Annotated in this window: 206 protein-coding genes, 1 tRNA gene, 1 other RNA gene and 4 pseudogenes (2 of these 212 cut by a window edge); 98 read left to right on the top strand and 114 right to left on the bottom strand. The window is 65.7% G+C overall.

Annotated elements, in window-relative coordinates; all coding sequences use genetic code 11:
* Positions 1-837, top strand: the 3' portion of a protein-coding gene (gene waaA / locus B0G62_RS01345) for a lipid IV(A) 3-deoxy-D-manno-octulosonic acid transferase (protein ID WP_103701778.1). It extends 489 nt beyond the left edge of the window; 837 of the gene's 1,326 nt are visible here — the last part of the coding sequence; its start codon lies beyond the left edge, outside the window; the stop codon is at positions 835-837.
* A gap of 13 nt (positions 838-850) precedes the next feature.
* Here waaA and ureG read toward each other — a convergent pair whose 3' ends face one another.
* From ureG to urtA, 14 genes are all read right to left on the bottom strand, one after another.
* Positions 851-1,480, bottom strand: a complete 630-nt coding sequence (ureG, locus tag B0G62_RS01340; RefSeq protein WP_103701776.1) for an urease accessory protein UreG — start codon at positions 1,478-1,480, stop codon at positions 851-853.
* Positions 1,481-1,511: 31 nt separating this feature from the next.
* Complete coding sequence (locus B0G62_RS01335; RefSeq protein ID WP_103701774.1) at positions 1,512-2,201, bottom strand: urease accessory protein UreF; 690 nt, start codon at positions 2,199-2,201, stop codon at positions 1,512-1,514.
* On the bottom strand, positions 2,188-2,841 hold the full coding sequence (gene ureE / locus B0G62_RS01330; RefSeq protein WP_103701772.1) for an urease accessory protein UreE: 654 nt from the start codon (positions 2,839-2,841) through the stop codon (positions 2,188-2,190). Before ureE ends, B0G62_RS01335 begins: the two co-directional genes overlap by 14 nt.
* 15 nt (positions 2,842-2,856) lie before the next feature.
* A complete protein-coding gene (gene ureC / locus B0G62_RS01325; RefSeq protein ID WP_103701770.1) occupies positions 2,857-4,563 on the bottom strand; it encodes an urease subunit alpha in 1,707 nt (568 codons plus the stop codon).
* Positions 4,564-4,606: 43 nt separating this feature from the next.
* The gene (locus tag B0G62_RS01320; protein ID WP_103701768.1) at positions 4,607-4,912 is read right to left on the bottom strand and encodes an urease subunit beta; all 306 of its coding nucleotides are present in this window, start codon (positions 4,910-4,912) and stop codon (positions 4,607-4,609) included.
* 17 nt (positions 4,913-4,929) lie between these two features.
* Positions 4,930-5,232 (bottom strand): urease subunit gamma, encoded by a 303-nt coding sequence (ureA, locus tag B0G62_RS01315; protein WP_065057295.1) that lies wholly within the window; start codon positions 5,230-5,232, stop codon positions 4,930-4,932.
* A gap of 301 nt (positions 5,233-5,533) precedes the next feature.
* Positions 5,534-6,451 (bottom strand): urease accessory protein UreD, encoded by a 918-nt coding sequence (locus B0G62_RS01310; protein WP_103701766.1) that lies wholly within the window; start codon positions 6,449-6,451, stop codon positions 5,534-5,536.
* A 73-nt stretch (positions 6,452-6,524) separates the two neighbouring features.
* Positions 6,525-6,866: a type II toxin-antitoxin system RelE/ParE family toxin gene (locus B0G62_RS01305; RefSeq protein ID WP_103701764.1), complete on the bottom strand. Its 342-nt coding sequence runs from the start codon at positions 6,864-6,866 to the stop codon at positions 6,525-6,527.
* Positions 6,866-7,141 carry a type II toxin-antitoxin system Phd/YefM family antitoxin gene (locus B0G62_RS01300; protein WP_103701762.1) on the bottom strand — a complete coding sequence of 92 codons (276 nt, stop codon included), beginning with the start codon at positions 7,139-7,141 and terminating at the stop codon, positions 6,866-6,868. The genes B0G62_RS01305 and B0G62_RS01300 overlap by 1 nt, the downstream gene beginning before the upstream one ends.
* A 124-nt stretch (positions 7,142-7,265) precedes the next feature.
* A complete protein-coding gene (gene urtE / locus B0G62_RS01295) occupies positions 7,266-7,961 on the bottom strand; it encodes an urea ABC transporter ATP-binding subunit UrtE (protein WP_103701760.1) in 696 nt (231 codons plus the stop codon).
* Positions 7,962-7,974: 13 nt separating this feature from the next.
* Entirely contained in the window at positions 7,975-8,760 is a 786-nt protein-coding gene (gene urtD, locus B0G62_RS01290; RefSeq protein WP_227473069.1) for an urea ABC transporter ATP-binding protein UrtD, read from the bottom strand.
* An 83-nt stretch (positions 8,761-8,843) separates the two neighbouring features.
* Complete coding sequence (gene urtC, locus B0G62_RS01285; RefSeq protein WP_103701756.1) at positions 8,844-10,022, bottom strand: urea ABC transporter permease subunit UrtC; 1,179 nt, start codon at positions 10,020-10,022, stop codon at positions 8,844-8,846.
* Positions 10,023-10,027: 5 nt separating this feature from the next.
* Complete coding sequence (gene urtB, locus B0G62_RS01280; RefSeq protein WP_103702869.1) at positions 10,028-11,665, bottom strand: urea ABC transporter permease subunit UrtB; 1,638 nt, start codon at positions 11,663-11,665, stop codon at positions 10,028-10,030.
* Between the two features lie 162 nt (positions 11,666-11,827).
* The gene (gene urtA / locus B0G62_RS01275) at positions 11,828-13,132 is read right to left on the bottom strand and encodes an urea ABC transporter substrate-binding protein (protein WP_103701754.1); all 1,305 of its coding nucleotides are present in this window, start codon (positions 13,130-13,132) and stop codon (positions 11,828-11,830) included.
* Positions 13,133-13,694: 562 nt separating this feature from the next.
* Here urtA and B0G62_RS01270 point away from each other — a divergent pair.
* Positions 13,695-14,024, top strand: a pseudogene (locus tag B0G62_RS01270) (aminotransferase class III-fold pyridoxal phosphate-dependent enzyme); the annotation flags it as partial.
* A gap of 70 nt (positions 14,025-14,094) precedes the next feature.
* Here B0G62_RS01270 and B0G62_RS01265 read toward each other — a convergent pair.
* The gene (locus tag B0G62_RS01265; RefSeq protein WP_103701752.1) at positions 14,095-14,418 is read right to left on the bottom strand and encodes a rhodanese-like domain-containing protein; all 324 of its coding nucleotides are present in this window, start codon (positions 14,416-14,418) and stop codon (positions 14,095-14,097) included.
* Positions 14,419-14,484: 66 nt separating this feature from the next.
* Complete coding sequence (locus B0G62_RS01260; RefSeq protein ID WP_103701750.1) at positions 14,485-15,138, bottom strand: protein-L-isoaspartate O-methyltransferase family protein; 654 nt, start codon at positions 15,136-15,138, stop codon at positions 14,485-14,487.
* A gap of 289 nt (positions 15,139-15,427) precedes the next feature.
* On the opposite strand from B0G62_RS01260, the gene B0G62_RS01255 reads away from it, so the two are divergent.
* Positions 15,428-15,769 carry a type II toxin-antitoxin system RelB/DinJ family antitoxin gene (locus tag B0G62_RS01255; RefSeq protein ID WP_103701748.1) on the top strand — a complete coding sequence of 114 codons (342 nt, stop codon included), beginning with the start codon at positions 15,428-15,430 and terminating at the stop codon, positions 15,767-15,769.
* Positions 15,770-15,797: 28 nt separating this feature from the next.
* Here the strand turns inward: B0G62_RS01255 and B0G62_RS01250 are convergent, their stop codons facing one another.
* On the bottom strand, positions 15,798-16,982 hold the full coding sequence (locus B0G62_RS01250) for an ABC transporter substrate-binding protein (RefSeq protein WP_103701746.1): 1,185 nt from the start codon (positions 16,980-16,982) through the stop codon (positions 15,798-15,800).
* Positions 16,983-17,066: 84 nt separating this feature from the next.
* Positions 17,067-18,008 carry a CysB family HTH-type transcriptional regulator gene (locus B0G62_RS01245; protein WP_103701744.1) on the bottom strand — a complete coding sequence of 314 codons (942 nt, stop codon included), beginning with the start codon at positions 18,006-18,008 and terminating at the stop codon, positions 17,067-17,069.
* A 225-nt stretch (positions 18,009-18,233) separates the two neighbouring features.
* On the opposite strand from B0G62_RS01245, the gene B0G62_RS01240 reads away from it, so the two are divergent.
* From B0G62_RS01240 to cobA, 6 genes are all read left to right on the top strand, one after another.
* Positions 18,234-19,913, top strand: coding sequence for a nitrite/sulfite reductase (locus B0G62_RS01240; RefSeq protein ID WP_103701742.1), 1,680 nt, complete (start codon positions 18,234-18,236; stop codon positions 19,911-19,913).
* A 32-nt stretch (positions 19,914-19,945) separates the two neighbouring features.
* Entirely contained in the window at positions 19,946-20,482 is a 537-nt protein-coding gene (locus B0G62_RS01235) for a DUF934 domain-containing protein (protein ID WP_103701740.1), read from the top strand.
* Entirely contained in the window at positions 20,479-21,279 is an 801-nt protein-coding gene (locus B0G62_RS01230) for a phosphoadenylyl-sulfate reductase (RefSeq protein WP_103701738.1), read from the top strand. The genes B0G62_RS01235 and B0G62_RS01230 overlap by 4 nt, the downstream gene beginning before the upstream one ends.
* A gap of 108 nt (positions 21,280-21,387) precedes the next feature.
* Positions 21,388-22,350 (top strand): sulfate adenylyltransferase subunit CysD, encoded by a 963-nt coding sequence (gene cysD / locus B0G62_RS01225; RefSeq protein WP_103701736.1) that lies wholly within the window; start codon positions 21,388-21,390, stop codon positions 22,348-22,350.
* A gap of 24 nt (positions 22,351-22,374) precedes the next feature.
* Entirely contained in the window at positions 22,375-23,691 is a 1,317-nt protein-coding gene (locus tag B0G62_RS01220; RefSeq protein WP_103701734.1) for a sulfate adenylyltransferase subunit 1, read from the top strand.
* A 49-nt stretch (positions 23,692-23,740) separates the two neighbouring features.
* On the top strand, positions 23,741-24,496 hold the full coding sequence (cobA, locus tag B0G62_RS01215) for a uroporphyrinogen-III C-methyltransferase (RefSeq protein ID WP_103701732.1): 756 nt from the start codon (positions 23,741-23,743) through the stop codon (positions 24,494-24,496).
* A 92-nt stretch (positions 24,497-24,588) separates the two neighbouring features.
* Here the strand turns inward: cobA and B0G62_RS01210 are convergent, their stop codons facing one another.
* From B0G62_RS01210 to lptF, 3 genes are read right to left on the bottom strand one after another with little or no spacing between them, the layout of a single operon-like run.
* Positions 24,589-24,972, bottom strand: coding sequence for a sirohydrochlorin chelatase (locus B0G62_RS01210; RefSeq protein ID WP_103701730.1), 384 nt, complete (start codon positions 24,970-24,972; stop codon positions 24,589-24,591).
* 35 nt (positions 24,973-25,007) lie between these two features.
* Positions 25,008-26,156: an LPS export ABC transporter permease LptG gene (lptG, locus tag B0G62_RS01205; RefSeq protein WP_103701728.1), complete on the bottom strand. Its 1,149-nt coding sequence runs from the start codon at positions 26,154-26,156 to the stop codon at positions 25,008-25,010.
* 3 nt (positions 26,157-26,159) lie between these two features.
* Complete coding sequence (gene lptF / locus B0G62_RS01200) at positions 26,160-27,260, bottom strand: LPS export ABC transporter permease LptF (RefSeq protein ID WP_103701726.1); 1,101 nt, start codon at positions 27,258-27,260, stop codon at positions 26,160-26,162.
* A gap of 134 nt (positions 27,261-27,394) precedes the next feature.
* Here lptF and B0G62_RS01195 point away from each other — a divergent pair, with 134 nt between their 5' ends.
* From B0G62_RS01195 to B0G62_RS01185, 3 genes are all read left to right on the top strand, one after another.
* Positions 27,395-28,921, top strand: coding sequence for a leucyl aminopeptidase (locus tag B0G62_RS01195; RefSeq protein WP_103701724.1), 1,527 nt, complete (start codon positions 27,395-27,397; stop codon positions 28,919-28,921).
* A gap of 31 nt (positions 28,922-28,952) precedes the next feature.
* Positions 28,953-29,369: a DNA polymerase III subunit chi gene (locus B0G62_RS01190; protein WP_103701722.1), complete on the top strand. Its 417-nt coding sequence runs from the start codon at positions 28,953-28,955 to the stop codon at positions 29,367-29,369.
* A 74-nt stretch (positions 29,370-29,443) separates the two neighbouring features.
* Positions 29,444-29,959: a DUF2486 family protein gene (locus B0G62_RS01185; RefSeq protein ID WP_244193070.1), complete on the top strand. Its 516-nt coding sequence runs from the start codon at positions 29,444-29,446 to the stop codon at positions 29,957-29,959.
* Positions 29,960-30,035: 76 nt separating this feature from the next.
* Here B0G62_RS01185 and B0G62_RS01180 read toward each other — a convergent pair whose 3' ends face one another.
* Both B0G62_RS01180 and ilvD read right to left on the bottom strand, forming a co-directional pair.
* On the bottom strand, positions 30,036-30,422 hold the full coding sequence (locus tag B0G62_RS01180; RefSeq protein ID WP_103701720.1) for a c-type cytochrome: 387 nt from the start codon (positions 30,420-30,422) through the stop codon (positions 30,036-30,038).
* 156 nt (positions 30,423-30,578) lie between these two features.
* Positions 30,579-32,252: a dihydroxy-acid dehydratase gene (gene ilvD, locus B0G62_RS01175; RefSeq protein ID WP_103701718.1), complete on the bottom strand. Its 1,674-nt coding sequence runs from the start codon at positions 32,250-32,252 to the stop codon at positions 30,579-30,581.
* A 150-nt stretch (positions 32,253-32,402) separates the two neighbouring features.
* Here ilvD and B0G62_RS01170 point away from each other — a divergent pair, with 150 nt between their 5' ends.
* Together B0G62_RS01170 and lgt are read left to right on the top strand one after the other, a co-directional pair.
* Positions 32,403-33,386, top strand: coding sequence for a LysR family transcriptional regulator (locus B0G62_RS01170; protein WP_103701716.1), 984 nt, complete (start codon positions 32,403-32,405; stop codon positions 33,384-33,386).
* 138 nt (positions 33,387-33,524) lie between these two features.
* The gene (gene lgt / locus B0G62_RS01165; RefSeq protein WP_103701714.1) at positions 33,525-34,439 is read left to right on the top strand and encodes a prolipoprotein diacylglyceryl transferase; all 915 of its coding nucleotides are present in this window, start codon (positions 33,525-33,527) and stop codon (positions 34,437-34,439) included.
* A 107-nt stretch (positions 34,440-34,546) separates the two neighbouring features.
* Here the strand turns inward: lgt and B0G62_RS01160 are convergent, their stop codons facing one another.
* From B0G62_RS01160 to B0G62_RS01140, 5 genes are all read right to left on the bottom strand, one after another.
* Positions 34,547-35,275 carry an SIMPL domain-containing protein gene (locus B0G62_RS01160; RefSeq protein ID WP_103701712.1) on the bottom strand — a complete coding sequence of 243 codons (729 nt, stop codon included), beginning with the start codon at positions 35,273-35,275 and terminating at the stop codon, positions 34,547-34,549.
* 232 nt (positions 35,276-35,507) lie between these two features.
* Positions 35,508-35,966, bottom strand: coding sequence for an EVE domain-containing protein (locus B0G62_RS01155; RefSeq protein WP_103701710.1), 459 nt, complete (start codon positions 35,964-35,966; stop codon positions 35,508-35,510).
* Between the two features lie 134 nt (positions 35,967-36,100).
* Positions 36,101-36,281, bottom strand: a non-coding RNA gene (ssrS, locus tag B0G62_RS01150) — 6S RNA.
* A gap of 128 nt (positions 36,282-36,409) precedes the next feature.
* A complete protein-coding gene (locus tag B0G62_RS01145; RefSeq protein ID WP_103701708.1) occupies positions 36,410-36,721 on the bottom strand; it encodes a cell division protein ZapA in 312 nt (103 codons plus the stop codon).
* Positions 36,718-37,071, bottom strand: coding sequence for an ATPase (locus B0G62_RS01140; protein ID WP_103701706.1), 354 nt, complete (start codon positions 37,069-37,071; stop codon positions 36,718-36,720). The genes B0G62_RS01145 and B0G62_RS01140 overlap by 4 nt, the downstream gene beginning before the upstream one ends.
* A 498-nt stretch (positions 37,072-37,569) precedes the next feature.
* Here B0G62_RS01140 and B0G62_RS01135 point away from each other — a divergent pair, with 498 nt between their 5' ends.
* From B0G62_RS01135 to cobC, 5 genes are read left to right on the top strand one after another with little or no spacing between them, the layout of a single operon-like run.
* The gene (locus B0G62_RS01135) at positions 37,570-38,583 is read left to right on the top strand and encodes a FecCD family ABC transporter permease (RefSeq protein ID WP_103701704.1); all 1,014 of its coding nucleotides are present in this window, start codon (positions 37,570-37,572) and stop codon (positions 38,581-38,583) included.
* Positions 38,580-39,428 carry an ABC transporter ATP-binding protein gene (locus B0G62_RS01130; RefSeq protein WP_244193069.1) on the top strand — a complete coding sequence of 283 codons (849 nt, stop codon included), beginning with the start codon at positions 38,580-38,582 and terminating at the stop codon, positions 39,426-39,428. Before B0G62_RS01135 ends, B0G62_RS01130 begins: the two co-directional genes overlap by 4 nt.
* A 13-nt stretch (positions 39,429-39,441) precedes the next feature.
* Positions 39,442-40,512: a nicotinate-nucleotide--dimethylbenzimidazole phosphoribosyltransferase gene (gene cobT / locus B0G62_RS01125; RefSeq protein ID WP_103701702.1), complete on the top strand. Its 1,071-nt coding sequence runs from the start codon at positions 39,442-39,444 to the stop codon at positions 40,510-40,512.
* A gap of 38 nt (positions 40,513-40,550) precedes the next feature.
* A complete protein-coding gene (locus B0G62_RS01120; RefSeq protein ID WP_103702864.1) occupies positions 40,551-41,318 on the top strand; it encodes an adenosylcobinamide-GDP ribazoletransferase in 768 nt (255 codons plus the stop codon).
* Positions 41,303-41,902, top strand: coding sequence for an alpha-ribazole phosphatase (cobC, locus tag B0G62_RS01115; protein WP_103701700.1), 600 nt, complete (start codon positions 41,303-41,305; stop codon positions 41,900-41,902). Before B0G62_RS01120 ends, cobC begins: the two co-directional genes overlap by 16 nt.
* Positions 41,903-41,932: 30 nt before the next feature.
* On the opposite strand, the gene B0G62_RS01110 is transcribed toward cobC, so the two are convergent.
* Genes B0G62_RS01110 through cobU form a run of 4 tightly spaced genes read right to left on the bottom strand, consistent with a single transcriptional unit; the run spans position 41,933 to position 45,378 of the window.
* Complete coding sequence (locus B0G62_RS01110) at positions 41,933-42,835, bottom strand: cobalamin-binding protein (protein WP_103701698.1); 903 nt, start codon at positions 42,833-42,835, stop codon at positions 41,933-41,935.
* The gene (gene cobD, locus B0G62_RS01105) at positions 42,835-43,887 is read right to left on the bottom strand and encodes a threonine-phosphate decarboxylase CobD (RefSeq protein ID WP_103701696.1); all 1,053 of its coding nucleotides are present in this window, start codon (positions 43,885-43,887) and stop codon (positions 42,835-42,837) included. The genes B0G62_RS01110 and cobD overlap by 1 nt, the downstream gene beginning before the upstream one ends.
* Positions 43,880-44,821: a CobD/CbiB family cobalamin biosynthesis protein gene (locus B0G62_RS01100; RefSeq protein WP_103701694.1), complete on the bottom strand. Its 942-nt coding sequence runs from the start codon at positions 44,819-44,821 to the stop codon at positions 43,880-43,882. Before B0G62_RS01100 ends, cobD begins: the two co-directional genes overlap by 8 nt.
* Complete coding sequence (gene cobU, locus B0G62_RS01095; RefSeq protein ID WP_103701692.1) at positions 44,818-45,378, bottom strand: bifunctional adenosylcobinamide kinase/adenosylcobinamide-phosphate guanylyltransferase; 561 nt, start codon at positions 45,376-45,378, stop codon at positions 44,818-44,820. Before cobU ends, B0G62_RS01100 begins: the two co-directional genes overlap by 4 nt.
* A gap of 132 nt (positions 45,379-45,510) precedes the next feature.
* Between cobU and B0G62_RS01090 the strand changes: the two genes are divergently transcribed.
* Positions 45,511-47,049, top strand: coding sequence for a cobyric acid synthase (locus B0G62_RS01090; protein ID WP_103701690.1), 1,539 nt, complete (start codon positions 45,511-45,513; stop codon positions 47,047-47,049).
* A gap of 22 nt (positions 47,050-47,071) precedes the next feature.
* On the opposite strand, the gene B0G62_RS01085 is transcribed toward B0G62_RS01090, so the two are convergent.
* Positions 47,072-47,491 carry a PaaI family thioesterase gene (locus tag B0G62_RS01085; protein ID WP_103701688.1) on the bottom strand — a complete coding sequence of 140 codons (420 nt, stop codon included), beginning with the start codon at positions 47,489-47,491 and terminating at the stop codon, positions 47,072-47,074.
* Between the two features lie 251 nt (positions 47,492-47,742).
* On the opposite strand from B0G62_RS01085, the gene B0G62_RS01080 reads away from it, so the two are divergent.
* A complete protein-coding gene (locus tag B0G62_RS01080; RefSeq protein WP_103701686.1) occupies positions 47,743-48,369 on the top strand; it encodes a ParA family protein in 627 nt (208 codons plus the stop codon).
* 57 nt (positions 48,370-48,426) lie between these two features.
* On the opposite strand, the gene panD is transcribed toward B0G62_RS01080, so the two are convergent.
* From panD to B0G62_RS01060, 4 genes are all read right to left on the bottom strand, one after another.
* Positions 48,427-48,813, bottom strand: coding sequence for an aspartate 1-decarboxylase (gene panD, locus B0G62_RS01075; RefSeq protein ID WP_103701684.1), 387 nt, complete (start codon positions 48,811-48,813; stop codon positions 48,427-48,429).
* 109 nt (positions 48,814-48,922) lie between these two features.
* Positions 48,923-49,765 (bottom strand): pantoate--beta-alanine ligase, encoded by an 843-nt coding sequence (panC, locus tag B0G62_RS01070; RefSeq protein WP_103701682.1) that lies wholly within the window; start codon positions 49,763-49,765, stop codon positions 48,923-48,925.
* 290 nt (positions 49,766-50,055) lie between these two features.
* A complete protein-coding gene (locus tag B0G62_RS01065) occupies positions 50,056-51,000 on the bottom strand; it encodes a segregation and condensation protein A (RefSeq protein WP_244193068.1) in 945 nt (314 codons plus the stop codon).
* A complete protein-coding gene (locus B0G62_RS01060; protein WP_027816618.1) occupies positions 51,000-51,185 on the bottom strand; it encodes a DUF3460 family protein in 186 nt (61 codons plus the stop codon). Before B0G62_RS01060 ends, B0G62_RS01065 begins: the two co-directional genes overlap by 1 nt.
* A gap of 510 nt (positions 51,186-51,695) precedes the next feature.
* On the opposite strand from B0G62_RS01060, the gene B0G62_RS01055 reads away from it, so the two are divergent.
* Entirely contained in the window at positions 51,696-53,525 is a 1,830-nt protein-coding gene (locus B0G62_RS01055; RefSeq protein ID WP_407671106.1) for an autotransporter assembly complex protein TamA, read from the top strand.
* On the top strand, positions 53,525-58,012 hold the full coding sequence (locus B0G62_RS01050; RefSeq protein WP_103701678.1) for a translocation/assembly module TamB domain-containing protein: 4,488 nt from the start codon (positions 53,525-53,527) through the stop codon (positions 58,010-58,012). The genes B0G62_RS01055 and B0G62_RS01050 overlap by 1 nt, the downstream gene beginning before the upstream one ends.
* An 84-nt stretch (positions 58,013-58,096) precedes the next feature.
* Here the strand turns inward: B0G62_RS01050 and metG are convergent, their stop codons facing one another.
* Positions 58,097-60,259, bottom strand: a complete 2,163-nt coding sequence (gene metG, locus B0G62_RS01045; protein WP_103701676.1) for a methionine--tRNA ligase — start codon at positions 60,257-60,259, stop codon at positions 58,097-58,099.
* Between the two features lie 363 nt (positions 60,260-60,622).
* Entirely contained in the window at positions 60,623-61,273 is a 651-nt protein-coding gene (locus B0G62_RS01040; RefSeq protein WP_103701675.1) for a YiaD family glycine zipper/OmpA-like lipoprotein, read from the bottom strand.
* A gap of 281 nt (positions 61,274-61,554) precedes the next feature.
* Between B0G62_RS01040 and apbC the strand changes: the two genes are divergently transcribed.
* The 5 genes from apbC (at position 61,555) to B0G62_RS01015 (ending at position 67,281) form a co-directional block, all read left to right on the top strand.
* Complete coding sequence (gene apbC / locus B0G62_RS01035) at positions 61,555-62,643, top strand: iron-sulfur cluster carrier protein ApbC (protein WP_103701673.1); 1,089 nt, start codon at positions 61,555-61,557, stop codon at positions 62,641-62,643.
* A gap of 206 nt (positions 62,644-62,849) precedes the next feature.
* On the top strand, positions 62,850-63,386 hold the full coding sequence (locus B0G62_RS01030; protein WP_103701671.1) for a superoxide dismutase family protein: 537 nt from the start codon (positions 62,850-62,852) through the stop codon (positions 63,384-63,386).
* Between the two features lie 231 nt (positions 63,387-63,617).
* On the top strand, positions 63,618-64,187 hold the full coding sequence (dcd, locus tag B0G62_RS01025; protein ID WP_103701669.1) for a dCTP deaminase: 570 nt from the start codon (positions 63,618-63,620) through the stop codon (positions 64,185-64,187).
* Positions 64,188-64,276: 89 nt separating this feature from the next.
* On the top strand, positions 64,277-66,559 hold the full coding sequence (locus tag B0G62_RS01020) for an arginine/lysine/ornithine decarboxylase (RefSeq protein ID WP_103701667.1): 2,283 nt from the start codon (positions 64,277-64,279) through the stop codon (positions 66,557-66,559).
* Positions 66,560-66,576: 17 nt separating this feature from the next.
* Positions 66,577-67,281 (top strand): lysozyme inhibitor LprI family protein, encoded by a 705-nt coding sequence (locus B0G62_RS01015; RefSeq protein WP_103702860.1) that lies wholly within the window; start codon positions 66,577-66,579, stop codon positions 67,279-67,281.
* A 79-nt stretch (positions 67,282-67,360) separates the two neighbouring features.
* Here B0G62_RS01015 and B0G62_RS01010 read toward each other — a convergent pair whose 3' ends face one another.
* The 3 genes from B0G62_RS01010 to B0G62_RS01000 form a co-directional block, all read right to left on the bottom strand.
* Positions 67,361-68,281, bottom strand: coding sequence for a bestrophin family protein (locus B0G62_RS01010; RefSeq protein ID WP_103701665.1), 921 nt, complete (start codon positions 68,279-68,281; stop codon positions 67,361-67,363).
* Between the two features lie 223 nt (positions 68,282-68,504).
* A complete protein-coding gene (argH, locus tag B0G62_RS01005) occupies positions 68,505-69,911 on the bottom strand; it encodes an argininosuccinate lyase (protein ID WP_103701663.1) in 1,407 nt (468 codons plus the stop codon).
* 157 nt (positions 69,912-70,068) lie between these two features.
* Positions 70,069-70,899, bottom strand: coding sequence for a helix-turn-helix transcriptional regulator (locus B0G62_RS01000; protein ID WP_103701661.1), 831 nt, complete (start codon positions 70,897-70,899; stop codon positions 70,069-70,071).
* A gap of 160 nt (positions 70,900-71,059) precedes the next feature.
* On the opposite strand from B0G62_RS01000, the gene B0G62_RS00995 reads away from it, so the two are divergent.
* The gene (locus tag B0G62_RS00995) at positions 71,060-71,824 is read left to right on the top strand and encodes a class I SAM-dependent methyltransferase (RefSeq protein WP_103701659.1); all 765 of its coding nucleotides are present in this window, start codon (positions 71,060-71,062) and stop codon (positions 71,822-71,824) included.
* A gap of 19 nt (positions 71,825-71,843) precedes the next feature.
* On the opposite strand, the gene B0G62_RS00990 is transcribed toward B0G62_RS00995, so the two are convergent.
* The 3 genes from B0G62_RS00990 to ppc form a co-directional block, all read right to left on the bottom strand.
* The gene (locus B0G62_RS00990) at positions 71,844-72,224 is read right to left on the bottom strand and encodes a type II toxin-antitoxin system VapC family toxin (protein WP_103701657.1); all 381 of its coding nucleotides are present in this window, start codon (positions 72,222-72,224) and stop codon (positions 71,844-71,846) included.
* Positions 72,221-72,427 carry a type II toxin-antitoxin system VapB family antitoxin gene (locus tag B0G62_RS00985; protein ID WP_103702858.1) on the bottom strand — a complete coding sequence of 69 codons (207 nt, stop codon included), beginning with the start codon at positions 72,425-72,427 and terminating at the stop codon, positions 72,221-72,223. Before B0G62_RS00985 ends, B0G62_RS00990 begins: the two co-directional genes overlap by 4 nt.
* Before the next feature lie 126 nt (positions 72,428-72,553).
* Positions 72,554-75,559, bottom strand: coding sequence for a phosphoenolpyruvate carboxylase (gene ppc, locus B0G62_RS00980; RefSeq protein ID WP_407671105.1), 3,006 nt, complete (start codon positions 75,557-75,559; stop codon positions 72,554-72,556).
* A 686-nt stretch (positions 75,560-76,245) separates the two neighbouring features.
* Here ppc and hemC point away from each other — a divergent pair.
* From hemC to ppa, 4 genes are all read left to right on the top strand, one after another.
* A complete protein-coding gene (gene hemC, locus B0G62_RS00975; RefSeq protein WP_103701655.1) occupies positions 76,246-77,313 on the top strand; it encodes a hydroxymethylbilane synthase in 1,068 nt (355 codons plus the stop codon).
* Entirely contained in the window at positions 77,310-79,541 is a 2,232-nt protein-coding gene (gene hemDX / locus B0G62_RS00970) for a fused uroporphyrinogen-III synthase HemD/membrane protein HemX (RefSeq protein WP_103701653.1), read from the top strand. Before hemC ends, hemDX begins: the two co-directional genes overlap by 4 nt.
* A gap of 2 nt (positions 79,542-79,543) precedes the next feature.
* Positions 79,544-80,743 (top strand): heme biosynthesis protein HemY, encoded by a 1,200-nt coding sequence (locus tag B0G62_RS00965; RefSeq protein ID WP_103701651.1) that lies wholly within the window; start codon positions 79,544-79,546, stop codon positions 80,741-80,743.
* A 306-nt stretch (positions 80,744-81,049) separates the two neighbouring features.
* Positions 81,050-81,577 (top strand): inorganic diphosphatase, encoded by a 528-nt coding sequence (gene ppa, locus B0G62_RS00960; protein ID WP_103701649.1) that lies wholly within the window; start codon positions 81,050-81,052, stop codon positions 81,575-81,577.
* Between the two features lie 76 nt (positions 81,578-81,653).
* Here ppa and B0G62_RS00955 read toward each other — a convergent pair whose 3' ends face one another.
* Both B0G62_RS00955 and B0G62_RS00950 read right to left on the bottom strand, forming a co-directional pair.
* Positions 81,654-81,971: a GIY-YIG nuclease family protein gene (locus tag B0G62_RS00955; protein WP_103702854.1), complete on the bottom strand. Its 318-nt coding sequence runs from the start codon at positions 81,969-81,971 to the stop codon at positions 81,654-81,656.
* A 31-nt stretch (positions 81,972-82,002) separates the two neighbouring features.
* A complete protein-coding gene (locus tag B0G62_RS00950; protein WP_103701647.1) occupies positions 82,003-83,184 on the bottom strand; it encodes a GNAT family N-acetyltransferase in 1,182 nt (393 codons plus the stop codon).
* A 216-nt stretch (positions 83,185-83,400) separates the two neighbouring features.
* Between B0G62_RS00950 and B0G62_RS00945 the strand changes: the two genes are divergently transcribed.
* Entirely contained in the window at positions 83,401-85,494 is a 2,094-nt protein-coding gene (locus B0G62_RS00945) for an NAD(+) synthase (RefSeq protein ID WP_103701646.1), read from the top strand.
* Between the two features lie 117 nt (positions 85,495-85,611).
* Complete coding sequence (locus tag B0G62_RS00940; protein ID WP_027816588.1) at positions 85,612-85,950, top strand: P-II family nitrogen regulator; 339 nt, start codon at positions 85,612-85,614, stop codon at positions 85,948-85,950.
* A gap of 190 nt (positions 85,951-86,140) precedes the next feature.
* On the opposite strand, the gene B0G62_RS00935 is transcribed toward B0G62_RS00940, so the two are convergent.
* The 5 genes from B0G62_RS00935 to B0G62_RS00915 form a co-directional block, all read right to left on the bottom strand.
* Positions 86,141-87,292: a porin gene (locus B0G62_RS00935; protein WP_103701644.1), complete on the bottom strand. Its 1,152-nt coding sequence runs from the start codon at positions 87,290-87,292 to the stop codon at positions 86,141-86,143.
* Between the two features lie 604 nt (positions 87,293-87,896).
* Positions 87,897-88,679 carry an ABC transporter ATP-binding protein gene (locus B0G62_RS00930; protein ID WP_103701642.1) on the bottom strand — a complete coding sequence of 261 codons (783 nt, stop codon included), beginning with the start codon at positions 88,677-88,679 and terminating at the stop codon, positions 87,897-87,899.
* A 16-nt stretch (positions 88,680-88,695) separates the two neighbouring features.
* The gene (locus B0G62_RS00925; RefSeq protein WP_103702852.1) at positions 88,696-89,409 is read right to left on the bottom strand and encodes an ABC transporter permease; all 714 of its coding nucleotides are present in this window, start codon (positions 89,407-89,409) and stop codon (positions 88,696-88,698) included.
* 41 nt (positions 89,410-89,450) lie between these two features.
* Complete coding sequence (locus tag B0G62_RS00920; RefSeq protein ID WP_103701640.1) at positions 89,451-90,140, bottom strand: ABC transporter permease; 690 nt, start codon at positions 90,138-90,140, stop codon at positions 89,451-89,453.
* A gap of 290 nt (positions 90,141-90,430) precedes the next feature.
* Positions 90,431-91,207, bottom strand: a complete 777-nt coding sequence (locus B0G62_RS00915; protein ID WP_103701638.1) for an ABC transporter substrate-binding protein — start codon at positions 91,205-91,207, stop codon at positions 90,431-90,433.
* A 497-nt stretch (positions 91,208-91,704) separates the two neighbouring features.
* Between B0G62_RS00915 and B0G62_RS00910 the strand changes: the two genes are divergently transcribed.
* Positions 91,705-92,403: a pirin family protein gene (locus B0G62_RS00910; protein ID WP_103701636.1), complete on the top strand. Its 699-nt coding sequence runs from the start codon at positions 91,705-91,707 to the stop codon at positions 92,401-92,403.
* 142 nt (positions 92,404-92,545) lie between these two features.
* Here B0G62_RS00910 and B0G62_RS00905 read toward each other — a convergent pair whose 3' ends face one another.
* A complete protein-coding gene (locus B0G62_RS00905) occupies positions 92,546-93,100 on the bottom strand; it encodes a Spy/CpxP family protein refolding chaperone (RefSeq protein WP_103701634.1) in 555 nt (184 codons plus the stop codon).
* Between the two features lie 235 nt (positions 93,101-93,335).
* On the opposite strand from B0G62_RS00905, the gene B0G62_RS00900 reads away from it, so the two are divergent.
* Both B0G62_RS00900 and B0G62_RS00895 read left to right on the top strand, forming a co-directional pair.
* Positions 93,336-94,043 (top strand): response regulator, encoded by a 708-nt coding sequence (locus B0G62_RS00900; RefSeq protein WP_103701633.1) that lies wholly within the window; start codon positions 93,336-93,338, stop codon positions 94,041-94,043.
* Positions 94,044-94,050: 7 nt separating this feature from the next.
* Positions 94,051-95,364 (top strand): ATP-binding protein, encoded by a 1,314-nt coding sequence (locus tag B0G62_RS00895; protein WP_103701632.1) that lies wholly within the window; start codon positions 94,051-94,053, stop codon positions 95,362-95,364.
* A gap of 131 nt (positions 95,365-95,495) precedes the next feature.
* On the opposite strand, the gene B0G62_RS00890 is transcribed toward B0G62_RS00895, so the two are convergent.
* Positions 95,496-95,762, bottom strand: coding sequence for a double-stranded DNA-specific endonuclease (locus B0G62_RS00890; protein WP_027816578.1), 267 nt, complete (start codon positions 95,760-95,762; stop codon positions 95,496-95,498).
* Between the two features lie 203 nt (positions 95,763-95,965).
* The gene (locus B0G62_RS00885; protein WP_103701631.1) at positions 95,966-97,645 is read right to left on the bottom strand and encodes a GGDEF domain-containing protein; all 1,680 of its coding nucleotides are present in this window, start codon (positions 97,643-97,645) and stop codon (positions 95,966-95,968) included.
* A 580-nt stretch (positions 97,646-98,225) separates the two neighbouring features.
* Here B0G62_RS00885 and B0G62_RS00880 point away from each other — a divergent pair.
* Positions 98,226-100,001 carry an ABC transporter permease gene (locus B0G62_RS00880; RefSeq protein WP_103701629.1) on the top strand — a complete coding sequence of 592 codons (1,776 nt, stop codon included), beginning with the start codon at positions 98,226-98,228 and terminating at the stop codon, positions 99,999-100,001.
* Between the two features lie 32 nt (positions 100,002-100,033).
* A complete protein-coding gene (locus B0G62_RS00875; protein ID WP_103702848.1) occupies positions 100,034-101,383 on the top strand; it encodes an ABC transporter ATP-binding protein in 1,350 nt (449 codons plus the stop codon).
* A gap of 75 nt (positions 101,384-101,458) precedes the next feature.
* Here B0G62_RS00875 and B0G62_RS00870 read toward each other — a convergent pair whose 3' ends face one another.
* The 3 genes from B0G62_RS00870 to B0G62_RS00860 all read right to left on the bottom strand — a co-directional run bounded on the left by B0G62_RS00870 (position 101,459) and on the right by B0G62_RS00860 (position 104,120).
* Complete coding sequence (locus B0G62_RS00870; protein ID WP_103701627.1) at positions 101,459-102,007, bottom strand: hypothetical protein; 549 nt, start codon at positions 102,005-102,007, stop codon at positions 101,459-101,461.
* Entirely contained in the window at positions 102,004-102,642 is a 639-nt protein-coding gene (locus tag B0G62_RS00865; protein WP_407671089.1) for a hypothetical protein, read from the bottom strand. Before B0G62_RS00865 ends, B0G62_RS00870 begins: the two co-directional genes overlap by 4 nt.
* 281 nt (positions 102,643-102,923) lie before the next feature.
* The gene (locus B0G62_RS00860) at positions 102,924-104,120 is read right to left on the bottom strand and encodes a sigma-54 interaction domain-containing protein (RefSeq protein ID WP_244193067.1); all 1,197 of its coding nucleotides are present in this window, start codon (positions 104,118-104,120) and stop codon (positions 102,924-102,926) included.
* A gap of 508 nt (positions 104,121-104,628) precedes the next feature.
* Between B0G62_RS00860 and B0G62_RS00855 the strand changes: the two genes are divergently transcribed.
* From B0G62_RS00855 to otsA, 5 genes and pseudogenes are all read left to right on the top strand, one after another.
* Positions 104,629-104,925, top strand: a complete 297-nt coding sequence (locus B0G62_RS00855) for a hypothetical protein (protein WP_103701625.1) — start codon at positions 104,629-104,631, stop codon at positions 104,923-104,925.
* A 377-nt stretch (positions 104,926-105,302) separates the two neighbouring features.
* Entirely contained in the window at positions 105,303-106,700 is a 1,398-nt protein-coding gene (locus B0G62_RS00850; RefSeq protein WP_103701623.1) for a sigma-54-dependent transcriptional regulator, read from the top strand.
* Positions 106,701-106,917: 217 nt separating this feature from the next.
* A complete protein-coding gene (locus B0G62_RS00845; RefSeq protein ID WP_103701621.1) occupies positions 106,918-107,124 on the top strand; it encodes a hypothetical protein in 207 nt (68 codons plus the stop codon).
* Positions 107,125-107,248: 124 nt separating this feature from the next.
* Positions 107,249-107,524, top strand: coding sequence for a hypothetical protein (locus tag B0G62_RS00840; protein WP_103701619.1), 276 nt, complete (start codon positions 107,249-107,251; stop codon positions 107,522-107,524).
* 236 nt (positions 107,525-107,760) lie between these two features.
* Positions 107,761-109,155: pseudogene (gene otsA, locus B0G62_RS00835) on the top strand (alpha,alpha-trehalose-phosphate synthase (UDP-forming)); the annotation flags it as partial.
* 199 nt (positions 109,156-109,354) lie between these two features.
* Here otsA and B0G62_RS00830 read toward each other — a convergent pair.
* From B0G62_RS00830 to B0G62_RS00790, 10 genes are all read right to left on the bottom strand, one after another.
* Positions 109,355-109,912: a hypothetical protein gene (locus B0G62_RS00830; protein WP_103701615.1), complete on the bottom strand. Its 558-nt coding sequence runs from the start codon at positions 109,910-109,912 to the stop codon at positions 109,355-109,357.
* Between the two features lie 172 nt (positions 109,913-110,084).
* Positions 110,085-111,518 (bottom strand): MFS transporter, encoded by a 1,434-nt coding sequence (locus tag B0G62_RS00825; RefSeq protein ID WP_103701613.1) that lies wholly within the window; start codon positions 111,516-111,518, stop codon positions 110,085-110,087.
* A gap of 105 nt (positions 111,519-111,623) precedes the next feature.
* On the bottom strand, positions 111,624-112,127 hold the full coding sequence (locus B0G62_RS00820) for a YbhB/YbcL family Raf kinase inhibitor-like protein (protein WP_103701611.1): 504 nt from the start codon (positions 112,125-112,127) through the stop codon (positions 111,624-111,626).
* Between the two features lie 115 nt (positions 112,128-112,242).
* Positions 112,243-112,710 (bottom strand): very short patch repair endonuclease, encoded by a 468-nt coding sequence (locus tag B0G62_RS00815; RefSeq protein ID WP_103701610.1) that lies wholly within the window; start codon positions 112,708-112,710, stop codon positions 112,243-112,245.
* A 6-nt stretch (positions 112,711-112,716) separates the two neighbouring features.
* A complete protein-coding gene (gene dcm, locus B0G62_RS00810) occupies positions 112,717-114,123 on the bottom strand; it encodes a DNA (cytosine-5-)-methyltransferase (protein ID WP_103701608.1) in 1,407 nt (468 codons plus the stop codon).
* A gap of 133 nt (positions 114,124-114,256) precedes the next feature.
* Positions 114,257-114,556, bottom strand: a complete 300-nt coding sequence (locus B0G62_RS00805; RefSeq protein ID WP_227473325.1) for a hypothetical protein — start codon at positions 114,554-114,556, stop codon at positions 114,257-114,259.
* A 119-nt stretch (positions 114,557-114,675) separates the two neighbouring features.
* A complete protein-coding gene (locus B0G62_RS31040) occupies positions 114,676-114,855 on the bottom strand; it encodes a hypothetical protein (RefSeq protein WP_146055187.1) in 180 nt (59 codons plus the stop codon).
* 63 nt (positions 114,856-114,918) lie between these two features.
* On the bottom strand, positions 114,919-115,194 hold the full coding sequence (locus B0G62_RS00800) for a hypothetical protein (protein ID WP_103701604.1): 276 nt from the start codon (positions 115,192-115,194) through the stop codon (positions 114,919-114,921).
* Between the two features lie 204 nt (positions 115,195-115,398).
* Positions 115,399-115,473: transfer RNA gene (locus tag B0G62_RS00795), tRNA-Arg, on the bottom strand.
* Positions 115,474-115,657: 184 nt separating this feature from the next.
* Positions 115,658-115,840 carry a rubredoxin gene (locus B0G62_RS00790; RefSeq protein ID WP_103701603.1) on the bottom strand — a complete coding sequence of 61 codons (183 nt, stop codon included), beginning with the start codon at positions 115,838-115,840 and terminating at the stop codon, positions 115,658-115,660.
* A gap of 281 nt (positions 115,841-116,121) precedes the next feature.
* On the opposite strand from B0G62_RS00790, the gene B0G62_RS00785 reads away from it, so the two are divergent.
* Both B0G62_RS00785 and B0G62_RS00780 read left to right on the top strand, forming a co-directional pair.
* Entirely contained in the window at positions 116,122-116,535 is a 414-nt protein-coding gene (locus tag B0G62_RS00785; RefSeq protein WP_103701601.1) for a DUF4399 domain-containing protein, read from the top strand.
* Between the two features lie 145 nt (positions 116,536-116,680).
* Entirely contained in the window at positions 116,681-118,609 is a 1,929-nt protein-coding gene (locus B0G62_RS00780) for an ATP-binding cassette domain-containing protein (protein ID WP_103701599.1), read from the top strand.
* Between the two features lie 39 nt (positions 118,610-118,648).
* Here B0G62_RS00780 and B0G62_RS00775 read toward each other — a convergent pair whose 3' ends face one another.
* Positions 118,649-119,002, bottom strand: coding sequence for a HepT-like ribonuclease domain-containing protein (locus B0G62_RS00775; RefSeq protein ID WP_103701597.1), 354 nt, complete (start codon positions 119,000-119,002; stop codon positions 118,649-118,651).
* Positions 118,999-119,289 (bottom strand): nucleotidyltransferase family protein, encoded by a 291-nt coding sequence (locus B0G62_RS00770; RefSeq protein WP_103701595.1) that lies wholly within the window; start codon positions 119,287-119,289, stop codon positions 118,999-119,001. Before B0G62_RS00770 ends, B0G62_RS00775 begins: the two co-directional genes overlap by 4 nt.
* Before the next feature lie 368 nt (positions 119,290-119,657).
* On the opposite strand from B0G62_RS00770, the gene B0G62_RS00765 reads away from it, so the two are divergent.
* The 3 genes from B0G62_RS00765 (at position 119,658) to B0G62_RS00755 (ending at position 124,722) form a co-directional block, all read left to right on the top strand.
* A complete protein-coding gene (locus tag B0G62_RS00765) occupies positions 119,658-121,649 on the top strand; it encodes a DNA topoisomerase IV subunit B (RefSeq protein ID WP_103702844.1) in 1,992 nt (663 codons plus the stop codon).
* A gap of 51 nt (positions 121,650-121,700) precedes the next feature.
* On the top strand, positions 121,701-124,019 hold the full coding sequence (gene parC, locus B0G62_RS00760) for a DNA topoisomerase IV subunit A (RefSeq protein WP_103701593.1): 2,319 nt from the start codon (positions 121,701-121,703) through the stop codon (positions 124,017-124,019).
* A 244-nt stretch (positions 124,020-124,263) separates the two neighbouring features.
* Positions 124,264-124,722, top strand: coding sequence for a CopD family protein (locus B0G62_RS00755; protein ID WP_103701591.1), 459 nt, complete (start codon positions 124,264-124,266; stop codon positions 124,720-124,722).
* A 90-nt stretch (positions 124,723-124,812) separates the two neighbouring features.
* Here B0G62_RS00755 and B0G62_RS00750 read toward each other — a convergent pair whose 3' ends face one another.
* Positions 124,813-125,763 (bottom strand): LysR family transcriptional regulator, encoded by a 951-nt coding sequence (locus B0G62_RS00750; RefSeq protein ID WP_103701589.1) that lies wholly within the window; start codon positions 125,761-125,763, stop codon positions 124,813-124,815.
* Positions 125,764-125,953: 190 nt separating this feature from the next.
* Between B0G62_RS00750 and B0G62_RS00745 the strand changes: the two genes are divergently transcribed.
* From B0G62_RS00745 to B0G62_RS00735, 3 genes are all read left to right on the top strand, one after another.
* Entirely contained in the window at positions 125,954-127,285 is a 1,332-nt protein-coding gene (locus B0G62_RS00745) for an MFS transporter (protein WP_103701587.1), read from the top strand.
* A gap of 69 nt (positions 127,286-127,354) precedes the next feature.
* The gene (locus B0G62_RS00740; RefSeq protein WP_103701585.1) at positions 127,355-128,614 is read left to right on the top strand and encodes a Zn-dependent hydrolase; all 1,260 of its coding nucleotides are present in this window, start codon (positions 127,355-127,357) and stop codon (positions 128,612-128,614) included.
* Positions 128,615-128,634: 20 nt separating this feature from the next.
* Positions 128,635-129,663: a histone deacetylase family protein gene (locus B0G62_RS00735; protein WP_103701583.1), complete on the top strand. Its 1,029-nt coding sequence runs from the start codon at positions 128,635-128,637 to the stop codon at positions 129,661-129,663.
* Between the two features lie 67 nt (positions 129,664-129,730).
* On the opposite strand, the gene B0G62_RS00730 is transcribed toward B0G62_RS00735, so the two are convergent.
* The 6 genes from B0G62_RS00730 to B0G62_RS00705 form a co-directional block, all read right to left on the bottom strand.
* Positions 129,731-132,091, bottom strand: coding sequence for a bifunctional diguanylate cyclase/phosphodiesterase (locus B0G62_RS00730; protein ID WP_103701581.1), 2,361 nt, complete (start codon positions 132,089-132,091; stop codon positions 129,731-129,733).
* A gap of 415 nt (positions 132,092-132,506) precedes the next feature.
* Complete coding sequence (locus B0G62_RS00725; protein WP_103701579.1) at positions 132,507-133,403, bottom strand: PhzF family phenazine biosynthesis protein; 897 nt, start codon at positions 133,401-133,403, stop codon at positions 132,507-132,509.
* A 129-nt stretch (positions 133,404-133,532) separates the two neighbouring features.
* Positions 133,533-133,997 (bottom strand): RidA family protein, encoded by a 465-nt coding sequence (locus tag B0G62_RS00720; protein ID WP_103701577.1) that lies wholly within the window; start codon positions 133,995-133,997, stop codon positions 133,533-133,535.
* Between the two features lie 79 nt (positions 133,998-134,076).
* Positions 134,077-135,276 (bottom strand): aminotransferase-like domain-containing protein, encoded by a 1,200-nt coding sequence (locus tag B0G62_RS00715; protein ID WP_103701575.1) that lies wholly within the window; start codon positions 135,274-135,276, stop codon positions 134,077-134,079.
* A 98-nt stretch (positions 135,277-135,374) separates the two neighbouring features.
* Entirely contained in the window at positions 135,375-136,283 is a 909-nt protein-coding gene (locus tag B0G62_RS00710; protein ID WP_103701573.1) for a DMT family transporter, read from the bottom strand.
* Positions 136,284-136,308: 25 nt separating this feature from the next.
* Positions 136,309-137,016: a VOC family protein gene (locus B0G62_RS00705; RefSeq protein ID WP_103701571.1), complete on the bottom strand. Its 708-nt coding sequence runs from the start codon at positions 137,014-137,016 to the stop codon at positions 136,309-136,311.
* 127 nt (positions 137,017-137,143) lie between these two features.
* Here B0G62_RS00705 and B0G62_RS00700 point away from each other — a divergent pair, with 127 nt between their 5' ends.
* Both B0G62_RS00700 and htpG read left to right on the top strand, forming a co-directional pair.
* On the top strand, positions 137,144-138,616 hold the full coding sequence (locus B0G62_RS00700) for an aminotransferase-like domain-containing protein (protein ID WP_103701569.1): 1,473 nt from the start codon (positions 137,144-137,146) through the stop codon (positions 138,614-138,616).
* A gap of 174 nt (positions 138,617-138,790) precedes the next feature.
* A complete protein-coding gene (gene htpG, locus B0G62_RS00695; protein ID WP_103701567.1) occupies positions 138,791-140,698 on the top strand; it encodes a molecular chaperone HtpG in 1,908 nt (635 codons plus the stop codon).
* 56 nt (positions 140,699-140,754) lie between these two features.
* Here htpG and B0G62_RS00690 read toward each other — a convergent pair whose 3' ends face one another.
* Complete coding sequence (locus B0G62_RS00690; RefSeq protein WP_103701565.1) at positions 140,755-141,012, bottom strand: hypothetical protein; 258 nt, start codon at positions 141,010-141,012, stop codon at positions 140,755-140,757.
* Between the two features lie 98 nt (positions 141,013-141,110).
* On the opposite strand from B0G62_RS00690, the gene B0G62_RS00685 reads away from it, so the two are divergent.
* Entirely contained in the window at positions 141,111-141,761 is a 651-nt protein-coding gene (locus tag B0G62_RS00685) for a chorismate--pyruvate lyase family protein (protein WP_103701563.1), read from the top strand.
* A gap of 15 nt (positions 141,762-141,776) precedes the next feature.
* Positions 141,777-142,265: a DNA-deoxyinosine glycosylase gene (locus B0G62_RS00680; RefSeq protein WP_103701561.1), complete on the top strand. Its 489-nt coding sequence runs from the start codon at positions 141,777-141,779 to the stop codon at positions 142,263-142,265.
* A 57-nt stretch (positions 142,266-142,322) separates the two neighbouring features.
* Here the strand turns inward: B0G62_RS00680 and B0G62_RS00675 are convergent, their stop codons facing one another.
* Entirely contained in the window at positions 142,323-142,637 is a 315-nt protein-coding gene (locus B0G62_RS00675) for a CcdB family protein (RefSeq protein ID WP_103701559.1), read from the bottom strand.
* Positions 142,637-142,882 carry a type II toxin-antitoxin system CcdA family antitoxin gene (locus tag B0G62_RS00670; RefSeq protein WP_103701557.1) on the bottom strand — a complete coding sequence of 82 codons (246 nt, stop codon included), beginning with the start codon at positions 142,880-142,882 and terminating at the stop codon, positions 142,637-142,639. The genes B0G62_RS00675 and B0G62_RS00670 overlap by 1 nt, the downstream gene beginning before the upstream one ends.
* Before the next feature lie 247 nt (positions 142,883-143,129).
* On the opposite strand from B0G62_RS00670, the gene B0G62_RS00665 reads away from it, so the two are divergent.
* The 7 genes and pseudogenes from B0G62_RS00665 to B0G62_RS00635 all read left to right on the top strand — a co-directional run bounded on the left by B0G62_RS00665 (position 143,130) and on the right by B0G62_RS00635 (position 149,919).
* A complete protein-coding gene (locus B0G62_RS00665; RefSeq protein ID WP_167401164.1) occupies positions 143,130-144,044 on the top strand; it encodes a helix-turn-helix transcriptional regulator in 915 nt (304 codons plus the stop codon).
* 18 nt (positions 144,045-144,062) lie between these two features.
* Positions 144,063-144,365 (top strand): annotated as a pseudogene (locus tag B0G62_RS32020) (DNA-deoxyinosine glycosylase); the annotation flags it as partial.
* Positions 144,366-144,470: 105 nt separating this feature from the next.
* Positions 144,471-145,064, top strand: coding sequence for an energy transducer TonB (locus B0G62_RS00660; RefSeq protein WP_103701553.1), 594 nt, complete (start codon positions 144,471-144,473; stop codon positions 145,062-145,064).
* A gap of 699 nt (positions 145,065-145,763) precedes the next feature.
* Positions 145,764-146,603, top strand: a complete 840-nt coding sequence (locus tag B0G62_RS00650) for a class I SAM-dependent methyltransferase (protein WP_407671104.1) — start codon at positions 145,764-145,766, stop codon at positions 146,601-146,603.
* Between the two features lie 272 nt (positions 146,604-146,875).
* Positions 146,876-147,115, top strand: a complete 240-nt coding sequence (locus tag B0G62_RS00645) for a DUF3311 domain-containing protein (protein ID WP_103701551.1) — start codon at positions 146,876-146,878, stop codon at positions 147,113-147,115.
* The gene (gene mctP / locus B0G62_RS00640; RefSeq protein WP_103701550.1) at positions 147,112-148,662 is read left to right on the top strand and encodes a monocarboxylate uptake permease MctP; all 1,551 of its coding nucleotides are present in this window, start codon (positions 147,112-147,114) and stop codon (positions 148,660-148,662) included. The genes B0G62_RS00645 and mctP overlap by 4 nt, the downstream gene beginning before the upstream one ends.
* Before the next feature lie 105 nt (positions 148,663-148,767).
* Positions 148,768-149,919 (top strand): FUSC family protein, encoded by a 1,152-nt coding sequence (locus B0G62_RS00635; protein ID WP_103701548.1) that lies wholly within the window; start codon positions 148,768-148,770, stop codon positions 149,917-149,919.
* A gap of 24 nt (positions 149,920-149,943) precedes the next feature.
* Here B0G62_RS00635 and B0G62_RS00630 read toward each other — a convergent pair whose 3' ends face one another.
* From B0G62_RS00630 to B0G62_RS00610, 5 genes are all read right to left on the bottom strand, one after another.
* Positions 149,944-150,381, bottom strand: a complete 438-nt coding sequence (locus B0G62_RS00630) for a VOC family protein (protein WP_425270993.1) — start codon at positions 150,379-150,381, stop codon at positions 149,944-149,946.
* A gap of 327 nt (positions 150,382-150,708) precedes the next feature.
* Complete coding sequence (gene tal, locus B0G62_RS00625; protein ID WP_103701546.1) at positions 150,709-151,668, bottom strand: transaldolase; 960 nt, start codon at positions 151,666-151,668, stop codon at positions 150,709-150,711.
* A 290-nt stretch (positions 151,669-151,958) separates the two neighbouring features.
* Entirely contained in the window at positions 151,959-153,176 is a 1,218-nt protein-coding gene (locus B0G62_RS00620) for a benzoate/H(+) symporter BenE family transporter (protein WP_103701544.1), read from the bottom strand.
* A gap of 86 nt (positions 153,177-153,262) precedes the next feature.
* On the bottom strand, positions 153,263-154,435 hold the full coding sequence (locus B0G62_RS00615) for a vWA domain-containing protein (RefSeq protein ID WP_103701542.1): 1,173 nt from the start codon (positions 154,433-154,435) through the stop codon (positions 153,263-153,265).
* A 36-nt stretch (positions 154,436-154,471) separates the two neighbouring features.
* Positions 154,472-155,323 (bottom strand): AAA family ATPase, encoded by an 852-nt coding sequence (locus tag B0G62_RS00610; protein ID WP_103701540.1) that lies wholly within the window; start codon positions 155,321-155,323, stop codon positions 154,472-154,474.
* 471 nt (positions 155,324-155,794) lie between these two features.
* On the opposite strand from B0G62_RS00610, the gene B0G62_RS00605 reads away from it, so the two are divergent.
* Together B0G62_RS00605 and B0G62_RS00600 are read left to right on the top strand one after the other, a co-directional pair.
* On the top strand, positions 155,795-156,160 hold the full coding sequence (locus B0G62_RS00605; protein WP_103701538.1) for a c-type cytochrome: 366 nt from the start codon (positions 155,795-155,797) through the stop codon (positions 156,158-156,160).
* Positions 156,161-156,182: 22 nt separating this feature from the next.
* On the top strand, positions 156,183-156,611 hold the full coding sequence (locus B0G62_RS00600) for a c-type cytochrome (protein ID WP_103701536.1): 429 nt from the start codon (positions 156,183-156,185) through the stop codon (positions 156,609-156,611).
* A gap of 118 nt (positions 156,612-156,729) precedes the next feature.
* On the opposite strand, the gene B0G62_RS00595 is transcribed toward B0G62_RS00600, so the two are convergent.
* The 3 genes from B0G62_RS00595 to rsxB form a co-directional block, all read right to left on the bottom strand.
* Positions 156,730-157,164, bottom strand: a complete 435-nt coding sequence (locus B0G62_RS00595; protein WP_103701534.1) for a DUF1841 family protein — start codon at positions 157,162-157,164, stop codon at positions 156,730-156,732.
* Between the two features lie 104 nt (positions 157,165-157,268).
* On the bottom strand, positions 157,269-157,913 hold the full coding sequence (nth, locus tag B0G62_RS00590; protein WP_103701532.1) for an endonuclease III: 645 nt from the start codon (positions 157,911-157,913) through the stop codon (positions 157,269-157,271).
* Between the two features lie 34 nt (positions 157,914-157,947).
* The gene (gene rsxB, locus B0G62_RS00585) at positions 157,948-158,808 is read right to left on the bottom strand and encodes an electron transport complex subunit RsxB (RefSeq protein ID WP_167401163.1); all 861 of its coding nucleotides are present in this window, start codon (positions 158,806-158,808) and stop codon (positions 157,948-157,950) included.
* Positions 158,809-159,305: 497 nt separating this feature from the next.
* On the opposite strand from rsxB, the gene B0G62_RS00580 reads away from it, so the two are divergent.
* Complete coding sequence (locus tag B0G62_RS00580; protein ID WP_103701528.1) at positions 159,306-159,938, top strand: TetR/AcrR family transcriptional regulator; 633 nt, start codon at positions 159,306-159,308, stop codon at positions 159,936-159,938.
* Between the two features lie 108 nt (positions 159,939-160,046).
* Here B0G62_RS00580 and B0G62_RS00575 read toward each other — a convergent pair whose 3' ends face one another.
* The 3 genes from B0G62_RS00575 to B0G62_RS00565 all read right to left on the bottom strand — a co-directional run bounded on the left by B0G62_RS00575 (position 160,047) and on the right by B0G62_RS00565 (position 163,930).
* The gene (locus tag B0G62_RS00575) at positions 160,047-161,327 is read right to left on the bottom strand and encodes a polyhydroxyalkanoate depolymerase (protein WP_103701526.1); all 1,281 of its coding nucleotides are present in this window, start codon (positions 161,325-161,327) and stop codon (positions 160,047-160,049) included.
* 354 nt (positions 161,328-161,681) lie between these two features.
* Positions 161,682-163,544, bottom strand: coding sequence for a glycoside hydrolase family 15 protein (locus B0G62_RS00570; RefSeq protein ID WP_103701524.1), 1,863 nt, complete (start codon positions 163,542-163,544; stop codon positions 161,682-161,684).
* A gap of 236 nt (positions 163,545-163,780) precedes the next feature.
* Positions 163,781-163,930, bottom strand: coding sequence for a DUF3096 domain-containing protein (locus tag B0G62_RS00565; protein WP_103701522.1), 150 nt, complete (start codon positions 163,928-163,930; stop codon positions 163,781-163,783).
* A 226-nt stretch (positions 163,931-164,156) separates the two neighbouring features.
* Between B0G62_RS00565 and B0G62_RS00560 the strand changes: the two genes are divergently transcribed.
* Positions 164,157-165,443 carry a lactonase family protein gene (locus B0G62_RS00560; protein ID WP_103701520.1) on the top strand — a complete coding sequence of 429 codons (1,287 nt, stop codon included), beginning with the start codon at positions 164,157-164,159 and terminating at the stop codon, positions 165,441-165,443.
* An 83-nt stretch (positions 165,444-165,526) separates the two neighbouring features.
* Here the strand turns inward: B0G62_RS00560 and B0G62_RS00555 are convergent, their stop codons facing one another.
* Both B0G62_RS00555 and B0G62_RS00550 read right to left on the bottom strand, forming a co-directional pair.
* Entirely contained in the window at positions 165,527-170,527 is a 5,001-nt protein-coding gene (locus B0G62_RS00555) for an FtsK/SpoIIIE family DNA translocase (RefSeq protein WP_103701518.1), read from the bottom strand.
* A 220-nt stretch (positions 170,528-170,747) separates the two neighbouring features.
* Positions 170,748-171,365, bottom strand: a complete 618-nt coding sequence (locus B0G62_RS00550) for an META domain-containing protein (RefSeq protein ID WP_103701516.1) — start codon at positions 171,363-171,365, stop codon at positions 170,748-170,750.
* Between the two features lie 290 nt (positions 171,366-171,655).
* Between B0G62_RS00550 and purT the strand changes: the two genes are divergently transcribed.
* The 6 genes from purT (at position 171,656) to B0G62_RS00515 (ending at position 179,174) form a co-directional block, all read left to right on the top strand.
* Positions 171,656-172,885, top strand: coding sequence for a formate-dependent phosphoribosylglycinamide formyltransferase (purT, locus tag B0G62_RS00540; RefSeq protein WP_103701512.1), 1,230 nt, complete (start codon positions 171,656-171,658; stop codon positions 172,883-172,885).
* A 167-nt stretch (positions 172,886-173,052) separates the two neighbouring features.
* The gene (locus B0G62_RS00535; protein WP_103701510.1) at positions 173,053-173,253 is read left to right on the top strand and encodes a DUF6726 family protein; all 201 of its coding nucleotides are present in this window, start codon (positions 173,053-173,055) and stop codon (positions 173,251-173,253) included.
* A 65-nt stretch (positions 173,254-173,318) separates the two neighbouring features.
* Positions 173,319-173,741 (top strand): MliC family protein, encoded by a 423-nt coding sequence (locus B0G62_RS00530; protein WP_103701508.1) that lies wholly within the window; start codon positions 173,319-173,321, stop codon positions 173,739-173,741.
* A gap of 160 nt (positions 173,742-173,901) precedes the next feature.
* Positions 173,902-175,548 carry an acetolactate synthase large subunit gene (locus tag B0G62_RS00525; RefSeq protein ID WP_103701506.1) on the top strand — a complete coding sequence of 549 codons (1,647 nt, stop codon included), beginning with the start codon at positions 173,902-173,904 and terminating at the stop codon, positions 175,546-175,548.
* Between the two features lie 134 nt (positions 175,549-175,682).
* Entirely contained in the window at positions 175,683-177,119 is a 1,437-nt protein-coding gene (locus B0G62_RS00520) for an aldehyde dehydrogenase family protein (RefSeq protein ID WP_103702838.1), read from the top strand.
* Between the two features lie 531 nt (positions 177,120-177,650).
* On the top strand, positions 177,651-179,174 hold the full coding sequence (locus B0G62_RS00515; protein ID WP_103701504.1) for a DEAD/DEAH box helicase: 1,524 nt from the start codon (positions 177,651-177,653) through the stop codon (positions 179,172-179,174).
* Between the two features lie 78 nt (positions 179,175-179,252).
* Here B0G62_RS00515 and gluQRS read toward each other — a convergent pair whose 3' ends face one another.
* Both gluQRS and B0G62_RS00505 read right to left on the bottom strand, forming a co-directional pair.
* Positions 179,253-180,173, bottom strand: coding sequence for a tRNA glutamyl-Q(34) synthetase GluQRS (gene gluQRS, locus B0G62_RS00510; protein ID WP_103701502.1), 921 nt, complete (start codon positions 180,171-180,173; stop codon positions 179,253-179,255).
* An 18-nt stretch (positions 180,174-180,191) separates the two neighbouring features.
* Positions 180,192-181,076, bottom strand: coding sequence for a sulfurtransferase (locus B0G62_RS00505; protein WP_103701500.1), 885 nt, complete (start codon positions 181,074-181,076; stop codon positions 180,192-180,194).
* 250 nt (positions 181,077-181,326) lie between these two features.
* On the opposite strand from B0G62_RS00505, the gene dnaE reads away from it, so the two are divergent.
* Positions 181,327-184,908 (top strand): DNA polymerase III subunit alpha, encoded by a 3,582-nt coding sequence (gene dnaE, locus B0G62_RS00500; RefSeq protein WP_103701498.1) that lies wholly within the window; start codon positions 181,327-181,329, stop codon positions 184,906-184,908.
* A gap of 70 nt (positions 184,909-184,978) precedes the next feature.
* On the opposite strand, the gene B0G62_RS00495 is transcribed toward dnaE, so the two are convergent.
* Entirely contained in the window at positions 184,979-185,803 is an 825-nt protein-coding gene (locus B0G62_RS00495; RefSeq protein WP_103701496.1) for a glycosyltransferase family 2 protein, read from the bottom strand.
* 302 nt (positions 185,804-186,105) lie between these two features.
* Here B0G62_RS00495 and msbA point away from each other — a divergent pair, with 302 nt between their 5' ends.
* Positions 186,106-187,899 (top strand): lipid A export permease/ATP-binding protein MsbA, encoded by a 1,794-nt coding sequence (gene msbA / locus B0G62_RS00490; RefSeq protein ID WP_181315530.1) that lies wholly within the window; start codon positions 186,106-186,108, stop codon positions 187,897-187,899.
* Positions 187,900-187,995: 96 nt separating this feature from the next.
* Here the strand turns inward: msbA and B0G62_RS00485 are convergent, their stop codons facing one another.
* Complete coding sequence (locus B0G62_RS00485) at positions 187,996-189,261, bottom strand: O-antigen ligase family protein (protein WP_103701492.1); 1,266 nt, start codon at positions 189,259-189,261, stop codon at positions 187,996-187,998.
* Positions 189,262-189,527: 266 nt separating this feature from the next.
* On the opposite strand from B0G62_RS00485, the gene B0G62_RS00480 reads away from it, so the two are divergent.
* A complete protein-coding gene (locus tag B0G62_RS00480) occupies positions 189,528-190,604 on the top strand; it encodes a glycosyltransferase (RefSeq protein ID WP_103701490.1) in 1,077 nt (358 codons plus the stop codon).
* Positions 190,605-190,815: 211 nt separating this feature from the next.
* Positions 190,816-191,121, top strand: a complete 306-nt coding sequence (locus B0G62_RS00475) for a DUF4148 domain-containing protein (protein ID WP_103701488.1) — start codon at positions 190,816-190,818, stop codon at positions 191,119-191,121.
* A gap of 242 nt (positions 191,122-191,363) precedes the next feature.
* Here the strand turns inward: B0G62_RS00475 and mnmH are convergent, their stop codons facing one another.
* Entirely contained in the window at positions 191,364-192,440 is a 1,077-nt protein-coding gene (gene mnmH, locus B0G62_RS00470) for a tRNA 2-selenouridine(34) synthase MnmH (RefSeq protein WP_103701486.1), read from the bottom strand.
* 668 nt (positions 192,441-193,108) lie between these two features.
* Here mnmH and B0G62_RS32015 point away from each other — a divergent pair.
* Genes B0G62_RS32015 through B0G62_RS00455 form a run of 3 tightly spaced genes read left to right on the top strand, consistent with a single transcriptional unit; the run spans position 193,109 to position 194,812 of the window.
* Positions 193,109-194,128: a hypothetical protein gene (locus B0G62_RS32015; RefSeq protein ID WP_244193066.1), complete on the top strand. Its 1,020-nt coding sequence runs from the start codon at positions 193,109-193,111 to the stop codon at positions 194,126-194,128.
* A 1-nt stretch (position 194,129) separates the two neighbouring features.
* Positions 194,130-194,615 carry a hypothetical protein gene (locus B0G62_RS00460; RefSeq protein WP_103701484.1) on the top strand — a complete coding sequence of 162 codons (486 nt, stop codon included), beginning with the start codon at positions 194,130-194,132 and terminating at the stop codon, positions 194,613-194,615.
* On the top strand, positions 194,612-194,812 hold the full coding sequence (locus B0G62_RS00455) for a hypothetical protein (protein ID WP_103702836.1): 201 nt from the start codon (positions 194,612-194,614) through the stop codon (positions 194,810-194,812). The genes B0G62_RS00460 and B0G62_RS00455 overlap by 4 nt, the downstream gene beginning before the upstream one ends.
* A gap of 804 nt (positions 194,813-195,616) precedes the next feature.
* Here B0G62_RS00455 and B0G62_RS00450 read toward each other — a convergent pair.
* From B0G62_RS00450 to upp, 11 genes and pseudogenes are all read right to left on the bottom strand, one after another.
* A pseudogene (locus tag B0G62_RS00450) lies at positions 195,617-195,766 on the bottom strand (transposase); the annotation flags it as partial.
* Between the two features lie 66 nt (positions 195,767-195,832).
* Complete coding sequence (locus B0G62_RS00445) at positions 195,833-196,201, bottom strand: Arm DNA-binding domain-containing protein (RefSeq protein ID WP_103702835.1); 369 nt, start codon at positions 196,199-196,201, stop codon at positions 195,833-195,835.
* A gap of 158 nt (positions 196,202-196,359) precedes the next feature.
* Positions 196,360-197,829 carry a ribonuclease G gene (gene rng / locus B0G62_RS00440; RefSeq protein WP_103701482.1) on the bottom strand — a complete coding sequence of 490 codons (1,470 nt, stop codon included), beginning with the start codon at positions 197,827-197,829 and terminating at the stop codon, positions 196,360-196,362.
* Positions 197,830-197,837: 8 nt separating this feature from the next.
* Positions 197,838-198,461 carry a Maf family protein gene (locus B0G62_RS00435; RefSeq protein WP_103701480.1) on the bottom strand — a complete coding sequence of 208 codons (624 nt, stop codon included), beginning with the start codon at positions 198,459-198,461 and terminating at the stop codon, positions 197,838-197,840.
* Positions 198,462-198,647: 186 nt separating this feature from the next.
* On the bottom strand, positions 198,648-199,118 hold the full coding sequence (gene rlmH / locus B0G62_RS00430) for a 23S rRNA (pseudouridine(1915)-N(3))-methyltransferase RlmH (protein ID WP_103701478.1): 471 nt from the start codon (positions 199,116-199,118) through the stop codon (positions 198,648-198,650).
* A 30-nt stretch (positions 199,119-199,148) separates the two neighbouring features.
* Positions 199,149-199,619, bottom strand: a complete 471-nt coding sequence (gene rsfS / locus B0G62_RS00425) for a ribosome silencing factor (protein WP_103701476.1) — start codon at positions 199,617-199,619, stop codon at positions 199,149-199,151.
* A gap of 2 nt (positions 199,620-199,621) precedes the next feature.
* Positions 199,622-200,347 carry a nicotinate-nucleotide adenylyltransferase gene (locus B0G62_RS00420; RefSeq protein ID WP_103701474.1) on the bottom strand — a complete coding sequence of 242 codons (726 nt, stop codon included), beginning with the start codon at positions 200,345-200,347 and terminating at the stop codon, positions 199,622-199,624.
* A gap of 22 nt (positions 200,348-200,369) precedes the next feature.
* A complete protein-coding gene (gene hemF, locus B0G62_RS00415; protein WP_103701472.1) occupies positions 200,370-201,323 on the bottom strand; it encodes an oxygen-dependent coproporphyrinogen oxidase in 954 nt (317 codons plus the stop codon).
* A gap of 395 nt (positions 201,324-201,718) precedes the next feature.
* Positions 201,719-202,993 (bottom strand): phosphoribosylamine--glycine ligase, encoded by a 1,275-nt coding sequence (gene purD / locus B0G62_RS00410; protein WP_103701470.1) that lies wholly within the window; start codon positions 202,991-202,993, stop codon positions 201,719-201,721.
* Positions 202,994-203,110: 117 nt separating this feature from the next.
* The gene (locus B0G62_RS00405; RefSeq protein WP_103701468.1) at positions 203,111-203,839 is read right to left on the bottom strand and encodes a YebC/PmpR family DNA-binding transcriptional regulator; all 729 of its coding nucleotides are present in this window, start codon (positions 203,837-203,839) and stop codon (positions 203,111-203,113) included.
* Between the two features lie 469 nt (positions 203,840-204,308).
* Positions 204,309-204,959 (bottom strand): uracil phosphoribosyltransferase, encoded by a 651-nt coding sequence (upp, locus tag B0G62_RS00400; RefSeq protein WP_103701466.1) that lies wholly within the window; start codon positions 204,957-204,959, stop codon positions 204,309-204,311.
* Between the two features lie 320 nt (positions 204,960-205,279).
* Here upp and B0G62_RS00395 point away from each other — a divergent pair, with 320 nt between their 5' ends.
* From B0G62_RS00395 to B0G62_RS00315, 17 genes are all read left to right on the top strand, one after another.
* On the top strand, positions 205,280-206,059 hold the full coding sequence (locus B0G62_RS00395) for an SDR family oxidoreductase (RefSeq protein WP_103701464.1): 780 nt from the start codon (positions 205,280-205,282) through the stop codon (positions 206,057-206,059).
* A gap of 63 nt (positions 206,060-206,122) precedes the next feature.
* A complete protein-coding gene (locus tag B0G62_RS00390; protein ID WP_103701462.1) occupies positions 206,123-206,512 on the top strand; it encodes a methylglyoxal synthase in 390 nt (129 codons plus the stop codon).
* A gap of 71 nt (positions 206,513-206,583) precedes the next feature.
* On the top strand, positions 206,584-207,558 hold the full coding sequence (locus tag B0G62_RS00385; protein ID WP_103701460.1) for a quinone oxidoreductase family protein: 975 nt from the start codon (positions 206,584-206,586) through the stop codon (positions 207,556-207,558).
* Between the two features lie 457 nt (positions 207,559-208,015).
* Entirely contained in the window at positions 208,016-208,885 is an 870-nt protein-coding gene (locus tag B0G62_RS00380; protein WP_167401162.1) for a phosphotransferase family protein, read from the top strand.
* 138 nt (positions 208,886-209,023) lie between these two features.
* Entirely contained in the window at positions 209,024-209,149 is a 126-nt protein-coding gene (locus B0G62_RS00375) for a potassium ABC transporter ATPase (protein ID WP_103701455.1), read from the top strand.
* Complete coding sequence (gene kdpF / locus B0G62_RS00370) at positions 209,146-209,238, top strand: K(+)-transporting ATPase subunit F (RefSeq protein ID WP_027819619.1); 93 nt, start codon at positions 209,146-209,148, stop codon at positions 209,236-209,238. The genes B0G62_RS00375 and kdpF overlap by 4 nt, the downstream gene beginning before the upstream one ends.
* The gene (gene kdpA, locus B0G62_RS00365) at positions 209,235-211,040 is read left to right on the top strand and encodes a potassium-transporting ATPase subunit KdpA (RefSeq protein ID WP_103701453.1); all 1,806 of its coding nucleotides are present in this window, start codon (positions 209,235-209,237) and stop codon (positions 211,038-211,040) included. Before kdpF ends, kdpA begins: the two co-directional genes overlap by 4 nt.
* A gap of 16 nt (positions 211,041-211,056) precedes the next feature.
* Entirely contained in the window at positions 211,057-213,153 is a 2,097-nt protein-coding gene (gene kdpB / locus B0G62_RS00360; RefSeq protein WP_103701451.1) for a potassium-transporting ATPase subunit KdpB, read from the top strand.
* Between the two features lie 40 nt (positions 213,154-213,193).
* A complete protein-coding gene (gene kdpC / locus B0G62_RS00355; RefSeq protein ID WP_103701449.1) occupies positions 213,194-213,772 on the top strand; it encodes a potassium-transporting ATPase subunit KdpC in 579 nt (192 codons plus the stop codon).
* 153 nt (positions 213,773-213,925) lie between these two features.
* Positions 213,926-216,826 (top strand): sensor histidine kinase, encoded by a 2,901-nt coding sequence (locus B0G62_RS00350; protein ID WP_103701447.1) that lies wholly within the window; start codon positions 213,926-213,928, stop codon positions 216,824-216,826.
* Positions 216,819-217,517: a two-component system response regulator KdpE gene (kdpE, locus tag B0G62_RS00345; protein WP_103702833.1), complete on the top strand. Its 699-nt coding sequence runs from the start codon at positions 216,819-216,821 to the stop codon at positions 217,515-217,517. The genes B0G62_RS00350 and kdpE overlap by 8 nt, the downstream gene beginning before the upstream one ends.
* 113 nt (positions 217,518-217,630) lie before the next feature.
* Positions 217,631-217,951, top strand: coding sequence for a quaternary ammonium compound efflux SMR transporter SugE (gene sugE, locus B0G62_RS00340; protein WP_103701445.1), 321 nt, complete (start codon positions 217,631-217,633; stop codon positions 217,949-217,951).
* Between the two features lie 332 nt (positions 217,952-218,283).
* Positions 218,284-218,898, top strand: coding sequence for a DUF4126 domain-containing protein (locus B0G62_RS00335; RefSeq protein WP_103701443.1), 615 nt, complete (start codon positions 218,284-218,286; stop codon positions 218,896-218,898).
* Positions 218,899-219,014: 116 nt separating this feature from the next.
* Positions 219,015-221,528: an ABC transporter permease gene (locus B0G62_RS00330; RefSeq protein ID WP_103701441.1), complete on the top strand. Its 2,514-nt coding sequence runs from the start codon at positions 219,015-219,017 to the stop codon at positions 221,526-221,528.
* A 119-nt stretch (positions 221,529-221,647) separates the two neighbouring features.
* Positions 221,648-222,058, top strand: coding sequence for a group II truncated hemoglobin (locus B0G62_RS00325; RefSeq protein ID WP_103701439.1), 411 nt, complete (start codon positions 221,648-221,650; stop codon positions 222,056-222,058).
* 149 nt (positions 222,059-222,207) lie between these two features.
* Positions 222,208-222,960, top strand: coding sequence for an alanyl-tRNA editing protein (locus B0G62_RS00320; protein ID WP_103701437.1), 753 nt, complete (start codon positions 222,208-222,210; stop codon positions 222,958-222,960).
* On the top strand, positions 222,957-223,544 hold the full coding sequence (locus B0G62_RS00315) for a DUF924 family protein (protein WP_103701435.1): 588 nt from the start codon (positions 222,957-222,959) through the stop codon (positions 223,542-223,544). The genes B0G62_RS00320 and B0G62_RS00315 overlap by 4 nt, the downstream gene beginning before the upstream one ends.
* A gap of 7 nt (positions 223,545-223,551) precedes the next feature.
* Here the strand turns inward: B0G62_RS00315 and B0G62_RS00310 are convergent, their stop codons facing one another.
* The 5 genes from B0G62_RS00310 to B0G62_RS00290 all read right to left on the bottom strand — a co-directional run.
* The gene (locus tag B0G62_RS00310; RefSeq protein ID WP_103701433.1) at positions 223,552-224,298 is read right to left on the bottom strand and encodes an SDR family oxidoreductase; all 747 of its coding nucleotides are present in this window, start codon (positions 224,296-224,298) and stop codon (positions 223,552-223,554) included.
* A 34-nt stretch (positions 224,299-224,332) separates the two neighbouring features.
* Positions 224,333-224,917 (bottom strand): LOG family protein, encoded by a 585-nt coding sequence (locus B0G62_RS00305; protein WP_103701431.1) that lies wholly within the window; start codon positions 224,915-224,917, stop codon positions 224,333-224,335.
* On the bottom strand, positions 224,914-225,639 hold the full coding sequence (locus B0G62_RS00300; protein WP_103701430.1) for a TetR/AcrR family transcriptional regulator: 726 nt from the start codon (positions 225,637-225,639) through the stop codon (positions 224,914-224,916). The genes B0G62_RS00305 and B0G62_RS00300 overlap by 4 nt, the downstream gene beginning before the upstream one ends.
* A gap of 223 nt (positions 225,640-225,862) precedes the next feature.
* Entirely contained in the window at positions 225,863-226,501 is a 639-nt protein-coding gene (locus B0G62_RS32010; protein WP_103702831.1) for a diacylglycerol kinase, read from the bottom strand.
* A gap of 225 nt (positions 226,502-226,726) precedes the next feature.
* Positions 226,727-226,860, bottom strand: the 3' end of a protein-coding gene (locus tag B0G62_RS00290) for a glycosyltransferase family 4 protein (RefSeq protein ID WP_103701428.1). It continues 898 nt past the right edge of the window; 134 of the gene's 1,032 nt are visible here — the last part of the coding sequence; the start codon falls outside the window, past its right edge — the gene reads right to left on this strand; it ends in the stop codon at positions 226,727-226,729.

Raw genomic sequence — 226,860 nt, 5'->3', positions numbered from 1 at the left:
AAGCGTGCGGCGAAGTTCGGCGCGCGCGCGCGCGAGGTGTTCGGCGGCTTCACACGCGTGCTGGCGCAAAGTCCGGCCGATGCGCAGCGTCTGGCTGCGCTCGGCGCGCGCAACGTGGCGGTGCTGGGCAATCTCAAGTTCGATATGGCGAGCCCGCCTGGACTCGTCGCGCGCGGGCGCGACTGGCGCCGTGCGATCGGCGCGCGGCCCGTGTGGGTCGCGGCGAGCACGCGCGAAGGCGAGGAGGAACTCGTGCTGGACGCGTTCGCCGCGCTGAAGGTGCCCGACGCGCTGCTGATTCTCGTGCCGCGTCATCCGCAGCGTTTCGACGAAGTCGCCGCGCTGGTTGCGCGCAGGAACTTCAAGCTCGAACGGCGCTCGCAATGGGCGCCGGCTGCGAATGCGGTGGACGTGCAGACGAACGTGCGCGCCTTGCCCCAGGACGTGAATGTGCTGCTCGGCGATTCGATGGGCGAGATGGGTGCGTACTATGCGGCCGCCGATCTCGCGTTTATCGGCGGGAGTTTGTTGCCGCTGGGCGGCCAGAATCTGATCGAAGCCTGCGCCGTGGGCACGCCGGTGCTGATCGGGCCGCACGTATTCAACTTCACGCAGGCGACTGCCGATGCAGTGGCAGCGGGCGCGGCGCTGCAGGTCCAGGATCCCGCGGGCCTCGCCGTCGCCTTGCGCGAACTCTTCGAAGACAAGCCGCGCCGCGTGACGATGGGCGCGGCGGCCTCCGCCTTCGCGGCACGCCACCGTGGCGCGACCGAGCGCACCGTGGATGTGCTCACCACGCTGCTGCCCGAGCAGGCCTCGGCGTCGCTCGATCTTTAAGCTGCCGAAGTCATCAGCCGACCAGCAGTCCCTTCTTTTCGATGAAGGCAATCACCTGATCGAGGCCGTCGAGCGCCTTGAGATTGCACATCACGAAGGGGCGCTCGCCGCGCATCTTCTTCGCATCCGACGCCATCACATCGAGATTCGCGCCCACGAACGGCGCGAGATCGGTCTTGTTGATGACGAGCAGGTCCGACTTCGTGATGCCGGGGCCGCCCTTGCGCGGAATCTTCTCGCCGCCCGCCACGTCGATCACGTAAATCGTCAGGTCCGAAAGTTCGGGGCTGAAGGTGGCCGCGAGATTGTCGCCGCCCGATTCGATAAAGACGATATCGGCATCCGGAAAGCGCGTGAGCATCTGATCGACGGCTTCGAGGTTGATCGAGGCGTCCTCGCGGATCGCGGTGTGCGGGCAGCCGCCCGTTTCCACGCCCATGATGCGCTCGGCGGGCAGGGCGCCCGCGACGGTCAGCAGGCGCTGGTCTTCCTTCGTGTAGATGTCGTTCGTGATGGCGACGAGGTCGTAGCGCTCGCGCATGGCCTTGCAGAGCATTTCGAGCAGCGTGGTTTTGCCGGAGCCGACCGGGCCGCCGACGCCGACGCGCAGCGGCGGCAGTTTCTTCGTGCGTTTGAGGTTCATGAGTCTTGCGATGCGGATGAGGTCAGGAGCGTCAGGAGCGGAATAGCCGCGAGTATTGTGATTCGTGCCGCGCGGACAGAATGCCGAGCTGCGGCGCGAAGGTGTTGAGCGCGTCGGGCGGCGTGGCGAGCGCGCGCGCAACCGCGTCTTCGATTCTGGGCCGCAGCGCCACCACGATGCGCTGGCCCGCGAGCTGGCCGAGCGGCACGGCCTTGAGCGCGGCCGCCGTCTGGTTCTCGACCCAACTGAATGCGTAGGCCGCGAGCGTCGCTTGCGTTGACGCATCGTGCGCCCACGCCGCGAAAGCGAAGGCCGTGGGCTGCGCAATCGGCGTCATGCGTTCGAGCGTGGTGCGCCGTTCGGCATCGCCCCATTCAAGTTGCGCGCACAACTGACGCAGCGACCAGCCCATCTGCGCGGTTTCGCGGCGCAACTCGGCTGATTCGCGGCTGGCGATGAATTCGGCGTTGGCGTCGAGCAGTGCTTGTGTGGACTGCGTATCGTGAGCGCGCCAGCGTTCGAGTTGATGCGCGATGAACGGCAGTTCGCCAGGCGCGAGCACGTTGGCGAGGCCATTGGCGATCCAGTGCGCGGCATCGTCGGCGCCGGCGATCAGGCCGACATCGATGGCCGCTTCGAGTCCCTGCGAATAGCTGAACGCGCCGATCGGCAGCGCGGGCGATGCGAGATGCAGCAGCGCCGTGAGTTCAGCGATGTTCATGGCTGTGATCGTGAGCGTGGCCGTCGCAATGCGCGTGATCGTGGCCGCAGTCGGGGCCGTGGTCGTGATCGTGCGAATGATCGTGACCATGCGCGTGATCGTGTGCATGACCGTGATCGTGCGCGTGGCCGTGATGCTCGTCGAACACGCGTTGCGCGAGCGCGTAGTCCTCCGCGAAAGTCTCGTCGTGACCATGCCGATGACCGCCGCCGTACGCGCCGGATTCGGGCTGGAACGGCAGTTCCGCGCGCTCGACCTGCGCGCCCAGGCGCTTGAGCATGTCTTCGAGCACCGGATCGGCTTCGAGCTTCAGTTCGTCGATGCCCACTTCCACGGGCGTGTGGCGGTTGCCCAGATGGTACGCCGCGCGCGTGAGCGTGAGCCGGTCGGGCGCGCGCACGCGCAGCACGCTTTGCGCCGCCGCGATCACGCGCACGAGGCCGCCATCGTCGGCGACCAGCATGTCGCCCTCGCGCAGGATGGTGCCGCGCGGCAGCACCACGCCCACTTCCTCGCCGCTATCGAGCGTGGCCGCGAAGCGGCTCTTGCAGCGCATGTCGTACGGCAGCGTGAGCGTGGGCGCGCGCTTCACCAGCACGCTCGCGAGCTTCGCGGTGAGTCGTTTGTCGATCGTACGCATATCAGTGCATCAAACTTAGAACAGGAAATAGCGCTGCGCCATCGGCAGGACCGTGGCGGGTTCGCAGGTCAGCAATTGTCCATCGGCGACGACCTGATAGGTCTCCGGATCGACGCTGATCGACGGCTGCCACGCGTTGTGGATCATGTCCGCCTTCGTGACGTTGCGGCAGTTGCGTACGGCCACGATACGCTTTTGCAGGCCGTAGCGCTCGGGCATGCCAAGGTCGAGCGAAAGCTGCGAAACAAAGGTCAACGAGGTCTGCGTGAGCGCGCGCCCGCGCGTGCCGAACATCTCGCGATAGTGCACGGGTTGCGGCGTGGGAATCGAGGCGTTCGGGTCGCCCATCTGCGCGAGCGCGATCATGCCGCCCTTGAGAATCAGCGACGGCTTGACGCCGAAGAAGGCCGGGTCCCAGAACACGAGATCGGCCCATTTGCCCGGCTCGATCGAGCCGACTTCGTGCGCGATGCCATGCGTGAGCGCTGGGTTGATCGTGTACTTGGCCACATAGCGCTTGACGCGGAAGTTGTCGTTGCGTGACGTGTCCTCGGGCAGCGCGCCGCGTTGCACCTTCATCTTGTGCGCGCTCTGCCAGGTGCGGATGATGACTTCGCCTACGCGACCCATCGCCTGGGAATCCGAAGAAAGCATCGACAGGGCGCCGAGGTCGTGCAGGATATCTTCGGCGGCGATGGTTTCGCGGCGAATGCGCGACTCCGCGAAAGCGATGTCCTCGGCAATCGACGGATCGAGGTGATGGCAAACCATCAGCATGTCGAGGTGTTCGTCGAGCGTGTTGACGGTATAGGGGCGCGTCGGGTTGGTCGAGGAGGGCAGGACGTTGGCTTCGCCGCACACCTTGATGATGTCGGGTGCGTGGCCGCCGCCCGCGCCTTCCGTGTGATACGTGTGGATCGTGCGGCCCTTGAAGGCGCCCACGGTCGCTTCCAGGAAGCCCGATTCGTTGAGCGTGTCGGTGTGGATCGCGACCTGCGTATCGGTTGCGTCCGCAACAGTCAAGCAGTTGTCGATGGCGGCGGGCGTCGAGCCCCAGTCCTCGTGCAGCTTGAGGCCGATGGCGCCCGCAGCGATCTGCTCTTCGGCGGGCTGGGGCAGGCTCACGTTGCCTTTGCCGAGAAAGCCGAGGTTGATCGGCCAGCCGTCGGCTGCCTGCAACATGCGCTCCATATGCCACGGACCCGGGGTGCAGGTGGTGGCGTTGGTGCCGGTCGCCGGCCCCGTGCCGCCGCCGAGCATCGTGGTCACGCCCGAGGCCAGCGCCTCGTCGATCTGCTGCGGGCTGATGAAGTGGATGTGCGTGTCGATGCCGCCCGCCGTGACGATCTGGCCTTCGCCCGCGATCACTTCCGTCGACGCGCCGATCGGAATCGTCACGCCCGGCTGCACGTCCGGATTGCCCGCCTTGCCGATCTTCCAGATGCGCCCGTCCTTGATGCCGATGTCGGCTTTCACGATGCCCCAGTGATCGAGAATCACGGCGTTGGTCACGACCGTGTCGGCCACTTCGGCGTGCAGGCGCTGCGACTGGCCCATGCCGTCGCGAATCACCTTGCCGCCGCCGAATTTCACCTCGTCGCCATAGACGGTGTAGTCGCGCTCGATTTCGATGAGCAGTTCGGTGTCGGCAAGACGCACGCGGTCGCCGGTCGTGGGGCCGAACATCTCCGCATAGGCGCGGCGGCCGATCTTCAAAGTCATATCGGAATCCTGATGAATTCGAAACGTGAGGTGGGCGTGCCGCTCAGAGCGGGCCCATCACCTTGCCGCTGAAGCCGTAGACGGCGCGCTCGCCTGCGAGCGCGACCAGTTCGACGGTGCGCTCCTGGCCGGGCTCGAAACGCACGGCGGTGCCCGCCGCGATGTTCAGGCGAAAGCCGCGCGCGGCCTCACGGTCGAACGCCAGCGCGTCGTTGACTTCGTAAAAGTGAAAGTGCGAGCCGATCTGCACGGGACGATCGCCCGTGTTCGCAACCGTCACGGTTACGGTTTCGCGGCCCGCGTTGAGTTCGATTTCGCCTTCGTCGATGAGCATTTCGCCGGGGATCATGAGTGGCTCCTCCCGACTCAAGGAATCGGATGATGGACGGTGACGAGCTTGGTGCCGTCGGGGAAGGTGGCTTCGACCTGGATGTCGGGGATCATCTCGGGCACGCCGTCCATCACGTCGTCGCGCGTGAGCAGCGTGGTGCCGTAGTGCATGACCTCGGCGACGGTCTTGCCGTCACGGGCGGCTTCCATCAGCGCCGCGCTGATGAAGGCGACCGCCTCCGGGTAGTTGAGCTTGAGGCCGCGGGCGCGGCGCCTTTCGGCGAGCAGCGCGGCGGTGAAGATCAGGAGCTTGTCTTTCTCGCGTGGCGTGAGCTTCATCGTTCTGGGTCTTGGGCGGGGTGCTGGGTGATTTTCCGGCGCGCGGGCCGGCGAGGCCGATGCGAAGCGAATGCACGCCCTCGGAGTTTGCGCCAGTTCAGCTTACGGGAGCCAGGTTACGGCCAGCTTGCAGCCTCGCACGCTGCGCGCGCGAATCCGTGCAAGCTGACAGCAAGGGTTGTGCCAATGAAGGGGGCAGCGTGAATGCACCAAACGCGGGGCTAATTTGCACCTCATTGGCGTTTTGTTGACGTGATGTTGTGCGTCGGCGCATGAGAGCGCGCCGGGATGGTGCGTAGGCTTACGTAGTCCACAGACGCAGCGGTGCGCCCGGCACGCCGTGCACGAATGGCCGCAGTTGTGACCAGCATTGCGCGAGCGTGTTCTGCAGCGGCTCCATCGAGCGCGCGACCACGCGCACGAGCAGCACGCCCGGCGCCACGCAGCTTGCGCCCGAACGCAGCGCATCGTCGAAGGGCAGCGTCGCGGCCAGGTCCTGTGCGAGCGCGTCGTTGCACGCAGGCCCGATCGCCCACAGCACGCCGAACGCGGGAAAGCCCGCGAGTCCTTGCGGCGCGTCGCGCAGCGGGTCGGCGGCGTCGATCAGCGCACGTTCGAACCAGAGCAGTTGCTCATTCGTATCGAGCGTGGCGGCATCGGGCGCGGCGGCACGAATCACGCGCGTGAGCGAGCGCACCATGCCCGCCGACCAGCGCTCGCCTGCGGCCTGACGGCCCAGTTGCATCGCCTCCCAGCCGATGGCCGTCGCGCCTTGCGCGAGCGTGAGCGCAAAGTCCAGTTCCGCATGTGCGTGATCGAAGACGAGATTGTTCTGCGGCAGCCAGTCGAACTTCGCGCCTGCGCCTACGCGCACATGGATGCGCTGGCGCGCGACGCGCCCGTTCGACTTGTACCACTTGGTCGCGCCGGGCGTGGTGAGCACCGCATGCGCGCCGTCGCCCACCTTCACGTCGATGTCGAGCCGGTCGCCGCCCGCGATGCCCGCCGGCGGATGCACGATCACCGCGTGGCAGATCGCGTCGCCTTCGGGGTAGAGCGGTCGTTGCACGCGCAACGGACCGGCGTGCAGCCGATGCGTGAGCGCCGTGCGCGTCTTCTGAAGCTCAAAGCCAAGTTCGAGCTTCGCGGCCCATTCGGGCGGCGCGGTATTGCGCAGCGTGTTGTTAGCGAGCGCGGCGTGATCTTCGTGGAGCGACATGCTGAAAACGTGGGCGTGTGCGAATGGTGGCGAGGATAGCACGCGGGCTGGCGCGCGCCTGTCCAGGCAAAAATCAGGCGCCTAGCAGTCTGAGTGATAGCAGCGATTGCATGTCGCGCCGACCATCGGCGATCACGTAGATGACAATCTGCGTGTCGATGACGCGATAGATTACGCGGTAAGGCTTGAACATCGCCTGCCGATATTCCTTGATTCCGAGGGCGATCAGTTCCTTCGGATGGCTCCCTCTTTCGGGAAAGCAGGCCAGGTTTTCCAGCACGCTATTCAACTGATCCAATACGTAGTCCGCGTTGGCCGGACAGTCGAATTCGGCGATGTAGTCGTAGATGGACTCCAGGTCATGCTCCGCGCCCTCAGTCATGAGAACGTCGAAGCGCACGCTTGCACCCTGCATCAGCCGGCGTTCCGCTTGGCTCGCAGGCGCGCGACGACATTGGCGGCCGGCTTCACCTTGCCTGCTGCGACGTCCTGATTCCCGAGTGCCAAAAGCTTCAGCAATGCCAGCGTTTCCTGGGTTTGCTCAAATGAGGCAACGTCTTGCAGGACGGCTTTGGCTTCACCGTTCTGGGTGATGACCAGCGGCTCGCGTTGCTCGGCCAGTTGTGCGAGCACTTCTGCTGCGTTTGCCTTGAGATAGCTGATCGGTTTGACCTGCGACGAATAGCGCATGCGCGGCTCCCTGATTGACGTGACCGGTCCGAATATAGACTTTTTATGGTCGTGACGCAAGAAACCACGGCCGGTTCCTTGCGTCTCGTCGGTCCCCATTTGTCGCCCGTCGCTCAAACCATTGTCACACCGCAATCAACTCCCGCACGCCATCCGCATCCATCTGCGCGCCCGCGCCGCCCGCGACGATCTCGCCGCGGCTCATCACCCAATAGCGATCCGCGATAGCCTTGGCGAAGTCGTAATACTGCTCGACCAGCAGCACCGTGAGATTCATCTCCTCGACGAGTCTGCGCAGCGTGCGTCCGATATCCTGAATGATCGATGGCTGAATGCCTTCGGTCGGCTCATCGAGAATCAGCAGTTGCGGATCGCTCATCAGCGCGCGCCCAATCGCCAGTTGCTGTTGCTGGCCGCCGGAAAGATCGCCGCCGCGCCGCGCCTTCATGTCCTTGAGCACGGGAAAGAGCGTGTAGATATGGTCGGGCACGCCCTTGGGCATGCGCTTTTTGCTCGCCGCGCCCACCAGCAGATTTTCTTCCACCGTGAGACGTGGAAAGATATCGCGCCCTTGTGGCACATAAGCCAGCCCCTGCGCCACGCGTGCGTGCGTGGGCAGCTTCGTGAGCGCGTGATCGCCCCAGGCGATCGTGCCGCTTTTGGTAGGCACCACGCCCATCAGGCAGCGCAGCAGCGTGGTCTTGCCCACGCCGTTGCGCCCGAGCAGGACCGTCAATTCGCCTTGCGGCACCGTCATCGAGACGTTGCGCAGGATGTGGCTGCCACCGTAATACTGGTTCAGCGATTCAATGTTCAGCATGGCTAATGATCTTTTAGCGTCCCAGATACGATTCGATCACGGTTTCGTCGCGCTTCACGTCGTCGAGCGTGCCGTGCGCGAGCACGCGGCCCTCGGCCATCACGGTAACGCGGCCGGTCTCGCCCGCGAGCGCCGCGACGAACTCCATGTCGTGCTCGACCACCATCATCGAGCAACTGCCGCGCAGGCGGTTGAGCAGGGCGGCCAGTTCCATCGTTTCGTCGTCGGTCATGCCCGCGGCGGGTTCGTCCAGCAGCAGCAACTGCGGCTTTTGCATCAGCAGCATGCCGATTTCCAGCCGCTGCTTCTGCCCGTGCGAAAGCTCGCCCGCAAGACGCCGCGCATCGCTTTCGAGGCGAATGATTTCGAGCGTCTGCTCGATCTTCGCCTGCGCGTCGCGATCGAGCCGCGCGCGCAGCGTCGCGAACCAGCCCTTGTCGGCCTTCATGGCGAGTTCGAGGTTCTCCCACACGGGATGCTGCTCGAACACCGTGGGCTTCTGGAACTTGCGACCGATCCCCGCGCGCGCGATCGATGGTTCGTTCATGCGCGTGAGGTCGAGCGTCTGGCCGAGAAACACCTTGCCCGAATCGGGCGATGTCTTGCCGGTGATGACGTCCATCATCGTGGTCTTGCCCGCGCCGTTCGGGCCGATCACGCAGCGCAGCTCGCCCGCGTCGATGGCAAGCGACAGTTTGTTGAGCGCGCGAAAGCCGTCGAAGCTCACGGTCACGTCTTCCAGATAGAGGATCGTGCCGTGCGAGATATCGATTGCGCCTGGCTCGACCACGTGTCCCATGCTGGCGACGCCGGAGACCGCGAGCGTGTCCGCGTCGTCGAACGGGTTGTGGTTGAGCGGGTCGTTGAGCAGGATATGTCCGTTCATGCGCGCTTGCCTCCGAGGCGTTTCGCCGCGAGTTCGATCAGGCCCATGATGCCGTTGGGCAGCAGTAGCGGCACCAGCACGAAGATGAGGCCGAGGAAGAACAGCCAGTATTCGGCGAAATAGGCAGTGAAAAAGCTCTTCGCGCCATTGACCGCGAACGCGCCGATGATCGGGCCGATCAGCGTCCCGCGTCCGCCCACGGCCACCCAGATCGCCATTTCGATCGAGTTGCCCGGCGACATCTCGCTCGGGTTGATGATGCCGACCTGCGGCACGTAGAGCGCGCCCGCGATGCCGCACAGCACGGCCGAGAGCGTCCAGATGAACAGCTTGTAGCCGAGCGGGCTGTAGCCGAGGAACATCAGGCGCGTTTCGCCGTCGCGCACGGCGGTCACGACGCGGCCGAGCTTCGAGGTGACGATCGCGCGCGCCGCCAGAAACGCCAGCACGAGCGTGGCGAAGGTCAGCAGAAACAGCACCGTGCGCGTGCCCGGATGCGTGATCGGCATACCTGCGATGCGCTTGAAATCCGTGAAGCCGTTATTGCCGCCGAAGCCCGTTTCGTTGCGATAGAACAGCAGCATCGCGGCGAAGGTCATGGCCTGCGTGATGATCGACAGATACACGCCCTTCACGCGCGAGCGGAACGTGAAGAAGCCGAACACCCACGCGACCACGGCGGGCACCAGCACGACCAGCAGCAGCGCCACGCCCAGATGCTGCGTGCCCTGCCAGTACCACGGCAGCGAATGCCAGTCGAGGAACACCATGAAGTCGGGCAGATCGCTGCCGTATTTGCCGTCGTGGCCGATCTCGCGCATCAGATACATGCCGATGGCGTAGCCGCCCAGCGCGAAGAACAAGCCGTGGCCCAGGCTCAGAATGCCGCAATAGCCCCACACGAGATCGAGCGCGAGCGCGGCGATCGCGTAGCACATGAGCTTGCCCGCGAGCGTCATCGTGTAGGCGGACAGATGCAGCGCGCTCGATTGCGGCAGCACCAGCGCGCACAGCGGCACGCCCACGCCGATGGCGATGATGAGCGCGATCAGCGCAAGCCAGGCACGGCGCGAAAGCAGGGCGGGGCGCGCGGGCAGGCCGAGCGCGAAGGTTTCGGCAGCGCTCTCTTGCGCGCCGAGCGTATGACGCGGCGAAGTGGAAGTGGCGACGGTCATGTGGTTCAAGCCTCCGCGCTACGGCCCTTGAGGGCGAACAGCCCCTGCGGACGCTTCTGGATGAAGAGCACGATCAGCACGAGCACGGCGATCTTCGCGAGCACCGCGCCCCAGAACGGCTCGATGGCCTTGGAAACCAGGCCAAGGCCAAAGCCACCGATCACCGTGCCTGCGATCTGGCCCACGCCGCCCAGCACCACGGCCATGAACGAGTCGATGATGTAGCTCTGGCCAAGATCCGGACCGACGTTGCCGATCTGCGAGAGCGCGCAGCCGCCCAGACCCGCGATGCCCGCGCCGAACGCGAACGCCCACGCATCGACGCGCGCGGTGCGCACGCCCACGCAGGCGGCCATGCGGCGGTTCTGCGTGACGGCGCGCACGAACAGGCCCAGACGCGTTTTGTTGAGCACGGTCCACGCGATGCCCACCACGATCAGCGAGAACGCGAGGATCGCCAGGCGGTTGTACGGCAGGATGAGGTTCTGCATCACCGTCACGCCGCCGCTCATCCACGCGGGGTTTTCGACCTGCACGTTCTGCGCGCCGAACAGCATGCGCGTGGCCTGAATCAGGATCAGGCTGATGCCGAAGGTGGTCAGCAGCGTTTCCAGCGGACGGCCATAGAGATGGCGGATCACCAGCCGCTCGATTCCCGCGCCGATCAGCGCGGCGACGATGAACGAAGCGGGAATCGCCAGCAGCGGATACCAGTCGAACGCGCCGGGCGCGTAGCGCTGAAAGAGCGTCTGCACCACATAGGTTGCGTACGCACCGATCATGAGGAATTCGCCGTGCGCCATGTTGATGACGCCGATGAGGCCATACGTGATCGCGAGGCCCAACGCCGCGAGCAGCAGCACGCTGCCCAGCGACAGACCGGCGAACAGCGTGCCGAGGATCTGGCTGCGGCGCTGGATCGAATCGAGCGCGTCGATGCCTTGCTGGGCGGCCGCGCGCACGTTGGCATCGGGTTCGCTCCAGCCGCCGCTCGTGTTCTTCGCAACGAGCGGGCGCAGCAGTTCGTACATGTCGAGATCGTGGCGCGCCGCGACCAGCTTCGTGGCTTCCAGACGCGTCGCCGCGTCCGGATCGCGCAGTGCGCTCATCGCCCATAGCGTGTCGAGACGGCGCTTGAGCGCAGGATCGGCTTCCTTCGCGCGGGCGGCGTCGATCATCGGCTTCATCGACGGGTCGGGGTTCTTCAGCAGTTCGGCGATGGCGGCGCGGCGCGTTTCGACGTCAGGCGAGGCGAGCTGCAGGCCCGAGAGCGCGCCCGCCACTTTAGAGCGCAACTGGTTGTTGAGCGTGATGGATTGGGCGCTGGACGCGACGTTTGCCGCCACGGGCTTGCCGGTGGCGGCGTCGCGTGCATTGTCGCCGTCCTGGATCAGCACTTCGCCGGAATCGGTCGCGCTCACGTTGTCTTCTGACAAAGCCTTCAGGAGTGCTAGTGAAGCGGCGTCGTGCGTGGCGATGAGCTTGTCGATGGCGGCGGATTTCGCGTCGAAGTCGTCGGCGCCAAGCGGCGCGACATCGGCGGTTTCGAGCGCGTGAGCGCTTGCGCCGAGCACGGCAAAGAGCGCGGCGGCCAGTAACTGACGCAGCCCCGCGCGGGCAAACCTCGAGAATGAGAGAGCCATGATGTCTTCTTCTTGATGCGGGGTGCGCCCCAAAGCATAAGGCCGCTGCAGTGCGCCCCGTTCGGGCAGATCGTGCGCGCTACGCGAGACGTGTCGCGTGGCGCGCCTGGTATTACCTGGTGTTGCTGGCCGACTCAAGCTGGCCGACTCAGCGAGCCATCATCAAGCCGTGCGCGAGCGGTGCAGGAACTCCGGCAGCACGTCTTGCGTCACGACATCCGGCTTGCCTTCGTTGCCGGCGATGAACGGACTCCACGGCTGAGCGCGAATCGCCGTCTTCGTCTTCCACACGACGTTGAACTGGCCGTCGCCGCGAATCTCGCCGATCATCACGGGCTTGTGCAGATGGTGGTTGCCGTCCATCGACAGCGTGAAGCCCGAAGGCGCGGCCACGCTCTGGCCGATCATCGCCACGCGCACCTTGTCCACGTCGGTGCTCTTCGCTTTTTCGACGGCCTGCTTCCACATATGGATGCCGACATACGTGGCCTCCATCGGATCATTGGTGACGCGTTTGCTGCCGCCCGGCAGGTTGTTGGTGGCGACCCACGACTCGAACTGTTCCTTGAACTTCGTGTTGTTCGGGCCTTTCACCGACATGAAGTAATTCCACGCCGCGAGATGGCCGACGAGCGGTTTCGTATCGATGCCGCGCAGTTCCTCTTCGCCCACCGAGAAAGCGACCACCGGTACATCGGTTGCCTTGATGCCCTGGTTGCCGAGTTCCTTGTAGAAGGGCACGTTCGAATCGCCGTTGATGGTCGAGACCACCGTGGTCTTGCCGCCCTGCGAGAAGGTCTTGATGTTGGCGACGATCGTTTGATAGTCGCTGTGACCGAACGGCGTGTAGACCTCCTGAATATCGCTGTCCTTCACACCCTTCGAATGCAGGAACGCGCGCAGGATCTTGTTGGTCGTGCGCGGATACACATAGTCGGTGCCGAGCAGGAAGAAGCGCTTCGCGCCGCCGCCTTCCGGACTCATCAGATATTCGACGGCGGGAAGCGCCTGCTGATTGGGCGCGGCGCCCGTGTAGAACACGTTGCGCGACATTTCCTCCCCTTCGTATTGCACCGGGTAGTAGAGCAGGCCGTTGAGTTCCTCGAACACCGGCAGTACCGACTTGCGCGACACCGACGTCCAGCAGCCGAACACGCACGCGACCTTGTCCTGGGTGAGCAACTGGCGCGCCTTTTCGGCGAACAGCGGCCAGTTCGAGGCCGGGTCCACCACCACGGGCTCGATCTGCCGGCCCATCACGCCGCCGTTCTTGTTGATGTCGGAGATCGTCATCAGCGCCGTGTCTTTGAGCGAGGTCTCCGAAATCGCCATCGTGCCCGACAGCGAGTGAAGAATGCCGACCTTGATGGGGCCGCTGCCCGTGTCGGCGTGCGCGAACGGCACGCGTCCTGCGAGTGCGAGCGCGCCCGACATCGTCCCGAATTTCAACAGACTGCGACGTTTCATTGCATTGCCCCTTTGGGTGAAGTCATGGTCGTGGCGCATGTGGTTTTGCGCCGGCTGTTCGAGTCAGTCTTGCCGGACCATTACTGCAAGGGATATGCCAGTGCGTGAAATATGCGCCATGTGTGCAGCAGCAAGGCGCAGGCGGTGCGCATGGGGCGCAGCGCGGCGCAAGGGGTACACGAATGTGGTGCACTGCGACGCATGTTCGGGCGTGCTGCATCGTTGCAGTGCGAAAAACAAGGGCGACGCGGTGCACGACGAGGCGCGAGATCGTCGCGAACAGGTGCTCAAGTGCAGGCGCGCTACATCGTTGTGCATGTCATGCGCACGCGCTGCCCGCTGCCTACACTGATTTTCACAAGCCCGCTGTTTTCTTCGATCGACTTCGATGCCCTCAATCTTCGAAAGGGAGATGCAGATGAATGCCAGCCTGCCCGATCTGTCCGCGTTCTGGATGCCCTTCATGTCGCACGACGGTCGGCAGATTCTCGATGGCACCGCGGGGCTGTGGTGCGTGAATGCGGGGCATTGCCGCGCCGATGGGCGCCGTGGCCGCAAGCGCGCGACCATCGACCTGTACGAGCGCGAGGGTTTGTTTGGCCGCGCCGCGCAGATGGCGCCGATCTTCGAGCGCGAGATTCACAAGCTGCGCGGCGAGCCGCATGTGATCGACGTGCGCAATCTCGGGCTGGTGGGCGGCGTGGAGCTTGAGCCGCGCGAAGGCGCGCCCGGTGCGCGCGCGTACGAGACGTTCGTGCGCTGTTACCAGAAGGGCGTGCTCATACGCTACACGGGCGACATTCTGGCGTTCTCGCCGCCGCTGATCGTCGACGAGAAGCAGATCGAGGAGATCTTCTCGACCGTGGCGCTGGTTTTGCGCGAAGTCGATTAACGGCGTTGTGGCAATGAAAAAGGGCGCAGCCCTGTGAGGCTGCGCCCTTTGTACGCATGGGTTCCGCGGATCAGTACGTGGGCACCTTCGGATCGACCTGGCGCGACCATGCGTCGATGCCGCCTTGCAGGTTGAACACGTTCGTGAAGCCGCGCGACTCCAGGAACATCGCAACCTGGGCGCTGCGCGCGCCGTGATGGCAGATGCAGACGACTTGCGCTTCGTCGTCCAGTTCCTCGCTGCGCGCGGGGATCTGCGCCATCGGAATCGAGACGATGCCGTCGATCTTCGCCGTTTCGATTTCCCACGGCTCGCGCACGTCGAGCAGCACGGGAGCGGGGCGCGACGAATCGGCGAGCCATTCGGCGAGGGCGGGGGCGGTCAGGATCTGCATGAAAGACTCAATCTTGAGAAAGAACCAACCGGGCGCGCGGCCCGGTTACGGTGGTAAAGCTCGATTTTAGAACTTGAAGCGCGGCGGCTGCACGGCGTTTTCAAGCGCTTCGACCCAGGTTTCGAAGACACTGGCGACGCGGTACTGCTTGTCGTCCATGCGCGTGATGATCTGGGCTTCCATGACCGGCGCGCCGCCGACGAATGCGGCAAGGCGTCCGCCTACCTTCAGTTGTTCGAGCAGTTCCTGCGGCACCACGGGCAGGCCGCCCGAAACGCAGATCACGTCGTAGGGCGCATTCGCGGCCCAGCCGCGCGAGGCGTCGCCCTGCACGACTTCGGCGTTCAGCACGCCGTTCTTGACGAAGTTCGCGCGGGCGAATTCGGCGAGTTCCGTGTCGATTTCGACCGTCACGACTTTCTGCGCACGGTGCGCGAGCAACGCCGCCATGTAACCCGAACCCGCCCCGATCTCCAGCACGCTTTCGTGCTTCTTCACCGCAAGCTCCTGCAGCACGCGCGCTTCGACGCGCGGATGCATCATGTGCTGGCCGTTGGGCAGCGGCAACTGGAGGTCGGCGAACGCGAGATCCGCGTAGGCGGCGGGGACGAAATGCTCACGCTTGACGATCGAGAGCAGATTCAGCACGTCCTGGTCGAGCACCTCCCAGGGGCGGATTTGCTGTTCGATCATGTTGAAACGCGCTTGTTCGATGTTCATGGTGACTCGGCGTTGTGGTTTTTTCGGATTCTGGGCAGGGCGCCGGGCGTTGAAAACGGTGCCAGGCAACCGCGAGATTGTACCAAAGGGCTTTCGCGGCGCGCCTTGCCGCCGACAGGGGAAAACGCGCAGGGAGGTGGCGCAGGACTAGCCATTCGGATGAGTTCCGCGGATCGCGCCGGGCAGGGAAACTTCAAGCGTGTTTAACCTGCTTCAAGGAACCAGCATGTCCAATGTAATACAGATGAATTACGATGCGGCTTCGACCATCACGCGTAGGAGTTGGGGAATGAGCGCGAGCGCATTGGTACAGGTCCGCATCGATCCCGCGTTGAAGCAGCGCGCATCGACGGTGCTCGACAAGATGGGGCTCACCGTGTCGGACGCGGTGCGTATCCTGCTCACGCGTATCGCGAACGAAGGCGCGCTGCCGTTCGATTTCGCGGTCGATCCGGCCACGCACGACGCCTGGTTTCGCGCGAAGGTGCGCGAGGCGCTCGATGAACCGCGTCCCGCCGTCGCGCCTGAAGACGTGGAGGCGCATTTCGCGAAGCGGCGAGCGGCGGCCAGTTCGTTCGAAGACGACGAAGCCGGAACGCTGGATACCGGCTCACGAAAGCGCAAGCGTTGAGGGTCGAATGGTCGCCGCTCGCGCCCGCCTACTGCCCCAGATACACGAACTTTCCGCCGCGTATCGTGCCCATCACGCTTGCGCGCTGGTCTAGACCCACGTGGTCTGTTTCGCTCGTGTTGACCATGCCGTTGGGCACGATTACTTCGTGCGCGTGCTCAAGCTCGCTGCGCAGCGCGACGCGGAACGCCTCGGTGCCCGGTTGCGCGGTCTTGAGCGCGCGGGCCACGGCGTCCTGCAGGCGCGGATACACGCCCGCCGCGTCGCCCGCGAACTGCGTGACCGTGCCCGGTCCGTACTTCGCCTCGTAAGCGTCCACGAAGGCCAGTGCGGCTTTTTGCGCCGGTTGATCGGCGGGCAGCGTGCGCGCGACCACGACAGGCTGGGTCGGGAACAGCGTGCCCTCGACCTCCTTGCCGCCCAGCTTGATGAACTCCGGCGTGGCGATGCCATGCGTCTGATAGATCGCGCCCTTGTAGCCGCGCTCGGCCAGCGTGCGCTGCGGCAGGACCGTGGGCGTGCCCGCGCCCGCGATCAGCACGGCGTCCGGTTTCGCGGCGATCAGCTTGAGGATCTGGCCCGTCACGCTGGCGTCGGTGCGGTTAAAGCGCTCGGTGGCCACGATCTGGATGTTGCGTTCGCGGGCGTTCTTCGTGAACTCGTTGAGCCAGCTATCGCCGTAGCTATCCGCGAAGCCGATGAAGCCCACCGTCTTCACGCCGTGCGCGGCCATGTAGCGCGTCATCACATCGGCCATCGCCGCGTCGGTCTGCGCCATCTTGAACGCCCAGACGCGTGTGCCTTGCTGCGGCTCGACCACGGACGCCGAGCCCACCAGCGTAATCATCGGCGTCCTGCTTTGCGCCACGGGATCGAGCGCCGCGAGCGCGGCGGGCGTGATGTTCGGACCGACGATCACATCCACCTGATCTTCGTTGATGAGCTTGCGGATGTTGCGCACGGCCGCGCCCGGGTCGGAGCCGTCGTCGAGCACGATGTACTCCGCCTTCTGTCCCGCGATGATCGGGGGCCACATCAGCATCGCGTTCTTGCTCGTGATGCCGATGGCGGCGGCGGGGCCGGTGCTCGATAGGTCGATGCCCACTTTCAGATCGGCGTGGGCGGCGGGGGCAATGGCGCCCAGCGCGAGGGCGGCGGCCAGGGCGAACGGGCGCAGCGAAGGACTCAGACGCAGATACGGCTTCGACTTCATGCAGCGGTCTCCAGGAAGGAAAAAGCGAGAAGCGTTCTGGTTATCTGGCGGCGTACCCAGGCCAGGAGCGGCGCGCTCGCGCCTTTACAGCTCGTAAGTCTCGTGTTCGCCCTTGAGTGCCTGTTCGATGAGCTTGCGGTTCAGGCTCGGCGAGAGCAGTTCGACCAGCGTATACACATAGCTGCGCAGATACGCGCCCTGCTTGAGCGCCACGCGCGTCACATTGCTGCCGAACAGATGGCCGACCGGCAACGCGCGCAGATGGCGGTCGCGTTCGGCGTTGAAGGCGATGTCGGCCATGATCCCCACACCCAGGCCCAGTTCCACATAGGTCTTGATCACGTCGGCGTCGATGGCTTCGAGCACGATGTCGGGCTGCAGGCCGCGCAGACGGAACGCCTCGTTGATCTTGGTGCGGCCCGCGAACGCGTTGTCATAGGTGATCAGCGGAAACTGGGCCAGATCATCGAGCGAGAGCGGCTTGCGCTCCAGCAGCGGATGATCGGGCAGCATCACGGCGACGTGGTGCCAGGTGAAGCAGGGCAGCGAAACCAGTTCCTTGTAGTTGGAGATGGCCTCGGTGGCGATCGCCAGATCGGCCTGATCGTGCAGCACCATCTCGGCCACCTGCGTGGGGCTGCCTTGCAGGATCGACAGATGCACCTTCGGAAAGCGCCGCTTGAACTCGGCGATGGCCGCCGGCAGCGAGTAGCGCGCCTGGGTGTGCGTGGCGGCGATCACCAGGTTGCCTTGATCCTGCGCGGCATAGTCCTTACCGACGCGCTTGAGGCTCTCCACTTCCTGGAGAATGCGTTCGACCGACGCAAGGATGATGCGGCCCGGCTCCGTGAGCGAGCGCACGCGCTTGCCGTGTCGGGTGAAGATTTCGACCCCTAATTCATCCTCCAGCTCGATGATCGCCTTCGAGACGCCCGGCTGGCTTGTATACAGTGCCTTGGCCGCTTCCGTGAGGTTGAAGTTCTGACGCACGGCCTCGCGGACGAAGCGGAACTGATGCAGGTTCATATATAACCCCTTGGCATATCAACCTGATTTTTAGATCGTTTGAAATATAAGGCGAGTTTATTACCATTTCCCCAACTTTTCCAATATGGATATCTGTTTTGGTCATTAGCAAATGACCGGCGATTTGAAGGCGCCGTGTCGGGCAGGACCAGAACTGGCCAAGTCGAAGTCGGAGAACGCGGCGTAACCGGAACGCCGCGATTGATACAACCCTGGGGTCCCCGAATGTACCAATACGATCAGTACGACCAGACCATCGTCGACGAGCGCGTCGCGCAATACAGCGACCAGGTTCGCCGCCGCCTGTCGGGCGAATTGAGCGAAGAAGAGTTCCGCCCGCTGCGTCTGCAGAACGGCCTGTACTATCAGCGCCATGCCTACATGCTTCGCGTCGCGATTCCTTACGGCAATCTGCGTAGCGATCAACTGCGCATGCTCGGCCAGATCGCGCGCGAGCACGACCGCGAGTACGGCCACTTCTCGACGCGCTCGAACATCCAGTACAACTGGATCAAGCTCGAAGAAACGCCCGAAATCCTCGCCAAGCTCGCGTCCGTCCAGATGCACGGCATCCAGACGTCGGGCAACTGCATCCGCAACATCACCGCCGACCAGTTCGCGGGCGTGACGCCCGACGAAGTCGTCGATCCGCGCCCGTGGGCCGAGATCATGCGTCAATGGTCGACGTTCCACCCCGAATTCGCGTGGCTGCCGCGCAAGTTCAAGATCGCCGTGTCGGGTTCGAAGCAGGACCGCGCCGCCGTGCAGATCCACGATCTGGGCGTGTATCTCGACCGTAACGAGCAGGGCGAAATCGTCGCGTCGATCCTCGCGGGCGGCGGTCTTGGCCGCACGCCGATCATCGGCGCGATCATCAAGCGCAACCTGCCGTGGCAGCATCTGCTGACCTACTGCGAAGCCGTGCTGCGCGTGTACAACCGCTACGGCCGCCGCGACAACCTCTACAAGGCGCGCATCAAGATTCTCGTGAAGGCGCTCTCGCCCGAGAAGTTCGCGCAGCAAGTGGAAGAAGAGTGGCAGCACCTGAAGGACGGCCCTTCGACGCTCACGCAGGCGGAAGTCGAGCGCGTCTCGCAGTATTTCGTGCCGCCGGCTTACGAAAAGCTCGCCGATACCGACACGTCCTACGAGAAGCATCTGCTGGAAAACCGCGCCTTCGCGCGCTGGGTCGAGCGCAATGCGCGCCCGCATCGCGTGCCGGGCTATGTGTCGGTCACGATCTCGCTCAAGCCGCGCGACATCGCGCCGGGCGACGCCACCGACAAGCAGATGGAAGCCCTGGCCGACTGGGCGGACGAATACTCGTTCGGCCAGATCCGCGTCTCGCACGAGCAGAACCTGATCCTCGCCGACGTCAAGAAGCGCGATCTGTTCGCGCTGTGGGAAAAGGCGAAGGAGCAAGGCTTTGCGACCGCGAACATCGGCCTGTTGACCGACATCATCGCGTGCCCGGGCGGCGACTTCTGCTCGCTCGCGAATGCGAAGTCGATCCCCATCGCGCTGGCGATCCAGGAGCGTTTCGACAACCTCGATTTCGTCTACGACCTCGGCGACCTGTCGTTCAACATCTCGGGCTGCATGAACTCGTGCGGTCACCATCACGTCGGCAACATCGGCGTGCTGGGCGTGGATAAGGACGGCTCGGAGTGGTATCAGGTGTCGCTCGGCGGCGAACAGGGCAACGGCGCCAACGGCGCGCGCCTTGGCCGCGTGATCGGCCCGTCGTTCTCGGCGGAAGAGATGCCCGACGTGGTGCAGAAGGTGATCGACACGTTCGTCGAAAACCGCATCGACGGCGAGCGTTTCATCGACACGTACGACCGCATCGGCATGGCGCCGTTCAAGGAGCGCGTGTACGCGCAGCGCCAACCGGCCCACGCCTGATCGGCAACGAAACGAGATACGAGACTTAAGCAATGGCATTGATCATCAAGAATCGCGAGATCGTTGAAGACTCCTGGCAGGTCGTGCGCGCAGCCGAAGACGGCGTGCTGCCCGACGTGGCCGCGCTGCCCGCGGGCAAGGTGCTGGTGCCTTTCGCGTACTGGCAGGCCAATCGCGAGGCGCTGGTCGCCGCGCGCGGCAAGGACGAACTGGGCGTGTGGCTCGCGCCGGACAGCGAACCGGCGGACGTGGTCGCCGACTTCGACAAGATCGCGCTGATCGGCGTCGATTTCCCGGTGTTCCGCGATGGCCGTGGCTATTCGATCGCGCGTCTGCTGCGCGAGCGTTATGGCTACAAGGGCGAAATCCGCGCGATCGGCGACGTGCTGCGCGACCAGTTGCGCTTTTACGAGCGTTGCGGTTTCGACGCCTACGCACTGCGCGCCGACAAGGACATCAACGACGCGCTCAAGGCGTTCACCGAGTTCACGGTGCAATACCAGGGCGCGTTCGACGAGCCGTCACCGCTGTTCCGCCGCAAGGAAGGGCAACGAGGCGTCGCAGCATGACCGTCGCTTCTTCCACGCCAGCCAGCGAAATCACGGCTGAAGTGTCGACGCAACTGCAAGCGAAGATCGAGCGCCTGGATGCACTGCTCGATTCGATCGCCGCGCGTCACGCCGACGTGAAGCTAGCCAGCAGCCTCGCCGCCGAAGACATGCTGCTCACCCACGCGATCCTGTCGCGTGGCGTGAAGATCGGCATCTTCTCGCTGAACACGGGCCGCCTGCACGCGGAAACCGTGGGCATGATCGATACGGTGCGCGCGCGCTACGGCTACGAGATCGAGCAGTTTCATCCGCAGCAGGATGCGATCGACGAATACGTCACGCAGCACGGCCTGAACGCGTTCTACGAGAGCGTCGATCTGCGCAAGCGCTGCTGCGAGATCCGCAAGGTCGAGCCGCTCAATCGCGCGCTGTCGGGCGTGTCGGCGTGGGTCACGGGCCAGCGCCGCGAGCAGTCGGTCACGCGCGCGGAGCTGCACGAGGAAGAACGCGACGAAGCCCGCAACATCGACAAGTTCAATCCGCTCGCGGACTGGACCGAGGCCGATGTGTGGACCTATCTGCGCGCCTTCGACGTGCCGGTGAACCCGCTGCATGCGCGCGGCTACCCGAGCATCGGTTGCGAGCCCTGCACGCGAGCGATCCGTCCCGGCGAAGACAGCCGCGCGGGCCGCTGGTGGTGGGAGTCGCGCGACACGAAGGAATGCGGGTTGCACATCACGTCGGTGTCCGCGATTCCGGTGGCCGTAGAGGCTTCCCCAGCGGTTTCGCCGATCGGACGTGCAAGCCAGAATTGAAGTTTTCGCGCCGTTTTCAGTGTTATAGCGAGCGGCGGCGAAAGTCGAATACAGAGTAACGCGTCCCGAATCTTCGGAACGGGACGCGATCAGACGAAGGATCCGAACATGAGCACGACGCTCGACTCCGCAGTGAATGCGCCGCTTCAGGTCACGGCGAACCGCATGGACCATCTCGACTGGCTCGAAGCCGAGTCGATCCACATCCTGCGCGAACTCGTTGCCGAGTGCAGCAAGCCCGCGCTGCTGTTCTCGGGCGGCAAGGATTCGGTGGTCGTGCTCGCCCTCGCGTTGAAGGCGTTTGGTCTGGGCGCGAACCGCAAGACCTCGCTGCCGTTCCCGCTCGTGCACATCGACACGGGTCACAACTACGAGGAAGTGATCGACTTCCGCGATCGTCGCGCAGCCGAAATCGGCGCGGAACTCGTGGTCGGTCATGTCGAAGATTCGATCAGGAAAGGCACGGTGCGCCTGCGCCGCGAAACCGATTCGCGTAATGCCGCGCAGGCGGTCACGCTGCTCGAAACCATCGAGCAATACGGCTATACGGCGATGATCGGCGGCGCGCGCCGCGACGAAGAAAAAGCCCGCGCGAAGGAGCGCATCTTCTCGTTCCGCGACGAGTTCGGCCAGTGGGACCCGAAGGCGCAACGCCCGGAACTCTGGAGCCTTTACAACGCGCGCCTGCACAATGGCGAGCACCTGCGCGTGTTCCCGATCTCGAACTGGACCGAACTGGACGTGTGGCAATACATCGAGCGCGAAAAGCTCGAACTGCCGTCGATCTACTACGCGCACCAGCGCGAGATCGTGCGCCGCAACGGCCTGCTCGTGCCGGTCACGCCGCTCACGCCGATGAAGGAAGGCGAAGTCAGCGAAATGGCGCAGGTGCGATTCCGTACCGTGGGCGACATCAGCTGCACCTGCCCGGTGGCGAGCGATGCCGACAACATCGAGAAGATCATCGCCGAAACCGCCGTGACCGAAATCACGGAACGCGGCGCCACGCGCATGGACGACCAGGCGTCGGAAGCCGCGATGGAACAGCGCAAGAAGCAAGGTTATTTCTAAAAGCACGCAGAGGAAGAATTGAACATGGTTACGACGCATCAACCTGAAGACCTCGGCGTGCTGCGCTTCATCACGGCAGGCAGCGTGGACGACGGCAAGAGCACGCTGATCGGCCGCCTGCTGTACGACAGCAAGGCAGTCCTTTCGGATCAACTCTCGGCGCTCTCGCGCGCGAAGAACAAGCGCACCGTCGGCGACGAAATCGACCTGTCGCTGCTCACGGACGGCCTCGAAGCCGAGCGCGAGCAGGGCATCACGATCGACGTGGCGTACCGCTATTTCGCCACGGCCAAGCGCAAGTTCATCATCGCGGATACCCCGGGCCACGAGCAGTACACGCGCAACATGGTCACGGGCGCGTCCACCGCGCACGCCGCGATCATCCTGATCGACCCCACGCGCGTGACGGTCGAGAACGGCGTGACGCAACTGCTGCCGCAAACCAAGCGCCATAGCGCCATCGTCAAGCTGCTCGGCCTGCAACACGTGATCGTTGCGATCAACAAGATGGATCTGGTCGATTACAGCGAAGCGACCTTCAACCTGATCCGCGAAGCCTACGTCGCGCTCGCGCGCCAGCTTGGCCTCGCCAATGTGCGCTTCGTGCCGGTGTCGGCGCTCAAGGGCGACAACATCGTGACGCTGAGCGAGCGCATGCCGTGGTACGCGGGCGAGCCGCTGCTCGATCTGCTCGAAGCCCTGCCGGTCGCGCAGCCGACGGGCGAGGCGCTGCGCTTCCCCGTGCAATGGGTCGCGCGCCAGGACGGTTCGAGCGCCGACGATTTCCGCGGCTACATGGGCCGTATCGAAGCGGGCGAAGTGAAGCTCGGCGACGCCATCACGGTGCTGCCGGCAGGCCGCGCCGCAACCGTCGCGGAAATCATCGCGCCGGTGCCGGGCGGCACGGCGCAGGTCGATCGCGCTTTCGCGGGCCAGACCGTGACGATCCGCCTGGCGGAAGATGTCGACGTTTCGCGCGGCGACACCTTCGTGCCCGCCGGCGACGACACGCAACCGGCCAAGAAGCTCGAAGCGGACCTCTGCTGGTTCGACGAAGAGCCGCTTTCGACGGCGCGCAAGTACCTGCTCAAGCAGACCACCAGCACGGTGTTCGCGAAGATCGGCGCGATCAAGGAAGTGCTCGACGTGCATACGCTGTCGCACGCGGTGGACCGCCAGGACCTCGCCATGAACGACATCGGCCGCGTGGCGCTCACGCTGCAAAAGCCTTTGGTTGCGGACCTGTATGATGCACATCCCGGCACCGGCGCGTTCGTTCTCATCGACGAGGCAACGCATCATACGGTGGCTGCGGGCATGATCCGCGCGCTTACGGCTTAAGTCACTTGAAGCGCGCACGCTCGCTCCGGTCGATACAGGGTTGGAAAATATGGGCAAGGTTTATCTGATCGGCGCCGGACCGGGCGCCGCGGATCTCATCACCGTACGCGGCGCGCGCCTGCTGGGCCAGGCGCAGGTCGTGCTGCACGACGCGCTCGTCGAGCCGGCGATGCTCGACTATGCGCCTCAAGGCGCGAAGTTCATCGCGGTCGGCAAGCGCTGTGGCCAGCGCTCGACGGCGCAGCAGTTCATCAACAAGCAGTTGGTGGATGCGGCGCGCGAGCATGACATCGTCGTGCGTCTGAAGGGCGGCGATCCGATGCTGTTCGGTCGCGCCGACGAGGAAATGCGCGCGCTCGAAGCCGCAGGCATCGAATTCGAAGTCGTGCCGGGCATCACGGCGGCGCTCGCCAGCGCCGCCACGCTGCAACGCTCGCTGACGCTGCGCGGCGTCTCGCGCAGCGTGGCGCTCGCGACCTATTCGCGCGCGGCAGGCAGCGAGGAGATCCGCGAGCATGTGAATGCCGATTCGCTGGTGTTCTATATGGGCCGCGACAGCGCGCCCGATATCGCGCAGCAGTTGATCGACGCGGGCCGGGCGGGCACGACACCGGTGGCGATCGTCGAAGCGTGCAGCACGGCGCGCGAGCGCATGCTCACGTTGACGCTGGCTGGGCTGGCGGCGGGCGAGGCACAGGACTGGCTCGACGCGGCGCAGCCGAGCCTGCTCATGATCGGCGAGGCATTTGCCGAAAGGGCAGGGCAGCAGGCGGATCAGACTGATGAGCGTCTGGCCGCCGCTTGAGAATCAAGACGGGGGCTGTGCCACCAGAAAGCAGAAGGGCCGCTGAAAAGCGGCCCTTCTTGCGTTTACGTCCATGCTTTCAAGTGTCGTGACTAGGTTTCGTAAGTGAGGCAGTACTGCACGATTGCGTCGAGCACGCCGTCATCCTCGCCCACGGCCGTCGCGCAGTCGATCCGCAGATCCGGATGCGCGGCCTGGCACTGCGCGATGAGTGCCGGCAGATCGCGGCGGATATGACCGCCCTGACCGAAGAATACCGGCACCACGGTGATGGCCGTGCAGCCCTGCGCGGCCTGCGCGTCGATGGCTTCGGGCAGGCCCGGCGTCATGAGTTCGAGAAACGCGAGATCGACGGGACCCGCCGCGCCGCGCGAGGCGGCCAGCTTGCCCGCCAGTCGCGTGAATGGCTCTTTCCAGCGCGCATCGCGCGCGCCGTGGCCAAACAGGATCATGCCGTGCTTGTTGAGGGTAACCATCGTCGCGACTCCAGAGAACGATGCCTGACCGAACGTCAGTGCCGGTCCACCCACTTCAGGCCCAGCAACCCTAGCGCCAGATAAATCAACGCGGGTGTCGCCGCCGTGAGCGGCGCGGGCCAGGTATTCAGATTGCCGATGTGCGAGAACAGCGTGTTGACGAGCTGGAAGCTCATGCCGAGCATGATCCCGCCGAACACCTTCACGCCCACCACGCCCGCACGCGTATGCAGATACGCGAACGGCAGCGACAGCACCAGCATCACGAACACCGCGAACGGATAAAGCAGCTTGCGCCAGAACGCGATTTCATAGCGCTGCGTGTCCTGATGGTTTTCCTGCAAATGCTGGATGTAGCGGAACAGGTTGAACATCGACATGCGGTCAGGCGACACCAGCAGCACCGAAAGAATCTGCGGCGTGAGTTCCGAGCGCAACGAATATTCGGGCGTCGAAGTCTGCGTCGCGCGATAGATCGGCGCGAGCGCGTCGGCTGGCTGGTTCGGCGGCGGGGGCACGCTGATCAGTTCGGTGTCCGTCACGTCCTTGAGCAGCCAGTGGCCCGGCGGCTGGAACTTGCCGCTTTGCGCCACGCGCACGTTCGAGAGACGGAACTGCGAATCGAATTCGTAGATCCGCACATTCGTGATGGTCGCGTCCGGCTGCAGTTCTCCCACGTTGACGAAGCGCGTGGCCTGCTCGCCGTCGGCGCGCCTGGTGAGCGTGTCCTTCACCCAGACGCCCGACTTGAAGTCCGTCGACACCGCCGAGCCGAGCGCTTCCAGACGCACCTTCTCGGAAAGCTGATCCGTGTACGGACCGACGACTTCGCCGATCAGATAGGTGAGCAGCACGAGCGGAATGCCGATCTTGAGCAACGAGCGCAGCGCCTGCCCGGTCGCGAGACCCGAGACGCGGAAGATCGTGAATTCCGAGCTTGCCGCCATCTGCGCGAACACATAGATGGCGGCGATGAGTGCGGCGACCGGAATGATTTCATAGAGCCGCGACGGCGACTGCAGCGCCACGCGCAGCACCGCGTAGATGAACTTGTAGTTGCCGTGGCCGACCGAATTCAGCTCGTTGATCAGGTCGAAGAAGAAGAACAGACCGGAGAAGGCGAACAGAATGAAGATGAACGTCAGATAGACCTGACGCGCAAAGTATTTCTCGTAGATGCGCATCGGTCAGTTCCCCTGCGACGCGCGGCTGAAGGTCGCGCGGGTAAAGAGCGGCCGGTTGCGCACACGCAGCCAGAAAATAAAGGCGACGAGCGCGAGCACCACGATATGCAGGATCACGAGGCCGAAGCCGAACGACATCTTGCCTTGCTCGATCTGCGATTGCACGACGTTGAGCAGGTTCGAATAGGTGAGGTAGATCAGCACGGCCATCACGAGGTTGATCGTGCGGCTGCGGCGCGGATTCTGGTACGCGAGCGGGATCGCCAGCAGCATCAGATTGATCGCGATCAGCGGCAGGCCCATGCGCCAGGCGAATTCGCCCAGATTGTCGTTGGTCGGATTGCGCAGCAGATCCGGCGTCGAAGTCGTGCTCGCCGTGGGCGTATTGACCACGGGCTGGCTCTGGATCTTCACGCCGTAGCGCTGGAATTCGGAGATGCGGAAGTCGGGGTGTCCCGGTTCGCCGTCGTAGCGGCGGCCGTTCTCCAGCACGATGAAGCGGTCGCCGTTTGGGGTGGTTTCGGTGTGGCCGGTCTTGGACACGATCACGTTGACCTTGCCGTTTTCCGTGCTCGTGACGAACACATTCTCCACGCGCGCCTGGTCGGGGCTCATGCTTTCGATGAAGAAGACGCGATGCGTGGTGGGCGATTCGCGGAACTGGCCGGGCGCGAGCAGCGACACTTCATCGCGCTGCTGGAAGCGCGCGCGGATCAGCTTGCTCTGCGCGTTCGACCACGGCCAGCCGATGAAGGCGAAGAACACGATCAAGAGGATGATCGGCGTGGAGAACACGGCGATCGGCTTGATGAGGCGCGTGAGGCTCACCCCGGAGGCGAGCCAGACGACCATTTCGGAATCCTTGTACCAGCGCGTGAGCACGAACAGGATCGACACGAAAAGCGTGACGATGAGCATCACGGCGAGATAGCCGATCACGGTCAGGCCGATCAGGACCAGCACGTCGCGCGGGTCGATCTGGCCCGATGCCGCGAAGCCGACGATGCGGATCATCATCGTCGTCAGCATGATCGTGAGCAGAACCATGAACACGGCGCCGGCCGTGTACGCGAGTTCGCGCTGCAGGGAACGTTCGAAGATCATTCTAGATGGGCAGGGCGGGCGGCCTGCGCCGGGCGCCGCGCAGCTTGCGCTACCACCCAGGAGCCGCCGCGGGAAAAATAGCGGATAATTGCGGCTTTCATCCTAAGCCCTGATTTTATCCGAGGACAAGCGCGATGGACTTTAGCATAAAAGCCTGTGATTGGAGCAAAGGCGGGGAAGGCCCCTTCCTGACCGGCAAGTCGGATTGCGTCGTGGTCGGTGTCTTCGAAGCACAGACTCTCTCCGGCCCGGCATTCGTGATCGATAGCGCCCTCGGCGGCACGATTGCCCGCGTCGTCAAGGCTGGCGACATGGACGGCAAGCCCGGTTCGACCTTGTTCCTGCCGGAAGTGACCGGTATCGGCGCCTCGCGGGTGCTGCTGGTCGGACTCGGCAAGCAGGACGCATTCGGCCAGAAGGCCTATGGCGAAGCCGTCAGGGCCGCCTGGCGCGCGATTCTCGCGACCCGCATCGCCCAGGTGACCTTCTCGCTCGCGCAGCTGCCCATCAAGGAGCGCACCGGCGAATGGGGCGTGCGCGCCGCGATCCTCGCGCTGCGCAACGAGACCTACCGCTTCACGCAGATGAAGAGCAAGCCCGACGTGGCCCAGCGCGCGCTCAAGCGCGTCGTCTTCAGCGTGGACGCAGCCGAAGAAAAGGCGGCCAAGGTCGCCGCCAGGCAGGCCGTGGCGCTGGCCAACGGCATGGACCTCACGCGCGACCTCGGCAACCTGCCGGGCAACGTCTGCACGCCTACGTATCTGGCGGCCACGGCCAAGAAGCTCGCACGCGACTGGAAGCTCAAGGCCGAAGTGCTGGGCGAGCGGCAGATCGAAGCGCTCAAGATGGGCTCGTTTCTTTCTGTAACAAAAGGTTCGGTCGAGCCGCCGCAGTTCATCGTCCTGCACTACCAGGGCGCCAGCGCCAAGGCCGCGCCCATCGTGCTGGTCGGCAAGGGCATCACGTTCGACACGGGCGGCATCTCGCTCAAGCCCGGCGAGGGCATGGACGAGATGAAGTACGACATGTGCGGCGCGGGCTCGGTGCTGGGCACGATGCGTGCGGTCGCGGAAATGGGCCTGAAGCTCAACGTGATCGGCGTCATTCCGACCTGCGAGAACATGCCTGCCGGCAACGCCACGAAGCCCGGCGACATCGTCACGACGATGGCGGGTCTCACCGTCGAAGTCCTCAACACGGACGCCGAAGGCCGCCTGATCCTGTGCGACGCGCTCACTTATGTCGAGCGCTTCAAGCCGGCTGCCGTGATCGATATCGCCACCCTGACGGGCGCCTGCGTGATCGCGCTGGGCCATCACAACAGCGGCCTGTTCTCGAAGGACGATGCGCTCGCGGGTGAATTGCTCGACGCGTCGCGTGAAGCCAGCGATCCGGCGTGGCGTCTGCCGCTCGACGACGAGTATCAGGACCAGCTCAAGTCGAACTTCGCGGACATCGCCAACATCGGCGGGCGTCCGGGCGGCGCGGTGACGGCGGCGTGCTTCCTGTCGCGCTTCACCGAAGCGTATCCGTGGGCGCACCTCGACATCGCGGGCACCGCATGGAAGGGCGGCGCGGCCAAGGGCGCCACGGGCCGTCCGGTGCCGCTGCTCGCGCAGTTCCTCATCGATCGGGCCGCGGACGGTCGCTCGGCACAATGACGTCGATAGTCGTGAATGCAGGGAACGCCGCATGACGCGCATCGACTTCCACACCAACGTGGGCGATGCGCTGCTGTACGCTTGCCGACTCGTGCGCAAGGCGTATCTGGCCGACCAGCAGGTTGTCGTGCTGGCCGAGCCCGCGCGCCTGCGCACGTTCGACGAGTTGCTGTGGACGTACTCGCCGCTCGAGTTCGTGCCGCACTGCATGGCCGACAGCGCGCTCGCCGCGCAGACGCCCATCGTGCTGGCCGCCGATCTCGAGCGTGCGCCGCATCATCGCGTGCTGCTCAACCTGGGCGCTGCGGTGCCGCAGCAGTTCGCGCGCTTCGAGCGTCTACTGGAAGTCGTCGGCGACGCGCCCGAAGAGCTGGCGTCGGGCCGCGAGCGCTATCGCTTCTATCGCGACCGCGGCTATACGCTGAACAACTACAAGCAGGGCGGTTGAGCGCTTTCAGCGTCATCAGCGTCGCGCGCCGCCCGGTTTGATGATTTGCGTGATCGATTCCGAAGGAGGTGATCGTGTCCGACCTGCATGAGATCGAAGAGGCGCCGATCCCGCTTTTGAACGACGTCCTCGTGGCGGGCAATCTGCTGCGTGCGCGCTCGCCGTTCGCTCGCGCGCCCGCGCCGGAAGCGGCGAGCGTGCCCGAAGGCGCGCCTGAGCCGGTGGCCACGCCCGCGTCGCCCGAGACGATGGCCGCCGCCCATGCCGTGCCCGAACCCACGTTGGCGCACGAACCCGAGCCGGTCCAGGCGCCCACGCCTGGAGACACCTACGCCCTTTACGCCCATGACGCCGATGCCCTGGTCGAGCGTCTGCGCGGACGCGCCCTGAGCTGGCTGACCGGCGAGGGACGCGGCGTGATCGAGCAGCGCTGCAGCGCCGCGATGCAGGAGCATGCGCATTGGATCGTGGGGCAAGTGTCGCGCGAGATTGGCCTTGCGCTCGAAACCGAACTCAAAGGCTGGGTCAAGTCCGCCGTGCGTGAGGAACTGGCCGCGCGCGCGACGCACGGCACGACGCCCGGCGCGTGAGTTTCCGATTCAGGGTTCCCTGATCATCTGAACCGTCGATCGCGTCGCCTGCCCTCGGCGGGATCGACGCGTCTTATCACTTCAGCGTGAGAATCCAGCTTGCGAGCGTGGCCGCTTGTCCTGGGCTCAATTGCGTGTTGGCGGGCATGGGCACCGTGCCCCACACGCCGGCGCTGCCTTCCGTGATCTTGTGCGAGAGATAGGCCTGCGCCTCGGGTTTGGCCGCGTATTTCGCCGCGACATCGCGCAGCGCCGGGCCCATGAAGGTGCGCGTCACCGAATGGCAGCTCATGCAGTTCTGCTGTTGCGCGAGCGCAAGGCCGCTCGGGGCGCTGCCCGGACCTGCCTGGGCGCGGGCGCTGGGGGCAGCCAGTGTGCAGATCAATGCGATAGCCGCAATGGTCAATGCCAGCGGGGCGGCCGGCGTCGCTGTCTTGTTCTTCGCTTGCGACTTCAGTTTCATGCTGGTCTCCGCCAGCGTGGTCGCCGGCTGTGTCGTCGCATTATAGGAGCAAAGGGCGCGCGGTCTGACAGCGCGCCGCTTTGCCTCGCCTATGTCTGCCGACGAGACCGCCTGCAAGCCCTCATCCCTCATCCCTCATCCCTCATCCCTCATCCCTCATCCCGTCACCGCGCCCTGGTTCGCGGGCCGCGCGAGCGCCGCGAACTTCGCCATCACGCCGCGCGTGTAACGCGGCGCGGGTTGCTTCCACGCGGCGCGGCGTCGCGCGAGTTCGGCGTCGTCCACGTTCAGTTGCAGCAACAACTGATGTGCGTCGATGGTGATCGAGTCGCCTTCCTGCACGAGCGCGATCGTGCCGCCTTCGAACGCTTCGGGCGCTACATGCCCGACCACCATGCCCCACGTGCCGCCCGAGAAGCGCCCGTCGGTGATGAGGCCGACCGATTCGCCCAGCCCTTTGCCGATGATCGCCGAGGTAGGCGCGAGCATCTCCGGCATACCAGGGCCGCCCTTGGGGCCGAGATAGCGCAGCACGACGATGTCGCCGGCCTTGATCTTGTCGGCGAGGATCGCTTCCATCGCGCTCTGCTCGTCGTCGAACACGCGCGCCGGGCCGGTGATGACGGGGTTCTTCAGGCCGGTGATCTTGGCGACCGCGCCGTCCGTCGCGAGATTGCCCTTGAGGATCGCGAGATGCCCTTCCTTGTAGAGCGCCTGGTCGATCGGATAGATCACCTTCTGGTCGGCGCGCGGCTTCGAGGGCACGTCCTTGAGTTCCTCGGCGATCGTGCGGCCGGTGATGGTCATGCAATCGCCGTGCAGCAGACCCGCGTCGAGCAGCAGCTTGAGCACTTGCGGAATGCCGCCCGCCGCGTGCAGGTCGGTGGCCACGTACTGCCCCGACGGCTTGAGATCGCAGATCACGGGCACTTTCTTGCGCATGCGCTCGAAGTCGTCGATGCTCCAGTCGATTTCGGCGGCGTGCGCGATCGCAAGATAGTGCAGCACGGCATTGGTCGAGCCGCCCGTCGCCATGATGAGCGCCACGGCGTTCTCGATCGACTTCTTCGTGATGATGTCGCGCGGCTTGAGGTCCTTCTTGACCGCCTCGACCAGCACGCGCGCCGATTCAGCCGCCGAATCGACCTTCTCCTGATCGGGGTTGGCCATCGTCGAGGAGTAGAGCAGCGACATGCCCAGCGCCTCGAAGGACGAACTCATCGTGTTGGCCGTGTACATGCCGCCGCATGAGCCCGTCGACGGACAGGCGTTTTTCTCGACCCCTTCGAAATCCTCTTCGCTCATGCGCCCGGCGGTGAATTCGCCCACCGCCTCGAACGCCGACACGATGGTCAAATCCTGTCCCTTCCAGTGCCCGGGGCGGATCGTGCCGCCGTACACGTAGATGCCCGGCACGTTGATGCGCGCGAGCGCGATCATGCCGCCCGGCATGTTCTTGTCGCAGCCGCCGATCACGACCACGCCGTCCATCCATTGCCCCTGCACGCAGGTCTCGATGCAGTCGGCGATCACTTCGCGCGAGACGAGCGAGTACTTCATGCCCTCGGTGCCCATCGACATGCCGTCGGAGATCGTCGGCGTGCCGAAGGTCTGCGGATTGGCGTCGGCGCCCTTGACGGCGGCCACGGCCGCATCGGTCAGACGCTGCAGGCCCGCGTTGCATGGCGTGATCGTCGAGTGGCCGTTGGCGACGCCGATCATCGGCTTGTCGAAGTCGGCCTTCTCGTAGCCGAGCGCGTAATACATCGAGCGGTTCGGCGAGCGCGCAACGCCTTGCGTGATGTGCTTCGAACGACGGTTGTAGGACATGGGGACGCTCCGTTGGGCTGAGTCTTGCGAGCCGGCAGGGAGTGGTTATCGACGGTGCGCCGGCACGTCGAAACAGAATGGTATTTCGCGAGCACAATGTCCAATATATTATTCGTGGCTTATTGAGTCGAAAAAAGTATCAATGCGAACATGAGCAACACGATTCCCGACCTGCGCCAGTTGCGCTACTTCGTGGCCGTGGCCGAGGAGCAGCACTTTGGCCGCGCCGCCGCACGCCTGTCGATGACGCAGCCGCCGCTTTCGCAGGCGATCCGCGCGCTGGAGGACACGCTGGGCGTCGAACTGTTCGCGCGCACGCGCCGCTCGGTCGAGCTGACCGCCGTGGGCGCCGATCTGCTGCCCGAGGTGCGGCGTCTGCTGGCGGCCGCCGAGGCGTTGCGCCCGCACGCGCAGAGCCTCGCGCGCGGCGAGGCCGGTGTGCTGGCGTTGGCCTTCGTTTCGACCGCCGATTACGGTTTGCTGCCGGCGTTGCTGCGCGAATTCGGCGCGCGTTATCCGCGCGTGCGCCTGCAACTGACCGAGGCGACCAGCGACGTGCAGGTCGAGGAACTCGTGGCGGGCCGCATCGACGCGGGCCTCGTGATTGCGCCCGTGCCGCCGCGTCACGCGGCGCAACTGGCGTATTTGAGCGTCGCACGCGAGCCGCTGGTGATCGCCATGCCCACGGCGCTCGCCGCGCGCACGGGCAGCCCAAGGGCGGATGAACCGGACGACGCGAACGCCGCGGACGATGCGGACGGCTGGTGCGAGACGCCCGTGAGCCTGCGCGAGATCGCCGAGGCGCCGCTCGTGGTGTTCCCGCGTCATCTGGCCCCGGGGTTCTACGACACGATCATGGACTGCTACGGCGCGGCGGGTCTCGCGCCGCGCGTGGGGCAGGAAGCGATCCAGATGCAGACGATCGTAAGCCTCGTTTCGGCGGGAATGGGTGTGGCGCTCGTGCCGCAATCGCTGCGCCATCTGCGGCGCACGGGCGTGGTGTACCGGCCGCTCGCGCAAGCCGCGCCGACCATCGAAACGGGTCTCGTCTGGCGCGCGGCGGAGGTCAGCCCGGTGCTGGCGGCGTTCATCGAAATCGTGCGCTCGCACGCTGCTTTCCTCTCCGGCTCCTGAAGTCGGCGCGCGCCGGAAATGCGCAAAATGGCTCGCGCCCGCTCGCGTCGGCGATAATGTCACGCTTCGGCGTCGCCAACCGCGGCGCATCCTGCAATCCGCTTTCACAGCTCACCGCCGACAAGAACGCTTTCCACGATGCTCATCCACCCGAATTTCGACCCGGTCGCCATCCATCTGGGGCCGCTCGCCGTGCGCTGGTACGGCCTCATGTATCTCGTCGGCTTCATTCTCGCGATCGTGATCGGCCGCCTGCGCCTGCGCCTGCCGTTCGTGGCCGCGCAGGGCTGGACCGCGAAGGACATCGACGACATGCTGTTCTACGGCGTGCTCGGCACCATTCTGGGCGGAAGGCTGGGTTACGTGCTGTTTTACAAGGCAAGCTGGTACTTCGCGCATCCGCTCGACATCTTCAAGGTCTGGGAAGGCGGCATGTCGTTCCACGGCGGCTTTCTCGGCGTGACTTTCGCGATGGTGCTGTTCGCGTGGCAACGCGGGCGCACGTGGCTGCAGGTGACGGACTTCGTCGCGCCGATGGTGCCGACGGGACTGGCCGCCGGACGTCTGGGCAACTTCATCAACGGTGAACTCTGGGGCCGCGTGACCTCGCCCGATTCGCCGTGGGCGATGATGTTCCCGGGCGCGGCGAACGACGACGCCGCCTGGCTGCAATCGCATCCGGCGCTGGCGGCGAAGTGGCATCTGAACGAAGTGTTCGCGCAGTACCACCTGCTGCCGCGTCACCCGTCCGAGCTTTACGAAATCGCGCTCGAAGGCCTCGCGCTGTTCATCGTGCTGATCCTGTTCTCGCGCAAGCCGCGTCCGGTTGGCGCGATTTCGGCGATGTTCCTGATCGGCTATGGTCTCGCGCGTTTCACCGTGGAGTTCGCACGCGAACCCGACGACTTCCTCGGCCTGCTTGCGCTGGGTCTGTCGATGGGGCAGTGGCTCTCGCTGCCGATGATCATCGCGGGCGTGCTGATGATGATCTGGGCGTATCGCCGCGCGAAGCGCAACCCCGCCTCGCAGCAGACGGTTGGCGTGAAGAGCTGACCGGCGTTCAACGCATGGCGCGTCGCTCACGTGACGCGCGCGAAAAAAAGCCACGGTTTTCCGTGGCTTTTTTCATGCTGCGGCGACCGGGTTCGCTTTACTTCGCTTTACTTCATCTGCACCGAGCCCGACACGTTGACGCTCACCGTCGACGTGCCGCCTTCGAGCGGCATGGGCGCCATCTTCGCGTCGGCGCTCGCGGCGCGTGCGCTCATCATCATCATCGGACGCGGCATCACGCCGTTATGGCCCACGTTCACGTCGCGAATCGAATAGCTGCTGTAGCCAAAGGCTCGCGCGGCAGCGGATGCCTGTTCGCGGAACGAGGCGATCGCTTCGCCGGAAAGTTTCTGTTCGGCGGCACGCTGCGCTTCGGGCGACAGCGAGAACTGCACGTTGCCCACCTGCATCACCGACGAGATATCGCCCGCGAGTTTCGATGCCGCCGCGAAGTCATGCGATTCGAGCACGACCTCCGTGCGACCGCGCCATGCGGAGATACGGCCGTCGCGATCGGTCGACGGATAAATCGAGAACTGGCCCGAGCGCGCGGTCACGCCCGCGACGCCCTTGGCTTTTTGCAGCGCCACGTCGGCGCGTTGATTGAGCGTGTTGGTCAGCGTCGCGGGATCGCCCGCTTCCTGCTCGTAGAACAGCGTGATCGTGACGACGTCCTGCGGCACCTCGGCGCTTGCCTGCGAGGACAGCGAGAGCACGCCCGAGGGTTGATAGCGCGCTTCGCTCTGCGCGAACGCGGCGCGCGGCGCAATCGTCATGGCCAGCGGGACAGCGGCGGCAAAAGCGGCGGCGAGCGTGACAGCGGTTGTTCTCTTCATTTTGGCTCCTTGCAGAACGGATTTCGCAAGCGGCCGGCACACGAACATGAGCATCTGCCCACGCACGAGCGCGTGCCGCGCGAGCGCATGATTGTGCGCAAGTTAGGGCACGCGTGTCGGCTGTGTGTGCAGAGGTGAAGCTGCTGGAGGTGAAACGTGTGCGGCCGTGCGTGTTCTTTGAGCGATACACCACGCGCGCGGTTCCCGCCGCCCTCGATGAAGGCGAGCCGCGTTACATCAGCCGCTTCGTGATGAAATCCCACTCGGCCTTCGTGACCGGCGTGATGGAAAGGCGATTGCCTTTGGCGAGCACACGCATCTGCGCGAGTTCGTCATGTTCGCGCAACGCGGCCAGCGGGATCAACGCGGACTTCTTCTCGAACACGACATCGACGAGCATCCAGCGCGGGTTTTCCTGCGTGGATTTGGCGTCGTAGTAGGGGCTTTTCGGATCGAACTGCGTGGGGTCCGGATAAGGCGTCGACGACACCTGCGCGAGACCCGCGATGCCAGGTTCGGGGCAGCTCGAATGATAGAAGAGCACACCATCGCCGATCTGCATCGTGTCGCGCATGAAATTGCGCGCCTGGTAGTTGCGCACGCCGGTCCACGGCAACGTGCGCTGCGGGGCATTCGCGAGATCGTCGATGCTTGCTTCGTCGGGTTCGGACTTCATTAGCCAGTAGCGCATGAGTCGAAGAAGAACGTCGGAAGTGGAGGAGAGCGAGGCTAACGCGTATCGAGCAGCGTAGAGCGCGCCACACGCATGAAAAACGCGGGCCCCAATGGAAAACGGCATCGGACTCATGTCCGATGCCGTTCGAATAGGTCCCCGCCTTAGCCGCTAGGCCGGCATCCTGAACCGAGGGTTCAGAATTGGTCGCAGTTAGCAGCACTTCGGGTACATCAGACTAGTGACGCGCACACCCGTGCTACAAATTTCCGCAACCGTGCACATGGCATTGGTTCAAGGAATATATGACCTTGGCGAACCAGGCAGGGAAGCTGACTAAACCTGTTTCGAAACGTACTGTGTACGCTTCGATGAACATCATTCTAACGCATTACGTGGCGGCTTTTATAGCGCTGTGTGTCGAATTCTGTATTTCGAACACTGCGCTTGTCGTGTGCTTATCACACACCGTACTGCTGTATCACTGCGCCAAGCTGTTCATTCATTTGGCGCATTGTACGACGGATTTCTTCGGCTGGGAATGCTTCGCCGTGACGCACGCTGGTCTGCAGACGCAGCAGTTCCGAGGCGAGCGAAAGCGCCGCCATCACGGCAATACGGTCCTGACCGCGCACGTTGCTGTGGTTGCGGATATTCGACATTTCCGAATCCACGCGCGCAACCGCTTCGAGCAGCGCGGCTTCGGTTTCCGGCGAACAGGCGAGGCGATAGGTCTGGCCGAGAATCGTCGCTTCGATCTGTCTGGTCGTCATGCATTTTCTCCGTGGCGAGCGGCGTTGTCGGCGGCGGCATCCTGCGACGACGGGTCGAGCAGATCGAGCTGGTTCTCGCGCTCCGCGCTCGCGCGTACGCGAGGCAGCTTTTCGAGGATCGCGTTCAGGCGGACCTGCGCGTCGTCGATCTTGGCGGAGAGACCATCGCGCTCGGCTTGCAGCGTGTTGCGCTCTTCGCGCACCTGCTCGAGTTCGGCGCGCGTCGCTTCGCATTGCGCGGTCAATTGCGCGAGTTGCTCTTCGAGCGCCACGCGTGCTTCATGATGGCGCTGATTGATCTCGATCAGCCGCCCGATGTTTTGTGAGAGTGTTTCGAGTTCGTTGAGCATGTGCTGCGTCCTCTAAAGACAGGCATTCTAGCGCGGATTGTCGCGTATTCCGACATCCATGACGTTTCCAGACGTAACAACCCTGCTTCTTGCCCGCATCTTGCAGTTCCCGGCCCAAAGCGTGGCCCGCATCGACGCACGGGAACGCCTTTTGCCGGGCCGCGAAAAGCGTGTCGATCGTGTGTGCGGCGCAATAATGACGCTTTGTTGACGCGCGATAGATGGGCGCTTCTAAACGCGTGTGCCAGTTAAAACCGGGGTCAAGACGTTGTCGCGGCATGACGTGTGCATCTGCGCGTGTTTTTAACGCCTGTTTTTGCGGGCTTTTTGCGGGCTGGTTCCTCCCGGCAGGCAAAAAAACGGACAATAGCGCAGCACGCCTCGCGTGCCTCCCGAATCCGACTACTACCGCCCACGATGCGAACCGCAAGCACCGACCAACCGCGCCACCCTCACGCGCCGCCGATCACGCGTGCGCCTGGCGCCGCTCGTCCCGCGATGCACGCGCGTCGCGCCGTGACGATCTGGTGCGTGCTCGCGGCGGCATCGTGCGCGGTGTTCCTCGCCTCGCTCGTGACAGGCAGCGTGCCGGTGACGTTCGCGCAGGCGCTGCATGCGATTTTGCCCGCGTTTTCACCCACGCCTGGAACGCACGATCTCGCAGGCGACATCGTGCATACGCTGCGTCTGCCGCGCGCGCTCGGCGGCTTCGCCTGTGGCGCGTTGCTCGCGCTCGCGGGGGCGTTGCTGCAGGTGCTGCTGCGCAATCCGCTCGCGGAGCCCTATGTGCTGGGCGTATCGGGTGGCGCGGCCGCGTTTGCTCTCGTCGCGATGATCGCGGGCTTCGCGTGGTGGGCCGTGCAGGCGAGCGCCTGCGCGGGCGCGTTCGCATCGATCCTGCTCGTGCTCGGCCTCGCGCGCCGCGACCTCTGGCGCGGCGAACCGCAGGACAGCTCGCCGCGCCTGCTGCTCACGGGCGCCGTGACGGCGGCCGGGTGGGGCGCGCTCATCACCTTGTTGCTCACGCTTGCGCCCGATACGCGTCTGCGCGGCATGCTGTTCTGGCTCACGGGCGATCTCGACGGCGTTGGCACGGCATGGCCCGCGTGGATCGCGCTGGCCCTTGTGCTGATCTTCGGTGTGAGCGCCGCGCCGCGTTTGAACGTGCTGCTGCGCGGCGACGCCGCCGCGCAGGCGCTTGGCGTGCCTGTGCTGCGTCTGCTCCTGGGCGTCTATCTCGCGGCCTCGCTCGCGGCGGCGGCGGCCGTGACGACGGGCGGCACCATCGGCTTCGTCGGTCTTGTCGTGCCGCATCTGTTGAGGCTCGCATTCGGCAACGACCAGCGCATGCTCGTGCCCGCTTCGGCGCTCGCGGGCGGCCTCGCGGTGATGGCCGCCGATCTCGCGGCGCGCACGCTTGCCGCGCCCACGCAATTGCCGGTGGGCGTCGTGACCGCGCTCGCGGGCGTGCCCGTGTTCCTGTGGATGTTGCTACGCAGGAGCACGTCATGAGCACGGCGATGAACGCAGCAACGGGCGCAGCGAAGCCGGCACTTGCAACGCACGCGCTGAGCTTGCGCGCAGGCGCACGCACGCTCATCGAAAACCTCACGCAACGCTTCGGCGCAGGCGAAATCTGGTGCGTGGCGGGCGCGAACGGCGCGGGCAAAACCACCTTGATCGCCACGCTCGCGGGCTTGCGTCCTGCGGCAGCGGGCCACGTCGAAATCGACGGCATCGCGCTGCGCGACTGGAAGCCCGCGCGTCTCGCGCAACGCCGCGCGCTGATGCCGCAAGACGTGCGCGATGCCTTCAGCGCCAGCGTGCTCGACATCGTGCTGCTCAACCGTTATCCGCATCTCGCGGGCTGGGGCTGGGAGAGCGAAGAGGACCGCGCCGCCGCGCACGCCGCACTCGCGCAACTCGGTCTCGAAGCGTTCGCCGCGCGCGATGTGCTCTCGCTTTCGGGCGGCGAGCGTCAGCGCGTCGCGCTCGCGGCGGTGCTGTGCCAGGATGCGCCGCTGCTGTTGCTCGACGAACCGCTCGCGCATCTCGATCTGCATCATCAGATCGCCTGTCTCGAAGCGCTGGGGCAATGGGTGCGTGCCGCGTCGCGCACCGTGGTGTTGTCCTGCCACGATCTCAACCTCGCGCGCCGCTATGCGACGCACGCCTTGCTGCTCGATGGACGCGGTGGCTGCTGGGCCGGTCCCGTGCGCGACGTGCTCACGGCCGAGCGCGCGAGCGAGGCGTTCGGCCATCCGCTCGCGCTGATCCGCGACGGCCCGCACGAGGCGCTCGTGCCCGCGCTTGGGCACGCCCCGTACACTGAACAAACGCAAGAACACCACGCTTGAGAACCGGATCCCTATGACCCCCACGCTTTCCGATCTGCGCGCCGTCGAGCCGCTCGACACCTCGCTGCGCGACACGCTGCAGCATCTCATCGACACCCGGACGAAGCCGCCGGGCAGCCTTGGCCGCCTCGAAACGCTCGCGCGTCAGCTCGGCATGATCCAGCGCACGACGCAGCCGCGCGTCGTGCGTCCCGCGATGATCGTGTTCGCGGGCGATCACGGCATCGCGCACGAAGGCGTGAGCCCGTATCCGCAGGCCGTCACCGCGCAGATGGTCGCGAACTTTCTGGTGGGCGGCGCGGCCATCAACGCGTTCAGCGGCGTGGCCGGGCTCGAACTGGAGATCGTCGATGCGGGCGTCGCCACGCCGCTGCCGGATGTCGATACCTCGAAGCTGATTTCCCTGCCGATCGCACAAGGCACGCGCAACTTCGCCCACGACGCGGCGATGACGCGCGAGCAGGCCGTCGCCGCGCTCGCGGCGGGCGCGGCGCGCGTGCGTCATCACGCGGCGCTCGGCACCAACGTGATCGGCTTTGGCGAAATGGGCATCGCGAACACCTCGTCGGCGGCCTGCCTGATGAGCCGTCTGTGCGGCGTGCCGATCGACGAATGCGTCGGGCGCGGCACGGGCCTCGACAACGCGGGCCTCGCGAAAAAGCGCAACGTGCTCGCGGCGGCGCTCGCGCGCCACGCCAACGCGCGCGAGCCGATCGATGTGCTCGCAACCTTCGGCGGCTTCGAAATCGCGATGATGGCGGGCGCGTACCTCGAAGCGGCGCGTCAGCGCATGGCGATTCTCGTGGACGGCTTTATCGCCACCTCCGCGCTCGTGGTCGCCGATGCCTTGTCGCCGAACGTGCGCGACTACTGCGTGTTCGCTCATGCGTCGAATGAGGCGGGACATCGGCGGATGCTCGATCATTTCGGCGCGCGCGAACTGCTCACGCTCGATCTGCGTCTGGGCGAAGGCACGGGCGCGGCGCTCGCGGTGCCGCTGCTGCGTGCGGCCACGGCCTTCCTCAACGAGATGGCGAGCTTCGAATCGGCGGGCGTCGATGACCGCGACGGGCGGGCGCATTGAGCGAGGCGGATAAAAGCGCCGCCGAAGGGCATACCGCCATGAGTCCGCTCATGGAAGTGCGCTACTTCTTCACGGCGCTCGGCTATTTCACGCGCGTGCCGGTGCCGCGCTGGGTCGGCTTCGAGCCGCAGTGGCTCAACGCGGCGGCGCGCTATTTTCCGCTCGTCGGCGTGTTGATCGGCGGGTTGGCGGCGCTCGTCTATCTGGCCGCGCTGCACCTGTTTCCCGCCGGTGTGGCCGTGCTGCTTTCGATGGCCGCGACCCTGCTGGTGACGGGCGCGTTTCACGAGGACGGTCTGGCCGATTGCCTCGACGCTTTCGGCGGCGCGTACAGGAAAGAGGACGTGCTGCGCATCATGCACGACTCGCGCATCGGCGCATTCGGCGCGATCGGCCTGGTCGTGGCGCTCGCGCTGAAGTGGCAGACGCTCGCGTCGCTGCCGCCGTTGCGCGCGGCCACGTTGATGATCGCGGGCCATGCGGCGAGCCGCGTGTTCGCGATCAGCTATCTCGCGTCGCTCGACTACGTGCGTCCCGAAGGCAAGGCGAAGCCGGTTGCGCAGCGTTTGAGCGCGCTCGCGCTGGTCGTGGCGGCCGTGTCCGGTTTGCCATGGCTTTTCTGGCCCGCGTGGCCGGACTGGCGCGCGGGTGTCGCGACGCTCGCCGTGCTCGGTGCGCTGCGCTTCGCGCTTGGGCGCTACTTCGTGCGGCGCATCGGCGGCTATACGGGCGATTGTCTCGGCTTCGCGCAGCAGATTTTCGAACTCTCGATCTACCTCATGGGGCTCGCATGGATCTCGTCCTGATCCGCCATCCGGCCGTGGCGGTCGAGGCCGGCATCTGCTATGGCCGCTCCGATGTCGCGCTGGCAGCCGACGCCGGGGCGGGCGCGGCGTCGATCGTGGCGCGGCTGAAGGCGCTTGACGTGCGTGCGCCCGCGCGCATCGAAACGAGTCCGCTCACGCGTTGCGCGAGCGTGGCGCGCGTGCTTGCGCGCGAACACGGTTCGCTTGTGCCGCACGAAGACGCGCGTCTCGCGGAAATGGATTTCGGTGCGTGGGAGATGCAGCGCTGGGCGGGCATCGAGCGCACGCAGATCGATGCGTGGGCCGCCAATTTCCTGCACGCGCGCGATCACGGCGGCGAAAGCGTCGCGCAATTCGATGCGCGCGTGACGGCATGGTTCGAATCGCTCGACGCGAATCAAGCCGATGTGCGCGCAACGATCTGGGCCGTGGCTCATGCGGGCGTGATCCGCACGGTGGCGGCGCGCGCGCTGGGCGTGCCGCTCGAACGCTGCGTGCGCTGGCCGCTGGAGATGGCGGCGATCGTCGTGCTGCGCCGCGAATCGTCCAGCGGCGAATGGCTGCTTTCGCGCTGGAATGCGTGATTCACGCCAAATAATTATTCGGATTCCGGATCAATTCGTGCGCGCACGCTGCAGATCTTCGCAGAGCCGTTGTGCGCCTTGAGCGATGCGCGGCCCCGCGCGCGTGAGCAGATCGCCGTCGATGGCGTAGAGGTTGCCGTGCGCCACCGCCTTTAACTGCGGCCATGCGCGCCAACGCTCCAGTGCGGGAAGCGGGCGATCCGGTGCCGTTGCGCCCGGCGAGGCGGTCACGATCGCATCGGGATCGGCGGCGAGCACGGCTTCGGTCGAGAGCGTCGGCACCAGCGGGCGCAGCGCCGCGAACACATTGCGTCCGCCGCATAACGTGATCGCATCGGAAATCATCGACTCGCCGTTGACGGTCATCAGCGGTTGATCCCAGACCTCGTAGAACACCCTCACGGGCGCGCGCTGCGCGTAGGTCGCGCGCAGTTGCGCGATCTGGCCGCGATATGCGTTCGCCGCGTCCTGCGCGGTTTTCTGCGTGCCGAGCAGCGTGCCCAGACGCGTGAGCGACGTCGCCACATCGTCGAGATGATGCGGCTCGCTGAAGAACAGCGGAATGTGCAGTTCGCGCAGGCGGTCGAGTTGTTGCTGCGCATTGCCGTGACGCCAGACGACGATCAGATCGGGCTTGAGCGCTGCGATGCGTTCGAGGTCGAGCGCGCGGTTGTCGCCCACGCGCGACACGCTTTGCGCCTGCGGCGGGTAGTCGCTGTAGCTCACCGCGCCCACCAGCTTCGCGCCGCCGCCCGCTGCGTAGAGCAATTCCGTGACGTGCGGCGCGAGGCTCACGACGCGCTGCGCGGGCGCGGCGAGCGTGACGGTGTCGCCGTTATCGTCGATGGCGCTCACGGGCGCGGCGTGCGCCATGCCGATGGAGAGCGCGGCGGCCAATGCGAGCGCGAGTGCGAGACGCGGCAGTGCGAGCATCAGCCGGTCGCCTGCATGGCTTGCATCGCTTGCGCGAGCGCCGACGCAAAGCGCTGCCATTCGTCTTCCGAGGCGGGCAGGCCGAAGCGCAGGCTCGCGGGCGCATCGAAGCGGCGCGTCCAGACCGCACGCGCGGCGAGCGCGTCCTGCAACTGCGCGGCGCGCGCATCGGCGATCCAGGCGTAGAGCGGTGTCGCATGCGGCGTGAAACCGTGCGACGCGAGCAACGCCGCAAGCCGCTCGCCTTCCGTTGCGAGCCGCGCGCGCATCGCCGCTTGCCACGCGTTGTCTTCGAACGCGTGGGTGACGGCATGGCGCGCCGGGCCGCTCACGGTCCAGGCGCCCAGCCGCGCCCGCAAAGCGGCGAGCAACGCAGGCTGCGCAAGCGCGAAGCCGCAGCGCGCGCCCGCGAGGCCGAAGAACTTGCCCGGCGAGCGCAGCACGACCAGACCGTCGCGATCGACGGCGTCGGCGAGCGTTGCCGCGCGCGTGGCAGCGAAGGCATCGACGAAGGCTTCATCGACGATCAGCGTGCCGCTGCGCGCCGCCAGTTGCGTGTGCCAGCGCAGCAGCGTGTCGCGTGCGACGAGCGTGGCCGTCGGATTGTTCGGGTTGACGACGACGGCGTGCGTGACGTCGTCGGGCAACGTATCGGCGGCGATGTCGAGCGGCACGACCGTGTGACCCGCCTGCGTGAACGCGGGCGCGTACTCGCCATAGGTGAGCGGCGCGATTGCCACGCGCGCGGGCGGCAGCAGTGCGGGCAGGGCGCGGATCGCCGCCTGGCTGCCCGCCACGGGCAGGACGTGTTGCGCGTGCGGCGCGCCGTAGTAGCGCGCGGCGCAGGCCGCGAAGCCGTCGCCGTCGTCGGGCAGGCGTCGCCATGCCGAAGGCGGCACGGGCGGCACCGGGTAGCCGTGCGGGTTGATGCCGGTCGAGAGGTCGATCCACTCGTCCAGGCCGATGCCGTAGCGCTGCGCGGCCTCGTGCAGATTGCCGCCGTGCGCGACCATGCGCGGCGCGGCTTCCAAGTCGCGTGAGGTGTCAGCCATGCGTCGCCACGCTCACGAAAGCCAGTGCGATCAGCACGGCGAGCCACAGGATCGTCGTGCGCTCGACGAGGCGCAGCGCGGCTTCCACGTCCTGCGCGCGCGGCGGCAGGCCCGCGCCGAGCGCAGGGCGTTGCTCGATCGCGCCGTGATAGACCGCCGCGCCGCCCAGCAGCACGTTCAGGCTGCCCGCGCCCGCGGCCATTACCGGCCCCGCGTTCGGGCTTTCCCAGCGGCGTGCCTGCTCGCGCCAGCAGCGCAGCGCCACGCGCGTATCGCCGAGCAGCGCGTAGCTCGTCGCCGTGAGGCGCGCGGGAATCCAGTTGAGCACGTCGTCGATGCGCGCCGCCGCCCAGCCGAAGCGCAGAAAGCGCGGCGTGCGGTAGCCCCACATCGCGTCGAGCGTGTTGGCGAGGCGAAACGCCAGCGCACCCGGCCCGCCAGCGATGGCGAACCAGAACAGCGCGCCGAAAATCGCGTCGTTGCCGTTTTCGAGCGCCGATTCGCAGGCCGCGCGCGAGAGCGCGGTGGCGTCGGCGTGGGCGGTGTCGCGCGAGACGATACGCGCCGTGAGCGTGCGCGCCGCCGCGAGATCGCGTTCGGCCAGCGCCTGGGCGATCGGCGCGATGTGCTCTTCGAGGCTGCGCGCGCCGAGCGCGAACCACAGCAGCGCGACGTGCAGCGCCCAGCCGAATGGCCAGGGCAGCGCCGCGCACAGGATGGCCGCGATCGCGACGGGCGGCGCGACCGCCAGCAGCCAGGCGAGCAGCCCGAGCGGGCGGCCGCGCCGCCCCGTGTTCAGACGCTTTTCGATGCGGCCGGCGAGCGTGCCGAAGGCGACGAGCGGATGCGCGCGGCGCGGCTCGCCGAACCAGCGGTCAACGGCGACGCCGGCCACGGCGAGCGCGGCGGTGACGGGCAGACTCAGCATCGTCATGATTGAGGCGCCTTCAGGACCAGCGGCAGGCCGGCGGCCACGAGCGTCGCGCGGTCGGCGAGCGCGGCGATGCGCTGGTTCAGGCGGCCGAGTTCGTCGACGTAGAGGCGCGTGGCCGCGCCCATCGGCACGACGCCCATGCCGATCTCGTTGCTGACCACCAGCACCGTCCCGCGTGCGCGCTCGCAGGCGGCCGCGAAGGCGTCGATGCGCTCGCGCCAGTCGGGGCGCGGGCTTTCGGAGTCGGGCGGGCAGAGCAGGGTGGCGAGCCAGAGCGTGAGGCAGTCGATCAGCACGCAGCGGCCGGGCGCGGCCGCGGCATCGAGCGCGCCGGCGAGATCGAGCGACGCTTCGACCAACCCCCAGTGCGCGGGCCGCCGCGCGCGGTGATGGCCGATGCGCTCGTTGAATTCGCTATCGGCATACGCGCCGACGGGCACGGCGGCGGTGGCGATATAGGTGACCGGCAGGCCGCTGTCGGCGGCGAGGCGTTCGGCGTAGGCGCTCTTGCCCGAGCGCGCGCCGCCGACGATAAAGGTGAGATCGCGTGAAATCATCGCGTGATTGTAGCGGCTGCGTCGGGGTGGCCAGGCGGCGCAGATCGCGCGGCGGCGAGCGTCAGGGCGATGGGATAATGCGCGTTCGCCCGAGATTGCCGCCGCTTTATCGCCGCCAGGAAGCCACACGCCATGTCCGCACCTTCTCCCGCCGTGCCCGCCGTACCACTCGGCACGCTCATGATCCAGGGCACCACGTCCGATGCCGGCAAGAGCACGCTGGTGGCCGGTCTGTGCCGCCTCGCGCGGCGCGCGGGCGTGCGGGTGGCGCCGTTCAAGCCGCAGAACATGGCGCTCAACAGCGCCGTCACCGCCGACGGCGGCGAGATCGGCCGCGCCCAGGCGCTTCAGGCGATTGCCGCGGGCATCGCGCCGCATACCGACCTCAACCCCGTGCTGCTCAAGCCCAATAGCGACATGGGCTCGCAGGTCATCATCCACGGCAAGGCCCGCATGAACCTCAATGCGCGCGCGTACCAGAGCTACAAGCCGATCGCGCGCGAGGCCGTGCTGGCGTCGTACGGGCGGCTGCGCGCGGGCTACGACACGGTGTTCGTCGAAGGCGCGGGCAGTCCCGCCGAAATCAACCTGCGCGCCAACGACATCGCCAACATGGGCTTTGCCGAAGCCGTCGATTGCCCCGTTGTGCTGGTCGCGGATATCGACCGTGGCGGCGTGTTCGCGCATCTGATCGGCACGCTCGCGTGTCTATCGGACAGCGAGCGCGCGCGCGTGAAGGGCTTCGTCATCAACCGGTTTCGCGGCGATCCGTCGCTGCTCAAACCGGGCCTCGACTGGCTGGAGGCGCAGACCGGCAAGCCCGTGCTGGGCGTGGTGCCGTACCTGCACGGCCTCACGCTCGACGCCGAGGACATGTTGCCAGGTGCGGCGCACACCCACGCCCAGGCGGGCGGCGAGGCGCTGCGCGTGGTGGTGCCGGCGCTGCCGCACATCAGCAATCACACCGATTTCGACGCGCTGCGCGTGCATCCGCAGGTCGAATTCAGCTATGTGCGCACGGGCAACGCGCCGCCGCCCGCCGATCTGGTGATCCTGCCCGGTTCGAAGAACGTGCGCGACGATCTGGCGTGGCTGCGCGCGCAGGGCTGGGACAAGGCGCTGGAACGGCATCTGCGCTATGGCGGGCGCGTGATCGGCATTTGCGGCGGCATGCAGATGCTCGGGCGCGCGATCGCCGATCCGCATGGCGTCGAAGGGGCGCCTGGCACGACGGCGGGCTTCGGCTGGCTCGACTACGAGACGGAACTCACGCGCGAGAAGGCGCTGCGCAACGTGACGGGGCGGCTCGTGCTGGGGGAGGGCCTGGAGGGCGCGCCGGTGCGCGGCTACGAGATCCACATGGGCGTGACGCGCGGCGCGGCGCTGGCTTCGCCCGCGCTGCGTATCGATACGATCGAGGGCGAAGCCGACGACACGCGCGGCACGGTGCGCGTGGACGGCGCACAGTCGGCGGATGGCCAGATTTTCGCGACCTATCTGCACGGCCTGTTCGACACGCCGCAGGCATGCGCCGCGCTGCTGCGCTGGGCGGGGCTGGCGGCGGCCCGGCAGGTGGACTATCCGGCGCTGCGCGAGGCTTCGCTCGAACGTCTCGCCGATACGCTCGCGGCGAGCCTCGATTTACCGCGTCTTTACGCCGCCATGGGTTGATCGGGCCGATTAGCCTGGAGTGTCAGTACAGCACCATCTGCGTGCAGCGGAACAGGGCGGTGGTCTTGCCGTCCGGGCCGGTCACGGTGGCGTCCCAGATCTGCGTGCTGCGCCCGAGGTGCACGCCCGTCGCCACGACGCTCAGACGGCCCTCGCGCGCGGTGCCGAGGAAGTTGCTCTTGAGTTCGATGGTCGTGAAGTTCTTCGCGCCGGTCGGCAGATGGGCGAAGCAGCCGTAGCCGCAGGCCGTATCGGCGAGACAGACGACGGTGGCCGCGTGCAGAAAGCCGTTGGGCGCGAGCAGTTCGCTGCGGATGTCGAGTTCCGCGCGCAGGGTGCCCGGTTCGAGCGCGACGGCGCGAAAGCCGATCAGATCGGGCAGGCGGCCGCGCTGGCGCTCGTGCAGGGCGTCGATAGTGATGTCGGTGCGCAGCGTGCTCATGGGGCGAAGATCTCCGTGCGAGTCGAGGGAATCGGGTTTCGAGGTGAGGGCGAGTGCGGGTTCGAGGGTTCGGGGCTTCGACCCCGCAGCATTTGCCGATATTATCGGACGGTTGCGCAATCGGCTGAATCCGAAACCGCAGTGAAAATACGCAGCAAAGCGCGCAAAACGTACATCGAGGCGCGCGGGAAGGATTGGCAGAATCGGCAAACCGGCTGGCCCAGGCGCCAGCCATCCTGACGGGAGCATTCATGACGGTGATCGTGGTGGCGAACCCCAAGGGCGGCGTTGGCAAAAGCACGCTGTCCACCAATCTGGCCGGCTATTTCGCGGCGCAAGGCGAGTGGGTCGCGCTCGCCGACCTGGACCGGCAGCAGTCGGCGCACGCGTGGCTCGACCTGCGGCCCGCGGCGCTGCCGGCCATCGAGAGCTGGCAGGTCGATCTGGATCATCCGGCCAGGCCCCCCAAGGGCCTTGAGCACGCCGTCATCGACACGCCGGCGGGCCTGCACGGCAACCGCCTGAACACGATCGTCGAGCTGGCGGACAAGGTGATCGTGCCGCTGCAGCCGTCGCTGTTCGACATCCTCGCGACCAAGGACTTTCTCGACCGGCTCGCGAAGGAAAAGGCCGTGCGCAAGGGCGCGATCAAGGTCGGCGTGGTCGGTATGCGGGTGGACGCGCGCACGCGCTCGGCCGAACAGCTACAGCGTTTCGTGGAAGGGCTGGATCTGCCCGTGCTGGGCTATCTGCGCGACACGCAGAACTACGTGCAGCTGGCGGCGCACGGGCTCACGATCTGGGACGTCGCGAAGAGCCGCGTGGAGAAGGACATCGACCAGTGGCAGTCGATTCTGGCCTGGGTGAACCAGAAATAGAGCGGCCGGAGCGGTGCCTGGGCGGGCCGCTCCGGTTTTCAGGACCGAGGCCTGGCCTCAGGTCCAGTTTTGCGTCGGCACGTGGTCGCGGCTGCCCTTGATGCGGTTGTTCTCGTCGACGAACACGAGGTCGGGCTTCCAGCCGGCCTTGAGTTCTGCTTCGTCGACGTTCGCGAAGGCGGCGATGATCACGAGGTCGCCCAGTTGCGCGCGCCGCGCCGCCGACCCGTTCAGCGAAATCATGCCGCTGCCGCGCTCGCCCTTGATCGCGTAGGTCGAGAAGCGCTCGCCATTGTTGATGTTCCAGATGTCGATGCGCTCGTTTTCGACGATGTTCGCCGCTTCGAGCAGGTTTTCGTCGATCGCGCACGAGCCTTCGTAGTGCAGCTCGCAGTGCGTGACCGCGACGCGGTGGATCTTCGACTTGAGCATGTTGCGTTGCATGGAATGTCTCCTCAGGCGGTCGGGCGCGCGGCCCGCCGCAGCAGATTCAGTAAAAGCGTGATCGGGCGGGCGGCTGGGACGCGTCGCAGCGTGCCAGCCGCGTGGCGCCTTAGATTTCGAGGTTGTCGATGAGGCGCGTGGGGCCGAGCTTCGCGGCGGCCAGCACGACGAGCGGCGCTTCGGCGTCGGCGGCGACGCCCGCTACCGGCGGCAAGAGGTTCGAGCGCTTGCGGATCGCGATGTAATCGGGCTTCCAGCCGCGCGCGGCGAGCTTCGCCATGGCGTCGAGTTCGAGCTGCTGGAAGTCGCGGCGGCCCGACAGCACCGATTCGCGGATCGCCTGCAGCGCGGCCGCCAGTTGCGGCGCTTCGGCGCGCTCGGCGTCCGAGAGGTAGCGGTTGCGCGAGCTGAGCGCGAGGCCGTCCTGATCGCGCACGGTCTCGGCGGCGATCACTTCGGTCGGCAGCGCGAACTGCTGGCACATCGCGCGCACGATCATCAACTGCTGGTAATCCTTCTTGCCGAACACGGCCACGCGCGGCTGCACGCACGACATCAGCTTCATGACGACCGTGCAGACGCCTTCGAAAAAGCCCGGACGGAACTCGCCTTCGAGGATGTCGCCCAGATCGTGCGGCGGGCGCACGCGGTATTCCTGCGGCTGCGGGTAGAGGTCGCGTTCCGTCGGCGCGAACAGCACGTAGACGTTTTCCTTTTGCAGCTTCTCGATATCGGCTTCGAGCGTGCGCGGGTATTTGTCGAAATCCTCGTTCGGGCCGAACTGCAGGCGGTTGACGAAAATACTCGCGACGACCGGGTCGCCGTGCTGGCGCGCGAGGCGCATCAGCGAGAGATGGCCCTCGTGCAGATTGCCCATGGTCGGGACGAACGCGGTGCGGTTTTGGCCGCGCAACTGGTCGCGCAGTTCCTGAATCGAGCTGATGACTTTCATGATCGGATGCGTTATGCCTCGCGCGGGGCAAGACGGGGTTGCAGCACACGGCAGGCCCGAAAGGGCGTCCGGCCGGATGGCGTGCCCGGCCCCCAAGGGCAGGCGCGGGCGATTGTAGAGGATTTGTGCGTGCTGCGCAGCCGTCCCGGATCGGGGATTATCCTGGACTGTGGTGAAGGGGGCGGATGGGGCGCGGTGGCTGCTTCAGCATTAAAAACGGGGCCATGGCAGGCGGGGCGGGCGTGTGCGGGCGCTAAAGCCTGCTCAGGCAGTTAAACCAGGCAGCCAAATCAGGCTGGCAAATACGCGAGGCGCACGTAGATCGGCGCGAAGGGTTCGGCCTGGGTGATTTCGAGCAGCGACTCGCGCGCCAGTTCGAGCATGGCGATGAAGTTCACGACGACCACGGGCACGCCGCGCGTCGTGTCGAACAGCTCCGAGAACTCCATGAACCGCGCGCCCTGCAGCTTGCGCAGGATCACGCTCATGTGCTCGCGCACGGACAGTTCCTCGCGCGAGATCTTGTGGTGCTGCACCAGCTTCGCGCGCTTGATGACGTCGGCCCAGGCGGCGCGCAGGTCGTTGCTGTCCACGTCGGGAAAACGCGGCGTGATGCTTTGCTCGATATAGACCTCGGCGCGCAGGAAGTCGCGGCCGAGTTGCGGCAGCTTGTCCAGACGCTGCGCGGCGAGCTTCATCTGCTCGTATTCGAGCAGGCGGCGCACGAGTTCGGCGCGCGGATCTTCGGCTTCTTCGCCGGTGTCGGCCTTCTTGACCGGCAGCAGCATGCGCGACTTGATCTCGATGAGCATCGCCGCCATCAGCAGATATTCGGCCGCGAGTTCGAGATTGGTCTTGCGCAATTGTTCGACGTAGCCGAGATACTGCGTGGTGACGTCCGCCATCGGGATGTCGAGCACGTTGAAGTTCTGCTTGCGGATCAGGTACAGCAACAGATCGAGCGGACCTTCGAACGTTTCGAGGAATACCTCGAGCGCGTCGGGCGGAATGTAGAGGTCTTGCGGGAGCTTGAACAGCGGCTCGCCGTACAGGCGCGCGAAGGCGACGCCATCGACCGTGTCGGGCGTCGAATCCGTGGCGGGGGCGGCCAGCGCGTCGGCACTGGCGGGAGCGGGCGGGTGCGGCTGCACGCCCTTGTCTCCCGTGCTTCCCGTGCCTCCATCAACTGGCCCCACGGCCAACTCGGGCCGTTCGGCGCCGTCGGCTTCGGCCATCAGAAGTTCTGGTAGTAGACGTAGGGCGTCTGCTTGACGCGCGAAGCCTGCTGGCGCTCGCGTTCGTCGAGGTCGATCGGCTGCTTGTCCCACAGCAGCGAGCGGCCCTTGCGCTGCTGCTCTTCGAGTTGCGGCTTTTGTTCTTTGAGCTGGTTCAGGAACTGGGTGATGTCCGACTGATACATGGCTGACGTCCGTCGAGTGGGGGCGGCCTGCGCCTTTTCGTCCAGTTGAGTGGTGAATGCTGGCGGCCGCTGGGGAATCCGGTGTTTCTTGTCGGCCGCAATTTTACCGCATGCGCCGCGTGCGGAACATCCAGAAGGGCGGTGCGTCGAAGCCGCTTGCTGTGCGGGCGCGGGGCCATATCGATGGGGCGCTTTGCGTGCCTTGAACCGGCGCGTGGCGCATGGGGTTGCAATCTATTGCGTACGTTTGCGCCGCCTCCAGGGGTTTTCACCCGCTGATGTGGTGAAATAACGCGTTTGCGCCCACCCACCCAGGAAGCGGCGAAGCAGTGGGGCGGCGCGAGCCGGATACAGCAAAACGCGACGAAGACGCAACGAAGGCGCAACGAAAACTGGAGGTCCTGTTTGGCGGGAAGGCTGATTGAAGCAGCACGCGTATGGCCGTGTTTCCGGTATTCCCGGCGTACCGGTCTGTCCGCACGGGCGCAGGGGGCGGGTCACGCCCCGTGCCTGCTCGCGGGTTTATCCAGCGCTTCCCGCTCTTCGGCACCGTTGTCCTTGCGCCTCGCCTGGTGGCTGCTCGCAGGTCTTGCCTTCAGCTTCCTCGGCGCCGCGCCGGCTTGCGCCGCGCTTACCGACCTGCTGCCCTGGTCGCACGCCAGGACCTATTACGACGTCGATATCCAGGCCTCGCCGCGCGAACTGCGCAAGCTGCTCGAAGCCCACCTCGATATCGCGCGCTTCGCCAAACGCGCAGACGTGAGCGGCGACCAGTTCGACTTCCTCGTCACGGCCACGCCGCAGCAGGTGCGCGATCTGGCCTCGACAGCCGGCTATTTCACCCCGGTCGTGCGCACGGATGTGCACACCGACGAAAACGGCCGCCGCGTCGTGCACGTGATGGTCGATGCCGGCCCGCGCACGAAGATCTCGGCGGTGACGCTCACTTTCACCGGCCCCGTGCTGACCGAAGACCACGCGCAGGAGAACGCCACGCGCTTCGCGTTTTCGCTGCACGAGGGCGACGCCTTCACGCAGTCCGACTGGGACAGCGCCAAGAGCGCCGCGCTGCGCGCGCTGCAATCGCGCCGCTATCTGGGCGCGAAGATCGCGCATTCCGAGGCGCGCGTCGATCCGCTCAAGCATGACGCGAAGCTTTCCGTGACCTTCGACAGCGGCCCGACCTTTACGATGGGGCCGCTCGACGTATCGGGCACGCGCCGCTATCCGGAGCGGATCGTCGGTAACGTGAATCCGCTTTCGCCGGCCGAGATCTACGACGTCAATCGCGTGACCGAACTGCAACGCCAGTTGCAGAACACGCCGTACTACGCGAGCGTGGCGATCGACGTCGACGACAACACCCAGAAGCCGCTGCAATCGCCGGTGCACGTGAAGGTGAGCGAGTACCCGTACAACAACTTCCGCGGCGGCGTGGGCTATTCGACCGACACGGGCGCGCACGTGCAGGGCGCTTATACCTACCTCGACACATTCGGCAAGGCATGGCCGCTGCAACTGCAGGGCCGCCTCGACCAGATCCAGAAGTACGGCCAGATCCAGCTTTCGATGCCGCCGGGCGAGCGCGCGTGGACCAACAGCGTGCTCGCCTCGTACACGACCACGGACGTCTCTGACACCAACATCTACAGCGCGCGCGTGGGCGTGCAGCGCACGCGCACCTCGCAGAACATCGACTACGCGTACGCGCTGATGTTCTACGACGACCGCCTCACGCAGAACGTCGGCGAGGCCACCCACGCCTATGCGCTCATGCCGTCGTGGTCGTGGACGCGCCGCGACGTCGACGATCCGCTCTTTCCGCGTACGGGCAACGTGATCCGCATGGAGGCCGGCTTCGCGGTCAAGGGCGCGGGCTCGGACCAGAGCTTCGCGCGCGCCTATGCGCGTGGCCAGCAGTATCTGCCGATCGGCCGTAGCGATATCGTGCTGCTGCGCGCGGAACTGGGCGGGGTGTTCACGAGCGGCTCGTCGTCGGATATACCGGCGTCGCTGCTGTTCCGCGCGGGCGGCTCGAACTCGGTGCGCGGCTATGGCTTCGAGAGTATCGGCAACAACGTCGCGGGCTCGATCCTGCCGACCAAGTATCTCGTCACAGGATCGGCGGAATATCAGCACTGGTTCAGCCACGACTGGGGCGGTGCGGCGTTCTTCGATGTGGGCACCGCCACCGACACCTGGGGCGAAAAGGTTTTCGATCCGGGCGCCGGTATTGGCGCGCGCTGGCGCAGCCCGGTCGGCCCCGTCAACGTCGATATTGCCTATGGCTTTCGCACCCATAACGTGCGGCCTTATCTGACTCTCGGGATCGCTTTCTGATGCTCACGCGCGCTTTGTTCCGCTTCGCCTTGCCGTTCTCGTGGGCGCGCGCCTGCGCCGTGCCGCCCGGAGGGGGCGCGGCTTCGAGCGATGCATCAGGCGACGCGCCGGGCGATCGTGGCGATGGTGCCAATCGTGCCGATGGCGGCGAAGGCAAAGCGCCGCCCCCACGCCGCCGTCACCGCACGCTCAAGGCGCTGGCGTGGGTGATCGCCGCGATCGTGCTGCTTGTCGCGCTGCTTGCGGGGGCGCTTTACGGCGCGCTCACCACCGAGCGCGGCACCGCCTGGGCGTGGCGCGCGGCTGTCGCGCTGCTCGACGGGAAGCTGGCGGGCACGCTCGAAGGCGGCACGCTCGCGCGCGGCGTGCGCCTGTCCAACGTCGGCTGGTACGGCCCGGACGGCACCACGGTCAAGGTTGACCGGGTCGACGGCCAGTGGGCGGTGCAGGGCTTTGGCCGCGCGCCGTGGCGTTTTGTCGTCGATTATCTGCATGTGGGCGATATCGACGCGCGCGTGGTGCCGTCCAGCGAGCCTTCCCAGCCGATGACGCTGCCGCGGAATCTGCAACTGCCGCTCGGGCTTGAGGTCCGCGATCTGCAGGTGGACAAGCTCACGCTGCATCAAGGCGCCTCGACCACGGAATTCTCGCGCCTCCTGTTCCATGGCCGCAGCGACGGGCGGCATCACGAGGCGGCCGTCGAGCGCCTGGACACGCCGTTCGGCGCGGTGAGCGCGCACGCGCAACTCGACGGCGTGCGGCCGTTCGTGCTGGCGGGCGACGTGGGCTACGCGGGCAAGGTCAATGGTGAGGATGTGCAGGTCAACGGCACGCTGGGTGGCTCGCTCGAAGCGCTCACAGCCGATATCGCCGCGAGCGGCATGAAGCTCACGGGCCGCGCGCACGTGGAGGCGACGCCGTTCGCCGCCGTGCCGTTGCAGCGCGCGACCCTCGCGTTCGATCACGTCAATCCGCAGGCATTCGCGCCGGGTGCGCCTTTCGCCGATCTGGCCGTGCGCGCGCAACTGCAGCCGGTGCCGGGCGGCGCGGCGGGCGTGCCGGCGGCGCTTGCGGCGGCGGCTTCGGGCAACTCGGCGGCGTTGGCCGAACCGGCGCAGGCGCTCGGGCCGGCGGCTTCGGCTTCGGCTGCGCTCGCGGCTTCGCCTGCTTCGGCATCGTCGGCAACCGTGGCCACCGGGCACAGCGACGCGGCGGGTTTCACGGTCGCGGGCGACGTCTCGATCGTCAACGCGAAGCCGGGCACGATCGGCGACCAGCTGCTGCCGCTCATCGACGCGCACGCCTCCGTTGTGCTCGACGCCAGAACGCAGCGCATTCCGAAGCTCGCCGTGCGCCTCGTCAAGACCGCGACGATCACCGGCGGCGGGGCGATCAGCGGGCGCGACGGCCGCTTCGACCTGCATGTGGCCGGCCTCGACCTGAGCACGATCCAGTCGAGCGTGCGCGCGACGAGCTTCGCGGGGCCGCTCGATGTGCGTCTCGCGGGCGACGTGCAAAGCGTGACGCTCGATCTCGCCGATCCGAAGGCGGCGCTGCGCGTGCAGGGCAAGATCACGCAGGACCCGGCGCGGCTGTCGTTCAACGACGTGCGCGTCACTTCGGGCGCGGGCCGCATCGACCTGTCGGGCGCGCTCAAGCACGACGCCAATGCTTCGTATCAGCTCAAAGCGGTGCTGACGAACTTCGACCCGCTGTCGCTGACGTCGCAACTCGTGTCGAAAACGCCGCCTGCGGGCGCTAAATCCTCACCGAAGCCCGCGCGTCAGGCGAGCGCAAAGTCGACATCGACAACCGCATCCGATGCGCTCAATCCCAAGCGCAATCTCGCGCTCAATCCGTCCTTGAACCCGTCGCTCAATCCGGCGCAGACGGGCGAGCAGGCGCAGGCACAAAAGCACGTCGAGAACGCGAGGCAGACCGAAGCGCCAGGCGCGTCGGCCCAATCGCGCCCGACCTCAACCCCACCCAAAGCCGCTCCCGCACGCCGCATCGAGGCCCGCGTGAACGGCACCCTCAGCGCGAGCGGCATGCTCGCGCCCACGCTCACGACCCGGGCTGAGTTCAAGCTCGGGCCGAGCGTCTACGACGATCTGCCGCTCACCGGCCAGGGGCTGATCCAGCTCGCGGGAACGCGTATTCTGCCGAGCCGCGCGAATCTGTCGGTGGCGGGCAATGTCGTCGATCTGCAAGGCAGTTTTGGCGCACCCGGCGACCGGCTGCGCTTTCGCGTCGATGCGCCGCAGCTCGACCGGCTCGGCTTTGGCGTCGCGGGCCAGGTCGCGGCGAACGGCGATCTGACCGGCAGCTTCGCGCATCCGAACGTCGCGCTCGACTACAAGGCGGATCACGTCGCGTTCGGCGAAAACCGCGTCGATCATGCGCAAGGACGAGCCGAAGCGCGTGACGGCGCGAACGGCGCATTGGCTTTCAGCGCGGACGCGACGGGAATCGCCGCCGCAGGCGTCGATATTTCCACGCTCAGTGCGCGGCTGACGGGCACGCGCGCGCGGCACACGCTCACCGCGAACGCAAAAGGCAAGGTGCAAGGCGCGTCGATCGATTTCGCCGTGGCCGCGAATGGCGGTCTGACCGACACGCGCGAAGGCTCGCGCTGGGACGGCACCGTCACGCAACTGGAAAACCGCGGCACGCCGGGCGTGAAGCTCGAAGCGCCGCTCAAGGTGAGCGCGGGCGCGGGCAAGGTCACGCTCGGCGCGACGCGTCTGGTCGCCGAAGGGGCGGCGCTCGATCTGAAGTCCTTCGATCTCGATCACGGCCGCGTGCAGTCCGCCGGTGCGCTCACCAACGTCTCGGTCGCGCGCCTCATGCTGTTGCGTCAGCAGCTCACGGGCGAGCCGGCCACGCTGCGCACCGACCTCGTCTTCGACGGCGACTGGAACTTCTCGATCGGCCAGAGCGCGAGCGGCTACGTGCAGCTCAAGCGCCGCTCGGGCGATATCACGGCAGAAATCGCCCGTGGCATTGCCTCGTTCGGCATAGGCGACGTCAATGCGCGCGCGGCCTTCAGCGGCGGCAATCGCCTGACGCTCACGGCACATGCCCAGGCGAGCCGCGTGGGCGTGCTCGACGTCGATGCGAACACCACGCTCGTGGCGCGCAACGGCATGCTCACGGTCGCGGACGAGTCGCCGATCGGCGGCACGATCAAGGCCAACGTGCCGTCGCTGCGCACGACGGGCGGGCTGCTTGGGCCGAACTATCTGCTCGACGGCCATCTCGCGCTCGATCTCGGGCTGGGCGGCACGGTCGCGAAGCCGAACCTCACGGGCCTGCTGTCCGGCGACGGGATTTCGGCGACCGTCGTCGATCAGGGCGTGGAACTCAAGGATGGCGTGATCCGCATCGCGCTTTCGCGCAATCTCGTCGACTTCCAGCAACTGGAGTTTCACGGCGCGACGAGCGGCACGCTGCGCGCGACCGGGCGCGTCGCGCTCGACAATGCCGAGCCGGACCTCACGGCCAGCATCGTCGCGGACAAGCTCGAACTGTTCGCCTCGCCCGACCGCAAGCTCTCGCTCTCGGGCAGCGCCAGCATCGCCAATGGCGGGCATCTGGGCGGCATGATGATCAACGGCAAGTTCACCGTCGATCACGCGCTGTTCGACCTGCCGGAATCGGCGGCCCCGTCGCTGGGCGACGATGTCGTGATCGTGCGCCCCGACGGCACGACCGTGGGCGGCAAGCCGCCGATCGAGCAAACCGCCTCGACCAAACCGGCGCCGCGTTTCGCGCCGCGCGCGAACATCGACATCAATCTGGGCAGCGATTTCCGCTTCCGCGGCCAGGGCGCGGATCTGGGCCTCGCTGGTACGATCACGGCGACCAGCGAGCCGGACGTGCCGCTGCGCGCGGTCGGCAATGTGCGCGTGACGGAAGGCTCGTCGTACACGGCGTTCGGCACCAAGCTCGGCATCGAGAACGGCTTCTTCACGTTCAACGGGCCGGTGGGCAATCCGGGCATCAACATCCTCGCCATGCGGCGCAACCAGCAGGTCGAGGCGGGCGTGCAGGTCACGGGCACGGTGCAGGCGCCGGTGGCGAAGCTGGTGTCGGAGCCCAACGTACCCGACAACGAAAAGCTCTCGTGGCTGCTGTTCGGCCACGGCACCGATCAGGGCAACAACGTCGGCCAGCAGAGCGCGATGACGACGGCGCTCGCGCTGCTCGGCAGTGCCAGCGGCAAGCGCATCGCGCAGAGCATCGGCCTCGACGAATTCTCGATCGGGCGCAGCGAAGTGGGCCTGACCGATCCCGAGGTCGTGATGATCGCCAAGGCGATCAACCAGCGGCTCGTGATCGGCTACGAGCAGGGTTTGCAGTCGGCGTCGAATGCGGTCAAGGCGACCATCAATCTCTCGCGCTACTGGTCGGTGGTGACGTACGGCGGCACGTTCTATGGCGCCGACATTCTCTATACGCGGCGTTTCGACCGGATTCGCTGGTAAATCCGCCGCGTCGCCGTCCTGTTTCGGGCGAAAAAAAGCACACCCGAGGGTGTGCTTTTTTACTGACGTGACGGCAAGGGTGGCTTAGCGCACCCGCATGCCCGGTTTCGCGCCACTGTGCGGTTCGAGGATGTAGAGGCCAGGTTCGGCCTTTTCGTCCGCCGAGGAAGCCGCGAGCACCATGCCTTCCGACAGGCCGAACTTCATCTTGCGCGGCGCCAGGTTCGCGACCATCACCGTGAGCTTGCCCTTGAGGTCTTCCGGCTTGTAGGCCGAACGGATACCCGAGAACACGTTGCGCGTCTTTTCCTCGCCCACGTCGAGCGTGAGTTGCAGCAGCTTGTCCGAGCCTTCGACGATGTTGCAGTCGACGATCAGCGCCACGCGCAGGTCGATCTTCGCGAAGTCGTCGATCGAGATCGTTTCCGGCGTTTCGTCGGCAGCCGGCTTCTTGGCTTCCTTCGACCCCTTCGACTTCTTGTTCGCGTCGGCCGCATTGGCCGCATTGGCCGTGGCGGCCGGCGCGTCGGTGGCTTGCAGCGAATCGCGGTTGGCGGCCAGCAGCGCTTCGATCTGCTTCGGATCGACGCGCGTCATCAGGTGCTTGTACGCGTTGATCGGCTGTTGCGACGACAGCGCGCGGCCCGCATCCGCCCACGTGAGCGGCGCGATCGCGAGGAACTGCTCGACGCCTTCAGCCAGTTGCGGCAGCACGGGCTTGAGCGCGAGCGACAGCAGACGGAACGCTTCGAGGCTCACGCTGCACGTTTCATGCAGCGCGACGGCGTTGGCCGCGTCCTTGGCCTGCTCCCACGGCTTGGCCGTATCGACGTAAGCGTTGACCGCATCGGCGAGTTCCATCGTCTGACGCAGCGCGCGGCTGTACTCGCGCGCCTCGTAGTGCGCGGCGATCTGCGGAATCGCGGCGCGCATCTGCTCGATGAGCGGATGGTTCATCGCGCTGTCCTGCACGCGGCCCTCGAAACGCTTGATGAGGAAGCCCGCCGCGCGGCTCGCGATGTTGATGTACTTGCCGACGAGGTCGCTGTTCACGCGCGCCTGGAAGTCCTCTAGATTCAGGTCGAGGTCTTCCATCGTGCTGTTGAGCTTGGCGGCGAAGTAGTAGCGCAGCCACTCGGGGTTGAGGCCCGTGCTCACATAGCTTTCCGCCGTGATGAAGGTGCCGCGCGACTTCGACATCTTCGCGCCGTCCACCGTCAGGAAGCCGTGCGCGAACACGTTGGTCGGCGTGCGATGGCCCGAGAATTCGAGCATCGCCGGCCAGAACAGCGTGTGGAAGTACAGGATGTCCTTGCCGATGAAGTGGTACTGCTCCGTTTTCGAGCCGGGTTTGACCCAGTCGTCGAAGTTCAGGCCGCGCTGCTCGCACAGGTTCTTGAAGCTCGCGTAGTAGCCCACCGGCGCGTCGAGCCACACGTAGAAGTACTTGCCGGGCGCGCCCGGAATTTCAAAGCCGAAGTAGGGCGCATCGCGCGAGATGTCCCAGTCGGCGAGCTTCGACTCGCCCGCGTCGCCCAGCCACTCGCGCATCTTGTTGGTCGCTTCGGGTTGCGCGAGGCCTGCTACCCAGCTGCGCAGGAAGGTTTCGCAGCGCGGGTCCGAGAGGCGGAAGAAGTAGTGCGTCGAGGTCTTGCGGATGGGCGTCGCGCCCGAGACCACCGAGTACGGATTCTTCAGGTCGGTCGGCGCATAGGTCGAGCCGCACACTTCGCAACTGTCGCCGTACTGGTCTTTCGCGCCGCACTTGGGGCACTCGCCCTTGATGAAGCGGTCCGGCAGGAACATGTTCTTGACCGGATCGTAGGCCTGCTCGATGTCGCGCGTTTCGATGAAACCCGCTTCCTTGAGCGCCAGATACACCGATTCCGAGAGCACGCGGTTCTCGTCCGAATCGGTGGAGTAGTAGTTGTCGAACGACACGCCGAAGCTGTCGAAATCGCGCTTGTGTTCTTGCCAGACGCGCGCGATCAACTGCTGCGGCGTGAGGCCTTCTTTTTCGGCGCGCAGCATGACGGGCGTGCCGTGGGTGTCGTCGGCACCGACGTAGTAGACCTCGTGGCCATGCATTCGCAGCGCACGAACCCAGATGTCCGTCTGGATGTACTCGACCAGATGGCCGATGTGGATCTGGCCGTTCGCATACGGCAGAGCAGACGTGACGAGAATCTGGCGGCCGCTCTGGACGCTGGAGGCGCCGGCGGCGAGGTCGGTGGCGGGTGCTGACATAAGTGGTTGGACGTCCGATGTTGCGGGGGAAACCGCGATTTTAGCAGGGCGGGGGCGCGACGCGTTTGGGCTACGGCGGGGCGTGCCACGGAAAACGCGGGCAAAAAAAACCGGGGCAGGATGGCCCCGGAGCAACAACGACAAGAGGAGAATGGTGACGCGGCGGCATGACCGCACACGTACCGTAAAGACAGACAGCGCTATTTCACGAGAGTTCGAAAATTTTTTCGATTCGCTGCAAGGGCGCTCCGGCGCGGTTTTGCGGGCGTGATCGGGTGCATTCGCGTGCTTGCGGCCCGCTCCAATGCAAACGGGACGGCTTCGCAGCCGTCCCGTTCGTCGTGTCGCTGTTTTAGCCGACGCTTACTGCTGGTGCTGTGCCGTCGCGCGCAGATAGATTTCGACGCGGCGGTTGGCGGCGCGGCCCGCTTCCGTGCTGTTGTCGGCGATCGGCTGCGTGTCGCCACGGCCATCGGCCGACATGCGCTGCATCTGGATGCCGCGCGACGCCAGGTAGTTCACCACGCTTTGCGCGCGGTTGACCGACAGCGTCTGGTTGTACGCCGGCTGGCCGGTGTTATCCGTATGACCCACCACCTGGGCGACGACTTCCGGGTTCTGCTGCAGCGTCTGCGCGACCTGGTCGAGCACCGGCGCGAACGACGGCTTGATCGCATAGCTGTTGGTGTCGAAGGTCACGTTGCTCGGGATGTTGAGCTTGAGCGAGCCGTCCGGCTGCTCGGTGATCTGCGTGCCGGTGCCCTTGGTGGCGCCCGACAGCTTGTTGTGGATCGCCTGCCAGTTGTAGCCGGTGATGCCGCCGACCAGCGCGCCTGCGCCCGCGCCGATCGCCGCGCCCTTGCCGCCGCCGAAGATCGCGCCGATCGCGGCGCCGGTGCCCGCACCAACGCCGGTGCCGACGGCCGTATTCGTGCCCTGCTGGGTCGCGCAGCCCGCTACGAGCGCGCCGGCGATGGCGAAGACGGAAAGGCGGGTCAAGATTCTTGTGTTCATTTTCAATCCTCTCTTGAGTGAAACGGGAAGGCTGCACGGTGCCGCCCGGCGGCCCCGACTGGGTTCAGGGTCATAGGACGGCAGGCGGCGGCAGCTACTACAATGACGGCTTGAGCGCTCGTAAGAGCGCCGGCCTGGCGCGAAAAGACGGCTGCCGCGAAGCGTGCCCTGCCGCGGGAATTTGCGCAATCCAGCTTAACAATTTCTTTCGATTTACGGCGTCAATGCGGCACCCCACGGGCCGATCGGGGCGCCGGGTCGTTCATCCCCACGGAGTTTCAATGAGCATTGATCGGGCATTGGTGGACGCCGCGCTGGCGGCCCTCGCGGATCCGGACACGGGCCGTCCCTACACGACGGCCAAAGGCGTGCGCAACGTCGCGATCGACGGTGAAACGGTTGACGTCGAGATCGTCCTCGGCTATCCGGCGAAAAGCCGGTACGAGGCGATCCGCGCCCAGGTCCAGGCCGCGCTGGCCGCCGTGCCCGGCGTGAAGGCGAGCCGCGTGGCGGTGCGTCACGAAGTCGCCGCGCATACGGTGCAGCGCGGCGTCAAGCTGCTGCCGAACGTGAAGAACATCGTGGCCGTGGCTTCGGGCAAGGGCGGCGTCGGCAAGAGCACGACGGCCGTGAACCTCGCGCTCGCGCTGGCCGCCGAAGGCGCGTCGGTCGGCATCCTCGACGCCGATATCTACGGCCCGTCGCTGCCGATGATGCTGGGTATCGTCGGGCGCCCCGAGTCGCCCGACGGCCAGTCGATGAACCCGCTCGAAGGCCATGGCGTGCAGGCCAATTCGATCGGCTTCCTGGTCGATCAGGACAACCCGATGGTCTGGCGCGGCCCGATGGCCACGTCCGCGCTCGAACAGCTGCTGCGGCAGACGAACTGGCGCGAACTCGACTATCTCGTGGTCGACATGCCGCCGGGCACGGGCGACATCCAGCTCACGCTCTCGCAGCGCGTGCCGGTCACGGGCGCCGTGATCGTGACGACGCCGCAGGACATCGCGCTGCTCGACGCCAAGAAGGGGCTCAAGATGTTCGAGAAGGTGGGTATTCCGATTCTCGGCATCGTCGAGAACATGGCCGTGCACGTCTGCTCGAACTGCGGTCATGCCGAACACATCTTCGGCGCGGGCGGCGGCGAGCGCATGGCGAAGGAGTACGGCGTCGAGGTGCTGGGCAGCCTGCCGCTCGATATCTCGATCCGCGAGCAGGCCGATTCGGGTGCGCCGACGGTCGCGGCGGCGCCCGACAGCGCCGTTGCCGCCACCTACAAGGCGATCGCGCGCCGGGTGGCGATCCAGATCGCCGAGCGCTCGCGCGACATGAGCTCGAAATTCCCGACCATCGTCGTGCAGAACACCTGAGTTTCCTCAGCCCCGCTGAGCGTTTTCAAAGGCACGCCGCGTGCGCCTGGCATGACGAGGCCCGCGGCGTGCGCGTTTGCGCGCATTTCAGGGCAAAACGGGGGCCACACAGGCCCCGCGACGGCGCGCGTGCGGGGTATCATGTGGGATTCATGGGTCCGGATCGACAGCCGCACGGGGCGGCCGCGCGCCGGCAAGAGGAATACATGGGTAAAGGAAACGACAGGCAGGCGGGAAACGCAGTCCTGGTGGCCGTGATGACGTGCACGCTGCTGGGCGGCTGCACGAGCTTCATGGGCCAGCAGGACAAGCGCGCGGGCACGCAGCTGCTGCCCACCGTCGGCAACCAGGTGCGCGGCACCGTGTCGTTCGTCGAACACTCGGACGGCGTACAGGTGAGCTATAACCTCGCCGGTCTGCCGCCCGATTCCGACCATGCCTTGCAGGTCCATGAGCGCGGCGACTGCAACGCCACCGACGCCTCCAGCGCCGGCCCGGTCTTCGCGCCCGCTGCCGAGCGTTTGAAGCCCGGCGCGCGCGTCGCGGGCGACCTCGGCAATATTCATGCGGATTCCAACGGCGTGGCCACCGGCTTCATCGTCGCCACGGACGTGTCGCTCGACGGCGTGCGCTCCGTCCTGCAGCGCGCGGTGATCGTGCATCACGACGCGATCGATCCGTATGCCTACCCGCAGCGCGGCACGGGTGCGGCGCTCGCCTGCGGTGTCATCAAGCAGCAGTAAGGCGCCTGCAACATGATCTGAACGTTGGCGAAAGCCACGTTAAAGCATCGTCGAAGGGCAACTGAAGCGCCACCGAAGCGCACTTCCAGGCACAGCGACTCACATCGCGTAAAATGGTCGCCTTTCGCAAGGCGCCGCCACGGCCACACGGCCCCGGGATGGCCTTCGCGAGCATTTTTCCGGCTTTTTCTTTTTCGTTCCCCGTTTTTTTACTGGACCGCAGCGAGCAACATGGCAATCAAATCCGACAAGTGGATCCGGCGCATGGCCGAAGAGCAGAACATGATCGAGCCGTTCGCGCGCGACCAGATCCGCACGTCGGAAGACGGCCGCAAGATCGTGAGCTACGGCACCTCCAGCTACGGCTACGACATCCGCTGCGCCGACGAATTCAAGATCTTCACGAACATCAACTCGACCATCGTCGACCCGAAGAATTTCGACGAAAAGTCGTTCGTGGACTTCAAGGGCGACGTCTGCATCATTCCGCCGAATTCGTTCGCGCTGGCGCGCACGGTCGAGTACTTCCGCATTCCGCGCAGCGTCCTGACGGTGTGTCTGGGCAAGTCCACCTATGCGCGCTGCGGCATCATCGTGAACGTCACGCCGTTCGAACCCGAGTGGGAAGGGTACGTCACGCTCGAATTCTCAAATACGACACCTTTGCCTGCGAAAATCTACGCGAACGAAGGCGTAGCCCAGGTGCTCTTTTTCGAGAGCGACGAGGTCTGCGAAGTGTCTTACGCGGATCGCGGAGGCAAGTATCAAGGTCAGCACGGCGTCACGCTGCCAAAGACCTGAGTTCAGAGCGCACTCAACCCACCGGACTTACGACATACGGGGACCGCTGCGCGTTACATGCAGCGGTCGTTTCATTTGGAGAATCGCCCATGAAGTTTCGTTTTCCCGTCGTCATCATCGACGAAGACTTTCGCTCCGAGAACATCTCGGGTTCCGGCATCCGGGCACTGGCCGAAGCCATCGAGAAAGAGGGCGCGGAAGTCCTCGGGCTGACGAGCTACGGCGACCTCACGTCGTTCGCGCAGCAGTCGAGCCGCGCCGCGTGCTTCATCCTGTCGATCGACGACGACGAGCTGATGCCCTACGTGGAAAGCAACGGCGATGGCGAAGCGCCCGAGCACGCGCCCGCCATCATCGCGCTGCGCGCGTTCATGGAAGCGGTGCGCAAGCGCAACGCCGACATCCCCATCTTCCTGTACGGCGAAACGCGCACCTCGCGCCATCTGCCCAACGACATCCTGCGTGAGCTGCACGGCTTCATTCACATGTTCGAGGACACGCCGGAGTTCGTCGCGCGCCACGTGATCCGCGAAGCGAAGGTGTATCTAGACGCGCTGTCGCCGCCGTTCTTCAAGGAACTCGTCAAGTACGCCGACGAAGGTTCGTACTCGTGGCATTGCCCCGGTCACTCGGGCGGCGTGGCGTTCCTGAAGAACCCGCTCGGCCAGATGTTCCACCAGTTCTTCGGCGAGAACATGCTGCGCGCCGATGTCTGCAACGCGGTCGAGGAACTCGGCCAACTGCTCGATCACACCGGCCCGGTCGCGGCTTCGGAGCGCAACGCGGCGCGCATTTTCAGCGCCGACCACGTGTTCTTCGTGACCAACGGCACGTCCACGTCCAACAAGATCGTCTGGCATGCCACGGTCGCGCCGGGCGACATCGTGCTGGTCGACCGTAACTGCCACAAGTCGATCCTGCACGCGATCACGATGACGGGCGCGATTCCCGTGTTCCTGACGCCCACGCGCAACAACTTCGGCATCATCGGCCCGATCCCGCGCGACGAGTTCAAGCCGGAAAACATCCGCAAGAAGATCGAGGCGAATCCGTTCGCCCGCGAAGTGCTGGCGAAGAACCCGAACGTCAAGCCGCGCATTCTCACGATCACGCAGAGCACGTACGACGGCGTGGTCTACAACGTCGAGATGATCAAGGATCTGCTCGGCGACATGCTCGACACGCTGCACTTCGACGAAGCCTGGCTGCCGCACGCCGAATTCCACGAGTTCTACCAGGACATGCACGCGATCGGCGCGGGCCGTCCGCGCACCAAGGCGCTCGTGTTCGCGACGCACTCGACGCACAAGCTGCTGGCCGGCATCTCGCAGGCTTCGCAGATCGTCGTGCAGGATTCGGAAGACAGCGCGTTCGACCGCCACCGCTTCAACGAAGCCTATCTGATGCACACCTCCACCAGCCCGCAGTACGCGATCATCGCGTCGTGCGACGTGGCCGCCGCGATGATGGAAGCGCCGGGCGGCCCGGCGCTGGTGGAAGAGTCGATCGCCGAAGCGCTCGACTTCCGCCGCGCCATGCGCAAGGTGGACGCCGAATACGGCGACGACTGGTTCTTCCAGGTCTGGGGCCCGGACGAGCTGGCCGAAGAAGGCATCGGCTCGCGCGAAGACTGGATGCTGCGCCCGAACGACCACTGGCACGGCTTCGGCAACCTCGCCGAAAACTTCAACATGCTCGACCCGATCAAGGCGACCATCGTTACGCCGGGTCTGGACGTGGACGGCGAGTTCGGCGAGACCGGCATCCCGGCCGCGATCGTGACGAAGTACCTGGCCGAGCACGGCATCATCGTCGAGAAGACCGGTCTGTACTCGTTCTTCATCATGTTCACGATCGGCATCACGAAGGGCCGCTGGAACTCGATGGTCACGGAACTCCAGCAGTTCAAGGACGACTACGACAACAACCAGCCGCTGTGGCGCGTGCTGCCCGAGTTCGTCGCGCAACACCCGATGTACGAGCGCGTGGGCCTGCGCGATCTGTGCCAGCAGATCCACGGCGTCTATCGCGCCAACGACATCGCGCGCCTGACGACCGAGATGTACCTGTCGACGATGGAGCCGGCGATGAAGCCGTCCGACGCGTTCGCCAAGCTCGCGCACCGCGAGATCGACCGCGTGGCCATCGACGAACTGGAAGGCCGTGTCACGTCGATCCTGCTCACGCCTTACCCGCCGGGTATTCCGCTCCTGATTCCAGGCGAGCGCTTCAACAAGACGATCGTGAACTACCTCAAGTTCGCGCGCGAATTCAACGAGCGCTTCCCTGGCTTCCACACCGACATCCACGGACTCGTGGGCGAGACCATCAACGGCCGCATCGAGTACTTCGTGGATTGCGTGCGCGCCTGAAGACGGGGACACGCGGCATGACGGTGCGGTTTTTGGGTGCGTTTTTGCGTGCTTTCGCGACGGCCTGGACGCTGGCGGCGCTGCTCATCGCAGCGCCGGCGGCGCACGCCGAAGTCTCGGCGGCCGATCCGATCGACGCGGGCATGCGCGCGTGTCTCGCGCGCGCGGATCGCTCGTCGACGGCGGGGCAGATCCAGTGCATGGACGATGCGCGCACGGCCTGGCGCCGCGCCGCCGATGCCGCGCTCGCGCAGTTGTTGTCGAAGGTGCCGGGCGCGCAGCAGCGGCGTTGGCGCGTGAGCCAGCAGAAGTGGGTCGCGTGGCGCGACGCCGAGGACACGATGCTCGGCGCTGCCTTCGCCACCACGAGCGGGTCGTCGTATCAGCTTTACGAGGCCGACATGCGCCTGCAGCCCGTGCGCGATCGTGCGCTCGCGCTGCGCGGCGAAGTCGCGAACGCCACGGGCAAGCCGGCGCGCGCGCGCGCCTGTAGCGCCGACGCGCGCTGCGAGCACGTGAGCTACGACCTGAACCGCTACTACCGTCAGTTGTATGCACGTATGCCGAAGCACGCGCGGCCCGCGGTGGCGCGCGCGCAGAGCGCGTGGCGCGAGTACCGCGACGCGACCACGCCGCTCATCGACGAACATGCGCGACTCGATCTGCTGGGCGCGCGGCTGGCGACGCTCAAGCGTTTGTCGGAGACGGTCAATAACCGTTGAGCCGCTGTAAAGCTCGATGAAGCTCGATGAAAACAGGCGTGAATCCTTGCGATTCACGCCTGTTTTGTTTTCGGCCCGATTAATCGAGGACGCACTGATCCGGCGCCGGTTCGGGCAGCGTGGTCGGGTCGCCGAGCAGATCGTGCAGCGCGGCCTCGATGCCGATCGACATCGTATTGAGCGCGAGATCGTTGTCCTCGGTGCCGAACGGGTCTTCGATCTGCGAGGCGATCGCCTCGTGCGCCATGAACGCGTAGGCCACGAACACGGCGAAGACCGGCGTGAGCGCGCCGATGCTGTCCACCAGACCAAAGGGCAGCAGCGCGCAGAAGAAGTACACCGTGCGGTGGATCATCACCGTGTAGGCGAAGGGCAGTGGCGTCGAAACGATGCGCTCGCAACCGCCGATCACATCGGACAGACCATTGAGATTGTGCTCGAAGGCCAGCACGGCATAGCTGTCGACGCGGCCCGCGCGCACCTCGCCGCGCAGCCATTCGGAGGCGCACAGCACGAGCGTCATGGGCCGATAACGCGAGGCCATGACGCGTTCGACCACCTCGCGCGGCAGACGCGTTTCCAGGTCCGCGCGCGGATCGGTGTGGCGCAGCTGATGGCGCAACGCATGTGGGAGGGCGCACAACAGCTCGACGAAGGGGCGGACATGCGCGGGACCGTCTTCGCCTTGCGCGAGCCCGAGCGACTGGCGCACGAGCGAGCGCGTCTCGTTGAGCATTTGCCCCCAGAGCTTGCGGCCTTCCCAGTAGCGGTCGTAGCTCGCGTTATTGCGAAAGCCGAGAAAGACGGCCAGCGCGATGCCGATCAGCGAGAACGGCACAGTGCTCATGTTCACTGTCACGCGCAGGATGTGGTCGTGCGCGGCGACGGCCACGAACGACAGGCACAGCACGATGGACAGACGCGGGATCAGTTGCGGCAGCACGGAACCGCGCCACGCGAGCAGCATGCGGAACCAGTTGAGGTGAGGACGGACGATCATGAGTGCGGGCAGGTCTTGGCAGGACGGACAACCCTGCAAAGATACGATGCCAGGGGTTGCTTCTGCGAAAAATGATAGCCGCGGGCGGACCCGCAGCGGGCGCACACTTCACGCAATTCGGGGCGGGTACAGCGCGCGCTTGTGTGTGGACGAAAAAACGGGGCGCGTGACGGTCATCGTCGCGCGCCCCGTTTCAGGGTTCAGCGGGGTGTGCCGGCGGCGCTTATTTGAGCGCCGCGCGTGCCGCGACGATGGCCGCACGCACCTGTTCCGGCGCGGTGCCGCCCGGGTGATTGCGCGCCGAGACCGAGCCTTCGAGCGTCAGCACTTCGAACACGTCTTCGGCGAGCAGATGCGCCACCGCCGGCAGTTCGCTGCGCATTTCGTCGAGCGTGAGATCGGCCAGATCGCAGTCGCGGTCCACGCAGATACGCACGGCGTGCGCGACGGCTTCGTGCGCGTCACGGAACGGCAGACCCTTCTTCACGAGGTAGTCGGCCAGATCGGTGGCGGTCGAGAAGCCTTGCAGCGCGGCGGCGCGCATGGCCTCGGCCTTGACCGTGATGCCCGCGACCATTTCCGCGAAGATGCGCAGCGTGTCCGCGACCGTATCGACGGTATCGAACAGCGGCTCCTTGTCTTCCTGGTTGTCCTTGTTGTACGCGAGCGGCTGGCCCTTCATCAGCGTGAGCAGGCCCATCAGATGGCCATTCACGCGGCCGGTCTTGCCGCGCGCGAGTTCCGGCACGTCCGGGTTCTTCTTCTGCGGCATGATCGACGAGCCGGTGCAGAAGCGGTCGGCGATATCGATGAAACCGACGCGCGGGCTCATCCACAGCACGAGTTCTTCCGAGAAACGCGAAACGTGCGTCATGACGAGCGCGGCGGCCGCCGTGAATTCGATCGCGAAATCGCGGTCCGAGACGGCGTCGAGCGAGTTCGCGCAGATGCCGTCGAAGCCCAGCGTCTTCGCCACGGCATGACGGTCGATCGGATAGCTCGTGCCCGCGAGCGCCGCCGCGCCCAGCGGCAGACGGTTCACGCGCTTGCGGCAATCGACCATGCGCTCGGCGTCGCGCGTGAACATTTCCACGTAGGCGAGCAGGTGATGGCCGAAGGTGACCGGCTGCGCCACTTGCAGGTGGGTGAAGCCCGGCATGATCGTGCCCGAGTGCTGCTCGGCCAGATCGAGCAGCGCGCCGCGCAGGTCGCCCAGCAGGCCGCCGATACGGTCGATTTCGCCGCGCAGCCACAGACGGATGTCGGTCGCGACCTGGTCGTTGCGCGAGCGGCCCGTGTGCAGGCGCTTGCCGGCGTCGCCGATCAGGGCCGTGAGGCGCGCTTCGATGTTCAGATGCACGTCTTCGAGGTCGAGCTTCCACTCGAATTCGCCGCGCTCGATTTCACCCTTGATCTGCGCCATGCCCTTCTCAATCGCGGCGAGGTCGTCGGCGGAGATGATCTTCTGCGCGGCCAGCATCGACGCGTGCGCGAGCGAGCCCTCGATATCGACGAGGCCAAGACGCTTGTCGAAGAAAACCGACGACGTATAGCGTTTGACCAGCTCCGACATGGGCTCGGAGAAGCGAGCCGACCAGGCTTCGCCTTTTTTGTGCAGTTGGGACGTCATGGTGATGGGGCGTGATGAAACGTGAGCGAGCGGTGAGAAAGCGTGCCGCGCGGCAGGGCGCATCAGGCGTCGCGCGCAGCGGGAAGCTGATGATTTTACCATCGGCGCGCGCCGCGCCTCCGGGCGGCTGGCGCGGCGGTTTTCGATCGGTACGCGCTCAGAGCCGCACCAGCACGACCAGCTTGAGGTCTTCGCGGTGCGCGGGCTTGAGGGTGATCTGGTCGTAGGCGATGCGGCCGTGGCGGGGATGGTTGAACTCGCGCCGTCCGCCTTCGCGCTCGAATACGTCCTGCGAGCCCCAGTAGCGCGCGAATTCGTCGCTCGTCGCCAGCAGCGAATCGATCAGCGCGCGGGTGGGCGCGTCGTTCAGATGGCGGATCGAATCGGCGCGGAATTCGGCGGCGAGGCGTCGCGCGCGCGTCTCCCAATCGACGATCAACTCGCGCCCGAGCGGCTGCGTGAAGGTGAAGCGCAGCAGATTGCGGTCGTTCTCGCCGTCGAGCCAGCCCGTGAAAAGGTCGGCCGCGTGGGCGTTCCACGCGAGCGCCGTCCACTGGCGGTCGAGCACATAGGCGGGCGCGTCCACCAGTTGCACGGTCTGCAGCAGGGTTTCGGGCGCGGCGCCGGCTCCGGGGGCGTCGGGCTCGGCCGGGTCGCGCTGCGCGGCCAGTTCGAACAGATAGGCGCGTTCGGCGCGCGACAGTCGCAGCGCCACGGCAATGCGCGCGAGCGCGTCCGCCGATGCCGACACCGGGCGGCCCTGCTCGATCCACGTGTACCAGGTGGGACTCACGCCGCACAACTGGGCGACTTCCTCGCGGCGCAGGCCGGGCGTGCGGCGGCGCGGGCCGGGCGGCAGGCCGACTTCCTCGGGCGAAAGCCGCTCGCGATGGGCGCGGATGAATTCGCCGAGCGCGCGCGCGGGCGTGGCGTCGAGCGTCCTGGCGGAACCGGCGTCGTGCGACGGTGCGGGGGTATCGGTGCTCATGGTGCTGGGGCGGGTGCTGTTGATACCAGAATAAATGCTTAACTTGTACTGGTACAGATGGGGCTCTATTGTAGCGGCAGACGCGGTGCACGAGCGCCGCGCCTCACGAAGACACGACACGCCGCGCGCTACGCGCGCCCCCCGCAAACAGGAGCATGCGATGAAGCATCACGATCAGGTCGCCGACGCCTTCGGCTCGACCGCCGCCGCCTACCTCACGAGCCAGGTCCACGCGAGCGGCGCGGATCTGGACAACCTCGCCGCCACGTTCGCGGCCACCAACGGCCACGCGACGGTGCTGGACATGGGCTGCGGCGCGGGCCACGCGAGCTTCGCCGTGGCGCCCCACGTGCGCGAAGTGGTGGCCTACGACATTGCGCCGCAGATGCTCGCGACGGTCGAAGCCGCCGCAAAAGCGCGCGGCTTGACCCGCATCCGCACGCAGCAGGGCGCCGCCGAAACGCTGCCGTTCGAAGACGGCAGCTTCGACTGGGCGATCAGCCGCATGAGCGCGCACCACTGGCGCGACGTGCCGCGCGCGCTCGCCGACGTGCATCGCGTGCTCAAGCCGGGCGGCCGGCTCAAGTTCATCGATATCGCCGGCATCGACGATCCGCTGTACGACACGCATATCCAGGCGGTGGAAGTGCTGCGCGACGCCTCGCACATCCGCGACTATCGCGCCGACGAGTGGCTGGCGATGCTCGATCGCGCGGGCTTCGACGCGACGGTGAGCGAGCGCTGGCGCATCGACATCGACTTCGATACGTGGGTGGCGCGCATGCGCACGCCGCCCGAGCGGGTGACGGCGATCCGCTCGATGTGGGCGAGCGCGCCCGACGAGGTGAAGCAGTACTTCGACGTGCAGGCCGATGGGTCGTTCAAGCTCGACGCGTTGATGATCGAAGGGACGCGGCGGGGGTGAGGCGAGGGCAGCGTGGCGGTCAGTGCATGGGCGACGAATACGCCACGCCGAAGCGTTCCGCGAGCGCCAGGAGCCGCTTGTCGAGCGTCCACAGTTGCGAGCCGGGTGTGATCAACACAGAGCCGAGCAGCATCATGTCGACGAGACCGCAACCGAATCCGTAGAGCTTTTCTCGCTCGATGAAGGCGACCACCTCCTGCAGGCTAATCTGCCTGGTCGCTTGCAGGAGGCCGATGTCGCCGAGCGTGCGTTCGCGCGGTGAGGGGGGCGTGCCGCACGCCAGTTCCGCAACGACAAGCGGGTGGCTCAGCGCCTGGTCCCACACCATGAGCTCAATCAGCTTCGTGTTGCGGCGTCGGAAGTGATCGACCCATACCGACGAATCCACCAGCACGTTCATAGCGTGTCCGTGTCGGCGCGGCGCCGTGGAACATCGGCCATGTCGGGCATGCTGCCGCCCAACGCGGCGAGCCGCTTGGCGGCTTGAACCCGTACAAAGGTCTTGATGGCTTCGCGAAAGAGATCGGACTTGTCCATATCGGGGTCAGCCATTTCGAGTGCCTTCTCGTAAAGCGCGTCGTCCAAAGTCACTGTAGTTCGCACGATGTTCTCCGTGATTCTCCATTTGATGCGATTTTGCATCAAACCAGGTCATCTTGTTATCGCCCCCAAAAGAAAAAAGCCTCGCAGATCAACAATCTGCGAGGCTTTTCCACCTATCCCTGACGCTCAACCCGTATTACGCAAGCCCGCCGCAATCCCGTTGATCGTCAGGTGAATCCCGCGCCGCACGCGCGGGCTCGGGTCGCCGGCGCGGTAGCGCTTGATCAGCTCGACCTGCAAGTGGTTGAGCGGATCGAGGTACGGGAAGCGGTTCTTGATCGAGCGCGCGAGCAGCGGGTTATCGGCCAGACGCCCGTTCGAACCCGTGATCTCGTCGAGCACCCGGGTCGTGCGCTCCCATTCGGCGACGATGCGCTCGAACACGTGCTTGCGCAGCTTCTTGTCGGCGACGAGCTGCGCATAGCGCGACGCCACCGCGAGATCCGTCTTTGCGAGCGTCATGTCCATGTTCGAGAGCAGGTTCGAGAAGAACGGCCAGCTCTTGTACATCTTCTTGAACATCGCCAGACGCCGCGTGCGTTCGGCGTCGCTGCCCGCCTCGTCGAGATACGCCGACACCGCGCTGCCGAAGCCGTACCAGCCCGTCAGCAGCAGGCGGCATTGGCCCCACGAGAAGCCCCACGGAATCGCGCGCAGATCGTCGATCTTGCGGTTCTTCGGGTCCTGCAGCTTGCGCGAGGCCGGGCGGCTGCCGATGTTGAGTTCGGCGATTTCCGTGATCGGCGTCGAGGCGAAGAAGTAGTCGGTGAAGCCCGGCGTCTCGTAGACGAGCGAGCGGTACGCGGCCATCGCATCGTCGGAGAGCTTTTGCATCGTCTCTTCGAAGTCGGACAGTTGATCGGGCGCGCCCGCGTTCTTGCCCATCGGCAGCAGCGTGGCTTCGAGCGTCGCGGCGATGACCGTTTCCAGGTTGCGGCGGCCGATCTCCGGATTGCCGAACTTCGACGCGATGACTTCGCCCTGCTCGGTCAGGCGGATCTGGCCTTCGACCGTGCCCGGCGGCTGCGAGAGGATGGCGTTATAGGTCGGGCCGCCTCCGCGTCCGACCGTGCCCCCACGGCCGTGGAACAGGCGCAGCGTGATGCCGCGTTCCTTGTAGAGCGCGACGAGCGCCAGCTCCGACCGGTACAGCTCCCAGTTCGAGGTGAGGAAGCCGCCGTCCTTGTTGCTGTCCGAGTAGCCGAGCATGATTTCCTGCTCGTTGCCCCAATGCTCGACGATGCCGTCGATGCCCGGCAGCGCGAGCAGGTCGCGCATGATGCCCGAGGCGTGGCGCAAGTCGGGGATCGTCTCGAAGAGCGGAATCACCATCAGCGCGGCCTTCGCGGGGTCGTCCGCGTGACCGAGGCGCCCGGTCGTGAGGCCGGTTTCCTTCTGCAGCAGCATCACTTCCAGCAGGTCGGACACCGTTTCGGTGTGCGAGATGATGTAGTTGCGCACCGCGCGCGCGCCGAACTTCTCGCGCGTCACGCGCGCCATTTCCAGCACGCCCAGCTCGCTCTTCACGAGATCGGAATAGTCGAGATACGGAGAGCGCAGCGTGCGCGGATCGGCCAGTTGGGCGATCAGCAGGATCTGCTTGTCGTCTTCGGAGAGCGCCGCGTAATCGGCCTCGATACCCGCGCGCGCGAGCAGTTCGGCGATCACGGCTTCGTGGATGTCCGAGCTTTGGCGCAGGTCGATCGAGGCCAGGTGAAAGCCGAACACTTCGACCGCGCGCAGGAGCGGCGCGAGACGCGGCGTCGCGAGCGAGGCGCCGTGATGCTCGGCGAGCGAATCCGTCAGCACGCGCAGATCGCGCGAGAATTCGGCGGCATCGGCGTAAGGCTGCGCACGCACGGGCGCGGCGTTGCGGCCCGCGCTGCGCACGGCCACCACGCCTTCGCCCAGACGCACGCGCGCGCTTGCCGCGAGGCGCGTGTACACGCCGATCAGCGCGCGGCGATACGGCTCGTCGACGCGATGCGGCGACTGGTCGGGCGAGGCCTCGGCCAGCGCCTTGAGTTCGTCGCTCGCGCCCGCGAGCAGATTCGACACCGACAGCTCCGCCCCCAGCTTGTGCACTTCGTCGAGGTAGTGCTGCAGGATCACCTGCGCCTGGCGCTCGCTCGCTTCTTCGAGCGTGGCCGCCGTGACATTCGGATTGCCGTCGCGATCGCCGCCGATCCAGCTGCCCATCTGCAGGAACGCGGGCAGGCGCGCGGCCAGGCCGTGTTCCTTGAGCTGCGTTTCGATCTCGCCGTACAGCGCGGGAATTTCGCTCAGGAAGGTCGTGTGGTAGTACGACAGGGCATTTTCGATTTCGTCGCCGACCGTCAGGCGCGATTCGCGCAGCATGCGCGTCTGCCACAGCGAGGTGACGCGCGCGCGCAGCAGCGCTTCGTTCTGTTCGCGTTCGCGATGCGTGAGCGGCTGATCGCGCTCGGCGAGCAGGCGCGCGATGTCGTGCTGCGAATCGAGCGTGCTCTTGCGCTGCACTTCCGTGGGGTGCGCGGTGAGCACGGGCACGATCAGCGCGTCGTTGAAGAACTGCTGCAGCACGGGCGTGGCGGCCGCGCCGGCTTGCGCGAGACGTTCGAGCGAATGCGCGATCGTGCCGGCCTGCGGGGCCGATCCCTGCAGATCGTGGATGCGGCGGCGGCGGTTGCGATGGCGGTCTTCGGCGATGTTCGCGAGATGCGAGAAATAGCTGAAGGCGCGCACGACGCTCACGGTCTGCTCGGGCGAGAGCGAGCGAAGCTGCTTTTCGAGCGCGAGCGCGGCGGTGTTGTCGTCCTCGCGACGAAAGCGCACGGCGGTCTGGCGGATCGTTTCCACCACATCGAATACGGCGTCGCCTTCCTGTTCGCGCAGCACCTCGCCGAGCAGGCGGCCGAGATAGCGGATGTCTTCGAAGAGCGGCTGGTCCTTGTCGTCGCGTGCGCGGCCGTTGCGGGCGGGGCTGGCGGGCTTCGCGGGCTTTGCGGCCTTCGCGGGCTTTGCGGCCTTCGGTTGCTGGACGGCCCTGGCCGCCTTCGTGGCCTTTTCGGCCTTGACTGCCTTCGACGCCTTCGCAGCCTTGGGCGCGCTGGCGGACTCGGCCGCACTGCGCGTGGCGGCCTGCGTGGCGATCCCGGTCGTGGCTTTCGCTGTCTTCGTGGTCTTCGTGCCTGTGGATTTTTCCGCCTGTACCTCGGCTGCGGAAGTTGCGTTCTGCGATGCGTTGTTGCGGCGCTCTGCGCGCGCCGATCCGGAAGACTTCACGATGTTTTCCTCAAGACTAGCCAGCAATTGCCCTGCATGAGCCCCGTTCGGGCGCACATGTCCCGATCAGACCCACAGGGGATGAACAGATTTTCGATTGGGGACTGCCAACTGCATGGCCGCGGCCGGGACCGCGACTCAGGTACTTCGGTGCAACCTGGAGCGCAACATGCGCGTGGCGAATCTAAAGACGAAACAGCAAACCAAACATCCGACGAATCGGGAGCCGGCATGGCTCGCAGGCGTCGCCGCGCATGAGGGTGCGCACGCACGCCTGGCCTGCGCACGGAAAGGAAGAGAATGGGGCAACGCGCGCTTCATGGCAATGCCATGCGGGCGTCGTGCACGCGCGCGGCTCCAATGAGCCGTGCTGGTGCACGTGGCGCTTTGTCGAGCGCGGGTCTCTTCCTTGCCGCCGCACGCCCCGGCTTTACCGCCTGGAGGGGCTTTTCGCCGCCTCCGGTCGCCCAGCGGGCAAGCGGAAAAAGGGGCGCGTGCTAACATTGCCTGTTATCCGATTCTGTTTTTCGAACCCGTCATTCGATGTGCTTGCCATGAATTCCGAGACGTTATCCGCACCCATGTCGGCCACACCGCGCACGCTGGTCATCGCTTCGCGGGAGAGCCGCCTTGCGATGTGGCAGGCCGAACATGTTCAAGCTGCGCTGCACAAATTATATCCATCCTGCGACGTGAAAATCGTCGGAATGACCACCCGTGGCGATCAAATTCTCGATCGCACGCTTTCGAAAGTCGGCGGTAAGGGGTTGTTCGTCAAGGAACTGGAGCAGGCGCTAGCCGATGGCCACGCCGATCTCGCCGTGCACTCGCTCAAGGACGTGCCGATGGAGCTGCCCGAGGGCTTCGCGCTCACGGCCATCATGGAGCGCGAAGATCCGCGCGACGCCTTCGTGTCGAACGACTATGACTCGCTGGCGGCGCTGCCGCCGGGCGCCGTGGTCGGCACCTCCAGCCTGCGCCGCGAGTCGATGATCCGCGCGCGCTATCCGCATCTGGACGTGAAGCCGCTGCGCGGCAACCTCGACACGCGTCTGTCCAAGCTCGATCGCGGCGATTACGCGGCCATCATCCTCGCGGCCGCGGGCCTCAAGCGCCTGGGCTTAAGCACGCGCATCCGCGCGCTGCTCGCCCCCGAGGACAGCCTGCCGGCAGCGGGGCAGGGCGCGCTCGGCATTGAAATCCGCGCCGATCGCGCCGATGTCGCCGCGTGGCTCGCGCCGCTGCACGACGACGCCACCGCCAAGGCCGTCGAGGCCGAACGCATGGTGTCGCGCGCGCTGGGCGGTAGTTGCTCGGTGCCGCTCGCGGCCTACGCGCAGTGGCAGGACGGCAAGCTGGCGCTGCGCGGCACCCTCTCCACGCCCGACGCGAGCCGCGTGCTGGCCGCCGAAGAAGCCGCCGCACCCGCGACTGTCGAAGAAGCCGTCGCGCTCGGCCGCAAGGTCGCCGACGATCTGATCGCCCAAGGCGCGCTGGACATCGTGCGCGCGCTCGCCGAGGCCGGTCCTGAAGAGCAGCGCGTGCCGAATTCGCCACCTTCGCCCCCTTCAGTAACGCGGCCCGGCTCGGACGATCCCACCCGCGGCGCGGACGGACGATGACGAGCCCCTGGCAGCCGCGCCGTGACGGCACGCCCGCTTCGGCCCAGCCCGACGAATGGGTCGGCCCGGTCGATAGTGCGCATCCTGCGCCGTCAGCGGGCCACGCCGTCGAGCCGTTCACGGTCGTGATCACCCGTCCGGCCGGTCAGTCGGATACGCTCGCCACGCTGCTGCGCGCTCGCGCTCTCGCGCCGCTCGATTTCCCGCTCATCGCCATCGCACCCGTGCGCGATGGCGCGCCGCTGCGCGAGGCGCTCGGCGCGCTCGACCGCTACGCGCTCGTGGTGTTCGTCTCGCCCAACGCCATCGACCGCGCGTTCGACTGCTACAGCGCGATTTCGTCGATCTGGCCGCACGCGCTGCCCATCGGCGTGGTGGGTCCGGCCAGCGTCGCCGCGCTTGCGCGCCATGGCGTAACCGCGCCCGATCATCGCGTCATCAGCCCGGCCGGGACCGCCGACGAGGAACCGGCGCGCTTCGACTCCGAATCGCTGTACGCGGCGCTCGAAAAGACGCTCGGCGAGAATGCCTTCGCGGGCAAGCGCGTGCTGATCGTGCGCGGCGACGGCGGGCGCGAATGGCTCGCCGACCGCCTGCGCGAAGCGGGCGCCGAAGTCGAAACCGTCGCCGCCTACCGCCGCATCGTGCCGGAGCCGCCCATCGGCGCGTGGACGGCGGTGCACAGGCTGCTCGAAGGCGCGCCGCACGCCTGGCTCGTGACCAGTTCCGAAGGCGTGCGCAATCTCGACGAACTCGCGCGCGAACACCTCACGGCGGGCGAAATCGTCGAACTGCGCCACGCGCATCTGGTCGCGCCGCACCCAAGGATCGCCGAGACGGCGCGCTCATTGGGTTTTGATAGGATTACGGTGTCCGGCGCGGGCGACGAGCGCATCGTCGACACGCTGCTCGGGCTTGCATTGCCCCGGTCATCGTCCCAGCCGGCAGCCTCGGTTTCCCCAGATGGTTCTTCAGCCGCGCAGTCCGCGGCTCAACCGGTTCAGAACACCCCGGCCTCGCCGCCGGCACAATCACGCATGACTGATCAGAACGATTCCAGCCACGTTCCCAACTCAGGCGCAACGCCCGCTTCCGCAGTGACGCAAAGCGCTGCGGCTTCTTCGTCCACCTCGTCTGCGTCTGCGTCCGCGCGGCCCGCATCGTCGTATGCCTCCGCGCCGCCGCCGACGCCGTCCGGCTCCAGTGCGCGCCGCAGCGGCGCGGGCTCCGCGATTCTCTGGCTCGTGGTGGTGCTGATCGCTGCCGGCGCGGGCGCGGGCGGCTACGCGCTCAACCGCAAGCTCGACCGCATGGACGCAGCGCTCGCGCAGCGCCAGCAGGCCGCCGACCAGCAGACCGCCGCGCTGCGCGCACGCGCCGATCAGGCCGTCACCAGCGCCCAGCAGATCGACAAGCAGATGTCGCAGCTCGAAGGCAAGATCGCCGACGCACAGACCTCGCAGCAGGCGCTCGCCCAGCAATACGCCGATCTCGCCAAAAACCGCGACGACTGGACCCTCGCCGAAGTCGGCCAGATGCTCTCCAGCGCCAGCGAGCAACTGCAATTGACCGGCAACACGCAACTCGCGCTCTTCGCGCTGCAAAGCGCGGACACGCGCCTCGCCGCCTCGGACAGCCCGCAGGCGCTCGCGGTGCGCAAGGCCATCGCGCAGGACACCGACAAGCTCAAGGCCGCGCCGTCCACCGATCTCGCGGGTCTGGCGATCAAGCTCGACACGGCGCTTGCCGCCATCGACACGCTGCCGCTCGCGGGCGAGGCGCTCGTCGCGCATACCAAGCCCGAGGCCGCCACGCCCGCGGACGTCGCAAAGACCGCCGCCGCGACCGGCCAGCCGCGCTGGAAGGCTTGGCTCGACACGTTCGCGAGCGGGATCGGCCAGCAGATCGCGAGCCTCGTGCAGGTGCGCCGCATCGACAACGCCGACGCCATGCTCGCCTCGCCCGACCAGGGCTATTTCGTGCGTGAGAACGTGAAGCTGCGTCTGCTGTCGGCGCGCCTCTCGCTGCTCTCGCGCAACGAAACCACGCTCAAGTCCGACCTCGCCGCCGCCGACGCCGCGCTCGCGCGTTACTTCGACAGCGCCTCGAAAGAGACGCAGAACGTGCGCGATCTGCTCAAGCAGGTGGATGCCGGATCGGCTGCGGTCGCGCTGCCCACGCTCGACGAGAGCCTGAAGGCGATCCAGCAATACAAGAGCCGGGGGTAAGCATGGCGATCCGTGGACTTCTCTGGCTCGCGCTCCTCTTCGCGGTGGCCGTTGCGCTCGCAACCGTGGGGCGCTTCGACGCGGGGCAGGTGCTGCTCGTCTATCCGCCGTATCGCGTCGATGTTTCGCTGAACCTGTTCGTGGTCGGCGTCGTCGTGGCGTTTCTGCTGCTCTACGCGATCCTGCGCTTCGTGCGCAATATCGTGACGATGCCGCGCCGCGTGGCCGCGTATCGTGCGCGCGCCCGCAAGGAAAAGGCGAATTCGGCGCTGCGCGACGCGGTCGGCAATCTCTATGCGGGCCGTTTCTCGCGCGCTGAAAAAGCCGCGCGCGACTCGCTCGCCGACGAGAACAACAAGGGCGCGGCCGGCCTGATCGCCGCGAACGCCGCGCACCGTCTGCACGAGTACGCGCGCCGCGACGAATGGCTCGCCAAGGTCGAAGACCCCGAACTCCAGGAAGCGCGCCTGATGGCCACCGCCGACATGCGCGCCGATGGCCGCGACGCGGACGGCGCGCTCGCCGCGCTCACCGAAATGCGCACCCAGGGCGGGCGCCGCATTCACGCGCAGCAGATCGCGCTGCGCGCGCAGCAGCAGCTCAAGAACTGGAGCGAAGTGCTCAAGCTCGTGAAGACGCTGGAAAAGCGCGAGGCGCTGCATCCGGCCGTGGCGGTGCGCCTGCGCCAGCTGGCGGCGGAAAACCTGCTGCGCGATCGCCGTCACAACGCCGACGCGCTGCTCGAACTCTGGCACGCGCTCACGCCCGTCGAGCGTCATTCGCCGCGCCTGGCCGACTGCGCCGCCGAACTGCTGATCGCGCTGGAGCGTCAGAACGACGCGCGCAAGATCGTCGAGGAAGCGCTCGCGCAGAACTGGGACGCGCGTTTGCTGCGCCGTTACCCGGACACGGCGGGTAACGATGCGCTGCCGCTGATCCAGAAAGCCGAAGCGTGGCGCAAGGAGCGTCCCGAGGACGGCGACCTGCTGTTCGCGCTGGGCCGCCTGTGCCTGAAGCAGCAACTCTGGGGCAAGGCGCAGTCGTTCCTCGAAGCGGCGCTCAAGTCGGCCAACGCGGTCCACAACGAGCCGCTCAAGATCCGCTCGCACCGCGCGCTCGCGCGCCTGCACGAGGAACTGGGCGATGCCGGCAAGGCGGCGACGCACTATCGCGAAAGCGCGCTGGCGATGAACGTCGTTTGATGCAGGCGCTCGTTGCGCAATGAGAAAGATGGCCGCTGATAAGCGGCCATTTTCTTTTGGGGCAGGCCGGTCACGATCATGCACGCCGCGAGCAGATCCGGAAACGCTGAATCCACGCCTCGCGTATTCTCCGGCCCCTCTACGGCCCCTCTACGGCCCCACTAGGGATCGCCCTGGCCGATTGGCTATAATGGCCGACAATCTCCAACGTCCGGTTTCGCGCCGGCGCGCCGTGCGTGGCCTGCCTCGCGCGCGCCGCTGTGCCGTGCAACCGTCGCTTTTTTCCCTTTTCAACAGAGAGCGCTCATGAGCTTCGCAAACGTGCCCGCCGGCAAGGATCTGCCGCAAGACTTCAACGTCATCATCGAGATTCCGGCGCAAAGCGACCCGGTCAAGTACGAAGCCGACAAGGAAATGGGCGTGCTCGTCGTCGACCGTTTCGTCGGCACCGGCATGCGCTACCCGGTCAACTACGGTTTCATTCCGCACACGCTGTCGGGCGACGGCGACCCCGTCGACGTGCTCGTGATCACGCCGTTCCCGCTGCTGGCAGGCTCGGTCGTGCGTTCGCGCGCGCTCGGCATGCTGCAGATGACCGACGAGTCGGGCGTTGACGCCAAGCTGATCGCCGTGCCGCACGACAAGGTCTGCCCGATGACGGCCAACATCAAGTCGCTGGACGACGTGCCCGAGTACCTGAAGGACCAGATCAAGCACTTCTTCGAGCAATACAAGGCGCTCGAAAAGGGCAAGTGGGTCAAGGTCGAAGGCTGGGCCGGCATCGAAGCCGCTCACAAGGAAATCACGGAAGGCGTCGCGAACGCGAAGAAGTAAGCCTTCGCCGCGAGTTTGCGCTGACAAAAAACCGCACGCGCCGCGAGGCCGTGCGGTTTTTTCATGCGCGTACGGTTCAGGCTTCGGGGGCCGCGCTTTCTTCTGGCCCGCTGGATTCAGGCGGCGCGGGCAGCACCGATTCCAGCGCAAACACGCCCGCCGCGAGCGCGCGTTTTTCAGCCGGGCGCAGGCGCTTGACCCAGTATTCGGCCCGCGAGGCGCTCGCGCGATCGGCGAGTTCGAATTGCGCCAGCACCTGCACCGGCTTGCGCGCGCGCGTGTAGCGCGCGCCCGTGCCGCTCGCGTGCTGCGCGAAGCGCGCCTCTACGTCGATGGCGATGCCCGTGTACACGCTGCCGTCGGCGCATTCGAGCAGATAGAGGAACCACGGCACGCGCGCTTTGATTTCCGCTTTAGCCACCGCTTCAACCCTGCTCGCCACGGAAGGGATTGTGCTCGTTGAGTTCGTGCACATACGCGTGGATCTGGTTGGTCTCGCTCTCCAGAAAGCGCGCGACCGCGTCCGAGAAGGCCGGATGCGCGAGCCAGTGCGCCGAGCGCGTAACCGTCGGCATGAAGCCGCGCGCCATCTTGTGTTCGCCCTGCGCGCCGCCTTCGAACACGGCGAGTTTTTCCTCGATGCAGAATTCCAGCGGCTGATAGTACGCGGTCTCGAAGTGCAGGCAGGGCACGTGTTCGAGCGCGCCCCAGTAGCGGCCGTAGAGCGTGCCGCCGGTTCCATCGGCGTCGCGTTGATAGACCACGAGCGAGCTGGCGATTGGCTTGCCGTCGTATTCGGCGATCACGAGCAGCAGGTTCTCCGGCATGCTCGCGCCGATCATGCGGAAGAAGTCGAGATTCAGATACGGCGACGAAAAGTGTTCGCGGTAAGTCTGCCGATAGCAGCGGCTAAAAAAGCGCCAGTCTTCGTCGCGGATATCCTCGCCGCGAATGCGCTTGAGCGTCACGCCGGCGTCGCGCACCTTGCGGCGCTCGGCGCGGATGTTCTTGCGCTTCTTTTGTTCTAGTGTGGACAGGAAGTCCTCGAAGTCGCGGTAGCCGTCGTTGAGCCAGTGAAACTGCACGCCCTCGCGCTGCATCATGCCCAGATCGGTGAGCGCCGACGCGTCTTCCTCAGTCGGAAACAGCACGTGCAGCGAGGACACATCGGTCTGCTCCGCGAACGCGAGCAGCGTGGCGGCCAGATGGCGGCGCGCGGTTTGATCGGCGGCGATCAGGCGCGTGCCCTGGACCGGCGTGAACGGCACCGCGCACAGCAGCTTCGGGTAGTACTCCAGGCCGTTGCGCTTGTAGGCATCGGCCCAGGCCCAGTCGAACACGTATTCGCCGTACGAGTGGCCCTTGAGATAGACCGGCGCGGCGGCCGCGAGGCGCCCTGTGCGCGAATCCGTGAGCGTCACGAACTGCGGCGCCCAGCCCGCGTCGGGCGTGGCGCACCGCGTGGCGTCGAGCGCCGCGAGGAATTCGTGGCGCAGAAACGGCGTCGGCTGCGCCTGGCGCGCGAGCAGGGCGTTCCATTCGGCGGCGTCGAGCCCGGACGGTGAGCCGATAATGCCCGTGCGATAATCGAAATGTTCCTTGTCCAACTGGTGTGCCCGTGCTTGCCTGATTTGGCCCGAGGTGGCCTGGTCTTGCGGATCGCGCGCCGCGCGTGGTTTGAAGCGGCATCACACGTCGCGGCGCTGCGGCAAGCGGTCATGGTAAAGCAAACGACCCAAACGGGTGAAGGCGGGGTGAAGGCGGGGTGAGGCCCGCGCCATCGTGCCGCCACGTCCTCTGGCTATCGCTTATCGGTTATCGAAATGAAAGAGCGTTTCTTCAATCTCTATTCGCACGGTTTCGCGCGCGTGGCCGTGGGCGTGCCGCGCTGCCGCGTGGCCGATCCGGCCTTCAACGCCGCACAGACGCTCGCGCTCGCGCGCGAAGCCGCGGCCAACGGCGCGGCGCTGGTCGCGTTCCCGGAACTCGGTCTGTCCGCCTATAGCTGCGACGATCTCTTTCATCAGCAGGCGCTGCTCGATGCCTGCGAAGAGGCGCTCGCGCAGATCGTCGAGGCTTCGGCGCAATTGCCGCTCGTGATGATCGTGGGTCTGCCGGTTCGCGTGGGGCATGCGCTCTTCAACTGCGCGGCGGTGGTCTCGGGCGGCCGCGTCGCGGGCATCGTGCCGAAGAGCTTCCTGCCGAATTACGGCGAGTTCTACGAGCCGCGCCAGTTCAGCGCCGCCGACAGCGTGAGCACGGACACCGTGCGCATCGCGGGCGCGGAGGTGCCGTTCGGCGCGTCGCTGCTGTTCGACGCGGCGCAGATTCCGGGGCTGCGCTTTCACGTCGAGATCTGCGAGGACGTCTGGGTGCCGATTCCGCCGTCGTCGTTCGCGGCGCTCGCGGGCGCTTCGGTGCTGGTGAATCTCTCGGCGTCGAACGTGGTGGTCGGCAAGGCGGGGTATCGGCAGCAACTGGTGTCGCAACAGTCGGCGCGCTGTCTGGCGGCGTATCTCTACACGTCGGCGGGTCAGGGCGAATCGACCACCGACATGGCCTGGGACGGTCAGGCGCTGGTCTGCGAGAACGGCGAAGTGCTTGCGCAGTCCGAACGCTTCCTTGACGACTCGCATCTGATCTTCGCCGACGTCGATCTCGAACGGCTGCAGCAGGAACGCATCCGCCAGACCACGTTCGGCGATTCGATCCGCCGCTTTGCCGACGAAGTCGCGAAGTTCCGCGTGATCCGCTGCGAGCTGGCGGCGCAGGGGCAAGACCCGGGCGCATGGACGCGCGAGACGCTTGCGCTCGCGCGCCGCGTCGAACGCTTCCCGTATGTGCCGGCGGACCCGAAGCGCCGCGACGAGCGCTGCAACGAGGTCTACAACATTCAGGTGCAGGCGCTCGTGCAGCGTCTGTCGCAGGCGAGCATCAAGAAGGTGGTGATCGGCGTGTCGGGCGGGCTCGATTCGACGCACGCGCTGCTGGTTTGCGCGAAGGCGATGGACCGGCTCGGCCTGCCGCGCGCCAACATCCTCGCTTACACGATGCCGGGCTTCGCGACCAGCGAACGCACGCTGCGCCAGGCGCGTGAGCTGATGAACCTGGTCGGCTGCACGGCGCGCGAAATCGATATCCGCCAGAGCTGCATGCAGATGCTCGAAGATCTCGGCCATCCGTATTCCGAGGGCAAGGAAAGCTACGACATCACCTTCGAAAACGTGCAGGCCGGCGAGCGCACGAATCACCTGTTCCGCCTCGCCAACTTCAATCATGCGATCGTGATCGGCACGGGCGATCTGTCCGAACTCGCGCTCGGCTGGTGCACTTACGGCGTGGGCGATCACATGTCGCACTACAACGTGAACGCCAGCGTGCCGAAGACGCTCATCACGCACCTCGTACGCTGGGTCGCGGAAACCGGTCAGATCGGCCAGAACGGCGAGAGCGGGGCGGACGTGCTCGAAGCGATTCTCGCCACCGACATCAGCCCGGAACTGATTCCCGGCAAGACCGACGGCGTGCCCGAGCAGAAGACCGAGAGCACGATCGGGCCGTACGAGCTGCAGGACTTCAACCTTTACTACACGCTGCGCTTCGGTTTTGCGCCCACCAAGGTCGCCTTCCTGGCGCGCCATGCGTGGGGCGATCGGGAAACGGGCGCGTGGCCCGAGAACGCCAGGGTCGCGCGCAACGCGTACGACCTCGCGGCCATCAAGCGCAATCTGCGTATTTTCCTGGACCGTTTTTTCCGTACCAGCCAGTTCAAGCGCACCTGCATTCCCAATGCGCCGAAGGTCGGCTCGGGCGGCTCGCTTTCGCCGCGCGGCGACTGGCGCGCGCCGAGCGATTCAGAGAGCGCGGTGTGGCTCGCGGATCTCGATCGCGTGCCGACGCACGAGCCCAAGGCTTGAGCGGCGGGCGCGCAGCGTAGAATCGCAAGACAGATTTGCACGACAGATGCCGCTGTAACGATCTAACCGATTGACCCAGCGATTAACCCAGATAACACGATCCAGACGAGGCTCGCCATGAAACGCATTACCGCCGTCATCAAACCGTTCAAGCTCGACGAAGTGCGCGAGGCGCTCGCCGAAGTGGGCCTCACGGGCCTGACCGTCACCGAAGTCAAGGGCTTCGGCCGCCAGAAGGGCCACACGGAGCTGTACCGTGGCGCCGAATACGTGGTGGATTTCCTGCCGAAGGTGAAGATCGAAGTGGTGGTCGCCAACGACCAGAGCGACCAGGTGATCGATGCGATCATCGGCGCGGCGCGCACGGGCAAGATCGGCGACGGCAAGATTTTCGTCACCGACGTCGAACGCGTGATCCGCATCCGTACCGGCGAAGAAAACGAAGCCGCGGTCTAAGCCGCGCGTCGTTCCGGACCATAGAAGAAAGAAGGGGACGGCGCCGCTCGCGCGGCCCGTCCCCACAATAAAAAACGGTGCGATACCCTTTCGGACACCGCACCGATACGCGCCTCTCGCAGCAGCGTGAAAACTTCGATGTAGCTGTTCTGTCTACACTCGTTTTTAAGCGTTGAAGTCTCTCAAACGCTTAGAACGAGTGCTGGATGCCTGCGTACACGCCGGTCTGGCTGTGGCCGATCAGCGGGTTGCCGGTAGCTGCCGACGTGCCGTAGTTGTTGGCGTTCAGACCGAAGTTGGCCGACTTGCTGTTCTGCACCGTGGCTGCCTGGATGTCGAGCAGCGTGCGCTTGGACAGGTTGTACGAACCGCCGACCGTGTACATCGTGGCGTTGCCGCCGCCGTTGTTCGCGTTGACGTGGTAGACCGCTGCGATCAGCGCGGCTGCCGGCGTGGCTTGCCACGTCACACCGCCCCATTCGTGATCGAGCGTGGTCGGCTGGCCGACCAGTTGACCCGTCATGCCTGCCGAGCGGACGGCTTCATAACCACCCTGGACCTTGAACGGGCCGAGGAACACGTTGACCATCGCCATGTATTCACGCGAGAAGGCGAACACGCCTTGTCCCGTGTTGGCCGAGTTCACGCCGGTCGGATCGTAGGCGCCGCCGAGCGTACCGTTGCCCGAGTTGCGGATTTCGTCGTACAGGCCGCGAACCTGGAACAGCGAGTTCGTGTAGGTCAGTTGCAGACCGTCTTCACGGCCTTGCGTGGTCGAGCCGTTACCGTTCCAGCTCGTTGCATTCGAGAACGAGTACTGGCCGTACACGTCAAAGCCGTTCCACTTCGGCGACTGGTACGAAATGTTGTTGCTCGACTGCGGCCAGTTGCGGCCACGCACGAGCGACGCCGACGACCAGTTCGATTGACCGAACGGGTCAAAGTCCCAAATGCCGTTCGAGATGAACAGTTCGCGGCCCAGCAGCAGGGTACCGAACTGGTCGTTCGACATACCGACCGTTGCCCAACGATTGAAGAGCGAGCCAGGCGCGCCGAGCGAACCCGTTGCGGTGCTGAAGCTGCCTTCCAACTGGAAGAGTGCCTTGTTGCCGCCGCCGAGGTCTTCAACGCCCTTCATACCCCAGAGGCTCGTGCCCCAGTAGCCGCTTTCGAGCTGAACCTGGCTCTTGCCGCTGGTGGCGGCGCCCGTGCCGCCGCCAGTGCCAACGCCGTTCATGTACGCGATACCCGCGTCAAGGCGGCCGTAGAGCGTCACGCTGCTTTGTGCATGCGCGAGGACGCCAGCAGACATCAGTGCTGCGGCGAGCAATGCTTTCTTCATCTTCTCCTCCATACCCTGTCAAAGAGTCAACCTTAGTACTGCGAAAGACGTCCGCGCGCCTTCGGGGTGCTGCGGACAGAAATAGTCGCGTAAAGGGAGTGTGACCCGAGGAATCGGCATTACGGAACGATGCGAGCAGGACAACCTGTTCGAGTCGTCTTGCAGATCCCCTGGTTGACTGGCATCTCCCGTTCTTATTTGAAGTGAAACTACTTTTAATGAACTTTGTTTTGCTACTTTGGTTACTAATTTAGCAAAAAAGGTCGGCGCTGGCGAACGAAATCGCGCTCGGTTGGCGGGGTGTCGTCAAATTGCAATATGCGCTTCCTGGATGGTGGTCAAGACGATCTGAAAAGTATGCCTAAATCCTTGTAGGACAAGGCACACATGGATTTCGCCGGGACTTCTTCAGGATTGCCACTATTGACGGACGAAACCGGCAGGAGTAATGCAAAAAGTGCGATTTTTACCCAAAAACCGGCCGTGCGAACGACGATTTGAATGGAAAAAGAAAAGGCGCTGAAAGCGCCTTGAAATACTACTTTTACTACATTGCAAGTGGGCGGATGTAGTCGACTACATCGTGTAGTCGTTCATCGGTCAATCACTTGAGACTGCCTGAAAGGAACTGGCGCAGACGCTCGCTGCTGGGGTTGGCGAACACCTCGGCGGGCACGCCTTCCTCTTCCACGCGGCCCTGATGCAGGAACATCACGTGGTTCGACACGTTGCGCGCGAAACCCATTTCGTGGGTGACGACGATCATCGTGCGGCCTTCCTCGGCGAGCTTCTGCATGACCTTGAGCACTTCGCCCACGAGTTCGGGGTCGAGCGCGGAAGTCGGCTCGTCGAACAGCATCACGTCGGGGTTCATGGTGAGCGCGCGGGCGATCGCCACGCGCTGCTGCTGGCCGCCCGACAGGTGCGAGGGATACTGCTTCTCCACGCGCGGCGCGAGACCGACCTTCTCCAGATAGACGCGGGCGCGGTCCTCGGCTTCCTTGCGCGACAGGCCAAGCACGTGCACCGGCGCTTCGATCACGTTTTCGAGCACCGTCATGTGCGACCACAGGTTGAAGTGCTGGAATACCATCGCGAGCTTGGTGCGCACGCGCTGCAACTGCTTGACGTCGGCCACCTGCAGCGCGCCCGTGCGCTTGTCGGCCTTGGTGCGCACTTCCTCGCCGTCGACGAAGATGCGGCCGGAATTCGGCTGCTCAAGGAAGTTAATGCAGCGCAGCATCGTGCTCTTGCCCGAACCCGACGAGCCAATCACGCTGATCACATCGCCGGCGTTCGCCTTGAGCGAGACGCCCTTGAGGACTTCATGGTCGCCGTACTGCTTATGGATGGAGTCGACGAAAAGTTTTTGCTTCTGGGAATTCATCTAGGACCTCGATGGCTCACTTGCCTTGCGGTCGCAGGTATGCGAGCCAGCGGCGCTCGGCCTGGCGGAACAGCCACACGAGCGTGAAAGAAATGATCAGGTACAGCACGGCGGCAATGCCGAAGGCGCCAAACGACTGATAGGTGGCCGAATTGACGTCGCGTGCGATCTTCAGGATGTCGGGCACGGTCGCCGTGAACGCCACGGTGGTCGCGTGCAGCATCAGGATGACTTCGTTGCTGTAGTAGGGCAGCGCGCGGCGCAGCGCCGACGGCAGGATCACCCGGCGATACAGCGTGAACGGCGACATGCCGTAGGCGCGCGCCGCTTCGATCTCGCCATAGGGCGTGGCCTTGATGGCGCCCGCGAAGATCTCGGTCGTGTACGCGCAGGTGTTGAGCGTGAAGGCGAGCAGCGTGCAGTTCATGCCGCTGCGGAAGAACGCGCTCGTCAGCTCGTGATTGCGGATGATGTCGAGGCTGTAGAGGCCCGTGTAGCAGAGCAGCAACTGCACGTAGAGCGGCGTGCCGCGGAAGATGTACGTGTAGAGCCACACGAGGCCCGACAGCCACTTCTTCTTCGAGACGCGCGCCACGGCGAGCGGCACCGACAGGCAGAAGCCCAGGCCGATCGAAATCACCAGCAGCCACGCCGTGATGGCGACGCCGGTGAAGTGATAGCCGTCGGTGTAGAGATAGTTGCGCCAGTATTGCTGGATCAGCTGGATCAGGTCTTGCATTGTCGTTGGCCTTGTCCTGTGCCTGAGTCGCTTCAGAGATCCGCTTTGCGCACGCCGGTGGAGTAGCGCTTGTCGAGATACATGAGCACGAAGTTCGAAACGGTCGTGATGACGAGATAGATCGCGCCCGCGAGCAACGTGAAGAAGAAGAACCGCAGCGTGCCCTTGCCGGCGTCCTGGCTGGCCTTCACGACATCGGCCAGACCGATGATCGAGACGAGGGCCGTCGATTTCACCAGCACCTGCCAGTTGTTGCCGATGCCGGGCAGCGCGAAGCGCATCATCTGCGGGAACATCACGCGCGTGAAGACCTGCCAGTTCGTCATGCCGTAGGCGTGGCCCGCCTCAAGCTGGCCGCGCGGCACCGACAGGAACGCGCCGCGAAAGGTCTCGGTGAAGTACGCGCCGTAGATGAAGCCCAGCACGATCACGCCGGCGAGGAACGGGTCGATGTCGATCTGGTCCATGCCGAAGTGGTCGGTGACCATGTTCAGCCAGATCTGCAGGCTGTAGAACAGCAGCAGCATCAGCACGAGATCGGGCACGCCGCGAATGATCGTGGTGTACGCCGTGCCCGCGCCGCTGACGACGCGGTTTTTCGACAGCTTCGCCGCCGCGCCCAGCAGGCCCAGCACGAAGGACAGCACGAGCGAGAGGACGGCTAGCTTGACGGTCTGCCAGGTGCCGGCGAAGATCAGCGGGCCGTAGCCTTGAAGAAACATAGGTGAGTCCCTGACGGGGCGCCCTCGACTAGCGTGGGGCGTGTCCCGCGAAAGGCGCGGCAGTCGCTGCCGCGGTTCAATTGCCGTTCATGCGCGGCCGGGCTGGCTGGCCGCGTTCCCGTTGGTGCGTTGTTCTGTCCGGGACCCCGAGGCCGCGAGACCCCCTGGCCGGCACTGCATGGTTGCCACTGCATGGTTGTCACTGCGAGGCTGCCACTGCGAGGCTGCCACTGTATACGAAGGCTCCGCGCGGTCTATCGGGGCAGGCCCCGGGCGCGCGGGCCGCCGGATTATTTACCTTTGTAGATATCGAAGTCGAAGTACTGCTTCGCGATCTTGTCGAAGGTGCCGTCCTTGTGCAGCGACGCGAGCGCCACGTTGAACTTCGCCTTCAGGTCGGCGTCGTCCTTGCGCAGGCCGATGGCGGTGCCGTCACCGATCGTCGCAAGGTCTTCGACTTCCGGGCCGGCCCAGCCGAAACCCTTGCCGCGCGGCGTCTTCAGGAAACCGTAGTCCGCCTGCACTTCATCCTGCAGCGTGGCGTCCAGACGCCCCGACATCAGATCCTGATAGACCTGGTCCTGGTTCGCATACGAGACCACGTTCACGCCCTTCGACGCCCAATGGACCTTGGCGTAGGCTTCCTGGGTCGAGCCCTGCTCGACGCCTACGTTCTTGCCCTTGAGCGACGCGGGCGTCGGCAGCAGCGGCGAGCCGGTGCGCGCGATCATGCGCGCGGGCGCGTCGAACATCTTGTCGGAGTAGTCGATCTGCTGGCGGCGCTGCGGCGTGATCGTCAGCGACGAAATGATCGCGTCGAACTTGCGCGCCTTGAGCGCCGGAATGATACCGTCGAGGTCGTTCTCGACCCAGACGCACTTCACGTCCATGCGCGCGCAGAGCGCCTTGGTCAGATCGACGTCGAAACCGACGATCTGGCCGTTGGCGGCCTTGGACTCGAACGGCGGATAGCTCGCATCGACGCCGATACGCACGGTTTTCCAATCCTTGGCCGCGGCGCTTCCTGCAACGAGGGCGAGCGCGACGCACACTGCGAACTTCTTCATCTTTCTCCTGATACACGGGCGCGGCGATTCGCGGGGTGTCGCGAAGGTGCCGACTATCGACGCAAAGGCCGAGGTAAAGGCCGATGCAAGCGCCGACGCCGGCGTGGACGCCAGCGCGGCGCGGGCCGCTCGCCTGCGGGCCGGCTCATGACCGGGCGCCGCCATTCTAGGCGATCAAAAATGCGGGTCGGACGCGTGGCGCGCAGGTGCTCCCTTGGGAGCGCCTTTTTACCGCCTCGAAGTCCGGCCGTGCGAAGGCGCGGACGGTGGCGCCGGCCGAAAAGGGCGGTATTTTACCCGAAGCGCACGCCCGCGCGGCCCGTTGCAGCTTGCCTGTGGCTTGGGTCTGACAGAGAGAGACTCAAAACGCAGCTAATCGCGCCACGGCGGCGCCCATTGATGTTGCTGGCGAAACGATCCGGTGCGCCGCTGCGGATTGTGCTGGCCGCCCTTCGCCCCTATCTTCAGACATCGACACGACTGACCGGAGAAAACCCATGCTTGCCATCCGACGCTCCGACGAACGCGGCCACGCCAACCACGGCTGGCTCGACTCGTTTCACAGCTTCTCGTTCGCGGACTATTTCGACGATCAACACGTCCACTATGGCGCGCTGCGCGTGCTCAACGACGACCGCATCGCGGGCGGCAAGGGCTTCGGCGCGCACGGCCACCGCGATATGGAGATCGTCACCTACGTGCTCTCCGGTGCGCTCGCGCATCGCGACAGCATGGGCAACGGCTCGACCATTCGCCCCGGCGACGTGCAGCGCATGAGCGCGGGTACGGGCGTGATGCACAGCGAATTCAACGCCTCGCCGGACGAAGAAGCGCATCTGCTGCAGATCTGGCTGCTGCCGTCCGCGCGCGGCGGGGCGCCGGGCTACGAGGAAAAGCGCTTCGACGACGCCGACAAGCGCGGCCGCCTGCGCCTGATTGCATCGCCGGACGGGCGCGACGGTTCGGTGACGGTGCAGGCCGATGCATCGATCCACGCGGCGCTGATCGACGGCGACGAGCGCGCGGATTATGCGCTGGCGACGGGGCGTCGCGCCTATGTGCACGTCGCGCGCGGTGCGCTGGAAGTGAACGGCCAGCGCCTGAATGCGGGCGACGCGGCGATGATCGAGGCCGAGGCGGCGGTCACGCTCGCGCACGGCGATCAGGCCGAGGTGCTGCTCTTTGATGTGGCATAGGCGGTGACATAAGCGGTGGCATAAGCCGTCGCGCACACAAAAAACGCCGCGGGATTCGCATCCCGCGGCGTTTTTTCTTCAGGCGGGCGAGACACCCGCCAATCAGGCGCTAGAAGGCGCTAAAAGGCGCTAAATCAAACGTTTATTGCCCAGCCGGAGCCGACGCCGCGCCCTTGCGGTGCTGTTCCCAGCGCTGGCGCATCTTCTCGTGGCGCTGTTCCATCTTCGCGAAGTGCTCCTTGAGCGCCGTGCTCACGGTGGTCTTCTGCTGATCGTTCAGGCCGTTGTAGAACGCGAGCCACGCCTGCGCGGTCTGCTCGCGCAGTTGCGCGTCCTGCTGGTCGATCTGCTGATGCGTGTTGTGCATCGCGTTCAGATCGAGAATCGGCTGGTTCTTCTGCGCATCGAACTGCTGCTTGAGCTGTTCGTGGTTCTTGCGCATGGCCTGGCCGTTCTGCTTCATGGTGTCGACGGCGGCTTGCCACTGCTTTTCCTGCGCGGCGTTCAGATTCAGCTTGTCGTGCAGCTTTTTGATGCCCATCATGAAGTCGCCGTGCATGTGCGGGCCGCCGTGCGGGCCATGCATCATGCCGGGGCCGCCCGGGGGCGGCGTCTGGGCCTGGACGGCAGTAGCGCCGAAAGTGAGCGCGAGCGAGGCCGCGGCGATTGCGAGAAGGCGCGAAGGGGTCTTGTACATGGTGATGCTCCTGACAAATCCTTGAAGGTTTGGTCCGGTATGGCACGGCGCTTCACAAAAGATGCGGGCGTCCGCAACCGGTGCCCCTAGCGTATAGACCGATCGTGCCCCGCGTGTTACGGCTTGGGCCGCTGTCATTACGCGACATTACGACGGCCTTTCGCGGTAACTTCTCGTAACCCAAAGCGGGTCCGTGTAAGCAAACGGCCCTCATGCGCGCGTTAAACTTCGCCCCATGGCTACTCAAATTCTGGTCGTCGATGACGACGTCGAACTGCGCGATCTGTTGCGCGACTATCTGGCGCGGCAAGGCATGGAAGTGTCGGTGCTGCACGACGCGGGCTCGCTCGAGCGCCGCCTCGAGCGCGAGCGCCCCGATCTGATCGTGCTCGATCTGATGATGCCGGGTGTAGACGGCCTCACGGCGCTGCGCAAGCTGCGCGCGTCGGGCGACGATATCCCCGTCATCATGCTGACCGCGCGCGCGGACGACGTGGACCGCATCGTCGGCCTCGAACTCGGCGCCGACGACTATCTCGGCAAGCCCTTCAATCCGCGCGAGCTGCTCGCCCGCGTGCAGGCCGTGCTGCGCCGGCGCCGTACGGTGCCGTCGGCGGCCGCGCCCGAGCAGCGCGAGCCGTTCTCGTTCGGCCGCTTCACCCTCGATTTCCAGTCGCGCACGCTCCAGCAGGAAGGCAAGCCCATCATGCTGTCGGGCAGCGAATTCGCGCTCCTGAAGATTTTCGTCAACCACCCCATGCGCACGCTCACGCGCGAGCGCCTGCTCGAACTGCTGCACGGTCCCGAATACGACGGCACCGACCGCGGCATCGACGTTCAGGTGTGGCGCCTGCGCCGCATTCTCGAATCCGATCCGTCCACGCCGCGCTTCATCCAGACGGTGCGCGGCCGCGGCTATGTGTTCGTGCCGGACGGTGAGTAGGGTAGCCATGCGCCGGCCGGCTGATTCGCTGTTCGGGCGGCTTGCGCTGCTCTTCGTCGGCGTTCTGCTGTTTTCGCACGTCGCCTGGTTTGCGCTCATGCGTCTTGAGCGTGACCAGTTGCAGACGCGCTACGCCGTCGAAGAGGCCATGTTCCTTGTCGACGCCGTGCGCCAGCACGTCGAGCGCGAGCCGGACCAGCCGCTGCCTTCGCGTGTGCGCGTGATCGCGCCCGACAGTCCCGAAGTGCCCGCGCTGCGCAACGACTATCCCGAGCCGCTGCGCCGCTTTATCGACGACATGCGCGAGCGCATGCCGCCGGGCACCGAGGTGCGCGCGGGCCAGCCGGGCCGGCCGCCCACGCTCTGGGTGAAAGGGCCGACCGACGCGCAATGGATCGTCGTGCCGGGTCAGCCGCTGCGTATCATGCGGCCGATCGATCGCGCGCCGTGGTTCGTCATCATTTTTTCGGCGGCGCTGGTGGCCGCGCTGGTGGCGGCATGGATGGTGCAAAAGCCGCTGCGCGCGCTCGCCCACGCGGTCGCGCGCTTTGGCCGCGGTCAACCGGTGCCGCCGCTCGACGAGCGCGGGCCGCGCGAATTGCGCCAGCTCACGCGCGGCTTCAACCAGATGGTCAAGGAAGTCGAGCAAACCGATAAAGACCGCGCCGTGATGCTCGCGGGCGTCGCGCACGATCTCAAGACGCCGCTTGCGCGCCTGCGCCTGCGCGCCGAAATGATGGACGAGCAGAAGATGCGTGACGGCGTGGTGCGCGATGTCGATTCGATGGCGCATATCGTCGATCAATTCCTGGTGTTCGCGCACGACGGCGCGGACCGCAGCGAGCCGCTCGAAGTGGACGACCAGTGCGAGCGCATCGCGCGCAATTACCGCACGGTGGGCGGCGAGTCGCTGATGATCGAGCGGCGCTTCAAGGCGGGGCCGGATTTCCGCCTGCCCGCGGCGACGCTTGACCGCGTGGTGTCGAATCTGCTCGACAACGCACATGCCTACGGTGCGCCGCCCGTGGTGATCGAAACTTCGCGCGACTCGGACGGCTTCACGCTATGCGTGAGCGATCACGGCAAGGGCATCGCCGACCAGGACCTCACGCAGGCCAGCCGGCCATTCGTGCGGCTCGATCCGGCGCGCGGAGGCAACGGCCATAGCGGGCTGGGACTGGCGATCGTGGAGCGTCTGGTGCGGCGTGCGGGTGGCGAAATCGCCATCGGCAACGGCGAAAGCGGCGGCCTCGCGGTGCGTATGACGTTCCCGTTCGAAGTGGTCGAGCGCACGGTCGCCGAGGCGGCGCAGATCTGGTGAGCGCCCTGCGGCGCTGACGGGAAAGATCGTGGGGAGTGGGGTTCGGAGGGCGCGCCCGCATCGGACGGGCGCAGAATCAAGTCAGAATCAAGCCGGGTTCAAGCTGGCCTCAGGCCGGAATCGGCTGGAAATCAAACGGAAAACAGCGTGTCGAGCGCAGCGGCGGCTTCGTTGTCGACGGTGTTGTAGGTCACGCTGCCCGCCTCGAAGATGTAATGCGTCGTGTACTTGCCGAGGCGGGCAAGAATCTCTTCCTGCACCAGCTCAGGCGCGGCCTCGAGCTTCAGGTACCACGCGGTCGATGACAGGCGCGTTTGAAACGCTCCGTATTCGACCATCAACTGGTCGAACGCGAGAGCATCCTGATCGCGACAGACGATGACCAGATTTCCCTTCATGCATGCCTCCTCAATGTGCTGTGACTACGGTGCGTAGCGGGCGCGCGCCGCATCTGGCGCCGCGCGCGTTTTCACTTTCCACGCACCCGTTTAACCGATGATACCGCGTTGGAGGCCAAAGCCCTGGTCGAGCCTTGCAGTGCACCATGCGCGCGGCTTTCCCGTTCCTGTCCGTTCGTCCGTTTGTCCGCTCATTACGGTCGTCACCACGTTTCGGCGGCGGTGCGCGGCGGCACGGCGCCGTCGGCGGTCATCGCTTCGCAGCGGTCGCGCCCGCCCGCCTTGGCCATGTAGAGCGCGAGATCGGCGCGGCTCATCAGGCGCTCGGGCTGATCCTGGGAGGGCGCCAGTTCGGTGATGCCGATGCTCACGCTGAGGCTCGCCTCTTCGGGCAGTCCCGCGCAATGACTCGCCTTCACTTCGCGGCGCAGCCGTTCGATTACATCGTGCCCGGTCGGCAGCGCGGTGCCGGGCAGCAGGATGCCGAATTCCTCGCCGCCCAGCCGCCCGACGGCGTCGTCCGAGCGTAGTTCGGCGCGGCAGGTTTCGACGAAATGCTGCAAGGCGCGATCGCCCGCCGGGTGGCCGAAGCGGTCGTTGATCTGCTTGAAGTGATCCAGATCCGCGATCGCCATGCACAGCGGTTTGCCGCTCGCATAGGCCGCGTCGATCTCATGGCGCAGCAGGTCGAGGAAGTAGCGCCGCGAGAGCGAGCCGGTGAGCGCGTCGTGGCGCGCCTCGGCGGCCAGCAGCGCGTTGGCGGCCTGCAACTGGCCAGTCAGATCGCGGCTCGCGCGGTGCAGGCGGCGTTCGCGCACCCACGAAATCGAAATCACGGCCGCAAGCGCCGCCGAGCCGGCGAGCGTCAGAAAAATCAGCAGCCGGTCGCGCCGATGATTGCCGAGCAGTTCGGGCCACGCGGAAAGCGGATCGACCAGATGCGCCGACAGCCCCGAATTGAGGCCGCCGCGCTCCTCGTAGAGCGCGGGCGTGTTTCGGCCCGGCAGATCGACGAGCGCGCGCGCATCGGCCTCGGGCATCCAGGGCGCCTGCGAACTCGCGGCGCGCGCGGCGCTTTGCAGGGAGATCTCGCTGAAACGCTCGCGCAGATAGGTGTTCACGCGATCGACGGCGTTCATTTCCTCGACGTGCGAGCCCGGCATCGCCAGGCCTTCGAGGCTGCTGTCGTGCGCCATCACAATGACGCCGTTGCTGTCGGAGACGAAGGTGCCCGGGTGCGTGACCCAGTGCCGCAGCCGCGCGATGCTGACCTTGGCGACCACGGCCCCCACCAGCAGCCCGTTGTCATAGGCGGGCGCGGCCACGAAGATGCCGGGCTCGCCGCTGGAGGTGCCCACGCCATAGGTTTCGGAAAACGCGCCGAGCAGGGTGTCGGCGAGGTAGGCGCGCGGGCGCATATCCACGCCCACGTAGGAGATCTTGTCCATCGCGTTGCTCGACGCGATGCAGACGCCGTTGGCGTTCACGAGCCAGATGGCGTCGAGCCCGGAGAAGCCCTGGGCGTCGTGCAGGAAGCGGTTGACGCCCACGAGTTCGGGGACGTGCTGCAGCTCCTCGCGCCGCGACAGTTCCGTCGAGGCGTGCGAGGCGGCATAATGCGCGGCCGTACTCAGCGCCTGCTGAACGATCTGGGTTTCGGCCATGGTCGCGGGAATGGCGCGCGACATCGACAGATCACTGGCGATGACCTCGGCCATGTTGTCCACGACCGAGCGCGTCATCTGGCGCTGCGAGGCCAACGCGGCGTCGAGTTCCTGGCGCACCATGCGGTCGGCGAGCCAGCCGGCGCCCAGCCAGCAGACGAGCGCGACCACCACGACCCCGATGGGTCCGACAGCCTGACGCAAGAGTCTCCTGTTCATCGGCCTTCTGGTTCGTGAGTGCGAGGTTGGGGCGCGCGGGTAACCCGGCGTCGTGGTGCGGCATCCTGGTGGGACTGTCGGCAAGCCCTGCCGTGACGGGATTTTAACTCTCGAATGACAGGGGAGAAGGCGCAAAAGGTGTGCATACGTCCGTAATACCCACACAAAACATGCGCGAGCGGTGTGCGGCACGCCGCGCTCCTGCCGTGCGCATCCCGGCGAGACTCGAAAACACCCGGCAACGCCATCACGGCGACAGGCGCTGGAAGGTCGCCGGAATGCGTTCGAAAGCAGCCCGAAGGCAACCCGAAAGCGCCGCCGGGCGGGCCCTCGCGGTGATTCGCGGATATCGGCCGCAAGGTTGAATGTGTCACGAATGTTGGTGTAGTGTCGTGCCGTTCCTGAGCAAGGCCGACCCGCGCCGCCAGGCGCAAATCCACGCCAACGAAATACTGAGTCCATGCGTCCAGCCGTTTTCGATAGCCGTTTCCCGCTACACCTCGCGCGCCGTGCCGCTCGCTGCGCCGCTCGCCGTGCCGCTTGTTGTGTTCATCTCCCGCCATGCGGGGAGGGCGCCTGAATGGACTTCAGCTTCAACCTGAATCGCACGGCCAACGTTTCGGCGTGGCGTGTGCTGCCCAATCGCTGGGACTTCGTCGCGTTTCCGCTCATCATCTGCCTGATCGCGATGGCGGCCGTCGGTTTCCACGAAACGATGGCGCCCATCTCGACGCTCAAGACCCAGGCGATCTCGCTCGACCCCACGAATCTGCCCGAATACGCCCTGCGCACCACGCTGCGGATGCTGGCAGCGATGGTGGCCTCGCTGATCTTCACACTGGTCTACGGCACGCTCGCGGCCAAGAGCCGCCGCGCGGCCCAGGTGCTGGTGCCGATCCTCGACATTCTTCAGTCGGTGCCGGTGCTGGGCTACATCTCCTTTACGGTCACGTTCTTCCTCGCGCTGTTCCCTTCGCGCGTGCTGGGCGCCGAACTCGCGGCGATCTTCGCGATCTTCACGAGCCAGGCCTGGAACATGACCTTCAGCTTCTACCAGTCGCTGCGCACCGTGCCGCGCGATCTGGACGAAGTCTCGAAGGGCTTTCACCTGACCAACTGGCAGCGCTTCTGGAAGCTCGAAGTGCCGTTCTCGATGCCGGGCCTCATCTGGAACATGATGATGTCGATGTCGGGTGGCTGGTTCTTCGTGGTGGCCTCCGAAGCCATTACGGTGGGTAACAACACGATCACGCTGCCGGGCATCGGCGCGTATCTGGCGCAGGCCATCACTGAGAAAAACCTGCACGCGGTCGGCTGGGTGATTCTGGCGATGATCGTCGTGATCCTGGCCTACGACCAGTTGCTGTTCCGCCCGCTCGTCGCCTGGGCCGACAAGTTCCGCATGGAAAACACCAGCTCCGGCGACGCGCCCGAATCGTGGCTGCTCGATCTGGTTCGCCGCACGCACCTGATCCATCAATTGCTGGTGCCGCTCGGCTGGTTCTTCGCGAAGGCGGCGCGTGTGCCGTTCCGTCTGCCGTTCGCCATGCCCTCGTTCCCGGTGGTGCAGCGCGCCGCGCCCGCCAAAGCCGGCCGCGGCGGTCTGCGCGCGAAGCTCGGCGATGCGATCTGGGCCGTGTTCGTCATCGCGCTGACGCTCTATGTGGTGTGGCGCGTGGTCGCGTATGTTCGCACGGGCGTGACGCTCGACGAGGTCGGCCATGTGCTCGTGCTCGGCCTGATCACGCTGCTGCGCGTGACCTTGCTGATCGCGATCGCGTCGGTGATCTGGGTGCCGCTAGGCGTGCTGATCGGCCTGCGTCCGGCGCTCGCCGAAAAAATCCAGCCGCTCGCGCAGTTTCTCGCCGCGTTCCCCGCGAACCTGCTGTTTCCGGTGTTCGTGATCGTGATCGTGCGCTTTCACCTCAATCCTGACATCTGGCTGTCGCCGCTGATCGTGCTCGGGACGCAGTGGTATATCCTGTTCAACGTAATCGCGGGCGCGAGCGCCTACCCGAACGACTACCGCGAGGCGGCGAAGAATTTCCATATCCGCGGCTCGCAGTGGTGGCGTCAGGCGATATTGCCGGGCATCTTCCCGTACTACATCACGGGCGCGATCACGGCCTCGGGCGGCGCGTGGAACGCGAGCATCGTCGCCGAGTTCGTGCAGTGGGGCGACACCAAGGTCGCGGCGCACGGTCTGGGCGCGTACATCGCGCAGACGACCGCCGCCGGCGACTATCCTAAGATCATCCTCGGCATCGCCGTGATGTCGTTGTTCGTCACACTGTTCAACCGCGTGCTCTGGCGACCGCTCTATACGTACGCCGAGTCGCGGCTGCGGCTGGACTGATCGGAACTGCTCAATAATTCGAAGGCATGGCGATGCAAAACCCGAAAACCCTCAGCACCCCGCACGGCGACGTGCAGACGGCTCCGAATCCGCCGCGCGTCGGCGAAGAACTCCTGCGCGTGCAGAACGTGTGCCGGGGCTTCAACAAGAACCAGGGCGAACTGCTCGTCCTCGACGACGCCAACCTGTCGCTGCGCGAAGGCGAGATCGTGGGCCTGCTGGGCCGTTCAGGCTCCGGCAAGTCCACGCTGCTGCGCATCATCGCCGGGCTGATCGAGCCGACGGCGGGCGAAGTGACGTGGCGCGGCAAGCCGCTCGACGGCCCGGCCGAAGGCGTGGCGATGGTGTTCCAGACCTTCGCGCTGTTCCCGTGGCTCACCGTGCTGCAGAACGTGGAAGCGGGTCTCGAAGCGCAAGGCGTGGGTGCGCGCGCGCGCCGCGAGCGGGCGCTGGCCGCGATCGACCTGATCGGTCTGGACGGCTTCGAAAACGCGTATCCGCGCGAACTCTCGGGCGGCATGCGCCAGCGCGTGGGCTTTGCGCGCGCGCTCGTGGTCGATCCGAACCTGATGCTGATGGACGAGCCGTTCTCGGCGCTCGACGTGCTGACGGCCGAAACGCTGCGTACCGACCTGCTCGATCTCTGGACGCAAGGGCGCCTGCCGATCAAATCGATTCTGATCGTCACGCACAACATCGAGGAAGCGGTGTTCATGTGCGACCGCATCCTGGTGCTGTCGTCCAATCCTGGCCGTGTGGTCGCCGAAATCAAGGTGCCGTTCAAGCACCCGCGCAATCGCCTGGACCCGGCGTTCCGCAAGCTGGTGGACGACATCTACGCCAAGATGACCGCGCGTCAGACCGACGAATCGACGAAGAAGGGGCTGGAGCTGGGCAGCTGGTTGCCGCGCGTGTCGACCAACCTGATGGCGGGTCTGATCGAAACGCTGGCGGCCGCGCCGTATCACGGCCGCGCCGACATGCCGGAAATCGCGCGCTCGCTGCATCTGGAAGTGGACGATCTGTTCCCGATCGCGGAAGTGCTGCAATACCTCGGTTTCGCGGACGTGCGCGAAGGCGATGTGCTGCTCACGCCGCCCGCGCGCGTGTTCGCGGAGTTCGGCACCCAGGAGCGCAAGATGATGTTCGCGGAACATCTGCTGCGCCATGTGCCGCTCGCGGCGCGCATCAAGAAGGTGCTCAACGAGCGTCCGGGCCATCGCGCGCCGCGCGTGCGCTTCGAGCAGGAACTCGAAGACTTCCTCTCGGACGGCGCCGCCGAAGAGACGCTCGACACCGTGATCGACTGGGGCCGTTACGGCGAAATCTTTTCCTATAACGACCAGTCGGAAATCTTCAGTCTGGAAGACGTGGAATCCTGAGCTTCGTCGCTGGAACAAAAAAACGGTCGCTGCGGCGACCGTTTTTTTTGCTGCGGAAACAAGCTGAAAAGCCGCTTATTGCAGCGTGCCCCAGCGCTCGACGGCGGGTTCGGCGGTGGCCCATTTCCAGCCGCTGTCGTCGCGGCAGGCGCTGGCCGTGAACCACTGCTCGGGCGAATTGGGCGCGTCGCCGTCCTGAACCGAGAACGCGAAATCCTTGCACAGCGCGAGCGCCGACGAGAACGCGCGCGTCACGCGCACCTCGCCGTGACCGTTCTCGACCGGCAGCTTGTGCTTGATGCGCCAGATGTCCATGCCGCCCACGGGCAGGCGCCCGGCGGTCTCGGCGATCATTTCCTGCTGGTCCGCGTGCATGCTCTTCATGAAGCGGTTGACGGCTTCGTCGGTGGCCGCCTGCACGGCGATGCCCACGCCCACGCCGATGGCGGGATTGGCCGTGACGATGCCGGTCGCGGCCGCCGCCGCCGCACCGCTGGCCGCGCCGATCGACGAACAACCGCTCACGCCGAGCGCGACGCCCGCGCACAATGCCGCGAGCGTGAGCAGGCGCGCGCCGGGCACGGCGAGGGTGGCCCGCTTGTGTGTGCGCTGCGCGCCGCTCATTGCAGCGCGCCCCAGCGGTCGGTGGCGGGTTCGGCGGACGCCCACTTCCAGGTTTCGCCGTCGCGGCACACCGAGGCCACGTAGAACGCGCTCGTCGCGGCCTTGTCTTTGGTCGCGTCCTGATCGACGGAGAACACGATCTCCTTGCAGTCGAGCGCGCCCGTGCTGATCGCGCGGCTCACGGTCACGCGGCCATGCGCGTCTTCTTCGATCGGAAACGAATGGACGATCGACCATGGCGCCACGCCGCCCACGTCGAGCGGGCCGGCGACCCTGGCGATGCTGTCCTGGGTGTTGCGATGGACGACGCGCTCGGAGTACTGCACGCCGGCTTTCGCGGCGGCCACGGCGCCCAGGCCGATGCCGGTCGCGACCGAGGCATTGTTGGTGATCTTCGAGGCGATCGCCGCGCCGCCGATGCCGGCGCCCGTCGTCGCGCCTTCGGAGTAAAGCGAGCCGCACGCGGAGCAGGCGAGGCTGGCGGCCGCCGCGAGCAGTACCAGCGACGCGCTGCGTCGCCAGCCGGCGGTGGCCGTAGCGAGGTTTCGGGGCCGCGCGGCGCCAATGGCTGGCGCGCTGCGCGGTGCCGTCGATGGCGCGTTGCACGCCGAGGCACGTCGTTCTTGCATGTTCATTCCCTGCCGCTGGCGGCTGGACATCGCCCATCGCGACGGTCCAGCACGTATTGATGCACCTTTGAATGAGAACAGGGTGCTATTTCGTGTTTATTACTTGCCTGGTGCTTATTGCGTGCTGCGGATTGTGCAGGATGACAATTGCAAACGGGATAGGGAAAATGCAAGAAATTGAAAAAGGTCGTGCGCCGCTTGATATCACATGGTTGCGGGCACGACCTTTTTGTGCGTTCAAGCGCGGTTTTCTCCCGCGCTTTTCGGTGACGTGTAGCGGCTTTCGTCTAGCCTGCGTCGCGCGCCTCGCCGATGTCTTCGCCATCGTCGCCGAGCGGTGCTTCGCCGTCTTCCGCGCCGTAGCTGCCGAGCCGGTTATAGAGCGTCTTCAGGCTCACGCCCAGCGTGCGCGCCGCGAGGCGCTTGTCGCCGCCGCAGTATTTGAGCGTGCCGAGAATGATCTGCTTCTGTGCATCGGCGAGCGGCGTGCCGATCCACACGCTCATCGCATCGCCCTGCGTGACCGGCTTTTTCACCTTCGGCACGAGTTGCGGATGGGCGATCTCGACCTGCTTTTCCGCGAGGATGAACGCGCGGTACACGGCGTTCTTCAACTCGCGCACGTTGCCGGGCCACGACCAGTTGCGCACGGTTTCGAGCGCGCGCTTGCTGAACACTTTTTGCGTGCCGCTTTCGTCGTTGAGTTCGGTGAGAAAGAGCTGGGCGAGCAGTTCGCGGTCGCGCTCGCGCTCGCGCAGCGGTGGCGCGCGCAGCGGAAACACCGCGAGGCGGTACATCAGGTCTTCGCGCAGCGCGTTGTCCTTCACAGCCGCCACGGGGTCGCGATTGGTCGCCGCGATGATGCGCACGTCGCCGCGGATCGTCTCGTTGCTGCCGACCGGGCGATACTCGCCGGTCTCGAGCGCGCGCAGCAGCTTCACCTGATGCAGCAGCGACATCTCGGTGACTTCGTCGAGGAACAGCGTGCCGCCGCGCGCGTGCTCGAAGTGGCCGTCGCGCGCCTGCACGGCGCCGGTGAAGCTGCCTTTCTCGTGACCGAAAAGTTCGGCTTCGATCAGCTCGTCGGGGATCGCGCCGCAGTTCACGGCGATGAAGGGACCGTCGCGGCGTTCGCTGCGATCGTGGATCGTGCGCGCCACCAGCTCCTTGCCGGTGCCCGATTCGCCGACGATCAGCGCGGTGGCTTCGGTGACCGACACGCGCTCGATCTGCGCATAGAGGTCCTGCATGATCGTCGACGAACCGTATAGCAGACCGTACGACTGCAGACCGGGGACGCGCGGCTGCGCGCCTTGTCCTTGTGCTTGATGGCCGAGGTCGCCGCCTGCTTCATGACCCGCTTCGGGGTCCAATCCATGGGCTGGCTTGCGGCCTTTTTCGTTGCGGCGCGCTTCGCGTACGTCACGCGTGGCGCGCGGTTCATCTCGTTCGGCGGCGGGCGAGCCCGGCTCGATTGACGCCATAGGGAATTCGTCCTGCAAAGTGGGTAAGTGGCCCGAGGCCAGGATGCATTCGCACAACTTGCAGTATGGGCGCAGACGCCCGGCGTCAGTGCGCGCACGAGCCTTTACGCGGATTCACGCGGATTCGCGTTCGGGCCGGGACGCTGGCTTCGGACGGGCGGCGACCGGCCAGGACCGGCGCGAACGAAGTCGCGCCGCCGGTCGCGGGATTTCCATCTCATAAACATTTAACCACTGCGACGCCTCGCAGGGCAATGGACGTGCCCGGATCGGGCGCATCATTGGCCCTTGCGGGCGATTGTCTGGCACTTATCCGGCACTTATCCGGCGCTTATCGGTCCACTGTCCAGTGGCCGTGACGCGATGTTTTTTCGCTTTTCCGTCTTCTGCCGGTTTTTACGGGATCTGGCACGTCTCGTGCTGCGCCACTCCCACGGCACGCACGCGTCCATGTCAAGGAGCGGGCGTTGCAAAGAGGTTGTCTGGCGGAGCTATCGGGAGAGTCGCTATGTCGAAGAATAAGCCTAGACTGTTCGGAACCCTGTTTGCCGTGGGCGCGCTCGGCGCGACGGCAGGCGTGCTGGCCCTGCGCTGGTCGCAGCGTCACCGTATGCGCCAGCATCTGCATGGCGATTTGAGCCGATGGGAGGAGGAGGGCGGATCGCTGTCCGAGACCGCCAATGGTGTGCTCAACGCTACAGCCGCCGCGTCGCCGACGACGCGCGAGCGCGGCGCGCCGAAGGACGATGTCGGTGCGGCCTGGCCGTTTCCGACCGGCGGCGCGGATTCCGCCACGCGGCATTGACCTCGCGGGTTGAGATGCGCTTTGTTCGTTCCGGCTGCGCGGGCCGCTCGCCGCGCTGAATCCCGACGCTTGCGCCCGAGCGCCGGGAAACCCGCGCCGGGCTATCTCGAATCTGTCTATAATAGTGATATCCACAACAATCGAGGTTCGGGTTGCGCTCTGTTCGCGGTATTGTTGCGCTTTGACACTACAGTGCAGCTAAAACCGCGCGCTTGCCGTCTTGAACGCGCCCGACCGTTTCGCACTCCACTGCAGCGCAACGTACGCACCGCCACGCTGGCGGCGCCGGAAAAAATCGTCCGGCGGGTCCGCGATGCCCGCGGCGTGGTACGTATCGCGCATGGGAGCCATTCACCTTTCAGGGCTGACGAGACGCGATGCCACATGTATTGATTGTCGATGACGACGCCCAAACCCGCGAAGCGCTAGCCGCCGTGGTGGGCGAAGACGGGCTCACCACCGCCCAGGCGGGCGATCTGCGCGAGGCGCGCATCCAGTTGATCCGGCAGATGCCGGATGTCGTTTTCACCGACCTGAAGCTGCCCGACGGCAGCGGCACCGATCTGTTCCAGGACCTCGATCCGCGCTCGGGCGTGGAACTCGTCGTCATCACCGGCCACGCGAGCGTCGAAACGGCTGTCGATGCGCTCAAGAGCGGCGCGATCGACTATCTCGTGAAGCCGATCAACCTGCAGCGCGTGAAGGCGATCCTGAACCGCCTGCCGCGCGCGGGCGACCTCAAGGCCGAAATCGGCACGCTGCGCGGCGAGCTGCGCCGCATGGGCCGCTTCGGCCTGATGCTCGGCAATTCGCCGGCCATGCAGGACGTGTACGACCAGATCAGCCGCGTCGCGGTCACGCCGGCGTCGGTGATGCTGGTGGGCGAATCGGGCACCGGCAAGGAAGTGGCCGCGCAGACGATTCACCAGCTGAGCCTGCGCCGCAAGCACGAATTCCTCGCCGTGAACTGCGGCGCGATTTCGCCGAACCTGATCGAATCGGAAATGTTCGGCCACGAGCGCGGCTCGTTCACCGGCGCCGATCGCCAGCACAAGGGCTACTTCGAGCGCGCGAACGGCGGCACGCTGTTCCTCGACGAAATCACCGAAATGCCGATCGAGTTGCAGGTGAAACTGCTGCGCGTGCTCGAAACCGGCATGTTCATGCGCGTGGGCACGACCAGGGAAATCGAGACCGACGTGCGCCTGATCGCGGCGACCAACCGCGACCCGGAGCAGGCCGTCGCCGAAGGCAAACTGCGTCTGGACCTGTATCACCGCCTGAACGTGTTCCCGATCAACCTGCCGCCGCTGCGCGAGCGCGGCAAGGATGTGGAGCTGCTGGCCCAGGCGTTCCTCGACGAGTTGAACGAGCGCCACGGCACGAAGAAGCAGTTCCCGGCCGCCGTCCGCGAGATGCTGGCCACCTATCCGTGGCCGGGCAACGTGCGCGAGCTGAAGAACTACGTGCAGCGCGCGCACATCATGGCGGGCAACGAGGGCGATCTCACGGCCGCCGTGCCGTTGCAGATTTCGCTGTCGAAGCCCGTGGCGGGCACGGCGGTGACGATTCCGTTCGGCACCTCGCTGGCCGACGCCGATCGACAACTGATCCTCGCGACGCTCGACCAATGCGGCGGCGTGAAGACGCGTGCAGCCGAAATCCTCGGCATCAGTCTGAAGACGCTGTACAACCGGCTCGTCGAGTATGGCAACGAGACGGGCGGCGGCGCCGGCGGCGGCAAAAACGAAGCGTCCGCGCGCGCGGCGACCTGACCCTTCGTCAATCCTTCTGTCCTCCTGAGCAGGCTGCGCCCATGTTGCGGCGCTTGCCTGCAAGCGATGTAAATCGCACCACTCTGCAGTCTGCGCGCCGACGTTTCCCGGCACGCCTTGCGCCTCGTGCATACGGCGGCGCATGGCGTTGCAGGCCACGGCGCGCGCTGGTACGTGGCTTGCAATCCGCTCGTTAAACCCCTTCGAGGAGCGAGCGATGCCCAGCTGCAAGCAATCCGATCCGTTCCGCGTGAAGCCCTGGCTCGCGCACACTCCGCAGCCCGACGATCCCCCGCCTGACCAGCCCGGCACGCCCGACGCGCCGCCGGTCGGCGATCCGCCGCCGCAGCCTGGCGAGGTGCCGCGCTCGATCGATCCGCGCTTTTATCCGGCGATGCGGGGCGGCTGCCTGTCTCGCGCCTGATGAACAGGCCTTTTATGTACTAGTTACAAACGCGTGGCCATATTTACCGGCAATTTCACACGGCGATTCCTAGACTATAAAAACGCCCTCGCCGTGTGACGGCCTGAATGCAGGAGGCATCGACATGAGACATCCCGCTTTGCGCCGGTCCGCGCGTCACTCGGGCAAGCGTGGCCCGCGCGACGCAGAACAGAAGGTCGGCAATCCTGCCGATTCCGGTGGTTACGGCGGTGCCGCTTCCGCTGTTTCTGCCGCTCCGTCGAACGGCGTCCCTCCCGATCCCGCGAACCAGAATCGCCCAGCGCCCGGCGTGCCGCCCGATGGCGAGCACAACCAGGGCGGCGCGCGCGCCGAAGGGATCGACTATCAGCGCGATCTCGGCTCCGAGCAGGACGCGTGATTTCATCACTGCGCTGTGGCCCGTGCAGCGCATCGAAGCCTGCCGTTATTTGCGACGCGATCGAACCGGTTTTCGCCGGCTCTCGCGAGGTTTTGCTTGCGCGATCACTGTGTCAAAACCGGCGCACAAGGTCCATCAGGCCAATCAGGCTCCGGATCGAGGCGGCGAGGCACGCATCTTGCGTGATAGTGCAGAGCACCGTCCCCGGACCCAACGAAACAGGAGGTATAGCCGCAATGGGCAGACTGATCGTGGTATCGAATCGCGTTGCACCGACCCAGGAAGGGCGTCCCGCCGCTGGCGGCCTCGCGGTCGGCGTGCTGGATGCGCTCAAGGAAACCGGTGGCGTATGGTTTGGATGGAGCGGCGAGACCGTCGCGGAACCCGCCGGGCCGACCATCGAACAGCAGGGCAGCGTCACCTACGCGACGGTCGGTCTGACCCGCCGTGATTACGACCAGTACTACAAAGGCTTCTCGAATACGACGCTCTGGCCGACGTTCCACTACCGCAACGACCTCGCGCGCTACGAGCGCCAGGAATACGGCGGTTATCTGCGCGTGAACGTCACGCTCGCGCGCCAGCTAAAGCCGCTGATCCAGCCCGACGACATCATCTGGGTCCACGACTATCACCTGATTCCGTTCGCGCGCTGCCTGCGCGATCTCGGCGTGAAAAATCCGATTGGCTTTTTCCTGCACATTCCGCTGCCGGTGCCGGAAGTCCTGCGCTCCGTGCCGCCGCACGAAGAGCTGATGAAGTTCATGTGCAACTACGACGTGGTCGGTTTCCAGACCGATGCCGATCGCCAGGCGTTCCTCGATTACGTCGAGCGCGGCGGTCACGGCACGTCGAGCGACGACGGCATGGTGCACGCGTGGGATCGCTTCCTGAAAGTGGGGGCGTACCCGATCGGCATCTATCCCGATGCGATCGAGAAGGCCGCGACGCAATTCACCGACCGCAAGCCCGTGCGCAGCCTGCGCGACGCGATGCGCGGTCGCAAGCTCATCATGAGCGTGGACCGTCTCGACTATTCGAAGGGTCTCGCCGAGCGTTTCCAGGCCTTCGAGCGCATGTTGCAGAACGGACCGGGCTGGCATGGGCGCGTCTCGCTGCTGCAGATCGCGCCGCCGACGCGCTCCGACGTGCAAACGTATCAGACGATTCGCCGCAATCTCGAAGGCGAGGCCGGGCGCATCAACGGGCGCTTCGCCCAGCTCGACTGGACGCCGATCCAGTATCTGAATCGCAAGTACGAGCGCAATCTGCTGATGGCGCTGTTCCGCCAGGCGCAGGTCGGTTATGTGGCGCCGCTGCGTGACGGCATGAATCTGGTTGCGAAGGAATACGTGGCTTCGCAGAATCCCGAAGATCCGGGCGTACTGGTGCTCTCGCAATTCGCGGGCGCCGCCGATGATTTGCCGGGCGCACTGGTTGTGAATCCTTACGATCTGAACCAGACCGCCGAAGCGCTGGAACGCGCGCTGTCGATGCCGCATGCGGAGCGTCAGTCGCGCTACGAAGACATGATGGCTTCGCTGCGCGAGAACAATCTTTCGGTGTGGCGCGATACCTTCCTGGCCGATCTGCGCAGTGTGGCCACGGCGGCTTCGGTGACGGAAAGGGCGCGCAGCGCCGCGCCCGCCGCGAAGGCGCAGCCTCCTCAGTCGCAGCCACAACCGCAATCGCAACCCGATCAGGCGGCGAGCACGGCCAGCAAGGCGAGTTGAGCGCCGGTTGACCGGGCGCCTGTCGCGCACACGATTCACCCCACGGCGACTTTCGGGTCGCCGTTTTTATTGCGGTTGCCGCCAACCCGGCGCTGCGTCAGGCTCGTTGCACGCCGGCGTCGGCGTACGGGTGCGGCGGCTGCGTCGGATCGAAATCCGCCCAGTGGCCCCAATGCCATTGGCCCGTGGCGCGCTCGACCTCGTCGGCGCCCGCTTCGCGCAGCACCTCGGCGGCCAGCGCCTGATTTTCCGCGCTCACATGCACCGTGAGGAGGACGCCCGACTGACGCATTTCGTGATGCACGCGCGCCTCGTGTTCGGCGGCCCGTTGCCAGCCGCCGCCAATGCGTGCGCCGATCCACGCGCCCACACCTGCGGCGATCAGGACCGAAGGCAAGGACGCGGACAGCAGTGCACCGAACAGCGCGACGCCTACGACCGCGCCTGCCACCGCGCCTGCGGTAAGGTTGCGCGTGCGATGCGACGGCGCGGCGGCGAGCGCAACGGGATGGGGCGTATGACGCGCGTGCTGTCCGCGCGGATTGACGAAAAAGAGGTTGACGTCTTCTTCGACGAAGCCGCGCGAGAACAGCTTTTCGGCGACGGATTCGGCGGCGGGAAAGGTCGTGAACCGGCCAGCGACGATCAGAGACATGGGAATCCCCCTCCACGAAGGTTGACTCGCCAGAAGAACAGGACTGCGGCGCGTGGTGCGCCGTAAGTCCATGGTAGTGCGTGCGAAGCGTAAAAACGAGGCGGCCCGCATCAGCCGATGGGGTGGCTGACGGGGTGGCCGACGGGGTGGCTGATGGAGCGGCCGACGGAAATTACCCGCGCGCCTGCGCAGCGCGGCCGGGCACGAGCCGCATCATGCTCACGACGGCCGCAGCGGCCGCGAACGCCGTCGCCACTGCGAGCGCGACGGTCGGCCCGCGCTGCGGCGCAACGCCGAAGATCAGCGCGACGATGGCCGCGCCGAGCGTCTGTCCCGTGAGCCGCGCGGTACCCAACATGCCGCTCGCGCCGCCGCTGCGCTCGCGCGGCGCGGACGACAGAATCTGCCGGTTGTTCGGCGACTGGAAGATGCCAAAGCCCACCCCGCACAGCGCCATGCGCCAGGCGATCTGCATGTCGGTGGGGTGCGCGTGCAGCATCGCGAGCGACAGCAGGCCGAGCGCGAACAGCGCCAGCCCGACGCCGCCCAGGATGCCTGCCGGATAGCGGTCGGAGAGCCAGCCCGAGACCGGCGCGGCGACGATGATGACGAGCGGCCACGGCGTCATCAGCAGACCGGTTTCGACCTGCGAGAAGCCGTAGACGTCCTGGAGCATGAACGGCAGCGCGACGAAGGCCAGCATTTGCGCGCAGAACGAGCAGACCGAGGTGCTGATCGACAGCGCGAAGAGCGGATTCGCCAGCAGATCGACGGGCAAGAGCGGCGCGGGCTGGTTGAGCTGGCGGCGCACGAAGAACCAGCCGATGACGATCGCGCCCGCGAATTCGAGGCCGATCAAGGCGTGGTTTTCACCGTGGCCGAGGCCATCGACGGCGAAGATCAGCAGTCCGAACACCAGTGCGTTGAAGAGCGCGCTCAGATAATCGTAGGGCGCCGGATGCCGCTCGTTGGTGGGCAGTGCGCGCAGGCCCAGCGTGAACGCGGCGACGCCGATCGGCACGTTGATCGCAAAGAGCCACGGCCACGACGCGACCGACAGCACGCCCGACGCGAGCGTCGGCCCGATCGCCGAGGCGATGGCCACCACCATCGCGTTGATGGCGACGCCGCGCCCGAGCTTCGCGCGCGGATAGATCATGCGCACGAGCGCGGTGTTCACGCTCATGACGCCCGCGCCGCCGAGGCCCTGCACCATGCGCGCGATAGCCAGCGCCGGCAGCGAGGTCGCGAGCGCGCAGCCCAGCGACGCCACCGTGAAGAGCGCGAGGCCCCACAGATAGACGCGCCGGTAGCCGATGCGGTCGCCGAGCGACGAGAGCGGCAGCAGTGCGATCGTGACGGAGAGCTGATACGCGTTGACGATCCAGATCGAGTTCGCGGCGCTCGCGTGCAGATGGCGCGCGATGGTCGGCAGGGCGACGTTGGCGATCGCGCTGTCGAGCACGGCGAGCGTGATGCCGAGGGCGACGACGAGAATCGCGTAATAGCGTTGCGGGAAGGGCAGACCGCTTTCGGGATCGTTCGGATCGCCGGATAACGCGGCGGTAGTGGATTCAGGAGCGGTGTATGACGTGCGTGTGGGCATTGATGGGGGCGGCAGCGCGCGTCTCCTTGCTCGCTGCCCTATGGGCCGGTTCAAAAGGTTGTTGTGACGCGCGGCGCCAGGGTGCCGCGCGAGCAGCGTCGGGACTTATTTGAGTTCGTAAAGCCCGACGTAAGTGGTCGAATCCAGCTCGTTCAGATGGGTCATGAAGCGCGCGACCGCGTTGGTGGTCTCGGGCGTGACGGGCAGTTGCGGCGCCTTGAGCGCGTGAATGCGGAAGATATAGCGATGCGGCTTGTCACCGCGCGGCGGCGCGGCGCCGCCGAAGCCCACCGTGCCGTAGTCGTTGCGCACCTGCAGGGCGCCGGGCGGCAGCAAACTGCCGTCGGCCTTGTCCGCATTGCGCGCAAGCGCCCGCACATCAGCGCCGATATTCACGACCACCCAATGCCAGAAACCGCTGCCGGTGGGCGCGTCCGGATCGTAGACGGTCAGGGCGAAACTTTGCGTGTCGGCAGGCGGCGCGTCCCATTGAAGCGCTGGCGAGAGATTGTCGCCTTCGACGCCGAAGGCCCGATCGTCGAATTCCTGTGCCTTCGGCATGAAGCCGTTACTCGGAAAATCGTCGGACCAGAGTCGGAAATCAGCCATCGCTTGCCTCCTTTCTCGTGAGTTCTGACAGGAATAAGCCGTGCGCCGGTCAAGCGTCTGGCGCGGGTTATCCAATCGAGTTTAGCACCGCGTTAAGTCGTGTCTGGACCGGCGATCACGGCGTTTCCTGCTGTGCCGCGCGCGCCTCGAACCAGCTCTGCGTATCGTCCTGAAGCCAGGCGGCGAGCCGATCGACGACGGCTTGCGGGTCCTGCGAAGCACCGCGCAGCGCGCATTCCCAGATCACGGCGACACGCCAGCCCAGCGCCGCGAGTGCGGCAAGCGCGCGGGCGTCGTTCGTGCGGTTGCGGCCGATCTTGGCGCGCCAGAACTCGGGCCGCGTGGCCGGCCACTTGAAGAGCGCACAGTTGTGGCCGTGCCAGAAGCAGCCGTGCACCAGCACCACGGCGCGGTAGCGCGGCAACACGATATCGGGGCGCCCGGGCAGTTCGCGCACGTCGAGCCGGAAGCGAAAGCCGCGGCGATGCAGCAGGCTGCGGATCAGCACTTCGGGCTTCGTGTTGCGCCCGCGTATGCCGGACATCATCCGGCTGCGGGTCGCGCTGTCGACGACGTCGACCATGAGCCGTCAGGCGGCCAGTGCCGCTTCGTCCGTGGACGTCTGGGCTGCTTTGGCTGCGCTCGCGCGGCGGCGCCGCTGGGTCATCGCCGCCCCGGTCTTCGCTTTCGCGGCGGCCGGCTCGCGCGCGAGCGCGGCGTCCAGGTGCGGCATCATCGCGCGCGCCACTTCGCGCATCACCGGCATCACCACGCTGTTGCCGAACTGACGGTACGCCTGGGTATCGCTCACGGTAATGCGGAAGGTGTCGGGAAAGCCCATCAGACGCGCGCACTCGCGCGGCGTGAGGCGGCGCGGGCGCAGCCCTTCGCCCTGATGGACGAGGATTTCGCTGCCGTCCTTGTGATAACGCGCCGACAGCGTGCGCGTGACGCTATGCGGGAACGCGAGGCCATAGCCGAAGCCATTGCCCGCCGCCCGATGCTTCTCGGCGTATTGCTGAAGGTAAGCCCAGAGCTTGGGCGTGAGCGTGTATTTCGGCTGCACGCGGCGCGCGGAGTGGTCGAAGAACCGTTCGCCGTCCCACGGCAGGAGCGGCTCGCTGCCGTCGGTGCGATGCAGGACCGAGGCGAGACGCGGGCCTTCCTCGGGCAGACTGAGCGCGTCCCAGGTGAACGGCGTCGGCTCGCGAAAGCCGACGATGATGATGCGCTCACGATGCTGGGGCGTGAAATGACGCCCGTCGATCACGCGGTAGTGCACGTCGTAGCCCAGTTCGTCGCGCAAAACCTGCAGGATCACGTCGAAGGTGCGGCCGTGATCGTGCGAGAGCAGGTTCTTGACGTTCTCCAGCAGGAAGGCGGCGGGCCGCTTTTCGGCGATGATGCGCGCGACGTCGAAGAACAGCGTGCCTTGCGTGGTGCATTCGAAACCATGCGGCCGGCCAAGCGCGTTCTTCTTGGAGACGCCCGCGATCGAGAAAGGCTGGCACGGGAAGCCCGCGAGCAGTACGTCGTGGTCGGGCACCCCGGCGGCGGGGAATTCGACGATATCGCCCACGTAGGCGTGGCCCTCGCCATCCTTCGGGCCGTAGTTTTCCAGATAGGTTTTCTTCGAGAACGCGTTCCACTCGCTCGTCATCACGCAGGCGCCGCCGTGCGCCTCGAAGCCCATGCGGATGCCGCCGATGCCGGCGAACAGATCGACGAAGCGAAAGCGCGCGGGCGCAGCCGGGCCGGACGTCGTGGCGCTAGCGGGCTCGGTGCTGCGCAGCAGTTCGCGCAGCGCGGCGTCGAGCATGGCGGGGCATGGCGTTTCGCCTTTTTCCCAACGGCGCACGGTCTTGACGTCCTTGCCGACGTGGGTGGCGATCTGCTGCTGCGTGAAGCGCTGACGTGCCTGCGCAAGCAGGTCTCGCGCAAGATCTCGCGAATGGGCCGGGTGCACGAAGTCCTCTCTGGGTATTTTGGCGGACATTATGACCGATGCCTGACCCGCGACACCAGGAATTCCGGGCGTGATCGTGCAGAACGGGCATAAGCGCAGCCCGCGCGGGCGAACCAGAGCGAGGGACTAACGTGAAACCTGGACGTGAAACGCGGACGTGAAACTAGTGGTTCGCGACCTGAGCGGCGGCCTGCTTCGCCACGCGCGCGGCCATCGAGGCGGTGCTCAGCTCGTGCAGGTCGATCTGCACCAGCAGGCTGTCGATGTCGGCAAGCTGGCCTTTATTGATGTGGCCAGTGTCGAGCAGCCGGTGCAGGCGCGCGCGCCAGTAATTCGCGGAGAGGATCGGCCCGCCGAGATCGCCCGCGAGGGAGAGCGGCATGACGCGACGGATGTGGGCAATGTCCTGATCGATCAGATTCGACATCAGGTAGCCGGGCGGGAGGGGACGGGGCGTGTCCATGTATGGAGATTACGACAGCTCCGACCCTAACTTTAATGGAATTGCGCCCCACGTTTACCCTGGGCCGTCAACCGGGCCGATAGAGCCATGTGATTCAACGCAGAGTTTGCCGCCTGGGTTCAGCCCAGCAACAGCATCGTCAGCGACGAATAGACGACGGCGGCGAGCGCGGCGATAAGCGCAAAAACGTAGGGCGAGGTCATGGCGTGGGTCTCCGACGGTCTCCGGCGATGTTTCGCCGGGGTCCCGGCTTGCTGGAAACCAGCGTAGGCGATGCGCGTGCGCGTGAAGGTTAACAATTGACAAACCTTGGCGGGCTGGCGGCCGCAACCGCCGCGCGCAGTTGCCCACGCCCCGCTGGCTTACTCCGCCGGCGTGGCGGGTGCGGGCGCCGGGCCTTGCGCGGCGCCTTCCAGAAAGCGGCGGGTCGCCTCGAACGACTGCAGCATCTGCTCGGGCCAGGGCGTTTGCAGCATCACGGCCTGATGGTTTTCGAACGCCGAGGACAGCAGCTTGATCAGTTCCGGCGAGCTCAGATGGCGCAGCAGCACGCTCACGGCGATCGCGGTGGCCTGGCTCGCGCCGGCCGTTTGCAGTTCGGAATGGGTGAGGGCGGCGACTTGCTTGTTGATGTCCATGGTGGATCTGCCTGGAAAGAGGGCGCTGCGGCGCGCGTGGGTTCAGGCGCAACTCGAACTCGAACGGCAGTTCAGGCGCCAAACGCGTGCCGCGCAGCACTGAAAAAGGGAAAGTGGAAACTGGAATGGCCGCGCCAGGTGCATCGTGGGCGACGGCTGAAACGAGCGGGGAAAGATGGGCGCGGACGCAAAAGCCGGCGCATCTGGTCCCCCTGGCAGGAATCGAACCTGCATCTAGCGCTTAGGAGGCACTTGTTCTATCCATTGAACTACAGGGAGCGCTCAGTACGCCGCGGGGCGCGCAAGCCCCGACTCCGTCCAGCTGCCATGTTTCCCAAGTCACCCGTCATGGCGCGGAGTCTACGCGAGGACGTTGCCCGCGCAGGCGCAAGAGTATAGCAAAGCCGATGCGGCTGGAAAATGGCGCGTGGCTCTTCGCGCTCGCGACAGGCTGTCCGGAGTCCTAGAACTCGACCACGGCGAATTCGGCCTTGCCCACGTCGCACAGCGGGCAGCGCCAGTCTTGCGGAATGTCCGCGAAGCGCGTGCCTGCCGCGATGCCTTCGTCCGGCAACCCTTCTTCTTCGTTATAGATCCAGCCGCAGATCAGACAAACCCAGCTCTTGTACTCGATAACTTCGCTCACAACACACCTTTGTTTATTGCAATTCGCGGCGAAGGGCCGCGGAAAACCCCTTATATGGCCCCGATTAGCCGGGGCGCGGGCGAGCCGCGATGTTACCGGAAAACGGCGAGCACACCTTTCGCCGGACGTTTCCATGCGGTTTTCATACCGCTTGAATCGGTATGCCAGGCGTGCGGCGTCACGTCATCGCCGCGGTGTATGCTTGGCCGCGAGCGCGATGGCAAAGACATCGGCAAACCCATCGGCAACCCTCCGCAACCCTCCATTCACAGGAGCGAACAATGATGAAAAACACCTGGCTGGCCGGTATGACCTTCGCGGTGTGCCTTGCCGCAAACGGCTTCGCGAGCACTGTCGCACATGCCGAGGGCGTGTACTTCATCGAGCCGAAGGACGGCGCGACCGTGAGCAATCCGGTGCACGTGAAATTCGGCGTCGATGGCATGACGGTCGCGCCCGCCGGCACCGTCACGCCCAACACGGGGCACCATCATCTGCTGATCGACGGGCAGCCGCTGTCGCAAGGCCAGGTCGTGCCGGTCAACGACAAATCGATTCACTACGGCAAAGGCCAGACCGAAGCCGATATCACGTTGCCGCCGGGCGATCACACGCTCACGGCGCAGTTCGCGAACGGCGCGCACCAGTCCTACGGCCCCGATTGGAGCCAGACGATCACGGTGCACGTGAAGTAACCAGGTGAAGTAACGCGTCCGCTTCGCCCGTCACGCGGCGTTACGCGCAGGCCCGGCTCCCGAGCGAGCCGGGCCTGCCGCATCCAGGTCCGGCACGCCCGGTACAATACGCGCTTGCTCTCCAACGCAGGCCACGGTCCCATCCATGTCGCTTTACTCCATCACCGGCGCGCAACTCGCGTTCGGCCACGTCGCGCTGCTCGATCACGCTGACTTTTCGCTCGAAGCCGGCGAGCGCGTCGGGCTGATCGGCCGTAACGGCGCGGGCAAGTCGTCGCTGCTCACGATCGTCGCGGATCTCGCCCGGCCCGACGACGGCCTCGTCACCCGCCAGCAGGACCTCACGACCGTCTATGTGCCGCAGGAGCCGGATTTCGACACCGACGCCAGCGTGTTCGACACGGTCGCCTCGGGTCTCGCGCAAGTGCGCGCGCTGTTCGACGAGTACGACTCGGTCGCGCACCAACTCGCGGAAACGCCCGAAGGCGCCGAACACGACGCGCTGCTCGCGCGCATGAACACGCTGCAATCGTCGCTCGATCATGCCGACGGCTGGAACTGGCGCACGCGCGTCGCCACGACGCTCGCGCAGATCGGTCTGGAAGGCGAGGCGCGCGTGGGCGCGCTCTCGGGCGGCATGCAAAAGCGCGTGGCGCTGGCGCGCGCGCTCGTCCTGCAGCCCGACGTGCTGCTGCTCGACGAGCCGACCAACCACCTCGACTTCGACGGCATCCGCTGGCTTGAAGAGCTGCTGGTCTCGCAGCGTTCGAGCCTGCTTTTCATCACCCACGATCGGGCGTTTCTCGATCGCGTGGCTACGCGCATCGTCGAACTCGATCGCGGCAAGCTGCTCTCGTATCCGGGCAACTTCTCGCAGTACCAGGAGCGCAAGGCGCAGCAGCTCGAAGTCGAGCGCGTGGAAAACGAGAAGTTCGACAAACTGCTCGCGCAGGAAGAAGTGTGGATCCGCAAGGGCGTGGAAGCGCGCCGCACGCGCAGCGTCGGGCGCATCGCGCGCCTCGTGCAGATGCGCAACGACCGCGCCGAGCGCCGCAACGTGCAGGGCAACGTGAAGCTCGACGTCGCGCAGGGCGAGAAGTCGGGCAAGATCGTCGCGGAACTCACGGACGTCGTGAAGCGCTACGGCGGCCGCACGATCGTCGACCGCTTCACGGGCACGGTCATGCGCGGCGACAAGATCGGCTTTGTCGGGCCGAACGGCGCGGGCAAGACCACGCTGCTCAAGCTGATCCTGGGCGAATTGAAGCCCGATGAAGGCTCGGTGCGCGTGGGCACCAATCTGCAGGTCGCGTACTTCGACCAGATGCGCGCGCAGCTCGACCTCGAAAAGACCCTCGCCGATACCATCAGCCCTGGCAGCGACTGGGTCGAGATCAACGGCGCGAAGAAGCACGTCATGAGCTATCTGGGCGACTTCCTGTTCGCGCCCGAGCGCGCGCGCTCGCCCGTGAAGTCGCTCTCGGGCGGCGAGCGCAACCGTCTGCTGCTCGCGCGCCTGTTCGCGCGCCCGGCGAACGTGCTGGTGCTCGACGAGCCGACCAACGACCTCGACATCCCGACGCTCGAACTGCTCGAAGAACTGCTCGCCGACTACGACGGCACCGTGTTGCTGGTGTCGCACGATCGCGCGTTCCTCGACAACGTGGTGACGTCGGTGATCGCGTCCGAGGGCGAGGGGCGCTGGCGCGAATACGTCGGCGGTTTTACCGACTGGCAGACGCAGAGCACGCGCTCGCAGGAAATCGCCGATGCGCGTGCGCCGAAGGACGCCGTACCGGCTGCTACCGCGCCGAAGGACAGCGCGGCGGGCCGCAACGCGCAGCGCAGCGTGAAGCTGTCGTTCAAGGAGCAGCGCGAGCTGGAGGAACTGCCCAAACGGATCGAGGCGCTGGAGACGGAGCAGAAGACCATCGGTGCGCAGATCGAGGACGGCTCGATCTTCGCGAAAGACGGGAAGGAAGCCACGCGGCTGACCGAACGCTATGGGCAGATCGACGAGGAATTGCTCGTCGCGCTGGAGCGCTGGGAAGAGCTTGAGGCGAAGCGCAAGTGATGTGAAGCAAGCGAAAGCGGCCTGACGAAGGCCGCTTTTTTATTTAGACGTCAACGGCAAGAGCTTGCGCACCAGATCGGGAACCCAGGTCTGTGCGGTGCTCCAGACAATGCTTGTGTCGACGGAAAAATACGCGTGCGAGATGCGATTGCGCATGCCATACATCGCTTCCCAAGGTATTTCCGGGTGCGTGGAGGTGAACGCTGGATCGCCGCGCATGATATTGCGCGCCGCTTCGCCGATGATTTCGAGGTTCCGTGCGACGGCGTCGATAGCCATCGGTGTTGCCTCAAAGCTTTCCTGCGAAAGCGGTGCGAGGTAACTACGGATGCGCTCGGCAGCGTCGAGCATATGTTGCAGATAATCCGGCGTGCGCAGATCTTCCTTTCTCATACTGGCACCGAGTCCGCGACGACACGAGCGCGGAACTTTTCCGGTAGCGCTTTCGGTGTCAGCACATCGACCGGCACGCCCAGCAGCGCTTCCAGCTGCAACTGGATTTGCGCGAGATCGATAAATGTCGTTTCCGGCGTCGGATCAACCAGCAGATCGAGATCGCTATCCTCATCGTCCTCGTCCCGCGCCGACGAGCCGAACACGCGTACATTCGTCGCGTGATGGCTCGCGACGATTTCACGAATTTCCGCGCGATGCGCGCGCAAAGCTTCGGATGGTTTCACGACGGCTCCAGGCTTTCCCAGTATTCCCGCAAACGTTGCAACGAACAGGCCGTTAAATTAACCGATAAAGACACCACGGCAATCCGCTGCAAACCCCCTGCCACAAGCGGCCCATTCTACGCGAGTCGCGTCTTGCGCCGCCCCTCGGCCGAACGGCCGACCCTCATGCAAATTGCCGCGCGGTCCCAAATCAGTACAATACCTCGCGAATACGGCTGACCGGGCTGGCGCGCCGCGCCTGGCGCTTTGGCGAGCAGCCCGCCCACGCCATTGTTTCGTCACGGTTTTTTTGAACACTCAACGCGTTTTCCCCGCAGATGTCCACAGCCTCTGTGGACAAGCGCGCGGACAACTCCCTGCGGATCACCATGTCAACGAAGAAGTCAAACGCTGCAAACGCTGGATATAGCGAAGCGTCGATCAAGGTGCTCAAGGGCCTTGAGCCCGTCCGGCAACGGCCGGGCATGTACACGCGCACCGAGAATCCGCTGCACATCATCCAGGAAGTCATCGACAACGCTTCGGACGAAGCGCTCGGCGGCTTCGGCAAACGCATCACCGTCACGTTGCACGCGGACCAGTCGGTGTCCGTCGAGGACGACGGCCGCGGCATCCCGTTCGGCCTGCATCCCGAAGAAAAGGTGCCGGTCGTCGAAATCGTTTACACGCGCCTGCACGCGGGCGGCAAGTTCGACAAGGCCGCCGGCGGCGCCTATACGTTCTCGGGCGGCCTGCACGGCGTGGGCGTTTCGGTCACCAACGCGCTCTCGAAGCGTCTCGACGTGACCGTCTGGCGCGACGGCAAGGTCGCCGAACTCGGCTTCTCGCATGGCGACGTCGTCAAGCCGCTTACCGTGCGCAACGCCGCGCGCGACGAAAAGAAAACCGGCACGCGCGTGACCGCCTGGGCCGATCCGAAGTATTTCGACTCGCCCAATCTGCCGCTGGGCGAGCTGCAACGCCTGCTGCGCTCGAAGGCGGTACTGTTGCCTGGGGTCGAAGTCGAACTCATCAACGAAAAAACCGGCGAGCGCCTGAGCTGGAAGTATGAAGACGGTCTGCGCGGCTACCTGCTCGAAGGCATGGGCGGCGCGGATCTCCTGATTCCGCTGTTCGAAGGCGAGCGTTACGCCGATGGCCGTACCAACGACGACACTTTCGCCGAAGGCGAGGGCGCCGCGTGGGTCGTGGCGTGGTGCGAGGAAGGCACGCTCACGCGCGAATCCTACGTCAACCTGATCCCGACGCCCGCGGGCGGCACGCACGAAAGCGGTCTGCGCGACGGCCTGTTCCAGGCGGTGAAGAGCTTCGTCGAGCTGCACAATCTTCAGCCGAAAGGCGTGAAGCTGCTGCCCGAAGACGTGTTCGCGCGTGTTTCGTTCGTGCTGTCGGCCAAGGTGCTCGACCCGCAGTTCCAGGGGCAGATCAAGGAGCGCCTGAACAGCCGCGACGCCGTCAAGCTGGTGTCGTCGTTCACGCGCCCGGCGCTCGAACTGTGGCTCAATCAGCACGTCGAGCACGGCAAGAAGCTCGCCGATCTTGTCATCAAGCAGGCCCAGGCGCGCACGCGTGCGGGCCAGAAGGTCGAAAAGCGCAAGAGCTCGGGCGTGGCCGTGCTGCCCGGCAAGCTCACCGACTGCGAGGCGACCGATATCGCGCGCAACGAACTCTTCCTCGTGGAGGGCGATTCGGCGGGCGGCTCGGCCAAGATGGGCCGCGACAAGGAGTATCAGGCGATCCTGCCGCTGCGCGGCAAGGTGCTGAACACATGGGAAACCGAGCGCGACCGCCTGTTCGCCAACAACGAAGTGCATGATATTTCGGTGGCGATCGGCGTCGATCCGCATAGCCCGGACGACACCGTCGATCTCTCGAACCTGCGCTACGGCAAGATCTGCATTCTCTCGGACGCGGACGTCGACGGTTCGCACATCCAGGTATTGCTGCTCACGCTGTTCTTCAAGCATTTCCCGCAGCTGATCGAGCGCGGCCATGTGTTCGTGGCGCGTCCGCCGCTGTTTCGCGTCGATGCGCCCGCGCGCGGCAAGAAGCCCGCGCAGAAGCTCTACGCGCTGGACGACGGCGAGCTCGAAGCGATTCTCGACAAGCTGCGCAAGGACGGCGTGCGCGACACGCAATGGTCCATCAGCCGCTTCAAGGGTCTAGGCGAAATGAGCGCCGAACAGCTCTGGGACACGACGATGAATCCCGACACGCGCCGCCTGTCGCCCATCGTGCTCGGCGACCTCGATTACGAGGCCACTGTCGCGCGCATGACGATGCTGATGGGCAAGGGCGAAGCGGCCTCGCGCCGTTCGTGGCTCGAAGAGAAGGGCAATGAAGTCGAGGCGGATATCTGATCCGCGCCTTCACGTACCCCCGCCCACACCAGACTACGGATTAATTGAAACATGGACGATCTTTTTGTTGAAGCGAATGGCGCGGCCGGCGGCGGCGACACGCTCACGCTCGGCCACTACGCGGAGCGCGCCTACCTCGACTACGCCGTGAGCGTGGTGAAGGGCCGCGCGCTGCCCGACGTCTGCGACGGCCAGAAGCCGGTGCAGCGCCGCATCCTGTTCGCGATGAACGAAATGGGTCTCGGCGACAACGCCAAGCCCGTGAAGTCGGCGCGCGTGGTCGGCGACGTGCTCGGCAAGTACCACCCGCACGGCGACCAGTCCGCCTACGACGCGCTCGTGCGTCTGGCCCAGGACTTCTCGATGCGCTATCCGCTCATCGACGGTCAGGGCAACTTCGGCTCGCGCGATGGCGACGGCGCGGCGGCGATGCGTTACACGGAAGCGCGCCTCACGCCTATCGCCAAGCTCCTGCTCGACGAAATCGATATGGGCACCGTCGATTTCATGCCGAACTACGACGGCTCGTTCCAGGAGCCGAAAACGCTGCCCGCGCGCCTGCCGATGCTGCTGCTCAACGGTGCATCGGGCATCGCCGTGGGGCTGGCCACCGAAATCCCCTCGCACAATCTGCGCGAGGTGGCGACGGCGGCCGTGGCGATGATCAAGAATCCGAAGCTTTCGCACGCGGAGATCATGGAGCGTCTGCCGGGGCCGGATTTCCCCGGCGGCGGCCAGATCATTTCGAGCGAAGCGGAAATCGCGGCGGCTTATGAAACGGGGCGCGGCAGCCTGAAGGTGCGCGCGCGCTGGAAGATCGAGGATCTCGCGCGCGGCCAGTGGCAACTCGTCGTTACCGAATTGCCGCCGAATACCTCGGGCCAGAAGGTGCTCGAAGAGATCGAGGAACTGACCAACCCGAAGCTCAAGCTCGGCAAGAAGACGCTCACGCCCGAGCAGTTGCAGAACAAGCAGACCATGCTGGGGCTGCTGGACGCCGTGCGCGACGAGTCGGGCAAGGACGCGCCCGTGCGTCTCGTGTTCGAGCCGAAGACCAGCAAGATCGATCAGGCCGAGTTCGTCAATTCGCTGCTCGCCAACACGAGCCTCGAATCGAACGCGTCGCTGAACCTCGTGATGGTCGGCGCCGATGGGCGTCCGCGCCAGAAGGGCATCAGCGAGATTCTGGGCGAGTGGATCGGTTTCCGTTTCGCGACGGTCACGCGCCGCACGCAGCATCGCCTGGCGAAGGTGGACGACCGCATCCACATCCTCGAAGGGCGGATGATCGTCTTCCTCAATATCGACGAAGTCATCCGCATCATCCGCGAGTCGGACGAGCCGAAGGCGGCGCTGATGAAGGCGTTTGGTCTGTCCGAGCGTCAGGCCGAGGACATCCTCGAAATCCGTCTGCGTCAGTTGGCGCGGCTGGAAAAGATCAAGATCGAGAAGGAACTCGCGGAACTGCGCGAGGAGAAGGCGAAGCTGGAAGAACTGCTCGCCAACGAAGCGTCGATGAAGCGCCTCATCATCAAGGAAATCGAAGCCGACGCGAAGCAGTACGGCGACGATCGCCGCACGCTGATCCAGCAGGAAAAGCGCGCGACGTTCGAGACGCGCGTGGTGGACGAGCCGGTCACGGTGGTCGTGTCGCAGAAGGGCTGGGTGCGTGCGCTCAAGGGCCACGGCCTCGACCAGCAGGGCTTCACGTTCAAGGCCGGCGACGGTCTCTATGCGGCGTTCCAGTGCCGCACGCCGGATACGCTGATCGCGTGGGGCAGCAAGGGACGCGTTTATTCGGTGTCGGTGGCGCAACTGCCGGGCGGGCGCGGTGACGGCGTGCCGGTCACGTCGCTGATCGAACTCGAAGCGGGCACGCATCTGCTGCACTACTATGCGGCGGGCGCGGAGCAGCCGCTGCTGCTGGCGTCGAGCAATGGCTTCGGCTTCATCGCGAAGATCGGCGACATGGTGAGCCGCGTGAAGGCGGGCAAGGCTTTCATGACGATCGACGAGGGCAGCGTGCCGCTCAGGCCGATGCCTATGGTGCCGGACGCGATCCAGGTGGCGTGTCTGTCGTCGGGCGGGCGTCTCCTGGTGTTCGGCCTCGACGAGATGAAGACGCTGTCGGGCGGCGGCCGTGGCGTCACGCTGATGCAGCTCGAAGACAAGGAAACCTTGGTGCAGGCGCTGGCGATCAACGCGTCGGGCGTCGTGCTTGAAGGCACGGGCCGCGCGCAAAAGCCGGGCGAAGACCTGATGGCCGGTCCCGTGCTCGCGCCGCAGATCGGCAAGCGCGCACGCAAGGGCCGCGCGCCGGACTCGAAGCTCAAGGTCATCACGGGCATGCGTCCGGTGCTGCCGCGTTAAGCGGCATATCTGCGAGACGCAGCCCGCCAGACCGGCCTCTGTTCTTTCCCTGTGAAGCAGGGCCGGTCGCTTTGCCAGCCAACGCACGCCCATTGCGGCGTGCACACATCCGGCACGCAGCATCCAGCGGCATGAAATAATGCCGCGCGCCTCATGGGGTCATCGTATGGAAATGTCCATGCGATTCAAACATCGGCGCATGGGCGCTCGCGCCGGATACTTTTACGTACGAGGAATTACCAGCATGGGTCACGCGATCGAAATCGCGCTGTTTGTACATCTGCTGAGCGTCGCCGTGTGGGTCGGCGGCATGGTCTTCGCGCATTTCTGCCTGCGCCCCGCGATCGAGGATCTTTCGCCGCAACTGCGGCTGCCGCTCATCGAGTCGGTGTTCGGCCGCTTCTTCAACTGGGTGGGCATCGCCATCATCGCGATTCTGCTGAGCGGCGGCTTTCTGCTGATGCAGTTCGGCGGCGGTCATGCTACGTGGCAGTTGCACGCGATGGCGGGCCTGGGCGTGATCATGATGCTGACGTTCGGCCATATCCGCTTCGCGCTTTTTCCGCGCATCCGCCGCGCGGTGCAGGCGCAGAAGTGGCCCGATGGCGCGCGCGCCGTGGGCACGATGCGCCGCCTCGTGGTCGTCAACCTCGTGCTGGGCGTCGTGACGATTGGCGTTGCGGTGCTGGCGCGCGGGTACTAACGCGGTAACAAGCGCAGGTAACAGGCGCGGGCACCAGGCGCGCTTACCGTTCTGCTTATCGTTGCATGAGCAACGTTCGCGCGGCGTCCTTCACAGGCGCTGCGCGAGCGCATAGCGCTGCATGCAGCGCTCCATCGCGTCGAAGAACGCTTCTTCGGCCGCATTCATCTTGCGTTCCCGATGCCACAGCAGGTGGATATCGACGTCCGCGAGACCTTCCTCCGGCGGCAACCGCCATAGGCGCTGCCGCGCCAGATCGTCCTTCACGATATGTTCGGGCAGGCAGCCGATGCCATAGCCCGCGAAGATCAACCGCCGCACTTCGTCCAGACTGGGCGACGACGCCACGATGCGTCCCGTGAAGCCGCGCTGGTCGCGAAACACCGTGAGCGGCGAGAGGCTGTCGCCGATCTGGTCGCTTGTAAACGACACGAAATTCTCCGCGAGCAGATCTTCCATCGTGAGTTGCGAGAGGCCGAACAGCCGGTGATGGCGGCCGCAATAAATCGCGTAACGCTGGCGCAGAAAGCCGCGCATCTCCAGCTTGTCGACGGGCGTGCGGCACAGGCCCAGGCCCGCCGTCGCGGTCTTTTGCAGCAGCGATGAAATGATGTCGGTCGAGCGCATGACTTCGATCTGCAGATCGATGCGCGGATAGGCGACGTGGAATTCCGCGAGGAACTCGTCGTAGACGGGCGACTCGATGCGGCTCACCGTGAGCAGGCGGATCGAGCCGGTGATGTCGGCGGTGCGTTCGTCGAGTTCCGTTTCCAGCCGCGAGATATTGCCGTAGATGTCGTTGGCGATCCGATAGACCTCTTCGCCGGCCTGGGTCGGCACGAAATGCGGACCGCGCCGCTCGATCAGCTTGCGCCCGAGCGTCTCCTCCAGACGCTTGAGCGCCTGGCTCACCGCTGGCTGCGTCACGTAGAGGCGCGCGGCGGCGCGGCTCAGGCTGCGCTCCTGCATGATCGCCAGATAGGTGCGCAGCAGATTCCAGTCGAGCCGGTCGTTGAGAAAGCGGGTGGTGTCGGCGCGCATGAGCGGTCTCCGGACGGGTTCTGGGCGGGGCTGTGTTAAAGGTATTAGCCAAATTTATGCGGAGAATAATAACTCGAAATTTGACTAATATTTTATGGATGGCGATAAAGGATGCATGGCGAATGCGCTGTCAGAGCGCGTTGATCACGCCTGAAACCAATACCGCACGCGCCCCGAAGGAGACTCACTCATGCCCACCCCGCAAACTCCCGCCGCCCCTGCTGCCCGGCAGCCGGTGCGCGCCGCCGCCGCGGCGTTCATCGGCACCATGATCGAGTGGTACGACTTCTATATCTACGCCACGGCCGCCGCCCTCGTGTTCGGCGAACTGTATTTCCCGTCCGAGGACCGCTTCGTCAGCACCATGGCCTCGTTCGCGACCTTCGCGGTGGGCTTTTTCGCCCGCCCGCTGGGCGGCGTGATCTTCGGCCACCTGGGCGACCGTATCGGCCGCAAGAAGGCGCTCATGACCACGCTCATGATGATGGGCGCGGCGACCGTGTGCGTCGGGCTGCTGCCCTCGTATGCGAAGGTCGGGGCGCTGGCGCCCGTGCTGCTCGTGCTGCTGCGCGTGGTGCAGGGCATCGCCGTGGGCGGCGAGTGGGGCGGCGCGGTGCTGATGGCGGGGGAACACGCGCCCGAAGGCCGCCGCACGTTCTTCGCCTCGTTCGCGCAACTGGGTTCGCCCGCGGGCCTGATTCTGTCTCTGCTGGCGTTTCGCTCGGTCACTTCGCTCGACAAGGCGGATTTCCTCGCGTGGGGCTGGCGTCTGCCGTTCCTGATCTCCGCCTTGCTGCTGGTGGTGGGCATCATGATTCGCCTGGGCGTGAACGAATCGCCCGAGTTCGAGAAGCTCAAGGACCAGCGCCGCACCGCCAAGCTGCCGATCGCCGAAGTGTTCAGCTCGGCGTGGGGTCTCGTGCTGCTGTGCATCGGCGCGAACACCATCGGCATCGCGGGCGTGTACTTCACCAACACCTTCATGATCGCGTACACGACGCAGTACGTCGGCATCACGCGTTCGATGATTCTCGACTGCCTGTTCATCGTCGCCTTCATCCAGTTCTTCTCGCAGCCGCTCGCGGCCTGGCTCGCCGAGCGCATGGGCGGCGCGCGTTTTCTCAAGATCGCGGCCATCGGCGCGATGCTCTCGCCGTATCCGATGTTCGTGCTGGTGCAAAGCGGGCGCGTCGTGCCGATGGTGATCGGCATCGCCATCGCCGTGGTGTGCATGGCGAGCTATTACTCGGTGATCGCGGGCTTTGTGTCGGGCGTGTTCCCCACGCGTGTGCGCTATTCGGCGATTTCGCTGGCCTACCAGGTGTGCGGCGCGATCGCGGGCGGCCTGACGCCGCTCATCGGTACCTGGCTCGCGCATCGCTACGCGGGGCAGTGGTGGCCGCTCGCGGTGTTCTACACGGGCCTCGCGGGGATCTCGCTGCTGTGCATCGTCGCGCTCGACGCGCGCCGCAGCCAGCACGCATACGACGAAGCCGCGTCGCGGGCGCTCAGTTCGCACTGAGTTCTGCCTCGACGAATTGAAACCGACTACTCCGACTACTCCGACTATCCGACCGAAACGGAAGAACCGATGAAAGACCTTTTGCAAATCGACGGCCCGCGTCTGTGGGCGAGCCTCACGGAAATGGCGCGCGTCGGCGCGACGGCGGGCGGCGGCGTGCGGCGCCTCGCGCTCACCGAGGAAGACCGCCAGGGCCGCGAGCTGTTCGCGCGCTGGTGCGTCGAGGCAGGCATGACGGTGTGGACCGACGAAGTGGGCAACCTGTTCGCGCGCCGCGCGGGCACCGACGTCAACGCCGCGCCCGTGCTGATGGGAAGCCACCTCGACACGCAGCCGGAAGGCGGGCGCTTCGACGGCGTCTATGGCGTGCTGGCGGCGCTCGAAGTCGTGCGCGCGCTCAACGACGTCAACGCGACGACGGAAAAGCCCATCGAAATCTGCTCGTGGACCAACGAGGAGGGCGCGCGCTTCACGCCCGCGATGCTCGGCTCGGCGGTGTTCGCGGGCGCGATGACGCTCGACGACGCCCTCGCGCGTGAAGATGCCGATGGCGTGACGCTCGGCGCGGCGCTCGACGCCTGCGGGGCGCGCGGCGCGCGGCCCGTGCAGGGCGTGGCCATGGACAGCTATTTCGAGGCGCATATCGAACAAGGCCCGATTCTGGAGGCGAGCGGCACGACCATCGGCGTGGTCACGGGCGGCCAGGCGATCCGCTGGTTCGACGTCAACGTGACGGGCGTGGCCGCGCACGCGGGCACCACGCCGATGCGCTATCGCAAGGACGCGTTCTTCGGCGCGGCGCAGATGGCGCTGGAAATCGAGCGCGTGATGGCGCGTTACGCGCCGCTGGGTCTGGTGACGATCGGCCAGATGCAGATCGCGAATTCGTCGCGCAACACCATCGCCGCGAATCTGACCTTCACGGTCGATCTGCGTCATCCCGACGACGCCCAGCTCGACGCGATGGAGCGCGATTTACGCGCGGCGTGCGCGGCAGTGGGCGACACGCGCGGCCTGGGGGTGAACATCGCGCATTGCTGGACCAGCCCGGCCACGCCGTTCGATCCGGCCTGCGTCGCGCTGGTGGCCGATGCGGTCGAACGCCTGGGCTACTCGAACGAACGCATCGTGAGCGGCGCGGGGCACGATGCGATCCACCTCGCGCGCTATTGCCCGACGGCGATGGTGTTCATTCCCTGTGTGGACGGTCTTTCGCACAACGAGGCCGAAGACGCGCTGCCCGAGGACGTGACGGCGGGCACGAACGTGCTGCTCAACGCGGTGGCCGCGCGCGCGGGCGTGCGTGTGCCGCAGGCCGCGGCCGCCTGAAACAGCAAGGAGAACAGACTATGAAGACGTGGTTTCACCCCGAGCAATTGCTGCATCATCCGCGTACCTATCTCTCGCGCGGTCAAATGCGCGAGCCTCAGGAAGTGCCCGAACGCGCCACGCGTCTGGTCGCGGCGGCGCGCTCGCTCGACTTCGACGTGCGCGAGCCCGCCGACTTCGGCACCGCGCCGCTGGCGGCGGTGCATGACATGAACTATCTGCGCTTTCTCGAAGAGGCGCACGCCGACTGGAAGCGCATGCCCGACGACTGGGGCGACGAAGTGATGTCGAACATTTTCGTGCGCGAGCCGAACCCGCTGCGCGGCGTGCTGGGCCAGGCGGCGCGCTATCTCGCCGACGGCAGTTGCCCGGTGGGCGCGAATACGTGGCGCGCGGCTTACTGGTCGGCGCAGAGCGCGCTGGCGGCGGCCGCCTGCGTGAACGACGGCGCGCGCGAAAGCTACGCGATCAGCCGGCCGCCCGGCCACCACGCACGCGCGGACGCGGCGGGCGGCTTCTGCTACCTGAACAATGCGGCCGTTGCGGCGCAGTCGTTGCGCAGCCGCTTCAAGCGCGTGGCGATCCTCGACACTGACATGCATCACGGCCAGGGCGTGCAGGAAATCTTCTACGGCCGCGACGACGTGCTCTATATCTCGATCCACGGCGATCCGACCAACTTCTATCCTGTCGTGGCGGGCTACGAGGAAGAGCGCGGCGCGGGCGAGGGCGAGGGCTACAACGTCAATCTGCCGATGCCGCACGGCGCGAGCGAAGCGCAGTTCTTCGAGCAGGTGGACGCGGCGCTGCGCGTGCTCAGGCGCTTCGAGCCCGATGCACTGGTGCTCGCGCTGGGCTTCGACATCTACAAGGACGATCCGCAGTCGAAGGTGGCTGTGAGCACCGAAGGTTTCGGCAAGCTCGGTCAGGCGATCGGCGCACTCGATCTGCCTTCGGTGATCGTGCAGGAAGGCGGCTATCACCTCGAAAGCCTCGAAGACAACGCGCGCGCGTTCTTCGGCGGTTTTATGGGGGCGAGGACGCGTTAAGCGCTCAAGGGCAGCGGAGGCAGTGCGGCACGCCGCGCTGCCTCGCGGAATCGGATCAGGAGCGGTGTTAGCGCGACTGCTGCGCGTCGCTCAGGCGTTCGTTGCGCTGCTCGCCGACATCGTCAGGCGTGGCCCCGCACACGCCGAAGCGCTCGATCAGCGCCGGCACGCCTTCCACCGGCACCGGGCGCGAGAACAGGAAGCCTTGCGCCTCGATCGGCCCGAGCGCCGCGAGCCAGGCGATCTGCTCCTCGGTCTCGGTGCCTTCCACCACGACCGTCAGGCCCAGCGAGCGCGCCAGATTGACGATCGCCGAGACCATCACGCAGACGCTGCGGTCGCCCGGAATCGCCTGCACGAACGAGCGATCCACCTTGAGCGTGTCCACCGCGAAGCGATTCAGATAGGACAACGACGAATACCCCGTGCCGAAGTCGTCGAGCGCGATGCGCACGCCCAGGCGCTTGAGCGCGAAGATCTTTTCGGAGACGAGTTCCGGGTACTCCATCATCGCCGTCTCGGTGATTTCGAGTTCGAGTTTGTGCGCGGCGATGCCGGTTTCTTCGATCGCGTGCGAGATGGTCTCGTAGAGGTCGCCGCGCCAGAACTGCACCGCCGAAATATTGATCGCCAGCGACAGCGTCTCGAAGCCTTGCTGCTGCCACAGCGCAAGCTGCGCGCAGGCCGTGCTGATCACGAAGTCGCCCACCGGCACGATGAGGCCGGTCGATTCGGCCACCGGAATGAATTCGCTGGCCGGAATCAGCCCGTATTGCGGGTGGTTCCAGCGCACCAGCGCCTCGAAGCCCGTGATGCAGCGGCGGCGCAGATCGATCTTCGGCTGATAGGCGAGAAACAGTTGCCCCTCGGCCAGCGCCACGCGTAGCTGCTGCTCCCACTTCATCAGATGATCGGCGCGATGGGCGAGCTGCGGCGAGTAGAAGCGGAAGCAGTTGCGGCCCGCTTCCTTGGCCGCGTACATCGCCAGATCGGCCTTCTTGAGCAGGTCGATTTCACTTTCGTGCGCCACGGCGAACAGGGCGATGCCCGTGCTCGCATGCAGCACGAAGGCGCTGCCGCGCACGTCGAACGGATGCGTGAAGGCGGCGTTGGTGGTTTCCGCGAGCGTGCTCGCGCGCTTCTCGATTTCGTCGCCCTTGACGATCACCACGAACTCGTCGCCGCCGATGCGCGCAAGCGTCCCCGCGCCGCCCACGGCGTCCGCCAGACGCGCGGCGCTCATCTGCAGCACGATGTCGCCCGCGTTGTGGCCGAGCGTGTCGTTGACGGTCTTGAAGTTGTCGAGGTCGATGAAGAGAATCGCCAGTCGCCCGAGATTGCCCGGCTGCGCGACTTCGTGGCGCAACCGCTGCAGCGTGGCGTAGCGGTTGGGGAGACCGGTGAGCAGGTCGTACTGCACGAGTTGCGACATCTCGCGCTCGCGCCCGAGCAACTTGCCGATCAGGCCGGTCGCCACCGCGAAGAACGACAGCATGGCGAGCGAGATGAACGTCGCCATCATCAGATAGACGTCGCGCGTGTGGTTGTAGTCGGCGAATTCTTCGGCCTGCGAAAGACCGACCAGCACCGCGAGCGGATAGCCGTCGATATGGCGGTACGAGACGATGCGCGTCACATGATCGATCGGATCGACGTAGGTGCCCGACGCATGTTCCGAAATCGGATAGACGCCGCTGGCGGAGAACGTGCCCGGCGCGCGGTCGGCGTTGCCGGTGCGGCGCGCGAGCACGGCGCCGGTGTCCGAGATCACGGCGATCACGCCGTCACGGCCGATGGCCGCGTTGTTGTAGAAGTCGCTCGTGAAGTAGCCGGGGTCTTCCGAGACCACCACCACGCCCGCGAAGGAGCCGTCCTGATGATTGAGGCGGCGCGTCATCTGCAAGGTCCAATGGCCCGAGACGCGGCCCAGCACCGGCTTGCTGATGAAGAGCTGATCGTCGTTCTCGTGCTCGTGCACCTTGAAGTGCTCGCGGTCCGAGAGGTCGATGGGCTTGGGATTGGGGTCGGCGGTATTGGCGACCAGCCGGCCGTGCTCGTCGATGATCGACACCTGCACGAGCGAGTCGCTTTGCACCACGCCTTTCTCGACCGTGGTGGCGAGATTGAAATGATCGGGCGTCTTCTCGAACTCGTACTTCACGAAGCGCGTGATCTGGTCGACCTGGTGGATCGCCTTGACGGTGTGCTGCTCCAGCGCCGCCGAAAGAATTGCCGCCGAGGCCGTTGCCTCGCGCAGCGTCGCCTCCTTTTCGACCGAGAGGCGCGTGAAGATCACGGCCCACAACAGCACCAGCACCAGCACGCCCAGCAGGGGAATCGCGAGCAGGGTGCGCGGGCGCGTGTAGGCGGGGCGGGATGCGCCGCGCAGGCTCGCGTCGCGCGAGAAGGGGCGCCAGTTCGCGCTCATCTGGGGCGCCGCGCATGCGGGTTGCCGCGCCGCAGATGCGGCGGCCGGGACGACAAGAAGGCGCTCGGTTGGATCGGCGGCATCGGATGCGAAACGGCGACGGAAGGAGCGCGGGAGGCGCGGGAAAAAGTCAGGTCGGACGCGTCTTTTGCGTCCGATGTTTCGATCTTAATGGTTGGGGAATGATTAAGGAAGCGCTCCCCCCTCGGGTATACGCGAGTCGGGGAAACAAGTGCGCCGGCGCTTGATGTGCCGCGCATAGAGGCGCAGACGGGCAGGGCGGCGCGGCTGTGCAGGGGAACGAGCGCGTCGCGGGCGGCGGCGCCCGGCGCAGCGGCCGTGCCCGTCCGCGCCGAGGCCGTGCGTCAGCTTGGGTACCGATCACCTCTGGATGAAGCGTTCGCTGCGTGTGCGCTCATGCGAGCCGGATCGAACCATCGACGACGGTGAGCGCCGCGCCGCCGATCCAGATCTTGCCCGCCGCGTCGTCGTAGCTCACCGATACCCGTCCATCGCGCCCCAACGCCGTGCCCTGGCGCACGGTGTAGCGCTCACCGGGACGTCGGTTCTGCTGTGCGAGCAGCAGAGCGATAGCGGCGTTGGCGCTGCCGGTCACCGGATCTTCGCCCTTGCCGAGTCCCGTCATGAGGCAGCGCACCTCGAAGGTGGCGGGGCCGTGAGCTTCGTGCGGGCCGTAAGCGGCGAGACCTTGTCCGCCCACGCTCGCCGCCACGGCGGCCAGCGCGTCGTAGTCGATGTCGAGCGCAAGCACGTCCCGCGCCGAGGCGAGCCGCACGACGATCCACGGCGCGCCGTTGTCGACGCCGCACGGCTGCGCCTCGAAGTCGATCGCGTCCGAGCGCAGCGCGGCGCGCAGGGCGTCGTACTGCGTGGCGGGCAGCGGCGTCACCGTGGCGGGGGGCGCGGCAAACGCCCATTGCGCGGGCCCATCCGCGCTGCCTTCGACCTGCTGCGCCAGTTCGACGAGACCCGCGCCGCATTCCTGCACGAGCCGGCCGGGCGTCTTCGGCGTGCGGCCGCTGTCGAGAAACGCGTGCGCCGAGCCGATGGTCGGATGGCCCGCGAACGGCAGCTCGCCCTGCGTCGTGAAGATGCGCACGCGATAGTCGGCGCGTTCGTCGGAGGGCGCGAGCAGGAAGGCGGTCTCGGACAGATTGGTCCAGCGCGCGATGGCCTGCATCTGCGCGGTGTCGAGCGCGTCGGCGTCGAAAATCACGGCGAGCGGATTGCCCTTGAAGGGCTGCGACGTGAAGACGTCGACCTGTTTGAAGCGAACGCTGCGAAGAGTCATGATCGGCGATATCAAGACGAAAAACGAGGACGAAAAAAAGCCGCACCTTGCGGCGCGGCCCGGGATCACCACGAACTGAGCGAACTGAGCGAACTGAGCGAACTGAGCGAACTGAAGCGAATCGAGTGCTTATTCGACTTCGGCGATCAGTTCGATCTCGACGCACGCGCCAAGCGGAATCTGCGCGACGCCGAACGCCGAGCGCGCATGTTTGCCCTTCTCGCCGAACACGTCGGCGATGAACTCCGATGCGCCGTTGGTGACGATGTGCTGTTCCGTGAAGTCGAGCGTCGAATTCACGAGGCTCATCAGCTTCACGATGCGCTTGACCTTGTTCAGGTCGCCCGTGTGGGCGTGCAGCGTGGCGATCAGGTCGATGGCGATCGAGCGCGCGGCGGCCTTGCCTTCCTCGGTCGAGAGCGTATCGCCGAGCTTGCCGGCCCACACCTTGCCATCCTTCTTCGCGATGTGACCCGACAGGTACACCGTGTTGCCGCTCTGTGCGCTCATCACGTAGGCGGCGGCGGGCGCGCCCGCCTGGGGCAGTTCGATGCCGAGCTGTTCGAGACGGTCGTAGATGTTGATGTCAGCCATGTTCAGGAGTCCTTTTACAGGTTGGTCGCAGGTTGGTCGTCAATTCAGGTGCTCTGGAAGTACGCAAAAAGCGCAGGCCTCACATGCGCGCGCGGATCAGTTTGGCGAGCTTCGCCACGCCTTCCTCGATCTTCGCCGGCGGCACCGTGACGAACGAGAGGCGCAGCTTGTTCATTTGCGGCTCGCGCGCGAAGAACGGCGCGCCCGGCACGAAGGCCACGTTCTGCGCGACGGCTTCTTCCAGCAACTTCATACTGTCGATCTGTTGCGGCAGCGTGACCCACACGAACATGCCGCCTTCGGGGCGGTTCCAGCTCACGCCTTCGGGCATGTTGCGCGCGAGCGAGTCGAGCATCGCCTCGCACTGGTCGCGATAGAGCGCGCGCACCTTCGGGATATGCGTGTCGAGGAAGCCGTTCTTCACGACTTCGTGGACGATGCGCTGCGTGAAGCTCGGCGTGTGCAGGTCGGTGGCCTGCTTGGCCTGCACGAGCTTGAAGTGCAGATCCTCGGGCGCGATGATGTAGCCCACGCGCAGGCCCGGCGCCAGGATCTTCGAGAACGAACCCAGATGCACGATATGCTCCGGCGCCAGCGAGTGCATCGTCGGCAGCGGCTCGCCCGCGTAGAGCAGCGCGCCGTAGGGATCGTCTTCGATCACCGGGAACGGCGACGTTTGCGCGAAGGCCGCGAGCGCCTGGCGGCGTTCGAGCGGCAGACGGCGGCCGGTCGGATTCTGGAAATTGGGGATCGCGTAGAGCAGACGCGCGCCTGCGGTCAGCTCGGGCGTGAGACCTTCGGGGACAAGACCCTTGTCGTCGGTCGGCACCTGCACGTAGTTCGGCTCGTAGAGCGAGAACGATTGCAGCGCGCCCAGGTACGTGGGCGTTTCCACCAGCACGGGGCTGTCCGGCGAGACCAGCACCTTGCCGATCAAATCGAGCGCCTGTTGCGAGCCCGTGGTGATCAGCACCTGCGACGGGCGAACCTTCGCGCCGCCGACCGAGTGGCGCGCGGCGACCCATTCGCGCAGCGGCATATAGCCTTCGGTCGCGCTGTATTGCAACGCGCCCGACGGATCGTCGCGCAGGATGCGGTCGGCGGCGGCGCGCATTTCCTCGGCCGGGAAGCTGGCCGGGGCGGGCAGACCGCCGGCGAAGGAGATGACTTCGGGCCGTTCGGTGACCTTCAGGATTTCGCGAATCGCCGAGCTGGTCAGCTTGATTGCACGCTCGGACAGTTGCCACGCGGGCGCGGCCTTGAGATCGCTCTGGTCCATGGGGTCTCCTTTTTAGGGTCGGGCGAGTGAGTCTGGCAGCGGTGCGGGGCGCGAGGCCTTGCACCGCCGAAAACCTTCGATTATGACGCGAAAACTGCTCAAGCGGCGCGCGCGGGCACGGGGGCGGTGCGGATCGCGGCGCGGCGCCCCAGCACGACGGTGGCGATCACGGCGGCGGCGTAGAGCCACGCCGAGGGCGCGACCTGTTCGCCGAACACGAGCGCCGAGAACGCCATCGTGAAGAAAATCTGCAGCAGTTGCACCTGGCCGACGCGTGCCGTGCCGCCCATGGCAAGCCCCGCGTACCAGGCGAAGAAGCCGAGGAACTGCGAGAACAGCGTGACGTAGCCGAAGGCCAGCCAGGTCTTGAGCGCGACCGGCCCCGGATGCGCGACGTGATGCGCCCACGCGAGCCAGCCGACCGGCAGCACGAGGAACGGCGCAGACAGCACCAGCGCCCAGCAGATCACCTGCCAGCCGCCCAGTTGCCGCGCGAGGCGCGCGCCTTCGGCATAACCGAGCGCGCCGATGCCGACGGCCACCAGCATCCACGCGTCGCCGGCATGCAGCGCGCCGCCGCCCGCCTGAAGCGCGAACGCCACGACCAGCGCGCTGCCGATCAGCGCGCTGATCCAGAACGCCTTCGACGGGCGCTCGTGCGAGAGCCATGCGGCATAGATCGCCACGGCAAGCGGCTGCAGGCCGTTGACGATCGCGCCGTGCGAGGCGGGCACGCTCTTCATCGCCCACGCGGAAAACACCGGATAGGCGACGATCACGCCCAGCGAAACGACGGCGAGGCTCTTGACCTGCGGCCAGGTGGGGCGCTTTTCGCGCCGCACGTAAAGCAGGATGGCGGCGGGCACGGCGGCGGCGAGCGCGCGCCCGAGACCGTTGAGCAGCGGATGGAATTCGAGGACGACGATGCGCGTCATCGGCAGGGTCAGGCTGAAGATCATGACGCCGACGAGGCCGAGCAGCATGCCCTGGGTTTCACGTGCTTTCATGTTGGTGAATGTTGATGCGCGCTCGTCAGACCAGCGTGCGGGGCGCGCCGAGCGATCGCGTTCCCGACGGGGTTTCGAACTGCGCGGCAAGCGCAGGACTTAAAGCTTCTTCTACGGTAATCAGATGGGCCGCGCCAAGCCACTCCAGTTGCTCGCGCAGGGCTTGCGCTTGCGGGTGATACGCGGTGAGCGAGCGCAGCACGATGCCGGTGTCGGCGAGCGTTTGCGACGGATGGCGCGGCGTGTCCCACTGGATCAGCGAGGGCAGCACGCCGTCGCCCGCGCCTTGCCAGCACGGGAACGAACCGTCGAGCGGCACGCTCAGTTGCCAACTGAGGTCGCCACGCGTCATCGGCACGAGTTCGGGGATGCGCTGCGGGTACTGCGCGCGCCAGCGGGCGAGATCCTTGGGCGGCTCGACGCGCGCGACCCAGTGCGAAAGATAGGGCCCTTTTTCTAGTCGCGCCTGCACCTCCGGATCGTCGAGGGCGAACAGGCGCGCGCGGCCGGGTGTTGGGGATGCCGCCGCGCTGCGCGCGCCGGGATCGATGGCGATCACTTCCAGATACACGCCGCCCCACAGGCCGAGCAGCCGGTTGTGGGTGCGCATGAGCGGATGCGCGCCGCCGCCGGTGGGCGTCGCGCCGAGTTTGTCGGCGACATACTGGACGCCTTCCTCCAGCGTGCGGGCGCAGACGACGAGATGATCGAGACGAAGCGGCGTGGCGGTCATGGGGCAGGAGCGGGAAAGTCGGTGGACCGGAAAGCATACCGGTACGCGTGCAATCAAATGTACCGGTATGGTCGCGGACAGTAACGGTACAATCGGCCCGATAGTGTTCGGTACAGTTGGAGCCGCCATGTCGTCCGTCCCCCTCGACCAGATTCCCGCCCCGCATGACGCGGCCACCGTCACGCTCGTCGACCAGCTCGTGCAGTGGGGCCGCCGCCGCATCGAGGAGCGCGTGTTCCGCCCCGGTATGCGCATGCCGTCGATCCGCAAGCTCGCGCTGGATAAAGGCGTGTCGCGTTTTACCGTGGTCGAGGCTTACGAACGGCTCGTCGCTCAGGGCTATCTGGATTCGCGGCGCGGCTCGGGTTTCTTCGTGCGCGAGCGGCTTGCCGCCGTGGCCTCGGTCACGCCGATCGAGCGGCGCGCGGACGGCGCGGCATCGGCACAGTCGCACGAGCCGCCGACCATCGACGTGGTCTGGCTGCTGCGCAACATGCTCCACCAGTCGACGCATCCGGAAAAAGGGCCGGGGCTGGGCTATCTGCCCGCGCGCTGGCTCGACGGCGAACTCCTCGCGGGCGCGATGCGCTCGCTCGGCCGCCAGAGCGGCACGCAACTGCTGGGCTTCGGCTCGCCGCAGGGTTTCCTGCCGCTGCGCCAGCAGTTGCAGACGCGCATGGCCGAACTGGAGATCGGCGCGACGCCCGAGCAGATCGTGCTGGTGTCGGGCATCACCCAGGCGATTGACCTGCTCGCGCGCCTCTACGTGCAGCCTGGCGACACGGTGATCGTCGGCGATCCGGCGTGGTTCCAGATGTTCGGGCGTTTCGCCTCGCAAGGCGCGCGCCTCGTGGGCGTGCCGTACACGCCGGACGGCCCGGACCTCGACGCGCTGGAAGCGCTGGTCGAGACCTGGCGGCCGAAGATGCTCGTCATCAACTCGGTGCTGCAGAACCCCACCGGCACCTCGCTCACGGCGGCGCAGGCGTTCCGCATCCTGCGGCTTGCGGAGCAGTACGACTTCATCGTCGTCGAGGACGATATCTACGGCGATCTATGCCCGTCGGGTTATCCGGCCACGCGCCTCGCGAGCCTCGACCAGTTGCGCCGCGTGATTTATCTGGGCAGTTTTTCCAAGACGCTCGCGCCCAATCTGCGCGTGGGCTACATCGCCTGCGCGCCGGACGTCGCGCAGGCCGTGGCCGACCAGAAAATGCTGGTTGGCATGACGAGCCCCGAACTCAACGAGCGCGTGCTGTTTCGCGTGCTCACCGAGGGCCACTACCGGCGTCACGTCGAGCGGCTGCGCGCGCGGCTGGACGCCGTGCGCGACAAGGCCGCGCGTATGCTGGAGCGCTCGGGCTGCAGGCTTTTCGCCGCGCCCGGCGCGGGCATGTTCCTGTGGGCCGACACCGGCGTGGACGCCGACGCGCTCACGGCGGCCGGCCACGAAGCGGGCTTCCTGTTGACGCCGGGCAGTCTGTTCTCGCCGCACCAGTCGCCCACGACCTGGATGCGCTTTAACATCGCGAACTGCGCCGATCCGGCGCTGCCGGGCTTTCTCGCCGGTTATCTGGACGGCGTGGCACGGCGCGGCTGACGGCGGGCCGGATTCCCGTGCGTCACCCCCCACTTGAAAAGACATGCCCCGCCCCAACATGGGCGGGCAACGCGGCGCGAACGGCAAGGGAATGGCAAGGACGACCCTGCTTGCCGCGCGCGACGCGAATCGACTGATCTGCACTGCAACTGCAACGAAAGAGGACTAACGGGCATGGCACAAGAAACCAGGAGCTTTCAGGCCGAAGTGAAACAGCTTCTGCACCTGATGATCCATTCGCTGTACAGCAACAAGGAAATTTTCCTGCGCGAACTCGTCTCGAACGCCTCGGACGCGGCCGACAAGCTGCGCTTCGAAGCGCTCGAAAACAACGCGCTCTATGAAAACGATCCGAACGTGCGCATTCGCGTGAGCTTCGACAAAGCCGCCCGCACGGTCACGATCGAGGACAACGGCATCGGCATGAGCCACGATGAAGCCGTCGCGAACCTCGGCACGATCGCGCGCTCGGGCACGAAGGAATTCTTCGGCAAGCTCTCGGGCGACCAGCAGAAGGACGCCGCGCTGATCGGCCAGTTCGGCGTGGGCTTCTACTCGGGCTTCATCGTCGCGGACAGGATCACGGTCGAAAGCCGCCGCGCCGGTCTGCCCACGAGCGAAGGCGTGCGCTGGGAAAGCGCGGGCGAAGGCGAGTTCTCGGTCGAGACGATCGAGCGCGCGCAACGCGGCACCACGATCACGCTGCATCTGCGCGAAGGCGAAGACGAACTGCTCTCGTCGTACAAGCTCAAGTCGATCATCCAGAAGTACTCGGATCACGTCGGCCTGCCCATCGAAATGAAGGCCGAGGAGTGGGACGCCGAAAAGAGCGAGATGGTCACGAAGGACGAATTCGAGACCATCAACCAGGCCAGCGCCCTGTGGACGCGCTCGAAGAACGAGATCAGCGACGAGCAGTACCAGCAGTTCTATCAGCACCTCGCGCACGATCACCAGAACCCGCTCGCCTGGACGCATAACCGCGTCGAAGGCCGCAGCGAATACACGCAACTGCTCTACGTGCCCGCGCGCGCGCCGTTCGACATGTGGAACCGCGACCACAAGAGCGGCCTGAAGCTCTACGTGAAGCGCGTGTTCATCATGGACGACGCCGAGCAACTGCTGCCGAACTACCTGCGCTTCGTGAAGGGCGTGGTCGATTCGGCCGATCTGCCGCTCAACGTCTCGCGCGAAATCCTGCAGGAAAGCCGCGACGTCAAGGCGATCCGCGACGGCGTGACCAAGCGCGCACTGTCGATGCTGGAAGAACTGGCCTCGGCGCAAACCGACGCCGAAGCGAAGGACGAAGACAAGGCAAAGTTCGCCACCTTCTGGGGCGAGTTCGGCCAGGTGCTCAAGGAAGGCATCGGCGAAGATCACGCGAACAAGGAACGCATCGCGAAGCTGCTGCGTTTCGCTTCGACGCACAACGACACGGCCGAGCAGAGCGTTTCGCTCGCGGACTACGTCGCGCGCATGAAGCCCGAGCAGTCGAAGATCTACTACGTGACCGCCGACACCTGGCAGGCCGCCACCCACAGCCCGCATCTGGAAGTGTTCCGCAAGAAGGGCGTGGAAGTGCTGCTGCTGACGGATCGCGTCGACGAATGGATGCTGTCCTTCCTCAACGAATTCGACGGCAAGCCGCTTGCGAGCGTGGCGCGCGGCGACCTGGATCTGGGTGCGCTCGACGACGCGGAAAAAGAGCAGCAGGAGAAGGTGAGCGAAGAGCTCAAGCCGCTCGTCGAGCAGATGAAGGAAGCGCTCAAGGGCAAGGCCAAGGACGTGCGCCTGACGTTCCGCCTGACCGATTCGCCGTCGTGCCTCGTGGCCGACGAAGGCGACATGAGCGGCTATCTGCAGCGCATGCTCAAGGCCGCGGGCCAGCAGGCGCCCGACATGCAGCCGATTCTGGAAGTGAATCCGGAGCATCCGCTCGTCAAGGCGTTGCACACGGATAGCGCGAACTTCGGCGACTGGTGCCATCTGCTGTTCGATCAGGCGCTGCTCGCCGAAGGCGGCGCGCTGGAAGATCCGGCAAGCTTCGTGAAGCGCACGAATGCGTTGTTGCTGGCTCGTTAATCCGGGCCGTTGATGTCGCGATAAAACGCGCCGCCGGGAAACCCGCGGCGCGTTTTTCATTTGGCCTTGCGATCCTTGTTGGACTGCGCGAGAACCGAGGCGGCGAGGGTTTTGGTCTCGTCAGAATACTTGTTGCTGTGCAGGACTACGCTGGCCTTATGTTCCATCGCGGCGCCGGTCTGCTTCGAGGTATGCGTTTGTGCTAAAGCGGAGGCGGCCAGGCTCTTCTTGATGGCTGATGCCTTGTTGTCATGCAAGGTTTCTGCTGCGAGATGGGCGACTTTTTGCGAGGTCCGCTTTTTGTTTTCTGCCATTCGAATCTCCTGTTGAGTTGAACGGGCAGTGTTTCCCGCCAGGCGCGGCAACACCATAAGAATCGTCCGAACCGGGCGCACCTTCTATAATCCCGGCCATGCCCATCCGATTCGATGCCGCCGACGCGCACTGGCGTGTCGCGCCCCTCGCGGCCTTCAGCGCCGATCAAAAAGACTGGCTCACGCGCGGCGGTTCGCTGACCGCGCATCTGCGTGCGCTGGGCGCAGTTGTTGTGCGCGTGACGCGCGAAGCCGTCGCCATGCCCTGGTCCGACGAGTGCGCCGCGCTCGGCCTCGCGCCGCGCGAGCGCGCGTGGGTGCGCGAGATCGTGCTGGCCGTCGATGGCGTGCCGTACGTCGCCGCCCATAGCGCGACGCCGCTCGCCGCGAGTCACGGCGTCTGGCAGGCCATGCGCCGTTTGCGCACGCGCCCGCTGGCGGAACTGCTTTATACCGATAGCGGTGTGTCGCGCTCGGCGCTCGTGAGCCGGCGTGTGAGCGCGCTGCATCCGCTACATGCGCTCGCCACGCGCGAGACGGCAGGCGCGGTGCCGCACGCCTTCGTGGCGCGCCGCTCCGTGTTCGAGCGGCACGGCGCGCCGCTGCTGGTGACCGAATGCATGCTGCCCGCGTTGTGGGCGCATCTCGCGCGCGATGCTCAACCGGTGTTGCACGCGCATTCCGCACGCGAGCGCGGGCCGCTGGGCCATACGGCGTCGCGGGCATCGTCCCATCAGATCGCGCGTTGAGAGGCCCGTTTCGCCATGAGTTTCAAGCGCTGCTTTGCCCCCGTCGTCGATGCGCGCACGCGCGTGCTCATTCTCGGCAGTCTGCCGGGCGAGGCGTCGCTCGCGCATCAGCAGTACTACGCGCATAAGCAGAATAAATTCTGGAAACTTGTTGGAGATGTGATCGAACGGGATCTGGTCGGCATGGACTATCCACTTCGTCTCGAAACACTACTCGAAAACTACATTGGGTTATGGGACGTCGTCGCAAAAGCTCGACGCGTTGGAAGCCTCGATAGTCGCATACGTGACCATGCCAAGAACGATCTGGTCGCACTGGTCGATACGTTGCCGAATCTGGCTACCATCGCCTTTAACGGGGGGACCTCAGCCAGGATTGGAACGAATGCGCTTGGCAATCGGGTCGAGCAATATCGACTTCTTCGCTTGCCATCAAGCAGTCCCGCCTATGCCTCACTCACATACGCAGAAAAGTGGGCCGTTTGGAGAACACTGCGGCAATAGAATTGACGCGTCCGGCCGTGGTTGAACGTCAGTGAGAGTGCCAGCGTGTTTGAACGCTTACCAACTGCCAAACAATCGGTCTAGCGCTGAAATGATCTCGTCCTGCCGATGAAGCAGCGATGTAACGGATTGGGTTAATTCATTTCGCGGAATCGCGCTAAGTGTTGGTGTATCCAGCATGCACTCAATGCCTTCGATCGTGAAAACAGGTATCAGGTCAGGCGGAAGAGGAACTGGGGCGAAGCTGTCCAATCGTCGCAGCGGGATAACCACGCGTGTCGCCAGACCGGATAAGTGGTTGCCTTGGACATCGACAACATAAGGCACGGCTGGACGTTGGCTCGGATTGGGAAATACGTCAAAACGGGCCATCAGAACGCCCGGTATTGAGCGAGCGGCAAGCCATCGCGCTCAACCATCTCGTTATAGGCCTCGATAAAACCGGCGTACTTAATGGCCCACTGGCGATCCTTTTCCACTTGAACGGCTTGGCGAAGTGCCCGCTCGCAGGTCTGCGAGAAATTGATACCGAGTTCCTTGGCATCCTTGTAGATGTCTTCGGGCAGGCTAATGTTTGTAGCCCGACGGGGAGTCGCATCGGCGGCTGGGTGACGCATGGTGTTGCTCCTTGTGTGGGTAAATTATGCGCATTATAGCCCACATGAAAACGGTGGGTATTGACTCGTGAGCGACGATTTGGATGCTCTGGTCGAAATGCGGCCGAGTCTGGTCGCTATACCGTCCAACGGCGGAACTGCGGGAGAGCCCAAGGATTGAAGAGGCCCTTCGTCTAGCTTCCGCGATTTTGACGTTGATGAAAAACCGTTTTTCAAGTATTTTACTCAAAAAATGAGTGAGACCGGTATGGACCTAAAGAAGGCTCGGAGTGAACTGCGGCTGACGCAACAGGCGCTCGCCGAACATATAGGTGTATCGCAGCAAACGATAGCCCGTTGGGAATCTGGCAAGGGTGAAGTCCCGGCCAAATACCTCAAGGATCTAGCGATATTGTTCGGATGTTCTGTGAGTGACTTGCTCGACAAGGGACGCAAGACGTTGCGGTCAGAAAACGATTCTGACCTGCCGTTCGGTACGCTGCATATCCGATTCCAGAGACTGGCCACTCAGCCTGCTCGGCAACAGATGGTCGATGACGACGAAACGATAGTCGATGTCTCCAGGCCGGACCGCTATTTCCCCATCACAGACGGCGAACGGGATCGGTTGGCGGCGCTTCTGGATAGGGGGGGGATAAGTTCGGAGCCCATTGGCTGGTTCTCGTTTGTCAGCCTTGACAATCGATGTGTATTCGTCAACACAAGAGAAGTTGAACGAATTGCGATGGTTAGCGATGACGCTGAGGCGATGCCCTCGTACGAACATGTAGAGGTTTACAAGTTGGCGCGTGAGATGGCTTTTGAAAACGAGCCATCCGAGGAGGAACTGAACGACGAATCCTCGCCATACTCCAAGTCGCTTGCGCAAAAGGCCAGGCGTGTAGTCGATGAATTGGGTGATAGGGCGATGCTTTGGCTCGACGGACTTGTGGTCGACTCAATTCATGGAGAGCGGGAGTTTTTCTGTCTTGATGACGAAACGCTTGCAGATCTACACGGTCTTGAACTCGAGGGCGAGCATGCCGGCCAGGATACTTTCGTGAATTTATACGCAGAGGGCTACCATCGGAGTACTTTGTTTCGCCTTGGATCACTCAGGTCGATTGAAGTGCCGTTGGATCGCTATTCCGACTGGCTCAACAGCGAACTCGAGAGCATGTAGAGGCACGTCATTGACTGTAAGGCGCGTCGCGAGGGCAGTCTCGACGGCAATATCCGCGATCACGCGGGCAACGATCTGGTCGCGCTGATCGACGGCCTGCCCGCGCTGGAAGCGATCGCGTTCAACGGCGGCACCGCCGCCCGCATCGGCGAGCGCATTCTCGGCGTGCATGCGCGGCGTTTTCGCCTGCTGCTTCTGCCGTCCAGTAGTCCTGCCTATGCGTCGATGAACTTCGCCGCGAAGCTCGCGGCGTGGCGCGCGCTGGGCGACGTGGTGGGCGAGCCTTCCGATGCGCGCGCATCGAAGCGCGGCAAGCCGTAAGCACACTGCAAACTTGCCGCGCTAGCATGGTCTCGCGCACGCCCAGGTGCGCGCCCTGCATCGACGTTACGACAGATCGATGCATCGACGGGACACGAGACCACAATGAAAAAGAACCACCGGCTCCTGATCGTTTTTCCCTTTCTGTTTGCCTTGATGTTTACGCTGGGCGGCTGCGCGTCCGACGACCCGACATCCGCCGGGCCGCACGTTCGTCCGACACCCGAGCAGGTCATGAGCCGCTGTCTGAACGCGGTCGCGACGCCGGGTTTCGCGCCGCCCACCGAATCGACGCTGAGTTCTTGGCAGTGGCGGCGTTACGTCAACTGCAAGTTGGGCGGCAATATGCTGTCGAATCCGAAGAAGGTGCCGCTCGACACCGAGGCCGTGGTGTCGATCCGTTTCGCCAGTGACGGCTCGGTCGTCTCCGTGAAGCTGCTGCATTCGAGCGGCAACGATGAATACGACGAGGACGTCCAGCGCGCAATCGATGCGGCTTCGCCATTGCCTCCCGCGCCGCTCGCCTTGCATCTCACGCGTATCGACATGCGTTTCCATCCGGTGCGCGTGAATCCGCTCATCTTGCAAGGCGGTATGCCGGCAATCGGCGGCACGAATGCCGGCGCGGGCCTCAGCGACGAAACGCATTGGCGCGTGAAGAACTGCAACACCGCGCACGGCGTAAGCGAGTGCGATTGAATGCAAACGAGTGCGTTTGTGAGTGCTTGGGTGCGTGCGTTTGTGTCTTGAAAAACGAGGTCGATGCGCGACGAATGCTATGCTCTCGTTCGCCCGCGCAGATGCGTTCCGATCGCATGGGTTTCCCGCGGCTGAACAACACCGTAAAACGCAGCGCGAATCGAGTGCAAAACGCGCATCTGCACCTGCTCCTCACAAGCAAGACATCTTCACATGACGACTCTCATCAAGCGCGCTTCGGCCGAGGCGCGCGCATTCAACAAGACGCCTGCCACGACGACCGCCGAGGCCGCCGCGCCCGAACAGGCGGTCCCGGCTGCCCAGGTCGAAGCGATCGCGCCGGTTGCCGCACAAGCCGAAGCGCAAGCCGACGCACCGGCAGCGGCGCCCGTGGTCAAGGCCGCAGTCAAGTCGACAGCCCAGCGCGCGAGCAAGGCTGCAGCGAAGCCCGCTGCAAAACCGGCGGCGAAGAAGGTTGCAAAGCCGGCAGCAGCGGAAGTCGTGAAAGAAGCCGCTAAGGACGTGACTAATGACGTGGCTAAGGAAGCCGCTCCGGCCACGCCAGCACGCGCAAAGCGCGTGAGCGCGAAGACCGCGAAGACCGCGAAGACCGCGAAGACCGCGAAGACCGCGAAGACCGCGAAGGCTGTGAAGGCTGTGAAGGCAGCCCAGGCCGAGTCGGCGCCGAAGGTCGAAAAGATGACGAAGCGCAGCCGCCGCGCCGCCGCTGACGACGATCTCGACAATGCACCCGTCATCGACGCGCCGCGCAAGCCGCGTTTCGCGCCGGTCACGTTCTCGGAAGAGGGCGGCGTGCGTTACCTGCATTTCGGTACCGAATGGGTGCAGGGTGCGATGCGTCTTTCTAAGCCGCAACACATCGAACTCGAATACGCGCAGCAGATGATGGCCTGGCTGCTGTTCCTCGCCACGCCCGCGCGCATCGTGCAACTGGGTCTGGGCGCCGCGGCGCTGACCAAGTTCGCGCACCGCTATCTGCGTCCGGCGAAGGTCGAGGCGATCGAACTGAACCCGGCCGTTGTAGTCGCCGCACGCACGATGTTCGAACTGCCGCACGATGACGCGCGTCTGAGCGTTCGCGAACTCGACGCGTGGGATTTCGTGCAGGACCGCGCGAACCACGGCACGATCGGTGCGCTGCAGATCGACGTCTACGATGCGACCGCACGCGGTCCGGTGCTCGACAGCGTCGCGTTCTACCGCGCCGTGCGCGCGTGTCTCACGGATGCGGGCGTGGCGACCATCAACCTGTTCGGCGATCACCCGAGCTACGTGCGCAACATGAAGCGCCTGAAGGAAGCTTTCGACGGCCGCGTGATCGCGCTGCCCGAAGTGCACGACGGCAACCGCATCGCGCTGGCGTTCTCGGGCCCGGCGCTCGACGTGAGCTGGACGGCGCTCGACAAGCGCGCGCGTCTGCTCGAAACCCGGCTCGGCCTGCCCGCGAACCAGTGGGTCAAGGCGCTGCGCGCAGCGTGCAAGGAAATCGGCAAGGAAGGCGCGACGTTCGCCATCTGACGCTCATTTAGCGCTCCGCAAGCTGTGCAAAACCGGCCCCGCTCACACGGGGCCGGTTTTTTTTCGTCATGTTGCACAGCCGTGCTTTGGGAGAGCTGACAGTTTCTGATCCGAAACGTTGAAACCCGGTTGGGGTCGGCCCCGGTTGACCCGCCGTCACGGCGTCGGTAGGCTTTTCAGCGCTTTCGGGGAGCTTGCGAGGCACGCGCTCGCGGGCCTGCACCGGCCCTAATGAGGCCGCATAACAACATAAGTCGCGAGGAGGAGACGTCATGGCTCACGACGCCGACGCCGCAAAGGCCAGCAAGCACTGGCTCTGGCTGTTGCTCTTGCCCTGGATCGCCATGATCTGGGTGCCGTCGTACAACAAGGTCGAACCCACGTTGTGGGACTTTCCGTACTTCTACTGGTATCAGCTCCTTTGGGTGCTGATCAGCGCCCTCATCACCGCGCTCGTCTACTTCAAGACCAAGGACCGCTCCAAGGGCGGCAAGACGGGAGGCGCGCGATGAATGCCACCGCAACCTTCGTCTTTATCCTGTTCTTCGTCGGCGTGACGATCGTCGGCTTTCTGGCTGCGCACTGGCGTAAGGGCGATCTCGGCCATCTGGAAGAGTGGGGCCTGGGCGGCCGGCGCTTCGGCACCATCGTCACCTGGTTCCTGCTGGGCGGCGACCTCTATACCGCGTACACCTTCGTGGCGGTGCCGGCGCTGGTGTTCGGCGCGGGCGCGACGGGCTTTTTCGCGCTGCCGTACACGATCCTGATCTATCCGTTCGCCTTCGTGGTGTTCCCCAAGCTCTGGGCCATCGCCAAGCGTCATCAGTACGTGACCTCCGCCGACTTCGTGAGCGCACGCTACGGCAGCCGCATGCTCGCGCTGGCGATCGCGGTGACGGGCATCGTCGCGACCATGCCTTACATCGCGCTGCAACTGGTGGGGATCGAAGTGGTGATCGGCGCGCTGGGTTTCGATACGACCGGCTTCGTCGGCGATCTGCCGCTCATCATCGCGTTCGCGATTCTCGCGGCCTACACCTACACTTCGGGCCTGCGCGCGCCGGCCATGATCGCGGTGGTGAAGGACGTGCTGATCTACGTCACGATCGCCGTGGCCATCATCGTGATTCCGGCGCAGATGGGCGGCTTCGGGCATATCTTCGCCTCCGTGCCGCCGGCCAAGCTGCTGCTCAAGGCACCCGATGCGTCGAGCCTGAACGGCTATAGCGCTTACGCGACGCTCGCGGTGGGGTCGGCGCTCGCGCTGTTCCTCTATCCGCACTCGGTCACGGCGATTCTGTCGTCGTCGTCGGGCAACACCATCCGCCGCAATATGGCGATGCTGCCCGCGTACTCGCTCTTGCTGGGCCTGCTGGCGCTGCTCGGTTACATGGCGCTCGCCTCGGGCGTGAAGGACATGCCGCAGTACGCGCCGTACTTCAAAGCCTTCGGTCCGAGTTTCGCGGTGCCGGCGCTGTTCCTGCACTTCTTCCCGTCGTGGTTCGTGGGCGTGGCGTTCGCGGCCATCGGCATCGGCGCGCTGGTGCCCGCGGCGATCATGTCGATCGCGGCGGCCAATCTCTACACGCGCAACATCCACAAGGAGTTCGTCAACCGCAACATGACGCACGAGCAGGAGACCAATATCGCCAAGATGGTTTCGCTGATCGTGAAGGTGGGGGCGGTGGCGTTCATCCTGGGCCTGCCGCTGACCTACGCGATCCAGTTGCAGCTGCTCGGCGGCATCTGGATCATCCAGACGCTGCCCGCCATCGTGCTCGGCCTGTACACGCGTATGCTCGACTGGCGCGGCCTGCTGATCGGCTGGGCGGTGGGCATCGCCACGGGGACGTGGATGGCGATTTCGCTGCACCTGAAGGGTTCGATCTTCGTCGTGCATCTGTTCGGCATGGATGTGCCGGGCTATGCTGCGGTGTGGTCGCTGATCGTGAACCTGGTGGTGTCGGTGGTGATCTCCGCGCTGGTCCATCTGTTCGGTATGCAGAAGGGGCACGATCGCACGCGTCCCGAGGATTATCTGGACGTGCTCGAAAGCTGATACGGCTGCTCGCGGTCCACGCAGCGAAAGCCCGCAACGTCACGGTTGCGGGCTTTTGTTTTTCTGGTGCACGATGTTCGGCGTAACGGACACTTTCTTTGCGCCATGGCCTTATCCGAATCCGGTTTCCAGCCTCGTCCCGTGCGTCGACGCTCGCGGGCGGCGCGCGTCTGGCGTGCGCTCACCTCGCCGTTCTATCGCTATCGCAACGCCGCCGTCATCCATGCCGTGCGCGTGGGCCTGGCGATGCTCGTGTCGATTCTTGCCACCACGGGCATCGACATTCCGCACGGCATCTGGTCGTCGGTCACGTTGCTCGTGGTGATCGGCGGCCTTCAGCATCACGGCAACATCCGCAAGAAGGCGACCGAGCGGGCGCTGGGCACGCTGCTCGGCGCATTGATCGGGCTGACGCTGATCGTCGTGCAGGCCGTGACGGGTTCGACATGGCTCACGTATTCGCTGATGTCGGTGGTCGCGGCGGTGTGCAGCTATTACGCGATCGGCAAGCCGGGTTATGTGGCGCTGCTCACGGCCATTACGATGTGCATCGTCGCCGGTCACGGCGACAACCTCATTGATACGGGTCTGTGGCGCACGCTCAATGTGATGATCGGCATTGTGATCGCGCTGGCGTTCTCGTTCGCGTTGCCGCTGCATGCCACGTATTCGTGGCGTTATCGCCTCGCCGACAATCTGCGCGAATGCGCGCGCGTGTATGCACAGATCGTCGGTGGCGCGCACGTCGATGCCGAAATCCAGGTCGAGCAGTTTCGCCGCCTCAACACACGCCTCGTGCAGTTGCGCGCGCTGATGCCTTCGGTGGCGAAGGAGATCGACGTGCCGGTGGCGCGGCTCGAACAGGTGCAGCGGCTGCATCGCTCGCTACTCAGTTCGCTGGAGATGATGTCGACGGGACTCGGCCACTACGAGCAGCAACTCGTGCGGATGGCTTTTGCGCAGCGCAGCGCGAGCGTGCGCGAGGCGCTGCTGGCGACGGCGCGCTCGCTGCGTTTTGGCGGCGGGCGTCATCCGGAGGCGGCGGCGCGGGCGTTGCGCTCGGGCCCGCTCGACTCGCGCGGCGCCGCGGACGACGAGCGCGCGCCTACGACCGCCGCACCGCTCGCACCGGAAATGCAGGGACCGTACTGGCTCGAACAGCGTTTCGAGGAGCAGGTGGGGCAACTGCGTGCCTTGCTCCTCGAAACCGAACCGAGATGGAACATCGAGCGCGCGCATCTGCACCGCATGGTGTGACGCGCGCGAACGGCGCCTTAGCCCTTAAGGCGAGGGGTTTTCGAGCGGCGGCGCGGTGACCATCCACGGCACGCCGAACTTGTCGGTCAACATGCCGAAGCCGGGCGACCAGAAGGTCTTCTGGAACGGCATGCCGATTTGCGCGCCGCTGGAGAGCGCATCGAAGTAGCGCTGCGCCGTGGCGGCGTCGGGCGCCGTGAGCGAGACGCTGAAGCCTGTGAACGTGTCGTGATGCGTCATGCACCCGCCGTCGGACATCATCAGTTGCGCGTCGCCGACCTGGATCGTCGCGTGCATGATCTTGTCGGCCAGTTCGGGCGGCAGCGGGCGCTGCGGATCGGGCGGACCTTCCTTGAAGCGCATCTTGAACAGCTCCGTGGCGCCGAGCGCTTCGCGATAGAACGCGATCGCTTCCTCGCAGGTGCCGTTGTAGAACAGATAGGGCTGGATTTGCATCGTCATCTTCCTTGCCGACTGCAGGGTAGGCCGCTGCCTTGAGCCGCGTTCGTGTGCGCGGCGCGTCGGTGCGCGTCTGTGGGGTAACGGCGCCCGACATCGGGGAGCGGATTCGCGCGGCTCGCTGGGCCGCTGCCCTGATTCTAGGCGTGCGCGTACACGCTTCAGGGGCGCGTGTCGCCAGGGTTTGCGAGAGCGCAGACTGGAATGGAGATTGCCGACGCCCGCGCCCCCGAAGAGCGATGCAAAAAGGGCCGCCCATGTCGAATGGAACGGCCCTTTGCCTGTCGCTAGCCCACTAACCTGGGCTTAACGGAGAATTTAACTGAGCGCTTACTTCGCGCGCAGTTCCTCGACGATCTTGTCGAGCTTGACCGCGTCGGCGGCGAAAGCGCGGATGCCTTCGGCGAGCTTTTCGGTCGCCATCGCGTCTTCGTTGAGCTGGAAGCGGAACGAGGCCTCGTCCACGGCCACGCGCTCGATCTGCGCGTTCTTGAACGCTTCGGCCGACAGCTTGCGCTCGATCTTTTCGCTGCTGTCATGCAGCTTTTGCAGCAGATCCGGGCTGATCGTGAGCAGGTCGCAGCCCGCGAGTTCGACGATCTGGCTCGTGTTGCGGAAGCTCGCGCCCATCACCTCGGTCTTGTAGCCGAACTTCTTGTAGTACGCGTAGATCTTGCGCACCGACTGCACGCCCGGATCGTTGGCGCCGCCGTCCTTCGCGTCGTCCCAGTCCGCGCCCTTGGCCTTCTTGTACCAGTCGTAGATGCGGCCGACGAACGGCGAGATCAGTTGCGCGCCCGCTTCGGCGCACGCCGCGGCCTGCGCGAGCGAGAACAGCAGCGTCATGTTGCAGTGGATGCCTTCCTTCTGCAGCACTTCGGCGGCGCGGATGCCTTCCCACGTCGAGGCGAGCTTGATGAGCACGCGCTCCTTGCCAATGCCGGCCTGCTTGTAGAGATCGATGATGTGATGGGCCTTGTCGATCGACTTCTTCGTGTCGAACGACAGACGCGCATCGACTTCGGTCGACACGCGGCCCGGGATGATCTTGAGGATTTCGGTGCCGAAAGCGATCAGCAGATGGTCGATGATCGCTTCGACCGATTCGCTCGCGTGATCGCGCACGGTTTTTTCGAGCAGCGGACGATATTCCGCCTTCTGCACGGCCTTGAGGATCAGCGACGGGTTGGTGGTCGCGTCCTGCGGCTTGTACTGGACGAATTGCTGGAAGTCGCCCGTATCGGCGACGACGGTGGTGTACTGCTTGAGCTGATCGAGTGCGGTAGTCATGTCTGGCCTTGTGGGCGCATTCGCGCCGGCGTCGGGGAAAGTTGAACGGCCTGCGTGCCCGAACGGCTGGCTCGGGCGGCGCAGGGCGAAACGCTAAAACGCGATGTGCTGGTACGCGCGCCTGTACGCGAAAGGGCGATGCCGCGCCGATGCAGCAGGTTCGGCGGACCGTCGCGGTTCACTACGTCATTTTATGGCGGATCGGCAGGCGGTGCGATGACGCGGGCGTTCCGAACGGAATTCGGCGCAAATTGGGTGCCATGGCTTGCCATTTGCCGTCGATGCGGCCTTCACGCACGCCGCGCGTTGAGCACGAACTGCGTGAGCACGCCCGCGACCAGCCCCCAGAACGCCGCGCCGATCGACAGCAGCGTGAGGCCCGAGGCCGTCACCATGAAGGTCACGAGCGCCGCCTCGCGCTCCTTGGGGTTCTGCATCGCGTTAGTGAGGCCGCTCATGATCGAGCCGAACAGCGCCAGCGCCGCGATCGACACCACCAGCGCCTGCGGGAACGCCGCGAACAGCGCCGCGATGGTCGCGCCGAAGATGCCTGCGATCAGATAGAAGATGCCGCACCAGACCGCCGCCATATAGCGCTTGCTGCGGTCCTCGTGTGCGTGCGGGCCGGTGCAGATCGCCGCCGTGATCGCGGCGAGGTTGATGCCGTGCGAGCCGAACGGCGCGAGCACGAGCGAGGCGAGGCCCGTGGTGGCGATCAGCGGCGAGGAGGGCGTGTCGTAGCCGTCGGCGCGGATCACGGCGATACCGGGCACGTTCTGCGAGGCCATCGCCACGACAAACAGCGGAATGCCGATGCTCACGATCGCCTGAACCGAGAACGCGGGCATCGTGAAAACGGGTCTCGCCACGGCCACGCGGAAGTGGCTGAAGTCGAGCAGGCCAAGCGCCGCCGCCGCCGCGATGCCCACGATCAGCGTGCCGACGATCGCATAGCGCGGCACGAAACGCTTCATCAGCAGGTAGGCGAAGAACATGGTGAGCACGAGTGGCGTCTGCACCTGGGCGGCGTGAAAGATCTCGATGCCGATCTCGAACAGGATGCCCGCGAGCAGCGCCGCCGCGATGCCGGCGGGAATGCGCTTCATGAGCGTGTCGAACCAGCCCGTGAGGCCCACGGCGGTGAGCAGCAGGGCGCAGACGATATAAGCGCCGATGGCCTCGGCATAGGGCACGTGCGGCAGCGAGCTGATGAGCAGCGCCGCGCCGGGCGTGGACCACGCCACCACGGTGGGCGCGCGGAACCACAGCGACAGGCCGATGGTGGTCACCGCCATGCCGATCGACAGCGCCCAGATCCACGAGGAAATCTGCGCGTCGGTGAGATGCGCGGCCTGGCCGGCCTGAAACATCAGCACCAGCGAACTGGTGTAGCCCGTCATCATCGCGACGAAACCGGCCACGATCGTGGCGACCGACGTATCGGCGAAAGGCCGCAGCGGTCCCGCCCGGAAGTTCGCCGGCAGATCGGGGGATGAAGGCGCGGTCATGCTGAAACTCCTGATTGTCGTTGTGCGCGCAACCGTATGGTCGAACGGTCTGGTAGCTTGATGCGGCGTGAAGGGGCTTGAAGGGTTTATTTGCTCAGCACGCGCATGGCCGTTTCCAGCCCGGCGACGGTGAGCGGATACATGCGGTGCCCGAGGATTTCGCGAATCACCGACACCGACTGGCGGTATTCCCATAGCCGTTCGGGCTCGGGATTGAGCCACGCGAAATGCGGGAACTGATCGGCCAGACGCCGCAGCCAGACGGCGCCCGCTTCCGGATTGTTGTACTCGACCGAGCCGCCCGGCTGCAGCACTTCGTAGGGACTCATGGTCGCGTCGCCCACGAAGATGAGCTTGTAGTCGGGCGTGAACTTGTGCAGCAGATCCCACGTGGGCGTGCGCTCCGCGTGGCGGCGGCGGTTGTTCTTCCACAGGTAGTCGTAGACGCAGTTGTGGAAGTAGTAGAACTCCAGATGCTTGAACTCGGCCTTGGCCGCCGAAAACAGTTCTTCCGTGCGCCGGATGTGATCGTCCATCGAGCCGCCCACGTCGAGCAGCATCAGCACTTTCACGTTGTTGTGGCGCTCCGGCACCATCTTGAGATCGAGCCAGCCCGCGTTCGCGGCGGTGCTGCGGATCGTGTCGTTGAGATCGAGTTCTTCGGCGGCGCCTTCGCGCGCGAAGCGGCGCAGGCGGCGCAACGCCACCTTGATGTTGCGCGTGCCGATTTCCAGTTGATCGTCGTAGTCGCGATAGGCGCGCGCGTCCCAGACCTTCACGGCGCTGCGCTGGCCGCCTTCGCCGCCGATGCGGATGCCTTCCGGGTTATAGCCGCCGTTGCCGAACGGCGAGGTGCCGCCCGTGCCGATCCACTTGCTGCCGCCCTCGTGGCGCTCCTTTTGCTCCTCGAACAGTTCCTTCAGGCGCTCCATGAGCTTGTCGAGACCGCCCATCGCCTCGATCTGCGCGCGTTGCTCGGGGGTGAAATCGCGTTCGAGCTTTTTCTTGAGCCAGTCCTCGGGAATTTCGAAGGCCTGCGCGGACTTCGCCTCGATGCCGCGAAAATACGCGCCGAAGGCCTGATCGAAGCGGTCGAAATACTGTTCGTCCTTCACGAGCGTCATGCGCGCGAGGTAGTAGAAGTCGTCCAGCGACGGCGCGATCACGCGCTCCTTGAGCGCTTCCACGAGCGTGAGGTACTCCTTCACGGAGACCGGCAGCTTCGCGTCGCGCAGCGTGTAGAAGAAGTCGATCAGCATGCGGGTTCTCCGGGCGTCGTGCCTGCTTTGCGCGGCTTAGCGGTTGTGACGGTTCATGTAGATGAGCCGCTCGAACAGTGTCATGTCCTGTTCGTTCTTCAGCAGCGCACCCGCGAGCGGCGGCATCGACTTCGAACCGTCCACGGCGCGCAGCGCCTCGGGCGGAATGTCTTCGGCGAGCAGCAGCTTGAGCCAGTCGAGCAGTTCGGACGTCGAAGGTTTTTTCTTCAGGCCCGCGACGTTACGCAGTTCGAAGAAGCTTTCCATCGCCGCGTTGAGCAGCTCTTTTCGAATGCCCGGATAGTGGACTTCGACGATGCGCTGCATCGTGGCCGGATCGGGAAAGCTGATGTAGTGGAAGAAGCAGCGGCGCAGGAAGGCGTCAGGCAGTTCCTTCTCGTTGTTCGAGGTGATGATGACGAGCGGGCGCTGCTTCGCCTTGATGATCTCGCGCGTCTCGTAGACGTAGAACTCCATGCGGTCGAGTTCGCGCAGCAGGTCGTTGGGGAATTCGATGTCGGCCTTGTCGATCTCGTCGATCAGCAGCACGCTTTGCTGCTCCGATTCGAAGGCCTGCCACAACACGCCCTTGACGATGTAGTTGCGGATGTCCTTCACGCGCTCGTCGCCGAGCTGCGAGTCGCGCAGGCGCGAGACCGCGTCGTATTCGTAGAGACCTTGCTGCGCCTTGGTGGTGGACTTGATGTGCCATTGCATCAACGGCATGTCCAGCGCGGCGGCCACTTCCTCGGCCAGCATGGTCTTGCCGGTGCCGGGCTCGCCCTTGATGAGGAGCGGGCGCTTGAGGGTAATGGCGGCGTTGACCGCGAGCTTGAGATCGTCGGTGGCGACGTACTGCGAAGAGCCTTCGAAACGCGTGGCGCGCATGATGAACCGCTCGCTGAAAAAAATCCCAGTATAAGTCAGATGGGGTGTTGCATCAGGAGGCGCTCGCGTATCGTTGGCTGCGCCCGATGCGGTACTCATTGGCTACCCCGTGAGCACCGCGTCACCAGTGTTTCCGGACCGAACCGCCAGGATTTTGTCGCCCGCGCATCGATTTCGTATCGATAGTCGAGCGAGCGTTGCGCCTTGCGCGCCTGTCGCGTGCAGCGCATCAGGGATGACCCGCACGACCTGCCGCAAAGGCCGCCCGCATAACGCTCAAGCCCCGTCTGGCGGGCCTGAGCGGGCGCGCGGCGTGCGGCAGCCCCGTGGACGGGCGGCGCGGCGTCGCGGTATACTCAGACCGATTTTTTTCGGCCTGCACGGCGACCCAAAAGTAAAACAGCAGTAATGCGGCGCAGGTCGTGGCCTGCGGTTCGGGCGTTCGAATCCCCTCAAGCCAGGTTGGATGCTATGAAAAAAATTGTCGGCAGGCACGTCATGCTCGGCGCTGTAACCGTGCTGGCGGGCTTCGCGGCCACGGCACACGCGGATGTCGTGGGCGACGCGAAAGCAGGTCAAGGCAAGGTTGCGATGTGTATCGGCTGTCATGGTATTCCCGACTACCGCACCGCCTATCCCGAGGTCTACCACGTGCCCATCCTGGGCGGCCAGAACGCGCAGTACATCCAGAACGCGCTGCACGGCTACAAGAAGGGCGATCGCCACTTCGAAACGATGCACGCCATCGCGACCACGCTGACCGAGCAGGATATCGCCGATATCGCGGCTTATTACGCGTCGCAGACGGCCACGTCCAAAAACAACCCCGAGAAGTAACCGGCACGGGAGACGAGAATCCATGAACAAGCCCTCCTATACGGCCCCGGCCGTGCGTGCCGGTGCGCGCGCCTACACCCGTGACTCGCTGTTCAAGGCCGCCGTGCTGGCGTCAGGCGCCGCCGCGCTGGCCGCGACGCTCGCGCTGCAGCCCGCGCACGCCGCCGATGCATCCAACGGCAAGGTGCTCGCCGACAGCCACAACTGCGCGGCCTGCCACGGCGTGAACCTGAACAAGCCGGTCAGCCCGGAGTATCCGAAGCTCGCCGGCCAACATGCCGACTACATCTACTGGGCGCTGCGCCAGTACCAGATGGGCAACGGCAACCCGCATCTCGGCCGCAGCAATCCGATCATGCAGGCGCAGGTCCAGAGCCTGTCGCAAAGCGACATGAAGGATCTCGCCGCGTATATCGAATCGCTCAAGGGCGATCTGATCGACAAGAAGTGAGTTTGATGCGCGCCGCATGAGGCGCGGATACGAAAACACCCCGCGTGAGGCGCGCTTTCGGGCGCCGCAGGCGGGGTGTTTTTATGGTGCCGCGCGCGTGCGCTGCGCCCGGTGGCGCTCAGTCGCGTGTGGCGCGGCGCTCGATGCGCTGCAGATAGGCATCAGTGTCGGGTGGCGTGTTGGTGCGCTGCGCTTCCCAGATCGTTTCGCCCAGGCACTCCATGATCGCGTGCTGCGCGTCGTGCGTGGAACCCATGCGCGACGCGAGCCGGTCATGCGCCGCGCGGATGCCCGGCGGCTGGTCGATCGACAACTGTTCGCTGATCGCCAGATGCATCGACAGATGCAGGAAAGGGTTGCTCTGGCCGCGCTCGGGCGAGTAGTCCTGCACGGCGGCCTGATCGGCGTCGGCGAGTTCCGCGTGGTACTCGGGATGCTCGACGATCCAGTCGGCGGCGATCGCTTCCAGGGGCGTGAGGATTTCGCCTGCGCGCTGCTTGCGCCAGGTCTCGGTGAAAAAGCGGCGGACTTCGTCGCGGCTGGGATTGAACATCGTGAATCGTGGGGTGATGGGATCTGTACTGGGGGCCAGAAACCGCTCGAAAGGGCGTCGGCGCTCGGAAGGCCCATTCTACGTCGCCGGGCGCGAGTGCGCTGTCAGAGTTCGGGAGGCGGCGTTTTCGGCTTGAATTCGCAGAGCGGCTCGATCACGCAATGCCAGCATTCCGGGCGGCGCGCCTTGCAGACGTAGCGCCCATGCAGGATCAGCCAGTGGTGTGCGTCCTGCAGGAACTCCTTCGGCGTGAATTTTTCCAGCGCGATTTCGACGGCCTTCACGTCCTTGCCCGGCGCGAGTCCCGTACGGTTGGCAACGCGGAAAATGTGCGTATCGACGGCGATGGTCGGATGACCGAAGGCCGTGTTGAGCACCACGTTCGCCGTCTTGCGGCCCACGCCCGGCAAGCCTTCGAGCGCCTCGCGCGTCTGCGGGACTTCGCTGCCGTACTGCTCGACCAGGATCTTGCAGGTGGCGATCACGTTCTTCGCCTTGGTGCGGTACAGGCCGATCGTCTTGATGTAATCGGCCACGCCTTCCTCGCCCAGCGCGAGCACCGTTTCCGGCGTGTTCGCGACCGGAAACATCTTGCGCATGGCCTTGTTCACCGATACGTCGGTGGCCTGCGCGGACAGCAGCACGGCGATCAGGAGTTCGAACGGCGTCGAAAACTCCAGCTCGGTCGTGGGATGCGGATTGAGGCTTTGCAGCGTTTCGTAGATGGCGCGGCGCTTGGTGGCGTTCATGGCTCTTGCGGTGGGGGCGGGGGCCGTGGGTTTTTTATGCGGGCTTGTCGTCGTTTTTCGGGGCGTCCGGGGCTGCCTCGTCCGTATCGGATTTCGCGGCCATGCCGAGACGTTTGCGGCGCGCTTCGGCGGCATCGATCTGCGCCTGCACGTCGGCGCTCACGTGATCGGTGTTGCGAGGGCCTTCGCCGCGCGCGGCCAGCTCTGCCTTCTTCTGGCGCGCGCGTTCCAGCGCGGCCTGGATGATGGCTTTCTTCTTCGCCTGGGCGTCGTCGACGGGGGCTGCGGCAGGGGCGCCTACGTCCGGCGTTGCGGCCGCGGGCGGCGTGGCCGCAGGCGCAGCGGCGGCTGCGCGACGGGCGGCGGCGCGGGCTTCGGCGGCGTCGCGCTCGGCGGCCAGGCGGGCCTGGTGGCGGTCGTGGCGCAGACGCGCCTCGTCGGCCTGCTGCTGCGTCCAGGCGTCCCAGCCGGTTGCCGCGCCGGTCACGGGGATCATCGCGATGCAGTCCACCGGGCAGGGCGCCACGCACAGGTCGCAGCCCGTGCAGAGGTCCGTGACGATGGTGTGCATCTGCTTGGGCGCGCCGACGATCGCATCGACCGGACAGGCCTGCATGCACAACGTACAGCCGATGCACACCTGCTCGTCGATGAACGCGACGGGGCGGGCGCGCTCGACGCCGTTATCCGGATTGATCGGAATGACGGGCTTGCCGAGCAGATGCGCGAGGCGCGCGACGCCTTCGGCGCCGCCGGGCGGGCACTGGTTGTAGTTCGCGGCGCCGGCGGCGACGGCTTCGGCGTAGGGCCGGCAGCCGTCGTAGCCGCACTTGGTGCATTGGGTCTGGGGCAGCAGATCTTCGATGCGATCTGCGAGTGTCTTGGAATCGTTCACGGTCGCAATTTCTACGCTGGCCCGGTGGAGTTCAGGCGGGCACAAACGGGTACAAGCAGGTACAAGCAGGTACAAGCGGGCACAAACAGGTACGGGCAGGCAAGCGGGGGCGGTCGGGCAGGCGCTGCGCGCGTGCGGCGCCAAAGCCGGCATTATCGCCGATTTCCCGCATTGCCATCGCACGGGCATGTGCCATAATCAAAGCGCTTAATTCGAATGTTCAACCCGTCCGAATGTCCGGCCCACGCGGCACGGCTTCGCGCGCAGGGCAAGCGGATCGGGCATTGCAGGACGGCGTCAGACACGCAGCGCTGCACGAGGGCTCCGGGCGGCCTGCGAATAAAGAAACGAACGAAAACAAACGAAGATCGAAAAACGAAGGGTGTCAGTCCATTAACCTGGCGCGCCCCGTGAAACGCTGCCGCTACATGGGTTTTTTGGAGAGACCCGGCAGTGCCCAGCGGGAACCCGCGCGCCTATCGAGCGATCCTGCCACCATGAATCAGCCGAAAATCAAAAGAGATCCTGAAGGCACACGCCGTCGCATCCTGCTCGCAGCGGCCGAAGAGTTCGCAGGCGGCGGCCTGTTCGGTGCCCGCGTCGATCAGATCGCGCGACGCGCCGAGACCAACGAGCGCATGCTCTATTACTACTTCGGCAGCAAGGAGCAATTGTTCACCGCGGTGCTGGAGCATGCCTTCGGCGCACTCAACGAGGCCGAGCGCGCGCTCGATCTCGCGGGTCTCGCGCCCGTCGAGGCCATCACGCGGCTCGCGCACTTCGTCTGGGATTACTACCGCGACCATCCCGAACTGTTGCGGCTCGTGAACAACGAGAACCTGCACGAAGCGCGCTACATGCTCAAGTCCACGCGCATCCACGAGATGGTGTCGCCGATCGTCGCCACGCTCGGCAGCATCCTGTCGCGCGGCGAAGCGGCGGGGCTGTTCCGCTCGAACATCGATCCGTTGCGCCTGTACGTGACGCTGTCGGGCATGGGCTATTACATCGTGTCGAACCGCTACACGCTCAACGCCACGCTGGGCCGCGACTTCAGCACGACCACGGAGCGCGCCGAAATCATCCAGCTCAACACCGACATGCTGCTTGCGTTCCTGATGCGCAAATAAGCCGCGCCCGGGCATTCTCGAAGGCACATTGCCAAAGAAAAACGCCGCACCCTCATTGGCATGAGGCGCGGCGTTTGCACAGGGTCGCGCGGGACGATCCCGCCAGGCTCAGACGACAGCGCTTTCCTTGGCCGGCTGTTTCGCCTGCGGCTGATGCTGGCGGATGAAGTCGCGCAACTGCGGATAGATGATGGTGCGCCAGCGGCGGCCCGAGAAAATACCGTAGTGGCCGCACTTTTCCGCGGTCAGATGGTGCTTGTCCTTTTCGGGGATGCTCGCGCACAGGTCGTGCGCGGCGCGCGTCTGTCCGGAGCCCGAAATATCGTCGAGTTCGCCTTCGATCGTGAAGAGCGCCGTGTCGCGGATGTCCTGCGGCCGCACCCGCTCGCCCGCGACGTCCCAGGTGCCTTCGGCGAGGCTGAAGTCCTGGAACACCGTGCGGATCGTTTCCAGGTAATACTCGGCGGCCATGTCGAGCACCGCGTTGTATTCGTCGTAGAACTGACGATGTGCTTCGGCGTCCTCTTCGTCGCCGCGCAGCAGGCTCTTGTAGAAGTCCCAGTGCGCCGTGGTGTGACGGCCCGGATTCATCGCGACAAAACCCGCGTGCTGCAGGAAGCCCGGATAGACCTCGCGGCCTTCGCCCGGATAGTTGGCCGGCACCGGATGGATCACGTTGTTCGCAAACCATTCGAGCGAGTGCTCGGTCGCCAGCGAGTTCACGGCCGTGGGGCTGCGGCGCGCATCGATCGGGCCGCCCATCATCGTCATGGTGAGCGGGGTGGGCTCGCCGCGGCTCGCCATCAGCGAAATGGCCGCGAGCACCGGCACCGTCGGCTGGCAGACCGACAGCACATGGAGATTCTTCGCACCGATGTGGCGGATGAATTCCTGGATGTACGCAACGTAGTCGTCCAGATGAAACGCGCCTTCTTCGAGCGGCACCATGCGCGCGTCGATCCAGTCGGTGATATAGACCTTGTGGTCCTGCAGCAGCGTGCGCACGGTGTCGCGCAGCAGCGTCGAATGGTGACCGGACAGCGGCGCGCACACCAGCACCGAGGGCTCGTCCTTGAGCGCGGCGACGGCGGCGGTATCGTCGGCGTAGCGCTTGAAGCGCAGCAGACGGCAGAACGGCTTTTCGACGATCGTCTGTTCGACGATCGGGATGTGGTGGCCATCCTTTTCGATCTGCTTGATGTTGAACTCGGGCTTTTCGTAGTCCTTGCCAAGCCGGTAGAGCAGTTCGTAGCCGGCGGCCAGACGCGAGGCGCCCGGCACGAGCGAGAACGGGCTCGACGGATTGGTGAACGACTTGGAAGCAGCCTGGGCCCACGCGGTAAGTGGGCTAAGCAATGCGCGCTGGTATTCGCGAATTTGGTAGAGCATGGATGCTCCAGCATCAGGGGCCGGATCGAATCCTGGTCGCGCCGGAAAGACGCAGCGAGGAGTCGGCCCGCATGTTGATCGGTCAGGCCTTGAATCAGGCTTCAGTCATACTGTCAGACAGGCTATATATCGGCTGCGCATAGCGCCGCTTGAGCGAAAAATCAACGGTGCGCCGCGGTCGTGCCGGACTGGGGCCGTGGCAAGCCACATGACAGGCCGCACGACCTGCGGACCATCCTATCGGACCCCAGAACGTTGTGCAACGCAACATGCCAAGTTTATCGCACCTCTTACAAACGTGTCGGCGTATTCGTACGTTGACTCCTTCGCGATCCTGACTTCGCGCCATCCTGACTATGACGCCGCAGCCGCGATATCGGCTTCCATCGGCGGGACGCCCTCGGGATGGCCGGTTTCGCTGGCCATTTCCTGCTCGTGGCGCATCAGGTTCAAACCCGTATGAACGAGTGCGACGTGCGAGAAGGCCTGTGGGAAATTTCCCACAAGACGGCCTTCGATCGGGTCGTATTCCTCGGCCAGCAAACCGACGTCGTTGGCGAGCGCGAGCAGGCGTTCGTACATTTTGCGCGCATCGTCCATGCGGCCCTGGAGCGCGAGGTTATCGACCATCCAGAAGCTGCAGGCGAGGAACGTGCCTTCGCCGGGCGGCAGGCCGTCGTTGAAGTCGGTGGTGCGGTAGCGCATCACAAAACCTTCACACATCAGATCGCGCTCGATGGCCGCGACCGTGCCCGCGATGCGCGGGTCGTCGGCGGGCAGAAAGCCCACCAGCGGCATGAGCAGCAGGCTCGCGTCGAGATCGGTGCCGCCGTAGATCTGCGTGAAAGAATTCAACTCCTGGTTGAAGCTGCGCTCGCAGATCTGCGCGTGGATGGTGTCGCGCAGTTCGCGCCAGTGTTCGAGCGGGCCGGGCAGATCGAATTTTTCGGCCGAGCGCACGCAGCGGTCGAACGCGACCCACGCCATCACCTTCGAAAACGTGAAGTGCTGGCGCCCGCCGCGCGTTTCCCAGATGCCTTCGTCCGGCTCGGTCCAGATCGTTTCGAGGTGTTCGAGCATCGCGCACTGGATCGACCATGCGGTGTCGTCGGCCTGCAGGCCGCCCACGCGCGCGAGGTGCAGCGCGTTCATCACTTCGCCATAAACGTCGAGCTGCAATTGCCCGACCGCGTTGTTGCCCACGCGCACGGGTCTGGAGTTTTCATAGCCCGGCAGCCAGTCGAGTTCGATCTCGGGCAGGCGCCGTTCGCCCGCGATGCCATACATGATCTGCAATTGCGAGGGCGAGCCCGCCATCACGCGGCCAAGCCAGGCGCGCCATGCGCGCGCTTCGTCGTAGTAGCCGCCGCGCATCATGGCGAGCAGGGTGATGGTGGCGTCGCGCAGCCAGCAGTAGCGGTAGTCCCAGTTGCGCGTGCCGCCCAGTTGCTCGGGGAGCGAAGTGGTGGGCGCGGCGACGATGCCGCCGGTCGGCTCGTAGGCCAGCGCCTTGAGCGTGATGAGCGAGCGGCGGATCGGCGCGGCCCAGCGGCCCTCGACGGTGCCGCGCGCGGCCCATTCTTCCCAGAAGTTCTCGGTGCGCGCGAGCGCCGTGAACGGATCGCGCGGCGGCGGCAGACGCAGATGCGAGGGCGCGTAGGCCATCGAAAAGGGCACGCGCTCGCCTTCCTTGACGTCGAATTCGGCGACGGTGCGCATGTTCTCGCCCTGGAGATCGACGGGCGTGCGCAACACGATGGTGTCCGGGCCGACCGTGGCCTTGATGCCGCTCTCATAGGTCAGACGGCTCACCCACGGCACGGAAAATCCATAGTCGAAGCGCAGCACGAACTCGCATTGCATGCGCACCGTGCCGCGACGGCCCACCACGAGGCGCACGAGTTCGGTCCAGCCATTGCCGGGCGGCATGAAGTCGATCAGCGTGACGGCGCCCTCGGGCGTTTCGAAATCGGTTTCGAGGATCAGCGTTTCGCCGCGATAGCGGCGCGTGGATTTGATCTGAGCGGGCGTGCCGTCGGCGGCGGGCGCGGGGGCGATTTGCCAGTGGCCGTTTTTCTCGGTGCCGAGCAGCGCCGCGAAGCAGGCGCCGGAGTCGAAACGCGGCCAGCAGAGCCAGTCGATGGAACCTTCGCGGGACACGAGCGCGGCGGTGTGGCCGTCGCCGATCAATGCATAGTCTTCGATGAGTGCGGGCATGGTAAGCGGATTGACGGCTTGCGTGGTGCGGTTGGTACGTTGGGGTACTGCGACTGCGCTTCGGACAAGAGTAGTGGCTGTGAGGTCGAATGCGCAACGAGTTTTGCGGCGTACCGCTCGCGGGCACACGCAAAAGAGGGCTGCGGCAGCGGGCGCGGCGCGCCGCTCAGGGCGCGCTCAAGATGAACGATGGACGGGCATCAACGGATGGCGGCGCGTGAACCGCGCTCAGAAATTCAGAAATGCCCGCCCGTACCGAACAGGCCGATGATCCCGATGATGATGAGATAGAGCGCAACGATGTAGTTGAGCAGGCGCGGCACGACGAGAATCAGAATGCCGGCGATGAGCGCGACAAGCGGGCCGATGGCGACATGGATGTTCATCTTCACTCCTTGTTAGGCGAGGTCGTTCGCGAGTGGCTTGCTGCAGCGCTTGCTGCGCGCTGGCAGCGCGATGGCGGGCAACCTCTCGTATACTGCGCTTCCAACCCTCATAAGATTGGTGCTCGCGCAATCGGCGTCGTCCGGCTTTCGTGTTTCGTCAGCCCTGAGACGCGATATTGCGCGCCGCCGATCAACTCCAGGCTCGACAAGAAGAAAGGAGGTCGACATGTTTCAAGGCCATGCAGCCGCAATCGCCGTGCCCATTCAGACGCGCAAGCCACGCGCGCCGCGCATCCCGAAGCGCGGAATCATCCATCAGATCATCAAGGGTATTGCCGTCATGGCTTCAGTCGCCGCGTCCGTTGCCGCTCCCCAGGCGTTCGCGCAAACCGGTGCGAACGCCGATGTCGCGGGCAACGGTGTCTACGACCTGATCGTCGGCACCTACACGGGCGGCAAGAGCGAAGGCCTCTACGTCTACCGCTTCGACTCGAAGACGGGCGACGCGCAACAGGTGAGCGTCGCGAAGACGGTGAATCCGTCGTATCTGGTGGTGAGCCGCGACAAGCGTTTCGTCTATGCCGTGAACGAACTGCCCGGCGACAACGGCCCGGCCAGCGTGCGCGGCGACGTGAGCGCCTTCGGCTTCGACGCCGCGAGCGGCCAGCTCACCTTCCTCGACAAGGTGTCGGCCCAGGGCAACGATCCGTGCTATCTGAGCCTGTCGCCGGACGGCAAATATCTGCTCGTCGCCAACTATTCGGTCGCGGCGGACCCGGGCGGCAGCTTCGCCGTGCTGCCCATCGAGCAGGACGGCAAGCTCGGCCAGTCCGTGCTGACCGTGCATCACGAAGGCGGCGGGCCGGTCAAGGGACGCCAGGACAACGCGCACGTCCACTCGACGGTGTTCTCGCCCGATGGCCGCTATCTCTTCACGCAGGATCTGGGCACCGACAAGCTCTGGACCTACCGCTACACGCCGGACGGCACGCGCGGCCTCGTGAGCCCGGCCGAATGGCGCTACACCGACGTGAAGTCCGGCACCGGCCCGCGTCATCTCGTGTTCGGCAACGATGGCCGTCACGCGTACCTCACGAGCGAACTGGCGGCCACCGTCAGCGTGTTCGGCTATGACGACGGCCGCCTGAAGCTGGAGCAGGTCGAAAAGCTCGCCGAGCCGGACTTCAAGGGCGCGGTGGGCGGGTCGGCGCTGCACTTCTCGCCGGACGGCAAGTTCCTCTACGTGTCCAATCGCGGCGACGCTAACGACATTTCGATCTTCGCGGTCGATCAGACGAGCGGCAAGCTCAAGCGCGTGGGCCGTCAGGCGAGCCTCGGCAAGTCGCCGCGCGAGTTCGCGATCGACCCGAGCGGCCAATGGCTGATCGTCGGCAACCAGAACAGCGATACGGCATATGTGTTCCGCCGCGATCAGGAAACGGGTCTGCTCGAAGCGAATCCGAAGAAGATCGACATCGGCTCGCCGGTCGATTTCAAGTTCGTGGCGCCTTAAGCCTTAAGGTCGGTGGCATAAAAAAACGCCGCGCGGATCAATTCCGCGCGGCGTTTTTCGTTTGAGACAACGTGACTTGATGCTTACTCGGGCTGACCCGGCACGAGCACTTCGCGGCTGCCGTTGATGCCCATCGGCGAGACGAGGCCGGCCGCCTCCATCTGTTCGACCAGACGCGCGGCGCGGTTGTAGCCGATGCGCAACTGACGCTGCACCGACGAAATCGACGCCCGCCGCGTGCGCACGACGAAGGCCACGGCCTCGTCGTAGAGCGGATCGGCTTCCGCCTCGGGCGACTCGCCGAACAGATCCTGCGGCGCGCCTTCGGAAGCCGGGCCGTCGAGGATGCCTTCGACGTATTCCGGCTCGCCGAACTGCTTCAGATACTCCACTACGGCATGCACTTCCTCGTCGGCGACGAACGCGCCGTGCACGCGCTGCGGGTAGCCCGTTCCCGGCGGCAGGAACAGCATATCGCCCTGGCCGAGCAGCGATTCGGCGCCCATCTGGTCCAGAATCGTGCGCGAGTCGATCTTCGACGACACCTGGAACGCCACGCGTGTGGGGATGTTCGCCTTGATGAGACCCGTGATGACGTCCACCGAAGGCCGCTGCGTCGCGAGAATCAGGTGGATGCCCGCCGCGCGCGCCTTTTGCGCGAGACGCGCGATCAGCTCTTCGATCTTCTTGCCCGCGACCATCATCAGGTCGGCCAGTTCGTCGATCACCACGACGATCATCGGCAGCGCCGAAAGCGGCTCGGGCGCCTCGGGCGTGAGCGAGAACGGGTTGCCGATCTTGCGCTCGTTCGCTTCGGCGTCGCGGATCTTCTGGTTGAAGCCCGCGAGATTGCGCACGCCCACGGCCGACATCAGCCGGTAACGCTTCTCCATTTCTCCGACGCACCAGTTGAGCGCGTTGGCCGCGAGCTTCATGTCGGTGACCACCGGCGCGAGCAGATGCGGAATGCCTTCGTAGACGGAAAGCTCCAGCATCTTCGGGTCGATCATGATGAGGCGCACGTCCTCGGGCGTCGCCTTGTAGAGCAGCGAGAGGATCATCGCGTTGATCGCCACCGACTTGCCCGAACCGGTCGTGCCCGCAACGAGCATGTGCGGCGCCTTGGCGAGGTCCGTGACGATCGGATGCCCGACGATGTCCTTGCCGAGCGCGATCGTGAGCTTCGATTGCGAGCGCTGATACGGCGTCGATTCGAGGATCTCGGACAGGCGGATCATCTGGCGTTTGGCGTTCGGCAATTCGAGACCCATGCAGGTTTTGCCGGGAATCGTCTCGACCACGCGGATCGACGTGAGGCCGAGGCCGCGCGAGAGATCCTTCATCAAGCCGACGATCTGGCTGCCGCGCACGCCGAGCGCAGGCTCGACTTCGAAGCGCGTGATGACCGGCCCCGCCGAGGCGCCGACCACCGTGACCGGCACCTTGAATTCCTGCAGGCGCTGCTCGATCAACTGGCTGGTTTCGGCGAGCTTTTCTTCGGAGACGTATTCGATTTCGGCCGAGGACGGCTCAAGCAGATCGAAGCCGGGAAGCTCGACCGCCGAGGCGCTGAGCGGCTGGAATTCGAACGACGTCGGCGCGTGACCGCGCACGGGCGGGCGCGCGGGTTCGGGTGCCGGCGCAGGCGCAGGGGATAGGGCCGGTGTTGCTGCCTCGATTGGCGCGGCGCTCGCGAAGGCCGTGGGCGCGATGGCGGGCGTCGGTGCCTGCGTTTGCTCCCACGGCGGCGTGAGGGTTGCGGCTGGCGCGGGCGCGGCGATGGGGGCAATCGGCGCGAAGCTGGCCCCTGCGATCGGCTCTGCCGGAAGGTGCCATGCAGGCGCTGCCGGAACGGGCGCGAGCGGGGCCGCCTCGATCGGCGCGGCGGGCACGAAGGGCGCCGACGCCGGTGTGAGAGCTGGCTCCCACGGCGGCGCGACCGGCACGACCGGCAGATTCGGCACGGGTGCGGGTGCGGCAGGCAACTGCACGATGGGCATGTGCCACGCCGGCATCGCCGGTTCGACTTCAACGGCTTCGCTCGTGCTCGCGGCGGCGGGCGCAGGCGTCATCGCGCCGGTTGCGGCTGCAACGGTTTGTGCCGCGTCCATGGCCGGTGCAATCGTGCCGATTGCCTCACTGGCGACGGTCGGCGTCACCATCGCGGCGATGTCGAATGGCGCCGTTGCGGGTTGCGATTCGGCCGGTGCGGCAACAGGCACGTTCTCGACCGGAGCCGACGCCGCGTGCGCGGTCTCGACGACAGGGGGATGCTCAGGCTCGGGTTCTACCGGTGCCGCTTCGATCGCGGGCGTTTCCTCGTGCTGCGTCGGCGCGGCTGTCGCGACGACGCTTTCCAGCCGGACTTCGTCGCGGATTGCCTCGGCGATTGCCGGGGTTTCAGCAGGCGTTTCAGCAGGCACGAGCGCTTCGTCGGCGGCTTTCGCTTCCTCCTCGGCGGCGGCCCTGGCGATGAATGTCGGCAGCGCCGCGCTGAACGCGGCGGTGAATTCGTCGACGGCAGGGACGTGCGTTTCGGCAGCTTCGGGCTGCGGCGTCACGAAGCGCGTGTCCGGTTCGTGCGCGTCTTGCGGCTCGGCTACCGGGGGTTCGATTTCCTCTTCGGGCTGCGCGACAGGCACGGGTGCCGACGCGAGGCGCGGGAAACGTACGATGTTGCTGGTGCTTTCGATGGCCTGTGCCTGCGGCGTGACTTCGTGCGCCGGCGCTTGTGCTACCCCATCTGCGTGCGTCGAATCGAGCTGCGCGGGTGAGGCGATGGCGGTTTCGTCGGCCACGGCCTCGACGGGCTCGTCATCGAGCAGAACCCACGGCATCCCTTTGTCGAAGCTCGGCCAGGTGATCGACGCTTCCACGGGCGCGGCGGGCTGCGTCGGTTCCGTTGACGCGGGCGCGTTCTCGTCTGCGCCGATAAGGAAATCGGGCAGCGTGTTGTCCGCGCGTGGCGTCGTTTCGACAGGCGGCTCTACGGCTTCTAACGGCGTAACCGCAGCGGGTCCGGATTCGGCCTGAATGGCTTCGGGTACGGCCACCGTTGCGTCCTGCGTCTCCGGCACGGGCCGATGAACTGCGGCGCTTGACGTGTCCAGGAGTGCCTGGGCAGGCGTTTCGGGTTCTTCAGACGCAACGGCTTCGCTGTGTTCCAGCGTTTCGACCGATTTAACCGATTCAATCGAGTCAACCGGCAAGGCAATCCGCGGCGCGGCCAGCGGAAATTGCGCGTGTCCGGCAGGTGTCGATGCATCGGCTTCCGCTTCGGGCGATTCGTGCAAGACAGACGAAACAGGCTGGGTGAAAGGCGCGAGGGCATCGGCTTCAGCCGGCGCCTCGGTTGGCGCGGCAGTGTCTTCGACACCACTGCGGCGCGCGAGGCTCGCCCCGGCCAGCGACGTCCAGCGCGCGGCGTTTTCCTCGATCGAGCGCAGCGTTTCGAGCACGCTGGAGGACAGCGGCGCTTGCGGGGCGGCGGCTGCGGGCGTCGCCGGGCGCGAGTAGGCGGGCGCGACCGGGCTGACTTCGGCAATCGGCGTACCCATCGGAGCACTCAGCGGCGCGCTGATCGGCGCACTGAGCGGCGGGCTGATGGTGGCCGGCGTGCGCAGCGCGGTGCTCGGCGTCGTTTTGGTCGGCCACACGAAAGGCCGCGCGGGCTTCGCCTGGAGGCGCGGCTGCGGCGCTGCGGCTGCCGCCGCGCGTGCGGCCGTGCTGCCCGCGACCGGCGGCGGCGCACTACGGCGCGCAGGGGCCGGACTGGAGTAGGGCGAAACGATTGGATCGACCGCGTTCGGGACATGCGGCGCGTTCGGCACGGGGCTGCGCGGCATCATGGACGCCATCGAAGCCATCGGCGCGGCTTGTGCCGCGACCGGCGCGGGCGGCCGCATCGAGGGCGCGCGGATTGGCGCGCTGCCCTGCGAATGGATCGGCGAAAGTCCGGGCGTCGCTGCGCCTGAAGCGGGACGCCCAGGCGCGAGGCGCCACGACGGCGCACCGCCCGCAGCCGCGCCAGTGCCGGCGAGCGCCGCGCCCTGCGCGCCCGCGCCAGCAGCGGCGACCGCGACACCGCCGAGGCCCGTCATCGCCTGGCGTTGCACATCGGCGGCGAAAGGGGAGGCCGACGCCATGCCATTCGGGCCGCCGACGCTCGCGCGCCGCGCCTCGCCAGCCATCGCGCCCGTTTGCGGCGCGGACGGCATCGGCGCGCGCGCGGCGGGTTGACCTTCGCGCAGCCAGCCGAGCGGCGCGGTCGGTTCACTGCGCGCCCATGCTGCGGCGGGGCTTGGCGGCGGCGAAGCGAAATCCGGCTCGCTGCGCCACGGGGAATTATCCATCGGCGCGACACCTGTACCGCGCGCGGCGTCGGCGCCCGGCGCTGCGTTGGCGGCGGCTGCACCCGCTGCCGTGGCCGCACCCGCAGCCGCGCGTTTGCCCGGCATCTGCGGACGCCAGACGGTCGGACGCTTGCGGCGCGTGTCGTCGTGCGGCACGGGGGTGCCGGCGCCGGAGCCGATATTCGGGCCGTCGCCCGCCGCGAGGCCGCCGCCCAGTCCCAGCGCGCTGCCGAGGCTGCCCAGTCCGGCGAGGCCCGCACTGATTCCCGACGAGGCGCCCGAGGCCTTCGCGCCATCCTGCGCCGCGCGGCGGCTGCGGCGCGAGACGCGCTCGCCGTCATCGTCGTCGTCGCGGGAGGGGCGAATATTCAGGCCCAGGCCGAGCGACACGTCGGCCCAGACGAAAAAGTCGCGCCAGCGGAAGTCGATGAGCCAGGGCAGGCTCACGAAGAACAGCGCCGCGACGGCAAGCGGCGCGGCGACGTGGCCGATCAGCTTGCCGAGGCCGTCCGCGATTGCGTGGCCGAGGGCGTCGAAACCGCCGATGTGGAGGAGGGAGGCCTCAAGCGCGCAACTCGACAGCAGCACGCAGAAAAAGCCGAGCCACAGCCGGATCGTGCCGGGCCCGCGCAAGCCCGCGCCGCCGGGCAGCACCGACTTCACGAGACGCCAGATCAGAGGGATGAACCAGACGGCCGATAAGCCGAACCAGCCAGGAACTACCGTGTGCATGCCAGAGATCTACGATGAAAGTTTGGGCAGGATGTCGAGTGTAACCGCTCGACCCTGGTGCGCCGCCATGCGCGTTGTCGCGGCGCCGCAGTGGCGGGGGCGCTGTCAGGGAAGCAGCGGAGAATCGGCCAGAAAGCGTACGCAAAAAGAGCAGCAGCGGAGCAACAGCAAAAAAACAGCCGCGCGAGGTGAGCGCGCGGCTACGTGGCGGTACGCCGCGTCACTGGCCCTGCGTCGCGGATGCGGCCGCCGGGACGCTGGCACCTGTCTGCGCGAAGCTCAGATGATCGCCGTTTTCGAGGATCAGCAGCAGCGCCTGCGGCGAGCGCATCTGCACGCCGGTGCGGGCGATATGCGCGAGCGCGTCGAGGTACGGACCTTCGATCTCCCCGCCCGCGCCGATGCACGCCATGCGCGTGCCCGCGAGCTGATCGAACGACAGCAGGCCGCTCTTGAGCGTATAGCGGCCCATGTAGCGATTGCAGCCCGAGAAGCCGCTGGCGCGGCGCTGGCCGTTAGCCGCGGACAGGTCGAGCGTGACCGGGCGGGTTCCCGGCGTGGCCGCCGCGCCCGCATCGGCGTTCGCTGCTGGAATGGCGCGCAGCGTTCCGTCGGCGCGTTTCCATTCGACGAGTTGCCATTGCGTGTTGTCGAGCAATTGCGTGGCGGCGGGATTGAACGGATCGGGTGCCGGTGCGGACGCGTCCTGGTGAACCGGCAGCTTGCACGCGGCAAGCATCAGTGCTGCGCCGATGGCGGCCGCGAGCGGCGCCGCGCGCGACGCGAGCAGGCGCGTCGTCGTGTGCCTGGCGGGGCGTGTGCTCAAGCGGTGGGACATCGCATTTCCTCGTAACTGGCGAAGGCGTAAGCGTAACGCACCATGAGACGCCATGCGAGCGCAAACGTTCGCCAGAGGGTGACTTCTTCACGCGATTGCGGGGCGCGCGCGGCTTGCGTACCGGTCATGCATTGGCCGTGCATTGGCCGTGCATTGGGCACGCGTTGGCCATTCGGCCAGGCAAAACGCATGGGTGCGCGTGTTAACATCAGCGCTTCTTCGCATTCGTGCGTCACCCATGAAGCGCGTGCGCTTCGTCGTCATTCTTTACCGTGATTTCTGGAGACATCATGCAGACCGGCCCCCGCATCGGCACGCCGCTTTCCGCTTCCGCCACCCGTGTCATGCTGCTCGGCGCTGGCGAGCTGGGCAAGGAAGTGATCATCGCGTTGCAGCGCCTCGGCGTCGAGGTGATCGCCGTCGATCGTTACGAGAACGCGCCCGGCCACCAGGTCGCGCACCGCGCGCACGTGATCGACATGGCGGATCCCAAGGCGCTGCGCGCGCTGATCGATGCCGAGCGCCCGCACCTCGTCGTGCCGGAAATCGAGGCCATCGCCACGGACGCGCTGGCGGCGGTCGAATCCGAAGGCGTCGCCGAAGTCATCCCCACCGCGCGCGCCGCCCAGCTCACGATGAACCGCGAAGGCATCCGCCGTCTCGCGGCCGAAGAACTGGGGCTGCCCACTTCGCCCTATGCCTTCGCCGATTCGCTCGACGAGCTGAAGGCCGGCATCGCGAAGGTGGGCTATCCGTGCGTGGTGAAGCCGGTGATGTCGTCGTCGGGCAAGGGGCAGTCGGTGCTGCGCAGCGACGCCGATGTCGAGCACGCCTGGCAATACGCGCTCGCGGGCGGTCGCGTCAATCATGGCCGCGTGATCGTCGAGGGTTTCATCGACTTCGAATACGAGATCACGCAACTGACCGTGCGCGCGACGGACCCGGGCAGCGGCCAGGTCGAAACGTATTACTGCGACCCGATCGGCCACAAGCAGGTGGACGGCGATTACGTCGAATCGTGGCAGCCGCAGCCGATGAGCGCGAAGGCGCTCGAACGCTCGCGCGAAATCGCGCACAAGGTCACGGAAGCACTCGGCGGGCGCGGCCTGTTCGGCGTCGAGCTGTTCGTGCGCGGCGACGAAGTGTGGTTCTCGGAAGTCAGTCCGCGTCCGCACGACACGGGGCTCGTGACGCTTGCTTCGCAGCGTTTTTCGGAGTTCGAGCTTCATGCGCGCGCGATTCTCGGCCTGCCCGTCGATACGACGGCGCGCGGTCCGGGTGCGTCGGCGGTGATCTACGGCGGCATGGACGCGCGCGGCATCGCCTTCGAAGGCGTCGCCGATGCGCTGGCCGTGCCGGGCGCGGACCTGCGCCTGTTCGGCAAGCCGGAAAGCTTCGTGAAGCGCCGCATGGGCGTGGCGCTCGCGACGGGCGCGGATCTCGAAGAAGCGCGTGCGCGCGCACGCGCCGCTGCGGCGGCGGTGCGCCCGGTGCCGGGCGATGCGTCGAACCACGACTGAGGCGGCGCGGTAGGGCTTCGTCGTGGTACCCAACGCGCGCGCGGCTTGATCTTGCTTAAGCTGCGCGCGTGATGGGCAGCCAATAATCGCGCGCTCGTCTGAGCGCATCTACGACACGCGGCTGGCGTATCGCGGGTTATCGTGTCGGCAGGGGCAGGGAGGCAGGTATGGGTGGATTGTGTGTGTTTCGTCTGGTGCGCTGGATTGGCGCCGTGTCGCTCGTTTGTGCGATGTCGGGTGCGATGTCGGGCTGCGGGCTGGCGGCGGCGCCTTGCCGTGTGGCGTCGGCGGGGCTGAAGATCGTGCCGCTCGTCGGTCACGTGGCGGCCGCGCCCACCGATGCCTGTGCCGATGTGATCGATCCGTGATCTTGCGGGGCCATCGGCGGATTCTGCTGTCCCTGCTAACAGGCATGTCACGCCAGGAGAACGCCATGATCGACGCCCGCGCCAGGGTCGCCACTTTCCGTCTTTTTTCGTCGCGCCAACGGTTGGCGCTGGCCTTTGTCAGCGCGCTTGCGGCAATCGCTACACCGGCTGCGCACGCGGCATCGGGCAACGGGCTCGATATCCGCGACATCCATGTGCAGTCGCGTCATACCTTCAGCTACACCTGCGCCAGCGGCAAGACCTTCAAGGTCAGCTATCTCAACGCGTCCAACGGCCAGAGCTTCGCGCTGGTGCCGGTTGACGGCCGCAAGATCCTGCTCGTCGGCGTGGTCGCGGCGTCGGGCGTCAAGTATGTCGGCGATCGCTACGCGTGGTGGACCAAAGGCCCCGGCGCCGATCTCTACGACACCATGGCCGACCCCAACGCGAAACCCCTCGTCGCGGGCTGCGCGACGATCATGCGCTGACGCCCGATTGCCGCACTCGCCGCGCTTTTCGCGGACTGCGCGCTTCACGACGCGATCCGCCGCGCCGGAGTAATCTGTCGGCCATGCGAAGGTCGGCTGCTGGGCGGACGCTTTCTTACCCGTTTTCGCACCGTTCGCACCTTTTTCCGCGAGGTGGTCGATGAAGGCATCGGATCTGTTCGTGAGGGCGCTCGAAGCCGAGGGCGTGGAATACATCTTCGGCATCCCCGGCGAGGAAAACCTCGATCTGCTGGAATCGCTGCGGCGCTCGAAGATCCGCCTGATCGTCACGCGCCACGAACAGGCCGCCGGCTTCATGGCCGCCACTTATGGCCGGCTGACGGGGCGCACCGGCGTGTGCCTCGCCACGCTCGGTCCCGGCGCGACCAACTTCGTGACCGCCGCCGCCTACGCGCAGCTCGGCGGCATGCCGATGCTGATGGTCACGGGGCAAAAGCCCATCAAATCCAGCAAGCAGGGCCATTTCCAGATCGTCGACGTGGTGCGCATGATGGAGCCGCTCACCAAGTACGCGCGCCAGATCGTGTCCATCGGCAATATTCCGGCGCTCGTGCGCGAGGCGTTCCGTCAGGCTGAGCAGGAGCGGCCCGGCGCGGTCCATCTGGAACTGCCCGAGGACGTCGCCGACGAAGAGGGCGACGGCAAACCCATTCCCAAGAGCTTCAGCCGCCGCCCGATCGCCGAGGAAAAAGCGGTCGCGCACGCGGTCGCGGCGATCTGTTCGGCGCGTCATCCGCTTTTGATGATCGGCGCGGGCGGCAACCGCAAGACCACGCGCAACGTGCTGCGCGAATTCGTCGATCAGACCGGCATCCCGTTTTTCACGACGCAGATGGGCAAGGGCGTGATCGACGAATCGCATCCGCTGTGGCTGGGCAACGCCACGCTGTCGGACGGCGACTTCGTGCATCGCGCGATCGAGCACGCCGACTGCATCATCAACGTCGGCCATGACGTGATCGAAAAGCCGCCGTTCTTCATGCGCAGCGCCGAAGGCAGGACGGTGATCCACGTGAACTTCCTCGGCGCCGAGGTCGATCCGGTCTATTTTCCGCAGATCGAGGTGGTGGGCGATATCGCCAACGCGGTGTGGCAACTGAAAGAAGCCCTCAAGCCGCGCGAGCACGAATGGGACTTCGCGCGCTTTACGGAGATCAAGCGCCACTTCGACGCGCATCTCGCCAAAGGCCAGCACGACGAGCGTTTTCCGGTCTATCCGGTGCGGCTCGTGCACGACGTCTATCACGCGATGCCCGAGGACGGCATCCTGTGTCTCGATAACGGCATGTACAAGATCTGGTTCGCGCGCTACTACCGGGCGCGCGAGCCGAATTCGGTGCTGCTCGACAACGCGCTGGCGTCGATGGGCGCGGGGCTGCCCTCGGCGATCGCGACGAAGATCGTGCATCCCGAGCGCAAGGTGGTGGCCGTGTGCGGCGACGGCGGCTTCATGATGAATTCGCAGGAACTGGAGACGGCGGTGCGCCTGAAGCTCGACATCGTCGTGCTGCTGTTGCGCGACGACGCCTTCGGCATGATCCGCTGGAAGCAGGAAAACATGAATTTCCCCGATTACGGCATGACGCTGCAGAACCCCGATTTCGTCGATTACGCGCGCAGCTACGGCGCGCACGGGCATCGCGTGGGCGCGGCGGGCGAACTCGGGCCGCTGATCGCGAAGTGTTTCGCCGAGCCGGGCGTGCATGTGATCGACGTGCCCATCGATTATTCGGACAACGAGCGCGTGCTCAACCGCGAGATCAAGCGCCTGAGCGCGCAATTGTGAGATTTGAGGATTAACAAAGCGATGAATCTCGCACGCGGGCGCGCACCTTGCGCGTGCCTGCGCTGCACGATGATTATCGGCGCGACATGACCGGATCCGGCGTGGCGCGCCGCGTCTTTGACGGAGAACGCGTCATGCTCAAACCGACATATCCGTACTATCTGGCGAACGAAGCCGTCGCCGCCAACACCGATCTCGAAGTCACCGACAAATACAGCGGCGAGGTCGCCACGCGCGTCGCGCTCGCCGACGCGAAGGCCATCGATAAAGCCATCGCCGCCGCGCAGGCCGCGATGCCCGCGCTGCGCGCATACCAGCCGTTCAAGCGCCAGGCCGTGATCGACCACTGCGTCGCGCGCTTTCGCGAACGCTTCGACGAACTGGCGATGGCGCTGTGCATCGAGGCAGGCAAGCCGATCAACGATTCGCGCGGCGAGGTCACGCGCCTGATCGACACGTTCCGCGTGGCCGCCGAGGAAAGCGTGCGCATCGACGGCGAGATCGTGAACCTGGAAATCTCGCCGCGCGCCAAGGGCTATCACGGTTACGTCAAACGCGTGCCGATCGGGCCGTGCTCGTTCATTTCGCCGTTCAATTTCCCGCTGAATCTCGCCGCCCACAAGGTCGCGCCGGCGCTCGCGGCGGGCGTGCCCTTCGTGCTCAAGCCGGCAAGCCGCACGCCGGTGGGCGCGCTCATCATCGGCGAGATTCTGGCGGAAACGGATTTGCCCAAGGGCGCGTTCTCGATCCTGCCCGCGCATCGCGACGGCGCCGATCTCTTCACCACCGACGAACGCTTCAAGCTGCTGTCGTTCACGGGCTCGCCCGCGGTCGGCTGGGATCTCAAGAAGAAGGCCGGCAAGAAGAAGGTGGTGCTGGAACTGGGCGGCAATGCGGCGGCCATCGTCGATGCCGATCAGGGCGGGAAGCTCGACTACGTGGTGGAGCGGCTCGCCTTCGGCGCGTACTACCAGTCGGGGCAAAGCTGTATCGGCGTGCAGCGCATTCTGGTGCACGCGTCGCTCTACGACGCGCTGCGCGACAAGCTGATCGCCAAGGTCAAGACGCTGAAAATGGGCGATCCGAAAGACGAAAAAACCTTCGTCGGGCCGATGATCTCGGAATCGGAGTCGAAGCGCCTCGCGGGCTGGATGGAGAGCGCGGTGCTGGCGGGCGCGAAAATCATCGCGGGCGGCCAGGTGGACGGCGCGATGTTCGAGGCCACGCTGCTGGAGGATGTGGGCCGCGACACCGACCTTTACCGGCGCGAGGCCTTCGGGCCGGTGGCGATCCTCGAACGTTTCACGGATTTCGGCGCGGCGCTGGAGACGGTCAACGACAGCGACTTCGGCCTGCAGGCGGGCGTGTTCACCGATTCGCTCGCCAACGCCCATCGCGCGTGGGATGAACTGGATGTGGGCGGCGTGGTCATCAACGATATTCCGTCATTTCGTGTCGATAACATGCCGTATGGCGGCGTGAAGGATTCGGGACTGGGCCGTGAGGGCGTGCGCTACGCCATCGAGGATATGACCGAGCTGCGGCTCATGGTGATGCGCCAGACGTGGTGAAGCGGTAAGGCCGGCGAATGCGGGGCAGGGCGGCGCTGCGGGTATGACACGCCCCAAAAGGAAAAAGGGGCCGACCAGAAGCGCCGCGCCGTTGCAGAAGGCCGCCCTTGGGGCCATAGGGATTTATGCCGGGGTGCTACAATACCGGCCTTTCGCCGGATTGCGCCCGCGCAACGCCGGTATCGACCGAAGCGGCCGATATGCAACATCGCGAAACATCGCGCCACATCGGCGCGTAAATAAGGGAACGAGCCACGGTGATCCTCACCGGGCAAGCGCAGTGAGCGTAGTGAGCAAACGAGCGGGTCGAGCGCGGCATCCAGCCGGCGCACCCCGTCCAGACGGCTCCTGTAAGCGCAAGCGGCCCGTTCCGCAAGCTGTCCGCCACGACCGGCCATGCCGGTCGCCCCGGGCAATCCAGGCAGAGCAACGCTGCGCCATGCAGCGTCTGCCAGCACCACCGCAGTTCCGCAGTGATTATTTGAGGCGCATGGCGCCTCGTGCGCCTAGCGCCTTTATAGCGAACCCACCATGTCCGACACCGACGTCAAGCCCAGCACTGCGACCTTCGATCAGTTCGGCCTCGCGCCCGACATCCTCAAGGCGATCCAGGAGCAGGGCTACACGACGCCCACGCCGATCCAGGCGCAGGCGATTCCCGTGGTCCTCACGGGCCGTGACGTGATGGGCGCCGCCCAGACCGGCACCGGCAAGACCGCGAGTTTCTCGCTGCCGATCCTGCAACGCCTGCTGCCGATGGCGAGCACCAGCGCATCGCCCGCGCGCCATCCGGTGCGCGCGCTGATCCTCACGCCCACGCGCGAACTGGCCGACCAGGTCGCCAGCAACGTGCGCACCTACGCGCAACACACGGCGCTGCGCAGCGCCGTGGTGTTCGGCGGCGTCGACATGAACCCGCAGTCGGACGAACTGCGCCGTGGCGTGGAAATCCTGATCGCCACACCTGGCCGTTTGCTCGATCACGTCCAGCAGAAGACCACGAATCTGGGCCAGGTCCAGATGCTCGTGCTCGACGAAGCCGATCGCATGCTCGACATGGGCTTCCTGCCCGATCTGCAGCGCATCCTGAACCTGCTGCCGAAGGAGCGTCAGACGCTGCTGTTTTCGGCCACGTTCTCGCCGGAAATCAAGAAGCTCGCCGCTACCTATCTGCGCACGCCGCAGACCATCGAAGTCGCGCGCAGCAACTCGACAAATGCGAACGTCACGCAGATCGTTTATGAAGTTGCCGAGGGCGACAAGACTGGCGCGGTCGTGCAACTGATCCGTTCGCGCGGTCTGAAGCAGGTGATCGTGTTCTGCAACAGCAAGATCGGTGCGAGCCGTCTTGCGCGCCAGATCGAGAAGGCCGGCATCGTCGCCGCCGCGATTCACGGCGACCGCTCGCAGAACGAGCGCATGCAGGCACTCGACGCCTTCAAGCGCGGCGAGATCGAGGCGCTGGTCGCAACCGACGTGGCCGCGCGCGGTCTCGACATCGCGGAACTGCCTGCCGTCATCAACTTCGACCTGCCGTTCAGCGCCGAAGACTACGTGCACCGTATCGGCCGAACCGGCCGCGCGGGCGCGACCGGCGACGCGCTGTCGCTGTGCAGCCCGAACGAGAAAAAGCAGCTGGCCGATATCGAGAAGCTCATCAAGCGTCCGCTGACGGTCGAGCATCTGGTGGTCGATACGCCGGTGGCGCATCACGAAGGTGGCAGCCGTCGCCGCGAGCGCGACGCTCACGAAGGCCGCGAGGCGCGTGGCGAGCGCGAGGGGCGTGAAGGCCGCGAGGCGCGCGAAGCACGCGGCGAACGGGGTCACCGCCGCACGGGCAGCTTCGAGCGCCCGCATCACCACCGCTCGCAACCCATCGACGACTTCTTCCTGAAGCCCTACGAGCCGTCGGCGGCCGCGCGCAGCAAGGCCGAGGACAACACGGCCGCATCGGCTGGCGCGCCGCAGAAGTCGTCGAAGCAGCCGCTCGCCGCGCTGCTGGGCGGGCTGGGTTCGTCGTGGCGTAACAAGCCGACGCCTTCGTCGTCGTCGTGATCTGACGTTCCAGACGCCAGACGCAAAAACGGCGTGCGGGGTGAAAACCCGGCACGCCGTTTTTTTTCGTCCGCGCTTTTACGCGGGCAGGTGCGCAAGACGCCGTTTCCAGGCTTCGATCGCGTCGATCTGGAATGCGTCGAGCGAGGCGGGCGCAGCATCGCGCAGATCGAGTCCCAGGTGTCGGGCCGCTGCCAGCAAGGCTTCGAGCGGGCGCGACGCATCGAGCGCCTGCGCGCCGGTCTGCTTCGAGAGCTTTTCGCCATCGGCATTGGCGACGACAGGGACGTGGAGATAGGCGGGCGTCGGCACGTTCAGGCACTGTTGCAGCCAGATCTGCCGCGCCGTGGAATCGAGCAGATCCGCGCCGCGCACGATATGCGTGATGCCTTGCGCGGCGTCGTCCACGACCACGGCCAGTTGATACGCCCACTGACCGTCCGCGCGCAGCAACACGAAATCGCCGACATCGCTAGCCAGGTCCTGTTGCTGCGGGCCTTGCCAGCGGTCGTCGAAGCGGATCAGCGCGGGGTTGTCGACGCACTGCGGCGCGTCGTCCGGCACGCGCAGACGCCACGCGCGCGCGGTCTTGCCGTGCAGGCCGTCGCGGCAGGTGCCGGGGTAGATCAGCGTGCTGTTGCGCCGGTGCGCGTGCAGTTGCGAATCGGCGATTTCCTTGCGCGTGCAGCCGCACGGATAGACGTGGTTCGACGCGATCAGCGCGTCCAGCGCCGCGCGATACAGGCCGATGCGCCGGCTCTGCCACACGGGCGGTTCGTCGGCGTGAAAGCCGAAGCGTTCGAGCGTCGCGAGGATGTCCGCGGCGGCGCCGGGCACGGTGCGCGGGCCGTCGATATCTTCCATGCGCACGAGCCACGCGCCGTCGTGCGCGCGCGCATCGAGCCAGCTCGCGAGCGCCGAAACGAGCGAGCCAAAATGCAACGGTCCGGTGGGCGAGGGCGCGAAGCGCCCGCGATAGCCGGAGGCGGATGCGCTCACGCGCCGCTCGCTTGCCGATTAAGCAGCGTGCGCCGCTGCGGCCGTGTCCGTGCCCCGAGTGCGCGCCGGATGGCACGCCGGGCAGCTTTTACCCACTTCATAGAGCGGCGATGCCTGCTGGGCAGCCGTGACGACGGCGCGGCACGCGAAGCACTGCACCGTGTCGGTCGGTTCGAGTTGCGGATTGAGCGCGGTGCGCTGGTCGAACACGAAGCAGTCGCCGTTGTAGTGCGCGCCGCCGACTTCCTCGAAATACTTCAGGATGCCGCCTTCGAGCTGATACACGTGCTCGATCCCCACTTCCTTCATGTGGATCGCGGCCTTTTCGCAGCGGATGCCGCCCGTGCAGAACGACACCACGGTCTTGCCTTCGAGATCGGCGCGGTTCGCCTCGATCACGCCGGGGAATTCGCTGAATTTCGTCAGACGGTAGTCGAGCGCCTTGTTGAAGGTGCCTACGTCGATCTCGAAGTCGTTGCGCGTGTCGAGCATGACGACGGGACGGCCTTCATCGTCGAAGCCGCGGTCGAGCCATGCCTTAAGCACGACCGGCGCGACCGAAGGCGCGCGGCCTTCCTCGGGACGGATCGCGGGCTTTTTCATCGTGATGATTTCGCGCTTCAGACGCACGAGCATGCGATTGAAGGGGCGATCCTCGGAAAAGCTTTCCTTGAACTGCAGCGTGGCGAATTTGCCTTCGAAAAGCGGGTCGGTACGCACGTAGTCCATGAAGGCGCGCACGTTCGCCTCAAGACCGGCGACGAACAGGTTGATGCCTTCGGGCGCGAGCAGGATCGTGCCCCGCAAGTCGAGTTCATTGCAGCGCGCGAGCACGAGCGGACGCCATTCGGCGGTCTTGTCGAGCGTGGCGAACTGGTAGGAGGAAAGGTTGAGGATACGCATGGCCAACAAACACTCAAAGCTGAATCGGAGGAGCCCGCGTGCTGTGCGGCGGGCGCAATCCGCTATTATCCCTCAACCGGGCGGCGAGGCGCCTGCAGCGCGTTGACTTGCCCGCGAGATTGTCGCGCTGCGCTGACGGCGCGCAAGTTCTCCCGCTGCGCTTGCCGCACCTTTGCCACATCTTTGCCCCACGCCCAAACTGCTTTGCACGCGCCGCCGGCGGCAAAAAACGCCTGACCGTAGAGGTACAATGACGCCCATGTCAGATCCCCGCTTCGTCCATCTCCGCGTCCACTCCGAATTCTCGATTGCCGACGGCATCGTGCGTCTCGACGACCTCGTCAAGGCGGCGGCCAAAGACGGTCAGGGCGCGCTCGCGCTCACCGACCTCGGCAACGCATTCGGCCTCGTTCGTTTTTATTCGGAAGCCCGTGGCAAAGGGGTCAAACCCATTGCCGGCTGCGACGTCTGGATCATGAATCCGGATGACCGCGACAAACCTTCGCGCCTTTTGCTGCTCGTGAAGGACAAGGTCGGTTATCTGAATCTGTGCGAACTGCTTTCCAAGGCGTGGCTCACGAACCAGCATCGCGGTCGCGCGGAAATCGACGTCGCCTGGCTCGAAGCCGGCCTGAGCGAAGGGCTGCTCGCGATCTCGGGCGCGCAACTGGGCGATGTGGGTCTCGCCCTCGCGGCGGGCAACGTCGAAAGCGCGAAGCGCCATGCGCAGCGCTGGGCCAAGTTGTTCCCGAACAGTTATTACATCGAGCTGCAACGCTGCGGCCAGCCGGGCGGCGAGCAATATATCGAGCAGGCCGTCGCACTGGCGGCCGAGCTGCAACTGCCGGTGGTCGCCACGCACCCGATGCAGTTCATGACGCACGAGGAATACACCGCGCACGAAGCGCGCGTGTGTATCTCGGAGGGTGACATCCTCGCGAATCCGCGCCGCCAGAAGCGCTTCACGACCGATCAGCGTTTTCGCACCCAGGACGAAATGGCCGCGCTGTTCGCGGACATTCCCTCGGCGCTCGCCAACACGATCGAAATCGCCAAACGCTGCAATCTGACGCTCGAACTCGGCAAGCCGAAGCTGCCGCTCTTCCCGACGCCCGACGGCATGTCGCTCGACGACTACCTCGTGCAACTGTCGCGCGAAGGGCTGGAAAAGCGCCTCGTGCAGCTTTATCCGAACGAGGCGGAGCGCGAGAGCGAACGCGCGCGCTACAACGAACGTCTGGACTTCGAGTGCGGGACCATCATCAAGATGGGCTTCCCGGGCTACTTCCTGATCGTTGCGGACTTCATCAACTGGGCGAAGAACAACGGCGTGCCGGTGGGGCCGGGCCGGGGTTCGGGCGCGGGTTCGCTGGTCGCGTACGCGCTCGGTATTACCGATCTGGACCCGCTGCGCTACAACCTGCTGTTCGAGCGTTTCCTGAATCCGGAACGCGTCTCGATGCCCGACTTCGACATCGACTTCTGCCAGCACGGGCGCGACCGCGTCATCCAGTACGTGAAGGACAAGTACGGCGCGGATGCGGTCTCGCAGATCGCCACCTTCGGCACGATGGCGGCGAAGGCGGCGGTGCGCGACATCGGCCGCGTGCTCGACCTCGGCTACAACTTCACGGACGGCGTCGCCAAGCTGATTCCGTTCAAGCCGGGCAAGCACGTCACCATCGCCGACGCGATGAAGGAAGAGCCGCTCCTGCAGGAGCGCTACGACAACGAAGACGAAGTGCACCAGCTGCTCGACCTCGCGCAGCTCGTGGAAGGGCTCACGCGTAACGTGGGCATGCACGCGGGCGGCGTGCTGATCGCGCCGGGCAAGCTCACCGACTTCTGCCCGCTCTACACCCAGGGCGACGAAAGCGGCGTCGTGAGCCAGTACGACAAGGACGACGTGGAAGCCGTCGGCCTCGTGAAGTTCGACTTTCTGGGCCTGACCACGCTCACGATTCTCGATTGGGCCGAGCGCTATATCCGCAGGCTCGATCCGTCGAAGCAGGGCTGGTCGCTCGCCGACGTGCCGCTCGACGACGCGGCGTCGTTCCAGATCCTCAAGAAAGCGAATACGGTCGCCGTGTTCCAGCTGGAAAGCCGTGGCATGCAGGGCATGCTGAAGGACGCGCAGCCTGACCGCTTCGAGGACATCATCGCGCTCGTGGCCTTGTATCGTCCCGGCCCGATGGACCTGATTCCGAGCTTCTGCGCGCGTAAGCACGGCCGTGAAGTGGTGGAGTATCCGGACCCGCGCGTCGAACCTGTTCTGAAAGAGACCTACGGCATCATGGTCTATCAGGAGCAGGTGATGCAGATGGCGCAGATCATCGGCGGCTACTCGCTGGGCGGCGCCGACTTGCTGCGTCGCGCGATGGGTAAGAAAAAGCCCGAGGAAATGGCCCAGCACCGCGAGATTTTCGCGGAAGGCGCGGCGAAAAACGGCCTCACGCGCGAGAAAGCCGACGAAACCTTCGACTTGATGGAAAAGTTCGCGGGCTACGGCTTCAACAAGTCGCACGCGGCGGCGTATGCGTTGCTCGCCTATCACACGGCATGGCTCAAGGCGCACCATCCGGCCGAATTCATGGCGGCGAATATGTCGCTTGCCATGGACGACACCGACAAGGTCAAGATCCTCTTCGAGGACTGCGCGACCAACAACCTCAAGGTGCTGCCGCCGGACGTCAACGCGTCGGCGTACCGCTTCGAGCCGGTTGCGGATGCGCATGTGGCCGAAGGCAAGCGTTCGCGCACGATCCGTTACGGTCTGGGCGCGATCAAGGGCAGCGGCCAGAACGCCATCGAGGAAATCCTGCGCGCGCGCGAAGAAGGCGGTCTGTTCAAGGATCTGTTCGACTTCTGCGAGCGCATCGACCGGCGTCTCGTGAACCGCCGCACGATCGAGGCGATGATCCGTGCGGGGGCGTTCGACACGATCCACGCGAATCGCGCGCAGTTGATCGCGTCGGTGCCGATGGCGATGGAAGCCGCCGAGCAGGCGAGCGCCAACGCCATGCAGGCGGGTCTCTTCGACATGGGTGACGCGCCGCTGGCCGCGCACGAACTCGTCGACGAACCGGCGTGGGACGAGAAGCGCAAGCTCCAGGAGGAGAAGGGCGCGCTCGGCTTCTATCTGTCGGGCCACCTGTTCGATGCCTACAAGGACGAGGTGCGTCGCTTCGTACGCCAGAAGATCGGCGAGCTGAAGGAGGGGCGCGACAAGCTGGTGGCGGGCGTGATCGCCTCGCTGCGCACGCAGATGACCCAGCGCGGCAAGATGCTGATTGCGCTGCTCGACGACGGCACTGGCCAGTGCGAAGTGACCGTGTTCAACGAGCAGTACGAGGCGCACAAGGCGCTCTTCAAGGAAGACGAGCTGCTGGTCGTGCAGGGCGGCGCGCGCAACGACGCGTTCACGGGCGGCATCCGCTTCACGGTGGACACGGTGATGGATCTGGAGCGCGCGCGCAGCCGCTACGCGCAGGCCGTGAAGGTGCAGATGAACGGCAACGCCGACGCGGCCTCGCTGCGCTCGGTGCTCGAAGCGCATCGCGCGAAGCCCGATGACTCGCTGCCCGCGCCCGTGGTCGAGACGCGTGGGCGCGGCGGTCGCGATGGTGGTGGCGGTGGCGGCTTCGGTGGACGTGGCCGCGAGCGCGAACAGGCCGTGATTCCGAACGGCCTTGCGGTGCAGATCGTTTATCGCAACGAGCGCGCGCAAGGCGAAGTGCGTCTGGGCGACGCGTGGCGTGTCAAGCCCACCGACGATCTGCTCGCGGCGCTGCGCGGCGAATTCGCGGGCAGCGCGATCGAGATCGTGTACTGATCGTCGATCGCGTGCAGGAATGCAAAACGGGCGGCCCAGGCCGCCCGTTTTTTTATCCTCAAAGCCCCATTCAGCGCTTCTTCGCCACCTTGCCGTCGCGCGTGAGCAGCGCGAGCTTGGCATAGCGGTAATACGTCGTTTCGGCGTTATTGATCGCGAGCATCAGCCCTTCGGCGCCGTCGAGAAAACCCGCGCGTATCACCCACGTGCGGAAGAACGCCCAGAAGCCCTTGCCGAGCGCCTTGGCGAGCGACGAGCGCTTGCCGGCCTCAAACATCGTCAGCGCGCCGGCGCTCGAATAGGCGTTGGTCTTTTCCAGCGCCTCGTGCAGATCCGGCATCGAGATATGGATGATCGGGCCGTCGAGGCGGCCAATCGTGCCCTCGATTTCCAGGTGCGTGTGCGTGCGCACGTCGGTGAAGCGCGCGCTGCCGCGCCGGAACAGGCGCTCGATGCGGTCGGGCCACCAGCCCGAATGATTCATGAAGCGCCCGCAGAAGCTGGAGCGGCGCGGCGTGCTGAAGGCGTTATGCGCCGTGCCCTGGGCGAGCAGCGCGGCGATTTCGGTGCGCAGCTCGGGGCTCAGGCGCTCGTCGGCGTCCAGGCAGATGACCCAGTCGCCGCGTGCTTCGACGAGCGCGCGGTTCTTTTGCGGGCCGTCGCCGGGCCAGTCGGTCTCGAACACGCGCGCGCCGAGCCGGCGGCAGAGTTCGGGCGTGCCGTCGGTGCTACCGGAATCGAACACGATGGTTTCCATCGCGAGCCCGCGCACCGATTCGAGACATTCGCCGATGTCGTGCGCCTCGTTCATCGCCACCACGATCACGGAAAGCGTGGCGGGCGGCGTGCCGTGGGCCTCGGGCCTTGAGCGGGTCGGGGAAAGTCCGTCGGACATGGAGTGGACGCCTGTTCTGATTCTGAGGAGAAAACGCAAGCGGCGAACCGGTGCGGTTGCGCGCCGATTCATCGCTTATTGACGGTGTATTGCTGGTGTATTGCTCAGCCTGGCCGGGCCAGGCGCGCAGAGGTGCGTATTCTAGACCATGCGCCAGACCACACGGGAAGCGCGCGCGAGGCAGGCCCGCTGTCGGATCGAGCGGGCCGCCGCGCCGACCGTATACAATGCGTACCGCGCTGGCGCAGCGTCCTCCCGACGCTGCCGCGCCCGTTTTCAGAACACGCGTTCCAGAGGATTCCTTGAGCGAGAAGCCCCGACAATCCACCCTCAGCAAGCCGATCGGCGAAGGCCAGGCCTCCAATCCAGGCTCGGTCGGACGCAGGCTGTGGCCGTATCTCAAACCGCTCATCTGGGTGGCGATCGCCGCCGTTGCCACGCTGGCCATCGTGGCCGCGACCGAGGCCGGCATTCCCGCGCTGCTCAAGCCGCTGCTCGACCACGGCTTCGGCACCAAGGGCAGCCCGAGCGCCACGTGGATCGTGCCGGTCGCCGTGATCGGCCTTTCGCTGGTGCGCGGCCTCGCGCAGTACGCGTCCGGCTATCTGCTGCAGTACGTCTCGAACAAGATCCTGCTGGATCTGCGCCTCAAGATGTTCGAGCGCATGATTCACGCGAGCGTCGGCTTCTTCCAGCGCGAGACGGCGAGCACGGTCATCAACGCCATCGTGTTCGAGGTCAACCAGATCCTGAACGTGCTGATGTCCGTGCTGGTCACTTCCGTGCGCGATTCGCTCACCGTGGTCTTCCTGCTCGGCTATCTGTTCATCCTCAACTGGCGCCTCACGCTGATCGTGGCCGTGCTGCTGCCGGCCATCGGCTGGCTCGTCAGCAAGATCAACCGCCGCCTGCGCCGCCTGAACCGCGATTACCAGTTGCTCACCAACGACCTGTCGTACATCGTCGAAGAGACGGTGGGCGGCTACAAGGTGGTCAAGGTGCACAACGGCGAAAAGTACGAGATGGACCGCTTCGGCGAGTTGAGCAAGCGCCTGCGCGGCTATCAGATGCGCATGACGGTGTCCGGCGGTCTCGCCCAGCCGATCACGCAGTTCCTCGCTTCTATTGCGCTCGCGATCGTCGTGACGATTGCCGTGGTGCAGGCTTCGCACGACCAGACCACGGTGGGCGGCTTTGTTTCCTTCGTCACCGCGATGCTGCTGGTGATCTCGCCGCTCAAGCACCTGATCGACGTGAACCAGCCGCTGCAGCGCGGCATGACGGCCGCCGAGCTGATTTTCGGCCTGATCGACGAACCCGCCGAGCCCGAAGGCGGCGGCAAGCCGCTCGAACGCGCGCGCGGCGAAATCGAGTTCCGCAACGTCTCGTTCGCCTACGGGCCGGAAGGCCGGCCGATTCTCGAAAGCGTGCATTTCACGGCGGCGCCGGGCGAGATGATCGCGCTGGCGGGGCCGTCGGGCAGCGGCAAGACCACGCTCGTGAACCTGCTGCCGCGCTTTTTCGATCCGAGCGGCGGCCAGATTCTCGTCGATGGCGTGCCGGTGCCCGAGTACGACATCCACGCGCTGCGCAGTCAGATCGCGATGGTGAGCCAGGACGTGACGCTCTTCAACGACACGGTGGCGAACAACGTCGCCTACGGCGAGACGGCGGATGTCGAGCGCGTCGAACGCGCGCTGCGCGCGGCCAATCTGTGGGACACCATCGCGGCGCTGCCCGAAGGCATCGCTACGCTGGTCGGCGACAACGGCATGAAGCTCTCGGGCGGCCAGCGCCAGCGGCTTGCGATCGCGCGCGCGATCTACAAGGACGCGCCGATCCTGATCCTCGACGAGGCGACCTCGGCGCTGGATTCGGAATCGGAGCGCCACGTGCAGTCGGCGCTGGAAACGCTGATGAAGGGCCGCACGACGCTCGTGATTGCCCACCGCCTGTCGACCATCGAGCGCGCCGACCGCATCCTCGTGATGGAAAACGGCCGCATCGTCGAGCGCGGCTCGCACCAGCAACTGCTCGAACAGCGCGGGCTGTACGCGCATCTGCATCAGATCCAGTTCCAGCAGAGCGCGGCATAACGCTGCTGGCCTGCAAGGCCGCCGCGCAAAGACAAACGGCCCATCGCGTCAGATGCGATGGGCCGTTTTTTTATCGGCTCGAAAAGTGGCGGCGGATTAGCTGCCGGCCGCGATCTCGCGCCTGCGCGACACGATCGTCGCGAGGAAGGTGGCGGTGAGCAGCGAGACCAGCACCATGACCTGGATCGGCACCAGCACGTCGATCGTGAGGCCGAAGAGGATCGTGCTGAACGACACGGCGAGGCCGCTGCACGCGGCGGTGCGGATGACGGTATCGGCGTCGCGGCGCGCGCGCCAGAAGTACACCGAAGTGCCGAAGTACACCGTCAACAGGCTTAGCACGCCGATCGCGCCCATTTCGGCGATGGCGGAGAAAAAGTCGCTATGCGCGCGTTCGTTGACGATCGCCTGGCTGGCCTCGCCACGGCGCGCGAGATCGCCCAGCGCGGCTTCCAGCCGGCCCTTGCCGACCCCATAGACCGGATGCTGCTCGAAGAGGCGGATCGACGCGCTCCAGAGCTGCAGGCGCAGGCCCGTCGAGGTGTCCTTGTCGCCGCGCTCCATGAGCGCGACGTCGGAACCGACGTCCGCGACACGGTGCCGGATGCGCTCCGTCGATAGCAGCGCGCCTACCGCCACGGCCACCAGCAATACGGCCACGACCACGCGCTTCCAGTGCGTGAACCAGCCGTACTGCACGCCGAGCAGGAACATGAAGACGGGGATCGCAATCCAGCCGCCGCGCGTGCCCGACAGATAGGAGACGAACCCGCCCACCAGCAGCGCGGCGAGCTTCACGATCAGCGCGAGCGGGCGCGCCCGACGGTCCCAGCCGAACGTGAAGACGGCGAGGAAGGCGAACAACAGGGCCGTATCGCCGAACGGAATCGCGTTCGTGTAGTAGTTGTTCAGGCGCTCCGCGTCGCTCCAGCCGCCCACGGGGCGATCGAGGATCACCCAGGCGCTGGCGGCGAGCGCGCCGAACGCGCAGCCCCAGCCGATGGCGGTGAGATTGCGTGAAGGCACGCGGCTGAGCAGCAGGAAGACCGGCAGGGCGAGCGCGAAGCGCGAGAGCGCGTCGAACTGATGCGGCGCCCAATAGCCCATCAGCGCCTGCTGCACGACGATCGCGACGAGCGGCACGAGCATGGCGGCCGTGTACCAGCCGTAATCGCGCAACGGCGCGAAATAGCCGCGCTCGCGGCGGCAGGCGTAGAGGCCCCAGAGCGCGAACGCCAGCAGCAGGAAAAAGCCGTAGCCCGTGCCGCCGCGCCAGACCAGATTGGTGGCCGGGCCGAGCACGAGCAGCAGGGAGACGATTGGAGCCAGGCGGCGAGGGAAAGTGGTTGTTTCGTGATTCATGGCGGCCGGCGCAAATCGGACGGGCAGTCAATTTGTTATGTCGATATGGCCGGCGCGCGCATCGAACGATGTCTGCGGCGCCACGCGGCCAGGGATGGACGATCTAGTGCCCAAAAGCCGGTCGATTATACCGGAGGGCCTTTGGCCCACGCGGGTTGGCCCAGGCGGCCCATTACGGCGCCTTACCTGCGGCTACGCGTAGAAGTGGGGCTATATAATCGGCCCACGCGATTTTCTGCAGAAAAATTTCACATGTCGGACGGGTCATGAAGGTTGGTATTTCCGCAAACGCGCTCAAGCACAGCGGCGGCCTGGAACGTTATGCGATGGACCTCGTCCAGGGACTCGCCGCGCGTGACCTGCGCCCGGCGTTCTTCGCACGCAAATTCGACCCGTCGCTCGCCGAATACCAACTGGTCGAACCGCATCGCATCAACGTCTCGCTGCTGCCCGGCAAGCTGCGCGATAGCTGGTTCTCCTGGCGGCTGGCCGCCTTGCGCCGCCGCTCGGGCGTGGACGTGCTGATCGGCTGCAACCGGGTCGATTCGTCGGAAATCGCGATTTGCGGCGGCACGCACCGCGGTTTTCTGCGCGCGACGGGCCGACCGACGCGTGGCTCCGATCAGCGCCAGATCGAACTCGAAAGCCGGCAATATGCGCGATCGCGCGTGATCGTCGCGCATTCCGCGCTCATGCGCGAGGAACTCCTCGAACTCTACGGCGTGGACGACGCGAAGATCCGCGTGCTGTGCCCACCGGTCGATGGCGCGCGTTTCTCGCCCGTCGATGACGCCGCGCGTGCCGCGCTGCGTCGGCAATATGGTTTCGGGGAGCACGAAACGGTGCTGCTGTTTCCGTCGAGCAGCCACGATCGCAAGGGCTTGCCGCTGATCCAGGCGGTGGTCGAGGCGCTCGATCTGCCCGTCGTCGTGGCCGTGGCGGGGCGAGCGCCCGAGCGCGCGAGCCGGCGCGTGCGCTATATCGGCTACGTGAAGGATCTGGAGAACGCCTATCGCGCGGCCGATTACACGATCCTCGCCTCGAAGTACGAGCCGTTTGGCCTCGTGGGCATCGAATCGGTGATGTGCGGCACGCCGGTGATCTTTTCGTCGAATATCGGCTGCTGCGACGCCATCGCCGACGACGCCAAAACCGTGTTCCGTCCCGATGACGCCGCCGATCTGCGCCGCACGCTCGAAGCGTTGCTTGCCGTTAGCGCTCGCCGTATCGCCGGCAGCACCGGCGCCGGGCTGCATCCCGCCATCCGCTACGACGCGAGCGTGACGGCCCACGTCGACGCGCTGCTTGGCCTCGCCACCGACATCCTCTCGTCACAAAAATGACCGTCGCGCCCGCTTCCCGCGGGCGCGATCTCATTCGACCGCGCGCAATCGCCCGTCCCGTGGGGCTTTCAGCGATCCTTCCGCCAGATGGAAGAGTCTTGTTTGGATTTAGGGGTTAACCCTTAAGTTCGATAAGCCTACGATGTGTACATCGGTCGCATGCACACAGAGTCGCACGTCGGCCGTCTAGTCCAAACTGGAGGTCGTTACCATGAAGTCCCTGATTCAAGCCGTTGCCGTTGCCGCAGCCCTTATCGTTCCGGTCGCATCGTTCGCCCAGCAGGCTCCCGTCACCCGCGCCCAGGTGCGCGCCGAACTGGTCCAGCTCCAGCAGGTCGGTTACCACGTCGGCGATGGCGATCAGGCGCATTACCCCGCTGCGATCCAGGCAGCCGAAGCCAAGGTTGCCGCGCGTAACGGCAACAGCGCCTACGGCGGCGTCGCGAATGCGTCGGAATCGGGTGTGCGCGGCGCTACGGTGTCGCAGCAAGACTGGAACGCGATGTACACGCGCTAAGCGCATCGACGAATGACAGCGCGCCGCGCTGCTGGAGGGCGGTACGGCGCGTGCAGCGAGCTGTGGGGCGGGCGGCGGCGCCGTGTGCAGACACGGGCTCAGCGCGCCGGCCGCCCCGAAGATACCTCCACCATCGGCCACTCCGATCGATGGTTTCGCCCGGACACGGAATGGGTGTCCGGGCGCTTTTTCCTGAAGGCCGCCTTGCGTTTTGCTGGCGGCCTTCGTGCATTTCCGGGGCGTTATTGCGAGGCCGGGTCGCCGCACGGATGCGCGCTTGCAAGCTGGGCGAGCAGGGCACGCGCTTCTTCGATCGGGTCCGCCGACATCGGATGGAACGTGAAGTGCGGCGCACGGGCGAGCGCCCCGAAATGCTTGCGCGTGCTGCGCGTATAGGCCGGATCGTAATGCTGCGTCACGAGCGCCTCCGACAACTCCGCGCGCCGGTCCTCGTCGAGCAACTGGCACCACGACGCGATGCGCTCGCGCCCATGCAGCGGCGTGAGCTTGAGCAACTGCTCGCGAAAGTAATCGCGCTCTCGCAGCAGATGGCCGTATTCCTCCAGCAGCAGCGCCGCGCGCTCCTCGCGCGCCGCATCGACGACGACGCAGGGCGCGCTGTGCAGCCCGTCGACCAGCGCGATCGGCAAGGTGATGGCGCCGATGCGCCGGCTCTCCGCCTCGACGAACACGGGCCGGGCCGTGTCGAAACCGTGCAGCGCCTGCACGAGCGCCGTGTCGAACGCCTTCTGCGCAGGCTGTTCACGCGAGGGCAGCGCGCCGAGCAGCGAGCCGCGATGCGCGGCGAGCGCTTCCAGATCGAGCGTCTGCGCGCCGGCGCGGCCTAGCGCCTGCAGCAGACGCGTCTTGCCACTGCCCGTGGGGCCGGTGAGCACGATGAAGCTGAACTGGCTGGGCAGCGTGCCCAGAGCTTCGAGAACGCTATGGCGGTATGCCTTGTAACCGCCTTCGAGTTGCCGCGCGCGCCAGCCGATCATGTTGAACATGGCCGTCATCGACGCCGAGCGCTTGCCGCCACGCCAGCAGTAGATGAGCGGACGCCAGTTGCGCGGCCGGTCGGCGAAGGTCGTGTCGAGATGCATCGCGATGTTGCGCGCGGCGAGGGCCGCCCCCACGCGCGTCGCATCGAACGGCGATTCTTTGTAGAGCGTGCCGACGATCACGCGCTCTTCGTTGCTGAGGACGGGGGCGTTGATCGCGCCAGGGATGTGGTCCTCGGCATATTCGAGCGGCGTGCGCACATCGACGACTTCGTCGAATTCGACGAGCCGGGACAGGGTGACGCGCTGGTGATTCAACTGCGGTGCTCCGGTGGGGCGGGTGAAGGGCGCGCGAGCGGCGACGGCCTGACTGCGGATGATACGCGGTGGCAGACGGGAGTGCCCGATTCGGGGCGGTGTTCCGGCTCTGGGCTTGCGCAAGACCAGAGAGCCGTTTTGCGATGCGCTTCGCGCAAAACTTACAGGGCGGAGGAGGGCAACTGTCGAGCGTCAGTTCTCGAACGAAACGGTGAGTTCGTCTCGGCCTGCCTGGGCGGGCATTTCAGGGCGGAGGCTGACTCTCGTCGATCCGCCTCGCCCCTCACATCAACACAATATCGTATTGTTCATGTGTTGAGGATAAATTCACATGGAATCAATGCCTTGTATGGAGATTGTTGGGTGGTCTGCTTGGCTGGCTACCCATGTGGCTACCCATTTGAAGTGTGATGGACTGGTATTGAATGATACCTGCTGATACATGAGGTCGATGCTACGGCCTCCGCTGGACCTGAACAAACCTGAACATTCTCACCATCGCGACGACCGCGCTTTCGATATTGCAGGCGGCGTTATAACCAGCAGCGTCGCGCGTGACAGCCCGTCTGCCGATGCACCTGGCATCAATCGATGCGTCAGTCCAGATAGCGCAAGGTCGGCCGCCCGGTGACGTGCTAGTAAACACGCCACAACCAGGCGGAGGTGACATGTCGTTACCCGAATGGGGCAACTCGTATAACGCGCTCTACGTGCCGCTCAAGGGCGGTTGGCAGTGCGCGCTAGTGCCCGCTCGCGATATCGAAGACGTAGACCGTGGCTGGCAGCTGTCTTACGAGGAGCGCCAGAGCGTACGCAAGGCGCGCGAAGAACAGATGGCCCGGGACAGGCGGGATTTTGACCAGTTATTCCGGGTTGGCATCGGCCGCAAAGCATCGCGTATCTCCGCCGATTTCAGCGCCTACGCGGGCTTCGTCGGCAAGCATGTACGCGGGCGATGGCCCACGCCGATAGACGGCGAAGACATAACGCGCATTCTGCGCGAAGCGGTACGCGATGGCCTGATCGTTCCCGCCATTGATCGTGACTGGCGCGGCAGTGCCGGCGTATCGACACGCTACGCGCCGCAAACGTGGGGCGAGACGTATCGGAGCGGGGGCGGGGGTGGAGTGGCCGCCAGTACGCCGCGCGCGAAGACGTTTCACCAGTCGGTGATGGAATCGATGGGCCTCGATGCAGACGGCGCGATGGCCTACATCGAAAAGTACAACGCGATGGTCGAGCGCATAGACGCAATACAGGCCGCGAACGCTGCAAGGCGCGCAGCGGCCGCACTGGCGGGCAACGGCGACGACTTTGGCGTGGTGGTGGCGGCGGCCGGGGCGGTGCTCGGCGGCGGTGACGATTCCAACGATAGCGGCGACGGAGGCACCTCTGACGATGATCTGTTCAGCGGAGATTCTGGCGACGATTCGACGCCGCTCGGCGATGCGCAGCCGTTCGACTATCAGCCGGATATGCCGGATGGCGACGCGGAAGATCTGGCGGCCGGCGATGGTCGGCCAGGGAATAATCAGGCGCAAAACAAGCAATTCCGTGCGGTGGTTAAAGCGCTTGGTTTGAATCAGGATCAGGCCAGACAGCTCCACGATGACATACAGGATGACGACGAAATGGATTACCACGGACTGATGGATCGAGCCCAAGACCTGTTTGGCGGGAGCGATTGAAATGGTCGATACGCGGGAACAAATCGAGCAGAGACTTTCGGTCCTCATCGGACTGGATATGAGTGGCGCTGGGTGTGCGGCGGACATGCTTACCTTGCAATTCGGCCCCATCCGGGAAATGACAACAAAGCGCGGGACCATCAAGCACGTTGGCGCGTGGGCGCTGCATATCCAATGCGGTTGGAAAATCGAGCGCGCCAATGAGGTCTTTGTAGATGCCTCGGATTTTGCAGTTTCAGACGAAAGCACTCGCGCGACGCTTGAACGGGTACGGAGCCTCATTACCAGCCATGGACCTTTCATTGTTGAGCGCGTGGCGGTCGGCGACAACGGCAACATGTCCATCTCAATGTCGGGGCAATTGCGCCTCTTGATAGTTACGGATGCCGCGCCCGACGAAGAAGATTGGCGTTTCTTTGAACCGGGTTCGGAAGGAAAGCACTTCGTGATCCAGGGCGGAAAGGTCGATCCGTGGAGTTTGGCTTGATTGAGGTTCGAAAGCGGGGCCGCCTGGTTGGGGAGCTTGGTTGCTTCGTGCAAAAGTACGCCCGCAAGGCGCACGCCGGCCACGATCCCAACGATCGCCGTTACGACAAGAAGGTCGAGAAGGCGATGAGGAGACTGCGGCCAGAAGATCTCTCGGAGTTGCTTTCAGACGACGGTGATCCGGACGCCGAGGGCTGAAACGAAAAGCCGACTCGCGAGGGTCGGTTTTTTTGTGTCCGTCTTTCCTGGCCCCCCAGTTCGTGCTGCCGGGTCTTCGCCGCGCGCGGTCGCCGAGGTTATTTCCGCTGGCCCGCCTTTTTATAGACGGTAAAAACCCCGGTTTCCATGCGTACCAGCGTGCGTACCGCATCAGTCAGTACCCACCGCAAACCTTGCTCAGTAAGGCTTTCGGCCCTCAGGGTGGGCGCAGCAGGATCGCTCCGCCAGCATTCGCTGCAGAGGCGCTTTTCCCATTCCCTCCTTACTGGAACCCCGCTTCTAGTGGTAACCACGCTGGAAACCGTGCGAGCGGTAACCAACCGTGCAGCCTTATCCTGGGGACGTTTGCGCCGTTTCAGGTGGCGGCGGCCGAGAGGGGCGGTGGAGTTTCTTTCCTTTCTCGCCTCCTTTAATAGGGGCAAAAAAGTCCCGCGCGCCATCGATCAGAATTAACGAGCCGGTACAAATCGCGTGCCGCCGCTCGGCGTTTCGTTCGGAATTATTCTGCGTCCGGCTCGAACTTTCGAGAGCCAGTAAGAACCGGAAGCTCCATGCTGGGCGGGCGTCCTGCGCCTTCCCGCGTGCGAACTTTCGTTCGGCACATCCGGACTTATTCCGGCTGGCGGTCGGCAACCGCCGCGTCGGCCAGTGTCTTCCCGCGCGTAATGGACTGACAAAATTACGGGTGGCAGCCGGATCAGCCCGCCAGCCATGCCGCCAGCTTGTGCCGTCCTCGGGCGGCCGGTCGAGCAGCGACACGCGCTCGAGCGAGAGCGGCGAGCCGCCTGTCTGTAGGACGAAGAGAATGCCGGTGAGCACCGCACGATTGTCGAGCGGCTTGCGCCCCGGATAACGGGTTCGTCGTAGTTTGGGAGGGGGCAGCAACGGTTCGATGAGTGCCCACAGTTCGTCGTCGAGTATCGGCTTGGCCATGTCCTTTTCGTCGTCGAAACAATGAAAAGGTTAGCAGCATTCATCGAGGGTTAACAGCCCCTTCGTTCATTTTGTTAAGGGTTCTAAGGTGGATAGCACCTTCTCCCGATAGTCGGCGACGAGCTGTCGCACCGACCAATCCCGCCTTGCCTTCGCCTTGCGAACATCGTCGGCCGGGTTTGCCCCGTCACTGACTGCGACGCGCCGCTTGGCGGCTGCGGTGCGCGCTGCCGACAGAGACAGATCGGGATAGCGACCGAGCGTTAGCTCTTGCCGCCGCCCGCCGTGCCGAAACCGGAACACCCAGGCGGCGGTGCCGCCTGCCGAAAGTGTGAATGTCAGGCCGCCGCCGTCCGATTTTGCGACTGGCTCGTCCGCTCGCACCCAAGCACGTAGCTGCGCATCGGTGAGCACGTTCCCTTCACGTTTCGCCATTTGGCTTTCCTCCCGGTCAACCCAGCACACCTGGCTACCCATTCGAAGCGTGCTTTCCTGATACGGGATGATGCTGAATGATCCTACGGCTTGCGTAAATCCCCGGCTGGTGGGGCTTTCAGGCCGGTTCGAGCATCTGGGATGCACCGGCCTGATTCTCACATCAACACAATATCATACTGCTCCTGACTCAAATTCGACTCCACGCGCAGCGAAACCGGCTTGCCGATAAAGTCGATCAGCATCGCCAGATGCTGCGATTCGTCTTCCAGAAACAGATCGATTACCTGCTGCGACGCCACTACGCGAAACTCGCGCGGATTGAACTGTCTCGACTCGCGCAGTATCTCCCGCAGTACGTCATAGCACACCGTCCGCGCCGTCTTCACCTGCCCCTTGCCAAGGCAAGTCGGGCACGGCTCGCACAGCACATGCGCGAGCGACTCGCGCGTGCGCTTGCGTGTCATCTCCACCAGTCCAAGCTGCGAGAAGCCATTCACCGTCACGCGCGTGCGATCGCGCGAGAGCGCCTTCTTCAGCTCGCCGAGCACCTGATCGCGATGCTCGACGTTCTCCATATCGATGAAGTCGATGATGATCACGCCGCCCAGATTGCGCAGCCGCAATTGCCGCGCGATCGTATGCGCCGCTTCCAGGTTGGTCTTGAAGATCGTGTCGTCGAAGTTGCGCGCGCCCACGTAGCCGCCCGTGTTCACGTCGATCGTCGTCATTGCCTCGGTCTGGTCGATCACGAGGTAGCCGCCCGATTTCAGATCCACGCGGCGCGACAGCGCGCGCTGGATTTCGGCCTCGATGTTGTAGAGGTCGAAGAGCGGCCGCTCGCCCGTGTAGTGATGCAGCTTCGGCTGCACGGCGGGCGTGAATTCGGTGGCGAAGTCGCTGAGCTTCTGGAACGTCTCGCGCGAATCCACCTGGATGCGCGTGGTCTCGTCGTTGACGAAGTCGCGCAGCACGCGCTGGCTCAGGTTCAGGTCCTGGTAGAGCAGGCTGGTCGCGGGCAGGCGCTGCGCCTGCGAGAGAATCGTCGCCCACGTCTTGCGCAGATAGGCCACGTCGGCGGCGAGTTCTTCGCTCGTCGCGTCTTCGGCGATCGTGCGCACGATGTAGCCGCCTTTTTCATCGGCGGGCAACACGGCGGTCAGACGCGCGCGCACGGCTTCGCGCTCGGCCTCGCTCTCGATCTTCTGCGAGATGCCGATATGCGGCTCCTGCGGCAGATACACGAGCGTGCGGCCCGCGATGCTCACCTGCGTGGACAGCCGCGCGCCCTTGGTGCCGATCGGGTCCTTCACGACTTGCACCATCAGCGTCTGGCCTTCGAAAACCGTCTTTTCGATGGGCTGATGATGCGCGCTCGTATGCGGTTCGCCAGCCAGACGCGGATGCCAGATATCGGCGACGTGCAGAAACGCCGCGCGCTCCAGGCCGATGTCGATAAACGCGGACTGCATGCCTGGCAACACGCGCACGACCTTGCCGAGATAGACGTTGCCGACGCGCCCGCGCGAGAGCGTGCGCTCGACGTGAAGTTCCTGCACTGCGCCTTGCTGGACCAACGCGACCCGCGTCTCCTGTGGCGTGACGTTGATCAGGATTTCTTCGTTCATGATTTGTTTTAGAAGTCGATGCTCGCGGCACGCAGGAGGGCGGCCGTTTCGAAAAGTGGCAAACCCATGATACCCGAATAGGACCCGTCGATTCGCTCGATGAATTCGGCGGCGCGGCCCTGGATGCCGTAGGCGCCGGCCTTGCCGAACGGTTCCTTGCTCGCCACGTAGAGGGCGATGGCGGCGGGCAGGGCGGCGGCGAAGCGCACATGCGAGCGCGATACGGCCACCGGCAGGCACACGCCTTCGGCATTGACCACGGCGACGGCGGTCAGCACTTCGTGCTCGCGCCCGGCGAGGCGTTCGAGCATCGCATAGGCGTCGGCGGCGTCGTGCGGTTTGCCGAGGATGTGGCCGTCGATGCTGACCGTCGTATCGGCGGTGAGGATCGGCGCGTGCGCATGGGCGCCGGCCACGAGCCGCGCGCGAGCGGCGTCGGCCTTGGCGGCGCACACGCGCTCGACATAGACGGCGGCGGTTTCGCCGGGCAGCACCGCTTCGAGCGCTTCGGCGTCTTCGTCGGGACGCGGCAACAGCAGCTCGAAACGCACGCCGAGCTGCTGCAGCAGTTCCTGGCGGCGCGGGCTCTGCGAGGCGAGATAGACGAACGGATAAGTCGCGGAGTGGGTCATCGGGCGGGTGTACGTCTTGAATTTCGTCTTGAAAAGACGGAGTTCGGATGAGCGCCTGGGCGCGGGCGGCAATCTTGCGGACAACGCACGGAAGCCGCGCGCGTCACGCCGGGCATACCGGCCACACCAAGGCCACACCAGGCCGCGGATGCGGCACGCATGGCCCGACCTGCGCTTCAGGCGCGCTTAAACGCGATGATAGGGGTGATTCTGCGTGATGGTCCAGGCGCGGTAAAGCTGCTCGGCGAGCAGCACGCGCACCATCGCATGCGGCAGGGTGAGGGAGGACAGGCGCAGCAGCGTGTCGGCGCGCGCTTTGAGCTGCGGATCGAGCCCGTCCGCGCCGCCGATGAGGAACGCCACGTCGCGCCCGTCCTGCTGCCAGCCCGGCAGCGCCTGGGCGAGCTGCATCGTGGTCCAATCTTTGCCGCGTTCGTCCAGCGCGACGATGCGCGCGTTCTTCGGCAGGGCCGCTTCGATGCGCGTGCGCTCGGCGGCCATCACGCTTTCGGCGGACCGGCCCGACGAGCGCTGCTCGGGCTTCACTTCGCGCAGCTCGATGCGCAGCTCGGGCGGCATGCGCTTCGTGTACTCCTCGAAGCCCTCGGCGATCCAGTCCGGCATCTTGTGGCCGACGGCGACGATATGCAGTTTCATATGCCAGGGAGTGCGAACGGGCGGCGAGGCTTACTTCGCGCTCTTGCGCGCAGCCGTCTTGCGGGCGGGCTTCTTCGCCGCGACCGGCGCTTCTTCGGCTTCTTCCTCGTCCTCGTCCATCGGCTCGCTCGGGCGCGCGCCCACGAAGCCCGTGTTGGCCGCGAGCTTCAGGCGCACCGGCTTGTCGCCCCAGATTTCTTCGAGGTTGTAGTACTGGCGCAGCGCGGGCTGCAGGATGTGGACGACGGCGTCGCCGCAATCGACCAGCACCCATTCGCCGATGTCTTCGCCTTCCGTGCTGACGATGTCGCCGCCGGCTTCCTTGACCGCCTCACGCACGCTATTGGCGAGCGCCTTGGTCTGGCGGTTCGAGGTGCCGCTCGCGACCACCACGCGGTCGAACAGTTCGGTCAGATGGCTCGTGTTGAAGACGCGGATGTCTTGCGCCTTGACGTCTTCCAGAGCGTCGACGATGGTGCGTTGAAGTTTGCGGATGTCCATATTTACCCGTGGTGCCTGTACAGATGATGTTGATGAATATAGTCCCACACGGTTGCGGGGACTTTTGTTGTTTGCGCGCCGCCTGGATCGGCATGATCGGCGGCGTTGATCGCGTGGCGGATTTCGGTCGCCGATACGTCGAGCGCGAGCGTGTCGTCGATCAGCAGATGGCCGCAGCGCGTGGCCGCGAGCGTCGCGGCGTCGGCGCGGCGCGCGGCGACCGTGGCGCCCACTTCGGGCGGCAGCGCCGCGAAATCGAAGCCGGGGCGGCTCGCCACGCCCAGATGCGCGAGCGCGAACAGCTCGCGCCATTCGTGCCACGAATCCAGATGCAGCAATTGATCCGCGCCCATCAGCAGCGTCAGCGCGGCGTTGGCGTTGCTCGTGCTCTTCGCGCGCCAGCGGCGCAGCGTGTCCACCGTGTAGGTGGGGCCGTCGTGCTCGATCTCGTCCGGATCGACCGTGACCGTCACGCCCGGCAGCGCCAGCGTGGCTGCAGCGAGGCGCGTCATGGCAAGCCGATGCCCGGCCGCGCTGACCTCCGGCTTTTGCCAGGGCTGGCCGGCGGGCAGCAGGATCACTTCGGTCAGATCGAGCACGTGAGCGAAATGACGCGCGAGCGCGAGATGGCCGTCGTGGATCGGATCGAACGTGCCGCCGAGCAGCCCGACACGTCGCGCGAGCGCCGTGGTGTTTGCCGTGGCTGGGGTGACCGGAGAAGTCGTCACAGTATCAGATCCGTCAGATCAATCAGATCCATGCGCGCACCGGCAGGAAGTCGCTGTAAAGGCGCGCTTCCGGCGTGCCCGCCTGCGGCTGCCAGTCGTAGCGCCAGGTTGCGCCCGGCGGCATCGACATGAGGATCGATTCGGTGCGCCCGCCGCTTTGCAGGCCGAAGTGCGTGCCGCGATCCCACACGAGGTTGAACTCGACGTAACGGCCGCGCCGGTACGCCTGGAATTCGCGCTCGGCTTCGCCGTAGGGCGTCGCGCGGCGCTTTTCGATGATCGGCAGATATGCCTTCAGGAAGCCGTCGCCGACGCTGCGCAGCATCGCAAAAGCTTCGTCGAAGCCGCCTTCGGCGTAGTCGTCGAAGAAGATGCCGCCGACGCCGCGTGCCTCGTTGCGATGCTTGAGGAAGAAATACTCGTCGCACCACTGCTTGAAGCGCGGGTAGAGCGCGTCGCCGTAAGGCGCGAGCGCGTCGCGGCAGACGCGGTGGAAGTGCCGCGCGTCTTCCTCGAAGCCGTAGTAGGGCGTGAGATCCATGCCGCCGCCGAACCAGAACACCGGCGCTTCGCCCACTTTCGTCGCCATCAGCAGGCGCACGTTCATGTGCACGGTCGGGCAGTACGGATTGCGCGGATGCAGCACGAGCGAGACGCCCATCGCCTCGAAGCCGCGGCCGTTGAGTTCGGGGCGCGCCGCCGTCGCCGAGGGCGGCAGGGCGTCGCCCTGGACGTCCGAGAAGCCGATGCCGCCGCGCTCGAAGAACTGGCCGTTTTCGAGGATGCGCGTGCAGCCACCGCCGCGCAGCTTTTCGCCGGGCGCGCGCTGCCATGCGTCGGTCGCGAAGGGCGTGCCGTCGAAGCTGCCGAGCGCGTCGGCGATGCGCGTCTGCAGGCCGGAGAGCCAGCTGCGCACTGCAATGCTGTCATGCGTCGCGCCCTCGGGCGCGACGCCGGATTGAATCGTTTCGGTCATCGATGAAGGGGCGCTGGAGGCTTGAAGCCGGCGCGGCGCCAGGATTGCTTTCGGATTCGGAGTGCAGACCGCGCGCGGCGCGGTTTTGTCGGACCATGCGTGCTTCTGGAGCACAAAGACGCTTTTACAGCATCGATCCCGTTCAAGTTTACGCCGATCTGCGCGGTTGCGGCCCCGCGAGCGGTGCTCCGGCAGCCTGGCTGGGGCCGGATCGTGCGCGCGAGTCCGCGGGGTGCTGACTGCCAGGTCAGCCAAACCGCGCGGCGTGCCCATGCGTCCTGCTGCTTTCGCTGCTCAACCGCCGTTCGCGGGCAGCAGCGGCAAGCCGCATGGGCACACCGCGAGCCGGGCGCTTGCCCACGGCCTCGGCCACGAGCGAGCACCCGGACAACGCTTTACTGCTTGCGTCCCGCGGCGCGGTAGCCGATGTCGTGGCGATACTGCATGCCGTCGAACGAGATGCGGTTCACCGTTTCATACGCGACGTTCTGCGCGCTGCGCACCGAATCGGCCAGACCGACCACGCACAGCACGCGGCCGCCCGAGGTCACCAGCTTGCCGTCGACGAACTGCGTGCCCGCATGGAACGTGACCGAATCGGCCGTTTCCGCCGGGATGTCGCTGATGCGATCGCCCTTGCGCGGCGTTTCCGGGTAGTTGTGCGCGGCCAGCACGACGCCCAGCGCCGTGCGGCGGTCCCATTCCAGTTCGACCTGATCGAGCGTCCCGGCGATGGCGTGCTCGAACACCTTCGAGAAGTCGCCCTTCAGGCGCGCCATGATCGGCTGCGTTTCCGGGTCGCCCATGCGGCAGTTGAATTCGAGCGTCTTCGGGTTGCCTTGCGCGTCGATCATCAGACCGGCGTACAGGAAGCCCGTGAAGCGGATGCCTTCCTTCTCCATGCCCGCCACGGTCGGCAGGATGATTTCGCGCATCACGCGTGCGTGCAACTGCGGCGTGACGATGGGCGCGGGCGAGTACGCGCCCATGCCGCCCGTATTCGGGCCCTGATCGCCGTCCTGCAAACGCTTGTGGTCCTGGCTCGAAGCCAGCGCCAGCACGTGCTTGCCGTCCACCATGACGATGAAGCTCGCTTCCTCGCCCGCGAGGAATTCCTCGATCACGACCCGCGCGCCGGCGTCGCCGAGCTTGTTGTCGGCCAGCATCGAATCGATCGCCTGATGCGCTTCTTCCAGCGACATCGCCACGACCACGCCCTTGCCGGCGGCCAGACCGTCGGCCTTGATGACAATCGGCGCGCCGTGCTGATCGACGTAGGCGTGGGCGGCCGTCGCGTCGGAGAAGGTCTCGTAGGCGGCGGTCGGGATGTTATGGCGCTTCATGAACGCCTTGGCGAAATCCTTCGAGCTTTCGAGCTGCGCGGCTTCCTTCGTCGGGCCGAACACCTTGAGGCCGCGCGAACGGAACACGTTGACGATGCCCGCGGCGAGCGGCGCTTCCGGGCCGACCACGGTGAAGGCCACCTGCTCGCGTTCGGCGAAATCGGCCAGCTCGTTGATGTCCGTGATGTCGACGTTGGCAAGCCGCTCGTCCTGCGCGGTGCCGCCGTTGCCCGGTGCGACGTAGACGAGCTGGACGCGCGGCGCCTGCGCGAGCTTCCACGCCAGTGCATGTTCGCGGCCGCCAGAACCGACGACGAGTAACTTCATGAGAATCCCCGAAAGACCTGAACCAGAAACAGTTGCGGCTGGCGCACGATGCGCCAGCCGTGAAAAGCGTGGGGGCGCGCGGCTGCGTGATACGAGACGCGCGCCGCGCCGATGCCGTTATTCGTCGGCGATCGACGCGTTGGTGTAGACCTCCTGGACGTCGTCCAGGTTTTCGAGCGCGTCCAGCAGCTTCTGCATCTTCACGGCGTCGTCACCCGTGAATTCCACTTCCGTCTGCGGCTTCATGGTGACTTCGGCCATTTCCGCCTTGAAACCGGCGGCTTCGAGCGCGTCCTTGACCTTCTGGAAGTCGTTCGGGGGGCAGACCACTTCGATGCTGCCGTCTTCGCTCGTCACGACGTCGTCGGCGCCCGCTTCGAGCGCGGCGTCCATCAGCGTGTCTTCGGGCGTGCCCGGTGCGAACACGAACTGGCCGATGTGATCGAACATGAACGACACCGAGCCGTCCGTGCCCATGTTGCCGCCGAACTTCGAGAAGGCGTGGCGCACTTCCGCGACCGTGCGGGTGCGGTTGTCGGTCATGGTGTCGACGATCACCGCCGCGCCGCCGATGCCGTAGCCTTCGTAGCGGATTTCTTCGTAGTTCGCGCCGTCGACGCCGCCCACGCCGCGCTGGATCGCGCGGTTGATGTTGTCCTTGGGCATGTTGGCGTCATAGGCCTTGTCGACCGCCAGACGCAGACGCGGGTTGGAGTCGATTTCGCCCCCGCCCATGCGCGCCGCCACCTGGATTTCCTTGATGAGCCGCGTCCAGATCTTGCCGCGCTTCGCGTCAGCAGCCGCCTTCTTGTGCTTGATGTTGGCCCATTTCGAATGACCCGCCATACCTTTCTCCGTCGCACGCTCGTTGCGTGCATGGTGCAATTGTCGTTGCTGCAGTGCCGAAGCCGCAGTGCTCAAGTCACGATGACAGGGCGCGGCACGGTGCGCGTCTTGCGCGCCATGCGGCCTCAATGTCTTCGAGTGTCTGTCCGCCTGGAGCCGGTGCGCCGCGCGTTGCGCTGGCGCTACACGTGCCGTCCGGGTCGCGTCGTGGCGCGGGAGGGCGGTGCTGCCGCCCGCTCGTGGCGCTGTTGCATTCGCGCCTCGCGGGACCTGGGGGCGTTGGCCCGGCAGGGCCGCCGCGCGAGGCGCGCTGCTGTCCTCAGCCGTCGCGACCGTCCTGCGACCCGCCCGAGACCATCAGGTGGACCTGAATTTTATCACGCCGCACCTGCGCGGCTGCGGCCGTTCCGGAGATTGCGCGCCAATCGGCGCCAGACCGTGCGGGCCGGGGCCGGCGGCCCCGGCAACCTCAGTTCTTGGTGCCGAACAGGCGGTCGCCCGCGTCGCCCAGGCCCGGGATGATGTAGGCGTGCCCGTCCAGATGCGAGTCGAGCGAAGCCACATAGAGCTTGACGTCCGGATGCGCGGTCTGGAAAACCTCCACGCCTTCTGGCGCGGCCACCAGCGCGAGGAACAGGATGCGCTCGCCGGGCACGCCGCGGCGCTTGAGTACGTCGATCGCGTGCGCGGCCGAGTAGCCCGTCGCGACCATCGGATCGCACAGGATGAAGGTGCGGTCTTCCAGATCGGGCAGGCGCACGAGGTATTCGACCGGGCGATGGTCGTCGGCGCGATACACGCCGATATGGCCCACGCGTGCCGACGGCACCAGTTCCAGCAGACCGTCGGACATGCCCACGCCCGCGCGCAGCACCGGCACGATGGCGAGCTTCTTGCCCGCGATCACCGGCGCGTCGACCTCGACGAGCGGCGTCTGCACGCGGCGCGACGCGACCGGCAGGTCGCGCGTGATTTCGTAGCCCATCAGCAGCGTGATCTCGCGCAGCAGCTCGCGGAAAGTGCGCGTGGACGTGTCCTTGTCGCGCATATGGGTGAGCTTGTGCTGGATCAGCGGGTGGTCGAGGATGAAAAGATTCGGAAAACGGCTGTCCTGTTTCATGGCGGGGCGCACGAGGCTGCAAGAGAAATCGGGGGATTCGATCGGGGCCCGCGCCGCGCGGCAGGCGCCCGGACGGACTGTCCGGGGCGGCTCGCGGCAGCGCTGGGCCGCGCTACAGGCGCAAGTATACGGGAAGCGGGCATGAACCGATCCACGAACTGTTGCGCTGTCGCGCGCCCACGCGCTTTGGCCGATTCTTCTAGAATCGCAAAATTCGTAGAGGCCGGGTGCCGCACCGTCGGCTCCCGCTTCTTACTCCGTTATCTCGTTCCGTTATCGAACGCCGTTACCCCACTTAAGCAAGCGACGAGGAAATCACCATGGACATGGGCATTGCAGGACGCACCGCGCTGGTGTGTGCGGCCAGCAAGGGATTGGGGCGCGGTTGCGCCGAGGCGCTCGCCGCCGAAGGCGTCAACGTGACGATCGTCGCGCGCACGCAAAGCACCCTTGAGGAAACCGCCGCGCAGATCCGCGCGGCCACGGGCGTCGAGGTCAAGGCCGTGGCGTGCGACATCACCACGGAAGCGGGGCGCGCCGCGGCGCTGGCCGCGTGCCCGTCGCCGGACATCCTCGTCAACAATGCGGGCGGCCCGCCGCCGGGCGACTTCCGCACTTTTACGCGCGAACAGTGGCTGGCCGCGCTCGACGCCAATATGCTCACGCCGATCGCCCTGATCCAGGCGACCATCGACGACATGATCGCGCGCGGCTTCGGGCGCATCGTCAACATCACGAGTTCGTCGGTGAAGGCGCCCATCGACGTGCTGGGCCTGTCGAACGGCGCGCGCTCGGGGCTCACGGGCTTTGTCGCGGGCGTGGCGCGCCAGGTGGCGAGCACGGGCGTGACGATCAACAGCCTGCTGCCGGGCCTGTTCGATACCGATCGCATCAAGACCACCATGGTCGCGCAGGCCGGCAAGAGCGATCTGTCGCTGGACGAAGTGCGCGCGCGCCGCATGAAGTCGATCCCGGCTGGGCGCTTCGGCACGCCGGACGAATTCGGCCGCGCCTGCGCGTTCCTGTGCAGCGTCCACGCGGGCTATATCACGGGACAGAACTGGCTCATCGACGGCGGCGCCTATCCAGGCACCTTCTGACGTGCCAGGATGTGCGCGATTTATCCGCGTCATTTCATTTAACCGAAGCCAGGAGCCGAACCCATGCCCACCCGCGTCGCACTGATCGCGCACGACCACAAGAAAGACGACATCGTCAGGCTCGCCGGCGAATACGTCGAGACGCTGCGCTGCTGCGAACTGCTCGCGACCGGCACGACCGGCGGGCGCATCGCCGCCGCGCACGGTCTGAACGTCGAGCGCCTGCTGTCCGGCCCGCACGGCGGCGACCTGCAGATCGGCGCGCGCCTCGCCGAAGGTAACGTCGATGTGGTGATTTTCCTGCGTGACCCCATGACGCCGCAGCCGCACGAACCCGACATCAACGCGCTCGTGCGCGCCTGCGACGTGCATGACGTGCCGTGCGCGACCAATATCTCGACGGCGCGCATGATTCTCGATGCGCTCACGCTGCGGATGAAAGATGTGATCTGAGTCGCCTTTGCGAGCGTTGCGAGCGCCGCGCTCGCGGGCGCAGACGAACCTCTGACTGTGGAAGAGACATAATGACCAAGGCAATCCGATACGAGCGAACCGGCGGCCCCGAAGTAATGAAGTGGGTCGATGTCGAAGTGGGCGAGCCGGGCGAGGGCGAAATCCGCGTGAAGCAGAGCGCGTGCGGCCTGAATTACATCGACGTGTATTTCCGCTCCGGGCTGTATCCGCAGCCTTTGCCCGCGGGGCTGGGCATGGAAGCGGCGGGCGAAGTGGTGGCCGTCGGCGCGGGCGTGACGAGCGTGAAAGTGGGCGAGCGCGTGGCCTATGTCGCCCGTCCGCCGGGTGCCTACGCGCAGGAGCGCGTATTGCGCGCGGACCAGGCGATACGCCTGCCCGATGCGATCAGCGACGAGCAGGCCGCATCGGGCATGCTTCAGGGCCTCACCGCGCAGTATCTGCTGCGCCGCACGTACCGGGTGAAGCCGGGCGACACGATCCTGATCCAGGCGGCCGCGGGCGGCGTGGGCCTGATCGTGTGCCAGTGGGCCAAGGCGCTGGGCGCGACCGTGATCGGCACGGTCGGCTCGGACGAAAAAGCCGAAGTCGCCCGCGCGCACGGCTGCGATCATCCGATCGTCTATACGCGCGAGGACTTCAAGGCGCGCGTGCGCGAGATCACGAACGGCGCGGGCGTGCCGGTGGTGTACGACTCGATCGGCCGCGACACGTATGTGAAGTCGCTCGACTGCCTCGCGCCGCTGGGCATGTTCGTGAGCTTTGGCAATGCGTCGGGGCCATTGCCGCCGATCGAATCGCAGGAGTTTGCTTCGCGCGGCTCGCTGTTCTTCACGCGCCCGACGCTGTTCTCGTACATCGCCAAACGCAGCGATTACGAAGCGATGTCGGCTGAACTGTTCGAGGTGATTGCATCGGGCAAGGTGAAGACGTCGATCAACCAGCGCTATGCGCTGCAGGACGTGGGCCAGGCGCACGCCGATCTCGAAGCGCGGCGCACGACTGGATCGACGATTCTGACTCCGTAAAGACTCGCGCGATTGCCGAACGCGGTAGACGAAAACCAGGAAAGCGCGCATGGCTCCCATGCGCGCTTTTTTATGATCCAAAGAGCTTGCAAAAACTTTCGGCAGGAAAGGGTGTGGCCTTGAAATAGGGCAAGTTCTTACCAAAGTGCGCCTGAATTCTCATAAACGGTAACGCCACGAAATTAATCGTAATGTTTAATCGAGCGTGGGCGGCGCGCCGTCACGAAGGGTAATACATGTAATTTCAACCGAAAGCCGATCCAAAAGATGGCTCCCTACACTGCCTCGCAATTCTGCGGCAGTGCCGCTTACAAATCGGAATCGGGGCCTTTCTTTCATGTCGATTATCGCTGCGCCTTCTGCTCCCGAATCCCTTCCTCCCACAGGCGCGCAAACTCCCCAGCCGACTGACGAATCGATCGCGCTCGCGCAGGCACACTCGATCATTCGGACTACGATGCAAGTCGAGGCGCTGGCGATCGAGCGGCAGACCTTGTCGCAAAGCGGCAATACCGTTTTTCGTGTCGATCTGGCCGACGCCCGGACCGTGGTTCTGCGCATGAGCCCGCTGCGCGGCGCGTTCGCGTACACCGCGCACAATCTGGGCGCGCTGTGTGATATCGGCGTGCCGGTGCAAACAGTGCTGGGGTCGGGCGCCCTCTCGTCGGGCGGCTCGTTTGTCGTGATGAGCTGGCTGCCGGGGCGCGATCTCACCTTCGAATTGCCGCTGATGCAGGCCGCGGAGGCCGCCGCGCTCGCCGATACGGTCGCAACCTGCCAGCAGCGTGTGGCGGCGCTGCCGCCGGGGCAGGGTTTCGGCTGGGCGCCGATCGGGCGGCCGGCCCTGGGCGCGAGTTGGAGCGATATGTTCGGGCGGCCGGTCGAAGAACCGCTGGACGAACCGCCCACGCCGCTGAACCGGCTGCGATCCCGTCTACGCGGCTTGCGCCGCGAACTGGAACCGTACTTCCAGTCGGTCCAGTCTGTCTGCTTTCTTGACGACGTGACGACAAAAAACGTGATCGTCGATAAGGGCAAATTGAGCGGCCTGATCGACCTCGACTTCGTGTGCTATGGCGACCCGCTGCTCGCGGTGGGCAATACGCTTGCCCAGTTGGCGGTGCAGGAGGGCGGCGCCGCGCGCATCTATGGCGAGGCGCTCGTCGAGCGCTGGCAACCGGAAGGCGAGGCGCGTCGCGCGATGTATTTTTACAGCGCATTGTGGCTGACGACGGCGATCGTCGCGGCCGATGCAATAGGCGATGCCGCGCGGGCGAGCGCGCTTGGCCCCATCGTCCACGGCCTGCTCGACGCGAGCGGCGCGTAGTTTCGCCCGCCTTCTCCCCGCGCGTGCCCTTGAATCGCACGCTGTTTACGCGTTTTTTATACGCCCACCCCAAGCTTTGATCCGGAATTAACGCGATAAACCGTACCTTACCGCCATCCATCAACGGAGAACACGACAATGGATGTGCTGTATATCGGGGGGCTGGCGGTCTTCGCCGCGCTCACTTACGCGTTGATCGCCGGCTGCGGGAAGCTCATGCAGTACCGTCGCGTCGATCAGAACGCCACGGGAGCGCGCTCATGACCTGGATTTTCTGGCTGTCGGGGGCCGCGACGCTGTTGCTGTTCGTCTATCTCGTCCATGCGCTGCTGCGCGCGGAGGATATCGAATGAACGCCAACAATCTGTTGCAGACGGGTATTTTCCTCGTCGTTCTGCTTGCGCTGGCGGTACCGGTCGCGGGCTACATCACGCGCGTGCTGGATGGGCGCTCGCGTATCGTGCGCCTGTTCGCGCCGGTGGAGAATCTGCTGTACCGCATCGCCGGCGTCGATCCGAACACCGAGATGAACTGGAAGCGCTATGCGCTCGCCACCATCTCGTTCAACGTGCTCGGCGTGGGCTTTCTCTACGTGCTGCTGCGCGTGCAGGGCTGGCTGCCCGGCAACCCGCAGGCATTCAGCGCGATGACGCCGGACGGCGCGTTCAACACCGCCGTGAGCTTCGTCACCAACACCAACTGGCAGGACTACTCGCCCGAGCAAACCGTGAGCTATCTCACGCAGATGCTCGGCCTGACCGTGCAGAACTTTCTCTCGGCGGCGACGGGCATTGTGGTGGTGATCGCGCTGATTCGCGGTTTCGCGCGCCATTCGGTGCAAACCATCGGCAACTTCTGGGTCGATCTCACGCGCACGACGCTATACATCCTCGTGCCGATGTCGGCGCTCGTCGCGGCGCTGTTGATGAGCCAGGGCATGATCCAGAACTTCAAGTCGTATCAGGACGTGCCGACGCTGCAGACCACCACCTACGCGGCGCCCAAGCTCGACGCCCAGGGCAATGCCATCAAGGATGCGAAGGGCAATCCCGTCACCGTCGATACGAAAGTGACGACGCAGACGCTCGCGATGGGCCCGGTCGCTTCGCAGGAAGCGATCAAGATGCTCGGCACCAATGGCGGCGGCTTCTTCAACGCGAACTCGGCGCATCCGTACGAGAACCCGACGCCGTTTTCGAACACCGTCGAAATGTTGGCGATCCTGATCATTCCGGCGGCGCTGTGCCTCGTGTTCGGCAACGTCGTGGGCGACCGCAGGCAAGGCGTGGCGGTGCTCGCGGTGATGACGATTGCGTTTGCCGTGGCGGTGGGCGTGGAACTGTCGGCGGAGCAGGCCGGCAATCCGATGCTCGCGACGCTCAACGTCGATCAGCACGCCAGCGCCTTGCAGGCCGGCGGCAATATGGAAGGCAAGGAAACGCGCTTTGGCATCGCGCAAACGGGCATCTTCGTCGTGACGACCACGGCGGCTTCGTGCGGTGCGGTGAACGCGATGCACGATTCGCTCACGCCGATCGGCGGCCTCGTGCCGATGCTCTTCATCCAGTTGGGCGAAGTGATCTTCGGCGGGGTGGGCTCTGGGCTGTACGGCATGCTGGTGTTCGCGCTGCTCGCGGTGTTCGTCGCCGGTCTGATGATCGGGCGCACGCCGGAATACGTGGGCAAGAAGATCGAATCGTTCGAAATGAAGATGGTGTCGATCGTGATTCTGCTCACGCCGCTGCTGGTGCTGCTCGGCACCTCGATTGCGGTGCTTTCCGATGCGGGCAAGGCCGGCATCGCCAATCCAGGCGCGCACGGCTTCTCCGAAATCCTCTACGCGTTCAGCTCCGCCGCCAACAACAACGGCAGCGCGTTCGCGGGCCTGTCCGTCAACACGCCGTTCTACAACTGGCTGCTGGGCATTGCGATGTGGTTCGGCCGCTTCGGCACCATCGTGCCGGTGCTCGCCATCGCGGGTTCGCTTGCGAGCAAGAAGCGCATCGCCGTGACGGGCGGCACGCTGCCCACGCACGGACCGCTGTTCGTCGTGCTGCTGCTCGGCTGCGTGCTGCTGGTGGGCGCGCTCACCTATGTGCCGGCGCTCGCGCTCGGTCCGGGTGTCGAGCATCTGATCATGCTCGGCGTGCATTGAACGGGGACACCATCAAATGACACAACATAGTGCAACACGGTCCATGTTCGATCCGGCGCTCTTGCGTCCGGCCATCGTGGATTCGTTCAGGAAACTCAAGCCGCGCACCCAGTTGCGCAACCCGGTGATGTTCTGCGTCTACGTGGGCAGCGTGCTCACGACGATCCTCTGGATCGCGGCGCTGATGGGCCAGGCCGAAGCGCCCGCAGGCTTCATTCTCGCGGTCGCGCTGTGGCTGTGGTTCACGGTGCTGTTCGCGAACTTCGCGGAAGCGCTCGCGGAAGGCCGCTCGAAGGCGCAGGCCGCATCGCTGCGCCAGGCCAAGCGCGACGTGATGGCCAAGAAGCTCAACGAGCCGCATCCGAAGGCGCCGATCCGCATCACCACCGCCACCGACCTGCGCAAAGGCGACGTGGTGCTGGTCGAAACCGGCGACGTGATCCCCGCCGATGGCGAAGTCATCGAAGGTGTCGCCTCGGTCGACGAATCGGCCATCACGGGCGAATCCGCGCCGGTGATCCGCGAGTCGGGCGGCGACTTCTCGTCCGTCACGGGCGGCACGCGCGTGCTGTCCGACTGGATCGTCGTGCGCGTGACGGCCAATCCGGGCGAAGCCTTCCTCGACCGCATGATTGCGATGGTCGAAGGCGCCAAGCGCCAGAAAACGCCCAACGAGATCGCGCTGACGATCCTGCTGGTCGCGCTGTCGATCGTGCTGCTGCTCGCCACGGCCACGCTGTTGCCGTTCTCGATGTTCTCCGTCGAAGCCGCGAAGATGGGGCACGTGGTCACGATCACGGCGCTCACCGCGCTGCTCGTGTGCCTGATTCCGACCACCATCGGCGGGCTGCTTTCGGCGATCGGCGTGGCGGGCATGAGCCGCATGATGCAGGCCAACGTGATCGCCACCTCGGGCCGCGCCGTGGAAGCGGCCGGCGACGTGGACGTGCTGCTGCTCGACAAGACCGGCACGATCACGCTGGGCAACCGTCAGGCATCGGCGTTCGTGGCCGCGCCCGGCGTCAACGAGGAAGCGCTCGCCGATTGCGCGCAACTCGCGTCGCTCGCCGACGAAACGCCGGAAGGCCGCAGCATCGTCGTGCTCGCCAAGCAGCGCTTCAACATTCGCCAGCGCGACATGGCTGCGCTGCACGCCGTCTTTCTCGCCTTCAGCGCGCAGACGCGCATGAGCGGCGTGGACATGCCGGGCCGCGAGATCCGCAAGGGCGCCGCCGACGCCGTGAAGCACTACGTCGAGCAGCATGGCGGCCGCTTCCCGGCCGAAGTGAGCGCGGCGGTCGATGAAGTCGCGCGGCGCGGCAGCACGCCGCTCGTGGTCGCGGAGCGTCATGGCGAAGGCGACGACGCACAGGCGCGCGTGCTGGGCGTGATCGAGTTGAAGGATGTGGTGAAGGGCGGCATCAAGGAGCGTTTTGCCGAACTGCGCAAGATGGGCATCAAGACCGTGATGGTGACGGGCGACAACCGCCTGACCGCCGCCGCGATCGCCGCCGAAGCGGGCGTGGACGATTTCCTCGCGCAGGCGACGCCGGAAACCAAGCTCGCGACCATCCGCGAACATCAGGCGCAGGGCAAGCTCGTGGCGATGACGGGCGACGGCACCAACGACGCCCCGGCGCTCGCGCAGGCCGACGTCGCGGTGGCCATGAACACGGGCACCCAGGCCGCGAAGGAAGCGGGCAACATGGTCGATCTCGATTCAAATCCGACCAAGCTCATCGAGATCGTCGAGATCGGCAAGCAGATGCTGATGACGCGCGGCTCGCTCACGACATTCTCGATCGCCAACGACGTCGCCAAGTATTTCGCGATCATTCCGGCGGCGTTTGCTTCGACGTATCCGCAACTGCGGGTGCTCGACGTCATGCATCTGACGTCGCCGGCGTCGGCGATTCTCTCGGCGGTGATTTTCAACGCGCTCATCATCGTGATGCTGATTCCGCTCGCGCTCAAGGGCGTGAAGTATCGGCCGCTCGGCGCCGCGACGCTGCTGCGCCGCAATCTGCTGGTCTACGGCCTCGGCGGCATTCTCCTGCCGTTCCCGTGCATCAAGCTGATCGACATGGTGCTGGCCGCGTTCGGCTGGGTTTGAGGCTCGTGCTACCCGCGCCACTATTTAGACAGGAATGCATATGAAAGCGCAGTTTCGTCCTCTGATCGTGCTGTTCGCCGTGCTCGCGGCGATCACCGGTCTCGTCTATCCCGCCGTGATGACGGCGTTCGGCCAGGCGGTGTTCCATCGCCAGGTCAACGGCAGTCTCTTGCAGGTGAACGACAAGGTGGTGGGCAGCGAGTTGATCGGCCAGCAGTTCGATGCGCCCCAGTACTTCTGGGGGCGTCTGTCGGCCACCTCGCCGATGCCGTACAACGCGCAAAGCTCGGGCGGCTCGAACCTCGGCCCGACCAACCCGGCGCTCGCCGATGAAGTCAAAGGCCGCATCGACGCGCTCAAGGCCGCCGGCACCGATGTCTCGCAGCCGATTCCCGCCGATCTCGTGACCTCGTCGGCCAGCGGTCTCGATCCGGAGATAACGCCCGCCGCCGCCGCGTATCAGGTCGCACGCGTGGCGAAGGCGCGCAATATCAGCGTGAACGACGTACAGGCGCTGGTGGACCGTTACACGAAGGGGCGGCAGTTCGGCCTCTTCGGCGAGCCGCGCGTGAACGTGCTGGAGCTGAATCTCGCGCTCGACGGCAAGGACGCGAGTTGAGCGTTTCGGTTTGACCTGAACGCACCGCGCGCCGTGTGAGCGGCGTGCGGTTTGCCGTTTGCACGCTGTTTGCCAACAAGAGTGTTACGGTGAGACGATCATCGTCTGCGCCGCGACACCCGACCCGAACACGACACTATTCGCCCACGCCGCATGAACCGCCCCGATCCCGACGAACTCCTCGACCGCCTGCAGCGCGAGGAAGAAAAACGCCGCCGCGGCAAGCTGAAGATTTTCTTCGGCGCCTCGGCGGGCGTCGGCAAGACCTATGCGATGTTGCAGGCCGCGCGCCGCCGCGCCGAAGAAGGCGTGGACGTGGTGGTCGGCATCGTCGAAACCCACGGGCGCAGCGAGACCGCCGCGCTCACCAATGGTCTCGACGTGCTGCCGCGACTGCGTCTTGCCTATCGCGGACGCATGCTCGATGAATTCGATCTCGACGCCACGCTCGCGCGCAAGCCGCAACTCGTGCTGGTGGACGAGCTGGCCCATTCGAACGTGCCTGGCGCGCGCCACCTGAAGCGCTGGCAGGACGTGTACGAACTGCTTGACGCGGGCATCGACGTCTATACGACCGTCAACGTCCAGCATCTGGAAAGCCTCAACGACGTGGTGGGGCAGATCACCGGCATCCGCGTGTGGGAGACGGTGCCCGACCGCGTGTTCGATGGCGCCGATGAAGTCACGCTGGTCGACCTGCCCGCCGAGGAACTGCTCGACCGTATGCGCGACGGCAAGGTCTATCTGCCCGCCCAGGCCGAGCGCGCGGTGCGCAACTTCTTCCGCAAGGGCAATCTGATCGCGCTGCGCGAACTGGCGCTGCGCCGCACCGCCGATCGCGTCGATGCGCAGATGCACGAGTACCGCGCCGACCGCTCGATCCAGCATGTCTGGCAGGCGCGCGAGCGGTTGCTGCTGTGCCTCGGCCCCGGCCCCGAGGCGAGCGCGCTGGTGCGCGCGGCGGCGCGTCTGGCGGCGAGCCTCAAGGCCGACTGGATCGCCGTCTATGTCGAAACGCCCAGGCTTCAGCGCCTGCCCGATGCGATCCGCGAGCGCACGCTCGGCGCGCTCAAGCTCGCGGCGGAACTGGGCGCGGAAACGGCGACGCTGGCCGGTGAGGACGCCGCCGTCACGCTCGCGGGCTATGCACGGCTGCGCAATGTGTCGAAGCTGATCGCGGGCGCGTCGCTGCGCACAGGCTTTTCGCGCTGGTTCAGGCGACCGTTCGGCGAGCGTCTTGCAGAGAAAACCGGCGACGCCGATCTGACGCTCGTGCGCGCGAGCGGTAACGAAATCGATCGGCTGAATACTCGCGCAAGCGTCGACAGCGGATCGGCCGCCGCGCGCGCGGCCAATGCCTGGCGCGCCGCGATCGGGCAGGGTGGGGCGCCCGGCAATGGCCGTTCGCCGCCGCGCGCCTATGCAGCGGCGATGGTGATCTGCGCCTGCATCACCTTGCTTGCCAACCAGTTGAACGACCGCATTGCACTCGCCAATCTGGTGATGCTCTATCTGCTCGGCGTGATCTTCACGGCGACGAAGCTCGGGCGCGGGCCGGGCGTGCTGCTCTCGTTCGCGAGCGTGGCTGCTTACGACTTCTTCTTCGTGCCGCCGCGCCTGTCGTTTTCGGTGAGCGACACGCAATATCTGCTCACCTTCGTCGGCATGTTGCTGACATCGCTCGTCATCAGCCATCTCACGTCGAGCCTGCGCCGCGAGGCGAGCGTCGCGCAGCGCCGCGAACAGCGCACGGGCGCGATGTACGCGATGGCGCGCGAACTGGCGGCGGCGCTGGCGACCGAGCAGATCGTCGCGATCGGCAGCCGCCATGTGAGCGAGGTGTTCGGCGCGCGCGCGGCGATCCTGTTGCCCGATAGCGCCGACAAGGTCCAGCAGAAGATCGAAGACCCCGATCCGCAGATCATGCTCGATGCGTCGAGCCTCGACATCGATGTGGGGCAGTGGGTCTACGACCAGCAAAAGCCCGCTGGCCACGGCACCGATACCTTGCCCGCGGCGGTGGCGCGCTACCTGCCGCTCAAGGCGCCGATGCGCACGCGCGGCGTGCTGGCCGTGGTCACGCGCGACGCGCGCGAATTGCAGGTGCCGGAGCAGCAGCGCATGCTCGATGCCTTCGCCGCGCAGATCGCGCTCGCGCTCGAACGCGTGCATTACGTGGAGATCGCGCGCGACGCGCTCGTCAACATGGAGTCCGAACGGTTGCGCAATTCCCTGCTTTCGGCGATCTCGCACGATCTGCGCACGCCGCTCACGACGATCGTCGGCTTTTCGTCGATGCTCGCGCAGACGCACGAGCCGAGCACCGGCGCGCACGATCCGCAGAACGCGCGCGAGGGCGAACTGATCGAGGCGATTCACGACGAGGCGCTGCGCATGACCGGCATCGTCACGAATCTGCTCGACATGGCGCGGCTGCAGGCGGGCAGTCTCAAGCTCAACCGCCAGTGGACGCTGCTGGAGGAAACCGTCGGCGCGGCGCTGGCGGCGTGCCGACGCGTGCTGGCGCGCCATCCGGTGCAGGTGAAGCTCGAAGAGGATTTGCCGCTGCTGCAGCTCGACGCCGTGCTGATGGAGCGGCTGTTCTCGAATCTGCTGGAAAACGCCGCGAAGTACACGCCGCCCGATACGCCCTTGACCATCGCCGCGCGCCGCGTGGAGCAGGGCGGCCAGCCCTTCGTGCGCGTGAGTATCGACGATCACGGCCCGGGTTTGCCGCCCGGCATGGGCGAGCGCGTGTTCGAGAAGTTCACGCGCGGCGAGAAGGAATCGGCCAAGCCCGGCATCGGCCTGGGACTCGCGATCTGCCGCGCGATCGTCGAGGCGCACGGCGGTACAATCGGCGCGGCCAATCGCGTGGACGGCGTGGACGCCGACGGTCGTGTCGCGGGCGCGTCGTTCTGGTTCGCGCTGCCGGTGGAAGAGCCGCCGCCGTTGCCGGCCGACGGGCATGACGACAGCGTGGAAGATCACGCGGAAGATCCGCACGACTTGCCCACCAAACCTCTTCTCGATTCGAATGCCGCCCATGAGTGACCCGAGCCTTTCCGTTGTGCTGATCGAAGACGAGAAGCAGATCCGCCGCTTCGTGCGCGCCTCGCTGGAAGGCGAGGGCATCGCCGTCCATGACGCCGAAACCGGCAAGCAGGGGCTGGTGGAAGCGGCCACGCGCAAGCCCGATCTCGTCATCGTCGATCTGGGGCTGCCCGACACGGACGGCCTCGACGTGATCCGCGAGCTGCGCGGCTGGAGCGATCTGCCGGTGATCGTGCTGTCCGCGCGCACCCAGGAGAGCGAAAAAGTCGCCGCGCTCGACGCGGGCGCCGACGATTACCTGACCAAGCCGTTTGGCGTGTCCGAACTGCTCGCGCGCATCCGCGCCCATCTGCGCCGACGCAACCGGGGCGGCGCGAACGAGGAGCCGCAGGTGAGCTTCGGCGCGGTGATCGTCGATCTGGGACTGCGCCAGGTGACGCGCGAGGGCGCGCCCGTGCACCTCACGCCGATCGAGTACCGGCTGCTGGCCACGCTCGTGCGCGACGCAGGCCGCGTGCTGACGCACCGCCAGTTGCTGCGCGAGGTCTGGGGACCGTCGCATGTGGAAAGCAGCCACTATCTGCGCATCTATATGGCCCATTTGCGCCAGAAGCTGGAACGCGATCCCGCCCAGCCCGAGCACATCATCACCGAGACGGGCGTGGGTTATCGGCTCGTCGGGGTGCAGTGAGGCAGCCCGCAAGCCCGGTCTGACCAGTTTTGCTATACTTACAGAAGCGTAAGGACGACCTTGCGCTTCTTTTTTTTCGGGGACGGCCCCATTTTTCTCGTGGAGCGTTCCTGATGCCCTGGCTCTATCTCCTCATTGCCGGCCTGCTCGAAGTGGCATGGGCCACCGGTCTGAAATCTTCCGAAGGATTCTCGCGGCTCTGGCCGTCGGTGTTTACCGTCGTGACGGCGCTGGGCAGTTTCTGGCTGCTCGCGCTCGCCATGCGCCAGTTGCCGCTGGGCACCGCCTATGCGGTCTGGACCGGTATCGGCGCGGTGGGCGCGTTCGTGCTCGGCATCGTCGTGATGGGCGAAGCCGTGAGCGTGGCCCGCGTACTCAGCGCCTTGCTGATCGTTGCGGGTCTGATCGGTCTCAAGCTGTCGTCGGCTGCGTGAATTCGCCGCGCGAATAACGGCGCGGACGCTCAAGCAGACATCGCGCGCCGTTATGCGCCGCTGCGCGATGCGGTGCGCATTTTCGTGCGATTTATTGCGCGCCAGGCGTGGCGCGGGCGCAGCAGAACGTCAAAACCGCGCTGCGGCGGCGCAGCGTGCGTGGCTATAATGAGATGGTCACCACCCGATAACACCCAAGCGCCGCAGACGCCGCGAGCGCCGCCGTCTTTTTGTCCCCCGGTTTTTTCAGCTCCGCCGGACGAATCTGGACGCCGCGCTACGCCCGTTTCGTGGGGAACGGCGCCGCGCGGGCCTCGCGCGAGGAGGCAGTCATGCTGGAACCCTTATCTCTCGCCGCGGGCCTGTCCTGGGGCAGCGGCCTGCGCCTCTACCTCACGGTCCTGATGGCCGGCGTGATGCAGCGCCTGGGCGTCATTCATCTTCCCGATACGCTCGCGATCCTGTCCTCGCCCTGGGTGATCGGCGTCGCCGCCGCGCTCACCGTGCTCGAATTTCTCGCCGATAAAATCCCCGCGCTCGATTCGCTGTGGGATGCCGTGCACACCTTCATCCGCATTCCCGCAGGCGCCGTGCTGGCGGCTGGCGCGCTCGGCCACGCCGATCCGGCCGTGCTGACGATCGCCGCGCTCGCGGGCGGCACGCTCGCGGGCACGGCGCATCTGGCCAAAGCGGGCACGCGCGCGCTCATCAATCTGTCGCCCGAGCCGGTGTCGAACGTCGTCACCTCCAGCGCCGAGGACGGCATGACCTTCGTTGGCGTCCTGCTCGCGTTTTTTGTTCCGCTGCTCTTTCTCGTGATGCTGATCGCCTTCCTGCTGGTCGCGACGTGGGCGTTGCCGCGTTTGTGGCGCGGCGTGCAGGGCGGCTTTCGCGGCATGGCCACGCATATGGTCACGCGTTTCTCGCTGCGGAGCCGTCACGATTGAACGGCGCTAATCCTTCCCCGTCTGATTCCTCTTCCGCTGCGGCGGTGTCCGGCCGCGCATCCCCTGCGTCCCCCGCGTCCCTGAACTGGCCCGATCTCGTGCGGCTTGCCGCGCGCATGAGCGCACGCGACTGGCGCGCGGGCGAGCTGACCATGCTGCTGCTTGCGCTCGTGCTGGCCGTGGCGGCGCTCGCCAGCGTGGGCTTTCTCGCCGATCGTCTGCAGCGCGGGCTGGAACGCGACGCGCGCCGCATGATCGCCGCCGATTTCATCGTGCGCGCCGATCATCCGCTCGACCCGATGTTCGCGCGCGAGGCGCAATCGCTTGCCCTGCGCACCGCGACCACGGCGATTTTCCCTAGCATGGTGAGCGTGCCTGCCGCGACGTCCGACGGCCAAACGCCCGCGCGCCTGGCCGCCGTCAAATCGGTTTCGGCGGGCTACCCGTTGCGCGGCGCGCTGCGTATCGCCTCCGCACCCGGCGCGCCCGACCGCGAAGCGCAGGGCATTCCGCCGCCTGGCACCGTCTGGGTGGACGACGAACTGCTCGACGCGCTCAAGCTCCGCGTAGGCGATACGGTCAAGGTCGGCACGCGCAGCCTGACCGTGGGCGCGATCATCACGCGCGAGCTGGATCGCGGCTTTTCCTTCGTCAACTTCTCGCCGCGCCTGATGCTCAACGCGGCCGATCTGCCCTCGACGGGCCTCACGGGCTACGGCAGCCGCGTGACCTACCGCCTGCTGGTGGCGGGCGCCGATCCCGCCGTCAAGCAGTTCGCCGCGTGGGCGAGGGCCAGCCTCGATGGCGGCAAGATGCGCGGCGTCGGTCTCGAATCGCTCAGCGACGGCCAGCCGCAGGTGCGTCAGACGCTCGAACGCGCGCGTCACTTTCTCACGCTGGTGTCGCTCCTGACCGCGCTGCTTGCGGCGGTGGCGATCGCGATGGCCGCGCACCGCTACACGCGCCGCCATCTGGACACCTGTGCGGCGATGCGCTGCCTCGGCGCGAGCCAGCGCACGCTGCGCTCGATCTTCGTGCTGGAATTCGCGGGCTTAGGACTGGTGGGCGGGGCGATTGGCGTGGCGCTCGGCTACGCGGGGCATCTCGCGCTGCTCGCCTGGCTGGGCACGCTGATCGACGTGGCGCTGCCGTATCCCGGCCCGCTGCCCGCGCTCGAAGGCGTGGCGGCTGGACTGGTGCTGCTGCTCGGCTTCGCGCTGCCGCCGCTCCTGCCGCTCACGCGCGTGCCGCCGGTGCGCGTGCTGCGCCGCGAATGGGGCGACGAGAGCCGCACCGCCTGGGCGGCCTATGCCGTCGGGATTGCGCTGTTCGCGGGGCTGCTGGTGCTGGCGGCGGGCGAACTGAAGCTCGGCGGCATCGTCGCGGGCGGTTTTGCGCTCGGCCTGCTGGTGTTCGCGGCCATCGCGCGGCTGGCGCTGTGGGGCGCGGCGCGCGTGGCGCGCAGTCAGCGCAACGGGCTCGATTCGCGTGCGGGCGTGGGCTGGCGCTATGCGCTGGCGTCGCTCGAACGGCGGCCCGGCGCGAGCGCGCTGCAGATCACGTCGCTGGCCATCGGCCTGATGTGTCTGCTGCTGATCGCGATGACGCGCAACGACCTGATCGACGGCTGGCGCAAGTCCACGCCGCCCGACGCACCGAATGAATTCCTCATCGACATCCAGCCCGCGCAGCGCGACGCCGTGGCCGCGTGGCTGGGCGCGCACGGCATCGCGAACCCGGATCTGGAGCCGATGGTGCGCGGCCGCCTCACGTCGATCAACGGCAAACCCGTGAATCCCGATCAGTACAAGAGCGAGGATGCGCGGCGTCTGGTCGATCGCGAGTTCAATCTCTCGTACACCACGCAATTGCCGGACGACAACCGCATTGAGGCCGGTGCCTGGTACGGCGACGCGAGCACGCCGCAACTGTCGATCGAGCAGGGACTCGCGAAGATCCTGAAGGTCAAGCCCGGCGATGTGCTGACCTTCGACGTGACCGGGCTGGAAGTGAGCGCGCCCGTGACGAGCGTGCGCAAGCTCGACTGGGGTTCGTTCAAGGTCAACTTTTTCGTGCTGATGCCGCCGGCGCTCCTGCACGATTTCCCGGCCACGTTTATCACGAGTTTTCATCTGCCCGAGTCGCAGCGCGCCGTGGTTGACGGGCTGGTTGCGCAGTATCCGAACGTCACCGCCATCGACGTCGGCCCGATCCTCGCGCAGATCCAGCGCATGCTGGAGCAGGTGATCGGCGCGGTGCAGTTCCTGTTTCTCTTCACGCTCGCGGCGGGCGTGCTGGTGCTGTACGCGGCGCTCGCGGGCACGCGCGACGAGCGCATGCGCGAGTCGGCGCTGCTGCGCGCGCTGGGCGCGTCGCACGCGCAGGTGCGCTCGGTGCAGATCGCCGAGTTCGTCGCGGTCGGAGCGCTCGCGGGCCTGATGGCGGCGGTGGGCGCGCAGATCGTCGGCTCGGTGCTGGCGACGCGCGTGTTCGAGTTCTATCTTCCGTTCGATCCGTGGCTCGTGCCGGCGGGCATCGCGGCGGGCGTGGCGTGCGCGGGCGTGGGCGGCTGGATCAGCCTGCGGCACGTGCTCGCGCGGCCCGCGCTGCAGTCGCTGCGGGATGCCTGAGGCCGGCTTGACCCGTGGCGGCCGGGGCGCGCGCCGCTATGCGAAAATGTGTGTTTGCCCGGCGGTGTTCTGACGCTCAAGCGCGCCGCCGTCCCCGTTTTTCGCATCGATTCCACTGTATGACCGATCCAGCCGACGAAGCGCCGCAGCAGCCCACGGCCTTCGAACTCGTCGGCGGCGAGGCGCGCGTGCGCGAGCTCGTCGACCGTTTCTATGACCTGATGGACCTCGAACCCGAGTTCTCGGGCATCCGCGCGCTCCATCCGCCCACGCTCGACGGCTCGCGCGACAAGACCTTCTGGTTCCTGTGCGGCTGGATGGGCGGCCCGGACCATTACATCTCGCGTTTCGGTCATCCGCGCCTGCGCGCGCGGCATCTGCCGTTCGCGATCGCCTCGTCGGAGCGCGATCAGTGGCTGCGCTGCATGGCGTGGGCGATGGAGGACATCGGCCTCGCCGAGCCGCTGCGCGAGCGCCTGCTGCATTCGTTCTTCGAGACCGCCGACTGGATGCGCAACCGTCCAGGCTGATCGGGGACCGCATGGCGACTGGCCCGGTGCGTGTGCCGGTACAGTCCGGCCACGGGTAATTCGGGCTGTATTTTGCGACTGCGGACGCGTCGCGATAATGGAACCTCGTGCCTCGCACCCGATGCACCCGAAAACAAGGAGACAGCCCCATGACGATCGCGACGCCTACACGCACCCGCGCGCTTTTTCGAGAAGACGCTTATCTGACGCACTGCGACGCCACCGTGCTCGCCGTGAGCGAAGAGGGCGTGCAGCTCGACCAGACGGTGTTCTATCCGTTGGGCGGCGGCCAGGCGGGCGACACCGGGGCGCTCGTGCTCGCGGACGGCTCCCGCATCCAGATCGCCGATACCCGCAAGGCCAGATTCGAAGGCGCGACGCCCGACGACGCGCTGCATCTTCCCGCGCCCGGCCAGGAAGCGCTGCTTGCGCGCCTGGCGGCGGGCGAGCGCGTGCGCGCGGAAATCGACTGGACGCGCCGCCATCGGCATATGCGTTTGCATACGGCCAGCCATCTGATGTGCGCGGTGCTTCCTTACGCCGTGGACGGCTGCAGCATCACGGCCGATTACGCGCGCCTCGACTTCGCCACGGTCGAGCCGATCGAGCGCGAACACGTGGAGGCGCGTCTGGCCGCACTGGTCGCGGGCGCCCATGCGGTGACGACCGAATGGATCACCGACGAAGACATGGCGCAACGCCCCGAACTCGTGCGCACGATGAGCGTGAAGCCGCCGCTGGGACTGGGGCGCGTGCGGTTGTTGCGCATCGACGGTGTGGATCTGCAGCCCTGCGGCGGCACGCATGTGCAGAACACGCGCGAGATCGGCGGGTTGCGCGTGGCGAAGCTGGAAAAGAAAAGCGCGCGCACGCGTCGGCTCGTGCTGGAACTCGTGGAATGAGTGGGGCGCTGCGTGCCCGCGAGGTTCTCGACTTCTGGTTCGGCGCGCCGGGATCGGCGGAATACGGCCGCGCACGCAAGATGTGGTTCAGGAAGGACGCGGCGTTCGATGCGTTGTTGCGCGAGCGTTTTGGTGCGCTACTCGACGCCGCGTGCGCCGGAGAACTCGACGCGTGGTGCGCGACGCCTGAAGGGGCGCTTGCGCTCGTGATCGTGCTCGACCAGTTTTCGCGCAACTGCCATCGCGGCACGCCGCGCGCATTCGCCGCCGATGACAAGGCACTCGCCATTGCCCGCGCCATGGTGGCAAGCGGCGACGATCTGCGCCTGCCAGGCGTCGAGCATCGCGCCTTTGCCTATCTGCCGTTCGAACATGCGGAAACCGCCGAGGCGCAGCGCGAGTCGCTGCGGCTGTTCGGCGAGCTTGCGAAGGACCCGCAGGCGAAGGGCTACTACGATTACGCGGTGCGTCACGCCGACGTCATTGCGCGCTTTGGCCGCTTTCCGCATCGCAATGCGCAACTGGGCCGCGAGAGCACGCAAGCCGAAGCCGCCTTTTTAAGCCAGCCCGGCTCGCGCTTCTAGCTGTTGATCAGCGCCCGCCGCTCACGTCGAGCAATGCACCCGTCACGTAGGACGCCGCGTCGCTCAGGAGCCACACGATCGTTTCCGCGACTTCGTCGGCGCTGCCCGGACGGCCGAGCGGCGTCTGCGCGCCCAATACGGCGGCGCGCTCGGGCCGCCCGCCGCTCGCGTGGATTTCCGTGTCGATCAGGCCGGGGCGCACCGCGTTGACGCGCACGCCTTGCGGGCCGAGTTCCTTGGCGAGGCCGATCGTCAGGGTGTCGATGGCGCCCTTCGAGGCCGCATAGTCGACGTACTCGTTGGGCGAACCCAGCCGCGACGCCGCCGACGAGACGTTGACGATCGCGCCGCCGTCGCCGCCGCGATCCTTCGACATGCGCCGCGCCGCTTCGCGCGCGCACAGGAACGCGCCATACACGTTCACATCGAACATGCGTTTCAGGCGCGCGGCGTCCATGTCGGCGAGCTGGCTGCCAGGCGCGACGATGCCCGCGTTGTTGACGAGCGCATCGATGCGCCCGTAAGCCGATTCGAGCGCGTCGAACATGGCGACGACATCGGCTTCGCTCGCCACGTCGCCGTGCAGCACGCGCGCATGGCCGCCTGCGCGGCCGACTTCTGCTGCGGTTTCCTCGGCGGCGGGGGCGTTGTGCAGATAGTTGACGCCCACGGTCCAGCCGCGCGCGCCCAGCAGTCGAGCGCACGCGCGGCCGATGCCGCGGCTCGCGCCCGTGATCAGGACGACCTTGCCCATCGAAATCTAGCCTCCGTGGACGAACGTATGGGTGTCAGACGTTCTCGCGCTGCTCGGCCCACTTGTCCCTGGCGGGCGCGTGATAACGCTGGAGCTTGCCGATCAGCGTGGCGGGATCGCTGTCGATCTGCAGCAGGTCCAGATACGTCTGGCGCATGAAACCTTCGCTGACCGTGTGTTCGAGCATCGTCACGAGCGGGTCGTAGAAGCCGTCGATATTGAGGATGCCGACCGGCTTGTGGTGATAGCCGAGCTGCGCCCACGTATAGACCTCGAACAGCTCTTCGAGCGTGCCCGCGCCGCCGGGCAGCGCGACAAAGCCATCCGAGAGATCGGCCATCATTTTCTTGCGGTGGTGCATGTCGGGCACGACATGCAGTTCGGTCAGGCCGTTGTGGCCGACTTCCTTGTCCACCAGCAGTTCGGGAATCACACCGATCGCGCGGCCGCCTTCGGCCATCACGGTATCGGCGATCACGCCCATCAGGCCGACCTTGCCGCCGCCGTAGACGAGCGCGAGATCCGCGGCGACGAGCGCGCGGCCGAACGCCTGCGCGGCTGCGTCATAGGCGGGTTTGGCGCCGTGCGAGGAACCGCAATAGACACAGACGGCTTTCATTCGCGGGTTTCCTTGCTGTCTTTCGGTGCGCCGTCGCGCGGCGGCAGATAGTCGTAGAACTCGCGCTTCGGATGCGTGCCGGAGACGAGATCGTCGAACAACTGCCTCGCGCGGCCGCGCAGATACGGCGCCATCAGCGAGACGATCTGCACGCTCACCTGATGCAGTTCGACCTGGATCGCTTCCTGGTCGTTGTACTTGCGCGGATTCATCACGAACTGGTACGAGAGCCAGTAAGTGGCGATCACGCCGATATTGGTCGAGATCACCGCGATTTCGGCGGGCGTGGCGACCATCTCGCCGTCTTCCACGAGCTGCTCGCAGAACTGCTTCGCGAACGCGACCTTGTGGCTGATGATCTGCTTGAAATGCATCTCCAGCGTGCGGTTGCGCGCGAGCAGGTCGTTCAGGTCGCGGTAGAGAAAGCGGTAGCGCCACGTGAAATCGACCATGTATTGCAGATAGGCCCACATCTCGTCGATGGTGGCGCGATGGTCGTCGGGAAAGCGCAGACGCTTGTCGATCTCCTGCTCGAACTGGCTGAAGATGCTGTTGATGATGTCGTCTTTGTTGCGGAAGTGGTAGTACAGGTTGCCTGGACTGATCTCCATTTCCTCGGCGATGGTCGTCGTGGTGACGTTGGGCTCGCCGATTTCGTTGAACAGCTTCAACGACAGTTCTAGTATCCGTTCGCGTGTGCGGCGGGGAGGTTTCGCATCCATGTCGTCCGGCCCTGATAAGTACGGCGTCGGGCGAGCAACGCTTAAGCGCGGTGCCCGGACGCGGTTGGTCGTTTTTTAAGACTGTCGTTCGATTATAAACCGACGCCAGGGGCGCGAAACGTGCCAACCGGGAATGAAGAAAATCGGCGTGAATGCCGGGCCGCCGCATGAACGCGGTCTGCTGCCTTTAACGTGGACTTGAGCGTGGACTTCAGCGCTGTCTTCAGCGCACGCCGATCCAGTGCAGCAGCGCGGGGCCGAAACGCGGCACGAGGATCAAGCCCCAGGTCATCACGCAGGTGAGGAGCGCGACCGTCACGGCCGCGCTGCCGAGATCCTTGGCGCGGCCCGACAGCTCGTTGCGCTCCAGACCGATGCGGTCGACGGCGTTTTCGATGCTCGAATTGAGCAGCTCGACGATCAGCACCAGCATCACCGAGCCGAGCAGCAGCACGCGCTCGACCGGATCGACCGGCACGAACACGCCGATCGGCACCATGATGGCCGCGAGCGTGAGTTCCTGGCGGAACGCGCTTTCCTCGCGAATGGCGACGCGAAAGCCCTTGATCGAATACTTGAGCGCGTTCCACGCGCGCATGATGCCGCGATTGCCCTTGTAGGGGTTGAACGGCAGCGGGGCGAGCGGATCGTCGGGGCCGAGCGGTTCGTGCAGATGCGCCGGCTCGGGTGGCTCGACCTGCGCCGCGCCGGCAGACGCTGGCGCATTCTGCGGCGTGTTGGCGGCTCCGGACGCATGAACGGGCGCGGGGCCGCCGTGCGTGGGGGGCTTGCCGGCTTGCGGCGTCTCGGAGTCGCGAGGCGCGGCAGAGGTGCGCGAGGGTGACGAAGGACGTGGGGCCATAACGGTGCGGGTTGATGCCGCAGTATCGCACGCACGGTTTGCCGTTGCGCCGGGAACGTCTGACGAGTCCGACGGGTCGGGCGGCGCCGCGCCCCGCTGGGCGGGCGCGGCGGCTTCGGCCAGCACGTCCTGACCGTCGTCGGCGTCCACCGGTTCGGATGGGGCCGAGGGGAAAAGCGGGGCGCGGGGCCGGTTCATCGTCGTCCTCCGGTCCGTGAGCGAGGCTCAGGCCGCCGCGCTGCTTTCCTGCATCGTCGAGCCGGGGCGCGGCTTGAGATGCGAGGCGAACTGCTCGGAGGCGGCGGTCCAGGAGAAACGCTCGGCCCAGGCGCGCGCCGTCGGGCGGTCGATCTTGAGCG

The sequence above is a fragment of the Paraburkholderia eburnea genome (assembly GCF_002917095.1).
Classification (GTDB): domain Bacteria; phylum Pseudomonadota; class Gammaproteobacteria; order Burkholderiales; family Burkholderiaceae; genus Paraburkholderia; species Paraburkholderia eburnea.
The sequence above is the reverse complement of the archived record's forward strand: the minus strand, read 5'-3'. Positions and strand labels throughout refer to the sequence as shown.

Coding starts and splice junctions, on each gene's coding strand:
- urtB (WP_103702869.1), bottom strand. CDS start 11,665: ATGGCTCTCTCATTCTCGAGGTTTGCCCGCGCGGGGCTGCGTCAGTTA.
- B0G62_RS00680 (WP_103701561.1), top strand. CDS start 141,777: ATGAGTTTCAAGCGCTGCTTTGCCCCCGTCGTCGATGCGCGCACGCGC.
- B0G62_RS00930 (WP_103701642.1), bottom strand. CDS start 88,679: ATGAATTCCCAGAAGCAAAAACTTTTCGTCGACTCCATCCATAAGCAG.
- hemF (WP_103701472.1), bottom strand. CDS start 201,323: ATGACCGAAACGATTCAATCCGGCGTCGCGCCCGAGGGCGCGACGCAT.
- B0G62_RS00700 (WP_103701569.1), top strand. CDS start 137,144: ATGTCGTCCGTCCCCCTCGACCAGATTCCCGCCCCGCATGACGCGGCC.
- B0G62_RS00575 (WP_103701526.1), bottom strand. CDS start 161,327: ATGCTCTACCAAATTCGCGAATACCAGCGCGCATTGCTTAGCCCACTT.
- B0G62_RS00900 (WP_103701633.1), top strand. CDS start 93,336: ATGGCTACTCAAATTCTGGTCGTCGATGACGACGTCGAACTGCGCGAT.
- B0G62_RS00905 (WP_103701634.1), bottom strand. CDS start 93,100: ATGTACAAGACCCCTTCGCGCCTTCTCGCAATCGCCGCGGCCTCGCTC.
- B0G62_RS01120 (WP_103702864.1), top strand. CDS start 40,551: ATGAGTCCGCTCATGGAAGTGCGCTACTTCTTCACGGCGCTCGGCTAT.
- ureE (WP_103701772.1), bottom strand. CDS start 2,841: ATGCGTACGATCGACAAACGACTCACCGCGAAGCTCGCGAGCGTGCTG.
- B0G62_RS01190 (WP_103701722.1), top strand. CDS start 28,953: ATGACGCGCATCGACTTCCACACCAACGTGGGCGATGCGCTGCTGTAC.
- B0G62_RS00780 (WP_103701599.1), top strand. CDS start 116,681: ATGTCGCTTTACTCCATCACCGGCGCGCAACTCGCGTTCGGCCACGTC.
- B0G62_RS01240 (WP_103701742.1), top strand. CDS start 18,234: ATGTACCAATACGATCAGTACGACCAGACCATCGTCGACGAGCGCGTC.
- B0G62_RS00890 (WP_027816578.1), bottom strand. CDS start 95,762: ATGAAGGGAAATCTGGTCATCGTCTGTCGCGATCAGGATGCTCTCGCG.
- B0G62_RS01170 (WP_103701716.1), top strand. CDS start 32,403: ATGAGCAACACGATTCCCGACCTGCGCCAGTTGCGCTACTTCGTGGCC.
- B0G62_RS00610 (WP_103701540.1), bottom strand. CDS start 155,323: ATGCGCGCCACGCGTTTCGAAGGCTCTTCGCAGTACGTCGCCACCGAC.
- cysD (WP_103701736.1), top strand. CDS start 21,388: ATGAGCACGACGCTCGACTCCGCAGTGAATGCGCCGCTTCAGGTCACG.
- cobD (WP_103701696.1), bottom strand. CDS start 43,887: ATGGCTGACACCTCACGCGACTTGGAAGCCGCGCCGCGCATGGTCGCG.
- B0G62_RS00530 (WP_103701508.1), top strand. CDS start 173,319: ATGATCGACGCCCGCGCCAGGGTCGCCACTTTCCGTCTTTTTTCGTCG.
- B0G62_RS00850 (WP_103701623.1), top strand. CDS start 105,303: ATGCCACATGTATTGATTGTCGATGACGACGCCCAAACCCGCGAAGCG.
- kdpA (WP_103701453.1), top strand. CDS start 209,235: ATGAACGCCAACAATCTGTTGCAGACGGGTATTTTCCTCGTCGTTCTG.
- B0G62_RS01245 (WP_103701744.1), bottom strand. CDS start 18,008: ATGAACCTGCATCAGTTCCGCTTCGTCCGCGAGGCCGTGCGTCAGAAC.
- B0G62_RS01320 (WP_103701768.1), bottom strand. CDS start 4,912: ATGATCCCCGGCGAAATGCTCATCGACGAAGGCGAAATCGAACTCAAC.
- B0G62_RS00860 (WP_244193067.1), bottom strand. CDS start 104,120: ATGGCGTCAATCGAGCCGGGCTCGCCCGCCGCCGAACGAGATGAACCG.
- B0G62_RS00865 (WP_407671089.1), bottom strand. CDS start 102,642: ATGAACATGCAAGAACGACGTGCCTCGGCGTGCAACGCGCCATCGACG.
- kdpB (WP_103701451.1), top strand. CDS start 211,057: ATGACACAACATAGTGCAACACGGTCCATGTTCGATCCGGCGCTCTTG.
- B0G62_RS00730 (WP_103701581.1), bottom strand. CDS start 132,091: ATGAGCGCGAACTGGCGCCCCTTCTCGCGCGACGCGAGCCTGCGCGGC.
- B0G62_RS00805 (WP_227473325.1), bottom strand. CDS start 114,556: ATGGACACGCCCCGTCCCCTCCCGCCCGGCTACCTGATGTCGAATCTG.
- B0G62_RS00375 (WP_103701455.1), top strand. CDS start 209,024: ATGGATGTGCTGTATATCGGGGGGCTGGCGGTCTTCGCCGCGCTCACT.
- rlmH (WP_103701478.1), bottom strand. CDS start 199,118: ATGAAACTGCATATCGTCGCCGTCGGCCACAAGATGCCGGACTGGATC.
- B0G62_RS00725 (WP_103701579.1), bottom strand. CDS start 133,403: ATGACTCTTCGCAGCGTTCGCTTCAAACAGGTCGACGTCTTCACGTCG.
- B0G62_RS01090 (WP_103701690.1), top strand. CDS start 45,511: ATGTCCGCACCTTCTCCCGCCGTGCCCGCCGTACCACTCGGCACGCTC.
- nth (WP_103701532.1), bottom strand. CDS start 157,913: ATGAACGCCACCAAGCGCCGCGCCATCTACGAAACGCTGCAAAGCCTC.
- B0G62_RS00505 (WP_103701500.1), bottom strand. CDS start 181,076: ATGCGTATCCTCAACCTTTCCTCCTACCAGTTCGCCACGCTCGACAAG.
- B0G62_RS00675 (WP_103701559.1), bottom strand. CDS start 142,637: ATGGCCCGTTTTGACGTATTTCCCAATCCGAGCCAACGTCCAGCCGTG.
- B0G62_RS00990 (WP_103701657.1), bottom strand. CDS start 72,224: ATGAACGTGCTGGTGGATTCGTCGGTATGGGTCGATCACTTCCGACGC.
- B0G62_RS00350 (WP_103701447.1), top strand. CDS start 213,926: ATGAACCGCCCCGATCCCGACGAACTCCTCGACCGCCTGCAGCGCGAG.
- B0G62_RS00315 (WP_103701435.1), top strand. CDS start 222,957: ATGAGTGGGGCGCTGCGTGCCCGCGAGGTTCTCGACTTCTGGTTCGGC.
- ureG (WP_103701776.1), bottom strand. CDS start 1,480: ATGAACCTCAAACGCACGAAGAAACTGCCGCCGCTGCGCGTCGGCGTC.
- B0G62_RS00615 (WP_103701542.1), bottom strand. CDS start 154,435: ATGCTGATCGACTTCTTCTACACGCTGCGCGACGCGAAGCTGCCGGTC.
- B0G62_RS00310 (WP_103701433.1), bottom strand. CDS start 224,298: ATGGGCAAGGTCGTCCTGATCACGGGCGCGAGCCGCGGCATCGGCCGC.
- B0G62_RS01335 (WP_103701774.1), bottom strand. CDS start 2,201: ATGAACATCGCTGAACTCACGGCGCTGCTGCATCTCGCATCGCCCGCG.
- B0G62_RS00800 (WP_103701604.1), bottom strand. CDS start 115,194: ATGGACATCAACAAGCAAGTCGCCGCCCTCACCCATTCCGAACTGCAA.
- dnaE (WP_103701498.1), top strand. CDS start 181,327: ATGACGCCCATGTCAGATCCCCGCTTCGTCCATCTCCGCGTCCACTCC.
- urtD (WP_227473069.1), bottom strand. CDS start 8,760: ATGGGACACGTGGTCGAGCCAGGCGCAATCGATATCTCGCACGGCACG.
- B0G62_RS01110 (WP_103701698.1), bottom strand. CDS start 42,835: ATGCTCGCACTGCCGCGTCTCGCACTCGCGCTCGCATTGGCCGCCGCG.
- panD (WP_103701684.1), bottom strand. CDS start 48,813: ATGCAACGCAACATGCTCAAGTCGAAGATCCACCGCGTCGCGGTCACG.
- B0G62_RS00945 (WP_103701646.1), top strand. CDS start 83,401: ATGAAAGAGCGTTTCTTCAATCTCTATTCGCACGGTTTCGCGCGCGTG.
- hemDX (WP_103701653.1), top strand. CDS start 77,310: ATGACGAGCCCCTGGCAGCCGCGCCGTGACGGCACGCCCGCTTCGGCC.
- B0G62_RS01265 (WP_103701752.1), bottom strand. CDS start 14,418: ATGCAGATCCTGACCGCCCCCGCCCTCGCCGAATGGCTCGCCGATTCG.
- ppa (WP_103701649.1), top strand. CDS start 81,050: ATGAGCTTCGCAAACGTGCCCGCCGGCAAGGATCTGCCGCAAGACTTC.
- B0G62_RS00630 (WP_425270993.1), bottom strand. CDS start 150,381: ATGACGATGCAAATCCAGCCCTATCTGTTCTACAACGGCACCTGCGAG.
- B0G62_RS00735 (WP_103701583.1), top strand. CDS start 128,635: ATGAAGACGTGGTTTCACCCCGAGCAATTGCTGCATCATCCGCGTACC.
- rsfS (WP_103701476.1), bottom strand. CDS start 199,619: ATGGACATCCGCAAACTTCAACGCACCATCGTCGACGCTCTGGAAGAC.
- B0G62_RS00845 (WP_103701621.1), top strand. CDS start 106,918: ATGCCCAGCTGCAAGCAATCCGATCCGTTCCGCGTGAAGCCCTGGCTC.
- B0G62_RS00710 (WP_103701573.1), bottom strand. CDS start 136,283: ATGAAAGCACGTGAAACCCAGGGCATGCTGCTCGGCCTCGTCGGCGTC.
- B0G62_RS00405 (WP_103701468.1), bottom strand. CDS start 203,839: ATGGCGGGTCATTCGAAATGGGCCAACATCAAGCACAAGAAGGCGGCT.
- B0G62_RS00580 (WP_103701528.1), top strand. CDS start 159,306: ATGAATCAGCCGAAAATCAAAAGAGATCCTGAAGGCACACGCCGTCGC.
- B0G62_RS00550 (WP_103701516.1), bottom strand. CDS start 171,365: ATGTCCCACCGCTTGAGCACACGCCCCGCCAGGCACACGACGACGCGC.
- B0G62_RS01155 (WP_103701710.1), bottom strand. CDS start 35,966: ATGCGCTACTGGCTAATGAAGTCCGAACCCGACGAAGCAAGCATCGAC.
- B0G62_RS00570 (WP_103701524.1), bottom strand. CDS start 163,544: ATGCCCGCACTCATCGAAGACTATGCATTGATCGGCGACGGCCACACC.
- B0G62_RS00620 (WP_103701544.1), bottom strand. CDS start 153,176: ATGACCGCGCCTTCATCCCCCGATCTGCCGGCGAACTTCCGGGCGGGA.
- parC (WP_103701593.1), top strand. CDS start 121,701: ATGGACGATCTTTTTGTTGAAGCGAATGGCGCGGCCGGCGGCGGCGAC.
- B0G62_RS00485 (WP_103701492.1), bottom strand. CDS start 189,261: ATGAATCACGAAACAACCACTTTCCCTCGCCGCCTGGCTCCAATCGTC.
- lgt (WP_103701714.1), top strand. CDS start 33,525: ATGCTCATCCACCCGAATTTCGACCCGGTCGCCATCCATCTGGGGCCG.
- cobU (WP_103701692.1), bottom strand. CDS start 45,378: ATGATTTCACGCGATCTCACCTTTATCGTCGGCGGCGCGCGCTCGGGC.
- B0G62_RS00895 (WP_103701632.1), top strand. CDS start 94,051: ATGCGCCGGCCGGCTGATTCGCTGTTCGGGCGGCTTGCGCTGCTCTTC.
- B0G62_RS01100 (WP_103701694.1), bottom strand. CDS start 44,821: ATGACGATGCTGAGTCTGCCCGTCACCGCCGCGCTCGCCGTGGCCGGC.
- B0G62_RS00940 (WP_027816588.1), top strand. CDS start 85,612: ATGAAACGCATTACCGCCGTCATCAAACCGTTCAAGCTCGACGAAGTG.
- purD (WP_103701470.1), bottom strand. CDS start 202,993: ATGAAGTTACTCGTCGTCGGTTCTGGCGGCCGCGAACATGCACTGGCG.
- B0G62_RS00515 (WP_103701504.1), top strand. CDS start 177,651: ATGTCCGACACCGACGTCAAGCCCAGCACTGCGACCTTCGATCAGTTC.
- B0G62_RS00330 (WP_103701441.1), top strand. CDS start 219,015: ATGAGCGCACGCGACTGGCGCGCGGGCGAGCTGACCATGCTGCTGCTT.
- B0G62_RS00855 (WP_103701625.1), top strand. CDS start 104,629: ATGTCGAAGAATAAGCCTAGACTGTTCGGAACCCTGTTTGCCGTGGGC.
- B0G62_RS01210 (WP_103701730.1), bottom strand. CDS start 24,972: ATGGTTACCCTCAACAAGCACGGCATGATCCTGTTTGGCCACGGCGCG.
- B0G62_RS00705 (WP_103701571.1), bottom strand. CDS start 137,016: ATGACCGCCACGCCGCTTCGTCTCGATCATCTCGTCGTCTGCGCCCGC.
- B0G62_RS00785 (WP_103701601.1), top strand. CDS start 116,122: ATGATGAAAAACACCTGGCTGGCCGGTATGACCTTCGCGGTGTGCCTT.
- B0G62_RS01020 (WP_103701667.1), top strand. CDS start 64,277: ATGAAGTTTCGTTTTCCCGTCGTCATCATCGACGAAGACTTTCGCTCC.
- B0G62_RS00660 (WP_103701553.1), top strand. CDS start 144,471: ATGAAAAAGAACCACCGGCTCCTGATCGTTTTTCCCTTTCTGTTTGCC.
- B0G62_RS00690 (WP_103701565.1), bottom strand. CDS start 141,012: ATGGCAGAAAACAAAAAGCGGACCTCGCAAAAAGTCGCCCATCTCGCA.
- B0G62_RS00825 (WP_103701613.1), bottom strand. CDS start 111,518: ATGCCCACACGCACGTCATACACCGCTCCTGAATCCACTACCGCCGCG.
- metG (WP_103701676.1), bottom strand. CDS start 60,259: ATGTCAGCACCCGCCACCGACCTCGCCGCCGGCGCCTCCAGCGTCCAG.
- B0G62_RS00495 (WP_103701496.1), bottom strand. CDS start 185,803: ATGTCCGACGGACTTTCCCCGACCCGCTCAAGGCCCGAGGCCCACGGC.
- B0G62_RS00755 (WP_103701591.1), top strand. CDS start 124,264: ATGGGTCACGCGATCGAAATCGCGCTGTTTGTACATCTGCTGAGCGTC.
- B0G62_RS01140 (WP_103701706.1), bottom strand. CDS start 37,071: ATGCTCAACGAACTCGAAACACTCTCACAAAACATCGGGCGGCTGATC.
- B0G62_RS00750 (WP_103701589.1), bottom strand. CDS start 125,763: ATGCGCGCCGACACCACCCGCTTTCTCAACGACCGGCTCGACTGGAAT.
- argH (WP_103701663.1), bottom strand. CDS start 69,911: ATGACGTCCCAACTGCACAAAAAAGGCGAAGCCTGGTCGGCTCGCTTC.
- sugE (WP_103701445.1), top strand. CDS start 217,631: ATGCCCTGGCTCTATCTCCTCATTGCCGGCCTGCTCGAAGTGGCATGG.
- B0G62_RS00535 (WP_103701510.1), top strand. CDS start 173,053: ATGGGTGGATTGTGTGTGTTTCGTCTGGTGCGCTGGATTGGCGCCGTG.
- B0G62_RS00385 (WP_103701460.1), top strand. CDS start 206,584: ATGACCAAGGCAATCCGATACGAGCGAACCGGCGGCCCCGAAGTAATG.
- B0G62_RS01030 (WP_103701671.1), top strand. CDS start 62,850: ATGGGTAAAGGAAACGACAGGCAGGCGGGAAACGCAGTCCTGGTGGCC.
- kdpF (WP_027819619.1), top strand. CDS start 209,146: ATGACCTGGATTTTCTGGCTGTCGGGGGCCGCGACGCTGTTGCTGTTC.
- B0G62_RS00745 (WP_103701587.1), top strand. CDS start 125,954: ATGCCCACCCCGCAAACTCCCGCCGCCCCTGCTGCCCGGCAGCCGGTG.
- B0G62_RS32015 (WP_244193066.1), top strand. CDS start 193,109: ATGTCGTTACCCGAATGGGGCAACTCGTATAACGCGCTCTACGTGCCG.
- ureC (WP_103701770.1), bottom strand. CDS start 4,563: ATGACTTTGAAGATCGGCCGCCGCGCCTATGCGGAGATGTTCGGCCCC.
- urtC (WP_103701756.1), bottom strand. CDS start 10,022: ATGACCGTCGCCACTTCCACTTCGCCGCGTCATACGCTCGGCGCGCAA.
- B0G62_RS32010 (WP_103702831.1), bottom strand. CDS start 226,501: ATGGCCCCACGTCCTTCGTCACCCTCGCGCACCTCTGCCGCGCCTCGC.
- B0G62_RS00720 (WP_103701577.1), bottom strand. CDS start 133,997: ATGGCTGACATCAACATCTACGACCGTCTCGAACAGCTCGGCATCGAA.
- B0G62_RS00300 (WP_103701430.1), bottom strand. CDS start 225,639: ATGGATGCGAAACCTCCCCGCCGCACACGCGAACGGATACTAGAACTG.
- B0G62_RS00305 (WP_103701431.1), bottom strand. CDS start 224,917: ATGAAAGCCGTCTGTGTCTATTGCGGTTCCTCGCACGGCGCCAAACCC.
- B0G62_RS01180 (WP_103701720.1), bottom strand. CDS start 30,422: ATGAAACTGAAGTCGCAAGCGAAGAACAAGACAGCGACGCCGGCCGCC.
- B0G62_RS01220 (WP_103701734.1), top strand. CDS start 22,375: ATGGTTACGACGCATCAACCTGAAGACCTCGGCGTGCTGCGCTTCATC.
- B0G62_RS01050 (WP_103701678.1), top strand. CDS start 53,525: ATGCTCACGCGCGCTTTGTTCCGCTTCGCCTTGCCGTTCTCGTGGGCG.
- B0G62_RS01135 (WP_103701704.1), top strand. CDS start 37,570: ATGCACGCGCGTCGCGCCGTGACGATCTGGTGCGTGCTCGCGGCGGCA.
- B0G62_RS00765 (WP_103702844.1), top strand. CDS start 119,658: ATGTCAACGAAGAAGTCAAACGCTGCAAACGCTGGATATAGCGAAGCG.
- B0G62_RS00965 (WP_103701651.1), top strand. CDS start 79,544: ATGGCGATCCGTGGACTTCTCTGGCTCGCGCTCCTCTTCGCGGTGGCC.
- B0G62_RS00815 (WP_103701610.1), bottom strand. CDS start 112,710: ATGGTCGACGTCGTCGACAGCGCGACCCGCAGCCGGATGATGTCCGGC.
- B0G62_RS01060 (WP_027816618.1), bottom strand. CDS start 51,185: ATGTATCAGTCGGACATCACCCAGTTCCTGAACCAGCTCAAAGAACAA.
- panC (WP_103701682.1), bottom strand. CDS start 49,765: ATGAAAGTCATCAGCTCGATTCAGGAACTGCGCGACCAGTTGCGCGGC.
- urtE (WP_103701760.1), bottom strand. CDS start 7,961: ATGCTGAACATTGAATCGCTGAACCAGTATTACGGTGGCAGCCACATC.
- cobC (WP_103701700.1), top strand. CDS start 41,303: ATGGATCTCGTCCTGATCCGCCATCCGGCCGTGGCGGTCGAGGCCGGC.
- B0G62_RS00595 (WP_103701534.1), bottom strand. CDS start 157,164: ATGTTCAATCCCAGCCGCGACGAAGTCCGCCGCTTTTTCACCGAGACC.
- B0G62_RS00915 (WP_103701638.1), bottom strand. CDS start 91,207: ATGAAGAAGTTCGCAGTGTGCGTCGCGCTCGCCCTCGTTGCAGGAAGC.
- B0G62_RS01230 (WP_103701738.1), top strand. CDS start 20,479: ATGACCGTCGCTTCTTCCACGCCAGCCAGCGAAATCACGGCTGAAGTG.
- B0G62_RS01160 (WP_103701712.1), bottom strand. CDS start 35,275: ATGAAGAGAACAACCGCTGTCACGCTCGCCGCCGCTTTTGCCGCCGCT.
- cobT (WP_103701702.1), top strand. CDS start 39,442: ATGACCCCCACGCTTTCCGATCTGCGCGCCGTCGAGCCGCTCGACACC.
- B0G62_RS01235 (WP_103701740.1), top strand. CDS start 19,946: ATGGCATTGATCATCAAGAATCGCGAGATCGTTGAAGACTCCTGGCAG.
- rng (WP_103701482.1), bottom strand. CDS start 197,829: ATGAACGAAGAAATCCTGATCAACGTCACGCCACAGGAGACGCGGGTC.
- B0G62_RS00565 (WP_103701522.1), bottom strand. CDS start 163,930: ATGAACATCCATGTCGCCATCGGCCCGCTTGTCGCGCTCATCGCCGGC.
- B0G62_RS01260 (WP_103701750.1), bottom strand. CDS start 15,138: ATGAACATCGAACAAGCGCGTTTCAACATGATCGAACAGCAAATCCGC.
- B0G62_RS00460 (WP_103701484.1), top strand. CDS start 194,130: ATGGTCGATACGCGGGAACAAATCGAGCAGAGACTTTCGGTCCTCATC.
- B0G62_RS00830 (WP_103701615.1), bottom strand. CDS start 109,912: ATGTCTCTGATCGTCGCTGGCCGGTTCACGACCTTTCCCGCCGCCGAA.
- B0G62_RS00645 (WP_103701551.1), top strand. CDS start 146,876: ATGGCTCACGACGCCGACGCCGCAAAGGCCAGCAAGCACTGGCTCTGG.
- B0G62_RS00840 (WP_103701619.1), top strand. CDS start 107,249: ATGAGACATCCCGCTTTGCGCCGGTCCGCGCGTCACTCGGGCAAGCGT.
- kdpE (WP_103702833.1), top strand. CDS start 216,819: ATGAGTGACCCGAGCCTTTCCGTTGTGCTGATCGAAGACGAGAAGCAG.
- B0G62_RS00650 (WP_407671104.1), top strand. CDS start 145,764: ATGACGAAGCGCAGCCGCCGCGCCGCCGCTGACGACGATCTCGACAAT.
- B0G62_RS00380 (WP_167401162.1), top strand. CDS start 208,016: ATGCAAGTCGAGGCGCTGGCGATCGAGCGGCAGACCTTGTCGCAAAGC.
- apbC (WP_103701673.1), top strand. CDS start 61,555: ATGAGCATTGATCGGGCATTGGTGGACGCCGCGCTGGCGGCCCTCGCG.
- B0G62_RS01130 (WP_244193069.1), top strand. CDS start 38,580: ATGAGCACGGCGATGAACGCAGCAACGGGCGCAGCGAAGCCGGCACTT.
- B0G62_RS00715 (WP_103701575.1), bottom strand. CDS start 135,276: ATGGACCAGAGCGATCTCAAGGCCGCGCCCGCGTGGCAACTGTCCGAG.
- urtA (WP_103701754.1), bottom strand. CDS start 13,132: ATGAAACGTCGCAGTCTGTTGAAATTCGGGACGATGTCGGGCGCGCTC.
- B0G62_RS00605 (WP_103701538.1), top strand. CDS start 155,795: ATGAAAAAAATTGTCGGCAGGCACGTCATGCTCGGCGCTGTAACCGTG.
- B0G62_RS00935 (WP_103701644.1), bottom strand. CDS start 87,292: ATGAAGAAAGCATTGCTCGCCGCAGCACTGATGTCTGCTGGCGTCCTC.
- kdpC (WP_103701449.1), top strand. CDS start 213,194: ATGAAAGCGCAGTTTCGTCCTCTGATCGTGCTGTTCGCCGTGCTCGCG.
- hemC (WP_103701655.1), top strand. CDS start 76,246: ATGAATTCCGAGACGTTATCCGCACCCATGTCGGCCACACCGCGCACG.
- ureA (WP_065057295.1), bottom strand. CDS start 5,232: ATGAAGCTCACGCCACGCGAGAAAGACAAGCTCCTGATCTTCACCGCC.
- B0G62_RS00870 (WP_103701627.1), bottom strand. CDS start 102,007: ATGAGCGGCGCGCAGCGCACACACAAGCGGGCCACCCTCGCCGTGCCC.
- B0G62_RS00520 (WP_103702838.1), top strand. CDS start 175,683: ATGCTCAAACCGACATATCCGTACTATCTGGCGAACGAAGCCGTCGCC.
- B0G62_RS00665 (WP_167401164.1), top strand. CDS start 143,130: ATGGACCTAAAGAAGGCTCGGAGTGAACTGCGGCTGACGCAACAGGCG.
- B0G62_RS00875 (WP_103702848.1), top strand. CDS start 100,034: ATGCAAAACCCGAAAACCCTCAGCACCCCGCACGGCGACGTGCAGACG.
- B0G62_RS00525 (WP_103701506.1), top strand. CDS start 173,902: ATGAAGGCATCGGATCTGTTCGTGAGGGCGCTCGAAGCCGAGGGCGTG.
- B0G62_RS00560 (WP_103701520.1), top strand. CDS start 164,157: ATGTTTCAAGGCCATGCAGCCGCAATCGCCGTGCCCATTCAGACGCGC.
- B0G62_RS00320 (WP_103701437.1), top strand. CDS start 222,208: ATGACGATCGCGACGCCTACACGCACCCGCGCGCTTTTTCGAGAAGAC.
- B0G62_RS00740 (WP_103701585.1), top strand. CDS start 127,355: ATGAAAGACCTTTTGCAAATCGACGGCCCGCGTCTGTGGGCGAGCCTC.
- B0G62_RS01255 (WP_103701748.1), top strand. CDS start 15,428: ATGAGCGCGAGCGCATTGGTACAGGTCCGCATCGATCCCGCGTTGAAG.
- B0G62_RS00555 (WP_103701518.1), bottom strand. CDS start 170,527: ATGCACACGGTAGTTCCTGGCTGGTTCGGCTTATCGGCCGTCTGGTTC.
- B0G62_RS00325 (WP_103701439.1), top strand. CDS start 221,648: ATGACCGATCCAGCCGACGAAGCGCCGCAGCAGCCCACGGCCTTCGAA.
- B0G62_RS00685 (WP_103701563.1), top strand. CDS start 141,111: ATGCCCATCCGATTCGATGCCGCCGACGCGCACTGGCGTGTCGCGCCC.
- B0G62_RS01010 (WP_103701665.1), bottom strand. CDS start 68,281: ATGATCGTCCGTCCTCACCTCAACTGGTTCCGCATGCTGCTCGCGTGG.
- B0G62_RS00435 (WP_103701480.1), bottom strand. CDS start 198,461: ATGACCCACTCCGCGACTTATCCGTTCGTCTATCTCGCCTCGCAGAGC.
- B0G62_RS01080 (WP_103701686.1), top strand. CDS start 47,743: ATGACGGTGATCGTGGTGGCGAACCCCAAGGGCGGCGTTGGCAAAAGC.
- cobA (WP_103701732.1), top strand. CDS start 23,741: ATGGGCAAGGTTTATCTGATCGGCGCCGGACCGGGCGCCGCGGATCTC.
- B0G62_RS00820 (WP_103701611.1), bottom strand. CDS start 112,127: ATGGCTGATTTCCGACTCTGGTCCGACGATTTTCCGAGTAACGGCTTC.
- B0G62_RS00775 (WP_103701597.1), bottom strand. CDS start 119,002: ATGAGAAAGGAAGATCTGCGCACGCCGGATTATCTGCAACATATGCTC.
- B0G62_RS00995 (WP_103701659.1), top strand. CDS start 71,060: ATGAAGCATCACGATCAGGTCGCCGACGCCTTCGGCTCGACCGCCGCC.
- B0G62_RS01300 (WP_103701762.1), bottom strand. CDS start 7,141: ATGCGCTATTCGTCGCAGGTCAAACCGATCAGCTATCTCAAGGCAAAC.
- upp (WP_103701466.1), bottom strand. CDS start 204,959: ATGAAACAGGACAGCCGTTTTCCGAATCTTTTCATCCTCGACCACCCG.
- B0G62_RS00395 (WP_103701464.1), top strand. CDS start 205,280: ATGGACATGGGCATTGCAGGACGCACCGCGCTGGTGTGTGCGGCCAGC.
- B0G62_RS01145 (WP_103701708.1), bottom strand. CDS start 36,721: ATGACGACCAGACAGATCGAAGCGACGATTCTCGGCCAGACCTATCGC.
- ilvD (WP_103701718.1), bottom strand. CDS start 32,252: ATGTCCTACAACCGTCGTTCGAAGCACATCACGCAAGGCGTTGCGCGC.
- B0G62_RS01065 (WP_244193068.1), bottom strand. CDS start 51,000: ATGGCCGAAGCCGACGGCGCCGAACGGCCCGAGTTGGCCGTGGGGCCA.
- B0G62_RS00600 (WP_103701536.1), top strand. CDS start 156,183: ATGAACAAGCCCTCCTATACGGCCCCGGCCGTGCGTGCCGGTGCGCGC.
- dcm (WP_103701608.1), bottom strand. CDS start 114,123: ATGTCCGCCAAAATACCCAGAGAGGACTTCGTGCACCCGGCCCATTCG.
- B0G62_RS01015 (WP_103702860.1), top strand. CDS start 66,577: ATGACGGTGCGGTTTTTGGGTGCGTTTTTGCGTGCTTTCGCGACGGCC.
- B0G62_RS01250 (WP_103701746.1), bottom strand. CDS start 16,982: ATGAAGTCGAAGCCGTATCTGCGTCTGAGTCCTTCGCTGCGCCCGTTC.
- B0G62_RS00390 (WP_103701462.1), top strand. CDS start 206,123: ATGCCCACCCGCGTCGCACTGATCGCGCACGACCACAAGAAAGACGAC.
- dcd (WP_103701669.1), top strand. CDS start 63,618: ATGGCAATCAAATCCGACAAGTGGATCCGGCGCATGGCCGAAGAGCAG.
- B0G62_RS00475 (WP_103701488.1), top strand. CDS start 190,816: ATGAAGTCCCTGATTCAAGCCGTTGCCGTTGCCGCAGCCCTTATCGTT.
- B0G62_RS00480 (WP_103701490.1), top strand. CDS start 189,528: ATGAAGGTTGGTATTTCCGCAAACGCGCTCAAGCACAGCGGCGGCCTG.
- B0G62_RS01305 (WP_103701764.1), bottom strand. CDS start 6,866: ATGCAGGGTGCAAGCGTGCGCTTCGACGTTCTCATGACTGAGGGCGCG.
- B0G62_RS01195 (WP_103701724.1), top strand. CDS start 27,395: ATGGACTTTAGCATAAAAGCCTGTGATTGGAGCAAAGGCGGGGAAGGC.
- B0G62_RS00920 (WP_103701640.1), bottom strand. CDS start 90,140: ATGTTTCTTCAAGGCTACGGCCCGCTGATCTTCGCCGGCACCTGGCAG.
- B0G62_RS01000 (WP_103701661.1), bottom strand. CDS start 70,899: ATGAGCACCGATACCCCCGCACCGTCGCACGACGCCGGTTCCGCCAGG.
- B0G62_RS00885 (WP_103701631.1), bottom strand. CDS start 97,645: ATGAACAGGAGACTCTTGCGTCAGGCTGTCGGACCCATCGGGGTCGTG.
- purT (WP_103701512.1), top strand. CDS start 171,656: ATGCAGACCGGCCCCCGCATCGGCACGCCGCTTTCCGCTTCCGCCACC.
- B0G62_RS00335 (WP_103701443.1), top strand. CDS start 218,284: ATGCTGGAACCCTTATCTCTCGCCGCGGGCCTGTCCTGGGGCAGCGGC.
- lptG (WP_103701728.1), bottom strand. CDS start 26,156: ATGCGCATCTACGAGAAATACTTTGCGCGTCAGGTCTATCTGACGTTC.
- B0G62_RS01040 (WP_103701675.1), bottom strand. CDS start 61,273: ATGAACACAAGAATCTTGACCCGCCTTTCCGTCTTCGCCATCGCCGGC.
- htpG (WP_103701567.1), top strand. CDS start 138,791: ATGGCACAAGAAACCAGGAGCTTTCAGGCCGAAGTGAAACAGCTTCTG.
- B0G62_RS00670 (WP_103701557.1), bottom strand. CDS start 142,882: ATGCGTCACCCAGCCGCCGATGCGACTCCCCGTCGGGCTACAAACATT.
- B0G62_RS01085 (WP_103701688.1), bottom strand. CDS start 47,491: ATGAGCACGCTGCGCACCGACATCACTATCGACGCCCTGCACGAGCGC.
- mctP (WP_103701550.1), top strand. CDS start 147,112: ATGAATGCCACCGCAACCTTCGTCTTTATCCTGTTCTTCGTCGGCGTG.
- B0G62_RS00635 (WP_103701548.1), top strand. CDS start 148,768: ATGGCCTTATCCGAATCCGGTTTCCAGCCTCGTCCCGTGCGTCGACGC.
- B0G62_RS00880 (WP_103701629.1), top strand. CDS start 98,226: ATGGACTTCAGCTTCAACCTGAATCGCACGGCCAACGTTTCGGCGTGG.
- B0G62_RS00445 (WP_103702835.1), bottom strand. CDS start 196,201: ATGGCGAAACGTGAAGGGAACGTGCTCACCGATGCGCAGCTACGTGCT.
- tal (WP_103701546.1), bottom strand. CDS start 151,668: ATGACTACCGCACTCGATCAGCTCAAGCAGTACACCACCGTCGTCGCC.
- B0G62_RS01310 (WP_103701766.1), bottom strand. CDS start 6,451: ATGTCGCTCCACGAAGATCACGCCGCGCTCGCTAACAACACGCTGCGC.
- lptF (WP_103701726.1), bottom strand. CDS start 27,260: ATGATCTTCGAACGTTCCCTGCAGCGCGAACTCGCGTACACGGCCGGC.
- B0G62_RS00910 (WP_103701636.1), top strand. CDS start 91,705: ATGCTTGCCATCCGACGCTCCGACGAACGCGGCCACGCCAACCACGGC.